This is a genomic window from Hyphomicrobium sp. 802, assembly GCF_000526135.1.
Taxonomy (GTDB): domain Bacteria; phylum Pseudomonadota; class Alphaproteobacteria; order Rhizobiales; family Hyphomicrobiaceae; genus Hyphomicrobium_B.
Window position 1 is genome coordinate 921723 of sequence record NZ_JAFM01000001.1, and the last position, 226467, is coordinate 1148189.

The window sequence follows — 226467 nt, forward strand, 5'->3', positions numbered from 1 at the left end:
GCATCGTTTGCAGCCTGGCCGACCCTGGTCTTTTTGGTTGGCCCAGTCTTCGCTGTTCCGGTCTTCTCGACCGCAGTCTTCGCAGCGTTGTGGCGTTCAACGTCCTGCTTGGTGATCTCGCCGTCCTGAACCAGGGCTACAAGGCATGGTGTCGAGAGGTCTTCGCCGACCTTGCGCATGCATTGGCGAAGCTCTTCACTGCCGACCATGTATTGGCTGCAATGTTGAAAATAGTCGTTTCGGCAGGCACTTTTGACGCGATCGCTAACGGCATAGGCGGCGGAATTCGAAAGTAGCGACATAGCCAATACGGCGCTGCCGCAGATGCCGCTGCGTAGCGATTTCCAACGCCAACCAACGCTCAGTCCATCCGTCATTGCGACCCTGTCCCGAAGATTTGCGAACCAAATCCGGTGCAACCGCACATGCCAGCGACATTAAGGGCTTTCTGGCGGCCAGCAAACGCGAAGGTTCATCGCGGCAAAAATATGGTTATCTTGAAATGGGTTGCAAGATGCCGCGGAGACAACGCGGGTTCATCGCAGGTTCATAGCGCGAAGTGCCACATTAGGCTCTATCCGTGCAAAATGCGTGGCGTGGAAACCAATGTCGTGGCATTGGCAATTCGGGTTAAGAAAGTTGAGGGGCAAGTTGTTGGGAAGGACGCAATGAAGAAAAGTAAAATCGCGCTGAACCTTGTAATTGCCGCAGGTGCGGTCGGCCTCGTGAGCACATCGGCCCTGGCCTATTCACAGAAGGTCAAGGATGCCTGTTCGGCAGACTATGGAAGCCTCTGCGCGAAGTACAAGCAGGGAAGCGCAGAGCTTCGCCGTTGCTTCGAGAGCAATCGCCGCGTGCTCTCCACCGAATGCGTGCAGGCGCTGGTCGATGCGGGCGAAGTTCCGGCGCGCTATCTCAAGCAACGAAAGTAGCGGTATCAGGCGCGTATCCGCGTTTAGAGCGAATCGACAATCCACAACATAAATCCTGCATGCTCTGCGCTTGTCTTCGCGCAGAGCATGGTTCGGTGTAGCCTTTTTGGGGAAGCGACCATGGAGGCGGGAATGGGATTGCTGGATCTGCTCAGGCTGCAAAAGGCTGAGGCCGAAGAGCGGCTTCACAGTGAAGACCTGACGAGCGAAATGCGTGAGGTCGATCAGGTTTATCTTGCCGAGCTTGAGCGTTTGATCGCTGCGGGCTGACGGCGCGCACAAGCGTGCCTCGGCCTTGCACGTTTCTTGGGCAATGGCCACTTTCTCCATTCTTCGACGAACAATCGGAATGGAGATATTCGATGCGATATACTTGGTTGGCAGCGGCTCTCGGGCTTTGGATGGCCAACGCTCCGGGCGCCAGGGCGGATGACATCGGCTGCATCAGCACGACGTTCCGGCTGATCGGTGCCAACGACAAGGTCTGCATCAGCGCTTTTGACGATCCTAAAGTTCCTGGCGTAGCCTGCCACATCAGTCAGGCTAGGACGGGCGGTCTCAAGGGCACGTTCGGAATCGCTGAAGATCCGTCGAGATTTTCTATTGCTTGTCGCCAAGTCGGTCCGATCACCGTCGACATTGCGAAGCTCGCCGACGAAGAGAAAGTCTATTCGGAAAGCACGTCGCTGTTCTTCAAGCACACGCACGTTTACCGAGCCATCGACAAAAAGCGCAACACGCTGGTTTACGTCGCGATCAGCGACCGGTTGGTCGACGGCTCGCCCTACAACGCCATTTCGACGGTTCCGATCATGCCGTGGAGCGGGCACTGAGCCCGGCTCAGTTCGAAATCATCCAATTCGTTCGACCGTGATGATTTGGCGCGCTCTGGAGCAGCGTGGCAAATATTGAAAGCGTGGAACTTCGACGATGATGGCGGGTTCGGAGGGAACGAAAGAAACGTTCCGGAGGACGTATGGTCCGAACGCCTCGATCAACGCCACGCAGCTTCCATGGTGTAACGGAGCACGGCCCGTTCCCTTGGCTGTTGGCCGTTTTTGTGCTGGGGATGCTGTTTGCGGTCGGCTACAGCATCGACAACGACAAGAGTTTGTCGGAACGAAACGGCGTCGTGACGCAGACGGATGCCGATAATGACGTGATTCCGAGTTTGCCGCCGACGCAAGATTAGAAGAAGGCGGTCACTTCGGCAGGCTGACGTCGCTGCGTGATACTCGCCGTGCGGGCGCGAAGATAAATGCGGACTGATTTTTCGAGCAGGCGATTGACGTCGGTATATGTGTTTCCGACCGAGAGAATGCAGACAGCCAGTCGCTCTTTTTCTGAAGACGGCAAGCCAGCGAGATTGAGCTCTTTGGCGGCGCGTTCGAGGACGATCGTCATGCGATCGAGTGCGTCTGGCAGGTACGCGCGAGAAGAGTCCATCGGTTCACTCCCGAACTTTCTTCCCCCACACGCAACACCGTAGCACATGCTCACGTCAGATCGAAGACACTGAAGCCATCAGCTCTATACGCATGCTGGAAAGCATATGCCGATTGGTCGGTGTTCATCGCAAGAAAGCGTGCATTTCCGCGTTTGAGCGGAAGCGCGTTTCAGAGATTATCACATTGTCGCGAGCGATATGGGCGCGGCATTCGTTCAATTTGAAGCGAATGCGCGCGCAATGAGCTGATTGCTTTTGTCAGTCAACGCAAAGTGCGTGCGTTGTGTGCGCTCACTACGGCTGACGATATTCAAAAGTCCAAGCTCGGGACTCGATAGTGCCGTGACTTCGCGTAGCGTGAGCGCATGCTCGACGCCGAGCTTCAGTGAAAAGGCGCGACTATCGTTGGCGATGCCGAAATGAATTGCAGCCAGCATCGCCGCGCCGATCGGTGAAAGATCGGGCGCGACGAAGCGGATTGCGGAGACGGCTTCGAGAAAATCGTCTTCGGTGAGTTCGCTTTCAGGCGCGGAACTCATGCGGCCTGAGCTTGCTCGGACAGCCGGAAGGTCACGAGAACCGATTTTGACGTCGGTGTATCGCTGAGTTCACCCGCCGTTGAAATCGGTACGAGCACGTTCAATTCGGGATAGTAACCGGCGACGGAGCCGCGCGGCAGCTGGTAGGGCACGACGCGGAAGCTTTCGGCGATGCGTTCGACGCCGTCGTCGTGCAGGCCGATGATATCGACGCGATCACCGGCATTGGCGCCAATCTCGGCGAGGTCGTCCGGGTTGACGAACACGACGCGGCGCTCACCGTAGATGCCGCGATAGCGGTCGTCGAGGCCGTAGACCGTGGTGTTATACTGGTCGTGAGAGCGGAACGTCTGAAGCACGAACGTCCCGTGCTCGCCGAGCGCGCGCTGATGCTCGGTCTTTACGGGAAGCTCGCAGTCCGAGAACGTCGCCTTGCCCGAGTGCGTATTCCAGATGCGTTCGGCTGGGCCGTTCGGCAGGCGGAAGCCGCGTGGCTTGCGAACGCGCGTGTTGAAGTCGTGGAAGCCAGGAATGGTTCGCGCGATCAGATCGCGGATGCGATCGTAATGGTGGGCGAGGCCTTTCCAGTCGACGATCTCGGAGCCGACGGTCGCTTCGGCGATACCCGCAATGATGGCGATTTCAGACTTCAGCTCTGGCGAAGCCGGTTTGTTGATGCCGCCCGAGCCATGCACCATGCTCATCGAATCTTCGACCGTCACGATCTGCGCGACGCCATCGGAGTTGCGGTCGATCTCGGTGCGGCCGAGGCAAGGGAGCACATAGCTCACTTCGCCCGGCAGCAGATGGCCATGATTGAGCTTGGTTGCGATGTTGACCGTCAGCTTCTGGTTCATCAGCGCTTTGGCGATCAACGGGCTGTCGGGCGTCGCGCGGGCGAAGTTGCCGCCGAGGCCGATAAACGCTTGCGCCGTGCCGTCGAGCATGGCGCCGATGGCGGCCAGAACATTATGGCCGGATTTGCGGGGCATAGGCACGCGGAATTCTTTTTCCATCGCGTCAAGGAAAGCCTTCGACGGCTTTTCGTTGATGCCGACCGTGCGGTCGCCCTGCACATTAGAGTGGCCGCGCACAGGGCATAGACCGGTGCCGGGGCGACCGACGTTGCCGCGGAGGAACAGGAAATTCGCAATCTCGCGGATCGTCTGCACCGAGTGGCGGTGCTGGGTGACACCCATTGCCCATGTGCAGATCGTGCGGTTGGATTCGATATAGATTTTCGCCAGGCCTTCGAGCTGCTCGCGCGACATGCCGGACTGATCTTCGATATGTTCCCACGTCGTCGCGTCGACGGCGGCGCGATAGGCTTCGAAGCTGGTTGTGTGCTGCTTCAGAAATGCGCGATCGAGAAGCGAGGCGTGCCCGGCGGCAATTGCGGCGTCATCGGCTGCCAACACGGCTTTGGCGATACCGCGGATGGCGGCCATGTCGCCGCCGAGACGGACCTGATAATATTCATTGGCGATCGCAGTGCTGCCGCCGGTGATCATTTCGAGCTTGTCTTGTGGGTCGGCGAAGCGCTCAAGTCCTTTTTCGCGGACCGGATTGAAGACCGCGATCTTGGCGCCGCGTAGCGCGGCACGACGGAGATCACCCAGCATGCGCGGGTGATTGGTGCCGGGGTTTTGCCCAATGACGAAGATGGCGTCAGCCTTCTCGAAGTCTTCGAGCAGAACGGAGCCCTTACCGATGCCGACGGCTTGCTCAAGCGCTACGCCACTCGCCTCATGGCACATGTTGGAGCAATCGGGGAAATTGTTCGTGCCGTAGAGGCGGACGAAGAGCTGATAGATATAGGCGGCTTCGTTAGATGCGCGACCGGAGGTGTAGAATTCAGCGCGGTCGGGACTGTCGAGGCTCCGCAGGACCTGACCAATTTCCGAGAAAGCCTCGTCCCAGGTGACTTGAACGTAGCGGTCGGTTGCGCGGTCGTAACGCATCGGGTTGGTCAGGCGGCCGGCGCGTTCGACTTCGTAGTCGGTCCAGGTGCGAAGCTCGGTGACGGTGTGGCTTTTGAAGAAGTCGGGATGGACGCGCTTGTCCGTCGATTCCCAGGCGACGGCCTTGACGCCGTTCTCGCAGAACTCAAACGATGAGCCGTGCTCGGGATCGCCCCATGCGCAACCCGGGCAATCGAAACCGTCGGGCTGGTTGGCCTTTAGCATCGTGACGGCGCCGGACAGCGGCGCGCCGCTTGCGAGAAGTTTTTTCCCGCAGCTTTTCAGTGCGCCCCAGCCGCCAGCGGCTTTCGACTTCTTGCCAATGAATTCGGGTTTGCCCATCGCACCTTTTCCATCAATCGCCGCCCCGGCAATTCTTTTGCATCTGCGAAATGGGCTTTTTCTGCAACGCTTGGTGGCGGAATAACCGTTATGCGTAAACGGTATATCCAAAGCGTTTTCAGCATTTTAGCGATCACAGATTGGGCAGGAGTGTGCCTCAAAAAGGCGCTCTGTCGCAGCAAAATCACGGCGCAAGACGCCTCCCGGCGATCTGCGCCAGGTCAAAAATGGATTGCACCGCACAGCTTTGGGCTGTGCGGCTGCTACAACACCAAATCGCTGGCTGGAGACTTTGCTTAGGGGAAGGCCTGATAGATCCAGGTTTCGCTCAGCGCTTCGCCGTCCTTCGCAAGATAGGCGCGCAAATCGGCGGGCTGGCCGTTCAGGTCGCTGAGGTCGAACATCATGCGCCAGCGGTTGGTGCCGACAACCGGGAAGGCCTCGATGCCGCTCAACGTACCGTGGCTCGTCGTCACTACGGTTTTGGTGCCGCCATAGCGGGTCTCATCGTCAAGCGTCTTGCCTTCGACATCGATCATGAATTTCTTGGCATTTCGCTTGATATGGCGCAGGTCAAGGTCGCGGCCGCCGAGACCGCCGATACCGATCCGCGTTGCGACGATACGCGCGACATCACCGACCGGCGGGGAATCGATGCCCCAGAACAAGCGATAGCGCGAGTTGATGACCGAGCCGGCAACCACGGGCTCCGCCGGCGTCCAGAAGGCGACCATGTTGTCTTCGGTTTCGTTGGTCGTCGGCAGCTGGACAAGGTTGACGGAGCCTTTGCCCCAGCCCGACAGGGGTTCAACCCACATGCTCGGCCGCCGATCGTAGAACAAGCTGTCGTCCTGGTAGTTTTCGAAATTGCGGTCGCGCTGGATCAATCCGAAGCCCTTCGGATTTTCGTCGACGAAGCTGTTCGTCACGATGCGCGGCGGATTGGAGAGTGGGCGCCAAATGCGTTCGCCGCGGCCGGTCCACATCGACAGTCCATCGCAGTCGTGGACTTCAGGCCGCCAGTCGCCGCGTGTAAAACCGGAATTTTCGCCATACCAGAACATGCCGGTGAGCGGTGCGATGCCGAGCATGTCAACAGGGGCGCGGAAATAGAGCTCGCACTCGATGTCCTGCAGCGCGCCGCCTTGGCCGCCTTCGATCCGTCGACTGTCCATGCGATAGGCACCCGTCACGCTCTGGCTTTCGAGCAGCGCATAGATCGTCATGCCGCTGCCGTTCTGTTCGAGCCAGAAGCTCGTGAAGCGGGGGAATTCCTCCGGTTTGCCGGTGTTGATGGCAAGTCCGCGCGCCGAGCCGCCGTATTGATCGTTGGGATCGGAGGAACGGAAGTAGGACGCGCCGAGATAGGCGAGCCAATCGCTGACGCCGCCGCGGCTCATCAGGCGGAACCCCGCGAAACCAGCGTTCTTCAGTTTGCGCAGCGGATGATCGGCCGGCATGTCGAAATAGTCGGGACTATAGACAACTTCCCGCGCCGAGCCGTTTTCGAGCACGTAGATGCGAACGGGCTCGGCGTAGAAGCGGCCCTGCGGAAACAATCGCACGGTCTGGGCGCCCGGGACGCCATGCCAAAGCTCCATGTCAGGTTTGAACACGGCCTGAGCGAACGTATCGAACGTCATGTCGCGCAAGGGATCGGACTTGTCGGGCTGCGGCGGCGGAACGTACGGCGATTTCGAAAGCGTCTTCGCCTGCTGCTTCAGGGCATCGAAGGAAAACGGCTGCGGCGCGCCAAGGTTGGCTGCACCGACAGGCGTGTCGCTTCTGGCCGAGGTCGTCCATCCCGCAACCGTGGTCGTGAGAGCGCCGGCTAAAACGTGTCGACGGTCGAGCGTGAAAGGCATGTTGTTCAGAGACCAGATGAGGGGTGGATGATTGGATGTTGCGAGGGCTTATATCGGCGGCCCGACGGTTATTTCAACTTTGTCGCAGGGCCAAGCCCTTCGTCGGTGGAAGGCAACTTTGGGCGGCAGTTAGGTTTCAATCGTTGCCTTTCAAATGCACGCTATGGTCAGAGACACGGAGTTAGTTTGGCAATATTGCGACTATGCGGATCCAAGCCACGAATTTGGCGGTTCGTCGACTGACAAAATGGCAATTAAGGTACGGGATCGGGGAAGATACTGACGGTGGTGAACGCTGCCCACCTCCTAGCTTTGTGCTCAAGGGCGGCCATGCGCTTACCTGCGCACCGGAGCTGGCTCCGACAGGATGTTTTTGCACCGCCGAACGGCAGCGCGACGGGACCAACTGTTAATTTCCAGCTTGCCGCCATTTCAGGACGGATCGGATCAGTACGCGGCCCAAGTAAACGATTTTTACCAGATGCTGTCATATTGAAGAACTTATTATCCAATCGCTCACTATTCGGACGGTATTTTTGTTTCGCGCTCCAGTTTTAGTTTCTTAAGCTCTTTCGCTGCATTTTCTATTGGACGATATTCGAGCAGTTTTTCTCAATGCGCGTTCGCGCATTCAACGAGTGATAGCCGGCGGGCAATGACCGGGCAGGTAAGAGTTCCGGACCAAATGCATGTTGGAGAGCAGCTGCATGCTCTTCAGCAGGAAATTCTTGTCGGAATTGCGCTGGGCGATTCGCTTGAGAATGTCCTGACAACTTTCTGTCTCGGCGTTGAGGCGCTGGCGCCGGGCGTCATCTGCTCGATATCAGGCGTGGACGACGAGCGGCTGACGTTTATCGCCGGCCCTTCCGTTCCCGATTCCTATGCGAGACAGATTGCCGGCATTCATATCGGACCGACGGTCGGGTCTTGCGGAACCGCCATTTATTTGCGCCGCGCCGTTGAAGTTCGCGATATCGAGACGGATCCGCTGTGGACGCCCTATAAGTCGCTTGCTTTGCCTTTCGGACTGCTTGGATGCTGGTCGTGTCCGATCGAGGCGGTCGATGGGCGCGTGCTCGGCGCCTTTGCATTCTATTTTCGCGAGAAGCGCGGCGTCAGCCTTTTCGAGCGTCAGATCGCGGGCGAGTGCGTTAAATTCTGCGCGATGGCCATCGAGAATTCCGAGGCGCGGACGCGGCTCAATAATCTGGCGTTCTTCGATCCACTGACCGGACTTGGAAATCGCGTCACGCTCAAGAACAGGCTTGGCATTATTCTGCAGCGGGCGAGCGAGATGCGGCGCGCCGTTGCCGTGTATCATATCGATATTTCGGAATTCCGCGCAATCAACGATCTTCACGGCCGTGTCGTCGGCGATATGGCGCTCGTTAAGGTCGCCCAGCTTTTGCGTTCGGTAGCTCTCGATTGCGATCTCATCGTTCGGATGGGTGGCGACGAATTCATTGTCGTGAAAACTGAGACGTCCGACGATTTCGATTCCGAGCAATTCGCCGAAGCCATCGTTTCGGGGCTGCGCGGGCGCTACCGGATCGAGCGCGGCGAAGAATTCATGATCGATGTGCGCGTTGGCCTCGCGAATTTTCCGCAGGACGGCGGAGAGCTGGACGAACTGCTCGAACACGCCGAGATGGCACTGTTGCGCGCAAAGCGGAGCGGTGGCCGCTTCGCAATGTTCGAGCCGCAGATGGAGCACGAGCGGCGGCAGCGTCGTTCGCTCGAACGCGATGTCGGCCTCGCCGTCGAGAGACAGGAGCTCTCGCTTGTCTTTCAGCCTCAGGTCGATGCGAAAACCGGATCAGTCACAGCTTTCGAGGTTCTCCTGCGCTGGGTGCATCCGGATGCGGGTCTGATCTCGCCGGATCATTTCATTCCCGTTGCGGAGGCCAACGGAGCTATTCACGGGATGGGCGAGTTCGTCTTGCGGGAAGCCTGCCGGGAAGCTGCGCAATGGCGTGAAAAATTTCGGGTCGCGGTGAACGTATCTGCGGCGCAAATCATGCGCAGCGATTTCGTGCAACTCGTGACCGATGTGCTGTCCGAGACGGGGCTTGAACCCCATCGTCTCGAAATCGAGGTGACGGAAAGCCTCTTCATTCAGGATCTCGCCGCCGCTTCATCGATCTTGCGCCGCTTGAAGCGGTTGGGCGTCAGCGTTGCGATGGACGATTTCGGCACCGGGTATTCGTCGCTCAGCACGCTGAGGGCATTTCCGTTCGACCGCATCAAGGTCGATCGCAGCTTCGTCAGCGACATGGTCAACAACTCAGACGCGGCCGCGATCGTCAATTCGGTCATCGGGCTTGGGCGCGCGATGGGGCTGTGCGTGGTGGCCGAAGGCGTTGAATCGCAGGAACAGCTGGCGATGCTGCGCCTTATCGGTTGTGACGAAATTCAGGGCTACCTCTTCGGCAAGCCGCTCCCGGCTGAAAACTATGCCGATATTACGGGGCCGCAAGTCGTGTTCAACGACATTCACGACAAGCATTCGGCCGTTCTATAGACGTCGCGAATTTTACCCCGCGGATCAAAAAGGATGCGTGAGCATTTGGTGCGCCGAGTTCGGAATGCACTTCGTCCACATACGAATATTCCGTATTGAACATTTTTTATGGCGCACTGTTTGAATTTCCCTAGTATCCTCCCGGTTCGACAAGGAGGGGGCGATGATGGTCGGCGACGTTATGGACGGCGTGACGGCGGATCTTCTGGCCTTTCACGGATCTTCTGGCCTTTCACGGATCTTCAACCACGACCGCGCACTACATCAAAATTCATGCTCCGCGGAATGCACATTGCGTTCGAGATATCGAGCGGGCGGTTCCAAAGGGCGCTTCAATTTGCGATATCGGCGCCGCGCCATATACGGCTACAGAAACGTTGGCTCGGCTCGGCTATCACGTCACCGCGTACGACACCGCTTTGCCGGCCGAAAGCCTCGCGCGGTGGCTGTCATTTGAAGTGATCAAAGGCGATACCAGTACTGCCCATATTCAACTTCCCTCCGGTACGTTCGATGCCGTCGTGATGAGTGAAGTGTTCGAGCATTTGCATGTGAATCCAATCATCACGATGCGGGAAGTTCAGAGGATTTTGAAGCCCGGCGGTTTGCTTTACCTGACGACACCCAACGGGCTCGGCCTTCGCAAGATTTGCAAAGTCGTTCGAGAGGGGAAGTTCACGGATTTTTACGAGAATTGGTCTCGCCTCGAAGCGAGTGGCGAAATGGGCCACGTGACCGAATACACGCCTTTTGAAATCCGGCACTTTATGGAGCAGTGCGGCTTTCGATCCGTAAATGTTCGGACCGAAAATGTCTATTCGAAGTCAAATAAATTCGAACACTACTTCTGGAAGCTCGTCACCACGCCGTTTCCGCTGAAGCGAGAAACGATCGTGTGTACAGCTTCCAAGCCCTAGCGCGCTGGGATACTTCGGGGCTCGGAGATATTGCGTTCGTTCGTGTGGTTCGAGATCATGTTAGCCAGGGATCGTTTCCCGCTTGGAGGCGTTCCAGAACGGCATCGGTATCCGCACCTAGCTTGGGACTGGCGGTGGTGGCGGCACAGGGGATGCCGTCGATCACGATGGGGCTGCGAACGGTCGGCACGGGCGCCGCGCCGGGCCGGGCAAGGTCCTGGCGTAATCCGCGGGCAACGACTTGGGGATCGGCAAAAACCTGATCGAGCCGGTTGACGGGGCCGGCCGGAACGCCGGCCGTTTCCAGTGCCGCGAGCAGGTCGCTTGCTGTGCGCTTCGCAATTTCAACGGCGAGAAGCGGTATCAGCTCAGCGCGGTTGGCGACGCGGCGGGCATTGGTCTTGAAGCGCTCGTCGGCTGCGAGGCCTTTGAGTCCGAGCAGATCGCAGACGCGCGCGAACTGGCCGTCGTTGCCGGCGGCGATGATGATCGGCCCATCGGCCGTTTCGAACACCTGATAAGGCACGATGTTGGGGTGCGCATTGCCGAGGCGGCGCGGCGGCGTTCCGGACGCTAGATAGTTCATGGCCTGGTTGGCCAGCACCGAGACCTGCGTATCGAGCAGTGCCATGTCGACATGTGCGCCTTCGCCTGTCGCATTGCGGCGGTTAAGGGCCGCCAGGATGCCGATGGTGCCGTAGATGCCGGTGAAGATGTCTGCGAACGCCACGCCGATCTTCTGCGGCTCACCGTCGGGCGCGCCGGTCAGATCCATGATGCCGCCCATGCCCTGGACGATGAAGTCGTAACCCGCGCGCGGCGCATAAGGCCCGGTCTGGCCGAAGCCGGTGATCGAGCAATAGATGACGCCGGGGTTGATGGCTTTGATCGCCGGATAATCGAGACCGTATTTGGCAAGGCCGCCGACCTTGAAGTTCTCGATGATGACGTCGGCCTGTTTGGCGAGCGCGACCGCCGTTTCACGGCCTGCGGGGCTGTCGTAGTCGAGCGCGATCGATCGCTTGCCGCGGTTCGTCGCGTGGAAGTAGGCCGCCGATCCGGCGCCATCGTCATCGGCGATGAAGGGCGGCCCCCAGGCCCTGGTATCGTCGCCGCCGTCTGGCCGTTCGACCTTGATGACGGAGGCGCCGAGGTCGGCGAGCGTCTGACCGGCCCAGGGTCCTGCGAGCACGCGGGCGAGTTCCAGCACGCGTAGGCCCGCAAGCGGTTTCGGACTTTCAGACGTCATCATGCGAAGGCCTGCAGTCCGGTGATGGCGCGGCCGAGGATCAGGGCGTGAATATCGTGCGTGCCTTCATACGTGTTGACTGTTTCGAGGTTCAGCATGTGACGCATGACCTGGAACTCTTCCGAGATGCCGTTGCCGCCGTGCATGTCGCGCGCTATGCGGGCGATGTCGAGGGCTTTGCCGCAGTTGTTGCGCTTGATGAGCGAGATCATTTCAGGCGCGAACTTGCCATTGTCGAGCAAGCGGCCGACGCGCAGCGCCGCCTGCAGGCCGAGCGTGATTTCGGTCTCCATGTCGGCGAGCTTCTTTTGCACGAGTTGCGTCGCGGCGAGCGGGCGATTGAATTGTTTGCGATCGAGTGTGTATTGCCGGGCCGCGTGGAAGCAGAACTCGGCGGCGCCGAGCACGCCCCAGGCGATGCCGTAGCGGGCACGGTTCAAGCAACCAAACGGGCCGGCCAAGCCTTCCGCGTTCGGCAGCAGCGCCTCGTCGGAGACTTCGACACCGTCCATGACGATCTCGCCGGTGATGGATGTGCGCAGGGACAGCTTGCCGGCTATCTTCGGCGCGGACAGGCCTTTCATGCCTTTTTCGAGGACGAAGCCTTTGATCTTGTCGCCGTGCGCCTGAGATTTTGCCCAGACGACGAAGACGTCAGCGATCGGCGCGTTGGTGATCCACATCTTCGCGCCTGAGAGGCGGTAACCGCCATCGATCTTCTCCGCGCGCGTGCGCATGCCGCCGGGATCGGAACCGGCGTCGGGTTCGGTCAGGCCGAAGCAGCCGATCAACTCGCCGCTTGCGAGCTTCGGCAGATATTTTACGCGCTGCGCCTCGCTGCCGTAGGCATAGATCGGGTGCATGACCAGAGACGACTGCACGCTCATCATCGAGCGGTAGCCGGAATCGACGCGCTCGACCTCGCGCGCAATCAGTCCGTAGGAGACGTAGTTCGAATCCGAGCCGCCGTAGTCTGCGGGAAGCGTGGGGCCGAGCAGACCGAGCGCACCCATCTCACGGAAAATGCCGGGATCGGTTTTTTCCTCGGCATAGGCTTCGATGACGTGCGGCTGCAGCTTGTCTTGGGCGAAAGCTCGCGCCGTGTCGCGGATCAGCTTCTCGTCTTCCGACAACTGATCTTCCAAAAGAAGAGGGTCTTCCCAATCGAATTTCAAACCGACCGACACGTGATGCTCCTGATCAGCACTGCTAATTCGGCGCCACCATAGGTGCCGCGCTGGAGATAGGGAACAGGGACTGTGAATTGGTTCCATTTGGTCTTGATGCGGATCAAGAGGACCGTGGTGTCCATTGCCGTCGACGCTTCGCAATGCCATATGGGCGGCACATCGCGCCATCCTTCAAGGTTCCATTCCATGTCCAAGCGCCCTCTCGTCGGTGTCATTTGCTGCCAGCGCAACCCAGCGGATCCTTTTCAGGGCGTTGCCGAGCGGTATCTCAAGGTCGCGCCTTTTATGGAGGCGGATCTCGTGCTGGTGCCGTCGCTGCCGGACATCATGGATGCGACTTCGATCCTTAGTCGTCTGGACGGCGTCATGCTGACGGGAAGCCCGTCGAACGTCGCGCCGAAGCTCTATGGCAGCGCTGATGCAGGTGAAGGGCCGTTCGATCCCGGCCGCGATGCGATGTCGTTTCGGCTGATCGCGGAATCGGCTGAGCAGAACCGGCCGGTGCTCGGCATCTGCCGCGGCTTTCAGGAAGTCGCGGTTGCCTATGGCGCGACGCTCAGGCCGGACCTCGGTGCCGCCGGACGCGAGCAGGTTCACCATGCGGCGCCTGACGTGGCGTTTGCGGATATGTTCGCGTTTGAGCATCAAGTTGATCTGGCGCCCGAGGGCGTGCTGGAACGCGTGATGGGCGCGCCGTCGATCACCGTCAATTCGGTGCACTTTCAGGGCATTCGCGATCTCGGCAGCAAGCTCGCCGTCGAGGCGACAAGTCCTGACGGCGTCGTCGAGGGTATCCGACCGAAGTCGGGGGAGCGCATCCTGGCGGTGCAATGGCATCCGGAATGGCGTGTCGCGGACAATGCCAACTCGCGCGAGCTTTTCGCGTGGTTCGGATTGCTGCTCAGAGGCGCGACGATGCAGGAAGCCGCCGAGCGCGTCGCCGAGATGGCGCGGCAGGCGGGCTGACGGTCCTCAATGAACTGAGGTGAGGGTCGCCTGCAGAGCGCCCTGGATGCCGGTCATCAGAATTTGCACGCCGATGCAGAGCAGCAGAAACGCTGAGAGACGCGTCAAGATGCGAGCACGGCCGGGGCCAAGCAGTGAGACAAGGCGGTCGGCGTAGGCGTAGCAGGCGCCCACTGTCAGCGCGACGGCGATAGCTGCCCCGCAGGTGCCAGCGAAAAACGGTAGAAGCTCGGCGGCTTCGCGTGGCCGGTTGGCGCTCAACGCAATCGCAACCGAGATCGTGCCGGGTCCCGTGGTGAACGGCATGGTCAACGGAAAGAACGCAACGTCGCTGCCCCATGCGGCGGCCCTGTTGGTGCCGGACGCATGGTCCTGCTTGCGGTCTTCGGTCTCTTGCGGATTGTAGAGCATGCGCCAGCCGGAGACAGCGACGACGGTGCCACCCGCGACGCGTAGAGCATCGATGCCGACGCCGAAAAAGCTCATCAACGTTGCGCCGACGAGCAGCGAGACGAGCATGACGATGGCAGCATAGGTCGCGACACGCCACGCCAATGAGACACGTTCGGGATGCGGGCGACCGAGCGTGATCTGGCTGTAGATCAGCGCGCCGCCGAGCGGATTGACGATCGAGAACAAGGCGGGAAAGGCAACGAGAAAACTCGTGATGATGCCGCTGAGGTAAGCCATGGATTTCGCTTAAGGGACCCCCGGGTGGATCGAAGGACGATCTTCTAGCCTTGAAAGCGTTGGCGCGATAGTGCGGCCGAACGGACTACCACGTGAGTGATTGTTCTGTTCCGCCGAAAACTTCCTTCAGCCGCCGGTTCGTGCCGGGCGACAGCCGTTCCGGCAGATCGTCGAGGGCGCAGAAACGCTGTTCGGCGATTTCGGCGTTGGCTTCGGGCATGACGGCGCGCTGCCAATGACGAATAAGAAAAAGAATGATGTGATCGCCGGGGTAATCATCGAAGTGGGAATAGATGCCGATCAGACGCGGCGGTGCGGTGATGGTAATGCCGGTTTCCTCCAGCACCTCTCGTGCGAGCGCGGTTTCGACGTCTTCGCCATGCTCGATGCCGCCGCCAGGAAAGTGCCATCCGGGACGATAGCCGTGGCGAATGAGAAGCACGCGCGAAGCGTCGTCGACGATCAGGCCTTGAGCGCCGAGCGTGACGATATCGGCGCGTCGCGCGAGAAAAGATTTCAGGCGGCTCAGCATGATTTTGAGGTCCAGCCGTAGAGCCAATCGAAGCCTGCCATGACGCTCTCGGGCGGCCGCAGCTTCATGACCGCGTTGCGGGCGAGCGCTGTTGGGCCATGCATATGATAGATGCGCCCGTTGCGGATGGAAGCCTCGACAACTTTGCTGATGCGCGGGCGGCGGACTTGTTCGTAGTTCTGAAGCGCGTGTTCGAGTTCACTATTTGAAGCCGCGATGCACGACGCCAGCGCGATCGCGTCTTCGAGCGCCATGACGGCGCCTTGCGCGAGAAACGGCAGCATCGGATGCGCGGCATCGCCGAGCAGTGCCGCGCGGCCCGACGTCCAATGTGTGAGGGGCGGCAGACGATAGAGCGACCATTGCCGCCAGGTCTGCGTGCTGTTCGCCAGCGACCGAAGCGACGGCGCGAAGGATTGCATTTTGTCTTTGACGGCGTCGGTGGCGGCAGGGGCGTCCCAGCCCTCGCTCAACGTCGGGTCGTCGGCGATGACGACGATGGCGATGTCGCGTCCGCCGGTGACGGGGTAGTGCACGGCGTGTGCGCCCGGCGACAGCCAGATATGGACGGCGTTGCGCGCAAGTTCGGACGGCATGTTTTCTGCTGTCGTGACACTGCGAAAGGCGGTTTTTCCGACAGGCGTCGGAACGGCCGATTCGCCTGCGATGCTGCGGCGGAGCGTGGACCACAGCCCGTCTGCCGCGACGAGAAGCGAAGCGCTTAACACTTCGCCTGATGCATCGACCGCGGCGATGCCATTCGGTTCGTCACGGCAAGAGGTAATTTCAGTCGCGCGCGAGAGCGTGATGCGCGGCTCGCTTTCGGCGCGCGTTCGCAGTGCGGAATGCAAATCGCGGCGATGCGCGGTCCAGTATGGTGCACCATGGCGCTTGGCGAGCCAGGAACCGAGGGGCAAACGCGTCAGCTCGCGGCCAGACGCGCCGTCATGGACGATGAGCGTGTCGGGGCTCGCGACCTTGTTTTCCAGAAATTCCGCGACGCCGAGCTGCTGCAGAATGCGCGTCCCATTGGGGCCGATCTGGATGCCAGCGCCTTCTTCGGGAAATTCAGCGCGGCGCTCACAAACGCGAACGTCGATGCCGCGCTGGGCGAGCGCGAGGGCGGTCGCGAGGCCGCCGATGCCGCCACCTGCGATCAGGGCGCTCAGGCGTTGGGAGCCGGTCACGCGAATTCCGAAACGTGTCTAGAGTTCAAGCTGCATCTGCGACGAGGCTATCTTTGGGATCGCTCTCGGTCGCTTTCAGGCGCGGATCGTAGATGTACAGCGTCGAGCAGTAGGGGCACAGGATCTGATTGTCCTGTCCCATGTCGAGGTAGACGTGCGGATGATCAAAGGGCGGCCGGGCACCCATGCAGTTGAACTCTTTCACGCCGACAAAGATTCGCTCGGCGCCAACGTCGTTGGCGAAGTGCGGGATTACGGCTCCGGCCATGCTTCATCCTTCCGCGATGGGAGATGTTTGGCCGCACCATATCCTCGTGGCGGCGGGGATGGTAGGGGACATAAAAAAACTTTCGGGCAATTGAGTGCGGCAGCATGGACCATTTCGACAGCGACGGGGTCGACATCGCATTTCTCGACACCGGAGGCGGCGGCGACAAACCCCCGGTTCTGCTCATCCATGGCTTTGCGTCGAACGTTGAGACCAACTGGGTCAACACCGGCTGGGTGACATTTCTGACGCGCGCCGGATATCGCGTCATCGCGCTTGATAACCGCGGTCATGGGGGAAGCCAGAAGCTTTACGAGCTTGTCGATTATGGTGCGCCGTTGATGGCGGAAGATGCGCGGCGGTTGCTGGACCATGTCGGCGTGGGGACAGCGAACGTCATCGGATATTCGATGGGCGCGCGGATTTCTGCGTTTCTGGCGTTGACGCATGCCGATCGGGTAGCGCGCGTCGTGTTCGGCGGACTTGGCATCAACATGGTGCGTGGAATGGCCGGGACCGGTCCCATCGCGCGGGCGCTCGAAGCGCCGAGCATCGCGGACGTGACTAACCCGACGGCGCGAACGTTCCGCGCTTTTGCCGAGCAGACGAAGAGCGATCTGCGGGCGCTGGCGGCGTGCATACGGTCGTCGCGCGCGCCAATCACGGCGGAGATGATCGGGGAAATCTCGGTTCCGGTACTGGTTGCCGTGGGAGACGAGGACGTCATTGGCGGATCGGCGGAGGAGCTTGCCAAGCTCATTCCCGGTGCGAGGGCCTATACAATTCCGGGCAAGGATCACAATCGGGCCGTCGGCGACAGATCGTTCAAGGCCGAGGCGCTGGCATTTTTCGAGGGAAACGGTGGCCCTGGGGACCGATGAACCGGACCGGCACGGGGGATTGATCGCTTAGGCCGATTCGAAGGTCCTCAGGGCACACGCTCCTACCGAAGCGGGTGGCTTCGGCAAGCGCTTATCTGTCCCGATGGTGCGTCTTCGGACCGGTACGCGGTACTAGTCCGATCGAAGACGCGGGGACGGCACTCATTCCGGTCTCGCACGCGATACGAGTTCGAGCCCGATAGCGCCTCCGGGAGCGCTTGCGAAATAGCCTTGCTCGATGACGCGGCGATTTCAGGCGTGTGTCGGCGCGGCTTTAATTGTGGATAACTTTGGCGCTGCAACTTTGTGCGACTTGACCGCCACATGACGGCGCCGCCTCCGGACCGCCGCAGTCGGTCTTTTCATCGTCAAGCCCGCGGCCAAAATCCGTCTGAAAAGCCAGCGATATAACTGTTTTCCGGGTGGATCTCACACTTCCTTAACCGGCCGTTAACGTTAACGCCGCTTACTCGCCGTCATGGTTCCGCGTCGTATCCGAGTTCTTGTGCCCACGGCCGTCCTGATGCTTTCGGGGCTCGGTCTGCTTTGGGGCTGCGGAACGACGGGACCGAGCTTTCAAGTCCGAGATGATCCGTGGCGCACGCCGGAAGAGCGTGCCTGTCTGGCATCCGGCGTGGTGCGGCAGACGGCATTCGTGCGGGCGCGCTCGGCGCTGGGTGGTCCTAGCGTTTGCGGCGCTGTCGAACCATTTGAGATGTCGGCTGCAGACAATGGTCGGGTCGCGTTCAATCCGCCGGCGGCATTGCGCTGTCCGATGATCCCGCAACTCGACCGCTGGGTGAAGGAAGTCGTCGAACCGGCGGCGCGTTATCAATTCCGGCAGGAGCTTGTCGGCATCAAAGTGCTCGCCTCTTATTCCTGCCGGCCAATGAACAATGTCGAAGGAGCGATGATCTCGGAGCATGCCTACGCGAACGCCGTCGATATCGGCGGTTTCACGCTCGCGGACGGCACGACGATCAGTGTCCAGCGCGGCTGGAATGGGTCGCGGGCCGAGCAAGACTTTTTGCGGGTCGTGCATGACGGATCGTGCGCTTATTTCACGACAGTGCTCGGTCCGAACTACAACAGCCTGCACAGCAATCATTTCCATCTCGACTTGGCGCACCACGGCCGCGACGGGTTGATGCATATCTGCAAGTAGGCCGCGTGCAGAGCGCGCGCAAATCCGCTAGAAGCGCCCCATGACTTGGGATCACGATCCGCCACCGCGTGGCCACCGGCGCGGCTACCACCACGGCAACTTGCGCGAAGCCTTGATGAAGGCGGCGCTTGATTTGATCGCGGCAAAGGGGCCGTCCGGATTCACGTTTGCCGAAGCGGCGCGGGCGGCTGGTGTAAGCCCCGCGGCACCCTATCGGCATTATCGCGACCGCGACGCGCTGATGGCAGATGTCGCGCGGCATGCGTTCGAGCAGTTCGAAGCCAAGCTCCGGCAAGCCTGGGCGGGCGGTGCGCCTGATCCGTTCAAGGCATTCGAGCGTGTTGGCAAGGCATATCTCGATTTCGCGCGGCAGGAACCGGCGCAATATTCGGCGATGTTCGAATCAGGTCTTTCGTTCGCCGCTTTTCCTGATCTGCATGTCGCAGGTGAGCGGGCGTTTGATGTGCTGAAGGACGGATGTGCGGCGCTGGTCGCGACGATGCCGGAGGCCAAGCGGCCGCCGGTGATGATGATGGCGCTTCACATTTGGGCCGAGGCGCACGGGATTGCCTCGCTCTTTGCCCGTGGCGACGAGGCGCGCCGGCCCATCCCGATGACGCCCGAAGACCTGCTCGACGCTGCCGTCCTGATCTATCTCGACGGACTGGGCGTTAGAAAAGCAAACAGCGGTTGATAGCCCGCTTAAAGCTGCGCGGTTTCCCCCTTGGGATCATTGCCGCTCCCGCGATGATCCGCATACTCGGTAACGGCTGAATCGCCATCGTTTGATCCTCGTTTCTCAGACGTGTCTGATTTTTTGAATGCGATTTTTGAAAACGTCTTCAGGAGTTCGCAATGCCCGGCAAATGCCCGAAATGTCAAAACGTCGTTGGCAACGTTCGCGCCGAGCAGATCGGCATCACCAACATGGCGGGCAACACCTTCAGCGGGGCGAGCTACGTTTGCCCGCATTGCCAGACGATCCTGGGGGTCGTGGTCGATCCCTATGCGTTCAAGAACGAGATCGCCATCGAAGTGATGAAGCGGATGCGCGGCGGGCGGTGAGCCTGTCGCGAACCTTTTTTACTCGATAGCTGCGGCTAGCCCTTGAACTCACCCCTTGCCGTCCCACGTATGTGAATGTAAAATACATTTACATCCTGAATGAGGAGAGGGTGGCAATGACGCAAGTGGTGCAGACGCTCGATGACTTCGGCAGGCCCGCGTGGCTTGCCGCGACGGTTCTGGGGTTCATCGTCTTCTGGCCGGTTGGGGCTGTCATCCTGACCTATATGCTTTGGAGTGGACGCATGAACTGCGGATGGCACGGTGGTCGGGGTCGCGAACGCTGGGAAAATCGGATGGCGGAACGTTTCGAGCGGGCGCGATGCCGAATGGAAGAGAAATTCGGCGCCTTCGGCCATGGACCTAGAGGCGATGGCCATAGAGGCGGCGGTTATTCCAGCGGTAACAAGGCCTTCGATGATTATCGCGAAGCAACGCTGAAACGGCTCGAAGACGAAGAGCGCGAATTCCGGGAATTTCTGGAGCGTTTACGGCAGGCCAAGGACAAGTCCGAGTTCGACCAGTTCATGGCTGAAAGGCGCGATCGTCCGGAACCTGGACAGGAACCCGGTACCAGTCCCACGACTTGATTTCCAAGACATAAGGCAGGGCGGCTGTCGTGGCCGCCCTGCTTCATCTTTTCCGGCTTTTCATTCGGTGTGCCCAACTACGCGGAGCGGACTCGATGTTTTATCTTCACCATCTGATCTTCTTGCCGTTTTTCGTTCTGTTTCACGTTGTCGGCTTTCTCTTCCTGGCGTTTGCAGCGGTGATTTTGATGAAAGTGTTCCGCCAGCGGCGGTGCGGCAGCGCCTCTCGCAAAATGGAGAGGCCGGAGGCAACACGGCCGGCGCGTTTCGGAAATGAGGCGTTCGATGATTATCGGCGCGCGACTTTGCGGAAGCTCGAAGCTGAGGCGGAGGAATTCCGCAAGTATCTCGATGGGTTGCGGCGGGCGGCCGACGCCGCGGCGTTCGAGGCGTTTCTTAAATCGCGGCGTGCAGAAAACGGGCCAGCGGCCTGACGACCGGGGCGTGGCGACGCGCCCCGTCTGCATAGCAGAAATTCCCCATTTTCCGCCCATGTTGCTGATATTTTAGGGGAGTTACCGTACCGGCTCGGCTATGCTGAACGCTATGGCCGTCACGGCGGACGGGCTTGTTCGAGGCGAAAAATCACGGACGATCATGGCCTGGCAATTTTTGAAAAACGCTGTTGTTGCGTATGGTGGCGGCTTGCGCTCGGCGCTCGAGCACCTCAAGGAGGCGTTCGGCTTCGAGGGTACGCAGACGCCTGGACAGTCACGCGTCGCATTCACGATCGCGGTCGTGGCGCTGGCGGCCAAGATGAGCAAGGCGGACGGCGTTTCGCTGCCAATTGAGGCGGAAGCGTTCAAGCGCCAGTTCCAGGTGCCGGAAAGCGAGTGCGCGCACGTACGCAAGCTCTATGAGCTCGCGAGCCGGGACGTGGCCGGATACGAGACGTATGCGTCGCAGATCGCGCACATTCTCGAAGGCCAGCCCGAGATCAAGGTCTCGGTGCTTGAAAGCCTCTTCCATATCGCGAGCGCGGACGGCGTTTTGCACCCCGACGAAGACAAGTACCTTGAGCGGGTCGCTGAGATCTTCGGCTTGAGCAAGGGCGAGTTCCGCTGCGTGCGCCGCGGCTTCGTCTTCGATGCCGATAGCCCGTACGAGGTGCTGCACGTTTCGCCGCTGGCTTCGGATGCCGAGCTCAAGGCGCGGTATCGCGAGCTGGTCAAAGGCCACCACCCCGATGCGCTCGTTTCGAAGGGTGTACCGCCGGAGTTTCTTGCCGGGGCCGAACGGCGGCTGGCAGCGATCACGGCAGCTTACGAAGCCATTCTCGAAGAGCGTGGTCAGCGGGCGGTGCGCGAGCTGGAACCCACTCCGTGACCTTCGAGTCGGATACGCCGCTGACGCATGCGGTTTGTGCGGCCCACAATCGGGAGCCGCGACGCGGCGGCGTAAAGCCGTCGCTGCTCGTTCTGCATTACACCGGCATGGCGTCGGCTGCGAAAGCGATCGACTGGCTATCGCGGCCGGAAAGCGGCGTGTCCTGCCATTACGTCGTGGACGAGCATGGTGTCGTGACACAGCTCGTGCCGGAAGAATTCCGGGCGTGGCACGCGGGCGTCTCCAATTGGAGAGGCGAAACAGACATCAATTCGCACTCGATCGGGATCGAGATCCACAATCCCGGACATCAGAACGGCTATCCCGATTTTCCCGCAGCGCAGATGCGGTCCGTCATTGCACTGTCGAAGGATATTGTTCGCAGAAATCATATCCGGCCTGAAAACATTCTGGCGCATTCGGATGTGGCGCCAGGGCGGAAGATCGATCCGGGCGAGAAGTTCAATTGGCTTTTGATGGCGCGGGAAGGTCTGGGGCTGTGGGTGCGGCCGTTGCCCGTTCGGGCCGACGATCCGGGGCTGGAGCTTGGCGCCGAAGGTCCGCGTGTTCTCAATGCACAGAGAAATCTTGCCGCCTACGGATATGGCATCGACACCAGTGGCGTACTGGACGCCGATACGGAAAAGGTTCTCAAGGCTTTTCAACTGCATTTCAGGCCTCGCCGCGTGGACGGGCGGCTCGATCGTTCGACCGAAGGCACGCTCGAACGCCTTGTTGCGGCATCGTCGAAGCCGGCTGCTGCTTGACGCAACGTCAGCGGTGATGTTGATGCCGAGGGTGTGCTGACGGATTGCAGCGCATCTCGCCGGCCGGGGGCTCGGCGAAACTCGGCACAAACAACCGAAGCAGGGCAGACAGGTGTTTAAGCCGCGGCGGCCGGAAATTCTGGCGCTTATCGTTGCCGTCTACGTCGCGCTGGTTCTGAACCGGCCGTTCTGGAACAAATTTCTGATCCTCGTTGCGCCGCATCGGTTCAGCGATTGGGCGTTCGTTGGCGCAGTTGGTGTCGCGACTATTGTCATCGCGTATCTTGTGCTGCTTGCCGTTTCGCTGAAGCCATTGCTGCGTGTGCTCGTTCTCGTTCTGCTGCCGGTCACTGCGGCGGCCGCGTATTTTATGGGCGAGTATGGCATCCTCATTGATGCGCACATGGTGCGAAATATCTTTGAGACGGACAGGGGAGAGTCGGGCGATCTCGTCACGTGGAAGCTCATCGGGTACGTCGTATTTCTCGGGGTTGTGCCCGGCGTTCTATTCTGGCTCGTGCCGTGGATGGAGCGGTCGTGGCGCGATGAAACGCTGGCGAAACTCAAATACGCGACGGTGGCTTCTGTCATCTGCGTCGCGGTGGTGCTGCCGTTCCTAGGCAACATTCTTTCGCTCGGCCGCGAGCATCGCGAACTGAAGATGACGCTGACGCCGCTGAACTACATCTCAGCGGTTACGACGTATTGGCGGCGGGAAGGGCGTAAGCAGGTCAAGGTGGCCGCACCTTACGGTGATGATGCGTATCAGGCGGCAGCGTCGAATCCGGCGCGCAAGTCGCTGTTCGTAATCGTCGTCGGTGAAACTGCGCGTGCAGATCATTTTGCGCTAAACGGTTACGCGCGACCGACCAATCCGGAACTTTCCAAGGTGCCGGACCTCATCAATTATCCGCATGCTTATTCGTGCGGGACCGATACCGCCCAGTCGGTGCCGTGCATGTTTTCAGGCTACGGCCACGACGGCTTCACCAATGCAAAGGCAGAGACGCGCCAGAACCTTCTGGATGTCTTGAAGCGAGCGGGCGTGAATGTCCTGTGGCGTGAAAATCAAGCCGGCTGTAAGGGCGTCTGCGCACGCATCGAAACCGAAACTCTGACCGGACACAAAGTTCCGACGTTCTTTCCGAGCACCGAAAACTACGACGATATTCTCGTCGATGGTCTCAAGGAACGCATCGAGAAGATGCAGCACAACGAGGTCATCGTGCTGCACATGATGGGCAGTCACGGTCCTGCGTACTGGCGGCGCTATCCGCCGCAATACGAGACATTCACGCCGGCTTGCAAAGACGCGCAGTTCAGCCGGTGCGAGCTGCAGACGATCGTCAATGCTTACGACAATACGCTCGTCTATACCGATCACGTCTTGGCGCGGCTTATCGGGGTGCTTGCAGATGCGCAAAGCCGCGGCGTCGATGCCGGAATGCTTTATGTGTCCGATCACGGAGAGAGCCTCGGCGAGCACGGCATGTACCTTCACGGCATGCCCTATGCGTTGGCGCCGGAAGCGCAAATCCATGTGCCGATGGTGGTGTGGCTTTCCCCGACGCTGCGTGAAGCACGCGGCATCGATCAGTCTTGCATGATGGCGCACGCGAGCGCGCGCGTAAGTCACGACAATCTTTTTCATTCGGCGCTGGGGATCATGAACGTAAAGACGCGCGTTTACGATCCGGCGCTCGATCTATTCGCGGGCTGCCGCAACCGCACACGTAAGGCTTATGGGCAGCTCACGCCATAATGAGATAACGTAGCGCGACAGGTTGCGACGCGACGATTTCACCACCCAGGCGCGACGAAAATGATATCCCCGGGTTATTCGGACTCATGCATGATTGGCGTGTAAAGGCGCTTGGAAGGTTTGAGCATGGTTCGAATTCTGGCCGCGTTGTCTTTTCTGGCTGTGATCTGCGGCCCGATGGTAGCGTGGGCTGAACAGCCGCTCGGCCCGGTTCCGGAACACCCGGACATGAGCGCGCGAGCCGTCACGACGCTGCTCTTCCAGGCGAAGCCGGGGATCCGCCCCGATCTCTCCGGCAAGTTTCTCGTTTATCTCGATCTGTCGGAACTTAATTTCAAAGCGGCCAACCTGGCGCATTCGGATTTTTACGGCACGGACTTCACCGGTGCTAATCTGAAGGGTGCCGATCTCTCGCATACGCGCCTTGACCGCTCCGTGCTGATGCGAGCCGATCTTTCCGGCGCTAACCTCACGGGCGCAACGATTTTGAGGCCGACGATCTACGCGGATCTGTCGTCGAACACACAGGATGCGCCGCGCTTCACCGGCGCCAATCTCACGGACGTTCATGTTCAGGCGGAACTGTCGGGTGCCGACTTCCGCGGTGCGAACCTGTTTCATGCCAACTTCTATCCGCTCGAAGGTCGGCCCGGGGAGGGAACGCTTGCCACGACGTATCGCAACGTTCTCAAGTATTGCGATTTCTCAGGGGCCCGGCTCGAAGACGCCAACATGACGCGAGCCGTGCTGTGGTTTGCCCGGTTCAACGGGGCCAATCTGAAAGGCACGGACTTCACTGACGCGGACCTGTCGCGAGCGGATTTCTCAGGTGCGGACATCACCGGTGCCGACTTTACGCGCGCCGATCTCGACGGCGCCAATTTTGTTGGGGCGATCGGCATTGCTCAGGCCAAAGGTCTCGATCAGGCCGTCAATCTTGATCGCGCCGTCAGATAAGCGATGTTCAGTTGTCGCGACGTCAGGCTGGCGTCGGCTAGACATCGGACCATCTTTAAACAAATCACAAACTGCTATTAACCTTTGTTAAAGGGTTTATTGTCAGGCTGTTAACACCTCATCCCAAACCAGGGTGCTGAAATGTCGAAGCTAAGCGGAGTTGTCCGTTTGCGTCCATGTGCATCGTTTGCGGTTGGATTTTTCGCAGTGGCTTCCGTCTGGGCGACCGGCGCTGAAGCGGTCAGCCTGCACGTCAAGCTGGCCTGCTCGCGCGATTACTATGCCTATTGCAGCCAGTTCGCTTCGGACAGCCCCGAAGTTCGCCAGTGTATGCGCTCGGTCGGCAAGCGGCTATCGGAACGCTGCTTCAACGCCCTGGTCGACGCGGGCGAGGTGAGCCCGACCGAAGTTGCCCGGCGCGCGGCGGCACTGCGGCAGTAGAGGCACTTTCGTTCTCGGCTGGTCCCGAGGATGACAGGGTGTGTCCTGTTCTTCGCTGCCCCAATAGGCATCCAGACGTCTTTTCCGGCAGTTGCCAGATTTGACTAATAGGAACTTGACTTGCGCCTCACGAACTTCGTTTATGATGTGCTCAGTCGGCCGCACATGCGTTGACGACGCCTTTAGCGGCGTGAGCGTCGCGTGTTCCGAACCGGCCAGATGAGAGCAATGAGGGCGGTGACATGGGCGAACCGAGGATCGAGCTAAAGCCTTGGCGGCAGATCGACGTTCCGGAGCCGCAGCCGGACGAGCTTTATCAGCTTTCGCTTTTCGACAAGACCTATAGCTTCCGCGGTCTGAAGGCGCTGCTCGGCGCGGCCGACTTCGACAAGGCGGGCGATCGCAATTGTGGGCTGGCAGCGAAGGACGACGTCGAGCGCGAAGCTGCGCGGACGATCCTTTCAGGTCTCACGCTGCAACATCTCTACGACCGGCCGCTGACCGACGATGAAGGTCAGGTCGATTCAGTCATGCGGATCAACTACGATATCGATCTTGCGACCTTCGCGGAGCTGGCGCCGAAGACGCTCGGCGATGTCAAAAACATGCTGCTGCGCGCGAAGTCGGCGGAAGCCAAGCGCATCGGCGGGGCGCTGACGGGCGTCATGGCGGCGGCCATCGCCAAGCTCATGGACGTGCATGAGCTTGTCTATGCGGCGAAGAAATTGAAGCGGTCCGGCAAGGCGCGGACGCTCGTTGGCGCGCCCGGCACATTGTCGTCGCGTCTGCAACCCAACCACCCGACCGACGATCTCGATGCCATGTCGGCGCTGGTCTATACGGGCCTGTCGATGGGCTCGGGCGATGCGCTGCTCGGGCTCAATCCGGCAATCGACACGGTCGAGAACATCACGAAGGCGCTGAAGCATCTCGACAAGCTGCGCCGCGAAACGGGCGCGCCGACGCAGATCTGCGTGCTCTCCCACGTCAAGACGCAGCTCGCGTGCCTTGAAAGCGGGGCGCCGGTCGAAATCATGTTCCAGTCGCTGGCCGGCACGGATCGCACGCTCATCGAAGAGTTCGACTGCACGGCCGACGTACTCGACCAAGCCTATACGACGATGGCGAAGCATGGGCCGCTTGCGGGCGAAGCCGACCAGTTCATGTATTTCGAGACCGGACAGGGCAGCGAGCTGACCTACGGCAAACACAACGACATCGACATGACGACGACGGAAGCGCTCTGCTATGGGCTGGCGCGCCGCTACGATCCGTTCATGGTCAACAACGTGACGGGCTTCATCGGGCCGGAGACGCACCGCTCGAACTTCGAGATGATCGTGTCGAACCTGCAGGATCATTTCATGGGCAAGCTGCTCGGCCTGCCGATGGGCATGGCGCCCTGCTACACGCTGCATTCCGAGATCACGATGGAAGGTCAGCAGATCGCAGCCGAGTTGCTGACGGCTGCGGGCGCCAACTACTTCATGGACGTCTATCTCTCGATTGATCGCATGCTCGCCTATTTCGATACCTGCGGGCACGACGACCAGACGATGCGCGAAGTGCACGACCTGACGCCTGCGCCCGAGTTTCTCGAGTGGACGATTTCGCGCGGCATCTTCGTACGCAACGAAGACGGCGAGATCGAGCGCGGGCCGAACTGGGGCAATCCGAAAATCTTCTGCTCGGAGGACGAGTTCGAGCGGCTGCGCAAGAACCTGCCGGCGGCTTACGGGTTCGAGAGTGCCGGTCCGCGACCGAGCGAGCAGGTGTCGCGCGCGATCAAGGCCAACCTCGCGGCGGCGCGCGAAGCGATCTATGCCGAGGTCACGCCGGAACGCCTTGCCGGCATTGACTTCCGCCGCGTGAAGACGTCGGCCGAGAGCAAGGAGATCCACCTCTCGCATCCGGATCGCGGCGCAAAGCCTGCGGACGAGATGATCGCGGAACTCGCACCGGAAAGCGTCGACGTACAGATCATCGTGTCGGACGGGTTGAGTGCGGAAGCCGTGCATCACAACATTCCGGACCTGTTGCCCGCTTTGCTTGACGGCTTGAAGGAGCAGAGCATTTCAGCCGGCAAGCCGATCCTCGCGCCGTATGGCCGGGTGAAACTGGCGGAAGCGCTGGGCGACGCGTTACAGCCGAAGCTTGTGATCAATCTCATCGGGGAGCGGCCGGGCGGCGACGCGCTCGCCTCGCGCAGCATGTCGGCTTACATCGCGTATCGTCTCGACGATGATGCGAAGAAAGCGGCGGCGCAGTTCAGCGGCAACCCGGACGTGCGCTACGAATACACGGTGATCTCGAACATCTATGCGGGCGGCTTGCCGCCGAGCGAAGCCGCCGTACAGATCGCCGAGCGCGTCAATCAGATTTTGACGACGAAGGCCGCGGGCAACCGGCTGGAGCGGGCGATTCATGATCGTTCGCACAACATGCGTATGGCTATGGGGGCTTAATTCTTGATTGCGCCTTGCGAGACTCCCTGCGGGGAGCCGGCCGCAAGACGCGGACTTGTCGGCAAGTCGTAGATCACGTGCCTTGTCATCCTCGAACGCGGCGAGCATCGCGAGCGCGTTCGGGGATCCAACGTGAAGCTGCCGATGGCTCAGTCTTGCGTCTCCGACGAGTCTTGCGCTGGATCTCCGGCCGTCTCTCACCTGTTCCGCGCTTGCCTGTCGCCAAACGGAGGCAATCCGACCCCCCTTGACGTTTCGCTCTGCAGATCGCTTATCTCGCCATACCAGCCGGCCGGACGGCCGCTGCCGGATATCGTTGAGGCGAAACGGGCTCTAAAGGCTCGCGAGCAAAGCGTCCGGTGGAGGAAAGTCCGGGCTCCCAGAGAACACGGTGGCGGCTAACGGCCGCCGGGGGCGACCCCAGGGAAAGTGCCACAGAGAACATACCGCCTCCGCGCCTCCGGGCTCGGCGGTAAGGGTGAAAAGGTGCGGTAAGAGCGCACCGCGCTTCTGGCAACAGAAGCGGCAGGGCAAACCCCACCGGGAGCAAGATCAAATAGGGGTGGGCGCGCGGAGCGGGAAACCGCAGACGCAAGGCGCGTTCTCACGCTACCTGCCCGGGTTGATTGCACGAGGCGCTTGGCGACAGGCGTCCCAGATGAATGGTCGTCGCGGAGGCGCAATCCTCCAAACAGAACCCGGCTTACAGGCCGGCTGGTATTTTATTCTTTTGCATGCTTCGCGATTAGAGAGCCGAAAGTGCCTCTTTTGCCGCGAACCAGGCTGCCGCGCCATATCCGACCGTCGTCAAAATACAGCTCAACGTGATCATCGCCGTGAAAGCGATCGGTGGCGATTTCAGGTAGCTCGGCCGGAGCGCCCGAACGAAGAATGCAAACGGGTTGAAAAAAGAGCCGATGCAAATGAAGGCCGTCATCCATGCCGGCGGTATGATTTCAAGCGTGCGAAACAGCATGAAAAAGATGAACTGGAACTGCGCCATCATCAGATAGTCGATATGAGACTTCAGCAGATCATGGCGCCCGGGGATAAGTTTGAGCATCGGGCTGTCGTCGGATGAGAAGACGGCGACGAGTAGCCAAGCCTGAAGAAGGGCCACGACGAGACATAGGCTTGCAGTCAGCAACAGGAATTGTGTTGGCACGGCTTTCTTGGCTCCGATTTTCCACTGTTTTCGCGAATTTACATAGACAATCGTCAGCGCAGTCGCTTGACTAATCGGGACAAAAGTCTTGGCCACGGCGGCCAGCGTCGGGGGTTGGGATGAGGGGATCCTTTTCAACGGATCGCGTGGCTGCAAAAGATGGGTTCGCTTATTGGAGCGATCTCGTTTGCGATGTCTTCGTAAAGCTCGATTGCAATTCGACAGTGCGAGATTGCTTCAAGGCCAAGATGCTTTATGACACTCTCGGTTGGCTTCGCGTCGTAGAAGCGGAAAGCGATGCCATCGAGGCTCAGCGCTCACGACGGCAGATCACCAAGGGCAGTGAAGATGACCTCTTGGTTTCCATCCAAATCAAAGGAAAGACGCAGCTCATACAGGACGGCCACGAGGCTGTGCTAAATGCTGGTGATTTTGCCCTTTACGATAGCTCTCGACCTTACGTCCTGCGCATGTCCGACGATACGCGGCTTATTTGCCTGCAATTTCCGCGCAGCGAGATCGTCGGTCGTCTCGGGCCGGTTTCGCCGTTCGTGGCTAGAGCAGTAGACGGAGAACATGGAGTTGCCAGTCTCTTCCTGGAGCTGGCGCGTATGTTGCCGAAAAGAGTTTCTGAATTGGATAAAGCCACCGCAGAGGGCGTTGCAGAGCATGTCGTCGATCTATTGGCATTATCGCTCGGAAGCGAGCGGGGCGACGCTTTTCAGCTTGCGAACGGCCATGCTGCGATGCGTTCACGCTTGAAGCAGGCGATACGAAGGCACATTCGCGATCCTGATTTCTGTCCCACACTTGCCGCGCGTTCGGCAGGTATCAGCGTTCGACATGCCAACCGCCTTCTAGCGGAGGAAAATACATCGCTGGGGCGGTTTATAATCGGCGAGCGTTTGGCCGGCTGTAGGGAAATGCTGAGCGATGCCTACTATGACAACCTGTCGATTGGTGAGATCGCATATTCCTATGGGTTCAATGATCTCAGCCATTTTAGCCGCGCATTTCGCGCGCGCTATGGTCACTCTCCGAAGGAGTATCGCTCTCGTCGTACACGTCAGCCTTTCGTTGCTACCTAGGGCGAAGCGCGCGATTATGACCGTTGCGGCATTCACGGCGATATCATTTCCCGCAATGGCTTGGACGGAACAGGACATTGTCCACAAGGGCCTTGCCGGTTCTCTGATCCCGGCGACCGGCGGCAAGCCTGGGCCGATGGTGCTGATCTTGCCGGGCTCCGGTCCTGTGGATCGCGACGGCAATGCGCCTGGAATGGATACCGACAGTCTCAAGCTTGTGGCGCGGGGGTTCGCCGATCTCGGCATCAGCTCGCTTCGGATCGACAAGCGCGGTGTGGGTGAAAGTTATGCCGCCGGTCCGCGCGTCGAAGACCTGCGCTTTGGCACATATGTCGATGACGCAATCTCGTGGCTCGACTTTTTGCGCAACCGGCCTGACGTCTCGAAGCTGTTCATTCTCGGGCACAGCGAAGGCGCGCTTGTCGGCACGCTCGCGGCGAAGAAAACGCGTGTCACGGGGCTTATCTTGCTTGAGGGCGCAGGGAGGCCGATTGCTGATGTTTTGGCGCGGCAACTCGCGAGCGCAGGTGTTTCGCCAAAGCTACAGGGCATTTCAAAGCAGATTACGGAGCGATTGGAACACGGTGTCGCCGTTCCGAACGTTCCGGCTGAACTCGTGGCGCTCTATCAGCCGCGGGTTCAAGGGTATCTGATGTCGTGGATGCCGCTTGATCCGGCGGCCGAACTTTCGGCGGTGACGTGCCCGGTCCTTATCGTCCAGGGTAGCACCGATCTGCAGGTGTTTCTCGATGACGCGCACCAGCTTTCAACAGCATTGCCGTCGGCTCGTCTGGTCGTGATTTCGGGCATGAACCACATCTTGAAGGAAGCGCCTGAGGATCGCGCGCAAAATTTCGCGACGTACGGCAATTCGTTTTTGCCGCTCGATCCTCAGCTTCTTCCTGTGCTCGCGGATTTCGTGCGCAAGCACTGAGGGTGCATCACGGACTCGTCACAACGAGCTTGCGATAGAGGTGCCAAGTCGCGTGGCCCAGGATCGGGAGCACGATGGCAAGTCCGAACAGGAACGGCAGTGCACCCAAAACGAGACCGACTGCAACGATCAGGCCCCACAGCGCCACCGGAATGGGGTTTTCCAGCGTGGCGCGAACGGACGTTCGGATGGCCGCGCCGACGCCCACATCGCGATCGACGAGCAGCGGGAACGACACAACGCTGATTGCCAGCACAAACAGGGCAAAGAGAAAGCCGACGAGATTGCCGGCGAACATCAATTGCCGTCCCTTATCGGTCGTCATGACCTGATTGACGAAGTCCGACAGCGACGTCGGCGTGCCGCCTATGATCTGCGTGTACATCATGTTCGCGACGTAGAGCCAGCCGACGAACAGCAGCGCCAGGAAAGCGCCGAGCGTGAAGATCGAGTCGATGCCGGGCCGATGCAGTACGTCGAGCGCGCGGGCGGGAGATACGTCGAGGCCCTGCTCGCGGCGTCGGCTCAATTCATAAAGGCCGATGGCGACGAACGGTCCGAGCAGCGCGAAGCCTGCCGCCATCGGGTAGATCAGATGCAACAGCTCATAACCGAAGATCAGTCGCGCGAGGATGATGCCGACGACCGGATAGATGATGCAGGCGAAGACGACGTGCGTCGGCATCGCGCGGAAATCATCGATGCCCTCGCGCAGCGACTGCCAGACGTCTGCCGTCGTGATTGAGCGGACTGCCGGATCACCGTCGCGCCACAGAACGGACGCGGGCCAACGAAGTTCGATGTCGGAATGAGGATGGGACGGCGTCGGTCGCGTGAGATTCGCCATGGTGCACCTCCTTATGGGTGCCGACGGCTCATCCGCCTCGGCACCGGCTGACGTGTGCCCCGCTTTGCGCTGGTGCAGATCATGCGCCCCCGCGTGCGCCGCGACCAATCAGGTCTCCGTGACCGCGTTTGCGCGTTTCAGAAAATTTCCAGGTTTTCAGAAGCTTGCAGCGGACCGCGAAGGCCGCCCGAGAGGCGCGTCGGCAGCGGGCTGTGGATCAGGGGTAACAATTCCAGTTCTCACCACGAAATATCCTTAATATTCCGTTGACGACCATCAATTCCCATGCGATCCCATATATGCCCGTCCGCACCGGGCAGGACACCGTGGCTGGGCGCCGATTTGGTTAGAGGGCCCAAATCTGAGCGACCGCCACGGCCCCTTTCTTGATTGTTTCGGGCGACAGGCGTTCCGCGACGGCCGCCCGAAATGGAGCATCCCGGCCGCGGCGGCCGAGTTTTTAGGTCCGGTCCTGACGGCCGGCTCCGCGAAGCGGAGTCGTCAGGGCCAAGTAAGTGAGTAGGAGGACGGAAATCGTAGCTGGGGGATGGACCGCTTTGTCTCGACATTCACAAACAAGATCGACTCAAAAGGGCGCGTTTCCGTTCCAGCCTCGTTTCGCGCCGTCCTTGAGCGTGACGGTTACGCCGGCGGCCTCTACTGCTACCCCTCGCTCGATGCTTCTGCTCTCGATGCAGGCGGCGAAAGACTTGCAAAGAAAATCGACGGGCTTCTCGCGGGCTTGCCGGACTATTCGGATGAGCGAGACGAGCTCTCTGTCGCACTCTACGGCGACGTCCAGGTTCTCTCGATCGATGGCGACGGCCGCATCGTCCTTCCTGAAGGCCTTCGCGAGCACGCCAACCTGGCAACCGCCGTCACGTTTGTTGGCCTTGGTGACAAGTTCCAGATGTGGGAGCCCAAAGCCTTCGAAGAACGCCGCAAGGAAGCGCGCAGCAAAGTCCAAGTGACGCGCAAACTTTTTGCAGCGGGTGGCCGTTCGTCGGATGACAACGGCAACGAGGGAGCACGGGAATGACGCGCGGTGGCGGGGCAGAGGGAGCCTCGCTGGGGCCAGCTGACAAGCATCCGCGCCACATTCCCGTGCTGATCTCGGAAGTGCTGGAGACGCTCGCGCCAAAGGCGGGCGAAACCTATATTGACGGCACGTTCGGCGCAGGCGGATATACGCGCGCCATCCTCGAAAAAGCCGACTGCTCCGTTCTCGCGCTCGATCGCGATCCTAACGCCATTCGCGGTGCAGCGCCGCTTATTGCGCAATTCGGCAGACGGCTGAAGATCATCGAGACGCCTTTCAGCCAGATGGAAGACGCTGTCGGCGCCGAGCTGCCGGGACAGCAGGTCGATGGTGTCGTGCTTGATATCGGCGTTTCCTCGATGCAGCTCGACGATGCGGAGCGCGGGTTCTCATTCCAGTCGGATGGCCCGCTCGACATGCGCATGTCGTCGTCGGGTATGAGTGCCGCCGATTTCCTCAACACTGCGGATGAGGAAGACATCGCAAACGTCATCTACGAGTTCGGCGAGGAGCATCGCTCACGCGCCATTGCGCGGGCGATCGTCAAAAGACGCGTGGATGCGCCGTTCTCGCGTACGCTCGAACTCGCCGATGTGGTGTCACGGGTTTTTCATGGCCGGAAAGTCGACGGTCGTCATCCGGCTACACGGACGTTTCAGGCATTGCGGATTTTCGTCAATGACGAGCTCGGCGAGCTGACAACCGGATTGGCGGCAGCAGAGCGCATTTTGAAGCCCGGCGGACGGCTCGTTGTCGTCAGCTTTCACAGCCTGGAAGATCGCATCGTCAAAAAGTTTCTGACCGAGCGCAGCGGCAAGACTGCTGGTGCGTCGCGGCATCAGCCGCCGGAATTGATAAAATCTGCCGATCCAAGTTTCCGACTTGTTAACTCGCGCCCGTTAACACCTTCTAAAGGTGAATTGGAAGTGAACCCCCGTTCCCGGTCCGCACGTTTGCGGGCAGCCATCCGCTTAGACGCAGCGGCATGGCCTTTAGATACGGGCGCGACGGGCCTCTCCCAGCACCGGCGATAATGCGCAGCTTGATTTCAAGCTCAACGGGAACTGTTTCAAAATGCGTCTCTTGAATATTGCAGCTTTCTTTTTTGCAGTGTCGAGTGCGCTGCTTCTTTATGCCTTGAACTACGATACCCGCCGCCTCGAAGCCGAGGTTCAGGAGAAGGAACGTTACGCCGACCAGGCACGCAGCGATATCGCCGTGCTCAAGGCGGAACGTGGCACGCTCTCGCGCCCCGACCGGATTGATGGGCTTGCGCGGCAACTCGGACTAGGTCCGCCGAAGCCCGAACAATTCGAGGGCGAGGGCCAAGTGTCCCAACTCAGCGGACGAGCGAACACTTCCGGCGGACAATAGAGGGACGGTTGGTCGTGGCTGGGGGGCGTTCAGAGATCATGATGCGTGGTTCGCGCCGAGGTTCGGAGCGCGTCGTTTACGGCGTGCTGATCGCGGCCTTTGCGGGTGTCGCGGGCCAGCTTCTGGTGTTGGCGGCGTCACGGCATACCGACATCACGCTCGCTATTTCCGAGCCCGTCGCGGCAACGAGCTTCAGCCGTCCGGATATCGTCGACCGCAATGGCCGTCTGCTTGCGACCGACCTCGAAGCGCCGTCGATCTTTGCTGACCCTGGGCTCGTGATCGATCGCGACGAAGTCGTCGAAAAGCTACGGACCGTGCTGCCTGATCTCGACGGCGACCAGCTCTTTCGCGATCTTGCCGATAAATCGCGGCGATTTCTTTGGGTGCGGCGGGGCGTTTCGCCGGGCATCGCGCAGAAGGTGCACGATCTCGGTCTGCCGGGTATCGCCTTCCGATATGAGCTGAAACGCGCCTATCCCGGCGGCATGATGGCCGGTCATGTGCTCGGCTATACCGACGTCGACAATCGCGGCGTCTCGGGTATCGAACGCTATATTGACCAGAAAGTCGGCGTCGATCCCGTGCATTCGGCGGTGCTGTCGAGCCGCCCGCCCGTGCGCCTGTCGCTCGACATCGGGGTGCAGCATGCCCTCGAAGACGAGCTTGACGACGGCGTGCGCGACTACAAGGCGGAGGGCGCAGCGGGTGTCGTCCTCAATATCAAGACCGGCGAAATACTGGCGAGCGCATCGCTGCCGCGTGTCGATCCGTCTTGGCCGATGGAGGCACTCGATCAGAAGCATATCGACCGCACGGCCGCAGGTACATACGAGCTTGGCTCGGTGTTCAAGACGCTGACGCTGGCGATGGCGTTCGACGAAGGTCTGGCGCGTCCCGATACGCTGCTCGACGTGCGCCAGCCGCTCGAAGCGGGACGCTTCACCGTCAAGGACTTTCATCCGGCAAGCCGCCCGCTGACCGTGACCGAGGTCTACACGCATTCCTCGAACGTCGGCGCCGGCATGCTAGCGCTCGAAGCGGGGCCGGAAAAGCTTGAAGCGTTCTTCAAGAAGCTCGGTATTTTAGATCAGATGGAAACCGAGGAAAGTCCGCTCGCGGCGCCGCAACTGCCGCAGCACTGGAACCGGATATCGACGATCACGACGTCATTCGGGCACGGCATAGCCGTTTCACCACTTCAGTTCGCCGCCGCCGCCGCGACCATTCTGAACGACGGGAAAACCGTGCATCCGACATTCCTGCGCAAATTCGATGCGGGGACGGCAGACGGCAAGGCCGTCGTCAGCCCGGCAACGTCGCGGCTGATGGCGCACCTTATGCGTCTCAACGTCGTCAATCGTGACGGAACGGGCGGAAAGGCCGATGTCCCGGGCTATCGGGTCGGCGGTAAGACGGGTACGGCCGACGTAGCCGCAAAAGGCGGGTACACGTCGAACTCGGTCATTTCGTCGTTTCTCGCGACATTTCCGACAGATGATCCGCAGTTCCTGACGTATGTCGTACTGTTCGAGCCGAAGGGCCTTAAAGAAACACACGGCTATCGTACCGGGGGATGGAACGCGGCGCCGATCACCGGCAAACTCATCGCGCGCATTGCAGCGCAGTTGGGCGTTGCGCCGGAGACCCAGACGGCCAGCCGATGATCGCGACGGCTGCGAGATTTGACGGCTCGCCTGGCGCCTCCTATCACGTTCCAGACAAGGGGCGGTGCAACTGGGGGACGATAAGGCGGGGATGATGCGGCTTAGCGAGGTGCTTCCGGCGGATATCGCGCCGCCGCCAGGTGCGGACGCCATTTCCGTTTCAGGCATCACGGCCGCGAGTGCTGCGGTAGGTCCGGGAGCGATTTTCGCCGGGCTGCCGGGCACGAAAGTTGATGGCTCTAGTTTCGTTCCTGAAGCGATCGAGCGGGGCGCAGTTGCCGTCATCGTTGGCAGGAACAAGGGCGTGCGCGTTCCCGAAGGCGTGGCGCTGATCGAGGTCGATAATCCGCGCGCCGCATTGGCTAAGATCGCGGCGAAGCTCGCGGGCCGCCAACCGAAAACGGCCGTTGCAGTCACGGGAACGAGCGGCAAAACGTCCGTCGCCGATTTCACGCGGCAGATCTTCACGGCGCTGGGTCACAAGGCGGCATCGGTCGGAACTATCGGCATCGTCAAGCCGTCCGGCGCCGTTTACGGTTCGCTGACGACACCCGATCCGGTCACGCTACATGCGGCGCTTGCGGCGCTCGCGGACGAAGGTGTGACGCATCTGGCGTTCGAGGCGTCGTCGCACGGACTTGACCAGCATCGGCTCGACGGCGTGGAGCTTTCGGCGGCGGCCTTCACGAACCTCGGCCGCGATCACATGGATTATCATCCGACAGTCGAAGATTATTTGAGTGCGAAGCTGCGGCTGTTCACGGAGCTTCTGCAACCGGGGCAACCTTCTGTCATCAACGCGGACGGGGCTTATTCGCGTGACGTCGCGGCGGCGGCGAAGACGCGGGGCTTGCGCGTGATGATGGTAGGCACGGGCGGCGATGCGCTTCAGCGCACATCGCTGTCGCGTGATGGATTTCGCCAGATCATCGGCGTGAACGCGGGCGGCAAATCCTACGAGGTTTATTTGCCTTTGGTCGGTGCGTATCAGGTCGAGAATGCGCTGGTGGCTGCCGGTCTTGCGATAGCCGTCGGAGAAGAGACCGAAGCTGTGCTGCAAACGCTTCGCGGTTTGAAGGGCGTGCCTGGGCGGCTCGAAATCATCGGTGAGCGCAACGGCGGTCTCGCCATCGTCGATTATGCGCACAAGCCTGAGGCGCTGGCGGCGGCACTTGATGCTTGCCGTCCGTTTGCGACGGGGCGCCTGATTTCGGTGTTCGGCTGCGGCGGCGACAGGGACAAGGGCAAGCGGCCGATCATGGGCCGCATTTCGGTCGAACGCGCCGACATCACGATTGTGACGGACGATAATCCACGCAGCGAGCAACCGGCTGAAATCCGCAAGGAAATTCTCGCGGGTGCGGTGGGCGCTCGCGAAATCGGCGACCGCGCGGAAGCCATCACGACGGCGGTTTGCATGATGACTCCGGGCGATGTCGTGCTTGTGGCCGGAAAGGGTCACGAAACCGGCCAGATCATCGGCGATCGGATCATTCCATTTTCCGATCACGACGAAGTCCGGAAGGCGCTCGCAAGCCGATGAACGCAATGAACGCTCTGTGGTCTTTCTCCGAACTTTCTTCTGCATTGGGCGTTGCGTCCGACGGTGACGGCGTTGCCATCACAGGCGTGTCGATCGATACGCGGACGTTGCAGGCGGGCGATCTTTTCATCGCGCTCAAGGATCAGCGCGACGGGCACGAGTTCGTTTCGGCGGCGTTCAAGGCCGGGGCTGCTGCGGCGCTGGTCAGCCGCGATTATGTTCGACAAGCAGGCGATGGCGCTTTGTTTCGCGTAACTGATCCGCTTGATGGGTTGGTGGCGTTGGGGCTAGCGGCGCGCAGACGGCTGTCGGAAGATGCGCGCGTCGTCGGCGTGACGGGCAGCGTGGGCAAGACCGGTACCAAGGAGATGCTGCGCGCGTGTCTGTCGCGGCTCGGGGCCACACACGCGTCGGAGAAATCCTACAACAATCATTGGGGTGTGCCGCTGACGTTGGCGCGGATGCCGGCCGATACGCAGTTCGCCGTGTTTGAGATCGGCATGAATCATGCGGGCGAGATCCGGCCGCTGACCAAGATAGTGCGTCCACATGTGGCGATCATCACCACGGTCGAAGCAGTGCACCTAGAGTACTTTCCGTCGGTCGCGGCCATCGCGGATGCCAAGGGCGAGATTTTCGAAGGCTTGCCGCAGGGCGGGGCGGCGATCATCAAATATGACAATCCGTTTGCGGGTCGCCTCAAAGCTATCGCCGAGGCTTACGGCGCGAAGCCGGTGACGTTCGGTTTTGACAGCAATGCCGACGCTTGTGGGTCGGATTTCCGGATGTCCGACGACGGCAGCGATATGACCGTTTCTATTGAGGGCCTGAGCATTCCGGTTCATCTGGCGATGCCGGGACGGCATATCGCGGAGAATGCACTGGCGGTTGCGGCCGCGGTTGCTGCCATCGGCGCGGAAGTCCCCACAGCACTCGCTGCGCTGGCCGATCTTGTGCCGCCGAGCGGCCGGGGCGCGCGCAGCACGCTCTACGTCGGCGATGGAGAAGTGCTGCTCATTGACGAGAGCTACAACGCCAATCCGGCCTCGATGCAGGCGGCTCTGGCGACCCTCGGGGCAGTTCCTCGACAAAGATTTATGCGACGGATTGCGGTGCTCGGCGACATGCTGGAACTCGGCAGCGAGGCTCCGGCGCTACACTCCGGCCTCAAAAGTGCCGTCGATGCGGCGGATGTCGATTTGGTGTTCGCATGCGGGCCGCATATGAAAGGCCTTTATGATGCCCTACCAGCGGCCAAGAAAGGCGGCTACTCTCTGACGTCGGCGCCGCTCGAAATCGCGCTTGCGGATCGTCTGAGGGCGGGCGATGTCGTGATGGTGAAGGCATCGAACGGGACGCGGCTCGGCGCTGTGGTGGCGGCGCTGAAATCACAGTTTGGCAAAGACGGGCCCGCCGCTTAGCCGGCCGGGATCATTGAGGGGGAAGTTCGCGCGGCATGCTCTACGAGCTCGTCAATTTCAGCGACCAGATCAGCGCGCTGAACGTCTTTCGCTACATCACCTTCCGCACCGGCGGCGCGATCTTTACGGCGCTGTTGTTCGTGATGATGTTCGGACCGGCGATCATCGATCTCCTGCGCGTCAAGCAGGGCAAAGGGCAGCCGATCCGCGACGACGGCCCGGCAACGCATCTTTTGAAGCGTGGTACGCCGACGATGGGCGGGCTGATGATCCTCGCCGGCGTCACGGTCTCGACGCTGCTCTGGGCGCAGCTCGACAACGGCTATATCTGGGTCGTGCTCGGCGTTGCGCTTTCGTATGGCGCGATCGGTTTTTATGACGACTTTCTGAAGGTGACGAAGCGGTCGACTGCGGGCTTCTCAGGCCGCATCCGCTTCCTGCTCGAACTTTTCGTGGCCGCGCTGGCGGGCTTTGCGCTGATGAAGCTCAGTCCGGCCGGGCTCGCGACGGATTTGACGTTTCCGTTCTTCAAAGAGCTGGTCATCGATCTCGGGCCGTTTTTCGTGCTGATGGCCGTATTGGTGATCGCGGGCGCGGGCAATGCCGTCAACCTGACGGACGGGCTCGACGGCCTTGCCATCGTTCCGGTCATGATCGCGGCGGCGACGTTCGGCATGATTGCGTATCTCTCGGGTAACGCGAAATTCGCGGGCTACCTGCAAATTCATCACGTGCCGGGCACCGGCGAGCTGTCCGTCATCTGCGGGGCGTTGATCGGCGCTGGCCTTGGCTTCCTGTGGTTCAATGCGCCGCCTGCCATGATCTTCATGGGTGACACCGGCTCGCTGGCGCTGGGCGGCACGCTCGGGGCGATTGCGGTCGCGATCAAGCACGAGATCGTGCTGGCGGTCGTCGGCGGCTTGTTCGTGCTCGAAACGCTGTCCGTCATCATCCAAGTGTTGTCGTTCAAGTGGACGGGGAAGCGCGTCTTCAAGATGGCGCCATTGCATCACCACTACGAGCAAAAGGGCTGGAAGGAATCGACGGTCGTGATCCGGTTTTGGATCATTTCGGTGATTTTGGCGCTGATCGGGCTTTCGTCCCTGAAACTGCGCTAGGACGCCAAACGACGCGACTTGCTGTAGATTGACCTCAATGATTCGCGCGACGTCCTTTAAAGGAAAATCCGTAGCGGTGTTTGGGCTTGGTGCGTCCGGCATTGCGGCTGCCGAGGCTTTGATTGCCGGCGGCGCCATCGTCTCCGCTTGGGATGACGGCATCGCGGCGCGGGATGCAGCCATCGCCAGGGATATTCCGCTTTTTGATCTGTCCGTTGTGGATTGGTCGGGCTTCTCCGCGCTGGTGCTGGCGCCAGGCGTGCCGCTGACCCATCCGGAGCCGCATTGGACGGTGAAGCGCGCGACCGAGCACGGTGTTGCGGTCATCGGCGATATCGAGATTTTCGCGCGCGAGCGGGCGCTGCATGCGCCCGGCTCGCCGTTCATTGGGATCACCGGCACCAATGGCAAATCGACGACGACGGCGCTGATCTCGCACATTCTGCGGCACGCGGGGCTCGACGTGCAGATGGGCGGCAATATCGGCCGGCCGATCCTGACGCTTGAGCCGCCGGAGCCCGGACGGTTTCATGTCGTCGAGCTGTCGTCGTTCCAGATCGACCTGACGCCGACGCTCGGGCCGACCGTCGGCGTGATGCTGAACGTCACGCCTGATCATCTCGACCGCCATGGCTCGATCGAGCATTACGCCGAGATCAAGGAGCGCCTCGTGCTCGGCGCGGACATTGCGGCGGTTGGCATCGATGACGACTTCGGCCTGGCGATGCTGCGCAGGCGGATCAACGTCGGTCCTGTTGTGGCCTTCAGCGCGGAAAAATCCATCGCACCGGGTTACAGCCTGCTCGGCGATACGATCGTATGCAGCAATCGCGAGGGCCTCGCGGTGAAGCTGGGCTCGCTGACGGGCGTTCCGACGCTGCGCGGCAAGCACAACGGGCAGAATGCATTGGCCGCTGTTGCGGCGGTTCGCGAGTGTCTCAGCGCGCTCGGGCGGACGACCGATCTCGATTGGCAGGGTGCGCTGTCGTCGTTCCCCGGTCTGCCGCACCGGATGGAAGAGATCGGCCGCATCGGCAAGGTGCTATTCATCAACGATAGCAAAGCGACGAATGCGGATTCGACGGAGAAAGCGCTGCAGTCGTTTCCGCGCGATGTCTATTGGATCGCAGGCGGTAAGCCGAAGGCCGGCGGCATCGAGAGCCTGGAGCCGCATTTCGGCGGTATCACGAAAGCATATTTGATCGGCGAGGCCACGGATGCCTTCGCAGCGACGCTCGACGGCAAAGTTCCGTTCGAGCGCAGCGGCACGCTGAACGAGGCGCTGTGGGCCGCTTCGGCTGACGCTCAGTTGAGCGATGGACAGGAACCCGTCGTGCTGCTTTCGCCTGCGTGCGCGAGTTACGATCAGTTCCGTAATTTCGAGGTGCGCGGCGATTGTTTCCGAGGGCTGGTCGCAGCTCTTCCCGGTATCGAATTGCGGGCTGGGCCATGAAGCTCTCGCGCGCCGATCGCAGTCTGCTTGCGGAGTGGTCGTTCACGATCGATCGCGGGCTTCTGATCGCGCTGCTGTCGCTCATCGCCATCGGTGTCGTGCTGTCGGTTGCGGCGTCGCCTGCGGTTGCGATCAAGAAAGGTTTGCCGACCTATTATTTCGTCGAGCGGCATGTGTTCTTTGCGGCGCTCGGCACGATCCTGATGATCGTCATTTCGTTTTTTACGCCGGGCGGCGTCAGGCGGCTGGCGGCAGGGCTGTTTCTCGTCGCCATCGGCGGCATGATCGTCGTGATTTTTTCCGGTGCCGAGATCAACGGCGCGCAGCGGTGGCTGAGTTTCGGCGGATACACGATTCAGCCATCCGAATTTGCGAAGCCGGCGTTTATCGTCATCCTGGCGTGGCTATTCGGCGAGGCGGGAAAGCGCAGCGATATGCCGGCGCTCCCGTTCGGGTTGGCGCTCTGGGCGTTCTTCGGGGCGATCCTGGTGGCGCAACCTGACGTCGGCCAGACCGTGCTGATCAGCGCGACGGCGGGCCTCATGTATCTGCTCGCTGGGATGCCGGTGATCGGTGCGGGCATTCTGGTGGTTCTTGGCGGTTGCGGGATGGGGATGGCCTATATCTACTTTCCGCACGTGCAATCGCGCTTCGACAAGTTTTTCGGCGCGGCACCGATGGAGAATTCGCAGGCGGGCCGGGCTATTCAATCGTTTACGGAAGGCGGCTTGTTCGGCCGTGGGCCGGGCGAGGGCGTGATCAAGTCGATCCTGCCCGACGCGCACACCGATTACATTTTCGCGGTGATCGGCGAGGAATACGGTGCGATCGCATGTATCGCGCTGCTCGGCGTTTTCGCTTTCATCGTGGCGCGGGCCATGCGGCGCGCTGCGAACGAACCCAACACCGCCGACCGGCTCGCGATCCAGGGCCTGGCGCTCGTTTTCGGGCTGCAATCGCTTATCAACATGGGCGTCAATATCGGGCTGCTGCCGCCGAAGGGTATGACACTGCCGTTCATTTCCGCGGGCGGATCGTCGATGTTGGCGCTGGCAGTTACCGCGGGCATGCTGCTGGCGTTGACGCGGTGGCGGCCTGATCCACAGCGCCTCAAAAAGCCGCGATGGATTCCGGCTATCGACGAAGTACAACTCGGGGGTCAAACTCCAACACGATGAGCAAGAGGTAATGGCGGGCGCGCAATCCATCATGCTTGCCGCAGGGGGAACGGGCGGGCATTTGTTCCCGGCATTCGCCTTGGCCGAAGAGCTGAAGCGCCGCGGCGTCGTCGTCGATCTGATGACGGACATGCGCGGCGATCGTTATGGCGGTGGTTTTCCGGCGCGCGATATTTATCAAGTGCCGTCGGCGACGCTGGCGTCGCGGTCTCCTGGCGATATCGCGAAGACCGCGCTGATGCTGGCGCGCGGTACGAGGGCGGCGTATTCGATCCTCGGCCGCGTAAAGCCTGCAGCCATCATTGGCTTCGGGGGCTATCCGACATATCCGCCGCTTGTTGCGGCGCGGCTGCGCGGAATTCCGACTGCCATTCATGAGCAGAATGCTGTGCTCGGGCGCGCCAACAAGCTGTTAGCGAAACGCGTCACGGCAATTGCGACGTCATTCGAGCGCACGAAGTTTCTGGAAGGCAAGCTCGCCGAAAAAGCGGTGCTGACCGGAAATCCAGTGCGCCAAGCGGTCATGGATGCCGCGACGCGCCCTTATGAAGCGCCAGCCGGGGAGGGCGTGATCCGCCTTCTGATTTTCGGCGGCAGCCAGGGCGCGCGGTTTTTCTCAGATACTGTCCCGCTCGCGCTTTTTGCACTTCCCGATCACATCCGGGGGCGGTTGCGTGTGGTGCAGCAAGCGCGCGAAGAGGATATCGAGCGCGTCAACGATGCCTATTCGGAGGCGAATATTAGCGCCGAAATTGCGTCGTTTTTCGCCGATCTCCCGGCTCGGATGGCGGCCGCGCATCTCGTCATCGGGCGGGCGGGTGCTTCCACGGTTGCGGAATTGACGGTGATGGGGCGGCCCTCCATCCTGGTGCCGTTGCCGCACGCGCTCGACAACGATCAGCTTAACAATGCGCGCCGCTTGGCGGAATCGGGTGGGGCGTGGTGCATCGAACAGCGCAACCTGTCGCCGGAACGCCTCGCTGATGAACTGGAAAAGCTCCTGATTGCGCCTGACGCCCTTGCGGCGGCAGCGAAGGCCGCTAAAACCGCTGGACGCCCCGATGCCGTCCGGAATTTGGCCGATTTTACGCTGGCTTTAGCAGAAGGGCGTAAAACAGGTACGGGGCGTGACCATTGAGGGATCTGCATTTCGTCGAACCGCGCGAGATAGAGACAGCGAGGAAGCTTCCGGCCATGCAAATGCCGCGCGACATCGGACCTTTCCACATCATCGGCATCGGTGGCATCGGCATGAGCGCGATTGCCGAAATTCTGGTCGCCAAAGGATACACCGTTCAGGGTTCCGATCAGAAAGAAAGCGCCAACGTCAAACGCCTGCGCTCGAAGGGCATTCGCGTTTTCGTCGGCCATGATCCGGTGAACCTCATCGGCGCGCGGTACGTCGTGATTTCAACGGCGGTGAAAGCGCTCAATCCGGAATTGGTCGCGGCGCGTCAGAAGGGCCTGACGATCATCCGCCGCGCTGAAATTCTCGCCGAGCTGATGCGGCTCTATTCGACGATCTCGGTGACGGGCACGCACGGCAAGACGACAACGACGTCGCTGCTCTCGCACATCTTCACGGAAGCGGGCGAAGAGCCAACCGTTATCACGGGCGGTATCATCAACGCCTGGGGCTCGAATGCGCGGCTCGGCCAGGGCAAGTGGATGATCGTCGAAGCGGACGAGAGCGATGGCACGTTCACGCGGTTGCCGACGGAAATCGGCATCGTGACGAACATCGATCCGGAGCATCTCGATTACTTCGGCTCGGTCGAAGCGATGCACCGCGAATACGAAGCCTTTCTGCGCAACATTCCGTTCTTTGGACTGACGGTTGTCTGCATCGATCATCCCGTCGTGCGGGAGATGGTGCAGCGGCTGAACCTGCGCGCCGATGGCCGCCGCCTGCTGACGTACGGACAGAGCGAGGATGCCGATCTTCGGCTGACGGGCGTCCGCATCGTCGGCAACACGACCTATTTCGATGCGAGCCTGGCGGCGCGGGTCAAAGGCGGCGCGCGCGTGTTGCAGGATTGGTCGGTGCCGGTGCCCGGCGCGCACAACGCACTCAATGCGCTGGCCGCAATTGCGGTTTCGACGCACGCCGGATTGTCCGATGCCAAGATCAAGGCGGCGATGGCCGGTTTCTCCGGCGTGAAGCGCCGCTTCCAGTTCACCGGCGAATGGAACGACGTGACGATTTACGACGACTACGGCCACCATCCGGCGGAAATCGCGGCGGTGTTGGCAGCAGCGCGCGGCGGCACGAAAGGTCGCGTGATCGCGGTCGTTGAACCGCATCGCTACACGCGCGTGCGCGACCTGATGGACGAGTTCGCGCAATGCTTCAAGGACGCCGACAGCGTGATCGTGGCGCCGCTCTATACCGCTGGCGAAAACCCGATCGAAGGTGTCGACAGTCGCGCGCTCGCCGAGCGGATCAGAACCATGGGTGGCCGTCCGGCCGAAGCTGTCGACGATCCGGCACTTATCGCGCCCGCGATCAAGCGACTGGCGCGGCCGGGCGATCTCGTCATTTGCCTCGGTGCCGGTAATTCGACCGAGTGGGCAAATGCTTTGCCGGCGTGGCTGGCGGAAGAACCGAAGCGTACCGGGAGCGCGGGGTGATGTTCACGGACATCACGGATGACCTCAAGGCCGCGATGCCGGAGCTCAAGGGCAGGCTGAGCGCGAATGCGTCTTTAGCGGATGTCACGTGGTTTCGGGTCGGCGGTCCGGCGCAGGTGCTGTTCATGCCTGCCGACGAAGCCGACCTTGCGTATTTCCTGAAGCATCGGCCGAGCGATGTACCGGTGCAGGTCATCGGGCTCGGCTCGAACCTGCTCGTCCGCGATGGGGGAGTGCCGGGTATTGTCATCCGGCTCGGGCGCGGGTTTTCCGAAATCGCCGTCGAAGACGGGCATCGGCTGCGCGTCGGCACGGCAGTTCCCGACGTGAAGGTCGCGCGGGCGGCGGCGGATGCGGGCATTCGCGGGCTCGCGTTCTATCGCGGCATTCCGGGGTCCATCGGCGGCGCGCTGCGTATGAATGCGGGGGCGCACGGGCGCGAGACGAAAGATTGTCTGATCAGCGCGCGTGCGGTTGATCCAAGCGGCACCGTTCATGTGTTGTCGCTCGCCGACATGGGCTTCACCTATCGTCATTCCGGTATTCCGAAAGACTGGATTTTCACAGAAGCGACGTATGCGGGTGAGCCCGGCGATCCGGCTGAAATCCTGAAAGAGATGGATGAGGTCGCGGAATATCGCGAGAAGAACCAGCCGATCAAGGAACGCACTGGCGGCTCGACGTTCAAGAACCCGCCCGGTCATAGTGCTTGGAAACTTGTCGATCAGGCGGGATGCCGTGGGCTTCGCGTCGGTGGTGCGAAGGTTTCGGAGATGCACTGCAATTTTCTGATCAACGACAATCAAGCGAGCGGCGAAGACGTCGAGACTCTCGGTGAGACGGTTAGGGCGCGCGTTCGCGAGACGGCCGGCATTACGCTCGACTGGGAGATCATTCGTCTCGGTATTCCCAAACCCGGCCGTCCGGTCGGGGAAGCGCTGGCCGCCGAGCGCGCCGACCAAAACTAATTCACAGCACATGATTTTCAATCTGCAAGCGAGCCAGACATGAACACACTCGGCCCGGTTCCGAAGCGTACGCGCAATCACGTCGCTGTTCTGAAGGGTGGCCTTTCGGCTGAGCGCGAGGTGAGCCTCAATTCCGGTGCGGCGGTTGGGGAGGCGCTGCTGCAGAGCGGCTACGCGGTGACCGAGATCGACGTCGATCGCGATCTTGGAAGCCGGTTGCAGGAACTGAAGCCCGACGTCTGCTTCAATGCGCTGCACGGCAAGTTCGGGGAGGACGGCTGCGTGCAGGGCGTGCTGGAGCTGCTCGGCATTCCTTACACGCACTCCGGCGTTCTGGCGTCGGCGCTCGCCATGCACAAGGAGCGGGCGAAGGACATCATGAAGCTCGCGGGCGTTGCCGTTGCTGATGCCACTCTGGTGACGCGTGGCGAGGCGCTGGAGAAGCATGTCATGGCGCCCCCTTATGTGGTGAAGCCGGTGACGGAGGGGTCGAGCGTCGGCGTCGTAATCGTGCCGCCCGGCGCCGAGCGGCCGCCGAACTCGATCGCTGCGGGTGGTCCGCTCGATCAGATCGTGATGGTCGAGCGTTATGTGGCAGGGCGCGAGTTGACCTGCGCCGTCATTGGCAACTTTGTGACGGATATCATTGAAATTGTGCCGCTTCGTGGCCTCGCGTTCTACGATTATGAGGCCAAATACGCACCCGGCGGCTCGAAGCACGAACTGCCCGCGAAACTTTTACCAGATGTTTACCAGACACTCCGTTCCTTAACGTTAAGGGCGCATCAGGCTTTGGGCTGTCGCGGCGTATCGCGGGCCGACTTTCGCTACGACGACACGGCCGGTGGAACGGGCGAGCTGATCTGCCTCGAAGTCAACACTCAGCCGGGCATGACGGGGACATCCCTGGTGCCCGAGCTGGCGGGTTATGCCGGGTGGTCGTTCAGTGACCTAGTCCGGTGGATGGTCGAGGACGCGAGTTGCAACAGGTAGAGAGCAAGCATCGGTTCTGGTGGCGGGCTGCACATGATGCGCCAACGCCGGAACCGGAGGCTGCTCAATGGGTGCCGCCTTCGCCCGAGGCGACGCCGACGACCCGCGGGCGCAGCTCCGCTGTTACGATCTCCAAGCGCGTGACGACCAAACTTCAAATTCCGCGTGGCGAACGTCGCCTGAGACGTACGCGTCGCGGACGGCGGTGGGTGATGCCTTCGACAGTTGCCGCGCTGGTCGCGGCTGTCGCCGGCGTGGCGGCCTATACGCTGCCGCTCGATAAGCTCATGGCCTTCGATTTCTCCGACAAAACTGACAGTCTGATGATCGCGGCCGGTTTCGGCATCGATCAGGTCAACCTCTCCGGCCAGCATTTCACATCCGATTCCGACGTGTACGACGCCTTGGACCTCACCAACGTAAAAACATTCGCAGCTTTCGATTCTGACGCCGCCATGAAGCGGATCGAGCGCATTCCGTGGGTTGATACCGTGCAGCTCACCCGCATTTATCCGGGAACGCTCGATATCGTCATTCATGAGCGTGCACCGGCATTTGTGTGGACGCGCAGCGAGACAAACTATCTGGTCGATGCGACGGGGCGGGCGCTTGGGCCGATGCCGACCGCCAGCACATGGAAATTGCCGCGCGTGGTCGGTGAGGGCGCCGACAGCGAAGCGATGCTGATGCTCTCAGCCCTTCATCTGGTTCCCAAGATCGAGCGGCAGTACGCCTATGGCGAGCGTGTTGCCGAGCGACGGTGGCGGATCGTCTTGCGGAACGGCACGGCGCTCGACCTCGCCGCCGATCGCGAGATCGAAGGTTTGCAGGAAATCGCCAATACGCCGGCGGTCCAGGCAGCCTTGACGGGCGCGCCGATGATCGTCGACGTGCGCACGCCGGGCCGGATCGCGATGCGGCCGGCAACATCATCTGCGCGGACGGCATCTCTCAGAAGCTCCGGGACGACAGCGGTCGCCTCGGCGCAACAGTAGGGGGCTGGCATGGCGGAGCGGCGCACCTACAAGACTTTCGGGCTTCTCGATATCGGCACCAGCAAGACTGTTGCCGCCGTCGTTGTCGCCGAGTACGTGGCCGGAATGGCGATGCCGTCGTTGCGGCTCGCGGGTCTTGGCATGCAGCGTTCGAAAGGCGTCAAAGCCGGCGTTTTGACGGATCTCGATGAAGCGGAAGGTGTCGTTCGCGGCGTCATCAGCCAAGCGGAGCGCGCGGCCGGAACGTCGGTCGGCGGCTTTACGCTGTCTGTATCGGCGGGGCGGATTTCATCGGTTCATTGCACGGCGCGTGCGGATATCGAAACCGGCAGCGTGCGGGAAGAAGATCTGGCGCGGCTGATGTCAGCGGGCGAGAGCTACGCTGAGCGCAACGGCCGAACGCTGCTCCATCTCAACCACCTGGGCTATGAGGTCGACGGGGCGCACGGTGTCCGCGATCCGCTCGGTCTTTCGGCGCGACGTATCTCGGCCGGGCTGCACGCCGTGACGGCGGATGAAGCGCCGCTGCGTAATCTGATGGTTCTGATCGACCGGTGCTATGCGAGTTGCGATGCGCTCGTCGCGTCGCCTTATGCAAGTGCGCTCGCTGCTACAACGCTAGAAGAGCGGCAATTCGGTGTGACATGCATCGATTTCGGCGCCGGAACGACGTCGATGACGCTCTTCGCAGACGGGCGCTTTACGGGCATCGACGTGATCCCGGTCGGCAGCCAACATATCACCTACGATATTGCGAAGGCGTTGCAGACGCCACTTGCGGAAGCCGAGCGAATCAAAACGCTTTATGGCACACTCCTCAACGCCCAGTCAGACGAGCATGAGTCGTTCTCCTATCCGATCGCCGGAGAGGAGGATGACGGCAGCTACGAAACAACGAAAGCGCGGCTAACGGATATCATCCGGCCGCGCGTGCAGCAGATCCTGGGGCTTGTGCGCGAGCGCTTAGCGCTGAACGCCGCGAGCCGCTACGTGGGAGACAAGATCGTACTGACGGGCGGGGCCAGCCAACTCACCGGATTGCCGGGATTCGTCGCGGATACGTTCGGACGTTCGGTCCGGCTCGGCCGGCCGATGGATCTGCACGGTCTTGCCGCAAGTCTCTCAGGGCCGCAGCTCGCGACGCTTTCCGGTCTTGCGATCGTGGCGGCGCGCGGAGACGGCGAACTCAACATGGCGCGCGGTCGCAAGACCGTGACGCAAGGATATCTCGGTCGCGTCGGAACGTGGCTTAAAGGCGGGTTTTAAAGACGTGTCGAAGACAGAAATGAGATCGTCGAAGCAGGCGGCGTTGGCGGCAGAAACAGTCGTGCCGAACGCCCAACTATCATTCTCGGGGACGCCATGAGCATCAAGCTGCAACTGCCGAAGCTGGTCGACGCCAAGCCTCGGATCACCGTCATCGGCGTCGGCGGCGCGGGCTGCAATGCCGTCAACAACATGATTGCCGCCGGGCTTCAAGGCGTGCAGTTCGTGGTTGCGAACACGGATGCGCAATCGCTCGATGCTTCGAGTGCGGAACATCGTATTCAGCTCGGCATCAATCTGACCGAAGGGCTCGGCGCAGGCGCCAAGCCGGAGATCGGCGAAGCTGCGGCGGAAGAAGCGCTCGAAGAGCTTCGTACGCATATTGCAGGCGCGCACATGGTGTTCATCGCGGCCGGTATGGGCGGCGGCACCGGCACGGGCGCGGCATCCGTCATCGCGCGAATCGCGCGGGAGCTTGGGGCGCTGACGGTCGGCGTCGTCTGCAAGCCGTTCCAATTCGAAGGCGCGCGGCGCATGCGCATTGCGGAGGCGGGTGTCGAAAACCTGCGCCATCTCGTCGATACGCTGATCGTCATTCCGAACCAGAACCTGTTCCGGATTGCCAATGAGCGGACGACGTTTGCGGAAGCCTTCGTTCTAGCCGACCAGGTGCTCTATTCGGGCGTTGCCTGCATCGTCGAGCTTGTTCTCAAGGAAGGCCTTATCAATCTCGATTTCGCAGACGTCCGCACAATTATGAGCGGCATGGGTACGGCAATGATGGGCACGGGCGAAGCGACCGGCGAACAGCGCGCCATTCTCGCAGCGGAAGAAGCCATTGCCAATCCGCTGCTCGATGATGTGACGCTGCGCGGCGCCAAGGGATTGCTGCTGTCGATCTCGGGCGGCCGCGACATGACGCTCTATGAGGTTGATGAGGCAGCGAGCCGCATCCGTCAGGAGGTCGATCACGATGCCAACATCATCGTTGGTGCGACATTCGATGAGCAGCTCGGCGATCGTCTTCGCGTCTCGATTGTTGCATCGGGTATGGATCACCGGATGGCCGAACGCATGATGGCGCAGCAGGCGCAGGGTCACGGTCAGGGCACGTACGCTCCTCAGGCGCAGCAGCAGGCTGCGGAGATGTCGCAGCAGCATCCGGCGCCACAGCAGCAGGTGGAACGCAGCGCCGTGCTCCCCGCACCTCCGGGCGACCTGCAGCGGCGTCTTGCTGAAGCTTTGCAGGCGCCGACGGCTGCAGCGCCGCAGAATTTTTCTGAGCCTATCCACAGAGAACAACCTCGTGGTGGCCGCGACAGCTGGGTTGCCCCAGGAAATGTTATGATCGAGGACGGGCTGGAAAATTTTCCTCCCCTGTCCGGGAGTGCATTGTTACGGACCCCGCCCCTTCCGGCCGACGCTCCGGTGCAAAATTACGATCATCGATTCGAGCCGCAGGCCCCGACGGAGATCCAGCGTGGCGGGCGCCGGGTGCCGGGCATCGAGGAATTTCCTCCGCAGGCTCAGAAGGAATGGAATGCGCGTCAGAATGGCGCTCCGCGGACCCACAGCAGAGATGCAGAAGAGCAAAGAAAACCGGGCCTTTTGGGACGTTTTGCCGGTTTAGGCCGGAGATAATCGGCGGTATACGGAATAGAATTTCTCGCCGCCACATTTCCGGCTTCGAACGTGATAGAAAGGTGGCGAGAGAGTGCGATTTTTCGGGTGAAGAACGCGGTCAAAATGCGGCTGCATCAGGTCTCGGGAAACGTCAAGAATGGTTGCTAAAGCGTAACACAATGTAAGAAAGCGTGATTTGTCGGTGTTTAGCGAAGCAGTTAGCTTTTGTGCATCGACCACTTGTGATGAGCCTTTGATCAGAGCGGACGCGGCCAAAATAAGGCTGGAACGAGCTGATAGAATCAGAAGGACTTCAAGGTAGGTCAGGGGGTGGTTGGCCGCATATGCTGGGGAGCAGCGGTCCGCCAAGAGAATGAGGGACGGCGCTGTATGTCGAATCGATTCATCGGTGCGCGGCAAACCACGCTTGCCCGCGAGATCCAGTTGACAGGCACGGGGGTGCACAGCGGAGCTCCGGTATCACTCACACTGCATCCAGCAGAGGCTGATACTGGGCTCCGCTTTCTCGTTACCAAACGGGGAAGAGTCGTCTCGGAAATCGCGGCACACGTAGCGAACGTCAAAAATCTTACACTTTGTACCGTCATCGGCGACAGCGCTGGCACAACGATCAGCACAGTCGAACATCTCCTCGCCGCGCTTCGCGGTCTCTCGATCGACAACCTCTATATCGAGATCGACAGCAAAGAAGTTCCGATCATGGACGGCAGCTCGGCGGAATTCGTCGACGCCATTGACCGGGTCGGCATTCGCGAGCTTTCAGAGCCGCGCAAATACATCAAAGTTCTTAAACCTGTGCGGGTAGAAGAAAACGGCTGCTGGGGCGAACTTGAGCCGCATGCCGGGTTCCGCATGGACGTTGAAATCGATTTCGCAACGCCGGTGATCGGTCGCCAGCGGCTGCAGTACGAAATGAGCCCCGGCGTTTTCCGCCACGAGATTTCCCGCGCCCGCACGTTCGGCTTCATGAGCGACGTCGAGAAGTTGTGGAAGGCGGGTCTTGCACTCGGTGCCGACCTCACCAACACGGTTGCGATCGGCGACGGCAAGGTCATGAACCGTGACGGCCTTCGCTATCCGCAGGAGTTCGTGCGTCACAAAATGCTCGACGCGGTTGGCGATTTGGCGCTTGCCGGACTGCCGCTCCTTGGCGCGTATCGCTCTTACAAGGGCGGTCACAAGCTTAACTCGATGGTGCTTCAGGCCCTGTTCGCCGATGCGTCGAACTGGGAATACGCACAGGCACCGCGCACCCGTGCAAGCCGCTCGCCGGTTCAGATCGTGTCTGAGACGGTTGTCGCTGCGGAATAAGCTTCGGCTTATTCCCGTCGGCTGGTGCTCCTGGCCCAATCGACGGCCTGGAATGCACCATATTCTGACGATACACTCGCCACACGGGGCTGTTAGCAGACAGCGCGCTGCCGACGATTCATCTTTCGGGGCGCGTCTCGGGGTGCTATCCGCTTGCGATCGTTGAGACGTGTGGTCGACAGCAACGCAGCCGTCGGCCTCTTTTGGAAGCAACGCGGCGTATGATGATATCGGCACGGCATCTTCTGAAAATCGTGAGCACGGTGTCGGTGTTGGTGGCGCTCGCGTTCTCGATGCTTGCCGTCGGCGGTTGCAGCAATGGACCGAAGCTCGATACGGCTGCGCTCAATCCCGATCCGCCAGCGAAGATGTTCGCCGACGCCGACGCGATGATGACGAAAGGCAATTTCGAAGACGCCGCGACGAAGTTCGAAGCCGTCGATCGCGACCACCCCTATTCGCAGGAAGCGCGCAAATCGATCGTGATGGCCGCATATGCGTATTATCGCGCCGGCAAAGCGCCGGAAGCGATCGCCTCGGCCGAGCGTTACGTCGCGATGCATCCGGGCACGAAAGAAGCGCCGATGGCGCACCATATTATCGCGGAAGCCTATTTCGATCAGATGAACAAGGCGGACCGCGATCAGACGGCGGCTCGCAAGGCGCTTGAGCAGCTTAAAATCTTGAAGGCACGTTATCCGGACAGCGAGTACGCTAAGGACGCCGACAACAAAATTCGCATCTGCTTGGACAATCTCGCCGCTCAGGAGATGAATGTCGGGCGGTATTATCTCGATCGGCACAACTACGTCGGCGCCATCAATCGCTTCAAGACGGTCGTCAGCGATTATCAGACGACGGCGCATGTCGAGGAGGCGCTGGCGCGTCTTGTCGAATGCTATATGGCGCTCGGCATCACCAAGGAAGCCCAGAACGCAGCGGCGATCCTCGGGCACAACTATCCCGACAGCAAGTGGTACAAGGATTCCTACGCTCTACTGGAATCGGGCGGTCTGGCGCCACGCGAGGACAGCGATTCCTGGCTGAGCAAGACCTGGAATTCCGTTCCGAAGCTCTCGGTGCCGACGATCAAGATGCCGAGCATCAGCATGGGTAGCGGTTGATCTTGCCCGTCCGGCGGGTGGAACCTGTCGCTGTCACGCCCTTCACATTGTGCTAGATCTGAAAGCTGGGCCCGATTTCATTTCGGGCTTGTGCTTTTTCCGATGCTTTGAAAATTACGATGTCCGACGCCAAATCAAGAAAGAAGCGCAAGACCGTCTCAGCGGCGTCAGCGGGAAGCGAGACGCCTGCCGACGAGATTGCCCGGCTGTCAGCCGAAATCGCGCATCACGATCAGCTCTATTACCGGCAGGACGCACCGGAGATTTCCGACGCCGAATATGATGCGCTGCGTCGCCGGCTTGGTGATCTTGAGAAAGAACATCCCGAGCTTCGGCGTGAAGACAGCCCAACGGTGAAGGTCGGTGCGGCGCCGGTTGCGGCGTTCGGCAAGATTCGCCACGACGTACCGATGCTGTCGCTGGGCAATGCGTTCGACGATCAGGACGTCATCGATTTCGTCGAGCGGGTGCGCCGTTTTCTCATGCTCGGCGAAGACGACACACTCGAAGTGACGGCTGAGCCAAAGATCGACGGGCTTTCGATTTCGATCCGCTATGAGCATGGCGAGTTGGTGCAGGCCGCGACGCGCGGCGATGGGGCGGAAGGCGAGAACGTTACGGCCAACATCAAGACAGTTCGCGAGATTCCGCATAAGCTCAAGGGCAAGGACATTCCCGAGCTGATCGACATTCGCGGCGAGATCTATCTCGGCCACAAAGACTTCGAAGCGTTGAATGCCGCGCAGGCTGAAAGCGGCGATAAGATCTTTGCCAACCCGCGCAACGCCGCTGCCGGTTCGCTTCGGCAGCTCGATGCGTCGATCACGGCGAAGCGCCCGCTACGTTTTTTCGCGTATGCGTGGGGTGCGGTTTCGGAACTTCCGGCGGACACGCAAGCGGGTGTCGTCAAAGCGTTCGCGCATTGGGGATTGCCGGTCAATCCACTGATGCGGATCGCGACGACGACGGATGAACTGCTGGCGTTCTATCGCAATATCGAAGCAAAGCGTGCCTCGCTCGGCTACGATATTGACGGTGTCGTCTACAAGGTGAATAGGCTCGATTACCAGGAACGGTTGGGGTTTGTGTCGCGCTCGCCGCGTTGGGCGATTGCGCACAAGTTCGCCGCGGAGCAGGCGACGACCGTTCTTGAAAAAATTGATATTCAAGTGGGGCGCACGGGCGCGCTGACGCCGGTTGCAAAGTTGAAGCCCGTGACGGTCGGCGGTGTCGTCGTGTCGAACGCGACGCTGCACAACGAAGATGAGATTGCGCGCAAAGATATTCGCGAAGGCGATACAATCATCGTGCAGCGGGCGGGTGATGTCATTCCTCAGGTCGTCGAAGTGGTGCTGGCGAAGCGCCCCTCGCACTTGCATCCATTCAAGTTCCCGACCGTTTGCCCGGTGTGCGGCAGTCATGCGGTGCGAGAGGCAGTCGAGGAAACGGGCAAGGCGGACGTCGTGCGCCGTTGCACGGGCGGTCTCATTTGTCCGGCGCAGGTCAAAGAGCGTCTGAAGCATTTCGTGTCGCGCAATGCCTTCGATATTGAGGGATTGGGCACGGAGAAGATCGAGTTTTTCTTCGATACGGGGCGGATCAAATCGCCTGCGGATATTTTCACGCTGGAAGCCCGCGATAAGGCGTCGGACGAACCGCTGCTGAAAGTCCGCGGTTTCAAGGAAACGTCGGTCCGCAAGCTGTTTGCCGCCATCGACGCGCGCCGCGAGGTTCCGCTCGATCGATTTTTATTCGCACTCGGCATTCGGCACATTGGGGAGACGACCGCGAAAGACCTCGCAAAAGCCTACGGAACGCTGGACGCGCTGCGTTCGGCTGTCGATGCGGCGGTCGAGGGCGGAAAAGGCAGCGACGCCTATCAGGATATCGACAATATCGAAGGCATCGGCGAGACGGTGGTCGATGCACTCGTCGATTTCTTCGGCGAGGATCACAACCAGGAACAGATTGCAGCGCTGCTGAAGGAAGTGACCGTTACACCTTTTGTGCGTACGCAAACGAAAGAGTCGCCTGTCACCGGCAAGACGGTTGTCTTCACGGGAACGCTGACGAAGCTGACGCGCAACGAAGCGAAGGCGCAGGCCGAGCGTCTTGGCGCGAAGGTTTCAGGCTCGGTTTCGAAGAAGACGGATTACGTCGTTGCGGGAACGGAAGCGGGCTCGAAGCTTGATAATGCACGGGCTCTGGGCGTTACCGTGCTCGATGAAGACGAGTGGCTTGCGCTGATTGGGCAGGCGTGAGCCGCTAGGTTTAAACCGGTGCCGTCGCCTGCTTCAGCCAATTGCGCGTCGAAGGATCGAGGCTCTGCGCAAGCGTATCGTAGACACGCTTGTGATAGGCGTTGAGCCAGTCACGCTCGCTCTTTTCCAACATCTCGGGAAGGATAAGCCGCCGGTCGATGGGCGCGAGCGTCAACGTCTCGAACTCCATCGTTTCGCGGTCGCCGCCTTCGACGGTTTCCGGCATCGTCACGAGCACGACGTTTTCGATGCGGATGCCGTATTCGCCGACCTTGTAATAACCGGGCTCGTTCGAGATCAGCATGCCGGGGTGCAACGGCGCCATGCCGGCGCGCGAGATCGACTGCGGACCTTCGTGGACTGACAGATAGCTGCCAATGCCATGGCCTGTGCCGTGATCGAAGTCGGCGCCGATCTGCCAAAGTGCGCGACGTGCGAACGGGTCGAGGTCGATGCCGCGTGTGCCTTTCGGAAAGTGCGCAGTCGCGACGGCAATATGACCTTTCAGAACAGCCGTGAAATGCCGCTGCATGTCCTTGGTCGGTTTGCCGACGGCAATCGTGCGCGTGATGTCTGTGGTGCCGTCAGGATACTGGCCGCCGCTGTCGATCAGAAACAGTTCGCCGGGCTTCACGCGGCGGTTGGTTTCTTCGGAGACGCGGTAATGCACGATGGCGCCGTTTGGGCCGGAGCCGGAGATCGTCGGGAAGCTCACATCGCGCAGCATGTTGGTGTCGCGGCGGAATTCTTCGAGCTTCTGCACGGCGGTGATCTCGTCGAGCGTGCCGTCGGACGCCCAATCATCGAGCCAGGCGAGGAAGCGTACCACGGCGTGACCGTCGCGGACATGGGCGGCGCGGGCACCGACGACCTCCGCATCGGACTTGATGGCTTTGGGAAGGATGCACGGATCCTGACCGCGCGAGATGAGCTTGGCACCGAGCTTTTGCTCGAACCAATAGGCAGCTGTTTCGGGATCGAGGCGAACCCGTTTGCCTTTGGCTTTCAGCTCTTTTACGCGGTCCGGCAGCGTCGCGGGTGCGAGAAGTTTTGCGACGGGCGCGACGTCGGCGCGGGCTTCGCTGTCGAGGCGATCGGGCGCAATGAAGAGTTCGGCTTTGCCACTCGCGGGAACAATGGCGAAGGCGAGAACGACAGGGTTATGTGCAACGTCGCTGCCGCGAATGTTGAACAGCCAGCAGATCGAATCCGGCAGCGTCAGGATGACGGCGCTCTGGCCGTCTTGTTTCAAGCGCGTCTGCAATTCGGAGATTTTGTCGGCCGCCGTTCGGCCTGCAAAGGCAATCGGCTGGGCGATGACAGGATTTTGCGGCGGCTTCGGACGGTCCTTGCCCCACAGAACGTCGATCGGATTTTTTGACAGCGCCTTGAGCTTGATGCCCTTCGGGGCGAGCGCAGCCGTCAGGCGATTGATCTCTCCGGCGGTGTGGTTCCAAGGGTCGAAGCCGACCGTGCCACCCTTGGCGACGTTCGCAATCAACCAGTCCGCAAGCTTCGGACGCAACAATAGCGAAACTTCGAAAACTTTTGTGTCGGTTTCGGCTGCGGCCTGGACCGTATACCGGCCGTCGATCGCCAGCAAGGCGGCTTTCTTGCCGACAACGGCGATGCCGGCGGAGCCCGAAAACCCCGTCAGCCATTTCAGGCGCTCGGCGCAGGCTGGGACATACTCGCCCTGATGCTTGTCGGACCGGGGAACTAGGACGGCGTCGATTTTCGACTTCGCCATGTAGGCGCGGAGCGCTTTTACGCGTTCGGCGACGCGTTCGGGCTCGGACAAGGAATGGAATGTCTGCAGCATGGCTGATTTTCTAAGCACCGGATGGTGAGATTTCAACGTCGCCGGAAGGTCAGGGTCGACCAGCCGGTGATGCGGTCATGGCGCTGAAGCGAGAATCCGTGGGCGAGATAGGTTGCGATGACCTGGGGCGCTTGGGGTACGAGAATGCCGGAGAGCACCAGTGTTCCGCCGGGAACGACAGCGCGGGAAATTGACGACGATAGATAAATTAGCGGCCCCGCCAGAATGTTGGCGACAAGGAAATCGAACGGTGCGCGCTCGCGAACTCTCGGATGTCCGAGACCGTTGCCAACGAACAGGGCGATGCGATTGCCCGCGCCGTTGAGGCGGACGTTTTCGCTCGCGACCGTGACGGACTGCGGGTCCATGTCGGCGGCGACGATGCGCGTGTGCGGCATCGCCTTTGCTGCGGCGATGGCGAGCACGCCCGAGCCGCAGCCGAGGTCGAGCATATTCTTGTAGGCGTGGCCGCGCGTCAGCCGGTCAATGGCGAGCAAGCAGCCCAGCGTCGTTGCGTGATGTGCGGTGCCGAATGCTTCGCCCGCGTCGATCAGGATGGCGTTCGGTCCGTGCGCGACACGGCCTTGATCGTGGCTGCCGTGGATGGTGAAACGGCCTGCCGGCACGGGCGGAAGTGCCGCTTGCGAAATCGCGACCCAGTTCAGCTCCGGCACGGCCTCGATCTCGAAGGGTGGCAGAGGCCAATCGACGAGCGGCTTCAGTTCGGCTGCGAGGTCGCGCGCGTCGGCTTCGGCATCGAAATAGGCTTCGACGCGCCAGCGATCTGGGCCGTCTTCGAAGACGGTCAGCGCGTCGGGGGCGGGCTCAAGCAGATCTTGCATGGCATTGCCGGTTGCGTACGCGAGCGCGCGATCGGCGAAGAGGGCTGTGACTTTTCTGACTGACATCGGATGCTAAGGGTTGGGGACGGATTTGCCCTCGTATTCATAGCCTTCGGAGGTAATCGGATCGGGCAGGTGATCGAGGAACAAATCCCATTTGTCGTCGATGTGCTTCGCCGCCTCGGCCGGCGGCAACGTGACAAAAGTGCCGTCGGGCTTTTCAGTTACGATTCCATCGCGGATTAACCGATCCAAAGCATCGTCGATCTCGAAGTCGATTTTCATACCGAACGTGCGCGTCAAGTAGTTCTCGATGGCGAGGTCGATGGAGGGCAGGTCGGCGCGGGTGGCGGGCTCCTTGGCGAGAACGCTGTAGAGCAGCATTTCCTCTTTCACGTCTTCCTCGGCGCCGCGCGCTGCGATTTTCAGGATGACGCCGCGATTGTCGGCCATCGTGTGAAAATAAAGGTTCTGCGCCATCACGACCATGTAGCGCTGTTTCTGATTGAGAAAGCCCATCGCTTGGCGGACGGCGATGCCGCCCAGACCCGCCAACGCGCCGATGGCTGCAATCGGATTGCTCAACACCAGCGCAAGTTTGCCCGCCGCTCCGACTGCGCCCATGCCAAGCCCGCCGCCGGCCGTCACGCCCAGGCGTAGCTTGTCCATGGCGCGAAAGCGAACTTCAGTGTTCGGAAAGATCATCTCGACGTCGGTGCGCGGAATATTCTTGAAGAGCTTCAGATAAATGTTTCTGTCGTTGATGCTGGGCGGAAGATGCTGGCGACGATGTTCGACCCATTTTTCAGCGGCATCGCGCGACATCTTCTTCTCGCGCATGACCTCTTCGACGCGTGCCTCGGTGGTCTTTAGTTTGAACATCAGGAACAGGCGCTGGAAAATCGGCACGTCGAATTCTTCCTTGCGCAGAAATTTGCGCAGGGAGCGTTTCTCGAACTTCCGGTTCGAAGCGCCGCGATAGTAGATCGCGATCCGCTCGAAGGCCTTCATGTCGACGAAGAGATCGAGGCCGTAGTGGCTTTCGCGTGTCAGGATGACTTCGACGTCATTTGGATCGATGCGCTCATAGTTGGCGCGCACGAGCAGGCTTTCGACACCTTCGAAAACCCGGTGCTGCAAAGCCTCGCGATCGTCGTCAGAGAACTTGCGGGTCATCAGGAGGTCGCTATCGGGCGAGAACGCCTCATACGTCTGTTCGAGTTCCAGCAGCATCGAGAAGTATTGCTGCTGCCGCCAGTAATCGAGATAGCGGAAGAAGCGCCGTGCCTCGGCGGCCCGTCCGGGCGCCCAGAGGTGCGTCTGCGTCAGGCGGTCAAGCAGGGCGAACCGCGTCACCGGAATGAAACGTTCGCGTTTGCGCTTATCGTCGGGCGCGAGAATATCGATGGGCTCGCGCGCGGCGTCCTCGGGCATTGCGGCTGGCTTTGGATCGAGGTCGGCCAGATCCGAGAGCCTGTCGTATAGGCTTTGCTTCCGGCGCATTCGACCCGATGCAAAGTCCGTCGCCGCCATTATGCTCTCCCCCGAACTTGCTTTGCGATCCAGTTTCTTGCCCCCGGGACCTCATATAGAGTCACCGGAGAATTTTCGAGCGTGTCAGCACTTCTTCGCCGAAAAATGACCTGTGCCGTGGCGCAAGGATCAAAGGACTCATTGTCCACTATTTGGTTGATGGTACATCATTAAATGCACGCATGCCTTGTATAATTTGCGTTTATAACTTGCTCTTTCGCCACAGTGTTGCCGCTGTTTCGCTGGGATCATGAACGGCGGCACGACAGGGGATTTTGCGGGGGCGCGAAATGGGGGCTTTGCGTTTTTTAGCCTTGGGCTTTGCTGTGTGCATGGCCCTTGCGAGCACAGTCGCGGCGGCTGATGAGCTCGTTCTACCTTATTCCTGCATAATGGATAGAGGCGTTCCGCGTCTCGCTCCGTCCGAAATGACAACGTACCGGATTGTCGGGCCACGGGAAGATCAGCCTTTTACAGCTTGTGCATCTTCAGCGGCTTGGACCTGCGAAACGATGATGGTCCACAAGTTCACCGTCGAGTGTGGCGGGGAACGCGTTGCTTGGGCCAAGATGGCCGCTTCAGCCAAGGCGCTGGGCGTCGTCCTGCCGGAAAAACTCCCGCCAGGATATGCGCCGGTGAGCCGCCTCAAAGGCCGCTTCGTTCTTCCCGGCTTCGGCAAAACGACAATGCTGCCGAGCGTCGTCTCAGAGAAGCTATCGCGCGATGCGGTGATCGAGGCGCCGGTGCAGAAGGCAGAGCCTGAATCCGCGGCTTGGGTGACCGTCGTCGATCCTGTCGCAGCGCCTCCGGCTGCGACCGGCAACGCCTTTAAAGTAGCGGGCGTGATTTCAACGCTTTTGGTGTCGCTCTTGCTCGCGTGCATCGTTCTGGTGCGGCGGCGGCAGCTGATGGCGTTCGAATTTTCATTCGGTGCCGGAAACGCTGTTCCGGCTGGGGCGCGGTTCTGGGAGTTCGCGGCAGCGCCATTCTCTCTGTTTCAGCGGCGGTTCGAGTCTTGGCGGCCGGGATCGTCAGCAGTCGACGATGACGACGACGGCTCCGAGATGCTGGCGCCGATCCGTACACGATTGCACGAAACCGAGTTTCTCGTTTCGATGCTTCCAGCTGATCTCTTGTTGCGCGACGTCCTGACGTCGGAACTCGATAGCTTGCATGATCGCATCGCGGATCTGGGACGTCGTGAGGCGCAGCTCGGCGTGGAGCGGGTCAATAGCGCAATCCGGACGATTGTGCGGGATCTCGATCGTGTCAGCCGGATTGCGCAGGGGGCAATGCCGGCTTCGGCCGAGATGCGGGCGTCGGCGGCGCCTGAACCCGATGTGCCGTCAACAGTGTTCGAGGCTTACCGCATCCTGGGTCTCAACCCGGATGCACCAGATGCGGCGGTCAAGAAGATCGTCGACGCGCTGCGGATGTCGTGGCATCCGGATCACGCCAAGAACGAAGCCGACCGGCGGTATCGCGAACAGCGGATCAAGCAGGTCAATGCGGCGTGGGACTTGTTGAAGGTGAAGCGGGCGGCTGCGGCTTGATAACGGTGATTGTAGAGAAATAAACGGCACCGCGATTTGCGATGCCGTTCATTCGAGTCCTGGTTTGCTGTTCTTGCCTGTCATCAGGATGAAGAACGATGTGCGACCGGAAGATTACGGACTTCCTCCTCGGTCAGCGGCTGTTGCATATCGGCTAATTCATAATTGCGCCGGTTGGCCCGGCTCAAATCGCGCTGGGCACCAATGCGTCGCGTCAGGGTTTCCCCGTCCTTCCCGCGCACGACGCCGATCTTACCTCTCAGAGGAAAGCGGTAAGTGCTCATGGATAGCTCCTTTCAAGGACTCTACCCTCCCAAACCAAGAATTCCCGCTCGAGTTTCACGCTCCCGCAACTTTTTTTTCATTTTATTTCAGGGACTTAGATCGCAACGCATGCGTCGTCGGCCGGTAATGAACCGGCGGCGCAAAGATTTACAGCAGCTGATGAACCCCCACAGCTCAACGAGCAGTGGAGCGTATGCCTCAGAATTGCGGCAATATGAAGAAACTGGCGGCGAGACTTCGGCACCACCTGAGTATTAACTATAGCGGGTTGGTCATACGACGTCAACGAAACTGGCGACGACCCGTTTGGTCGAGCCGTCATCGAACTCGATCGTCAGTTTGTTACCGTCGACGTGGGTGACGGTCCCGAGCCCGAATTTTTCGTGACGGACCCGCGTGCCAGTCTTGAACGAGGGGGCGGCGGCGGTTGACGCTGCGACGAGTTCGCCTTCAAGCGTCAACGGGCCGCGTGACCGCTTCTTTTGTTTCTGATCGCTCCGGCTCCAGGACTGCTGGGCGCGTTGCCAGCCGGGCGTATTGTAGCTCGATTTGAACGGTTCGGCGCCGCCTGCGCGGTCAAACCGGCTGGTGCCGAACGAGCCGCCGAAGCCGAACGGGTTCTGCCGGCCGCCGTAGGGCATCTCGCTTTCGACAATCTCGACGGTCGCTTCGGGCAGCTCATCAACGAAGCGCGACGGCAGTGCCGACTGATAGAGACCGTGCGTGCGGCGGTTCTGCGCAAAGGAAATCTTGGCGCGGCGCTTGGCGCGCGTCAGCCCGACATAGGCCAGCCTGCGTTCTTCTTCGAGGCCGGCTTTCCCGCTTTCGTCGAGCGAACGCTGATGGGGAAACAGCCCTTCCTCCCACCCCGGCAGGAAAACGATGCCGAACTCCAAGCCTTTGGCGGCATGCAGCGTCATCAAGGAGACGCGGTCGCCATCGTTTCCCTGGTCGGCGTCCATGACGAGCGACACATGTTCGAGGAAGCCCTGGAGCGTGTCGAAGTCGTGCATGAAGCGCACGAGTTCTTTCAAGTTTTCAAGCCGCGTCTGCGATTGCGGGCTCTTGTCCGCCTGCCACATGGCCGTGTAGCCCGATTCATCGAGGATGAGTTCGGCGAGGTCGGTGTGGCGCATGTGCTCCAGATTGGCGCGCCAGCGTTCGAACGATTGCGTAACATCGAATAGAGATTTTCGGGCTTTCGGCGTTAGCTCGTCGGTTTCGATGATCTCGCGCGCGGCTTGATATAGAGGAATGGAGCGGGCGCGAGCCAGCTCGTGAATGCGCTTGATCGTCGTATCGCCGAGGCCGCGTTTCGGCACGTTGACAATGCGCTCGAATTTCAAGTCGTTCGCTGGATTGGCGACAACGTCGAGATAGGCGATGGCGTCCTTGATTTCCTGGCGTTCATAGAAGCGAGGGCCGCCGATGACGCGATAGGGGAGGCCCAGCGTGATGAAGCGATCTTCGATGGCGCGCATCTGAGACGAGGCGCGGACGAGCACGGCCATATCGTTCAATGGTTCGTGGGCGCGCTGCAGGTTCTCGATGTCGTCGCCGATGGCGCGGGCTTCGGCCTCGTCGTCCCAGAAGTTTGCGACTTTGATCTTCGCGCCTGAAGCGCCGTCGGTGAAGAGCGTCTTGCCGAGGCGGTCTTTGTTCTTAGCGATCAGGCCGGAAGCGGCGGCGAGAATGTTGGCGGTCGAGCGGTAATTGCGCTCCAGGCGGATGACTTTCGCGCCTGGGAAATCTTTCTCGAAGCGCAGGATGTTATCCACTTCGGCGCCGCGCCAGCCGTAAATCGACTGATCGTCGTCGCCGACGCAGCAGATGTTCGGCGATCCTTGCGCGAGAAGCCTGAGCCAAAGGTACTGCGCGACGTTGGTGTCCTGATATTCGTCAACCAGGATGTAGCGGAAGCGGCGATGGTAATCGGCGAGCACGTCGGGGTGCTGGCGGAACAGACGGATGCATTCGAGCAATAGATCGCCGAAGTCGCAGGCGTTCAGGTCTTTGAGGCGCGCCTGATAGGCGGCGTAGAGTTGCGCGCCCTTGCCGGCCGCGAAGGAGAAGGCTTCGCCGCCCGGAACTTTGTCGGGCGTCAGGCCGCGGTTCTTCCAGCCGTCGATCAGACTTGCGAGCTGGCGTGCGGGCCAGCGGTCCTTGTCGATACCTGCTGCCTCGATCACCTGTTTCAGCAGGCGAACCTGATCGTCGTCGTCAAGGATCGTGAAACCGGGTTTCAGATCGACGAGTTCGACGTGACGGCGCAGAATCTTGACGCCGATCGAATGGAACGTGCCGAGCCACTGCATGCCTTCCAGCGTGCCGCCGATCAGCGAGCCAATACGCTCGCGCATTTCGCGGGCGGCCTTGTTCGTGAACGTGACGGCGAGGAGCTGCGAGGGATAGGCGCGGCCGGTTGCCAGAATATGGGCGATGCGGGTCGTCAGAACGCGGGTTTTGCCGGTTCCGGCGCCGGCCAGAACCAGGAGCGGGCCTTCGGTCGTTTCGACGGCTTCGCGCTGCTCCGGATTGAGGCCGTCCAGATACGTCGGCTGGCCGCGAGACGCCGCAACGGCGCGCGCCGAAATCGACATACCACTCTTGCCGCTCTCGTGCGGTTTCGCGGCGGGAGCGTCGGGCAAATCGAACGGCGGATCGTCGTCATCGTGCGGCAAATCTGCGCCGCCGGCAGCGTCCGGCTTTTGAATCGAGGTCATAGAACTCAGGTAACCCACCGAAGCTGATCGTACAACTGGCGCGGCGCGGCGCCGCGGTGGATCGAGGTTCCGGCAACAGCAGACCGAAATACGGCCCAAAAAACGTCAAACGCCTGGAAATGAGCCAAATTTCAAGTTCAGAGTATTGTGCTCACGTGCCATACAGGTGGGCGCGGCAAGGGCGTAGCTTCGATCACGTCTGCCGGTGTGCATTGCGTGTCGAGCACGATTGCAAGAGACGCTCATGAACAACGGGCTATTATTCCTCGGCGGACTCCTCGTTGCTATTTTCGCAGCGTTGTTCGCCGTGCCGAATTTCATCGACTGGAACAGCTATCGCGGCGTTTTCGAGGAAGAAGCCTCGAAGGTGCTGAGCCGCGACGTGCGCGTCGGTGGCAACGTCAACTTAAAGATCCTGCCGGTTCCCTACGTCCGATTCGAGAAAGTCCGTATCGCGAGCGTTTCCGGCCAGACCGGACAGCCGTTCATTCGCGCCGACAGCTTCACGATGTGGCTTTCGGTGGCGGCGATGCTTCGCGGCGTATTAGAAGCCAGCCAGATCGAACTCGAAAAGCCCGTTCTCAGCTTGTCCGTCGACGACAAGGGCGTCGGCAACTGGTCGAAGATCGAATTGCGGGCAGGCGATTTGCCGTTCGTTCCGCGCGACGTCGCGCTGCGGTCGGTGCAGATCACGGACGGCGCGGTGTCGATCTACAACGCTGCGTCAGAGCAGATCGCTGCCGTTGACGGTATCGACGGGGTGTTTTCGGCAGATGGGATCAGAGGGCCGTTCCGGTTCAACGGTTCGGCGTCATGGGCCGGAGCGGAGCATGACGTCAAATTTGCAACCGACGTCCCGGCAAGTGACGGCGCGTTCGCACTCAAGCTTTCAGCGCGTACGGACCATGCGCCGAACGTTCTGACGCTCGATGGGCGGGTCTATAACGCCAGTGAAAAGACAACGTTTAAGGGACGATGGACCGGGAAAGTCCAAGTGCCGGGAAGCCCAACGGTCGAACCGAACGGAAAAGCGCCGCCGCCGCTTATCGATCTTCGCTCCGATGTGACGGCGGATGCACTGGCGGCCAAGTTCGAAAACCTGACGTTGACGCTCGATAACGCTGCCGAACCGCAGACCATTACGGGGGCGGCCGTTGCAAGCTGGTCGCCGTCGCCGCGGCTTGACGTGACGCTCAATTCGAAATGGCTCGACATCGACTGGCTGGCGGGCGCGGGCAAGGGCGGCGCCGGGTTTTCGAAGCTGAGGCAACTCGCGCTTGGGGTGATGCAGTCGGTCGCGGGAGACAGCCAGGCATCGACGAAGATCAATCTCGAACAGGTCAAGATCGGCGGCGAGAATGCGGGCGGCCTTTCAATCGATGCCGAACGGCAGGGAAGCGTTACGCATCTCAAGACCTTTAAGGTGAGCCTGCCGGGCGGATCGCGTCTCGATCTCGCTGGCGATTTGAGGAGCAAGGACGGCAAACTGAGCTTCCTGGGCCGGGGGTTCATCGGCGGGGCGAGCTTCGGGCGTTTCAAGGCGTGGGCGGATAAGTCCGGCATTCCGATCGACGTTAACGCCGATGGCGCGTACTCGGCGGCCGGTAAGCTCGAAATTGACGATAAGAGATTTTTTCTGACAGACGCGTCGGGCGACATTTCAGGTAAGCCGCTCGCAGGCGAACTCAAGGTGACGCACGGAGATCGAGAGCGCACGGAGATGACGCTTCAGGCTGCCGATCTCGATACGCAGGTGGTCTTTCCGAAGATCTCCCAGGCGCTGCGTTCCGAGTTTCGCAAATCGCTTGGATTGGCGTCTGGAAAGGATGATCGCAAAGCGGACGAAGACCTGCCGAGCGATGTTCGTCTGCGCGTAATCGCGGGGCGGCTGACGGATGGCCAAGATAGCTACCGGGATGTCGACGTGTCGTTCGCGATCCAGGGACGGAAGGTCAGTCTGCCGGTCGCGAAACTGACGACCGACAGCGGCCTCGAAATCGGCCTTGAGGGTCGGATCGAAACGCAGGACAGCGGTCCGGTCGGGACCTTGGCTTATGATCTTGTCGGGCCGTCGGCCGATGCGATGCGGGATCTTGTTCGCAAGGCTGGTCTGCTCGATGTGGTCGGAGAGGATCGCTTCGGCGGATTGAAAGACGGCAAGATCGCGGGTCTCGTTCGTCTGGGTCTTCGAGGGCCGAAGACAGCCGACTTGACGTTCGATGGTCTGCTCGACGGTTCGAAGTTTGATGGCAGGGCCGAGTTCGATGGTGGCATTGCGAATTGGCGCACCCAGCCGAGCCGGCTGCAGGCGACGCTCGATGCGCCGACACTGTCCGGGCTTCTCGCGACGCTCGGGCGAGACAGTGGTGGTATCGCAGCCCAATCGCAGAAGCCGGCGCTGGCGTCGCTGCTGACCAGTGGGCCGCTAGGCTCCGGTGCCGTCTCGCAAATCGAGATTTCGTCGGAAGATTTCGATATGCGGTTCCGCGGGCGCGCCCAATGGCCGGAGACATCGGACCTTGCCTTGAACGGGCTGCTCAACGTCAAAGCCGCACAAAGCGCGCAAGCTTTCGCCGTTGCCGGACTATCGTTGCCCGGCGGTCTGACGGACGTCCCGTTGCAGGGTACGTTGGATCTTCATCGCGACAAGGGTGCGTGGATCGTCACGGCGCAGAACGTTTCGCTGGGAGATTCCTTGCTATCGGGGCGGGTGACGGCTGCGACAGCGAGCGGAGCGACGACGATCGACGGCAATATATTCGCCAATCGCGTTATGGTTCCGGCCCTATTGTCGGCCGTGACGGACGCGCCCGCGACTGTTTCCGTCTCAGCAGCGCCAAATGCTTCTAACCAGAACGCCGTCAATGGCGCCGCTGTAGCGCAAGTCTGGCCGGAAGGGCTTTTTGATTTTGCAGCGCTCGGCAACACAACGGTAGCGCTGAAGGTCGGTTTTAAATCGCTGGGGTTGAGCGAGGGATTGGCGACGGGCGACGGCACGATGATGGTTGCGCTTGCGCCCGGAAAGCTGTCGATCTCCGATATTAAAGCGGCGGCGGCCGGTGGCCAGTTCGCCGGATATGCCAGCTTGGAGAAAGTTTCGAACGGCGTCGCATTCGCATCGGAGTTGAAGCTTGATGATGTGAAGCTGGCGACGCTCAATTCGGGTGGCAAAGGCTCGGGCGCCTTCGAGCTGCATACGGAAGCGCGGGCGCAAAGCCCGGCGGGGCTGATCGCCGTGATGACGGGAGCGGGCACAGCAACCCTATCCGGGGCCGGATTGACGGGGCCGTCGCCAACCGCCGTTACGAACGTCGTCGACGATGTGATCTCGGGCACCGTTCAGAATGACCCGTCATCTATTGCGAACGCTCTGGTCAGTGAGGTTGGATCGTCAGAGTTGACGCTGGGAGACCGCAAGCTTGCGATTTCCATTTCCGACGGGACGCTGAAGCTCAGCAATATCGATCTGCGCAGCGTGGTCGGCACGGCTGAGGGAGCCGTCTCGGCCGATCTTGCGACCCTTGGCATGAGCGCGTCGTTCCAACTGACATCGGTGGTTCCGCCGGCGCTTGCACCCGCAGCGCAGACGTCAAAACGCAAGGCCGCGGCCACGGCGAAATCTGAACTGCCGGCTGCAATCGTGCTCTACAGCGGGGAACTCGGCCGGCTTGCCTCCCTGTCGGTGAGCGCCGATGTCGGCGATCTGCAGCGTGAACTCACGGTGCGCCAGATGGAGCGCAACGTGGAGCAGCTCGAGCAGGCGCGGCGGGCGGACGAAGAACGCGCGCGGCTGCAGAAAGAAATGGACGTTAAGCGGAAAGAAGCCGCGGATCGCGCTGCGGCTCAGCAAAGGATCCAGCAGCAGCAATTGCCGCCGGTCATTCCGGAGTCGGCGGGGACTGCGGTGCCGTCTCAGGGCAGCAGTGAGAACGATCCGGATGATTTTTTCGGATCGGCGCCGCCTCCCGCCAGGGCGGGGCAACAGCCGTACAACCGATCCACATTGGAGCCGCAGTCACAGAACTTGAACGGCCAGGCCCGCAACGCGGCGAGTGGCGGACAAACTGCCACCGGACAGCCGGCTGCGATTGATCCGGCGACCGGACTGCCCATTCCGAAACCGGTTCCGGCCGTGAAGCCGACGGTCACACGGACGACGTTGCCACCCAAACCCGTCAAGCGGCGCACGTCGGCCGACGAAATGATGAAGTCGTTCGGCGGTTATCCCTGAGCACTGTACCGGGCCGCCAGCCGAACGAAAAACTCGCGCTACCAGCGCGCCGCTTGATCTTAGTTGTCGTCCATCTTGAGGGCGTTGATGAACGCCTCTTGCGGGATTTCGACCTTGCCGAATTCGCGCATCTTCTTCTTGCCGGCCTTCTGCTTGTCGAGCAGCTTGCGCTTACGCGTGATGTCGCCGCCATAGCACTTTGACAGAACGTCTTTCCGGAGCGCTTTGATCGTTTCGCGGGCGATGACCTTGGCGCCGATGGCGGCCTGGATCGGAATCTGGAAGAGGTGCGCCGGGATCAGTTCTTTCAGCTTTTCGCACATCGAGCGGCCACGGCTTTCAGCGCGTGAGCGATGGACGACGATCGAGAGCGCATCGACTGGCTCGCTGTTGACGAGGATCGACAGCTTGACGAGGTCGCCTTCTTCATAGTCCTTGATGTGATAGTCGAACGAGGCATAGCCACGCGAGACGCTCTTCAGGCGATCGTAGAAGTCGAAGACGACTTCGTTCAGCGGCAGCTCGTAGACGACCATAGCGCGGGAACCCGCGTAAGTGAGCTGCTTCTGGCGGCCGCGGCGATCCTGACAGAGCTTCAGCACCGCGCCGAGATACTCATCCGGCACCAAAATCGTGGCTTCGATCCAAGGTTCTTCGATGTGATCGATCTTGACGACATCCGGCATGTCGGCCGGATTGTGCATCTCGATCATCGTGCCGTCGTTCATATGTAAGTGATAGATGACGCTCGGGGCCGTCGTGATCAGATCGAGATTGAACTCGCGCTCGAGACGCTCGGTGATGATCTCAAGATGGAGAAGACCGAGGAAGCCGCAGCGGAAGCCAAACCCGAGGGCGGCGGAGCTTTCCGTTTCGAATGAGAAGCTCGCGTCGTTGAGACGAAGCTTCGCCATCGCGTCACGCAGGTCTTCGAAGTCAGCGGCATCAACCGGAAAGAGGCCGCAGAACACGACGGGTTGCGCCGGTTTGAAGCCCGGAAGTGCTTCCGGCGCCGGGTTCTTTTCATCGACGATCGTATCGCCGACGCGGGTGTCGGCGACCTCTTTGATCGCGGCCGTGAAAAAACCGATCTCGCCGGGGCCGAGCTGATCCAACATTTGCTGCTTGGGACGGAAGATGCCGACCCGCTCAAGCTGATAGGTGGCACCGGTCGAAAGCAGTTTGACGCGCTGGCCCTTTTTCAGGGTGCCATCAATGATGCGGGCGAGCACGACGACGCCAAGGTAGGCGTCGTACCAGCTGTCGACGAGCATGGCCTTCAGCGGCTTCTTAGCGTCGCCTTCCGGAGCGGGCAGGCGCTCGACGATGGCTTCGAGAACAGCTTCGACGTTGAGGCCCGTCTTGGCCGAGACGCCGATCGCGTCGGAGGCGTCGATGCCGATGACGTCTTCGATCTGCTTTTTGACGCGGTCCTCATCGGCCGCAGGCAGATCAATCTTGTTCAGTACGGGGAGGATTTCGAGGTTGTTGTCGAGCGCTTGGTAGACGTTGGCCAGCGTCTGGGCCTCGACGCCCTGGCTCGCGTCGACGACGAGGATCGCGCCTTCGCAGGCCGCCAGCGAGCGCGAGACTTCGTAGGCGAAGTCGACGTGGCCAGGCGTATCCATCAGGTTGAGCTGGTAGATTTCGCCGTTTTTGGCCTTGTAGTCGAGACGAACGGTCTGCGCCTTGATGGTGATGCCACGCTCGCGCTCGATGTCCATCGAGTCGAGGATCTGCTCCTTCATCTCTCGGTTCGAGACGTTGCCGCAGAGCTGGATCAGCCTGTCTGACAAGGTTGATTTGCCGTGGTCGATGTGGGCGATGATCGAAAAATTTCGAATGTGTGAAATGGCTGTCATGGGCCGGGCTCATAGCACCCGGAACTGGGCGGCAAAAGGGGCGTTAAGGCTTTAGGGCGACTTCCGCGCCGTTTTGATCGCCGCATGGCCTATAAGAGGTGTGGCAACCGGGGGTGGGGTGTGCGAAAATTGCTCACCGTCCCTCTGTGCCGATCATGAGCCCCTGGAGAAGCGATATGGCGAACTCACCCTTCGAAGCCAACCCGGCTTTCACGAAACTCGGCGAGGATACAAAGAAGGCGGTCATACAGGCTTTCGACGCCATGTCGAATTGGCGGGCCGAACTCGCCGAACTGGGCGAAAAGAACAGCAACGCCGTGTTCGACAAGATGGCCGAAGCGGCAAAGTCCCTCGGCTGGCCCACTGATTTCGTCGAGCTGAGCCGGAAACAGATGCTGAGCGCTTCCAAGCTGCAATTGCAGGCGGTCGATCAGGTCATGGATGTCTGGGAAAAGCAGGTCAAGGCGCTGGGAGCGCCGGGCCAGTTCCCCAACTTCTCGAATGTTTCAGGCTTCGGCGCCGGCATGCCGCAGTTCCCCGGCGCGGGGGCAAGCTTCCCTGGCATGCCCGATTTCGCGGCTGGCGCCACGAACCCCATCCAGTTTTGGATGCAGGCTGCCGAAATGTGGCAGAAGGGCTGGCAGCAGGCCATGTCGAGTTGGATGGAAGCGCAGCAGAACGCCGTGAAAGGCATGAATAAGCCGAATTCGCGCTAAGGCATTTATATCTTCTCCGAGCTTTTCTCTTCTTCGGCAGCGCCGGTCCGTTGGACCGGCGCTTTCGTTTGATCCGGCCCCGACTCCCTTGTGCCATCGTCGCCGCGACATGAGAGATCTTGTACGACCGGCGGGCAAGATGTTAAATTAGAATAATTCTAAATTTTATTCAGGCCGCCATGCGTCGTTTCACCGATCTCGATCAGCGCGAGATTCTTGCCCTCGCGATCTCCCTGGAAGAGGAGCACAGTCGGATCTACTCCGATTATGCTGCCGGTCTCAGCGCCGAGTATCCGGCCAGCGCAAAGATTTTCACGGAGCTTGGCGAAGAGGAAAACGCCCACCGGCGCAGCCTGATCGAAATTTTCAAGCGCAAGTTCGGCAATCACATTCCACTCATCCGCCGCCACGACGTTTCGGGCCTCGTGCGGCATGATCCGATTTGGATGGTGCGGCCACTCGGCATCGGGAAAGTTCGCCGGCAGGCACAGGAGATCGAGGAGGAAACGCGCGAATTCTATGCCTCGGCGTTGAAGCGGGCGACGGACGCCGACATCCGCAAGTTGCTCGGCGATCTCCTGGAGACGGAAAGCCAGCATATAAGCATTGCGCAGCATCTCGCCGATGTTGAGCTGACGAATGAGGCGCGTTTGAGCGAAGACGAGACGGCGCGACGGTCCTTCGTTCTCCAGTACGTGCAACCGGGATTGAACGGCCTGATTGACGGCTCCATCTCGACGCTGGCGCCAATCTTTGCGGCGGCATTTGCGACCCATAACACCTGGCAGACGTTTCTCGTCGGCATCGCGGCGTCGATCGGCGCCGGCATTTCGATGGCATTCGCCGAAGCTTTGTCCGACGACGGCGAGATTTCGGGCCGCGGCAACCCATGGCTCCGCGGTTCGGTAACGGGCGCGATGACTACGGTCGGCGGCCTCGGGCATACGATGCCTTATCTCATTTCCGATTTTCGGACGGCCACCACGATCGCAATCGGTGTGGTGTTCATTGAACTCTGGATTATTGCGGGAATCCGCTCGCGGTACATGGAAACGAAGTTCTGGCGAGCGGCGCTGGAGGTGGTTGTCGGCGGTCTGATCGTCTTTGCTGTTGGCATTCTGATCGGTAGTGCGTAGACGAATGCGCTAAAGGCCTCACTGAGGCCATAGTCTCTTGACGCTCTCCAGACTGTCGGCAATGTGCCGGCCCTACGTCAACGGCCGAAGGCATCCCTCTATGCGCGCAGGTTTTATCGTTTCAGCGATCGCCTCTTTCATGCTTGCGGGGCTTTCCGCCAGCGCCCATGCGGAGAACACGCCGCCGCCACCGGCAAACAAGCGCAATTGCCAGAACACCGTGCCGTTCAACCAGTGGCTCGCCGATTTCAAGCGTGACGCCATCGCTCAGGGCATTCGGCCGGAGACGATCGAAGAAACGATCGGGGGGCTGACGCCAGACCAGGGTACGATCGCTCGCGACCGGAAGCAGGGCTTCTTCTCGCAGACGTTCATCGACTTCTATTTCAAGCTTGCGACCAAGAACCGCGAGCAGACGGGTAAAACGTATCTCAAGCGCTACAAGGCGATCTTCGATCGCGCGGAGCAGCAGTACGGCGTTCCGGGTCCAGTCATCACGGGCTTTTGGGCGCTCGAAAGCGACTTCGGCGGCGGCATGGGCAAGCTGTCCATTCTGCGTTCGCTGATGACGCTCGCCTGGGATTGCCGCCGCGGCGATTTCTTCCGGGGCGAGTTGATTGCCGCGATGAAAATCGTCGAGCGCGGCGACCTCACTCCGGATCAAATGATCGGGTCGTGGGCAGGCGAGCTTGGTCAGACGCAATTTCTGCCGCAGCACTATCTGAACTACGGCGTCGATTTCGATGGCGATGGCCGCGTCGATCTCATTCGCGACAACGCCGACGTGATCGGCTCGACGGCGAACTTCCTTAAGTCGATGGGATGGAAGCGTGGTGAGCCGTGGCTGGAACAGGTTCGCATCACCAAGGATCTGCCTTGGGACAAAGCCGATCTGGCGATCAAGCTGCCGCGCTCGCAATGGGTGGCGTGGGGCGTCGAGGGCGTCGGCAAGCCGCTGCCTGCCGACAATCTCCCGGCGTCGCTCGTGCTGCCGATGGGACGGCATGGACCGGCGTTCCTGGCGTACCCGAATTTCGACGTTTACACGCAGTGGAACCAGTCTCTGACGTATGCCCTGACGGCGGCGCATCTTGCCGCCCGCATGGCCGGTGCGCCGAACCTGACGCGGGCTGACGGCAACGTCGCGTCGCTCAGCTACGAGCAGATCAAAGAGGTTCAGAGCCTGTTGAAGCGCCGTGGCCTGGATGTCGGAGAGGTTGACGGCAAGCTCGGCGCCAACACGCGCGCAGCCGTGAAAACGATGCAGATGAAGTTCGGGCTGCCGGCGGACAGCTATCCGACGGCGGACCTGCTGACAGCGCTGAGAGAGCGGAGTTAAGGCTTTACGTTGGCGCGTGCGACTCCGCCTAGCGGAACCGGCCGCACGCGCGGATTCCAGGCTGACACCCGTGGAGGATTATGCCGGTAGCGCCGCCGGCCGGCTCGCGAAACGCGTGTCGGCGGCGCCAACAATCAGTGCAGCTTGACCTGCGGTTCAGTCCGACGCGTCAGGAGGCGCGACAGGGTGTCGAGGAAGACCTTCACGTATCCGTGCAAGGCGATCTCGTGCATTTTGTATAGCGACCGGTACATGATCTTCGCGAACCAGCCTTCGATGCGCAGCGACTTGCCGTCGATGAAGCCCATCAGGTTGCCGACAGTCGAATACTTGCCGAGCGACACAAGCGAACCGAAATCTCGATACTTGAAAGGTGCGAGCTTCGTCTCGCCATTCATGCGGCGCTGAATTTGCGTGACGAGATGACTCGATTCCTGGTGCGCCGCCTGGGCGCGCGGTGGGATTGGCGCCGTTTCGCCTTCGGGCACCAGATAGGCTGCGTCGCCGATGACGAAAATGTTGTCGTCAACGGTGGTCTGCAACGTCGGCTTCACGACGAGCGTGTTCATGCGGCTGACTTCGAGGCCGTCGAGGTTCGAGAGGACTTCGGGGCCTTTGACGCCCGCGGCCCAAACTACCAGCTCGGATGGGATGAAAACGCCATTCGCCAGCGTCACGCCTTCCTTGCTGACGTTCGTCACGGCGCTGCCGGTGCGAACTTCGACGCCGATGCTGTGCAAGATGTTCGTTGTCGCTTTGGAGAGACGCTCAGGCAGCGCGGGCAGAATGCGTGGCGCGGCTTCGATCAACGTGATCTTGAAGTCTTTCTCGGGATCGATTTTGTCGAGACCGAATTCCACGAGGCCGCGCGCTGCGTGATGCAACTCCGCCGACAGTTCCGTGCCCGTCGCGCCGGCGCCGATGATGGCAACGTGCAATTGGCCGTCTCTGATGGGGCCAGGCTGCGCATAGGCGCGCACGCACGCATTCAGGATGCGGCGGTTGAAACGCTCGGCCTGCTCAGGCGTGTCGAGCATGATCGCATTTTCTTTGACGCCCGGGGTACGGAAGTCGTTCGAGATGCTGCCCACAGCGATCACCAGCGTGTCGTAGGGGAACCAGCGATCCGGGGTGATCTCGCGACCGTCCTCGTCGTACGTTGCACCGAGGTGCACGCGCTTGCCCGCGCGGTCGAGACCGATCATCTCGCCGTAGCGGTAACGAAAACCGTGCCAGTGACCTTGCGCCTGGTAAGGCAGCTCGTGGCGGCCCGTGTCCATGCTGCCCGCCGCGATTTCGTGGAGAAGCGGCTTCCAGATGTGGGTGCGAGCACGGTCGACCAGGGTGACTTCCGCTTTACCGGATTTTCCGAGCTTGTTTCCGAGCTGCGTTGCGAGCTCAAGACCGCCGGCCCCGCCTCCAACGATGACGATGCGGTAGGGGTGCTTTTCGTCGGTCACGCTTTCGGCTTGAGTGGTGGTCGCGGGGGGGAGCGAATTCATCTTGGCCTCATGCGCATGTCATGGCGGCGGTCCTAGGAGCGTAAGTCTCCGCCGGTCGCCTTTTTAACATCGGTAACTATTTTTTTCGTGATCGTTTCAATAGCCTGATCCGTGAGGGTTTCCGTCGCAGGTTGGATTGTTACCTCTATCGCAACCGACTTCTTGCCCTCGGCGGCGAGACTGCCGCCTTCGAATACGTCGAACACATTCACCGCCCTGATCAAGGCTTTATCGGAATTCGCGGCCGCCTTTATGACGTCGCCTGCCGGTACATCCTTGGGCACGATGAAGGCGAGGTCACGCGTGACCGGCAAGAGGTCGGAAGTCGTAAGCGGCGGTTTGGCGCGCGACTTCTTCTTCTCGGGCGGCAGAGCGTCGAGAAAGATCTCGAATGCGGAGACCGGCGCTTCGACATCGAGGGCTTTCAGCGTCGCCGGATGGACCTCGCCGAAATATGCCAGAACGGTTTTGGGACCGAGCTTCAGTGCGCCGGAACGGCCGGGGTGATACCAGTGCGGTGCATCACGCGTTATTTGGGCCTTGGCGGGGTCGACGCCAAGTGCTGCAAGTGCGGCGAAGACGTCGGCTTTGACGTCGAACACGCCGACGGGTGCGGCGTTGCCGTCCCAGTTGCGTCCGGAGCCTGAGAGATGCGCCGTTCCGGCGCGGACGCCAGCGGCGCTCAGGTATTGGTCTTCGGGTTTCTCACCGCGATAGGCTTGACCGAGCTCAAACAACGCGACGTCCGCGACGCCGCGATTGCGATTGCGCGTGACGGACGCGAGAAGCCCCGGCAACAGCCCTGGACGCATCGAGGACATTTCAACGGAAATCGGATTGGCGAGGTCAAGTTCGGCCGCGCCGCCGCCGAAGTGCGTAGCTTCGGCCTTCGGAATGAAGCTCCAGGTCACGGCCTCGACGAAGCCGCGGGCCGCAAGCAGACGGCGGGCGCGGCGGGCGCGCTTCTGCTTATCCGTCAGAACGGCGCGGGCGATGCCGTCCGCGCGCGGAAGCGGCGTCGCCGGGATGCGGTCGAGGCCGGCGATGCGCACGACTTCTTCGACGAGGTCAGCGGGGCCGTGGACGTCCGGCCGCCACGTCGGAACGGTCACCTTCGCTGCGTTAGGTTTGCCGGTGATGGTGAAGCCGAGTGCATTCAGGATTTTCGTAATTTCGGCTTCCGAAAGCGTCACGCCGGACAGTTTCTCGACACGTGCGTAGTCGAACGCGATGACCCGCTCCTCGATGGGTTCCTTGCCGGCGACTTTCGCTTTCGAGGCTTCGCCGCCGCAGAATTTCAGGATCATGTCGGTCGCGAGATCGAGACCGGGGCGTTCTGACGCCGGATCGACGCCGCGCTCGAAGCGATAGCGGGCGTCCGTCACCAGTCCGGTCTTGCGGCCGGTGGCGGCGGTGCGCAGGGGATCGAAGTATGCGCTTTCGATCAGGACGGCTTTCGTTTCCGGCGTGCAGCCCGTGCTTTCGCCGCCCATCACGCCACCGAGGCCCAGCGGTCCGGTGTCGTCGGCGATGACACACATGGTGTCGTCGACCGTGTATTCCTTGCCGTCGAGCGCGAGGAACTTTTCGCCGTTCTTGCCGAGACGAGCGTGCAGCGCGCCTTTGATCTTGTGCGCGTCGTAGACGTGCAGCGGGCGGCCGCGATCGAGTGAGATGTAATTCGTAACGTCGACGAGAGCGTTGATGGGGCGCAGGCCGGCGGCCTTCAACCGGTTCTGCATCCAGTCGGGAGATGCGCCGTTCGTAACGTTGCGGATCGTTCGCGCGGCAAACACAGGGCAGGCGTTCGCAGTCTCCGGCGTGAACTCGAGCTTGATCGGGATTTTGCAGTCGAAAGCTTCGTTGAGCGGTGCAAGTTTCGGCTCGGGCTTCAGCGTGCCCATGCCGGCCGCAGCGAGATCGCGGGCAATACCGCGCACGCCCGTGCAATCGGGGCGGTTCGGCGTCAGCTTTACTTCGATGATTGGATCGTTGAGACCGGCGACGTCGATATAGGCTTGGCCGACCTTATCTGCCCACTCGGCGGGGAGATCGAGGATGCCGTCGCTTTCTGCGGACAACTCAAGTTCGGCGGCCGAGCACATCATGCCGTTCGAGACGACGCCGCGAACCGGCTTCTTTTCGAGCGTGATCTTTGAGCCGGGAATGTAAGTGCCGAGCGGTGCAAAGACCGCGACCATGCCCGCGCGCGCGTTCGGGGCGCCGCAGACGACTTCCATCAGCGGCTGACCCTTGGCGATTTCGACCTGCACGATCTGCAGCTTGTCGGCGTTGGGATGCTTTTTGGCTTCGACGATGCGCGCGACCTTGAAGGCTCCAAGCGTCTTGCCCGGATCTTCGACACCTTCGACCTCGAGGCCAATGGCAGACAGGACAGTGGCAAGCTCATCGACGGACTTGTCCGTGTCGAGATGATCTTTGAGCCAGGAGAGCGTGAATTTCATTATTGCGTCCTTATGTCGACAACCCGCCGCCGAGGGTCGGGACGTCGAGCATCGAGAATCCGTAGTGGCTGAGCCACTTGAGGTCGCCGGAGAAGAAAGAGCGCAAGTCCGGGATGCCGTACTTCAGCATCGTCAGGCGGTCGAGGCCGACACCGAATGCGAAGCCCTGATACTTTTCCGGATCGAGACCGCAGTTGCGCAGCACGTTCGGATGAACCATGCCGCAACCGAGAATTTCCAGCCATTGGCCCGGCTTGCCGATGGCCTCGGCGCCGATGTCGACTTCCATCGACGGCTCCGTGAAGGGGAAGTGCGACGCGCGGAAGCGCATCTTCACTTCATCGACTTCGAAGAAGGCTTTGCAGAACTCCTGCAGAACCCACTTCAGGTGGCCCATGTGGGTCGTCTCGTCGATGACGAGGCCTTCGACCTGATGGAACATCGGCGTGTGGGTCTGGTCGCTGTCCATACGATAGACGCGGCCCGGCGCGATGATGCGGATCGGCGGCTTCTGCGACACCATCGTGCGGATTTGCACCGGACTAGTGTGCGTGCGCAACAATAAGCGCGAACCGTCTGCCTTCGGTGAGAAATAGAACGTGTCGTGATCCTGGCGCGCAGGGTGCTCGGCCGGAATGTTGAGCTTGTCGAAATTCATCTCGTCGGTTTCGACGTCTGGGCCTTCGGCGACCGAGAAACCCATGTCGGCGAAGATTTCGACGACTTCGTCGAGTACTTGCGAAACGGGATGGATGCGGCCGGAGGCAACGGGGCCGAGGCGGACCGGCAGCGTAACATCGGCGCGTTCGGTCTTCAGGCGCTCGTCGAGGGCAGCGGCTTCGAGATCGGATTTGCGGGCATCGAGCGCCTCTGCAACTTTCGTCTTCAGAGCGTTGACCGTCTGACCGAAGCTTTTACGCTCGTCCGGGGGAAGCGATCCGAGCTTGCTCATCAGCTCGGAGACGCGGCCTTTCTTGCCGAGGCTCGAGACGCGGACGGCATCGAGCGTTGCGAGGTCGGCTGCGCCAGAGATTTCGACGAGAAGCTCGCTTTCGAGTTTCGTCAAGTCCGTTTGTGTGTCGGTCATAGGCGGGACGTGCCCTCGCAGATTGTCATCCTCGGGCTCGTCCCGAGGATCCATGCGCAGGCCCCGCTGATGTCGCGGTAGAAAAAGGAGCACGCGGGCGCGCGTGGGTGATTTGCAGCAGAATGGGCCCTCGGGACAAGCCCGAGGGCGACAATAATGGAGGTTCGGCGAACCGAAATTAGGCGGCCTTGGCGACGGGTGACGAGGCAGCAGCGGCCGCCTTGTCGACGAGTGCCTTGAAGCCCGCCGGATCGTTGATGGCGATGTCCGAGAGAACCTTGCGGTCGACTTCGATGCCGAGGTTCGAAAGGCCATTGATAAAGCGGCCGTAGGTCAGGCCATGCTCGCGGACGGCAGCGTTGATGCGCTGGATCCAGAGGGCGCGGAAGTTGCGCTTGCGACGCTTGCGGTCGCGATAAGCGTACTGCTGCGACTTCTCAACCGCCTGCTTGGCGACGCGGATCGTGTTCTTGCGACGGCCGTAAAAGCCCTTCGCGGCCTTGATGACTTTCTTGTGCTTGGCGTGGGCGGTAACGCCACGTTTGACGCGGGCCATGGGATAGCTCCTAGAACTTCAAGATTTATTGGGTGGGCTGAGATTCTCTATTGAGCGCTTGCGACTCCGCTTCGCGGAGCCGGCTGCAAGCGCTGGAGAATTCAGCGGCTGTAGGGCATGTACTTCTTGACGATCTTGGCGTCAGAATCGTTCAGAACGCCCGTACCGCGCGCCTTCTGAATGAACTTCGCCGTGCGCTTGATCATGCCGTGACGCTTACCGGCCTGGGCCGCAACGACCTTGCCCGTGCCCGTCATCTTGAAGCGCTTTTTCGCGCCGCTCTTGGTCTTCAACTTAGGCATTTTGCTTATCCTAATTATCGCTCACGGTCCGCGCCGGACACTTGCGCTGACGCGCTTCGTATCCTGGCCCTCCGCGGGGGCGCCGCTAGCGGCGGGGCGCGGTCGCGCCCACGGACCTTGCGGTCCGAAGTACAGACAGATAGATGTCCGCACTCTCCTGCGAAGGGATGCTTTTTGCGGTTTCCGCCGGTTTTTCAAAAGCATAAGAACCGCCACGGCATGCCTCGCCGGGCGGCTCTGGAGGCGGTTTATAGGGAAGAGTTGGGAAAAGTGCAACTTTTTCGACGCGGGCCGGAAAAAAAGCATCCCGGCTGATGGTTTTCATAGCCCTATCGCGAAAATCCGTATGGATACCACCGAACCAAGTACATGGTTAATGCGTTGGTGGGACGGAAAATCGCGAGGGGAGACGGGGCGTGCGGCAAATCGTTGATCAGATCGTCAATCTGCTCCAGCAGGGCATCACGGCGATTTTTAAATTCGTGGACCTGGTCTGGCAGTGGTCGTTCGGCCAGATGTTCGCGATCTTTCAGTCCAATTGGCAGGCGCTGCCGATCTGGAAGATCGTCGTGCTGGCGATCGTGGTGATTGCGATCATCTACGTGCTCTACCGCGGTTTCTTCCAGCTCTGGCGGGCCGCCGAACAGATTTTCAAAGCGTTCGTCGAGCTTTTGCTGGTGCTGGTATCGGTGCTGCCGTTCGTGCTGCTGGCTGGCATCATCGCGGCAGCGGGAAGCTATGTCATCCAGCACGTGAATTTCTAAAGCCGCGGCCGGTGCCTTCTTCCGGTGAGCTTGCGCTCTGCCCGTCGGGATTCTTTCCGAATACGATCTGCGTGCGCACGTAATAGAGCGTCACGAAGCAGATTAGCACGGAGATGGTTTTGCCCAAGAAGGGCTTCAGGCCCCATTCGTGAACCGTCAACCAGATGACGACGGCCGTGATGAGAAGCCCGACGGCGTTCGTTGCGAGGAATTCGAGAAAGCGACGATGCTCCGACTTCGGCGACAGGCCATGCCGGAAAACGAAGGTTCTTGTCAGTCCGTAATTCACGATCGTCGCGATCGAATACGATATGACGCTCTGCAAAATGGGCCAGCCGAAGGCGTGGGTCAGCGTCAAGAAAATGATATAATCAATAATGGTCGCGCTTAGATTCACGCCCGTATAGAGAAGCGCTTCGCGGACCTTAGGGTTCATGATCGGGGCTTTCGTCGTTGTCGGCGGAGGATGGATATTTTGCGGCGCGGCTTCAAGCCGACCGCTTGCCTCGGTCAAGCGGAGACGCGTGTTTCAATCGGGCGCGGTGGCATTCAGCGGCAAGTTCAGTTTTCCTCCAATTGCGTCTATTTCCCCCTGCTTGAGTGGTGAAGACGTTTGGATATGGCATTCTGGGCAAGCTTTTGTGTACCCCCGTTCGTTGCGAGTTCGGCCATGAAACTCGATCCGTTCGTTGTTGCCATTCTTCTTGTTGCAGCACTTCCGACGGCCGCCATCAGCCTGCGGTCAACCACTGGTTGGCGCGCGGGTATTGTGTTCGCGGCGTTCTATCCGGCGCTTGTCGTCGTGGTCGGCATCGTCATGATTGCGACCTTCATTTCGCTAGCCGCATTGGGGATTGTCGATCTCGATTGAGATTGATCCAATTTGTCATTACCGCGCTAGCGATCGAGCAACGATGCAATTCGAAGTTCTCGAATAATCCGCCGTGTTCGGATGTTCAGTCGCCATTCAGCCAATAAATTGGACATTCTGTACGCGCCCAAACGTAAGCGCCTATGGCACGATTAGAAACAAAAACGGAGTTGAACATGCGTCTCGCACCATTCTTGGCAGCGTCCGTTGTTGCGATCGGTCTTACCGCAGCGGCTTCCGCACCGCAGGCGGCGACGTTCGCGCCTGCACCACTCAAAGGAATCGAAGCCAATCAATCGCTTGCAGCGCCTGTTGCGTGGCGCCGGTATTGCTGGCGGTGGCGGAATATCTGTTCGCGCCGCTGGGGCTGGGGCGGTCCCCGATTCCGCCGCTGCATGTGGCGCCACGGTTGCTGAGTATTCGCCGTTCAAACAAAAACGCCGGCGACCGGACTTGGTCGTCGGCGATTTCATTTCAGGGAATTTTTCTCAGATTTGTTTATTCGTCCGTCGCAGACGAGTGGCGAGCAAGCCCATTACCCTCAGGGCGAATTGCGGATCGTCGCGAATGACGGCAAGGAATGTCGGCTTGTCGATGGCGACGACCTCCGTCGGCTCGGCGGCCATCGCGGCCGCACTTCGCGGTCCGTCGTCGATCAAGGCCATCTCGCCGAAAATGCCGCCGGCGCGGACGTTTTCGAGGACGATCCCGTAGGTAATGACGTCGACGCGGCCTGAGCGCACCATGTACATGGCATTGCCGGCATCTTCTTCGAGAAAGATTTTTTCACCCGCATCGAAGCGGCGGAACGGTGCGCCGATGCGGTCAAGAAGAGAAAAGTCGAACGGCTGCTCGTCGATCATGCGGCGCCTCCGGCGTCCGGCGCGAGATGTCCGATCAAGCTAGAACCGTCCGTGTGTGTCTGCAAGTCGTAGGTCGGCCGACCGAGACGCGAAGGGCGGGGTAAAAGAGAGACCCCGCCGCCTTCCGATCACTTGGGGCTCGGTTACTTGGGAGCCAGGACCATCACCATCTGGCGGCCTTCGAAACGCGGCTCGCTTTCGACCTTCGAGATTGCTTCGGTATCGGCTTTCACGCGCTGCAAGACCGCCATGCCAAGCTGCGAGTGCGCCATCTCGCGACCGCGGAAGCGGAGCGTGATCTTGACCTTGTCGCCGTCTTCGAAGAACCGTTTGATTGCGCGCATTTTGACGTCGTAGTCATGATCGTCGATGCCCGGACGCATCTTGATCTCTTTCAGCTCGACAATCTTCTGGTTCTTGCGGGCTTCGGCGGCTTTCTTCTGTTCCTGGAATTTGAACTTGCCGAAATCGAGAATTTTGCAAACGGGAGGCTCAGCGTCGGGCGAGATCTCAACGAGATCCAGTCCGGCGTCCTCGGCGCGGGCAAGGGCATCGAATTTTGAAATTACGCCGACGTTCTGGCCGTTCTCATCAATGAGACGGACTTCTCGGGCCCGGATTTGGTCGTTGATGCGGGGCCCTGAGTTTTCCCGGCTCTGAGGCTCGGGGCGCATAGGTCTACGGATGGTAAAAGCTCCTCTTGCTGTTTCCGTTATCCACCGTCGTAAATGCAATTGCTCCGGCCTAGGGGCCAGAGTTTCGCGATTGCGCAGAGTTCGTAACTCGGCGCTAAAAGTCAAGCGGAGATGACCGTCAGGTGGTGAAATCATATTGGGCGGCGACAGAGGTCGGCACTGGGGCGTGTGCCGTCAGAATATGAGGCCCGCCGACTTGTTGTTTCCCCGCATTCGCAGGATCCGCTGCCAGCGGTAATAGGCCGTAATTCCTGCAAAGCCGAGGCCGGTCCAGCCGCCGGTAAAGTGACCACGGGCGATGTAATATTTCAGAAAGTGCGCGGGGAATTCGGTCACCGTCCGGATGCTGAGCTCGATTGGCGATTTCGGTTTTGAATTCAAGGCGTTGTAAGTCGCGCGCTCGTCGCACTTGCGGGCCAGATCTTCCAGCGACCGGATGGAATGGTGATAGAGGGTGCCGCGGAGGTGGCCGACCTTTTCGTTTTTTGGCTCAACGGAATCAAACAACGTCGAGTTTGCAAAGCGCACCCGTCGGCGGTCATAGAGCCGGAGGCAGTAGTGATCATTGGCTATCGGGCGCGGTCTGGTCCAGCCGGGATAGACGATTTTGACGGCCATGCCATAGACGCTTTGGGCTGGCAGTCCTTTTTCGAAGATGGCTTCGATCGACCGGCGCAGACCAGAGGTTACGACTTCGTCGGCGTCGAGGTTCAATAGCCAGTCGTTGCGGCACTGCTCCTCGCCGAAGCGCTTTTGCTGGCCGAAGCCCGGCCAAGCATTGAAGATCACCTTGGCGCCGGCAGCTTCGGCAATCGCCTGGGTCCCGTCGCTGCTCCCGGAATCGATGACGATGATCTCGTCGACCCAGTCGCGGACGGAGGCAATGGTGGCTCCGATCCGGTCCGCCTCGTTCAACGCAATGATGAAGCAGGAAACGGGCAAGCGCGATTTCGAGGTTGCGGTCGGTTCTGTGTCGCGTTGCTTCGACGACGTTCGTCTCGCGATGACGCGCTCGTAGACGGCGAGCGTCTTCGATTTGAGCTGGTCGAGGGTGAAGCGGCGCCTGACCTGTGCCGAGCCGCGTGCGCCCATGGCCTTGCGTTCGTCGGGTGACCAGCTCAGCATTTTAGCGATGGCGTTGGCGACGGCTTCGGGATCTGCATAAGGGACGCGCAGTCCGGTAGCTTCATTCGCCGGAACGTCGGGCTCGGTCAGCGCGACCTCGCGTCCGGGGCCGGTATCAGAAACGATCAGCGGCACACCCATTGCCTGGCCTTCGATGGCAACACGCGGCAAACCTTCCTGCTCGGAGATGTTCAAGGCGACGTCGCTGATCGCGTAGGCGGCTGCGACGTCGCGGACATGGCCGGGAAAGCGGAGTTGATGCGCAACTCCGAGGCGTTCGGCCTGCGCTTCGAGTTCGGCCTTGAACGCGGGCTTTTCGATTTCGCCTGCGAGCACGCAAACGAGATCCGGCGCGCCGCGCTGCTTCAGCATACCGAGAGCGGAAACGAGATGGTGCTGGGCCTTGCGCGGCGTAATGCGACCAGCAAGCATCAGCACCGGTTTTGTGCCGTCGGCATCGAGCAGCGTGCGCACCGCCGCCAGTCGTTCTGGCGTAAGTTTCGATGGATCGAAGACCTCTGTATCGAACGCGCGATGGATGACGGCAATGCGATCCTCTGGCGTGTGATAACGCGTGCGAATGAGGTGCGCCATGTAATCCGAGACGGCGATGACCGTGTCGCTGCGCGCCATCACGCTGTTGTAGAAGTTCTTGATGCGACCCTTCTCGGAATACTCGGAATGGTAAGTGGTGACGAAGGGAATGCCGGTGCGTCGTGCGGCAAGGAGTGCGCTCCATGCCGGAGCGCGGCTGCGGGCATGAATGATCGAGACGTTTTCGCGATGGATGATGCCGGCAAGTTTAGAAGCATTCTGCGTCAGAACGATCGGGTTCTTCGTTGCGAGCGGCAGAACGATATGTTCTGCGCCAGCGGCGACCACCTGATCGGCAAGCGGACCACCTTCTGAAGCGACCAGCGCCCGATGTCCGTTTTTGACCAATGCAGCGGCGATCTGCAAACATCCTAATTCGGCGCCGCCCGCTCGCATGCGAGGTATTACTTGCAGGACGGTCAACGGCTTGGTCATCTCAGCTCATCAATTGGGATTCGTTGGGATCAACGATGGACAGTTCCTATAAAATTCCGGGCTCTGAACCGCAAATGCTTCCTGTCGGTAGCGGTACGGAGGCGCGGGAAATCGCGTTTATCCACCACGCCAAAGGCGAACCGGGAGTACTCTGGCTCTCCGGTTTTATGTCGGATATGGGCTCTACGAAGGCGACGGCCGTCGCCGCATGGGCAGATGAGCGCGGACTGTCATCGACACGTTTCGATTATTCGGCGCATGGGCGCTCGTCCGGCACCATGGAAGACGGCACCATCGGGCACTGGCTCGACGAGGCCGACGCAATTTTCTCGACCATAACAAGCGGACCGCAGGTTATCATCGGTTCGAGCATGGGTGGATATATTGCGCTTCTGCTTTTGCGGAGGCTCTTGCGCGACCGGCCTCAAGAGGCTGCGCGCATCAAAGCGATGCTGCTGATCGCGCCGGCCTGGGACATGACAGAAGAACTGATGTGGAAGCGCTTTCCGGAAGAGACGCGCCGCGACATTATGGCCATAGGCTCTTTCCGGCAGCCGTCCGCCTATGCGTCGCCTTATCTCATTACACGCAAACTGATCGAGGATGGACGCAAACACCTTCTTGCGCGCGAATCTTTCGATCCCGGCCGCCCGATCGTCATCTTGCAAGGACTTCAAGACCCCGATGTGCCCGCTCCCCATACGAAGGAACTTAAGACGTTTTTGACGGGCGACAAGGTCAAGCTGGTCGAGATCGCGGACGGCGAGCATCGACTGTCGCGGCCGCAGGATCTCGATCTGCTGTTTTCGGAACTCGATAAACTGGTCTAGCTATTTATCGTTAGCCGACGTCACGTCGATGTCGGGAAGGCCTTCGGCAAGGGTGTTTTCGAGCCGTACGGCGCCTGCGGCTTCGGCTTGCGCTTCTGGCACGACCCAGATGCGAAAATTCTGAGTTGCGAGGCCGTTGTTGCAGGCCAAGCTGGTGCCGTCGACGCGGCAGGTTTTGTCGGCGGTGACGGTGTACGCGCCGGATGAAGCACCACCACCTTCGCCAACCTCGATGACGTCGATGCGATGCATCGGATCGATGATGACGTTGCGAAAAACGCAACCCGATTTGCCGCTGCAGGATTCCGCCGTCATATCGTTTGTACCACTCAAGGCCATGGCTTGATTGCGCGGCAGCGATCGCGCAGGGGCGCGAAAACCGTTCGAGAGCCAGCAGGTACTGTCGATGCAGAGGATCGGGTCGGGTTTGAAGCCGAGACCGGTGCTATCGGGATCAAGAACGAGAAGAACGGTTGCTGCGGAGCGCGTGGGCGGCGTCGGCATCGGTGCGGGTTCAGAGCGTGTGGGCAGCAAATCGGTGACCGGCTTCGGCGGCAGCGCAGCGAGCTTCGCGACAGGTGGCGCAGACACTGTGGATGATGGAACAAACTGCGGTGCCGATTCCGATACGGCTGGTTTTATCGCGATGTGCTCTGCTTCTTGTTGTTTGCGCGCCAATTCTTCGGCCTGAGCGCGTTCCAGCATGTCGGCTTCGTAGTCTGCGCCGGGGCGTGCGAAACTCCGCTGCTGCGGCTCGGCGTCCGTGTCTGAGAATTTCTGCGCGATGGCTTGCGCGGGATCGACTGTTTCAGCGTGGGCAGCGGCGGATACCGTTACGGCAGCCAACGCGGCAAGAAATACTCGAAGCTTCATGGCAATCTCGCCGAAATGCGCGTCGCGCAATGTGCGACGGCTACGATGAGACCATTATTCTCCATTCTGGCGGAATGGCGGAGATCATGTGACCATTTGCAAGAAACTTCACGGCGCAAGACCGGCGATGGCCTTCAGGCCTTCGATATAGGTCGGATAGGCTAGTCTGACGCCAAGCTCGGCCTTCATGCGTGCGTTCGAGACCTTCTTGTTCTCGATGTAGAAGCTGCGTGCCGCGGGCGACAGCGCTTCGTCCGTCGGATCGGTGGCCGGCGGGCAGGGTACGCCGAGCAACTCGGCGCCGTATTCGATCACGTCTTGCGGCGGCGCGGGCATATCATCGGTGACGTTGAAGATATGCGTTCCCGGCGCGAGATTCATGCTGGCTTCGACAGCGGTCGCGATATCGGCGACGTGGATGCGGTTGGTGAATTGTCCCGGCTTGAAGATGCGCCGTGCAGTTCCAGCCTTCAATTGGTCGATGGCGCTGCGGCCTGGTCCGTAGATGCCGGGCAAGCGATAGATGACGAGCGACTTGCCGCTTTTCCTGGCGAGGTTGATCCAACCGGTTTCGGCCTGCAGGCGGCGTTGGCCGCGCGTTGTTCCGGGGTTGGGCTCGGTCGTTTCATCGACCCAGTTGCCGTGGGCATCGCCGTAGACGCCGACAGTCGAAAAATAGCCGATCCACGTGATGGAGGAGCTGGCTGCGATGGCGTCGCCGAAATAGCGCAGAGCCGGATCGCTTTCGGCGTCGGGCGGAATAGAGAGCAGTACATGTGTCGTCGACTTGAGCGCTTCGGCGATATCGGCAGGCGCCGATGTTCCGTCGAAAAGAAAGGGCGTGAAGCCTTGCGCTTTCAGCCCTCGGAGCTTGTCAGGGTGCGACGTCGTTCCTGCGATCGACCAGCCTTGCGCCAACAGGCGGCGGGAAAGCTCGGCGGCACAGTATCCAAGTCCGAAACAGAAAAGACGGCTCATGCCGCTTGTTCCTCCATTGGAATGATCCATTCGGCAGCGACTTCAGGATCGTGTTCGCTATCTCGATAACGGCGCTGCAGGGCGTGCAGTTCATTAGTATCGGCGAGACGCCGCGCTGCCCAGATCGCCATGGCGCGAACGAGAGGCGACTCGTCGGCAAGCAGCGGTTCGATATGACGGAGCAAAGAGCGGTCGCCGGAGTTTCCAGATGCAATGAGCGTGTTGCGCACGATGCGATCGCGTCCGGTGCGTTTGATCGGCGTGCCGGCGAAGCGCAGGCGAAAGGCCGCGTCGTCAAGCGCGAGGAGTTCGGCGAGCGGCGGATTGTCGGTTTCCGGCCGTGCTGCGTATTTAATTTCGGTCGCAGCGCCGGCAAATTTGTTCCACGGGCAAACCGCGGCGCAGTCGTCGCATCCGAAAACACGATTGCCGATAGCGGTGCGAAACTCGGGGGCGATATGGCCTTTGTGTTCGATGGTGAGGTAGGCAATGCAGCGGCGGGCATCGAGCTGATAGGGCGCTGGGAAAGCGTTCGTCGGGCAGATGTCGAGGCATCGGCTGCATGAGCCGCAATGGTCCGTCGTCTCGGCATCGGGTTCCAACTCAGCCGTCGTCAGCATGACACCGAGAAAGAGCCAGTCGCCATGCTCGCGTGATACGAGGATGGTGTGTTTGCCTTGCCAGCCGAGACCGGCTTTCGCGGCCAGAGGTTTTTCCATCAACGGAGCGGTATCGACAAAGACTTTGACGTCCGCGCCGGATCGTTCGGAAAACGTGCGTGCCAGAGATTTGATGCGCTTCTTTAGGACGTCGTGGTAGTCGCGGCCTTTGGCGTAAATGGAGATGGCGGCGTTCGAACGGTGATCGAGCGCTTCGAGCGGATTGGTTGGAGGGGCATAAGATTGACCGAAGACGACTGCGCTTTTCGCTTCAGGCCAGAGCCGGAGCGGATCGCCGCGCCGATCGGCGTGGGTTTCCATCCAGTCCATGTCGCCGTGGCGTTTTTCGTTCAGGAAGTGGGCGAGCCTGCCGGGCAGATGAGCGTCGGATGTGAGCCGCGCAATGCCGACTGCATCGAGGCCGAGCTTCTGCGCTTCGGCGCGGAGCATTTCAGTGTGATCGGAACTCGCGTTTCTAGCGTCAGGCATACTGCCATTTAAAAATCGAGATCCGAATAGGCAAGGGGCGGCGCGGTCCCAGGGACGCGGTCGCCCAGCAGGGCGCGGAACGACGGCCGCGATTTCATGCGCTGGTACCAATTCTTAACGGCCGGATAGTCGTGCCACGAGATTTCGCCCAGGTAATCGCACGTCGAAATATGGGCGGCGGCGGCGAAGTCTGCAAAGCTCAGCTCGTCGCCCGATAACCACCGGCGCGAGTCGGCGAGGTATCCGGTGTAGGAGAGGTGATATTTGAGGTTGGCGCGGACGGCCCTCAGCACGCCTGGATCGGGTGCAATCGGGCCGCTCGGGCGCATCGAATTGTAAACCTTCTCGATTAGCAGCTCGCGGGTAACCTCGCGGTCGAACTTGCCGTGGTACCAATCGATCAGCCTGCGGACTTCTGCGCGGTCCTCACGGTTGCCCGGAATGAGGGCTGGTGGCGCGGCGGTAGCGCCGTCGGCGCTGAACGGCACGTCTTCGGCAATAAACTCAGAGATCGAATAAGCGCCGCAGAGCGTCAGGCCGTTCTCTAGTTCGAGGACAGGCAATTCTCCCGCAGGGTTTTTGGCGAGAAAGCTTTGCCGCCATTCCCAGGGCTTTTCTTCGAACAGTTCGACGTCGACACGGTATTCGGCCAGCGCCAGGCGGATAGACCGGGATCGCGGACAAAGACGGTATTGCGTAAGGCGCAGTGGCATAGCGTTCCTGATCGTGGTGGTGGCGGCACTATACACGTGGTGTCGTCAATTCGATGGCAACTCGGCCAAACGACCGCTTTGGAGTTGTTGGAAATTCTGCTAACGCTCCCTCGTTTTGTATGAGCCCGAGGGGGAAGCAGCGATGGAAACGTGGCAAGTCATATTGCTCGGCTTGATCGAGGGGTTGACGGAGTATCTGCCGGTTTCTTCGACGGCGCATCTCTTGCTAACGGAGCGTCTTCTTGGTGTGACGTCCACAGGACGCACGTTCGAAGTTTTGATTCAACTTGGCGCAATCCTGGCGCTGCTGACGGTCTACTCCGCAAAGCTCTGGCGCTTGGCTGTGGATTTTCCGAGCGATCCGCGGACGCGGCGCTTTGTATTCGCGATTTTGCTCGCGTTTCTGCCGGCTGTTTTCATCGGTGTCGCAGCACACAACATTATCAAGGATGTTCTCTTTGAATCGCCGTTGATCATCTGCGTTTCGCTCGTCATCGGCGGCATCATTTTGCTCGTCGTCGACAGGATGCGTTATCAGCCGCAATATGTCGATGTGATGGATATCCCGCCGCTTAAAGCGCTGATCATCGGGTTCGTGCAGTGTCTGGCGATGATCCCCGGTGTCTCGCGCTCAGGATCGACGATCGTCGGCGGCATGCTGCTCGGAGCTGATAAGCGGACGGCGGCCGAGTTTTCCTTTTTCCTCGCGATGCCGACGATGACGGGCGCGTTTGCCTATGATCTCTACAAGAATTGGTCGATTTTGACGCCGGACGATGTCAGCCACATCGTGCTCGGCTTCATCGCGGCGTTCATCACTGGCGCGATCGTCGTGCGCTATATGCTCGACTTCATTTCGCGACGCGGCCTGTCGTTCTTCGGCTGGTGGCGCATTCTCGTAGGTGGTCTGGGACTCGGTGCGCTGATGGTGCTGCACTAGTCAGCCATAGTCTCCCACAGTTCAAGTGAGTAGCCGGCTCAGGCGGCGTGCGAGGTGACGGGGTTCATCAGAACGTTGCGCAACGCGTCGACGTCCTCGGCGTTACGCAGGCCCTCAAGGGTTGCCGGATCGCGCACGAGGCGAGAAATGCGGGCAAGGGCCTTCAAGTGGTCAGCGCCCGCGCCCTCGGGGGCGAGCAGGAAAAACAGCAGATCGACGGGCTCACCGTCGTGGCTCTCGAATGGGATAGGGTGTTCGAGCCGCGCGAAAATGCATGTGATCGCCCCTACCGTCGGAAGCTTGACGTGAGGGATCGCAATGCCGCGGCCGAGGCTGGTTGAGCTTAGCCGTTCCCGCTGGAGCAGCGCGGCATAGATGTCCGGCGCACCGGCTCCCGTTGCGGCCGAAGCCTTGGCGGCGAGTGCCTGAAGGGCCTGCTTTTTGTCATCAGCTTCCAGACGCGGAATTATCGCGTCGTCGGCAAGCATATCTTCGATGTTCATCCCAGTCCCATCCACGATGAAATGGCCGCCATTGTGGCTTGCCGCGCCGGATGACGGGCGGTGTCCACAGTCATGCAAAGTTAAGCCTACGCTTATTCCACGTGCTTCGGCGCCGATGCGCCGTTCGGTTTTGCCCCCATGGGAAGATCGGCGTCGATCCACCCGATGTGCCCATCATTGCGCCGGTAGACGACATTGAGCCCTCCGTGGGCGGCGTTCTTGAAAATCATGAACGACGCTTCCGACAAATCGAGCTGCAGGACGGCTTCGCTGACCGTCATATGGCTAATGTTGCGCTGTCCTTCGGCGATAATAAGCGGATTCGCCTCGTCCTGCTCGGGCTCGTCGTGATCGTTCAGGCTCACGACGTAGTCGCGGGCCTCGATATCGACTTTGCGCCGGGCAGTAGCGGATGAATGGTTTTTGATGCGGCCCTTGTAGCGGCGCACGCGCGTTTCGAGCCGGTGGGCAGCGGAATCGGCGCTGCTATAGGCATCGGCGCCTTCACCATGGGCTTCGAGCAGGAGGCCGTTCGTCAGGCGCACGGAGCAAGTGGTCTTGAAGACCTCGCGCTCGCGTTCCAGCCGGATGTGTCCATCGACTTCGCGCGCAAGGTATTTCTGCAGCACGGCGCGGATTTTGTCGGCCGCATAGCTTTTGAAGGCGTCGCCAACTTCAACGTTCTTACCGGTGATTTGGATGGTCATATAGATGCCTGTTCTGCACTGCCAAAGTGCGTGCCTCGGGACCGAGCAATGTCTGCTCAGAGGTTGCGAGCCACCTATCGGGACGTCCGTGAGGAAAGTGTGACCGCCACTTCTGACGGGACGTACCTGTTAATAGCGATAGGCTGGGCAAGTTCCCCTGTCAAATCACGCTTGGGCAATTAAGTGAAACGAGAAAATATAGGTTGTTCATTAAGTTAAGGCCATGGAGTTCAAGCCATGCCACCCAAACGTTCCACCAATCTCTTATCGCGACGGCGTTGAACGGATGAGGGAATGCGCATGGCTTCCCGGTATTTGGCGACCGTGCGGCGAGCGATGTCGATGCCCTCGCCTTTCAGGCGGTCTACGAGCTGATCGTCGGATAGGACGTCTTCTGCGCTTTCGGCATCGATAAGCTGCTTGATGCGGTGGCGGACCGCTTCGGACGAATGGGCTTCGCCGTCTGCGGCGGACGCGATCGCCGAGGTAAAGAAATACTTAAGCTCGAAAATGCCCCTCGGCGTCGAAATATACTTGTTTGACGTTACCCGGGAGACCGTCGACTCGTGCATCGAAATGGCGTCGGCGATCACCTTGAGATTGAGTGGGCGCAGGTGCTGCACGCCGTACATGAAAAAGGCGTCCTGCTGGCGGACGATCTGTTCGGCGACCTTCAGAATGGTCCGGGCTCGCTGATCGAGGCTCTTCACCAGCCAGTTGGCCGTTTGCAGGCAGTCGAACAGGTAGGTCTTGTCCTTTTCGGAGGTCGCCGTACGAGCGACCCGCGCGTAATAGGTGCGATTGACCAGAACCCGCGGCAGAGTGTCACTATTCAGCTCGACGTGCCAGCCGCCGTCCGATGCCGCTCGGACGATGACGTCCGGGACGATGGGCTGGACCTGCACCGAGCCGAATTTCAGACCGGGCTTGGGATTGAGCCGCTTGATCTCGCGGATCATGTCGGCCAGCTCGTCCATGTCGATGCCGAGCGCCTTTTTCAGCGCCGGTATGTTGCGGCTGGCAAGTAGGTCGAGGTGGGCCAGCAGGCCCGCCATCAGCGGATCGTAGCGATTTTGGTCCTTGAGCTGGAGCGCCAGGCATTCCGCCAATGAACGGGCGAAAATTCCCGGTGGATCAAATGATTGTAGCTTGGCGAGGACGCTTTCGATGAATTCCAGCGGGGCACCGAGCCGCTCCGAGATCGCGTCCAGATTGGCCGGGATGTAACCCGCTTCATCGACCAGATCGACGAGGTACTGGCCGATCAGCCGTTCACCGGGATCGGACACTGTCAGCGGCAGTTGCGCGGCCAGATGTTCCCGCAGCGAAACCTGGTTCGCGACAAATTCCTCCAGGTCACTTTCGCCGTCGCCGCCATTGTGCATTCGCTGCGAGACGTTGGCCCAGCTCAGCCCGGATGCTGCGCCCGCTGCGGAGCCCGGCTCGCCCGTTCCCGGTTCCTGGAAAACGTTTCCAAAATCGACGTCGAGGCCGCCGGTGTGATCGCGGACCGGCTCTCGCAGGTCGAGCCAGCTTTCGTCTGTGCTGCTGGCACGGTCGTCCTGGCGTTCGTTCAAAGGTTCTTCGACGGGCTTGGAGCCGCCGGTTTCGTCGCGTTCGAGTAGAGGATTGCGCTCAAGCTCGCCATCGACAAACTCTGTCAATTCGAGGTTCGAGAGCTGGAGCAGGCGTATGGCCTGCTGCAGCTGTGGCGTCATGACCAGCTGCTGGCCTTGTCTCAGCTCCAATTTTGCTGAAAGTGCCACGCTATTTAGCTACTCCGTACTTAGAATTCCGGAGCGACCTATACTCAACCGGTATTAACGAACATATCGCCAAGATAAACTCGCCGCACATCTTCATTCGATATGATTTCCGAAGGTTTGCCCTGCGTCAGAACCTGACCGTCGTAGATGATATATGCGCGATCGATAAGACTTAATGTTTCACGAACGTTATGGTCTGTGATCAACACACCAATACCGCGTTCGGTCAAGTGGCGAACCAGCTGCTGAATGTCGCCGACGGCGATTGGGTCGATGCCGGCAAATGGTTCGTCCAGCAACATGAATGACGGGCGCGATGCGAGTGCGCGGGCGATTTCACACCGCCGGCGTTCGCCGCCCGAGAGCGCCATCGCTGCCGATTTTCTGAGCCGTGTGATTGAAAATTCTTCTAGCAAGCTGTCGAGCTGTTCTTTGCGCGCCTTGCGGTCGGGCTCGATCAGTTCGAGCACGGACATGATGTTCTGCTCGACGGTCAGCCCTCGAAAGATCGAAGCTTCCTGCGGCAGGTAGCCGACACCGAGGCGCGCGCGCTGATACATCGGGAGACTCGTCACGTCTTCGCCGTCGAGCGTGATGCGTCCCTCGTCGGCGGCGACGAGACCCGTAATCATATAGAAAACTGTCGTTTTGCCGGCGCCGTTGGGACCTAGCAGGCCGACGGATTCGCCGCGTCCGACCGCGAGGTTGACGCCTTTGACGACCATCCGCTTGCGATAGGATTTCTTAACGTCGTAGGCCGTCAGCCAGCCGTCGGCACCGATGGCGTGGGGATCTTCCGCAGCCGGCGCGGCGTGGGCCACGCCGTTGCTGTAAGCGGCCGATCCATTCGGCGCCTCACGGTTCTTTTTCAGGCGGATGGGTAGAGCCTTAAACACCAAATACCTTGCCGCTGTCCGGCAAGCTCCCTTGACGCCCGAACTCAGGCCAACTCTGCGGCGCGGTCAAGGCGACGTACGGACCTGCCAACCGTCAGCTTGAATTTTCGATTTTCGGAGCTGGCCGGGATAAAAGACCGCACTCGGCCGGTCGGCCTTGAACACCGGACCACCGCCTTGGCCATCGCTGCTGCTGACCATCGCTCCGCTGCTTGTCGCCGTCGGCTCAGTTTTGATCGTGGCTTCGCCGGTTGTCATGTCGATCACGAGCTTGGTCCCGTGAACAATGTTCTTGCCTTGCGTTAGCACGACAGCACCGCCCATCGTCGTCAAATTTTTCTTCACATCCACTTCGGCCCAGTCGCCGGTCGCCGTCTGGCCATCCTTGGCGGTGACGACGACCTTCTTGCGCGCGGTCAGGTGGGTGAGAGAGGCGGCTGTGCTGGATGCCTTGCCGTCGTTGCTGTCGCCCATTCCGGCGCTGCCGGTATAAAATGCCGTAAGCTCCTGCGAGCGCATCGTCATGGTGCCTTGAACGGCTGAGACATTCCCTATGAAAATTGCCTTCTTGGCGTTGTCGTCGACGTCGAGACGGTCGGCCACGACATCATAAGGTGAGTTCGGGTCGGCCTTGAAGGCGGCACCAAACGCGATGCCGTCGCTGTTTTCATTGTCGTTATCAGATTTCGCCGCCGACGCCTTCGCAGGGTCTTTGACGAAATGCGCCGTGATCCGTCCCGGCGAAGAACTTCCCATGAGGTTCGCGGGAGACGAAAGCTGCATCTTTTGCGTGCCGCGATTGTAGATGAGGCGCCGGCCTTTGAGCATGTTCGCGCCCTGGGTCACCACAACGGGGCCGGTCAGCGTCATCGTCTGGGCGGTCTCATCGTAATCGACGCGGTCGCCGACGGCACGCCGGTCGTCGCCTTGGGTGAGGACAACGTTGCCTTCGAGAACGGCGGTATGGGCCAGCGTGTCAAATGTTGCCTGGTCGCTGGTTGCGGTCTGGCCGTTCGGCTGCTTCAGAACGACCGAATCTTTCGCGACGATCAGCTTGACCTGGGTTCCAGACGGGTCCGATGCGTTCGCCGTCTGCGCCTTGGTCTTGTCGTCGCCTTTGCCGGCCGGCGCGACCGAGCCTTGATAGCTGACGACCATTTCGGGCGCTGTCATTGTTGCGCCGGCCTGGTTCGCGACGACGCCGCCGGTGTAGGTCGCGGTTTTCTTGATGTCGTCGATATCGAGGCGGTTCGATGCGACATCGACGGGTTGTCCGGGCTTGCCGAACGGCAGCGCATTCTGGTCCTGCTGATTGTCAGCGGAGGCGGCCGTCTTCTTGGGCTGCATGTGGGTCCGCACGTTGTCGAGGAAGGTATATTCCTTCGTCTTCTGGCGGATCTTCAGCTGATTGGACGTGATTTGACCGGCGCCCATGACGATCGTCGAGGGTTCGTTCGACGTGATGATGTTTTCTTTGGTCTGAATCGTCGCGCGCGTGAGTTTGGCATTGAGGCCGCCGTCGCCGGTCACGTTGATCGCGTCGAACAGTTCGAGGATGTTCGACTTGTTGTCGAAGATGCCGCGTGCAGCGGTGAGGTAGGTCTTCTGTTTTTTGGCGTCGGTCAGCTCGCCCGTTATATGGTCGAGATGAACGGCCGTCATCGTTTTGAGATCCTGCTGCGCCGTTTCGGCTTTCACCCAATAGTGGCCGCCGTCCGAATTGAAGCCCTGATAATGCGGGTTGTGCATCTTCAGGTTGTCGGCAATGATTTTCGGAACCTCGATGGGTGGCAGCGTCGGTCCGACCCCCATGTTTTCAAGGATGTTCAATGCCGCGAGCCCGACCGTTGCGATGGCGGTGAGCGGTAGTCCGATTTTCAGAAATCGCACACGGCGGGAATGGCGGTGTGCAGCCGTGCGGCTTTGGGTGCGATCGCCGGCGATGACGATTCGGCTGCCCGATGCGCGTGACCGTCCGTGCGCGACGCTTGAAGTTTCAGCGGCAGCCATGCTGGCCATGCCATTGCCCCCCTTAGGTCCGGTAATCTCGCCTTAAAATGGGGAGACTTTGGGACCTTGTCGCCTGAGGCGATTTTTCCCGGCTTTAGTGAGCGAATATGTCGTCGTCCTCGAAGCCGGCAAGATCGAGCCGGGCGCGTGTCGGCAGGAAGCCGAAGGCTGATTGCGCAAACTCGGCGCGGCCTTCGCGTGCGAGCATCGTGTCGAGCTTCGACTTGAGCGCATGAAGGTGCAGCACGTCATTGGCGGCGTAGGCCATCTGGCTTTCCGACAGTTCGGGGGCGCCCCAGTCGCTGCTTTGCTGCTGTTTGGAGATTTCAATTCCGAGCAGCTCGCCGACAAGGTCTTTCAGACCGTGGCGGTCGGTGTAAGTGCGCGCCAGTTTGGAGGCGATCTTAGTGCAGTAGAGCGGGGCCGTTTCGACGCCCAGATATTGCTTCATCACCGCGATGTCGAAGCGGGCGAAATGAAAGATTTTCACGATCGCCGGATCCGTCAGCAGCGCCTTCAAACGCGGCGCATCGTAGTTTCTGCCGTCGAACTTGACGAGATGCGCCGCCCCGTCGCCGCTTGATAGCTGCACGAGGCACAGCCTGTCGCGATGCGGATTAAGTCCGAGCGTTTCGGTGTCGATGGCGACGCCGTTGGGAAACGACAATCCGGCAGGAAGATCGCCGTGATGAATTTTGATGTTGGATTTGGTCATGTTGTCTTTCAACGGTCTATCGCGGCTCTGGCGACGAGAGTTTCATCGCGGCGCTCGAAAACCTGGAGAAGCCTGGAAGTAACGCACAGCATTTGGGAGCACTCGGGACGCTAAGAGATTGATGTTGTTGTGCGCCCGAGGACTCAAAGTAGATCGTCTGTAGCATTCGCGTATCGCCGATAGCAAGCACGGTCCCAAGTGTGTTCACGGTAATATCAACCGGGGGCTGTATTGAATGTCGAAAAGGCATTAGGTCGCAAAGCAAACCTCGAGTATGCTCTGACGATCATCGGCTTATTGCCCGGGCGCCGATGGCTGAGAGAGGTACGTGTGCTCCCGCCTGTTTTTAGTGATTGAGCGCACATGAAAGGTACCTTCGGAGGCTTCGATAGCGCGCAAGTCGATATTCTTCAGATGACGTTCGATATCGCTTGCCGAGAGCTCGGTATTACACCCTCGGACGAAGAGGGGCGGGCTCGTGTTGCCAAAGCTGTCATTACCTTGGCAAAGGCTGGCCAGTTCGATCCGGATCGACTGAAAGTTCACGCGATCTCTCGGTTCAGAGAGTACGACGGCGAACGGCTGCAGTAGTCGAAGCGATCAAAAGCGCGCAGATGACCGCTTGGATCAGAACGCCGGGTTTTTCGGCTTCTGGACCGTTGCCACGAGAAGCAGACAGATCGCCGAGCCGACTGCCGCGGCAAGGAAGCCGTCAATATAAGAATAAACAGCGGCCTGCTGAGCGACGGCCGAGCCGAGCAGTTTTGTCGCTCGTCCGGCTGTGACGGCGTGATCAGCGGAGTGCGCGCCCAGAGCGTTCTGGTACGTCGTCAGCCGGTCCACCGTCATGACGGATGAAGCGTCGACATGAAGTCCGATCAGGTTCGAATGAACCTGTTCTCTGACGCGCACGAACGTTTGCATGAAAGACGTGCCGATTTCACCGCCGAACAATCGGCTCATCTGCAAGAGGCTGCCGATCGTCAGCGCGTCCGCGGGCGAGATCGATTTGATGACGAGAACGATTAGGCTCGTCAGCGCGAACGACTGTCCAAGCGCCTGCAGAATTTGCGACGGCAGGAAATCATTGGTCGCCCACTCGCTCGTCAGGTTGGTTCCCATCAGACATGCGATGCCGATCATCAAGTTGCCAAGCGCGAGCACGTAGCGGCCATCGACGCGGTTCAGGATGTAGCCGAGCGGCAGGACGATCGCGAATTGCGGTAACGCGATCCACAGGAGCACCGACCCAACCTGCAATTCGCGGAAGTTTTGCACCGTCTGCAGGTAGCTCGGGATGATGTAGGCGGTCGACAGAATGATGAACCGGAAGCCGGCGAGCAGGAGCAGCAGCGGGATCAGGTTTTCATGGGCGATGACCCGGATGTTGACGAACGGGCTGGGCGATATCAGTTCGCGGGCGATGAATAGCGCCGTCAGCAGTCCGCCGCCGACGAGCAGTCCGACGATCAGGCCACTGTTCAGCCAGTCAAGGCGATTGCCCTGGTCGAGCGCGGCGTAGAGAAGGCCGAAGCCAGCGCCGGCATAAAATATCCCAGGCCAGTCGAGATCGCGCAGTCGGCGGCTTAGGCCGCCTTCGACCGGCATGCCGTACCAAATGCATAAATACATGATGGGCAGCGCGATGCAGTACTGCCAGTCGATCCAATGCCAAGACAGATTGTCGGTGTACCAGCCTTCAAGTGAGGCGGCGACGTTCTGCGACAACTCCGAATTCATGGCATAGATCGAGATGCCATAGATGACGAGGCCCTTCGGAATATTGCGAAGGATGTAGCTGACCGTCAGCGGAATGAACGTTCCCGAGCCGATGCCGCCGAGAAACTGCATGACGAGAAAGGCGGTGAGGTTCGGCGATAGCGGTCCGAGCAGGCTCGTCATGAAGAAGACGATGATGCCCATCAGCAGGATGCGGCGAACACCGAAGATGGCGCCAAGGTAAGGCGAGGCGACGCCGATCAACATTTGTCCGACGCCGAAGCTAGTGGTGATCCAGGCGCCTTCATCGAAGCCGGCGTGCAAGCCACCGCGCAGATCGGCGAGGCCAAACGTCGTCGTGCGGCTGCCGAGCGTGCTCATCGTAGCGCCGAGCAGGACGCCGACCAGCCCGATATAGGGACGCGACGAAATCTTGTGGGTCTGCTGCGTGGTTTGCACCGCGCCGCTCGCGGCTGCGGGGGATGGGGCGGGAGCTGTCGCGGCAGCGGCGCTCATTTGCCGGAGCCCGACGGAATTTTCGGTGTGCCGGCCGTTGGGCTTGCTGCGGACTCCGGCGGTGCGGCGCCGGTATCAATCGTGGCTTCAACTGACATTCCAGGGCGCACCAGCGTGCCAAGAGCCGGATGATGGTCAAGCACGATCTTGACCGGAACGCGCTGCACGACCTTGGTGAAGTTGCCGGTTGCGTTATCGGGCGGAAGGAGCGCGAATGTGCTGCCCGTACCGGGCGACCAGCTGTCAACGTGACCCGTCAATTTCAAATCGGGAAAGGCGTCGACGTGGACGGTCGCAGGCTGACCGAGACGGATATTGGTCATCTGCGTTTCTTTGTAGTTCGCGATGACCCAGATTTCCGGAAGTGTGACGACTGCAATGACTTGGGTGCCGATGTTGACGAACTGGCCAGGTCGTACAAGACGCTGGCCGACCAAACCGTTCACGGGCGAAACGATACGGGTATAGCCGACGTTGTTCTGGGCGAGGGCGGCCTGAGCCTTGGCGGCGCGGACTTGCGCTTCGAGCTGGACCTGCTCGACGTCGAGGCTTGCGAGAATGGCCTTTTGCTGGGTGAGCTGCGCCTTATTGAGTTCAAGCTGAGCAGCTGTCCGCTTGGCATTGTCGTCGGCCTGTTCGACGCCTTGCGGCGTGCCGGCGACGCCGGATTTCAGCAGGTTGCGCTGACGTTCGGATTCCAGATTGTAGCGATCGAGGTCGGCGTTGGTGGCGTCGATGGTCGCTTCGGCCTGGCGGACCAACGCACGCTGCACATCTTTCTGGTTGGCGAGATTGGTGAGGTTTGCCTGGGCGGCGCTGATGTTGGCCTGTGCCTGTACCAGGGCGGCGTTGTAGTCGGCGGGATCAATCTCGACGATGAGCTGTCCTTTTTTCACCAACTGGAAATCGTTGACGGCGACCGATTTGATATAGCCGGACACCTTCGCCGCAAGCGGCGTGACGTCGCCTGAAATGAATGCGTCATCGGTCGTTTCGAAGCGCGCGGCTCCGGTCCAGCGATCCCAATGCCCGGCGACGTACCACGCGATGTAAATCGCGATGGCAACCGCCAGCACGCGCAAGGTCGTAAAGACCCAGGCGGGTGTCGCGCGGCGTGGGGTCGTTGCAGGGTCGGGCTGTTGCGTGCCGGCTGGGCTGTCGGTCATGACTCTCCTCGAAGCAGTGCCGGCAGGACATCATGGCCGTAGAGAATGAGCATTCGCAACGGCGCTATACATGGCTCGTTGCCCCATCTGGACGCCGAAGGGAAGTCCTAAAATTGCCGAAACGCACGATGCAGATGGCAGAGGTTATCAGCGGCTATCGTGGTTTTGCTCAGGCTCGACAGCCGTCGAGGAATAGATGCGCGCAGAACTTCGCGCGGGCCTCGATTTCGTCGGGTTCAGGCACGTGGCCGACACCGAGCATAGCCGAACGCTGAAGATCCATTGTCATCATGCCGCGGATTGCGGAGGCAGATCTGATGGGATCGTCAATTTTGAGTAAACCGCGTTGACGCTGGCGTTCGAGCCATCCGGCGATGGCGTTTGTGGTTTGGGTCACGGCGATCTCGTGAAAGGCAGCCGCGAGTTCGGGAAAGCGGTCGCTTTCGCCGATAACGAGGCGGAGAAGGCCTATGGTCTCCCTGCTCAGCGTCAGCGTGCCGAATGAAATGAGAATACGTTCGAGCGCTTCCGTCAGGTCCAACTTGTCAAGGCTGACAGGATCGACGGCCAGCATGAAGTTGCCAATCCGCTCGGAAATCACCTTCTCGAATAGATCGGCTTTGCAAGGGATCAGACGGTACATCGTCTTGGTCGATATGCCAGCTCTCTGCGCGACGTTACCCATTGTGGTCGCCGCAAAGCCATTGGCTTGAAATTCAGCGGTGGCGGCTTCGACCAGAAGATGAAGCGTCTCCGAGTCCGGCCGGACCTGAGGCCGCCCGCGGCACCGTTTCTGAACCGCACTATTTTGTCCCATGATCATTTTCCAAATTCACTTGACACAGAGATAATGGTTCCTATTTTGGAAAACAGCAAGTTTCTAAAAAAAAATTCTTGGGGCGCTAAGTCCGACATTTGTACAGGAGCCGGCCATGAGTCTTCATCCGAATGCTCTGACGCCAGATAGATCAATTTCTGAAGACGAAACAGTACCTTACGTGGAGCGTCCAATAACGGTCCAGCAGCGTGCGGCACCGGCCGAGATCGCGCCGCATGGTCGCGCTACCGACGAGCCAGATGTCGCTCCCCCGCAGTCGCAGGGGGCAGACTCGGCGGCTGAGCCTGTTCCCCGCAAAGGGCTGAAACGCGTGCTCATTGCTGGTGCTAGCCTCGTTGCCTTCGCTGCTGCCGGTTATCTCGGCTGGGAGTATTGGAACGTCTGGCGCTTCGAAGTCTCGACCGACGACGCCTATGTCCAGGCGGATAATACAACCATAGCGCCGCGCGTCTCAGGCTACCTCACGCAGGTTCTTGTCAATGACAACGAGCGCGTGAAGGTCGGTCAGGTTCTGGCGCGCATCGATTATCGTGATTTCAAGGTCGCGTTGGAGCAGGCGAAGGCCGACGTTCAGGCGGCGAAGGCTGCTGTTGCCAACAAGGTTGCTGCGCTCGATGCCCAGCAGTCGGTCATCAACGCCGCCAAGGCAACGATCGACGTCGACAAAGCCAACGAGACGTTCGCGGAACAGGACAGCGAGCGTTACAGCCATCTTGCATCGACAGGCTATGGTAGCGTCCAGAATGCGCAGCAGGCGGAGGCTCGGATTACGGCTGCCCGTGCTTCTATCGCGCGCGATACGGCGACGCTGACGAATGCGCAGAAGCAGATCGACATTCTCAAGGCGGAAGTTGCGCAAGCGAAAGCTACGCTTTCGCATGATGAGGCCGTGCAGGATCAGGCCGAACTCAATCTCTCATACACGACGGTCGTTTCTCCGATAGACGGCGTCGTCGGCAATCGCACATTGCGTGTCGGTCAGTACGTGCAGGCGGGTACGCAGCTGATGGCTGTCGTGCCGTTGAACGCCGCGTACATCGTCGCGAACTACAAAGAGACGCAGCTCGAAGATGTGCGTCCCGGCCAGCCGGTGAATGTCGAAGTCGACATGTTCCCTGGCGTCGAGATCCCGGCGCACGTTGATAGTCTCGCGCCGGCAAGTGGTCAGCAGTTTGCGTTGCTGCCGCCGGACAATGCGACGGGCAACTTCACGAAGATCGTGCAGCGTATCCCGGTAAAGATTGTGCTCGATCCGGATAGCCCGCTGACAGGCGAGTTGCGTCCGGGAATGTCGGTCTATCCGACCATCGAGACGAAGAAGAAGACAGAGGGGACGGCTGCGTCCGTTGCAGCCAGGTGAGCCCAGCGGCTGCGCGTGATGACGCGCGGCTGCACTGTGGAGTAGACCGTCATGGCAAGCATCGCTGAGACGACAGGGCCGGGCGCAACTCTGCCCCGTCAGACGACTTCGATTTCAGAAGACAAAGCCAGTCTGACGACGTGGATCGCTGTTATCGCGGGCATGATCGGCGCGTTTATGTCGATCTTGAACATCCAGATCACGAACGCGTCGCTGCTCGACATCGAAGGCGGCATCGGGACGGGTGCTGATAACGGGGCGTGGATTTCGACGTCGTATCTCATCGGCGAGATCGTCGTCATTCCGCTGACCGGCTATCTCAGTCGCGTTTTCTCGTTCCGGACATATATCGTCGCGAGTACGTTCTTCTTTGCCGTGTTCTCGATGGCATGCGCGTTCGCTCATAATCTCGGTGAGATGATTGCGATGCGTGGTCTTCAGGGCTTCGCGGGCGGCGTACTGATTCCTATGGCTTTCACGATGGTGGTGACCCGACTGCCGAAGCCGCAGCAGCCGATCGGGCTCGCGCTGTTTGCGATTGCGGTGACGTTTGCGCCGGCCATCGGCCCGACCATCGGCGGGTATCTGACCGAGAACTACGGCTGGCAGAAGATTTTCTTCATCAACACCATTCCGAGCGCAATCATGATCGTTGCGCTGCTGGCGACGCTCGAAAAGGAAAAGATGCAGCTTGGGCTGCTCAAGGAAGGCGATTGGGCGGGCATCGTGACGATGGCGATCGGGCTTTCGTCGCTGCAGACGATGCTGGAGGAAGGCAACAAGGACGATTGGTTCGGGTCGCAGTTCATCGTCAATCTTGCGGTCACAGCCGTTGTGTTCCTGACGGCGTTCGTATGGATCGAGCTGGTGGTGAAGAAACCGCTCGTCGATCTGAAGCTGCTGAAAAACCGGAACTTCGCGATAGGAACGGTCGCAAACATGCTCGTCGGCTTTGCGCTGTTCGGCACGGTTTATGTACTGCCGCAATATCTCGGTCAGGTGCAGGGATATAACTCGGAGCAGATCGGCAACGTTCTGGCCTGGACGGGCCTGCCGCAGCTTCTGATCATCCCATTCGTTCCTCGCCTGATGAAGAGTTTCGACATTCGCTATATCACAATCCTCGGCATCGCCTTGTTTGCTGCGAGCTGCTTCATGAATATCGAGATGTCGCTCAACTATTCCGGTGATCAGTTGTTCGTCCCGAATATCGTGCGTGCGGTCGGGCAAGCCTTGATCCTCACGCCGCTGACGGCCATCGCGACGGCACAGATCGGGCCAAAGGATGCAGCAAACGCGTCAGGGTTGTTCAATATGCTGCGCAACCTCGCCGGCGCGGTCGGTACCGCCTCGCTGGAGACGATCATTACGAAGCGTGAGCAGTTTCACTCGAACATCATCGGACAGTCGGTGAACATCAATCGGGAGAACGTGCGCCAGCGCATCGATGAGATGACCAATTATTTCATGGCGCATGGCGTGTCCGACGTCGCGACGGCGAAGCACCAGGCGATCGTCGCGTTGGGCAATATCGTCAAGCGGCAGTCGCTGATCATGGGATTCAGCGACACGTTCGCGGTCATCGGCGTGATGCTGTCGATCGCGGCGATTGCATTGCTCTTCGCGCGCAAAGCCAAACCCCGCCGCAGGTGCGGCGGCACATTGATCAATTCGTCGCCGACAAGGGGCGCGCGACCTCTTCAAGAGGTTTGCGTTCCGCGGCGACGGCTTTGAATGCTGCGACACCGGCGGCAGTCATCATCAGGACGGCGCCGATGAGGTAGCCAATGAGCACGCTATCGCGCGAACCGGTGTCGATCAGATGGCCAAGGAAATACGGCCCGACAATGCCGCCGACGCCCGTTCCGACAGCATAGAAAATGGCAATCGCCAGTGCGCGGACTTCGAGCGGGAACGACTCGCTGACTGTCAGATACGCGGAGCTTGCGGCGGCGGAGCCGAAAAAGAACACGACGACCCAGCAGGCCGTTAGTTGCCACGTCGAAACGAGGTCGGCCGCAAAGAGCCATCCCGTACCGGCAAGCAGAATGCCCGAAAGACTATAGGTCAGCACGAGCATCGGCCGGCGGCCCCAGGTGTCGAACAGGCGGCCTATCAACAAAGGTCCTAGGAAATTTCCAGCAGCAAACGGCAAGATATAGAGACCGATCTTATCGGTCGGGACGCCGTAGAATGACGACAGCACCAGAGCGTAGGTAAAGAAGATCGCGTTGTAGAAATAGGCTTGGGCAGCCATCAGAGCAAAGCCGACGATGGCGCGATCGCGATTGGTCTTGAAGATCGCCGTAGCAATTTCAGCCAGCGGCGTGTGGGTGCGGGTTTTGAATTGCGTTGCCGCGAGGCCGGTGCGATCCCAGGCGTGACCCTCGCGTGCAAAATCCGCTTCGATGCCGTTGACGATTTTTTCGGCTTCGGTGGCGCGGCCATGCGTGATGAGCCAGCGCGGGCTTTCCGGTATCCAGAAGCGCATCGCGAAGATGACAACGCTCATGCCGCCGCCAATGGCGAATGCGAGGCGCCAGCCGAGATCGGCTGGGATCAGGGACGTGTCCAGAAGCACAATCGAACCGAACGCACCGATTGCGGCGCCGAGCCAGAAGCTGCCATTGATCGCGAGGTCAGTCCAGCCGCGGAAGCGGGCGGGAATCAATTCCTGGATCGTAGAGTTGACGGCGGTATATTCGCCGCCGATACCCGCGCCAGTGAAAAAACGGAAAGCTGCGAAGCTCGCCAAATTCCATGAAAATGCTGTTGCGAACGTTGCTAGCATGTATGTCGCAAGAGTGATGAAGAACAATTTCTTGCGGCCCAGCCGGTCCGTCAGCCAGCCGAAAAAGATTGCGCCTAAAACGGCGCCTGCGAGATAAGCGCTGCTGGCGAGGCCGATATCAGTATTGGAGAATTTGAGTGCGGGACTTTCTTTAAGTGCGCCGGCGATAGCGCCGACAATCGTTACCTCAAGGCCGTCGAGGATCCATGTGATGCCGAGCGCCGCGATGACGAGGATATGAAAGCGTCCGAACGGCAGGCGATCGAGGCGTTGCGGGATACTCGTCTCGATAATGTCGCCCGTTTGCGTTTCCGCTTCCGAGGCCGTCTTCTGCATCACATCCCCCGTTAAGCTCACTACGCCTGCAATGAGAACGCAGGAGCTAGGGGTACGTTTCAGTCCAAAACGTAAATGTCAGACAAAAGCTTCGGTTTGTGCGTGCGGCTCATACAATTCTTCGAGCTTGGAAATCTCTTTGTCCGAGAGCTTCAGAGATACGGCTTTTATTGCGTCATCAAGCTGGTAGGGCTTGGTCGCACCGATGACGGGCGAGGTCACGACCGGTTTATGCAGCATCCAGGCAAGCGCTACTTGAGCTGGCGGAACGCCGCGGGCTTTTGCAACTTCGACCACACGATCGACGACTGGCTTGTCGAGTTTCTTTGATTTCTCGTAGAGCCGCTGTGCAAAGGGATCGTTCTGTGCGCGCGTCGTTTCCGGCTCGTCCTGCCAGGGACGCGCAAGACGTCCGCGTGCAAGCGGAGACCATGGGGTCACGGCGATGCCTTCCGATTGGCAGAGCCGAAGCATTTCCCGTTCGTCTTCGCGATAGAGAAGATTGTAGTAGTTCTGCATCGAAACGAACGGCGCCCACCCGTGTGCACGCTGCAAGCCGAGCGCCTTCATGAATTGCCAAGTGAACATTGACGACGCGCCGAGATAGAGCGCTTTGCCGGAGCGCACGACTTCATCGAGCGCTTCAAGCGTTTCCTCAAGTGGTGTGCCGTAGTCGTAGCGATGGATGATATAGAGATCGACATAGTCCGTGCCAAGCCGCGTCAGGCTGTCGTCGATTTCGGCGAAGATCGCTTTACGTGAGAGACCGCGGCCGTTCGGGCCTTCGCGCATCGGCGAGCACACTTTCGTCGCGATGACGACTTCATCACGCCTGGCGAAATCGCGGATGGCGCGGCCCAACACGCGTTCGCTTTCGCCGTGCGTATAAACGTTGGCGGTGTCGAAGAAATTGATGCCGTTTTCGAGCGCTGTTTTGATGTAGGGCCGGCTCTCCTCTTCCGAGAGCGTCCACGCCCATTTCATGACGCCATCGTTAGATTGGCCATAGCTCATGCAGCCAAGGCAGATGCGCGACACATCGAGACCGGTATGGCCAAGTTTGACGTAATCCATCGGGATTCCTCCGTCGGTAGAAGCTGTTTTGGGGCCGACTGATGTGCAGCCGTCTATCGCTTTGAAGCGCTATTTCAAAGTGCCAATATCGAGCGTCTGCTCCAACCGTCGCGCAACGAAGCGCGAGATCGAAGGGCCGACCGCGATGACGATCACGAGGCGCAGCGTTTGCAACGCCATGATGAATGACATGTCGACTTTCGATGAGGCAGCGATCACGGCAATAGAGTTCAAGCCGCCGGGGCTCGTTGCGAGATAGGCCGTCAGCGGGTCGACGCCGAGGAGTTCGGTCAGGATCGCGGCAAGCCCCCCGCAGAATATGATGAGAACGAGTACAGCCAAAACAATGTGAGGCAGCTTTTTCAAGGCGTGAACAAGGATGTCGCGAGAAAACGTTTGGCCGATCATCCAGCCGATAAAGGCGTAGGACATTGCGAGCAACCAATAGGGCAACTCGATTTCCATGATGCCCGACGACTGCAACGCAGCACCGAGTGCCATGGGGAGCAGCATGGCGCCCGCCGGAAATCGTAAAAGGTAACCAGCTAAGCCGCCGACGGCTGCGAGAGCGATTGTTTCTGCGAAGGCGATCCAATCGATAGGCGGAAACCACGCGCTTGAATGGGTTTCCGGCGTTACATGGATCCAAATATGCGCGACGATCGATGCTGCCGCGACGACCATGACCACGCGCAAATACTGCATGAAAGCAACGAGACGGACATCGGCTCCATAGGCGCCGGCCATCAAGATTGCGGCGGTGGCGGCTCCCGGAGAAAAGCCCCAGACGGCCGTCGTGCCGGGCATGATCTGCGATTTGCCGAGCAGCCAGCCGATCAAGCTGGTGGCCAGGATCACTGTCAGGACCACGGACAGTAACAGCGGCCATTGCTTCACAAACCGTGCGATAATTTCGGGAGAGATCGTGCTCGCAAGCATGCAGCCGACGATGGCTTGAGCGATGAGCCTAACGTAGGGCGGCAACCGGATCGAGCCGCCGTTGGTTTCGACGACGATCGCTGCGATCATTGGGCCGAGAAGGATCGCAGCGGGGAGTCCGGTCAGACCGATCAGCGCCGTTACCACAAACGATAGAGCGACGAGGATCAGCCACTGAACCGGCTTCGTAAGGTTGGCCAGGAGCGCGTCTGGGGCGCGTGTCGGATTGGGCGACACCGTTATTGGCCACCTAATTCAATATCGGCTGCTTCGGTGACGCGACTGATCCGAGGGAAAATCATTTCGACGGCAAAGTTGTGCATTTCCGCTGAGAAGCTTGCGGTAATATCCTCGGCGAGAACGATGGCATAGTTGCGTTCCCAGGCTTGGCGCGCAGTGGATTCAACGCCGATGTTCGTTGCTATGCCGCCGAGGACGATCGTGTTGATGCCGCGGCGACGGAGCTGGACGTCGAGATCCGTGCCGTAGAACGCGCCCCAGTTGTGTTTGGTGACGCGAATATCAGTCGGCATTGCTAAGCCATGGACGAGTTCTGAGAAGTCATCGGGAAATCCGCCCGGAGGGATCGCTACGGGGCTGTCGACAGGGACGCGGACGGCGTCGGCGAAATCTTTGGCGAAGGCGACATTGACGAGGACGACGGGGGCGCCTGCGGAACGAAATCGCATTGCTAATTCCGACGCACGCTTGACGACATCGGCTCCCGTGTATGGCGCAACGTTGCGCGCTACAATTCCGATCTGGAGATCGATGAGGACGAGGGCCGTCGTTTTGGGGTCAAGCTGAAGCATCGGCATCTGCCTTTCGCTCTTGGCCATTGGTGTCCGTTGGCCTGATTACGGTTTCGTGATATTTGAGGCATCGCTCAAATTATTCTGGATAGTTGAGGATGGCCTCAAGTAAGTCAACAGGGACGCAAGAGCGCACCGCCTTGAGCCCGCAGCGGCGGCCAGGGCAGGAGCGGGTGGCGGCGCTGCTTGAGGCGGCGGCAGTTGTCATCGCGGAAAAAGGCTATGACGCCACGACGATGGCGGAGGTCGCGGCGCGGGCGGGCGCGCAGATCGGGTCGCTTTATCGGTTTTTTCCCAACAAGGACGTTCTTGCGAGCGCGTTGATCGAACGGTTTCATGACAGGGCCGGTTCGCTCTTCGATGCGATCGATCAACGGGCAGGGGAGCTTTCCGTTGCCGAGTTGACCGACGCGTTGCTCGACCTGCTTGGAGATCTGCGATCGGAGACGCAAACCATCGTCGCGCTTCTGGAGGGCAGAGCAGAATTGTCAGACCGCCGGCTTGAGTTTCGCCGGGAGCTTCGCAAACGCATTGCGCGGACGCTCATCAATCGCTGTCCAAAGCTTCGCAAGGGTCAGGCTGAGGACGCGGCAGCAGTTCTGTTACAGAACATGAAGTCCATAGGTGCGCTGACGAAGGAGATTGGCAACGGCGTTCGGCCGAGCGCGCTTGTTGAGCTTCGTGTCATGACCCGGCACTATCTCGAGAAGATATTTGCGGACGCCGGTTGCCGGGAATAGCAAGCTTGCCGCCCGCTTCGAGCCAGAGTGCTAAGGCCGTCGCGGCGATGACGCCGAGGATGGCGCCGGTGCTGTTGGCCAACAAAGTGCCGGCTGCCCAAGATATGGCGATCAGCAACAGAGAGGGAAAGATAACGCTCGCCTTGGCTTTGGAAAGCGATGCGATGATGACCAAAGCGCCGAGGATGGCGCCGATAGCACCGAAATAATAATCGCAAATAGCGCCAATAAAAACGATGAAGACCAGTGTCACGCCTGTCGTCCCTTGGGAACGCGAATCGGTGAGCACACGTCGCTAATCTACATCAGAGGCGTTCAAATTTCCTGATCAGTATTTAGACAAAATGCGGGGCGAGCTGCCTAATGTGAATGCAGATCGTCAGTTGACGCCGGATTCCGCGAGCAGACGATAGCGGGTCCAGCGCAGATGCCGAATCCGTGCCTGGTCGACACGGTCGCGCAGATGCCTGATCCGGGTCATTTCAGGTAGCTCAATGACCTTGCCGCGGCATGTGCGGGTATACGCGACGAGTTCATGCTCCGCTGCGTTCAAGCGAGCTGTGGCTTCGCGCTGGAAGAGCGAGACAAGCTTTGCATCCATAGGCAAGACCCTCCCTTCTTCGCAGGCTACGTGATTTGGATTGCCTCAGAAAGGGCGACCAAATTGATCTCCACAGCGGTTGGTTCGCGGACGGGAATGCGTAAAAGGCACTTCCCTTTGTCGTGATGGTCGACGACTGATCGCGATGTCGGGCGGGCATTTGAAAGTCCGCGGCAATGTGATCGCCGTCTTGTTCGTAGCGTTCCGAATATCCATGTTGCTGTGGGCGCGATATTGGAGGCCGTCCCAATGCCAGATGAAGATGCAGCGTCCGTCATCTTTTTTGTCGGCAGCCTTTATGCGTTTGGGATCGTGCTCCTCTATGTCTTGGCGCGTGCGTGGGAGCAGGCGCTTTCGACCCGTCCGGATCCGAAACGGGCGCCTGCCCATCGCCGCGATATCAATCGACCCAGAGGCTTTTGACGCCGTTCAGCGTTCTCGTGGTGATTGACGCGCCGGCGAAGCGGGAATTCGCTTATTCACGGCGCCTATAGGTCCGTGCCTTTGCTCTTGGTTAATTCTTTCGGAATGGAAGTTTCGCAATTGCGTATGCTTGATTGCAGCCTACGCAGATCAGCTCATACTTTCGTGCAATACGGCACGCGGAAAGACCGAATTACTGGCTCAATTTAAACATCGTTCTTCGACAAAACGGCAGTTGTTAACACCTTACTCTCGATTATCTGATATATTCCGTACACCTCATGTCCTCCCCCCGGAATGAGGCTTGAAGCGTGGGCATCCGGCCATCCCCCTCATTCCCCCCCGCCGGGTGCCCACCACCTTTGCCTGTATGGCGCGGGGAAATCACATATCTGCACGCAGCGTGCGCATAATAAGTTGGTTCGATGTTTCATTGTGCTTGGCGAGCGAAGGAGAGCGTCTCGGCGCCTGTCTCGCCCAGCCTGCTACGCGCGGTTTTGGCGCCGCGGTATTCGGCGACGGATCGGCTACAGGATCATCGGTGCTCACATCGATTGAGTTGATCTGCTCGGACTCATCCATTGCCTTAGCCAGTGCGCCGACCGTCATCGCGGGGGCGGTTGGGATCAGCAGCGTTCTGCTGGCTTTGGGCTCTGGCGCCTGCTTTTGCTCGGCAAGATAAGTTTCAACGCGCGAGGGGCGCGGATCGCGCGACGGAAGCAGGGCCAATTTGGTCATCGCTTCGCGGGCCAATGCTTCGCCGACGGTTACTGCTATCCAAGAGCTTCCGACGATCAGAGCTATATAAAATAGCGAGGTGTAGACGCGATTAGACATGGCACCAGTCTGAAACTCGACTTCGGGTGCCCCCACACCAACCTAACAGACTACGCCCGGATTTCCCGGCCGTTCCCCTGGGCTGATAAAAATCATCTTAGCGGAATTTGCTCAGTTATCTTTGAATGTGACTAATGCCTGTCGCACCGCCGCGCGAATGGCATCGAGACCATCGGTGAGTGCGGCCGGTCCGGGCTGCAAAATTAGCGACGATTTGATTTCAAAAACCAGATTGTTGACGACGGCAGGAATAGTTTCCCAGCCCGGACGGCGGCGGATCGTCTCCGGGCGTACCTTCTTACCGCACCATGATGCGAGAATGACCTCGGGCGCTTGGGCGATCACCGTTTCGGCGGATACGATGCGGTCCTTGGCGGCCGCTTTGCGGCGCAGGTCGGAAAAGATGTCGTCGCCACCTGCGATTTCGATAAGTTCGGATACCCAGCCCAGACCGGCGATCAGCGGGTCGTCCCATTCCTCGAAATAGACGCGTGGACGATGCTTCTGTCCCGCTGTTTCGGCGCGGACGGCTTCTATCCGTAGTGCGAGCGAGGTAGCGAGGGCTTCGGCTTTGTCTCCGCAACCGATGAGTGCGCCAAGCGTCTGGATCATCGCAAAGATCCCCGCGAGGTCGCGCTGATTGAAAATGTGCACCTCTTGCCCGGCTCGCGCGAGATCGGCCGCGATCTGGGCCTGAAGGTCGGAGAACGCGAGGATGAGATCGGGTTCGAGCGCGAGTATCTTTGGGATATCGGCAGAGGTAAATGCCGAAACTCTGGGTTTTTCGCGGCGGACCTCCGGCGGGCGAACGGCATATCCGGATACGCCGACGATGCGGTCTTGCTCGCCGAGCAGATAGAGCGTTTCGACAGTCTCTTCGGTCAGGCATACAAGCCGGCGAGGAGGAAAGGAGCGCATGGGGTTGCCCCGAACGAATGCCATTGCTGGATGTGCGGTCGGTTCCGTTTGGCCAGTCAGAGCGCGATGCTAACAGTCGTTTGCACACTGAGAAACCGGCGCCTCCGCCTGGGCTAGACAACTGGAGAGTTGGGCTTAGGCGGCGAGGAAGCGAATATTACGGGATGTTTATCAGAACAATCTGGAACAAATCTTCGGGTCGATTGTTAAAGCTGCCGCAAAATCTGCGTGAGGCTCCATTAAAACGTACGTGCGCGCATCGAGCATGACCACCTCGTCCATTTGCGTGGGTTGAGGCATCATCGAGACGTGTGGCATCAACTGTTCATCGGGAATACATCCTGGTTCGTCAAAGGTTCTGGCCGTGTTTGCGGACAGCGGAAGGAAATGAAATATGGAAACGACCCTGAAGTCACTGCTCGTCGCCTTGTCGTTCTTGGCCCTTGCTCCGGCTGCTTATGCCGCTGAGAGCGCCGAGAACGGCGTCGAGCTGGCATTCATGCCGAGCGCGATGGACGTGACGCTGCTCAACGAGGGCGGAAAGTACGTGGCGATTGATCTCAAGAAGATCGCCAAGGGCGAGAAGTGCCACATGGAGAAGGATTCGGTGATTATGAAAATCGGTCCGGGCGCCACGCCTGGGTCGACGCTCGTTCGCTATGCAGCGCCGAACCTGTCGCACGGCGGTTGCCCGTTCATGACAGAATTCGAGCTTTCGAACGCCGACTATTCCGCAGCCCGGGCCGAATATAACGCCAAAGCCGAAGAGGCGTCGAAGAAGATCGACGATCTCAAGAAGCAGCTCGGCGATAAGTGGAATGAGCTGACGAAATCGGCCGAGCCTCAGAAGGAGGCCGAACCGCCGAAGAACTAAGGTGACAGGAGGGGCATGTGCAGTCGCTGCCTCACCAATCGATTCTGGCGAAATTACTGGCCGGTCCCGTGGGGCCGGGCCGGCTTACCTGGATCGGTCTTCGACCTTCCCGCAAAGCGCCGATGCTCACGCCAGCATCGGCGCTTTTCGTTGCGGGCCAAGGAATCGAGGGTGATCGCTACAAGACGCAGCGGAACGGTCCGCGACAAGTGACGCTCATTGCGGCTGAGGATCTCGCCGCGATAGCGTCGTTTATGGGTAGGGACGTTTCGCCGGAGCTGTTGCGGCGAAACCTCGTCACGAGCAGGCTCAATCTGAATGCCCTAAAGGAGCGGCGCATTCTGATCGGTGAGGTTGTCTTGGAGGCCAGCGGCGAGTGCGCGCCGTGCAGCCAGATGGAAGCGAACTTGGGGCCGGGAGGTTATAACGCCGTTCGTGGCCGCGGCGGACTGACGGCACGCATTATTACTGGTGGGGAAGTAAGACTGGGGGATGCGATCGAACGTGTTGAGAATTGGCCGCCGCCTGCCGCGACCTAACAGTTCCCAGCCGCTCAATGATCGGTTCAGTCGATTCCGATCGGCTTCTGTGGGCCTTGCGGGCGGGTCGATTTGATTAGGTAGCTTACGAGGGCGATGCCGACGATCGGCAGGAATGCGGTGGCCGCGATCTGCGGCAAAACGTTGAGTACCGCATAAAACGAGTAGGGCATAGTCGCGTCTCCGGAGCAGATGACAGGCGAACTCGGACGCCGTCATCTTGTTCCGCTTCTACTAAAAAATTGTGACTCCAACATGGGCAAACGTTCCGATCGGGGGAATATCCCTTGGGCGGATGAGCCGGAAGGAGGTTCGTTTGAGTTCTCCGCGGCGAAGAGATGGTTACGGGCGGAACCCGAACGATTGTATTGTCCCAGGTCAACGCATCCTGACCTAGAGCAGGCCAGCTAGTTGGCGAAGTCTTCGCTGTGGCTCATTCCAGCATGGACTAAATCGCAGCACCAACATTTATCAAAGGTTGTCCTCTTGCATCCCTCGAAACTGCTCCGCTCCGATATCGGTCCGGCCGCCGGTGTCGTCGTTCCGGCCATTCTCCTGGGGGGCGCATGAGTGAGTCTCAAACCGAGCAGTCCCCGGCGGCCGGCGAGCAGAAATCGTTGAGCCATTGGTTGCGGACAAACCAGCTTGGTCCGGGAGCCAAAAAACTGGCAGCTAGGATCGGCCGTGATACGCTGATCGTCATTGTTTTGATCGCGGCGGTCGGTGGTTATCTCGCCTGGACGGAATTTTTCAGCTCGGCTTTGCCCCCCGGCATCGCCAGCGGAAACGGCCGCATCGAGGCCGTCGAAATCGATATCGCGAGCAAAATAGCAGGGCGAATCAAAGAGATATACGTCGACGAGGGCGACTTTGTGACGGCTGGGCAGGTCGTTGCGCGGATGGACACCGCTCAACTCGAAGCGCAACGGCGACAGGCCCAAGCGCAGTTCCACCGTGCGCAGATCGGGGTCGATACGGCGAAGAGTCTCGTCACCCAACGCAATGCGGAGAAAACGGCGGAGGTTGCAGTCGTCGCGCAGCGGGAGGCCGAACTCGATGCCGCCGAGAGTAAGTTCAAGCGCTCAGCAGAACTCGTCAAGACGAACGTCGTGTCACAGCAGACGCTCGACGACGATCGCGCCTCGAAGGAAGGCGCGGTTGCAGCAGTCGGGGCGGCAAAGGCTCAGCTTGCGGCCTCCGAGGCGGCAATCAGCTCGGCCGAGGCGCAGGTCGTTGACGCGCGTGCGGCCGTCGACGCCGCCAAGGCCGCTATCGACAGCATCACCGCAGACATCGACGACAGCACGTTGCGGGCGCCGAGAGACGGGCGGGTGCAGTATCGCGTCGCGCAGCTTGGCGAGGTTCTGTCGGCGGGGGGGCGGGTGCTCAACATGGTCGACCTCAGCGACGTCTACATGACGTTCTTTCTGCCCACGGCGGAAGCGGGACAAGTGGCGCTGGGCGCGGAGATCCGGCTGGTGCTCGATGCGGCACCTCAATACATCATCCCGGCAAAGGCAACGTTCGTTGCCGACGTTGCGCAGTTCACGCCGAAAAGCGTCGAAACGGAAGAAGAGCGGCTGAAGCTGATGTTCCGGATCAAGGCGCAGATACCCAAGGCGCTGCTTCAGAAGTACATCCGGCAAGTCAAGACTGGGCTGCCCGGCGTGGCATACGTCAAGCTTGATCCCAACGCGCAATGGCCGGTGCTCGCAGGAAAGCTGGTGCAATGACGAGCGGCCCGGCCGAACCTGTTCCAGTCGTCGCCCGTCTTGAAAATGTCAGTCTAAGCTACGGAAAGACGCTGGCGCTCGACGCTATTACGCTCGATGTCCCTGCGGGGGTTATGGCTGGGCTGATCGGCCCGGACGGCGTCGGCAAGTCGAGCCTGCTGTCGCTCCTTTCCGGTGCGCGCAAGCTACAGAAGGGGCGCGTCACCGTCCTCGGCGGAGACATGCGGGACGCGGCCCATCGCCGACGAACCTGTCCGCAGATCGCATATATGCCCCAGGGGCTCGGCAGAAACCTTTATCCGACGCTGTCGGTCTTCGAGAACGTCGATTTTTTCGGTCGACTTTTTGGGCTCGACCAGCATGAGCGACAGGACCGGATTGCCGAGCTGCTAAAGAGTACAGGTCTTGCCTCCTTTGCCGACCGACCGGCCGGCAAGCTTTCCGGCGGCATGAAGCAAAAGCTCGGGCTTTGCTGCGCGCTGATCCACGATCCGGAATTGCTCATTCTCGATGAGCCGACCACCGGCGTCGATCCGCTCTCCCGCCGGCAGTTCTGGGAGTTGATCGACGGCATTCGTCTCGGCCGGAAGGGCATGAGTGTTCTCGTCGCGACCGCCTACATGGAAGAGGCGGCGCGGTTCGACTGGCTGATCGCGATGAACGCAGGAAACGTGCTCGCAACGGGCGCGCCGAGCGATCTTCTCAAGAAGACGGGTGCGCCCAATCTCGATGCAGCCTTCATTGCCCTATTGCCGGAAGATCAGCGCCGCGGACACGTCGATGTCGTCATTCCGCCGCGCACAGAAAACGGTGACGACGAGGTCGCGATCGAGGCCGATCATTTGACGATGCGGTTCGGTGATTTCATCGCCGTCGATGACGTCAGCTTCCGTATTACCAAAGGAGAGATTTTCGGATTTCTCGGCTCCAACGGTTGCGGCAAGACGACGACAATGAAAATGCTGACTGGTCTTCTGCCGGCCAGCGAAGGCACCGTGAAATTGTTCGGGCGAGAGGTCGATCCCAATGACATGGCCGTCCGACGTCGCGTTGGATACATGTCTCAGGCCTTTTCGCTTTATTCGGAACTGACCGTCGCACAGAACCTCGATCTGCATGCGCGGCTCTTTCATCTGGAGCCCGATCATATCGCGCCGCGCATTGCTGAAGTCGTGCGCCGCTTCGATCTTTCCGACGTCATGGACGCATTGCCTGATGCGCTTCCGCTCGGTATCCGCCAGCGCCTGTCGCTCGCCGTGGCGATGATACATTCCCCGGAATTGCTCATTCTCGATGAGCCGACGTCGGGCGTCGATCCGGTTGCGCGCGATCAGTTCTGGCAGATCCTAGCCGATCTCTCGCGCAAGGATAACGTGACAATCTTCGTTTCGACCCACTTCATGAATGAAGCGGAGCGTTGCGACCGCATTTCGTTGATGCATGCCGGCCGCGTTCTCGTCAGCGATACGCCGGCCGCGATCGTTGAGCAGCGCAAGGCATCGTCGCTCGAGGATGCCTTTATCGACTATCTGCAAGATGCGATCGGGAGCAAGGCAGGTAGCGACGTTGAAGCCGACCAGATCGCCACGTCACTTGCTGCTGAGCATCATGCGGCCTCCGCTCGACCGGCGAGCCCATTGAGCCAGAGCATCCGGCGGATGCTAGCCTATATGAGACGCGAGACGCTCGAACTGCGGCGCGACCCGCTTCGCGCCACGCTCGCGACGATCGGCAGCGTGCTTTTGATGTTCGTCATCGGCTACGGCATCAATCTCGACGTGGATAATCTGAGCTTCGCCGTTCTCGATCGCGACGACACGACAATCAGCCGTGATTATGCCACGCAGATTGCCGGATCTCGCTATTTCAAGGAGAAAGCGCCGGTTACCGACTATAAGGACCTCGACCGCCGCATGAGCAATGGCGAGCTGAGTCTGGTCCTCGAATTTCCGCCGGGGTTCGGACGTGACGTTGCACGCGGGCGAAACGTCGAGATCGGCGCCTGGATCGACGGCGCGATGCCGATGCGCGGCGATACCATCGCAAGCTACGTCCAGCAGATTCATACTGAGTGGCTAGCGCAGAAGGCGCGTGAACTTTATGGCGATTCATCAGCGCTCGGTGCTTTTCAGGTCGCGCTGCGCTATCGCTACAATCCGGATGTCGAAAGTCTCGTCGCGATGGCGCCGGCGGTTATTCCGCTGCTTCTTATGATGATCCCGGCGATGCTCACCGTTCTGAGCGTGGTGCGAGAGAAAGAACTCGGGTCTATCATTAATTTTTACGTGACGCCGGTGACGCGCCTTGAGTTTCTGCTCGGCAAGCAAATACCGTATGTGGCGCTCGCAATGCTCAACTTCGTTTTGCTGGCGGCGTTTGCGGTGTTCGTCTTTCGCGTACCGTTTACGGGGAGCTTTCTGGCTTACACCTTCGGAGCGCTGCTCTATGTGATCGTGTCGACGTCCATGGGGCTGGTGGTGTCGTCATTCATGAGCAGCCAGATCGCGGCCATTTTCGGCACGACGCTGATAACGCTGATTCCGGCTGTCCAGTATTCAGGCTTGATTGATCCGGTATCATCGCTGCAGGGAGTCGGTGCTTATATCGGCAAGATCTACCCGGCGGCCTACTTCGTCACGATCTCGCGTGGGACGTTTTCGAAAGGGCTGGGATTTGGCGATTTGGCCAATGACTACTTGGCGCTGCTGATTGCCATTCCCATCCTGTTCGGCCTAGGCGCGGCCTTCCTCAAAAAGCAGGCGACGTAAGATGCGCGTCGCGAACATCTGGCAGCTCGGGGTCAAGGAATTGCGCGGATTGATGCGCGATTCGACGATGCTGATCCTAATCGTCTACGCTTTCTCGGTTTCGATCTATTCGGCGTCGCGGGCGTTGCCGGATACGCTCAATCACGCGGCGATCGCAATCGTCGATGAGGATCAGTCGCCCGTATCGTCCCGTATCATCACCGCATTTTATCCGCCGTACTTCAGTGTGCCGCGGCTGATCACTCAGGAGCAAATGGACGAGCGTATGGATGCCGGCGCCGATACGTTTGCGCTCGATATTCCGCCCGAGTTCCAACGCGATCTACTTGCGGGCCGTTCGCCGACGATACAGCTCAACATCGATGCAACCCGCATGACGCAGGCCTTTACGGGTGGCGGTTATATCGAATCCATTCTCGCAGGTGAGATCAGCGAGTTTCTCGATCGCTATCGCTCGGATGGCGATCTTCCCGTTCGATTGACGCTGCGTGCTCGGTACAACCCAAATCTTAATAAGACTTGGTTCGGGGCGATAACGAATGTCATCATGTCGATTACAATGCTGTCGATCATTTTGACCGGCGCCGCTCTCATTCGAGAGCGGGAGCACGGTACGGTCGAGCATCTTCTCGTGATGCCCGTAACGCCATTCGAGATCATGGTCAGTAAGATCTGGTCGATGGGCTTCGTCGTGCTGCTGGCGTCGAGCATGTCGCTGATTTTCGTCGTGCAGGGATTGTTACAGGTTCCGGTCAACGGCTCGGTGCCATTGTTCCTCGTTGGCGCTGCCCTGGATATTTTCGCTATGACGGCCTTGGGTGTTTTTCTGGCGACGATGGCGGGGACGATGCCGCAATTCGGTATGCTGCTTATTCTTGTTCTTATCCCCTTGCAGGTTCTGTCAGGCGGCGTGACGCCTCGCGAGAGCATGCCGGCCATCATTCAGGATATCATGCTGGCCGCTCCGAACACGCACTTTATCATTCTTGCTCAGTCAGTGCTGTTTCGCGGCTCGGGATTTGACGTCGTCTGGCCGCAGTTCGCAGCGCTGCTTGGTATCGGCTGTATGCTGTTTGCGCTCTCCATGTGGAGCTTCAGGCGCTTCCTGAGATAGCGGCCTCGCCATTCGAGCGCGAGCCTGGCAGCTGCAAAACAAGCCGCTGAAGACTTTGGCATGAACTGTCAATTACTTCCCAGTCTGACCTGGATAGGTTTTTCCAGGCTGTCGGCTAGGAGCGCGCGCGGCGTTGGCTTGAGCCAGGGCACCATTCGGCAGTCCCGTTCAGTGTGAGCTGTGCTCGGTTTCGCAAACGATGGAGTTTGAACGCATGCCGGAAGGTCGTCGCGTGTCGCAACGTAAAAATTATTCGGGAAATCGCGGTGGCTTGGTTCGACGCCTGTCGCGAACGCTCGGAGCAGTCACGGCGCTGTCACTCTTTGGCGCCTCTGTCGCGTCTGCCGATAGCTTAAACATGCTGGTTTGGGAGGGCTATGCCGACGCGAGTTTCGTCGAGCCTTTCAAAAAGGAAAGCGGTTGCGCCGTCTCGGCTGTCTATGTCGGAACGAACGACGAAATTTTCGCCAAGCTGATGGCCGGCGGCGGCACTTACGATCTCGTGACGCCCTCCAACGACACGACCATGAAGCTGATTGATGCTGGATTGGTTGATCCGATCGATCCTGACAAGATCTCGGCGGAGGCCGATTTCTTCCCGATGCTGAAATCGCCGCCGTGGCTGTCGAAAGATGGCAAGACGTACGGCGTTCCCTATGCCTGGGGCATCATTCGCATCCTCGTCGACGCCACTGCCGTGCCGGAGCCGCCGACGAGTCTCGCGTTTCTCTGGGACCCCAAGTACGCCGGTAAGTTCGCGATGTGGGACGATATCGAGACACTCTATGAAGCGGCGCGCTATCTCGGAATCAAGAACGTCTACGACATGAATGACGAGGAGCTTGCGAAGGTCAAAGAAGCGCTTCTGAAGCTCAAGCCGAACGTTCGCAAGTACTGGACGACAGCAGGCGAGATGACGACCTTGCTCCAAGGCAAGGAAGTCATCGGCGGCAATGCATGGGAAGAAACGTTGGTCAAGCTGCGCGGCGGTGATCGGAAACTCATCGACATCGTTCCAAAGGAGGGACGGGGTGGCTGGAGCGATAGCTGGATGATTGCCAAGGGAGCTTCGTCCAATTCCTGCGTCTACAAATGGCTGAATTACGTGTCGAGTGCAAAGGCACAAGCTCTCGGACACGCCGTTACGGGATTTGGATATTCCAACGCCAAGATGGTCGATTTCCTTCCGGACGACCAGAAGAAGTCGTTTGAAGAACTCGGCATGACGAACCCGGAAACGCTGAAGACCGTCAGCTGGTGGCAGCCGGTGAAACAGCGCGCGAAATATCTGGAAATCTGGAATCAGGTCAAAGCCGCGCAATAATCACGAACCGTTTTTAGTCCGTCCAAGCTGCGATCAAGAGGGTGCGCGAATGGCCGCTTACATAGATCTCATCGGTATTCGCAAGACGTATGGTGCATCGAACGTTGCGGCCGTCGACGGTGTAGACCTGTCGATCCAGAAGGGTGAGTTCATCACCCTTCTGGGCTCATCCGGATGCGGCAAGACGACGACGCTGCGCTGTATTGCGGGTTTCGAAATGCCGGACACGGGCACCATTCGCATCGATGGTGAAGACATAACGTATTCGCAGCCGTCGGAACGCGACATGCGGATGGTATTCCAGGATTTCGCTCTCTTTCCCAATCTTACGATTTCAGAAAACGTAGCCTTTGGTCTCCGCCTCAAAAAAATGCGGGGTCGTTATACCGAAGCGCAAATCCGTGCGCGGGTTGATGAATACTTGAGCCTCGTGCAGCTGGCCGATCATGGCAAGAAAATGCCGCATCAACTCTCTGGCGGGCAGAAGCAGCGCACGGCTCTGGCGCGCGCGCTCATTACCGATCCAGCGGTCGTTCTCTTCGACGAGCCGCTTGCATCGCTTGACGCCAACCTGCGCAAAGCGATGCAGGTCGAGATCAAGCGGCTGCACCGGCAGTTCAACAAGACTTTCATTTACGTCACGCACGATCAGGAAGAAGCGATGGCGATGAGCGATCGCATCGTCGTCATGAATAAGGGGCGCATCGTTCAAAGCGGAAGTCCGCAAGAAGTTTACGCCCAGCCGAATTCCAAGTTCGTGGCGAACTTCATCGATCGGGCTAACGTTCTTACAGGCGTGGTCGACGCGGTTGATGGCCCGACGGCTAAGATCCGTTTGGCAGGCGGCGCAACGCTTTCGGCACCGGCCAACGCCGCGACCGTCTCAGGCAAGACAGTCGGCGTGATGATCCGCGTCGACCGCGTCGCCATCGGCGAGGACGTATCTGACCAAAGAAATATTCTTCGTGGCACTGTGGCTGAGCGTCTCTTCCTCGGTGCGAAGAATGAGTATGTGATCGAGCTTGCGGGCGGTGCCGGTCGGATAAGCGTGCATGATCGAACGACCGGCGCGCAGGCCAGCATCGGCGATGTCGTGCCGCTTTCCGTTCTTCCAGACGATATTCGCGTATTGGCAGCTTAATCCATGAATGACACTGCAGCTTCCGTCATGACGACTTCAAGCGCCATCTCGGAGACGGCCGCAAAGCTCAGCCCAGGCGCGCTGAAGGCGAAAAAGATCGAACGCGCGCGCATGCTTTTCTGGCTTCTGCCACCTGCGGCTTGGTTCTTCGTTTTTATGATCCTACCCTACTGCATGCTGTTCTATTACAGTCTGGGATCGGTCGATTACGTCGTCTTCAAGCCGGGCTTTTCACTGGCGAATTTCGTCAGGGTTTTTACGACCGAGCCATATCTCAGCGTGATGCTCAAATCAGCGAAGATCGGTATCTATACAGCGGTGTCGTCGTCGATTGTTGCGTATCCGCTGGCGTTCTATTTGGCGTTTCATGCTTCGGAAGCGACCAAACGCTACGTCTATCTTCTGGTTATCGTGCCGTGGTGGGCGTCTTATCTCGTCAAGGCCTACGCCTGGAAAACCATTCTCGGAACAGCCGGTCTCATCAACGCCTCACTGCTTGGGCTCGGTATAATCGATCGTCCGCTGACGTTGTTCCTCTATAACGAGTTCAGCGTGACGTTGACACTCGCCTATATCTTCACGCCATTTGCAGTGCTTTCGATTTACGCTCAACTCGAACGCATCCCGACGTCTCTTATCGAAGTTGCGCTCGACCAGGGTGCGACGCGTATGGAGATCTTCCGCAAGATCGTTTTGCCGATCAGCATTCCGGGCATCATCGCGGGCGGCGTCATCACGTTCTCGCTGGGGTTTGGAGATTTCGTAGCGCCCGCGCTCGTCGGTGGCGCGGATTCCATCATGATATCCAACATTGTTATCAACCTGCTGGGCGCGGCCTACGACTGGCCGATGGCGGCGGCGATCGGCCTGGTCATTATCGCCCTGGGGCTTGGGCTGATTACCTTGGCCCATCGCCTTGAGCACCAATTTCAGGTGCGTTTCTAGAACGGACGAGAGAAAATTGAATGCGCGCATTTGGAAACAAACCCCTTGTCGCAGGTCTCGCCGGAGCAGTTCTGCTGTTTCTCTATGCGCCGCTGCTCGTCATGGCATTCTTTTCATTCAATGCTAGCGAGTTTACCGGGCTTCCGTTCAAAGGCTTCACGCTCTCCTGGTATGAGAAGGTTCTCGAGAACGAAACGCTGATGCGGTCGATCGGCGCGTCCGTTTATGTCGGCATCGGAACGGTCATTCTCAGCATGCTCATCGGGCTGCCGGCGGCGATTGCGCTGGACCGCTACGAGTTTCCGGGGAAAGCCGCTTTCCGGCGGATCGTGATGCTGCCGATTGTGCTTCCCGGTGTCATTACCGGTGTTTCGCTTTTGAGTTTCTACATCACGATCGGGTTTCGGCTATCACTCAATACGATCATGCTCGGCCAAGGTACGGCTCTGACTTGCATCTATGTCACGGAAGTTTTTGCGCGTCTGCAGCAGCTCGGTCGGAGCCAGGAGGAGGCGGCCTTCAATCTTGGCGCTTCGCAGATCGAGACGTTCTTTAAAGTGACGTTGCCGAACCTGAAGTCCGCCATCTTCGGTACGATGCTGATCGTATTTTCGATCTCGTTCGACGAGATCGCGGTTACATACCTTCTGACCGGCCGCGAAAATACTTTGCCGATGGCGCTTTGGTCGATCCTTCGTCGCGAGGCGACGCCGGAGATCAACGCCGTTGCGACATTGGTGATTGCATTTTCAATTGTTCTCATCGTGATCGGCGTCGTGGCGTCGCGTGGCAAAGGACTTGCGTCAGCGTCTAAGGCTTAGCGCTGTCTTATCCAATCAATGGCTGGCGGCGCTCGTCGGCGCCATGAAAGAAGATCCCTGTCCTGAAGATGTTCGCGCGCGAACGGCGCCGTCCCGGAATTTAGCTGGTGTCGATCCGGTGAAGCTTTTGAAGCTTCGTGAGAATGCGCTCGTTTCACTATAGCCAAGATCGAACGCGATCTCCGGAATGGTGCGATCGGTGAACGCCAGCATCGCCTTCGCGATTTCCGTTCGCACTGCGTTGCGAAGATCTGCATAGTTCAGGCCAGCATCGGCGAGCTTTCGCTGAAAGCTTCTGACGCTCATACCGAAGTCGCTGGCTGCATCCTGTATGTCGATGCTCTTGGAACAGCATAGACTGGCGTTGATCCATGCCTTGACGCTGTTGCTGAGATCGAGCTCGAGTTCTTGCGAACTTAGGCAGTCGGACAGCTCACTCTCCAAGCGGTGGTGCAGCATGCGATCATATGAGAGGATCGGGCGGCTCAGCTCCGAGAGGGGAAACAATATAGCGTTATAACGAGCGCCAAAACGTAGTGGGCAATGAAAATGCGCCTGATAACTGGCGAGATTTGCACCAGGAGAATGCTCGAACTCTAGGCATAGCGGCTCCCAGTCCTTGCCCAAAGTCGCGCGCAGGACCGAGCACAAGACAGCCTCTGAGAAATTTGCATCCTGGACGCGATGTGAGACGGTTCTGTCGAAAATGGAGTAGGTCAGGCGTGCGGTGTCGCCGCTGACATTCAGTGCGCAGTGCGTTCCGCCCTGGAAGGTGGGAAAATACTCACAAAGCTTGGTGAGCCCTTCACCGACAGTACGAGCGGTGAGATAGAGCTGGGAAGTTGCTCCTAAGTCGTGAATATTGAAGAGTTTTCCCCACTTCATGCCAAGTGCATGATCGTTCGTCTGAGTTGCCGCCATCTCCAGCATCGTTGTGAACGCTGAGAGCGGAAGAAAAGGCGAGCGTCCAAACAACCCATCGTTCGCTATGCCGACACGTGCGGAAATTGTCTCCGGGTCCATTCTCCGGCGATCGATCGTGGAGAGAACTCCGTTGATGATCGATGCCGCGATGACGCCTGATGAAGGCATGCAACTCCACCCCATAGTGTCGCCGTTGAGTGGGACAGCATCGCAAGAAGCGTACCACTTCGTTTGCGGCGACGGCAGATCACCTTTGAACGTGAAATCTCTGTGCGGCGGTGGTTTCCAGATGAGCGCAGCAAACGGTTTCTGAGCGGACAGATTCGCTTTTTGGCGCCAACTATCAATTACAGCCCACATGGCGCTGGCTAGGGTCTTTCGAGAAAGGACGGTTGCCCTGATAGGGCGTCGCCTCGGCTGCTGTTGAAGCAGCGTCATTCGGCTAAAGTGCGTGACCAACCAGAACGCATTGCAACACTTGGGAGCCTAATCATGTCAGAAAGCTGTTGCTCGACGGCCGTGCTGGAAAAGTCATCTTTGGTTCGGCATCCACTGGATCCGTTGTCGCCCGATGAGATCCGGAATGCCGCTGGGGTCGTCAAGGTCGTGGCACCATACGGACCGAAGACGTGCTTCGAGTCGATCGGATTGGACGAGCCGACAAAGGACGAACTCAAGGCTTATGCCGAAGGTAAGCCAGTAGAGCGGCGTGCGGCAGTCAACGCCTCAAGTTCTGAGACGATCGGCGTTACAAAGTTCGTCGTTTCTCTCGATACAGGAAAGGTGTTGTTTCGCGAAGACTGCCCCGACAAACGGCCAATGATACAACTCGAACAGTTCTTGGCTATCGAGGACATTGTTCGCGGCAATGCGGAGTTCATCGCTGCGTGTGCCAAGCGCGGCATTACCGACATGAGCAAAGTGTGCGTCGATCCGTGGTCGGCGGGGAGCTTCGATATTCCGGGGGAGGAAGGGCGCCATCTCTGCCATGTTTTTTGCTGGCTTCGGCTCCGGGAGTTCGAGAACTTCTACGCGCATCCTATAGAAGGCCTCAACGCTGTGGTGGACATCAACAGCGGCGAGGTCATTCGGATCGACGATTACGGCGTTACGCCGATCCCGATGGCTGAATACAACTATGAGCACCAGTTCTTCGACGAGTTCCAGCCGCCTGCAAAGCCGATCAATGTCGTCCAGCCGGAAGGCGTGAATTTCAAAATCGAGGGAAGTCGGCTGACTTGGCGTAATTGGGCGCTCAATATCGGGTTCAATACGCGCGAGTCGCTGACGCTGCACGATATCAGCTTCAACGGGCGACCGATCCTCCGGCGCGCATCTATCGTCGAGATGACTGTGCCCTATGGTTCGCCAGACGCCGGGCACTTCCGTAAGCACGTCTTCGATATTGGCGAGTACGGGATCGGCAAGCTCGCGAACTCTCTTGAACTCGGCTGCGATTGCCTCGGCGTCATCAAGTATCTCGACGCGCATCTCAATACGCGCGATGGTGAGCCGTGGACGATCAAAAAAGCAATCTGCATTCACGAAGAAGATTCAGGCTTGCTGTGGAAGCATACCGATTTCCGCACGGAGCGGTTTGAAATTCGCCGGGGCGCTAAGCTCGTCATTTCGTCGATCTGCACGGTCGGCAACTATGAGTATGCGCTGTACTGGTATTTCTTCCTAGACGGCAAGATCGAATTCGAGCTCAAGGCGACAGGCATTATCAACACGACGGCGTGCATTCCCGGCCAGCCAGGAAAATATGGACGCGAAGTTGCGCCCGGCGTCGTCGGGCAGATCCATCAGCACATCCTCTGCGCGCGGCTTGAGATGTGTGTCGATGGCGACAAGAACAGCTTTGTCGAGTGCAATACCTATGCCGAGCAGGAAGACGGAGAGAACCCTTACGGCAACGCCTTCTACGAACAAGAGACCCTCATAAAGACGGAGGGAGACGCCGCACGGACTGCAAATCTCGGTACGCAGCGCTATTGGAAGGTTATCAATCCAAACAAATTCAATCGTGCTGGAACGCCGGTCGGATACAAGCTCGATGCCCCGGATTGCCTGACGTCGTTCGTTGCGCCAAATTCGTTTTCGGGCAAGCGCGCATCCTTCACGCAGAACCACGTCTGGGTTTCGGCCTACGATCCGACCGAGCGTTTCCCTGCTGGCGAATTCATGAATCATTCGGACGGATCGGGAGATATCAAGTCTTTCGTTGCCAAGAACCGCTCGATCGAGAACACGGATATCGTGCTCTGGCATACGTTCGGATTGCACCATTCGGTTCGACCAGAAGACTTTCCCGTGCAGCCGTGCATTTCGGCCGGATTCAAATTGATGCCGTCCGGGTTCTTCGATGGAAATCCGGCGATCAATTTGCCGCCCGTCGTCAACGCTGCGAGCTGCTACGCCGACACCGGCAAATAGCAGCGTTGGAGGTCCAGTCCGTTTTAGGACGGGGAGGTTGACGGATGGACGGCGCGGCTTTGTTTGCCGGTGGGTTTGTCATGGGGCTCGCGGGAAGTCTGCACTGCTCGTGCGTTTGTGGTGGCATTGCGTCGTCGCTGCTGTTGGCGACGGCGCCTAGCTCATCCGCGCAGAGATCGCAGTTGCGTGCACTTGCCGGCATTCAAACCGGGCGCGCGCTGACGTATGTGCTCGGCGGAGCGGTGGTCGCATCGGTCGGATCATCATTTGCGAGTTTGATGCATCTTGCCGGATTGCAGGCAGCTGTGCGTATGATGGCCGCCGCGCTCATCGTTGCAGTAGGGCTGTCGATTGCCGGTATTCTGCCGCGATACGGTCTTTCTAAGGCAGTCACCGCTGTTCATGAGCGCATTCGTCGGTGGCTGCCTGCACGGATGTCGAAAGGTCTGCCGGTGATGTCCGGCATGGTCTGGGGATTTGCACCGTGTGGCATGGTCTACAACGCCTTGATGATGGCAACGGTCAGTGGATCAGGGACCGATGGTGCGTTGTTCATGGGCGGTTTCGCAATTGCAACGATGCCCGCAGTCAGCCTCGCTGCATACGGATCGGCGAGGGCCGTAGGTCCTGCGGGCATGCTCTCTCGGCCGCGTCTCAGAACGGCAGCGGGGACGATTGTTGCGATACTCGGCTTGGCGAGCGCAGTCATTCCGTCAGAAGCTCTGACAAGTCTTTGCTTGCCGGGTTAGGTAGGCGTAACGCTTCTTGTCTCTTTGGGCTCCGCGCTTGGGCCAATGGCAAGGTTTCGAGGCGAGACGGCTATTATTGGCTGTGCTTTTTATCAGGTGAAAGTTCAGCGCCGAGGCGTTTCAGGGCGTCCGACATATCCAGTTTGTCGAGCATGATTTCGATGACGGCGGGGCCATCGTTGCTGCTTCTCGCCTGGTTCAATGCCGCGTCGAGCTCTTCCTCGGTTTCGACGCGACGCCCCCAGCCGCCACCGAAGACATCCGGCAGTTTGTGATAGTCCCATGATTGGATATCGTTATAGGGGCCTTCGTGAATGACGCGTTCGGTGGTGTAGCCGTCATTGTTCATGATCAGCAGGACGACCGGGATATTTCGCCGGCAAAGCGACGATAATTCCTGCACCGTCATTTGCAATGCGCCGTCACCGATGAGAGCGAGAACGCGGCGGTTCGGGGCGGCGATAGAGGCACCCAGAACCGCGGGAAGGGCGTAGCCGATCGATAGGTAGAACGCCTGCCCTATAAAGCCGACATCATGATGCATGACGAGGTCGGCAGCGGCGAACAGGCTGTCGCCTGTCTCGGCAACGACGATGGTGTCGTCGCGGATATAGTCGTTGACGCGGCTCATGACCTTGTCGACCGTGAGCTTGGCTCCGCGGTGCGCAATCGATGGCTTGGCCTCACGTTTGGCTGCGCTTTCAAACGGGGGATGGGGCAATCCCTGGGCCGGCATGCGATCCGCGAGGCCGGTCACCACGTCGCCGATCCATACTTGCTCGTAGACGTGTTGGCTGATCTTCAGGCGGCCGGAATTTGCGAGGATCAATTGGCGGCCTTCGAGCTTGCCGGTAAACACGCCGAAATTGATGTCGCTGATCCACGCGCCGATGCAGAGCAGGACGTCGCTGGCTTCGACGATTGCCCGAACATCCTTTCGCGACATGGCACCTTCGTAAACTCCAATCGCCTGCGGGTGAAGTTCCGAGATGACGGTCTTGCCGAGGAGAGTTGTTGCAACCGGTAGCTTGCTCTTTTCGACGAGACGCATGAATTGTTGCATCAGGCCGTAGCGATGCAGCTCAACGCCACCGAGAATGACCGGCCGCTTCGCCGACGCGAGGAGGGCCATGACCTCGTCCAGGGCTTCGTTCAATGAGTCCGGATCTGACACGGGTGGTCCGGACGGTGTCTGCCGTTTCGAGGGCTCGCAGGGCTGATCAACGATATCGACGGGAATTTCGATCATGATCGGGCGCTTCTCAGAGAGACAGCGGGCAAGCGCACGGTCGATGAGTTGGGGCGCGTCTCCAGCATCGTCGAGCAGAACGGACGCAACTGTGATGTGTGCATAGGCATGCTGCATTGTCGAAAATTCGCCCACGCCGTGATGAAGCAGCATTGAGGAGCGGCGCTGATTTGTGCGCGGTCCGCCGACCAAGACCACGAGCGGAACCTGTTCCGCATAAGCGCCCGCGACGGCATTCATGGCGCTGAAGCCGCCGACGCCCCATGTCACGACGGTACAACCGATGCCGCGGATGCGAGCATAAGCATCGGCAGCATAGCCCGCATTAAGTTCATTACAGGTTCCTATCAGGTCGACGCCAGATGCGATCAAGCGATCCATGAACGTCAAGACATAATCGCCGGGAACGCCAAAGGCGTGCTCAAGGCCCGCCTGTTTGAGCCGCTCGATCAGGTAGTCGGCGACCGTTGTCGATTTTTCCGGCATTCCTTCCCCACCTTTAAGACATGGCATCCAACTAAATTAGCCCTGCACAGGCACGTCGTCAGTGATAGATTCAAGGGTGTGAGTGGCCAAACCGCAATTTTTAGGATTATGGCTATGATTGTTCAAAATATCCTCAAAGCAAAAAAGAATGCGCATGTTCTGACCGTACGGCCGGACGACACGATCCTTAAGCTCGTGCAGATGCTGCGGGCCGAGGGCGTTGGCGCAATGGTTGTCAGCAGAGATGGCCAGGCGTTGGATGGGATCATTTCTGAGCGCGATGTGGTGCGCGCCTTGGCGACCAACGAAAACAGGCTTCTGGCGTTGCCAATATCAGCTCTCATGACGCACGAAATCGTTACGTGTTCTCCCGGCGATACGATCGCGCACGTGACGCATTTGATGACGGAACGGCGTGTCCGACATCTTCCTGTGGTCGAGAATAATCATCTCGTCGGGATCATCAGTATCGGCGACGTCCTGAAACACCGCGTTGATGAAGTGCAGTTTGAGGCAGCGGTTCTTCGCGATATCGCGCTTGCGGGCCGCTAGCTCGGACAGCTATCGCACGTTTTTGCAGTGAGTGGCCGCGGCGCGTTTCCGGCGCAGTCACGCCATGTTTTGCGCCCATCGAATAAGAGACATTCATCTTTCAAATAACAGCAATAAGAAGCGCATGACCAACATAACAGAAAAGACATCGCCGCCGTTGTCGTATGCAAAGTCTTCATTTCCAAGCCCCTGGGCGACGTATCTTGCTCAGGTCGATCGCGTAACGCCCTATCTCAAGACTTTGGCGCGTTGGGTGGAAACACTCAAACATCCCAAGCGGACGATGATCGTCGACGTGCCTATCGAAATGGACGATGGCATCGTCCGTCATTTCGAAGGTTTTCGCGTGCAGCACAATCTTTCGCGCGGGCCCGGCAAAGGCGGCCTTCGGTTTCATCCGCAGGTTACGCTGGAAGAGACAATGGCACTCGCTGCCTGGATGACGATCAAGACGGCCGCGATGGATCTGCCATTTGGAGGAGCAAAGGGCGGGATTCGCGTTGATCCGTTTGCGCTGTCGGACAACGAGCTGGAAAAGATTACGCGGCGCTATACCAGCGAAATCAGCATCATTATCGGCCCGCAAAAAGATATTCCGGCGCCAGATGTCAATACCAATGCCCAGGTCATGGCATGGATCATGGACACCTACTCGATGCAGGTTGGGTTTACGGCGTCAGGTGTCGTAACGGGAAAGCCATTGCATCTTGGCGGTTCGCTGGGGCGCGTCAAGGCAACGGGACGCGGTGTCTTCGTTACTGGACGCGAAGCGGCATCGCGTATGGGCTTGAGCCTCGAAGGCGCGCGGGTCTGCGTGCAGGGTTTCGGCAACGTCGGTTCGTCCGCGGCGGAGCTTTTCGTTCTCAATGGTGCAAAGGTGGTCGCGCTACAGGATCAGTGGGGTACCGTTATCGATGAAGCGGGAATCGACGTTCCCGCGCTGATGATGAGCGCGCCGTCGAGAAAAGGGATCGGCGGATCGCCGGATCTTAACGATGCTTTCTGGAGCACGCCCTGCGATATTCTGATTTTAGCGGCCTTGGAATCGCAATTGACGGCCGAGCGCGCGCGCCGGACGACGGCAAAGCTTGTGCTTGAGGGCGCCAACGGACCGACCCTGCCTGATGCCGACGATGTTCTTACCGACCGCGATATTCTCGTGGTGCCGGATGTCATCTGTAACGCCGGCGGCGTGACGGTGAGCTACTTTGAATGGGTGCAGGATTTTTCCAGCTTTTTCTGGAGCGAGAACGAAATTAACTCGCGACTCGATACGCTTATGGTTGAAGCATTCCGCAAGATATGGGCGTGCGCGGATTTCAATAAGGTTTCGCTACGAACGGCCGCTTATATCGTGGCTTGCGAGCGAATCCTGGCTGCGCGAGAGGCGCGGGGGCTATATCCGTAGTAGCGGTGGCAGGAGATTGATGAGGGAGCGAGATATCTCGCGCCCTCGAAAGATTTTGCGATGGATGGGCCGAGGTAGACGCAATTACGCCATCCCTGGAACCGGCAGGCACTCCATCACCTCGATGTGGTCGCCGGGGAAAATCGTAAAGTGAGGGTGGTTGAGGAACAGGCGCGTTGCTTCTTCCTGTGAATTGGCTTTAACCACCGTCCAGGCACATAGTTCGTTGCGTGTGTCCGACATACCGTTCTTGTCCGCACGCTTTGTTTTTCCGAGAGGCGAGCCCATTTCGGATATGACGCCGTTATGATCGGCCACCCATTTGTGCCACGCGGCCATACCGGCTTGCTCGCGGTCTTTGCGCTCCGATTCAGGTAGCGCCTTCCAAGCTTCCATCGCGTCTGATTTTCCGAAGAAGACGGCAAGGTAGTTTTTCATTGCAACTCTCCTTATGAGATTACTCTTTTACGGGTCCGTTGATGGCCCACACGATGCCGAACGGGTCTTGGACTTGGCCATACCGATCGCCCCAAAACATGCACGAGATCGGAACTTTAGGAGTGCAGCCCGCCGCGATCGCCCGCTCGTACCATGCGTCAGTGTTATCGACGGCGAGCGTAATGTTGAAGGCTGCGGGCGGGACGGGCGGATAGCCGTGCTCGGGGAAAAAGTCGCTGAGCATGACGGACGAACCGTTGATGTAGAGATGGGCATGCATCGTCCGTCCTTGCTCGTCGGGCGGGACGAGGGCGGCCAGGGTGCCTGCAAACGCGCGTTGATAGAATTCTGCTGCTTTCACTGCGCCATCGATGGATAAATAGACGATGGCGCCGCCTTTTACCGGCGCCTTGACACTTTCGGTCATGATTTCCTCCGTCTTGATCGCACTTCAAGGACGGCGCTTCCGGCCGCCATCCGACAAGGCGCAAAAAAAAATCATTCAGCATCGCGAATAATGCGATCCAGATGCTGGCGAATATGAGCCGCCTGGGCTGGCGTCGTGGCCAGAGATATAGCGCGATCGAAATCAGCGCGTGCTTCCGCCGTTCTACCGAGTTGCAATAAAAAAGCGCCGCGCGCGCCGAAATAATGAAAATACCCGGACAAGGGCCTTTCGAGCGGTTCGATCATGGCAAGGGCTGCTTCGGGTCCGCGAAGTTTTGCGGTCACCACAGAGCGGTTTAACGTGACTACAGGTGACGGCTGCATACGTTCGAGGGCGGCGTAAAGCCCGTCGATTGCCAGCCAATCGGTTTCCTGGAAGCTGCCGGCGCGGGCGTGTGTTGCGGCGATGGCGGCTTGGACCTGGTAGGGGCCCGGACGGTCATGGCGCATGGCCTTGTCCAAGAGAGCCACGCCTTCGTTGATCAATTTTGTGTTCCAGAGATTTCGATCCTGATCTTCCAGCAGGACTGCTTCGCCCTTGTCATCGAACCGGGCGCGCAAACGTGATTGCTGCAGCATCATCAACGCCGTCAGCCCCATGATTTCCGGTTCTGTTGGATAGAGGCGCAAAATCAATCGCGCCAGGCGAATGGCTTCATCGCATAGAGACGCGCGGGCAGGATCATTGCCCGCGGTATAGCCTTCGTTGAAGAGCAGATAGATCATCGTTACGACGGCCGCGAGGCGTTCGGATCGTTCAACCGGCCCTGGCGTTTCGAACGGTACGTCAGCTTTCGCTATTCGAGCCTTGGCGCGCGTGATGCGTTGCTCCATTGCAGCATCGCTGACAAGAAATGCGCGTGCGATCTGCGCGACGGAGATGCCCGAGACGATACGAAGCGCCAGCGCAATTTGTTGTGTCGCGGGAAGTTCCGGATGGCAGCAGATAAAGAGAAGGCGTAAGACATCGTCTCGGTAATGCGAGTCATCCAGCCGTTCAATCAGCGGAGCTTCCGCATCGCCAAGATCGGAGATCATCTCATCAGGCGGTAACGCTATGTCACGGCTTTTGCGGCGGGTGCCGTCGAGAGCCGCATTGCGGCCAACCAAGATCAGCCAAGCTACCGGATCGCGTGGCTGGCCGTTTCGAGGCCAATTGCGGAGTGCGCGAAGGCAGGCTTCCTGATAGGCCTCTTCGGCCGTGTCCATATCGCGAAAGTAGCGAAGCAGTGCGCTGACCGCTTGCGGACGAGAAGCGGTCAGTATGCTGTCGATCCATGTCGGATCTTGAATGACCTGGCTCATATCAATAGGCTTTGATGCGATCCTTTGGTGCATTCTCTCGCGCTTCAGGCACGTAGAGGGCTACGGGACGTATTTCGTAGACGCTCGTCGGATTGGCGGCAGAGAGTTCACGCGCGACCGCCAATGCTGCATCGAGATCGGGAACGTCGATGACATAAAAGCCGAGGAGCTGCTCTTTGGTTTCGGCGAACGGGCCGTCAATAACCATGTCGGGACCACGCAGCGTGGTTGCGGCGGTGGTCGGCAAGAGCCGTAGTGCGGGGCCGAGCTTGCCTTCCTTGACGAGCTTCTCGTGAACCACATTCAGCCGCCCCATCACAGCGTCGTCTTCCTCCTTGCTCCAGGACCAGACGACGTCTTCTTTATTGTAGCAAAGCAGCGTGTAGAGCATGGCGTCTCCTCTGTGTTTGCTTCCAGGACGTCTCAACGTCTGGCAATCCGACATGTTCAATAAAAAAAATCGCAGTACGGCATCGGGTATAAGGCTGTCGCTTCGACGGGCACATGAATATTCCTAAAAATCACCCATTCCTGTTGTCGGATGGGCGACGCAGCATACGTCTTGAAGACAGAGCGGAGCCGATAACGGCTTTTCCGCGACTGCGAAACAGGGAGAAGCGTCGTGTCGGATAAGCAGAAAGCGACTGCAGCAGCCACAAATACCGTTCGATTGCATCGTGTCTTTGCCACCAAGCCGGAGAAGGTCTATCGGGCATTTCTCGACGGCGATGCTATGGCGCGATGGCTGCCGCCTTACGGCTTTATCTGCCACGTCGCGCAGATGGACGCAAAGGTGGGCGGCAAGTTCAAAATGTCATTTAAGAACTTCACGAGCGGAAAAGTGCATTCGTTTGGCGGGGAATATCTGGAACTCGTTCCGAACGAGCTCATCCGCTACACGGATAAATTTGACGATCCCAATCTTCCCGGCATCATTCATGTCACGGTTGTGCTCAAGGCCGTTTCAGTCGGCACGGACGTCAGCATTGAGCAGTCTGGTTTGCCAGCCGTCATTCCGGTCGAAGCCTGTTATCTCGGGTGGCAACAGTCGCTGGAGCAGCTTGCGAAACTCGTAGAACCGGACATTCCGGATTGAGGCTATGTGCGCATTTGCCGACGAGGCGCCATGAAGTACGCCATCAAAGTTTCAGTGCAGGACGTGAAGGCGAAAATATTTGCCTTCGCGTCGCAGAAGACGATGTATGGCGGCAAAAAATGTTGCTAAGGGCGATACGATCTTTGTGTTCGCCAGCGAAAATGAGGGTGGTATTGGTCTCATCGGGAGGGGTGTTATTGTAGCTGCCGAACCGGTCGCGAGAAAACTCGGCGTCGTGAGGCAGACACCTCGCGTAAGCGTGGTCATCAAGCGGACAGGCGTGACAAAGCAAGCTCTTGGTCGCAACAGCCTTAAACGTTTTTCGGACTGGGACGACGGCCGGCCTGAAACGGAACTCAACTTCAAATTCTATCGACAGGCCACGAATAAGATCGTTGAAATTTCGGATGAAGCTGCGGCGTATCTCGATACATTTTTTTAGAGTCTATTGTGCACGGACGACTTCGCGCTTGATCAACTTTTCCAGCCATTCTGCGAAAATCTGAAGGCGGCGGGAAAGGTGCTGACGATGGGGATAGAGCAGCGTTATCGGCATCGGGGCGGCTCGATACGTTGGCATAACCTCGCAAAGTTCGCCGGCTTCTATGTATCGTCGGACATCGAATGCCGGAATTTGAATCAGACCGAGGCCTGCAAGGGCACATGCAATATAGGCTTCGGCGCTGTTCACGGTGACTCGGCTGCGCATCGAGAGCGTGCGAAGTATTCCGTCCTCGAACCATTCCCAATCTTCGGTGCGGCCGGTCGAAGGTGAGGCGTACTGGATGGCCCAATGTTCAGTGAGGTCTGCGGGCGTTTTCGGAATGCGATGACGGCGCAGATAAGATGGGCTGGCGACGTTGATCAGTGTGAGCCTTCCCATGGGGCGTGCGATTAACACCGAGTCCGTCAACGGACCGACGCGTAAGACGCAATCGATGCTATCTTCCACGAGATTTACAGCACGATCGGTAACGCCAAGCTCAATCGATATTTCCGGATAGGTATCGAGAAAGTCGGGCAAGGCAGGAGCGACGATAAGGCGTCCAATTCGGCCGGGTACGTCGACTTTAAGTTTGCCGGATGGCTTTGCTGCCGTCTGGCGGAAAAGCCCTTCGGTTTCTTCCACGTCTGCTATGACGCGCAGACAGCGCTCGTAAAATGCGACGCCATCTTGTGTCGGCGAGACCTGTCTCGTCGTTCGGTGGAGAAGTCTCGTGCCGACGCGCTCTTCAAGTTCCAGGACGGCAGCAGAGACCGACGACCGCGGCATGCCAAGCGTATCTGCCGCGCGTGTGAAGCTGGAGCATTCGACGACACGCGCGAATACGCGAAATAGCTCGATCCGATCCAAGTCGCTGAAACAACCTTTCATTGCGCGTAAATTCTGACAAGTGATGTCGTAATATAATGATTTATCCGCAAATTATAGACTGTACGGTGTCGAGCGAACAGATACTGACAAGGTGATAGAAGTGAAAATGGCTGATCACAGCATCAAAGGAAAAACCGCAATCATTGCGGGCGGCGCCAAGAATCTTGGAGGTCTTATCGCGCGCGATCTAGCTGCTCACGGCGCCAAGGCGATTGCTATTCACTACAACACTGCGGCGAGCAAGGAAGCGGCTGAGGAGACTGTTGCGGCCGTGAAAAAGCTCGGGGCCGAGGCGATCGCGGTTCAGGGTGATCTCACGACGGCCACAGCCATGGAAAAGCTTTTCGCCGATGCCGTCGCAGCGCTCGGGCGTCCGGACATCGCCATCAATACGGTTGGCAAAGTTCTGAAAAAGCCGATGGTTGAAATATCTGAGGCGGAATACGACGAGATGAGTGCCGTCAACGCCAAGGCCGCGTTCTTCTTTCTCAAAGAGGCCGGTAAGCACATCAACGACAACGGCAAGATCGTAACGGTGGTAACGTCTCTCCTTGGCGCTTACACGCCATTCTATTCGAGTTATGCCGGTACCAAAGCACCCGTCGAGCATTTCACCCGTGCGGCATCAAAAGAGTTCGGCGAGCGCGGCATTTCGGTGACGGCGATCGGCCCGGGCCCGATGGATACGCCATTCTTCTATCCGGCAGAAGGAGCCGATGCCGTTGCGTATCACAAGACTGCCGCGGCGCTGTCGCAGTATTCGAAGACTGGTCTGACAGACATCGAAGATATTGTGCCTTGGATCCGCATGCTTGTCTCGGACGGCTGGTGGATGACAGGGCAAACGATCTTGGTCAATGGCGGTTACACGACGAAATAGACGATCATGGCGAGGAACCGCATCCTACTTTGGCAGTGGGCCGCGGTTCCTCGCGCTTAGCGATTAGAAGCGTTCGCCGACCATTTCTTCGCTTTTGGCCCACAGCGCCATCGCCCTTTCAGGGTCCAGTGCATAAGCGCGCACTCCGCCGCTCACGATGTCCATCTTGCCATCGGTTACGGACGCGACGTGGCAATCTTCGCAGTACTTTGCGCCGATTTCATCGGCTGGCGCTACGAAACCCGCCCACACGGTTGTTGCGGCGCCCTGCGGAACGGTCTTCCACTGGAATGGCGGTCTTCCGGCCGCTGCGGCTTGAGCATTGATCTGCTTCAATAGTTCATCGATCTCGCCGGGCTGCATATGGCGCGCAAGCTCGGTGGCGATGCCACCCGGATGTATCGCGGTGGCGCGAGCGCCCTTTTCTTTGTGGCGTCGGTCGAATTCGACAGCAAACAGAATATTCGCTGTCTTCGAGCGACCGTAAGCGACCATGGGATCGTAAGGCGTATTCGCGAAATTCGGATCGTCGAGATCGACGTCGGAATAACGGTGGCCGGCAGATGAGACGTTCACCAGCCGTCCGCCGGGTGCGATCAATGAGGCGATGCGGTTGACGAGGACGAAGTGTCCGAGGTGATTGGTTCCGAACTGCATCTCGAAGCCATCTTCCGTGTGCCAGAAGGGCGTGCGCATGACGCCGGCATTGGCGATCACAACGTCGAAAGGACGTCCGTCAGCCAGCAGAGCGTCGGCGCACGCGCGTACGCTTTTGAGGGAGGCGAGATCGAGATCTATAAATGTGATGCTGCCGCGGTTCTGGACTTCGGCGCGGGCTTCTGCCGTCGCACGCTCTGCCTTCGCAAGGTCGCGTACGGCGCCGACGACTTCTGCGCCGTGGGCTGCTAGTGCACGCGCGGTCTCGACGCCTAAGCCCGCTGAAACGCCCGTTACAAGTATGCGTTTGCCATGCAAGTTGACGTCTTGAAGGACATCTTCCGTTGTTGAGGTTGCTCCGAAAGCCGCGGCCATGACACTCTCCTTTATACCAGTAGACGCACGCCTCCGTTGGCGGCGGAGCATTGTCTGCCGACCCGATTTGGCATAAAAGGAGGGTGCCTCCATTTATATACGGAGGCATTCTCCGTTTATCAAGAGGCATTTCGTGTGTGAGCGATAAAGGTAAGCCTACTGCGGCCCGGAAGGTCCGCGTCGATGCGGAGCGCAATCGGCTTCGCCTGCTGGAAACAGCGAAAGGGGTCTTTGCGGACAAAGGATCAGCCGCGAGCCTGGAGGAGATTGCACGCGATGCCGGTGTCGGCATCGGAACGCTGTATCGGCATTTTCCGACGCGCGATGCGCTCATCGAAGCGGTCTATCGCAACGAGACCGAGCAATTGATGGCGGCGGCTATACGGCTCGCGAAAGAGCGACCGCCGGTCGATGCGTTGCGTGCGTGGTTGCTTATTTTTGTCGACTACATGGCGATCAAGCACGGGATGTCGGAAGCATTGAGTTCACTCGTTTGCGGACCGTCAGATCTTTACGCGTCATCCGGCGCCAAGGTCACCCAGGCGATCTCGACGTTGGTCGAAAACGCGACGGCGAGTGGCGATATTCGGCTGTCGGTCGAGCCTCTCGATCTTTTGCGGGCGTTGGCCGGCGTCGCGACGATTGCGACGGGTCCATCGGGAACTGATGCGGCCAAACGTTTGGTCGATATTCTCCTGGCGGGAATTTCCACGCGCACATAGTCAGGGTGACAGGCATCGTCTTGTCCTGTCGTGCGCGGGGGCAAAAGCGGGAGGCATTGTGTCGAACTACAAGATTTATCTGGCGGGGCCTGAAGTATTTTTGCCCGAATTTGGAAAGCCAGTCTTCGACGCAAAAAAAGCGCTGTGTGCTGAATTTGATTTCGAGGGCGTATCACCGATGGACGGCGAGCTGGATCTCGGCAAACTCTCGGCGTTCAGCCAGGGCATCGCTATTTATCGCGGTAATCTCGATCACATGAAGAGATGCGATGCCGTGATTGCAAATATGACGCCCTTCCGGGGCGTGAGTATGGATCCAGGCACGGCATTCGAAATGGGGTTCATGGCTGCCACGGGCAAGCCGGTCCTCGGCTACACGCATGTGACGTCGCCGTTCCATCAGAGATCGAGCGGATATTACGAACATGGTCGAGCGGATTTGCTGGAGATGTACAGCGCGGGCACGTCGGTCGAGCGTTTCGACATGTCGGACAATCTGATGATGGTGAGCGCCGTACATGAGAGCGGATTTCGCGTTCATCAAGTGGATGTTCAGGCGGGAACCGAACTGACTTCCTTGGAAGGATTTCGCTCCTGTTTGATTGATTTGTCGGCGCTTTGCGGCAATCGGCGAGTATAAGACGTTTTCAATAGAACTCTTCGGTACGTCGGCCCTCGCGCCGTATGCGAACGATGTCTCTTATTTCTCTGCTGATAGTCGCAGATCATCGCTCTGTGTTGAGAGCGAACCTATAGGATAGGTGGTCGGGAGTTCCGCAAGCAAAAGTGCTTCGCCACGAATGCCCGCTCTCGCTAGGTCCAGGCCGTCGGGACCGCTGATGCCGCTCATGCCTGTATACTCAAGTTCCGCTTCGGTACCGCAATGATTTGCGTAGGCGAGAAATAGTCCATTCTCAAGTGCGCGGGCGCGGACGAATGTGGTCGGAACCTCGACAAAGGGAAGCATATTCGCGGTTGGCGCGACGATGAGATCCGCGCCGCGTCGCTTCAATGCGCGGGCGAATTCTGGAAATTCGATATCGTAGCAGATCGCCATTCCGATCGTGCAGTCGCCGAGGCGGGCGACGACCAATTCGTCACCGGCGGTGAACAATTCTTGTTCCTTCGGACCGAACAGGTGAATCTTCCGATAAAGCGCGACGAGATTGCCCTGCGTGTCGAAAAGGGCGGAACTATTGAAAACGTTTTTTCCGTCGCGTTCGGCAAACCCAACACATATCGCGCAGCTTTCGCGTGCTGCGATTTTAGCGACGGCGGTGAGCGAGGGGCCATCCATTGCTTCTGCCAACTCGGCTGCTCTGGAGCCGATGTTGTATCCCGTCAAGAATAGTTCGGGCAGAACGACAAGATCGGTCCCCCAGCATGCCGCTGTGTGGACGGCTCTACTGATCGTGGCGATATTCTTCGCTTTGTCCCCAAGTGCAGCGCTTACCTGACAGACAGCCAGTCGCATTTTATTTCAGCTCCGTATCCTGGATTACTCGTTGAGTGGCGCCTGCTTTGGCGGATCTGATCGCAAGCCTCTTTGTAAGTGCGCCGGCTTTCAAGTCTGAAGTTTGACCCCATGCACGGATGTGCAAAGGCTTATGCATCAAAGTGCAAGACCTCTGCGGCATAAGAGTTATCGTGCACTTTATGTATATCGAAGCCCACAGGAGCTAAGTGACCTTGATGCCGTCTATCCTTGTCGTCTCTGCCAGCCCTTCCGAGAAATCGAAGACGGCAGCATTGGCGCAGCATGTTGCCGATCGTCTGACTTCGATGGAGATGGAAGCCCGGCACTTGCGGCTGAGGGATTTGCCGCCCGAGGCGTTGGTGCGCGCGGATACCAAAAATACTCAGATCGCAGAGGCGGCGGCTCTTCTTAAGGACGCCCATGGCGTCGTTTTGGTTACGCCTACCTACAAGGCGTCCTATTCCGGCCTGCTCAAGGTTTTTCTCGATCTTCTGCCGCAATATGCGCTCGCGGGTAAAGCAATCCTTCCTCTGGCGACTGGCGGAACGTTGGCCCATGCGCTCATGCTTGATTACGCGTTGCGACCGGTACTTCATGCGCTTGGCGCACGTCATTCCGTCCAGGGACATTTCGTTATCGAGAGCGTTCTCGATCCGACGTCAGATGGACTGATCACAGACGCGCGTTATAGCGAGATGCTAGATCAGGTGGTCGGTCAATTCGATGAAGCCGTGAAGTTTGCTGCGAAGAGCGTTGCATAATAGAGGTACGCTCTGTTCCTTTTTTTTGTTGTCAGTATTTTGTCACGGGACGAGGCGGAGGATGAGATCGCATCCTCCGCCTCTCATCGCATTAGAACGCGACAAGATTTTCTTTCAGGGTCTTGCCGGTGTATTCGGTGCGAACCAGACCTTTTCTTTGCAGAACAGGTACGAGGCCGTCGCACACTTCGATAACGGTCCGGCGGTTCGTCGATTGCACGGGTGTCGTGATGAGAAAGCCGTCACCGCCAACGGCGGCCATTGTGTCAGCCATTTTATCCGCAACTTGTTCTGGCGTTCCCACGAGTTCGACCGAACCAACGATGCCGCCGGATGCTTCGACGACGAGCTGACGAAGCGTCTTGTTCGAACCCCATTGCTGGAACATGTCGAGCGAGCCCTGTTCGCCGTTCGTGATAAGCTTCTCAGGCAGCGGCTTGTTGATGTCGTACTTCTTGAAATTGATATCCGTGATGGCCGAGATGAGCGCGAGGCATTGTTCCAGAAACATTGGATCGGACGTCTTGCGCGCGTTCTTTGCCTTGGCCTCTTCTTCCGTTTCCGCGAGAACCGGTGCGACGAGGAAGAGTATCTTGATGTCGTCCGGATTGCGGCCGTGGGCTTTGGCGCGTTCTCGTACGTCGTCGCGGAATGCTTTCATCTTTTCGATGCCCGGCGCCACGGCGACGATCGAGTTGGCGTGCCTGGCGGCGAAGTCTCGGCCTTTGGGAGATCCGCCGGCCTGCACCAGAGCGGGCACGCCTTGCGGTGAGCGGACGGTATTGAGTGGGCCGCGGCACTTGAAGAATTTGCCTTCAAAGTTGACCGCGTGAACTTTTCTGAAGTCGGCATACGTCGATGTCGCGCGGTCGCGAATGACTGCATCCGGCTCCCAGGAGTTCCAGAGTTTGTAGCACAGGTTCATGTATTCATCGGCCATCTCGTACCGCAGCTCGCGAGGAGGTAGTGCATCGAGGCCGAAGTTTTGTGCAGCAGCGTTTTCTGCCGAGGTCACGATGTTCCAGCCGAAGCGGCCGCCTGCGATGCTGTCAACGGTCGAAGCAAGGCGTGCCAGCAGAAACGGCGGATAGGCCAGCGTCGACATGGTGGCGACGACGCCGAGTTTGCTTGTTGCAGCGCTGATCATCGTCGCCAACGGTACGGGATCATGCTTCGGTGCAAATCCAAGAGCGTGCTTCAAGGTGATTTCAGCGGTGCCGCCGTAGGATTCGGAAATGGCGAGTTTGTCTTCGAGCATGATGTAATCGAAGCAGGCACGTTCGAGCGACTGGGCCATTTCAACGTAAAACTTGCCGTTCCACGGGGCGCCGCCGTTCGAGAAGGGGCCTAACCATTCGTCGGCGGTGAAGTTCGTGAACCAGCCGAGATGGAAGCGTTTAGCGGTCATTCATTATCTCCATTGAGACGCTGTCGTTATTTGGTGCGTCTGCCCAACGATAAGATCCCGCCTTTTGCGTCCCAATGAGATTCTGCAGCCTTTGCGCGAAACGACAAAAATTCATTCCTGATAGGAGGGATGGTTGCTAGCGGTGGGAATTGGAAAAGAGGTCGATCACATGCGGGCTTTCGGAATTCTCCTGCCAGGAGGCTAGAGTTTCACCACGCTCACTCGGCGTCTGGCCGGCAAGGCCGACATCGCGAACCAAAGTTGCGCCGTAGGCATCGGGAGCTTGGGGATCGCGCCGGACTTTACCGAATTCGAGGACGCGCGTTGCCAACGTGAATGCTTCGGTCAGATCGTGCGTGACCATGAAGACTGTCATCTGGCGATCTTGCCAAAGCTGGTGCATCAGCGTGTGGATGTTCGATTTAGTCGGCGGATCGAGGGCGCCGAAGGCTTCGTCAAGAAGCAGGACTTTCGGACTGCAGAGAAGCGCTTGGGCGATCGCAAGTCGCTGCTGCATGCCGCCCGAGAGTTGTGCCGGATAGTGGTTTAGGACGTGACCGAGGCCAACACGCCCAAGCATATCAGTTGCGGAACTTTTCGCTTGTGCGCGTTTATTGCCGAAGAGATGTCCGCCCATTTTTGATTGCGCGAGTTCTGTCCCGAGCATTGCGTTGCCAAGAACGGTGAGATGGGGAAAAACGGAGTACCTCTGAAAGACGATACCGCGATCGCGCGCGGGCTCAGTTGATATCTGTTCCTCACCGACCAGAATTTTACCGCGGGTCGCGGGCTCCATGGATAACAGCAGACGGAGGAACGTCGTCTTTCCGCATCCTGAGGGCCCGACAAGGGCGCAAAATTCGCCCTTTTGGACCGTGAAATTCAATCGCTCGAGTACGGTCGCACTGCCGTACTCCTTCCAGACATTCTTGATCGTAATTTCACTCATGGGGCGGCCGCCTTTGCCCACGGAAAGAGCCTCGCACTCAGGATGCGCAGACCGTAGTCCATCAGAAATGCAAGAGCTGTGATCCAGATGACGTAGGGTATGATGATATCCATCGCGAGGTAGCGGCGGACGAGGAAGATGCGATAGCCCAGGCCGTCGGTTGAGGCGATTGCTTCCGCAGCGATGAGAAACAGCCATGCGGGTCCGATTGAGAAGCGCAATCCATCCAGCACGCGCGGCAGCATTTGCGGCAGGACGATCCGCGTCATGATCTGCCAAGTCGAGGCGCCCATTGTTTGCGCTTTCACGAGGAGTTCGTATGGCATCTGCTCGATACGCAGCGCCAGATCGCGAATAAGATAGGGCGTTACACCCAGAATGATCAGGACGATCTTAGAAAGTTCGTCGAGACCGAAGGCGATAAACAGAATCGGCAGAAGGGCAAGCGGCGGGACCAACGCCAGCACGGCCACGAACGGATTGGCGAGCGCGGCAGCGTAGGGAATAAGTCCGAGAAGAGTACCAACGACGATGGCGATCACGAAGGACGTGCCCAAGCCAATGGCAAGACGCCGGAGGCTCGAAAACGTATCGGCCCAAAACAGATACTGACCGGTGCGTGTATCTTCGGAAAAGGCAAGATGGGAAATTGCCGATCCCATCGCGCTGAAGGGCGGCAGGAGTTTGTCGTTGGGATTGGCATGCAACCTTATCTCGGAGCAGATGAGATAGAGGATGATGAGGGCGATAAAGGGCACCAACCCGAGGAAACGTGCAATCCTCGGGTTGGGCTTTATATTGATGATGCGCGGCACCTCAGAGCTTTCCCTCGGCGGCCATCTCCGTAAACTTGGTGTTGAAGCGGAATTTGATGTTCTTTGGGTCGCCGATCGTGGACCCGTCGGGGAATTCGATGCCGACGACATCTTTTGACGCCGCGTTTTGGCCAAGCAGGCCGTGCTCGAATGAGAACGTGCGGACGAGATCCATGATCCTCTTCATCTCGGCAGGGCTTTCGAATTTCAGCGTCTCTGCCGGAGTATTGAATAGGTACGTGGTGGCGAGCTGAGCCTTGAAGCCCGGGACATCGGTGCCTGATGCTGCAGCCATCGACGCGATCGCCTTGTCGGCTTCCGGCGTTCCAGAGTTCATCAGGGCCAGCATTTCATACCAAGCGCCCGTCAGAGCTTTGCCGAAATCGGGATTGTCTTTCAGCGTTTGGGTGTTCACGGCCATGACGTCCATGATCTCACCGGGGATCTTGGAGCTATCGAAGACGAGCGTTGAGCCTGGAACCTTTTTGATGTCGCTCAGCATCGGGTTCCAACTCACGATGTTCTGAATATCGTTAGAGCTGGTGAAAGCTGCGACGCCGTCGCTCTCCGTCGTGTTGACCGTCTTCACGTCGCGCTCTGACAACCCCACGCTATTCAAGGCGCGCGCGAGCAGGTAGTGGGAAACCGAGAACTCGACGAGGTTGACCTGCTGGCCTTTGAGGTCGGAAACCGATTTGCCCTTCTTCATGACGATGCCGTCGTTGCCGTTCGAGTAGTCGCCCATGATGAGGACAGTCGTGTCGACGCCGCCGACGGCCGGGATTGTCAGTGTATCCATTGTGGCCATGCCGCAACCGTCGAACTTACCGGCGGTATATTGGTTGATGGATTCGATGTAGTCATTGAGCTGAACGATATCGATGGTGATGTGATATTTGTCGGCCCACTTCTTGAGGATGCCGTGGTCGGCGAGGTAGCCCCACGGCATCCAGCCTGCGTAGATCGACCAGGCAACCCGGAAGTGATCTTTCTTCTCCGCCATCGCGGGCGTCATGAAGGCCAGACTGCATGTCGCGAGTGCGATGAGTGCCGTGAGTAAGCGTTTTCGCATCAAATTAATTCCCTGGGTTTGCCGTGGTCGAAACTTCGCAAGTTCGTGCGGAAGCCGCCGGCAATGCCGAGCAGCCTTATTGGCTTCGGAGAATGGAAGTTCTGATGGTGTGTTGCCGGAGCTTGCCAATTCAGTTGGGGGCTCCGTGCATTTGCTTGGCACGATAACAGTCTGATCTGGCCCACACTTGCGGGTGAGCGCACAATCGATTGCGCAATCGCGCAACGTGTCATTTTCGATTTGAAAAAATCGTGCGCACGATGCAGGCAGACGGGTTGCCGCAAGAGCGTCGGCCCCGGAGCGCCATTATCCTTCGGAAAATCGTTTCAGCTTGCGCGTCAGGAGGGCATTTGCGCGCGTTCTTTCGCACGCGAGGCAGCGGCGCGCATTTCGCGGGGCGTCATTCCATAGCGTGCCTTGAAGTGCCGGCTGAATTGCGCTTGATCGCTGAAGCCCCAGCGATAAGCGATTTCGCTAATGCTCTCTTTTCTGTGGGTTTCGGCAAGTTGCGCGCGGCATGCTTCCAAACGCGTGTCCCGGATCCATTGCGCTACGGAGATGCCGCTGCCCTGAAAGAGCGTGTGAAGATAGCGCACGGAGATATTGCAAGCCCGTGCAATCATATCGAGGGAGAGCGATGGATTGCCGATGTTTTGCTTCACAAAGCGCTCGACACGACCGAGATGTGCGCGCTGAACCGACGTCTGAGCGCTGTTTGCTGCGTGATCGTCGGATTGAAGGGCGAGTACGAATAGCTCGATAAATGTGTTGCCGACGCCTTCGGCGGAGGCTTGCTCGGATGAGCCGAACCGCAATGGAACGTGGCGAACCATATCGAACAAAAGGCCGCCAACTCCGCAATCGCCGTCGAAAAGGCGGCCGAAGAATGGGTCAAGGGAGCGGATATACCGTTTCACGGATGCCAGCGGTATCTTCAGGCACCAGACTTCATTCGGGGTTGCTTGGAGAAAGTCAGAAGGCGTGCGGCCTTTTTCGATGAAGAATTGTTTTTTCGGGCACGTCAGCTCGATGCCGTCCTGTGCGAAAAAGATGTCGGAAGCCGATGAGAATGATACGATGATGTTATCTTCGTTATCGCTTTGGACGTGCTGGGTGCCGCGAATATAGCGGATTTCGTCGGACCGCATCCAAGTCAGCGTGGCGGTGCCGAGGTCCCAATTTCGCAGGACGGCGTTGAATGATTCAGGCTGCCGATATGATGCTTCGACCGGAAATATCGTTTCGGAGACCGCATCCTGCCATGTGCGGATGCGTTGCGGTGGGGGCATCGCCTCGACAGAAAATTCGCGGTACATCCAGTCATTCCGCTGCGGTGAAAGCCAACGGGAGGAAAGCAACTTTGATGCCAGTCACAGATTGCGATGAGATGCACGGAAAAAGCGCTATTTCTCAACCTAGCGTCGAGAGACGCAGTTCTTGAGAAAACGGGGGGTCGGCTGAATTATTTGCGAAACGCGCAAATTTTGGGCCGAACGCTCGCGACCAGTAGTGGTATGAACACTGCGATAAGGAAGCCGCGCTGCACTTATGATACCGTTGCAAGCGCCGTCGCTGCCGTTGGCGCTTGCATCAACTTATGTGGTCGGGCCGCAAACCCGAGCTTCTCTCTGTGAAATTATGCTACGCTGAGAGCCAGCCTGCCAAGAGTGACACGCCCGCAAGTGCGCCTGCGGTTCCTGCCAAAGCATTGAGCAGCCTTGAGCGAGTAGGACCCAGGCGATCGAGGCTCAAACCCAATGCTAGGCCGGAGACGTGAAGCAGGGCGGTCGCGCAGACGAATCCTGCGGCATATGGAAGGAATGCAATTCCAAGCCCGATGCCTTCGGTGCCATGCGCGTGGCCGTGGAAAACTGCAAAAAGTCCGACGAGAGCCATCGCTGCAATCGTCGGTAGCCTGACGCCGAGTGCAATGGCCAAGCCCATAACAACGACGGAAAAGCCGATGCCTTCCTCGACCATCGGCAGCGGCCAACCGTAGTAGCCGAGTGCTCCACCAAAGATCATTGTGCCGACAAATGCCGACGGCACGAGCCAAAGCGCGGCGCCTCCGAGATTGGCTGCGAAAAGACCGACAGCGACCATCGCCAGAATATGATCGATACCGCTCATGGGGTGGACGAAGCCATGGCCGAACGTATCGACGGGACCCACGCCGACGTGGGCAAAGGCAGGTCCTGCGGTTAGAACAAGGGCGGCACACGCGAGTGCCGGTAGTTTTTTCAACATCGTGTTTTCTCCCGGTGGGTGTTTCATAAGACGTCAACAAATTCTTGGAAGCTGCTCGCCGACCAGCATGTCGACGATGCGAGTGCCGCCGAAAACAGTGCGCATGGTGACGCGACCAGGCTCTCCCGCCATTACTTCGCCGACGATTTCCGCGTCGTGCCCTAAGCTGTGCGTACGAAGAGCTTGAAGCGCTGCGTCGGCTTCATTTCGCGGCACGATCGCAACGAGTTTTCCTTCGTTGGCGAGATAGAGCGGATCGAGTCCGAGGATTTCGCAGAAGCCCTTCACTTCTGGTCTGAGCGGTGTGCGCTCCTCATCGACTACGATCGACACGCGAGATGCGTCAGCGATCTCGTTGAGGACGGTGGCGATGCCGCCGCGTGTCGCATCACGTATGGCGCGTGTGTGGGGCGCGGAGCGAAGCAGGGCGGCAATCAATCCGTCGAGTGGCGCGCAATCGCTCATGATCGGGCTGTCGAGCGCCATATCGCCTCGAGCGCCGAGAATTGCCGCGCCGTGATCGCCAAGGAAACCGTTGACGAGAACGACGTCTCCCGCTTCCGCAAATTCGGCGCCAAGCGAGATGCCCTCGGGAATGACGCCAATGCCCGTCGTTGTCAGAAAGACTTTATCGCACGCGCCCTTGTGCACGACCTTCGTATCGCCGGTGACGATACGAACGCCGGCGCTGCACGCCGTCTCGGCCATGGAGCGCGCGATCCGGCGCAGCAGATCAACTTCCACACCTTCTTCAAGGATTGCGGCGCAAGAAATGTAGAGTGGCTTGGCGCCTCCCACAGCGAGATCGTTGATGGTGCCGCATATTGCGAGCTTGCCGATGTCGCCGCCCGGAAAGAACAACGGATCGACGACGAAGCTGTCGGTTGTGAAGGCGACACGGTCGCCCAGCTTCGTTAGCCCGAGAAGATCGATGCGGGCCTGGTCTTCCAACGTTCCGTGGCCTTCGCGATCGAAGACGGAAATGAAGACATCATCGATCAGATCCTTCATCGCCTTGCCGCCGCCGCCATGTGCAAGGGTCACGTTCGGCACAGAGACGGTGCCCAGTCGGCGGGCTCGCCGGTTGATAGGAATTACATTCATGACGCCACCGCCTGCTTTTTCACGCCGCCGTACTGATAGTAAGCGGCGCATGCACCCTCGGAAGAAACCATGAGCGCACCAAGCGGCGTCTCCGGTGTGCATGCCGTTCCGAAGACTTGGCATTGCCAGGGCTTGATGATGCCCTTGAGAACGTCGCCGCATTGGCACGCTTGTGGATCGGCGATCTTCAGATGCGGCATCGCGAATTTGCGTTCGGCATCGTATCTTTCATAGGCGTCGCGGATACGCACGCCGGAGTGATCGATCGACCCGAGGCCGCGCCATTCGAAAAACTCGCGAAGCTCGTACACCTTGAAGACTGCGTCGAGCGCCTGATGATTGCCCGCCTTAGGGACAATGCGCTTGTATTGGTTCTCGATCTCGGCTCGTCCGTCCTTGATTTGCTTTAGAACCATCCAGATCGACTGAAGAACATCAAGCGGCTCGAAACCCGCGACAACCATGGGCCGCTTATAATAGTGCGCCACGAATTCGTAAGGATCGGTGCCGATCACCATCGAGACGTGCCCTGGCCCCAGAAAGCCATCGAGCTGCATGTCTGGGCTATCCAGGATTGCCTTGATCGTCGGCACGATAGTGATGTGGTTGCAGAAGACCGAGAAATTCGTGATGTCTTCAGCCTCGGCCTGAAGGATCGTCAGTGCCGTCGACGGCATCGTCGTTTCAAAACCGATACCGAAGAATACGACCTCGCGATCCGGATTTTTACGGGCGAGCGCCAGCGCGTCCATCGGCGAATACACCATCCGGACGTCAGCACCTGCTGCCTTAGCTTGCAGCAAGCTCTTGCGTGAGCCCGGAACACGCATTGCGTCGCCGAAGGTCGTGCAGATGACGTCGGGCCGTTCCGCGACAGCCACGCAATCGTCGATCCGGCCCATCGGGAGGACGCATACCGGACATCCAGGGCCGTGCACCAATTCGATCTCCTTGGGCAGCATGCCTTCAAGCCCGTAGCGGAAAATCGAATGCGTGTGGCCGCCGCAAACTTCCATGATCGCGATGGGTCGCTCCTTGGCGATATCGATTTCGCTCACGAGAGCTTCGATCTCCTTCACCAGCGTTTTTGCCTTGTCGCGGTCGCGAAATTCGTCGACGTACTTCATGGCTTCATCTCCCGGTTTTTTACGCGGTTTATTGCAGGCCTGACGCGCGCATAGCTTCCATCTCGGCCTGTGCTTCCCCGAGTTCGTGCAAAATCCGCAGTGTTTCTGCGGCTTCGGCTTCATCGATTCGGCTCATCGCGAAGCCGACGTGAACGAGCACCCATTCGCCGACACACGTTTCAATCGGATTGTCGTCATCGATGATGCAGGCGACGTTCACCTGCCGTTTAACGCCGCTCACGTCGACTGTGGCAAGCCTCTTGTCTGCGTCGTCGATCTTTACGATGCGGCCTGGAATACCGAGACACATGAGGTGCTTCCTTCGTTCGTTTTGTTTTTTGCAGCTGTGATGAGTTGGGCAGCAGCGATTACCGCCTGACCGAGCGACAATCCTCCGTCGCCGGCCGGCACGTCAGCGTGTGTCAGGACCTTGAAGCCTTTTGCTTGTAATCGGCCAAGGACTTGTTCGAGCAAAATTCGATTGTTGAAGCAGCCGCCAGACAGCGCGACGGTGTCGAAGCGTGGTTCTGTCTCGTCTTTGCGGATCGCGAGGCTGGCAGTCATGTCTACGATGCCTCGCGCGAGCCCTTTGTGAAAGCGAGCCGCCATGACGCCAATTGGCGTCTTCTGCATCAGGTCTTCAAGAATGGCCTGCCAAGCGGCGAGAGGTTCGATGTACGGAAGCCGCGTGCTTCCGAAATTTACAATCGTAAAAGGATAGGACAGCGCATCGTCTTCGTGCAGCAGTGCATTGTCATCCACCGCGGCCTCGAGTTGCGCCGCGGCCTCGCCTTCATAACCTTGCCGGTCGAAGCACAGACCAAGAGCCGCGGCTACCGCATCGAATAAGCGCCCGCACGATGAAGCTTTTGGCACGTTGATGTCGGCTTGCAGCATGGCGTCGACGATTTGGCGCGGCTTTGCATCGAGGCGGCGAAAAACGTCGAGATCGCTGAAACGCTTTGCGTATTCCGGCCAACCCATCTCGGACGTGAGATGTGCGTAAAGATTTCGCCAGGGCTCGCGGGAGGCCACATCGCCACCCGGCATTGCTACCGGCTTAAATGTAGCCAGCCTCAAGGAGCGCGCGTAGTCGGCGAGTAGAAATTCTCCGCCCCAGATTTCTCCATCGTCGCCGAAGCCAAGACCGTCGAGCGCAATGCCAAGAACCGGAGCACCATGAAGCTCGCGGCCGTTCTCCGCCAGGCAACTTGCGATGTGGGCGTGATGATGTTGAATCTCGATAAGCGGGGCGACCTGCTTTCGGGCAAGGCTCTCGGCATGCGTTCTGCTGCGATAGCTGATGTGGCGATCGCAGACGATGACTTCCGGTTGAGCATCGAGCATCCGACAATAAAGGTCGATCGTTCGCGCGAAATCATTGCTCGTCTGGATGTCGTCGAGGTCGCCGATATGCTGAGACAACACTGCGCTACTGCATTTCAAAACGCAAAACGTGCTTTTCAAATCGCCGCCAAGTGCGATGAGTGGTGGAGCCGCTTCGAAACCTTGTGGCAATCTCATCGCCGCTGGTGCGTAACCGCGCGAACGCCGAATGATGCGCGCTTTGCTGGCGGCTATGCGCACGACTGAGTCGTCTACGCGGTTCAGAACATTGCGATTGTGAACAAGTGCGTAGGGCGTGATATCAGCGAGATTCGATTTTGCGTCTTCGTCGGAAATGACTTGCGGTGAATCTGAGCGATTGCCGGAGGTCATAACCACGGGGCGATCAACGTTCTGAAGAAGAAGGGCGTGTAGTGGCGTTGTCGGCAACATGAAGCCGAGCGTTCGCAAACCTGGAGCAATCGCCTCGGGGAGCCGTTCGGGGCCGTTGGCATCGAGAAGGACGATTGGCGCGGCGGCGCTCGTCAGTGCGGTCTCATCATCCGCTGACACGGTCGCATGCTGCCGGATGACATCAAGGTCTCGCGCCATCAGGGCAAATGGTTTGCGGTCGCGGTTCTTGCGATCACGCAAGCGCTGTACCGCGTCGGTGCGGGTTGCGTCGCACGCAAGTTGGTAGCCGCCAAGTCCTTTAATCGCAACAATCTCTCCCCGAGAAAGGAGATCACGCGTTGCATCGATGTCGTCGCGCATCAATGTGCGGTCAAAATCGAGGGGCTTTCCATCCAAACGGATCAAGCGCGCTTGCGGTCCGCAAGCAGGGCATGCCGTGGTTTCAGCATGAAACCGCCTGTCGCGGGGGTCGGTATATTCCGCTGCGCACTCGGGGCAGAGATCGAATGCCGCCATGCTCGTCGTTGCGCGATCGTAGGGAATGCTCTGGACGATCGACAGGCGCGGGCCGCAGTTTGTGCACGTTGTAAATGGATAGCGGTAGCGACGCGAGAGGGGTTGGGTAATTTCTCCGGCGCAATCGGGGCAAAGTGCGGTGTCGGGAGAAATTTCAGTATTGCCGACGCCGACCGTGCTTTCTTTGATCTCAAACGTTTCGGGTATATCACCGGCAAAGGTCGTGAGGTCGATGGATGCAACGGAGGCGAGTTCAGGAGCGTTCGTTCGAATTTCGCGCACCAGCGCGTCAATCGCTTGAAGATCGCCACGAACGCGAATGAGCACACCTTCAGCATCATTTAAAACATATCCCCAGAGACCAAGCTGATGCGCATTTCGCCAAACAAAAGGCCGGAATCCGACGCCCTGCACGCGGCCGCGAACGCGGATTTCGACGCTTGAATCCGAAGTCTTATTGGCGATGCATGCAGCACTCTTCATCGCTTTTGCCTCAGTGCGGAAAATCGGATTCGGGCTCGATCTCGGACAGCAGGGCGTCCGCGTCGCTTCCATCTTCGATGTCGTAACGGAGAAGCTTTGCGCGCAATCCCACTCGCGACAGGCCGAGCTCTTCTGCGGTGCGCGACTTGTTGCCTTTGCAGCGGATCAACGTCTCGCGAATGATCTTGGCTTCCAACCGCTCCACGCGCTCGCGCAACTGTCCGGGACCTCCTACAAATGTATCGACGATAGGGTCCGGAACGGCTTCGGCGCCGTCAGCATAGAGAATGTTGGTATCGAGTAAGTCCGCGCCCAACGTCTGGTCCTTCGACAGGATCAGCATTCGCGTAACCTGATTTTCCAGTTCGCGGACGTTGCCGGGCCACGAATAGGCACACATCCGTTTGATCGTCTCAGGCGCGAATTCCACGGCTTTCAAACCGTGACGGATCGCGGCGCGTTCCAGAAGTGCATTTGCCAACGGCGCAACATCGCAAATGCGTTTACGTAAAGGCGGGACTGAAATCGGGAAGGTCGCCAAGCGATAGTAGAGGTCATCGCGAAAGCGTCCGCTTGCAACCTCTTGCGCGAGATCGCGATTGGTGGCGGCGATGACACGGACGTCGACTTTTACCGTGTTGTTGGCGCCAACCGCCCGGACTTCACCTTCTTGCAGGAAGCGCAGCAGCTTCACTTGAAAAGCCGGCGAGATGTCGCCGATTTCATCGAGGAAGATCGTGCCTTCATGCGCTTGGCTGAGAAGACCCAGCCTGTGGGCGTGCGCCCCCGTAAAGGCGCCTTTCTGGTGGCCGAAGAGTTCACTTTCGAGAAGATCATCCGAAATGGCGGCGCAATTCACCGCGTAGAACGGCTTGTCCGAACGTAGGCTGCAGTAGTGGATGGCGCGGGCCATCAGTTCCTTGCCTGTCCCGGTTTCACCGAGGATGAGCGTCGGGACATCGAACCCTGCAATGCGCGCTGCCATATCGCACACTGCATTGAGTGGTGAACCCGGTGCGCGGACGATGTTGTCGAAGTTGAAGCCTTTGCGAAGCTGCTTGCGCTGTTCGTTCAAGCGATTTTGAACAGACGGTCCGAGCAACTTCAACTCGACGGAAAGACGTTCATGCTCGCGTTGGAGCATGAAAAGCTGTGTCGCGTTGCGGACAACGAGGAGCAGCTCCTCGGGATGCCAAGGCTTCGAGATGAAATGATAGATCCCGGCCTTGTTCACGAGATCGATGATATCGTTCGGGTCGGTATAGCCGGTAATCACAACGCGCATTACTTCGGGCCAGCGACGTCGCGCCTCGCTCAACACGTCGACGCCTGACATCCCAGGCATCCGCTGATCGCACAGGACAAGCTGTATCCATTGGTTTTCTAGAATGGATAATGCTTCCGCTCCGCTGGTCGCGGTGAAAACCTCGAAATCGTCTTCGAGGGTACGTTTTATCGCCTCGACCGAGCGCTGTTCGTCGTCGACGACAAGGACGGCCGGTTGATGCGCGTTCGACATCTCGTCACTCTAGACCGGCTGCCAGCATCAGATTGTCGAGGCGGGCTTTGACCGCATCGATCGCTTTGAGCGCCACGGCCTTCCGCCGCGCTTCGATCCAGCGCAACCAAGACTGCATTCCTTCACCGCTTTTTGCCGAAATCCGAATGACTTCGATATCGGGATTGATGCGCCGTGCGTTCGCTTCGCAGGCATCCATATCGAAATCGACATGCGGCGCCAGATCAACTTTATTTAGCAGCATGAGCGATGCCGCCGCAAACATGTGGGGATACTTCAGGGGCTTATCCTCCCCCTCGGTCACCGACAAAATCGCGACCTTGCTGTCTTCGCCGAGATCGAATGCGGCTGGGCAGACGAGGTTCCCAACATTTTCGATGAACAGCACGTCGCGCTCATGAAGATGCAGATGATCGATGGCGTGCTGGACCATCGATGCTTCGAGATGGCAGCCTTTTCCTGTGTTGATCTGAATGGCTGGGACGCCGGTTGCGCGAATGCGCATGGCGTCATTGTTCGTTTGCTGATCGCCTTCGATGACCGCTATGCCTTTGGCGCCCATTTGCCGAATCGTCTCGACGAGCAGCGTCGTCTTTCCAGAGCCGGGACTGGAGACTAGATTAAGAGCGAGGATCGCAAGGCTTTCGAGCCGTTTGCGATTACGCTCGGCGAGTCGATTGTTTTTCGACAGAATGTCTGCTTCGACCGCGACGAGCCGATTTTGCGAAATGCCCTCGACGTGAAGCCCAGCCTCGCCGCCGCTATAGTCGAGACTTCCGTCTTGACCATGATGGTGATGGCCATGACCCTCCTGAGCGTGGGCATGGCCGCCGTGGCCAGCTGTATTGACTGCTTCCGGGCCGCAGCCGCAAGTCGCACACATCAGATCACCTCCAAGTCCTTGATACGCAGTTCATCGCCACCGGTAACCCGCAAGCGCGCACCCGAGCAAAGGGGACACTCGGAGCCGTGTGTTTCGATATCGACGGTCCGATTACAATCAAAGCACCAAGCCTTCCCGGGAAGATCGATGATCTCAAGCGCGGCTCCATCTGCCACCGTTCCGCGCGCGGAGACATCAAAACCGAACATCAGGGCTTGTGGTTCGACACCGGCGAAGCATCCGATTTCAAGACGGACACGCGTCACACGATCGAACCGGGAGACCCTCGCCTGTTCAGCAATCAGATCAATAAGACTTTGGCAGATAGAAAGCTCATGCATTGCGCATTGCCTCCTCGTCCCATACGACCGGCATGCAGGGATCTGCGCACGTCATAGCAATGGCCATCTGTTGTCGCCTGACGGTATGGGGGGCTGTAGCGGCCGAGTTCAATAGTGTTTCGAGAAACGCCCCATTACCGGTCATGCCATCCGTTGGTGTCGCGATGCAATAGCTCTCGATCAACCCGTTGCGCAGACGTGCGGAATGCGTGAGGAGTCCGCGCGCCGCCTCGGCCCAGCCTTGGCCGTTCCGGATTGTGCCATGTCGGATTGCGATCTTATCCGAGCGTATTTCTTGGATGAGCGCGGCTGTCTCGATTGCCCGCGCGGCCATGCGCGCAAAGAGTGTGATGCCTTCCGCGTCGATGATGCGTTTCAAGCCCGGATGATGAATCACGCGGCCTATGAACGTCGGATCGCTGTCGTAGGCGACGCGACCCGGCGCCTTTGGCCATTGAGCAACCGTTGCAAGATCCGCGGCGATGTTGGCGCCGCTTTTGGCCATCCAAGTTTCGAAATCATTCAGCACAAGGTCCGATGGACCGTTGAAAACGACGCGCTCCAGATTATCGAGTTGCTGAGCCGTGAATTTTTTTGCCAGTCCCGTCATCGCAGCAATATCGGGTTGGCGGTCCAGTGCCACCGGCCACTCACGCAGCATGACCAGCGCATGCTCACGGAGCGTTTCGACTGCTATATGAAGATCTGCTTGCGTGTTCGGCGGCAGCCCCAAGGCTATGGCGGCTGCGGCGCTTTGGGCCGCCGGGCAGAGATTGAATATGAGAGGCACAAGCCGCATGGCTTCGGCGCGGCTCCGTCCGAGCAGCAGACGAGAGGCAGAATTCTCGCCTTTCGTTGAGAGTGTGATCCGAGGCTTTCCGCCAAGCTGCTTCAGCCCGACGGTGAGCGCCGGCATCATGATGCGCGCACCGGTGGTTGGTTGGCTGAAGCCTTCCTGCCGATCAGGATCGTTCGTCGGCTAAGAATGCCGTTATCCGGCGCGTTATCTTCATTGCCTTGCGGGATGATGTTTTCTTCCGCGCGCGCGATCTCGGCTTCGCGCAGCATACTGATATCGGCGACCCTGTCGGTCTCCTCGCGATTGGTCTCGTCGAATAGGCCGACGATTGCTGCTCGGGCAACGTCCGTTGCCTGCAATTGGCTCGCAAATTCGCCCATCGCAGAAAACAAAGAACATGCGAAATAGCTGCCGACCGGCGGCCGGCTGTTGTAGAGAAATTCATAGCGTCCGGACGGGAACGAAAACACCCGTTTGTCGCCGACTTGATGATGCGACCAGTCCTCGGCTGGGCCCGGCAGGATAATCAAATTCATGAACCATGGCGCGAGAAGGATGCCGATAACACGGCCTTCCCAAATTCGGAAGCCGATTGCTTCGACGCTGAGCGAGCGATTGCAAAAGGGCACGTCGCGCATCTTCGTGTTGAAGATATTCTGGAAAGCCTCTGCCAGTTGCTTCGGCCGTTCGGCCAACGTGGCCGCTAATTTTTGATCGTCATCTGTCGGCGCTGGCGCGCTGCTGCTGACCACCATGAACCCTTCACGTCCACCGTCGCATTGCGGACACCGCCAATCGGCGGGGAGGGCGGTAAATGGCATGCCGGGCCGAATTTGCCGGACCTCGTCTCCGACTGCAGGATCGTAGGTGTACCAGCAGATTTTGCATTCGAGAATCGTATCGCTGGCGATGTTGCTGCCGTTGCCCTTGAATGATCCTTCAAAACGTTCGCCGCTCATGACATGGCCTCGGCAACTTCGGCGAGACGCGTTGCCGAGTCGCGAATGTCCTCCGGCGCCGCGCATGCAACTTCGGGAATCTCCGAGACTTCGATGGTGTCGAGGATCAACGCGTCCTGCGAATTGTAATAGCGGACGCGCCAGACTGTCGGATATGCGGTCGCTTCGATTCGGCAGTTGCCGTATCCGCGAGAAAGGAACGTCGCCGGCCCCGTGCCGAGGGATGTTGCCAGATAGTCGAGGTCTTCCGGTGTGTGTGGCATCAACGTCAAATTTACAATGTGGGGTGCTGCGCGCTCGGTGCGCTGGTGCACCTGTTCGAGAATCTCGGTCAGCAGAAAGGGGCCATTCACGACGCCGGGGCCGGGCTCAGGAGGCATTGGTGGCATGTCGGAACGGCGCTTGAAGACTGCGTCTGGCACTGCGCCGATTTCGATGTGTTCGCCCTTCGGATTGCCGACTTCGCGAATTCGCCAAACTCCGGCAAACACCGACTCTTGAGCTTCGATGCGGGGTATCTCATCGATGCGCACCGCAATCTCTCCTTCGCCCAACGCATCGGCAAACGTCTTGGCATTTCTGCTATCGAACTCCGGCAAATCGAAACGCAGGTTTGCGTTGCCTTCCGTCCAGCCCGCAGCCAAATCCCCTATGCGGCGCAGAGCATTGACCGCCATCAAAATTTGGGACGGATCGTCAATCGAAGGAAAGTTCGGTTGAAACGTGCGCATGCCCGACGGCATCACCATGTAGTCGAGTTCGGCGCCGTCTCCCTCTCCGGGCTGGCTGCCGGGACCAAATCCGAGAGGCGGAAGGACAAAGCTTCTGGCCATTGCTTAATGCTCCTACTGGCGGACGGAAGTGGCGGGCCGGTCTAAGATGGTTTTGATCTCGGCAAGATAGTCCGTCCAATCGCGGACCTTCGGAATGGCCCCGGTCATCTCGCCATCGCAAAGAAAGATGAGCGATGGCACCGGCCAGACTTCGTATCGCTCTCGTAGTGGTTGCTCGATGGATCGGTCTACGACCGCTGCTTGGAAGCGATGTTGAAACGCCTGGACAAGTTCGGGAAGAATTGCGGCAACGTCATCGGTTTCAAGATTCGTCGCCGGATCTCCCGTGAGGAAGAGCACGCGTTCGCCCGGCTCCGCGAGAAAACATTCGAGCGTTGTTTCATCGAGAATGGGATAGCCCAAATCTTCCGTCAGGCGCTTTAGCACTTTCGACATCATTCGCTCCTTAACCGACGGATGCGCCGGATCTGCGTGCACGTTCGAGATGCGGAGGCAAAGACGGCTCTCGCGTTTCGAGATCGGAGAAGAATCCGGAGACGTTTTCTCCGGCCATTGCCGCTTCGAGGCCGCGCAGGGCTTCGGCGACAAGCGCCGCCTCAGTATCGTCAAGCCGCCTTCGCGCCACTTTGAGGAACACGAGAAGCCAGTCTCCAGTCTGGACTTGACCGACGAGACTGGTGTCGATGTCTTCCTGCACGCCGTCCCTATCGCAGATGGCCGAGAGGTCATTTGCGCGAATGACCTTCATGGGCACGCCGATGCACATCTCAACTTCTCCAAGTGGATAGAAATCGTTCATCGCCGAAGCGGCAGGCGACGTCAGCATTCGGCCGTCCTTGCTCGTAGGCGCGTCGTTCAAGTGCGGCGGGGCCGAGCTCTTCGGGGACGGATGTCCGTTGCGTGGCCTGGACGCCGAGGCGGTCTAATTCTGCAAGTACGGCGGCCAGAGCGTCATCGATGCGGACTTCGGTCGCCGGCGTCAGCGATCCGCCGTAGTCTTCGATCACTGCGGGCTGCACGCCGACAAGGAGGATGCGCTTTGGTTCCCAGCCAAGCATTCGCGCTGTGGCCAGAACCTCCTGAAATCCGGCCTGATGAAGCGAGATTTTCTTGGCGCCCATAAAGGTCGGCACATCGTCGTCGGTGACGAGCTTCAGCGTTCCGGGTGTAAGACCGTAGTCAACAGCATCGAGAATGATTAGCGCCGCGCAGGACTGAACATGCGGCAGCAAATAGACGCCTTGCGTTCCGCCATCCATCACGAGAACATTGTCTGGAAACGTGTAGCGCTGGTGCAGGTATTCGACGGCGCGAACACCGAAGCCCTCGTCGGCCCACAAAACGTTGCCGATTCCGAGCACAAGAATTGAGACGTTTGTCACGTCGTCTCCCCTCGCCAGCTCTGTGGCTGGCTGCTTGTTTTGAGGGGAGCAGCATCAAGAAACGTGCCAGCGGGAAAAATAAATATGACATCAACAAATACAAGGCGTTACAGATCAATTTGATTTTCGTTCAATGATTTTTCGGAAGGTCGCCTTCCGAGGCTCCATACCAATCGACAACTTACTTTCCAATAAAAAAGGCAGCCTGGCGGCTGCCTAAGGGTGAGTGTGGGAGGACGAAGGTTAGTCTGGGTCGTCGTCTTTGAAAGTTCGGTCACCCGAGATCATCGTTGAAACGATGCTCTGACGGGACATGATGTCTTCGCGGATGGCGACGTAGATGTGAATGATGACGAACGTCAGGATAAACCACATGCCAAGCCTGTGTAGCGTGTGGACGTCATAACTCTGGCCGACAAGCGGGATTAGCCAGCCGAAGACCTTGTCCTGCCAGCTTCCGCGCTGGGCTCCTTCGGCGTAAAGCGCAAAGCCGGTAACGATCATGAATGTCAGGCCAAGTGTCATGAAAATAAACATGGCGACTTGAGCCAACGGGTTGTGCCCGACGTACTTCTTTGGTTGTTTTTCCAGGAACAGATACCAGCGTAGCTCGAACCAGACTTCCCTGCGCCACTTGGGATCCAAGAGCGGAAGACGAAAGAGCTGTTTGGAATGGAAGTTGCCGATAAACGACCAGTAGAAGCGGAAAATGAAGCCGATTGCGAGAATATAGCCTGCCGTGAAGTGGGTGAAGCGAATATAGCCCATCAGAAAATTGGCGCTCGCTTCGCCCGGCATCGTTGGCAGCGGGCGTCCGATGAAGAAGCCCGTCAGCGCGAGAACGAGGATCGCTGCGGCATTGATCCAATGCCACAGCCGAACCGGTGCTTCATAGACGTAAACCGACGTCTGGTGGGTCGCGCCGGGCAACGCCGGCGCGCGAGGGCGTGATGGGGATAGGCTTTCTGAATCGACAATGTCGGTCATGTTACCCTCCTTAGCGCACCGTAACTTTGGCAAGTTCACGCCCGTCCTCGCTCATGACGTGCGTTGAGCAGGCAAGACATGGATCGAAGGAGTGGAGCGTCCGCAGAATTTCGACGGGTTCATCCGGGCGTTCCATCGGCGTATTCATCAAAGACGCTTCGAAGGCGCCGATATTGCCGCTGGGATCGCGCGGCGAGCCGTTCCAGGTGGTCGGGACGATGCACTGGTAGTTGGCGATCTTGCCGTCCTTGATCTGGATCCAGTGGCCGTTGGCGCCGCGGGGAGCGGCAACAAGACCATAGCCCTTGGCTTCCTTTGGCCAGGTTGCCGGATCCCACTTTTCAACGTTGGCGGTCGCGGAATCACCGTCCTTGATGTTGGCGATGAGCTCGTTCCAATCTTCGCGCATCATCTCAGCGCAGTAGTGCGCTTCAAGCGCACGCGCGAGCGTGCGCCCGATCGTAGAGGGCAATGCCTGCTTCGGCGTCAAATTCGTGCCGGCAAGCGCATTAAATGCAGCGAGCGACGAGTTGACTTGCTCGATGACGTAGCCATTGCCTTGCGCGTAATTGAGAATGTAGCGCGACAGAGGGCCAACCTCGACGGCGTGGCCGCGCCACCGCGGCGACTTGATCCAGGAATACTTTGCAGACTCGTCGATCTGCTTGATATCCGTCCGCGTTCCGACGAGGTTCGGGCCGAGCACGAAGTTATGGTCAGTGACGCCATCCCACGGATGAAGGCCTTTGGCCTCATCGGGGTAGGTATACCAAGAGTGGGCGACGAATTCCTGAATCTGATTGGGATCGGCCGGATCGATCGGAAGCACTTCGTTCCAGTTGCCGTTGAGGATGACGCCGCCCTTTAATTGGTCGGTCGATTTATCGTAGTTGACCTTCGGGTAATCGCCGTAGTCCATGACGTTCGTGGCGGAAAGGCCGCCGCCGTAGAGCCATCCTTTATAGAACGTCGCGATGGCGATGACGTCTGGGATGTAAACGTTCTTGGAGAACTCGTAGGCTTGGTCGATCTTCTCCTTGACGAGGTTCAAGCGTTCCATGTTGAGCGGAGCGCCCGCGGCCAAATCGCCATCCATGTTAATGGCGCAGGGAACGCCGCCGACCATGTAGTTCGGATGCGGGTTCTTGCCGCCGAAGATCGTGTGGATCTTGACGATCTCTTTCTGCAGGTCGAGCGCTTCGAGATAATGCGTGGTGGCCATCAAGTCGGCTTCGGGCGACAGCTTGTAAGCCGGATTGTCCCAATAGCCGTTCTTGAAGATGCCGAGCTGGCCGGATTCAACAAAACGCTTTAGGCGGTTCTGAACATCGCGAAAATAGCCGGGCGATGACATCGGATGGTTGGGACCGACGCGCTGCTGCAACTCAGATGTCGCCTTGGGATCGGCCTTGAGAGCGTTGACAGGATTGACCCAGTCGAGTGCGTGCAGATGATAGAAATGCACGACGTGATCATGCCATTGCAGGGTCTTGGCCATGATCTCGCGGATGAGATGCGCATTCTTCGGAATGCGGATGTCGAGCGCGTTTTCGACGGCACGCACCGAGGCGAGGGCATGACAGCCTGTGCAGACGCCGCAGATACGTTCGACGAAGGCCCATGCGTCGCGTGGATCGCGGCCACGAAGAATGACTTCAAGTCCTCGCCACATCGTTCCTGTCGAGACGGCGTTGCGAATGACGTTATGCTCGTCGACATTCACCTCGCAACGCATATGCCCTTCGATGCGGGTGACTGGATCGACGACAATACGGCGCCCGGTGGTGTCCAGGCTGAAACCGTTGGGGGTTTGGATGACAGGCATCAAACGTTCTCCTCATTCTCAGCGGCCGACTGGCGCTTGACCTGCGCGCGCTTCAGCGCGCTGATCGCGGCGTGGATGGCGACTGCGCCGCCGACGCCGGCCGCTACCGTGCCGCCGATCCGATCGGCATTTTCTTCAATTCCAAATTGGTGGATGGTTTGCAGGCGCGCGTACCAGGAACCCTTGTCCCAGAACCCTTCCTCCGAACAGCCGATACAGCCGTGCCCCGCTTGAATCGGGAAGCTTGTTCCATCATTCCAGCGTACGGTCGAACAGGCGTTGTAGGTTGTCGGCCCTTTGCACCCGACCTTGTAAAGACAGTAGCCGCGGCGGGCGCCTTCATCATCGAATGCTTCGACGAACTGCCCGGCGTCAAAATGGGGACGGCGATAGCATTTGTCGTGAATGCGCTGGGAATAGAACATTTTCGGGCGGCCGGTCCGGTCCAGCTCGGGCAACCGGTCGAAGGTCAACATGTAGGTAATAACGCCGGTCATGACTTCGGCGATCGGCGGGCAACCGGGAACCTTGATGATCGGCTTGTCTGTGATGACCTTGTGAACCGGTGTTGCCTGTGTCGGGTTCGGGCGCGCCGCCTGGACGCAACCGTGGCTCGCGCAAGAACCCCACGAGATGATCGCTTTGGCGTGCTCGGCGGCGTGCCGCAACTGATCGACGAACGGCTTTCCGCCGATGATGCAGAACATGCCGTCTTCGTTGAGCGGCGGATTGCCTTCGACGGCAAGAATGTAATTTCCCTTATAGCGCTCGATCGTATCCTGTAACGCGGCTTCCGCCTGATGGCCGGCCGACGCCATCAAGGTATCGTCGTAGTCGAGCGAGATCATCGAGAGGACGACGTCTTTGACAAGCGGATGCGCCGAGCGAATGAACGATTCGGAGCAGCACGTGCATTCCAGACCATGTAGCCAAAGCACGGGCGTGCGCGGCTTGGTCTCCATCGCGTGCGCGATCTCGGTCATGTAGCTCGGTCCGAGCCCGAGTGCCGTCGCAGTCAGTGAGCAGAACTTGAGGAACGACCGGCGAGTCACGCCCTGCCGCCGCATTACCTCGTAGAATGTTTCGGTTGGTTTCATCCTGCTGCCTCTCCCGGATTTCGCGCGCAGCGATGCGCGCTTTGGCGGGTCAAGACGCAAGGCTCATGCCATCACATTTATGCTTTTAAAATCAAGTATTTCTCTAAATCACGGACGCTCAATGTGGTGACGCGCTTTCACTTCGATCGAAAGGTTGGAAGCGCGGTTGCCAGTTGATGGCGGTGTCGCCATGTCCGTCAGTGAACCGTGCAGACCATGCAGGGATCGAATGACCGGACGATGTGCTGCACCGATACCGGCGTCGATTCCCCGGGACGAACGCGAGCGCCGCGCAAGGCTTGCTCGACGGGGCCAGGTGTTCCGGTGGCGTCGCGCGGCGAGAAGTTCCAGGTCGTCGGGGCAATGATCTGGTAAGAGGCGATCCGGCCCTGTTCGATCACCAGCCAGTGTCCGAGTGAACCGCGCGCCGCTTCCGTCAGGCCCTGCACGTGTGCCGACTGGGGTAAACGTCCACGCGTGATGAAATGTTCGCCGGGTGTGATCTCGCTCGCCCAACGTTCCATCGCGACCAATGTTGCCGCGATCTCGAATAGCCTTCCGACGACGCGCGCACGCACGTTGGCTGCGCCCTCGTGCAAAAGATCGGCAGCCAATGGATGTCCTGCGATCAGCATGCGGGCGAAGGCTCCGACTTCTACCGTTTGCCCTCCCAGTCGCGGGGCCTTGCACCAGCTATAGCCGTCCGCCATGGCCTCATCAGGGTACGTGCGGCCCTCGAAGGGATGCGCCGGCGGTCCGAGCATCCAGGAACTCGCCAGATCCTCGACGATAAGGCCGGTATCCAAATATGCGCGGCGTCCATCGTCCCAAACGCCCGAAGGAAGGAGCGGGATCCCATCGACAGGATAAGCGCCATAGCTCATGAAACGCGTTGGTCCGAGTCCCGATTTGTCGAGTTCAAGCGCGTCTGAAATCGTAAGAAAGAGGCGCAAACTTCCTTGGCTTGGCTCTCGCGAATGCCAGGCACGAAGCGCATCGGCAGTGTCGATTTCCAGCACTCGCTCAAGCTTGTCGGCGAAGATGCTCGCTTCCGCCCAGGCCCGGAATTGCCTGATGATTGCGAGAAGCCGCACGCGGTCGCGCTGATCCGGCGCCTTCGTCACGCCGCCCGGCTGCAGAGACAGCGTATGGGGCCATTTTCCGGCGAGAAGCCCCATGATGTGCAGAAGCTCCGAACGCGCTGTCATCGCCTCTCCGACGAGCGTGCCGCCTTTCGCCTTGAATTTTTCGACGACCTTGGCGTGCCACGGCTCGTCGGCGTAAACTGCACGCGCGAAATCGGTCATGAAGAACACGTGGAAATGTGTCAGATGGTCAGCGATGTTTTCGGCGGCGTGGATGATCGCAGCCGCCCGCTCGCCGTTCGGCGGTGGTGCAATCCCTTGCGCGGCCGCAAGCGCCCTTGCGGCGGCGACGGATTGCGATACGGAACAAATTCCACAAATGCGCGGCACGATCGTCAGCGCATCGCGCGGATCTTTGCCTTCCAGTATCTGCTCGAACCCGCGGAAGAGTGGCGAGTTGACATAAGCCGCGCCAACCTCTCCATCTCGAATATCGAGGCGAATTTCGAGGTCGCCTTCGACTCGATTGAACGGCCCCGCAATGATCCGCCGGGTACCCTCAGTCATTTGAGATTCGTGTCTCTGTCAGTCGGTGGCGCGACGATGTAATCAGCGACCGCGTTGAGTTTGACGCGTTTGGGCGTCGCGGCCTTGGACAGCGAAGCCAGCGCGATAAACCAAGCCTTCGGCATGTCCGTCGGTAGACCGATCGGAATGCCGCCGATCTTCGGCGTTTCTGTAAACACGCGGCCCGGCTCCTCGAATTCCGGCGCCGTGCAATTGATGCACGGATAGCCGCCGCGCGTGCACGACCCTTCGCCATTCCAAGCTCGAGTGTTGCAATCGCCGTGGGCCTGCGTGCCGATACAGCCCAGGTTTTCCATCATGCAGCCGATTTCGGACAGTTCCTCAGCGCTCGCCTTGTATTCGTAATATTCATTGCGGGAACAGCCGTGATGCACGAGGTGATCGGAATAAAAGCGGGGACGGCGCAATGGATCGAGGTCTGAGAGAGAGAGTGCATCTTCGGACAGAAGCATGAGCGTTTCGGTTACCCAGTTAGGGTGCGTCGGGCAACCGGCGATATTGATGACGGGCAGACCGCTTCTGCTGCGGAAATCTGCACCGAGCGCGCCGCCCTGATTGCGCCCTTCGAACTGCAGTCCAACCGCGTCGGCTGGATTGTTCCCTGCTGCCGTTATGCCGCCGTAAGCCGCACAAGAACCAACGCCGACGACGTATTTCGCCAGTGGCGCAAGTTCCCGCAGCCACTCGATCATCGGCCGCCCTGTCCCCGCGAGTATATGAAAGCGTCCGCTGCCATTGGGGCCGCGCAGTACGGAGCCTTCGAAACAAAGAATGTCGAGCGGTCGCCGGCCCGCGATCACGTCGCTTAAGACCGCTTGGACTTCGTCTCCGCTTTCTTCGCTGAGCGAAGGATGCCAAAGAAAATCGAGCCCGAAACTCTCCAGCACTGGAAACAGTCCCGGTGCTTCGGCGCACATCATCGACATCGTGCAACCACCGCAGCCGCCGGATTGCAGCCAGAGCACTGTCTTCGGATTTCTCATCGCTCAGCCTCTCCGCCCTGCCACGACAGCGGCAAACGGATTTCAAACATTGCACCTCCCGACGATTTGTTGACGGCCGTGAGCATGCCGCGATGCTCCTTTACGATTTTATAGCTGATGGAAAGGCCGAGCCCCATGCCTTTTCCCACCGGTTTGGTCGTGAAAAACGGATCAAAAAGCTTGAGCAGAGCTTCCGGCGAGATGCCAGGGCCTTCGTCCGCAATCCGCAAAATCGCTTCGTCTTGAGTTGCTGTGATTTCGACGGCAATCTCGCCGCTCTCTTTGCCTTCCATACTGTCACAGGCGTTTTGGATGACATTCATCACGACCTGCTGAATATGGCCACCGCGCCCCTCGACGAGAAGTTTTTCTGGCGCCGTCACCGCCACGTGAATTCTGGGCTCGTGCGCCTTGACGACCCATGTCAACGCTGTGCGGGTGATGGCCACGAGATCGAAGAGCTGCGTCTCGCCATTGCCCTCAGCAGAGAACCGGCGCAGTGACTCGACGATATCGCGGACACGTTCCGCGCCTTCGAGCGCACCGGCAACGGCGCTGCGCAGATTGGCGACGGCGCGGTCGATTTTGAGAGTCTGGCGGGCTTCGATGAGCTCTTCGCGCGGCGCGCCAGCCTGAACCTTATCGAAATACGCTTCGAGGCGGCCGACGTAACGCTCCAGCGCATGGGCATTCCCATAGACAAAGCTGATCGGATTATTGATCTCGTGAGCAACGCCCGAAACGAGGCGTCCGAGCGAGGCCATTTTTTCCGAATGCACGAGCTGCTCCTGGGTCCGCACCAGCGTGCCGTGAGCATTGTTGAGTTCGAGATAAGCGCGTCGCAATTCGCCGACGGGCCGTCCGATGAGAACGATACCGACAACGCGCCCTCGCGGATCGATACGTGGGGCTGCATGGATATCGAGAAGTTCGGCGGAGTTGCTGCCTTGGATCGAGAGTTCCAGGCGCTGCGTCTTTGCATTGGCCGCGGCGGCAAAGAGCATGTTCGACAACCGCTCTCTGTCTGTTTCGATGAACAGGTCTGCAACCAGCATGCCTATGAGCTTCGAAGCGGGCGTTCCGGTCTGCCGAACTAACGCCGCGTTGGTCTGCACGATACGGTTGGAGAGATTGCAGGCGATCAAAACATCCGTCATCGATCCGAGGACGGATTCCATGAAGGCACGCATTGCTTCGAGTGCCGAGTTTTTCTCTTCGAGTTCGACTTGGTACTTGAGAAGCTCCGAGTACGTCTCGTCCATCTTCCGGATCACGTCGATCCAGGCACCGTCCGTAAAGCTGCTGTCGGCCGTAGGTTGCGTATCTGCCATCGGTTGGATTATAGGGCTTCGCCTCGTCGTCGACAAACCCGCTTTTGGCATTTACTGACTTAGCAGCCTTGGACTTTTCGTCCGACCGGTCTGGCGCGACGGCTTGGCAGTCCTCAAATTCTGACGAAGCGTAGTTTTTTGGCGGCCCATACCGGGCCTGCGTAATCAACGCCGATGCGCGGCGTTGAGCGAACGCGGAGCTTCGTTGCGTTCTCGCCCGTATCGGCAAACCAAAGTCCGGTTTTGGGTGTGGCATCCCGGCCGTGGAAGCTCGCGTCGATGTCCATCGCCGCGGTGACGCGGCCGGGCCCGCTTACTCCTTCGACGCCTCGGATGAGCACGGCGGATGCGTCACCCACCTTACCCGTCACGATGTTGAGCATCCAATGGATGCCGTAGATGCGGTAAATATAAAAGTGTCCCGGCGGTCCGAACATGACTTCAGTTCTCGCCGTTCTTCCTTTGGAAGAATGCGAGGCAAGGTCGTGGACTCCTTCGTAGGCCTCGGTTTCGGTCACGGCCAACGCGGTTCGCATTTTCCCGATCCGACGCACGAGGTTTTTTCCGAGGAGATCGCGCGCAACCCTTGCGGCCGGGCGGTCAAAGAACGACTGCGGAAGTACATTGCTGCCGACAACGGAGTCCAATATCTGCCCTCCACGATTGACGATCCGAACTCCGCTTAGTCGCTCGCACATTTCAATATTTCTGCTGTATGCGATCTAATTCAATGCCAAGGCTGAGGTCGGGACGAGCATCTCGTTCCTAATGGTCGCGACTGGCTGAGCACAGCCACTTGCAGCTGGGGGCCGGCGCCTACACACCAAATGCCTAAGTCTGTCCAAAATCTGCATCATGCTGTGGCCGATTCCATATCGAGGCGACATCAAATTTTTCTTAGCGAGATGGAATAAAGCGCCAGGAGCACGAGTCTTCCCTTTCAAACCGCCAATTCGCGGGCTTTGGAAGGGAGTGCAGAAAATGGGTAATAATGACGGGGACGGTATCAACCGGCGGCATGCGCTGGAATGCATGATTTGGGCGGGAACCGGCGTCCTTTGGACGGTAGCGGGTGGAGTGCCGAAATCACTATCTCTGCTCGATGACGTTGAAGCTGCTGAAGCGGCAAAAAGCGGTTTCACTTTCTTGCAAATATCCGACAGCCATGTCGGCTTCAACAAGCCTGCCAATCCGCATGCGATTGAAACACTGAAAGAGGCGATCGGTCGGATCGACGCGCTCCCCGAGAAGCCGGCCTTTTTACTTCATACCGGGGACATTACTCACAGCGCGAAGCCCGTAGAGTTTGACGATGCGAATGAGATTATAGGCTCGACGCGAGTGAATGTTCATTATGTCCCCGGCGAGCATGACATGACGGACCAAGCGACTGAGAATGCCTATCTCGAACGGTACGGTAAAGGTGTAAAGGGCGGCGGTTGGTATAGCTTCGACCAACACGGCGTACACTTCATCGGTCTGAACAACGTGGTCAATCTCAAGAAGTTTGGCTTGGGGTTTCTTGGCGATGAACAGCTCAAGTGGCTGGAGGACGATCTTCGAGCACTGTCGTCTTCAACGCCAATCGTTGTTTTCGCGCACATTCCGCTGTGGTCGATCTATCCGAATTGGGGATGGGGTACGGACGATGCTGCTGTTGCGCTTGGTTACTTAAAGCGCTTTGGCTCGGTCACCATTCTCAACGGGCATATTCATCAGCTGATGCAGAAAGTCGAAGGCAACGTGACGTTTCACACGGCGCGCTCGACGGCGTTTCCACAACCTGCTCCCGGAGAAGCACCGTCACCTGGGCCGATGGTCGTTCCAGCCGACAAGCTGCGTGGCATGCTCGGGCTGACGAGTGTCACGTTCAAAAAGAACAAGTCGCCCCTTGCCATCATAGATACGTCGTTGGCTGATTGAGGCGGATTTCAAAATGCTTCGCATTGCAAAATTGCTCGTTGCTGTCGCGGTCGGGATATTCATCATTGTTCCGAGCGCCAGGGCCGCGCCGAGTGCTGCACACGGTGAAGATATCTACCAAAGCTGCCAGGATTGTCATTCGCTCGACACCAACGATGTCGGCCCCAAGCATCGCGGTGTATTCGGGAGAAAGGCGGGAGCAGTTCCCGACTATAGTTATTCGGTTGCGCTCAAGACTTCCGGTATAGTTTGGACCGAAGATACCCTCGACAAATGGCTCGCGGACCCGCAGAAGCTCGTCCCTGGAGCGAAGATGTTTTTTCATCTCGATGCCGCCCAAGATCGAGCGGACGTCATAGAATATTTGAAAGAGCGAGCGAAATAATTTCATCGGGCGTAAAGTCCCGCTACGCGCGCTTGGAGCGAAGATCAATGGACGACCGGCAGCGGTTTAATGAGGCGCTTCTTCCGTATATCGACGATGCTTTGTCGTTGGCGCGCTGGCTGACGGGCAACGTGGCCGATGCGGAAGATGTCGTCCAGGATGCTTGCATCCGGGCTTTCAAGGCGATCGCGACAGTGAGGCCTACAGATGGGCGCGCCTGGCTTCTCGCCATCGTTCGCAATACTGCATTCACTTGGATCTCGAAGAATCGACCAAAGGCCGTGGTTGCAACCGACGATGACGGATTGTTCGAGCAGGCGGTGCTGGAGATGATTGAACCGCATGCGTCTCCTGAAGCTATTCTCATTGGAAAAATGGATGCGGAATATTTGCACCTCGCGATAGCGGCGCTCCCCCTGTCCTATCGCGAGGTTCTGGTGCTGAGGGAAATGGAAGACCTTAGCTATCAAGAAATATCGCAAGTCTTGTCGATCCCGATTGGAACCGTGATGTCTCGGCTTGCCCGCGCGCGCAATCTCCTCATTCAGCGTATGGCGATGGTCGGCAAGGGAAAGGCGGGTGCAGCGTGAACAAGCCTTCTTCATGGTCATCGCGCGAAGAGTCGCTGCTTCTGCTCAACGCTTATCTAGATAATGAGCTGGATGCGGCTTCCGTTTTGAATATTGAGCGTCAGCTTGCGAATGATCCCGCCCTTCGCGCTGAGTATGACCGGCTCACCCAGTTACGGGCCGTGCTTTCCTCTCATTTGAAAAGCGAAGTCGCCTCAGATGCTTTTCGGAAGCGGATTGCTATGCTTGCCGAAGGCCCGGAAACTCAATTTCCTAAAGAAACTTTCGTGCCGTTGCCAGCGGCTGCCCGACGATCGAACGACTGGCGACACATGGCAGCGGCGGCTGTGTTTGCTGCCGCCGTTACCGGGATGGGCATGTATGGCATTTTGCGGCCTAATATGGAGGCGAGCGAGATCGCCGCGATCGTCGCCGATCATCAACGTTCACTTCTTGCGGCAACGCCGTTCGACGTTGCATCGAGCGACCGACACACCGTGAAACCTTGGTTTGACAGCAAGCTTGCGCTGTCACCTCAGGTCATCGACCTGTCGAGCGACGGCTTTCCGCTGGCAGGCGGTCGTGTCGAGGTCATCGAGGGTAAGCCGGTGCCGGTTCTGGTCTATCATCGCCGCGCACACATTATCAGTGTCGTCGCGATTCCGAAGGTGGGACGAAAAACGACAACCGAGCCGTCGCTCGCGACAACGAAAGACGGCTATTCGGTCATTCGCTGGCATGGACAGGACTTCGATTACATCGTTGTGTCGGACCTCGCCATGAACGAACTCGATGAGTTCGTCATGCGCTGGCGTCAAGCCGCGGCGGAACGGTAAGTGGCGCAGCGATACCGCACGCGCACGTCAGCTTGCGAGAAGGTCACTGCGTTTGGCCCGCAGCAGCGAGGTATTAAGCCGGGCATTGGCGCGCTGAATCTCAGCGACGGTATCAAATACGAAGCGAATGTGATCGGTCGCGGCGGTTTCAGCCCGTTCCGGATCGCCTGAGACCACGGCTTTGCCGATTTCGATGTGCTGTGCGAGCAATTTTTCTCGCACGCCAGCCTTCAGATAGAGGTTCTTGCGGTTGAAAAAGATGTTGTTGCGAAGAAGCTCGCTCAACGCACGCATCACGTGGAGCATGACGAAGTTATGCCCGGCTTCATAGACGAGCATGTGCAATGTGACGTCGGCCTCTGCCTCTTGCTCAGGATCCTGGAGCTTGTGCGCTTTTCGCATATTGCTGAGACACGAACGGATTGCCACTCGCTCCACGTCGGTTGCTCTAAGCGCTGCGTCGCGCGCAGCCCGGGCCTCGACGCACTGACGAAATTCGAAATAATCGGCAAAGGCGTGCGCGTTGTCGCGGTATAGGTTCGCCAGTGGCGCCATGATGGGCGACAGAAATTGCGCCACGTAAGTTCCATTCTTGGAAGATTTCAGCAGTCCACGGTGTACGAGCTTGTCGATGCCCTCTCTCAGCGAAGGCCGCGATACGTCGAGTTTCTGTGCGAGTTCTCGCTCGGCGATGAGCTTCTCGCCTGGACGCAATGCCCCCTCGAGAATGAGCTTCTCGATCTGGGACGCAATGGCGTCGGCAATTTTCGGTGTGCGCACAGTAAGCATGAAATGGCCGCCCCGGAGAATTATTGTGTCACTCTTTTAAGACTGCGCAATGAGCAATGCCATAGGTCGTTTCCGTCCAGCTATATGGCAATCAGATTTGACCGCTCCCAAGTTGTGGTATAAAAATTTTACCAAAAAGGCGGCGATGTCAAAGCAGCCGTTACAGGGGGAACGGGTCGCATGTGGTCACAAGTTTATGACCCGTTTGGCAGTCTGCTGGTTTCGGCGGCCGTAGCTGTAATCCCGGTGCTTGTGCTCCTTGCCAGCATCGGGATTTTCGAGGTTCGAGCACATATCGCGGCGATCCTCGGCCTGACGGCTGCCCTGCTCGTCGCGATATTTGCTTACGGCATGCCGACGCAGATGGCCGGAACGGCAGCACTTTATGGCGCTGCGTTCGGTTTTCTGCCGATCGGCTGGATCATTCTCAATGTAATCTTTCTCTACCGGCTTGCGAGCGAGAAAGGCGAGTTCGATGTCCTGCAGAAATCCATCGGCGCCATCAGCAGCGACAAGCGATTGCAGCTTCTCTTCGTTGCCTTTTCATTCGGCGCCTTTTTTGAAGGCGCGGCGGGCTTCGGAACACCGGTCGCCGTGACGTCTGCGATGCTGATCGGTCTAGGCTTTCCGCCGCTGCCCGCTTCCGGGCTGTCGCTGATCGCCAACACGGCACCGGTTGCATTCGGTGCGCTCGGAACGCCTCTCGTGGCGTTGTCCGCCGTCACCGGCCTCGACCTTTATAGTTTAAGTGCCACAGTCGGGAGGCTGCTCGCGCCATTCGCGATCATTGTGCCGTTCTGGGTGGTCTGGGCTTTCGTCGGCTTCCGCAAAATGATCGAAGTTTGGCCGCCTATACTAGTGGCGGGTGTTTGCTTCGCAGTTCCGCAGTATCTTGTCTCGAATTTTCACGGACCTTGGCTAGTCAACATTGTTGCCTCGCTCGCATCCATGGCGGGTCTGACCTTGTTTCTGAAAGTTTGGCGCCCCAAGGTGGTCATGACCGAGGTGTCGGACTCTGGCCCTTCGGAACCGTCGCTGGCGGCACACTCGACGCGGCATTCCTCAGACGCATTATGGCGGGCTTGGACGCCTTGGATCATCCTCGCGGTCTTCGTGTTCCTCTGGGGAACGCCGCAGGTCCGGGCCGGTCTTGATGGGATTTGGATCGAGAAAATTCCGGTCGCGGGGCTGCACGATCTCGTGCAGAAGATGCCGCCCGTTGTTCCCGCGCCGAAGGTCGAAGCCGCTGTTTTCAACGTCAATCTTCTGTCGGCGACCGGGACGGGTATCCTGCTGTCCGCAATCGTTTCCGGCCTTTTTTTGGGCTACGGCGTTCTTGATCTCATGCGAATGTACGCGAAGACCATTTACGTGGTTCGCTATTCGCTGATGACGATCTCGTGCATGATGGCCATCGGATTTGTCACGCGGTATTCCGGCAGCGACGCCACTCTCGGTCTGGCACTCGCGCAAACAGGATGGGCGTATCCGTTCTTTGGCACGCTGATCGGTTGGCTTGGCGTCGCGCTCACGGGATCGGACACGTCATCGAATGTGCTGTTCGGTGGCCTGCAGAAAATTACGGCCCAGCAGCTGGGCATCAATCCAATCCTGATGGCGTCCGCCAATAGCGCTGGCGGCGTCATGGGCAAGATGATCGATGCGCAGTCGATCGTCGTCGCTTCGACCGCAACCAAATGGTACGGCCATGAAGGGTCGATCCTGCGCTTTGTGTTTTTCCATTCGCTTGCGCTGGCGATGCTCGTCGGCCTGCTTGTTATGGCCGAGACTTATCTTTGGCCTTTCAAGCTTCTTGCGCCGTAGGAATGCCAGCCGGCGCCACAGAGCAAAGTTCGCGTCATGAATTTCGAACCGACGACATAAAGGAGAGCTTGATATGTCATCCGTTACAGTAAATGGCGAGCTCCATGAATTCAGCGGCGATCCCAACATGCCGTTGCTCTGGTACGTGCGCGATATCCTGAATCTCACCGGAACGAAATTCGGGTGCGGCGCGGGTGTCTGCGGTGCGTGTACGGTTCACATCGATGGTGTTGCTGCCCGTTCGTGCCAGACAACCCTTGGCGACGCCGCGGGCAAGTCGATCACGACGATTGAGGGGCTGAGCCCCGACGGCAATCACGAAGTGCAAAAGGCTTGGAGGAAGGTCAACGTTCCGCAATGCGGTTTCTGCCAAGCGGGCCAGATCATGCAGGCAGTTTCGCTGCTCGCCAAGAATCGCGCGCCATCCGACGCCGAAATCGTCGAAGCGATGTCGGGAAACATCTGCCGGTGCGGCTGCTATCAGCGTATTCATGAAGCCGTTCGTCTCGCCGCGGGAGGCGTTTGATCATGCTGCATTATCTCAAAACCGAGGCGGATACTGCTACCGAGAAGAAATCTGATGCCGAGATTTCAAACGTCAGTCGCCGCGGAGTGCTCGGCGGAATTCTTGGCGCTTCGACTTTCGTCATGGCCGTGCGCTTTGCCCCGGCAGAGGCGCGCGAGGCCTTGAAGCCCTATCCGACTGGCGGGCTCAACATGCCGAGCGGCGTCGTTTCGGATCCGCATGTCTTCATCGCCATCGCCGCGACCGGCGACGTGACGATCGTCACACACAGAAGCGAGATGGGAACCGGCATCCGGACGAGCTTGCCGATGGTTGTCGCCGATGAAATGTGCGCAGACTGGTCTCTCGTGCATCTCGTGCAGGCACCCGGCGACGAGCCGAGATACGGCAACCAGGATACGGATGGATCGCGCAGCATGCGCCACTTCATCCAGCCGATGCGCCAATGCGGTGCCGCAATGCGTCAGATGCTGGAAGCCGCAGCAGCTGCAAAATGGGGTTCTGACGCCTCTCTTTGTCGGGCGCGCAATCATGAAGTCGCTCTGCTCGACAAGGAAGGCAAGGAGACAGGCAAGGTCCTGGGGTTCGGCGAACTCGCTGAAGCAGCTCTGGCGCTCTCGGTGCCCGCGCCGGAGACGATCCTCTACAAGTCGCCCAACGAATTCACTCTGATGGGTAAGGGCGAAGTCCAAATCGTTGATCTTCACGATATCACGACGGGCAAAGCCGGTTACGGCGCCGATACGCGTCTGCCCGGCATGAAGTTCGCGGTCGTCGCAAGGCCAGCTGTCGTCGGCGGCAAGGTGAAATCCTATGACGCGTCCGCAGCGCTGAAGATCCCGGGCGTCCATTCCGTGCAAGAGATTGACGGCGTCTTCACCGTTCCAAGAAAGTTTGGTCAGCTCGGCGGCATCGCCGTCGTTGCGGACACGACCTACGCAGCGATCCAAGGTCGTGATGCGTTGACGATCGAATGGGAGGACGGCCCGAACACCACATACAATACGGACACGTTTACCGCCGAGATGTCGGCAACGGCTGCAAAGCCGGGCAAAGTTCTGCGCAATCAGGGCGATCCCGATGCCGCCTTCGCAAACGCCAAGGATGTCATAACCGCGGAATACCATGGCCAGCACATGGTGCAGGCGCCGATGGAACCGCTAGTCGCGATTGCGCGCATCGTCGATGGCAAAGCCGAGATCTGGGCATCGGTTCAGAGCCCTTACGGTGCACGCAAGGATATCGCCGCTGCACTGAAAATGCCGGTCGAGAATGTGACCGTCCATGTCTCGTTGCTTGGCGGAGGCTTTGGCCGCAAGTCGAAGTGGGACTTCATGCTGGAAGCCGCTCTCGTCTCGCAGAAGCTCGGCGGAACACCGGTGCTGCTGCAGTGGACGCGCGAGGACGACATCCAACACTCATTTTATCATACGACGTCTGTTGAGCGCATTGAGGCTGCGGTCGATGAGAAGGGCAAAGTCACGGGTTGGCGTCACCGCACCGTCGCGCCCTCGATCGTTTCGACATTCAAGGCGGACGATGGGTACCAGTTTCCCATCGAATACGGCATGGGCTTTGTCGACGTGCCGTTCGACATCCCGAACGTCCGCTGCGAGAACGGTCAGGCGATGGCACATGCGCGTATCGGCTGGTTTCGCTCGGTTTCCAATATCCAGCGTGCGTTTGCGGTGCAGTCGGCCGCATGTGAGATTGCACACAAGCTTGGCCGCGACCCGAAGGATTTCCTACTCGAGCTGATTGGCCCCGACAGGATTATAGATCCGAAGACCTCCGGTTTTCCGGCTGACTTCTGGAACTATGGCGAACCGTACGAGGAATTTCCGATCAATACCGCGCGCTTGAAGAACGTCATTCGTGTCGCTGCCGAAAATGCCGGCTGGGGAAAATCACTGCCCTCACGGGAAGGGTTCGGGATTGCTGCGCATCGCGCCTTTGCAAGCTACGTTGCAAGTGTCGTGCACGTGAAGATCGACGACGATGGTACCATACGCGTTCCGCATGTTACCTCGGCCATCGATTGCGGCTTCCATGTCAATCCCGAGCGCATTCGCTCTCAAATGGAGGGGGCGGCCGTCATGGGCATGTCGAATGCGCTCTACAGCGGCATTACGTTCAAAGAGGGCGCTGTCGAGCAGTCGAACTATTTCGATTATAACGTGACCAGGATGAGTAATTATCCGGAGAAAGTCTCCGTCCATATTATCGAAACGCCAGAGAGCACGCATGCGGGCGGCGTCGGGGAACCGGGCGTGCCGCCATTGGCCCCGGCGCTCGCCAATGCCATCTTTGCCGCAACCGGCAAACGGCTCAGAAAATTGCCGATGGGCGAAAAACTATCGTGAGGGCGGCAAGGTCGTCACGATAGTTTCATCCGGCGGGCGCTGCGTGTGCGGGCAGCGCTGTCCGCATCCGCAATGTCGTCGCCTGGTAAGAAGGAGAAAGAAGTCCTGCTGTAGCTAGATGTCAAACTCCAAGGCAGCAGGACCGGCATTACAAAAATCGCGACTTATAGAAGTATCCGACCGTCGGTTTTATTGAGCACGTCGTCAATAGTCACACCAGAAGCCAATTCAACCAGCCTGAGCGCCCGAGTAGCCTGGTCGACGTCGAGCACGCACAAGTCTGTTATTACCCGATTGACAACCTGTGCTCCCGTCAAAGGCAGCGTGCAGCGTTGAACAATTTTGGGCTCGTCGCGAGCGGTGTGCTCCATCAGCACAACAACCCTCTTCACGCCCGCGACGAGATCCATGGCGCCTCCCATGCCTTTCACCATTTTTCCTGGGACCAACCAGTTCGCGAGATCGCCGCCTTCCGACACCTGGAAGGCGCCAAGAATCGAGAGATCGATGTGACCGCCGCGGATCATCGCAAAGCTATCGGCCGACGAGAAATAGCTGGTCGAAGGCAGTTCTGTAATCGTCTGCTTTCCTGCGTTGATAAGATCAGCATCCTCCTCGCCCTCGTAGGGAAACGGCCCCATACCAAGCATGCCGTTCTCGCTCTGAAGCGTCACGGTCATTCCGGGAGGAATATAGTTGGCAACCAGGGTCGGAATTCCGATGCCGAGATTCACATAAAAGCCGTCTTCGATTTCTCGGGCGGCACGCGCTGCCATCTCTTCGCGTGTCCAGGCCATATCAGGCGGTCTCCTTCTCGGATTTGATCCGTGTCGTGCGTTGCTCAATCCGTTTTTCCGGATTGGGGACGTGAACAATGCGCTGCACGTAAATGCCGGGCGTGTGAACGTGATCGGGATCGATTGCGCCAGATGGCAGGAGGTGTTCCACCTCCGCGACCGTTACTCGGGCAGCGGTCGCCATCATGGGATTGAAGTTACGTGCTGTCTTCCGATAGATGAGGTTTCCTTCAGCATCACCGGCGAATGCATGAACAAGTGCGAGATCGGCGAAGAGGCTGGTCTCCATGACGTAGTCTTCGTCATTGAAACTGCGCACTTCCTTGCCATCGGCCACCAATGTTCCGACTCCCGTTTTCGTATAGAATGCGGGGATTCCTGCGCCGCCGGCTCGGATTCTCTCGGCCAATGTGCCCTGAGGATTGAATTCAAGTTCGAGTTCTCCAGCAAGATATTGCTGAGCAAAGAGACGGTTCTCCCCTACATAGGATGAAATCATCTTTTTGATCTGTCGCGTCTCCAGAAGTATGCCCAACCCGCAGCCGTCAACGCCAGCATTGTTGGAGATGACAGTGATGCCGGAAACTCCCGAACTACGGATTGCCTCGATCAAATTTGCCGGAATGCCGCAAAGCCCGAATCCGCCGGACATGATGGTCATACCATTTCTAAGTAAACCGGCGAGCGCGCTGGCGGCGCCTGAATATGTCTTTCTCATCGATGATTTCCCATCGGATCAAGACCAACGCCGCGAAGCTGCGTTGGTCATATGAGTTGATCAGGGAGTAATTGCAACTTTCAGGACCCCATCGCGCTGGTTAGCAAAGAGGTCGTAAGCTTCTTCGATTTGATCCAGCTTAAAGTGATGCGTGACGAGGCCGGAGAGATCCGCACGTCCTGAAGCCACCACTTCCAGCATGCGGCGCATTCGTTCTTTGCCACCAGGACAGAGCGATGTGCGGATAGATTTGTTACCGAGTCCGGCATCGAAGGCGACAAGAGGAATTTTGAGGTCCGATGAATAGACACCGAGGCTTGAGAGAATGCCGCCCGGACGCAACACCCGTAAAGCCGCTTCAAAGGTTGGCTGCGTTCCAAGCGCCTCTATCGCAACGTCGACGCCACGCCCATCGGTCAACCTCATGATTGCGTCGACTGGGTTTTCCTTCTTGAAATCGACCACAACGTCTGCGCCCATTCGCTTCGCCATCTCCATGCGTGCGGGGACGGTATCGACGGCAATGATGCGTGTTGCGCCCATCAGCTTGGCCCCTGCCGTCGCGCAAAGCCCGATCGGTCCCTGAGCAAAGACGGCGACCGTATCGCCGATCTTGATTTCTCCCGTCTCTGCTCCAGCGAAACCTGTCGACATGATGTCAGGGCACATCAACACTTGCACATCTGTCACTCCGTCATCTATGGGCGCGAGGTTCGCCATAGCATCTGGGACGCGGACAAACTCGGCCTGACAGCCGTCGATCGTATTTCCGAACTTCCAACCGCCGATCGCTTTCCATCCATGCTTGGTGCCCGCGCCGTCTTGAGCTCCGCAGCCACATAGGCAGGCGTTACTCCAGCCCGACGGTGTGATCGCGCCGGCGATGACCCGTTGACCTTCTTTAAAGCCGGTCACGCCGGATCCCAGCTTTTCGATGATCCCGACCGGCTCATGACCGATGGTCAATCCTTTTGCCACCGGGTACTCGCCCTTAAGGATGTGGACGTCTGTACCGCAGATGGTTGTCGTCGTTACGCGCACCAAAGCGTCTTGTGGACCGATGTCCGGGATCGGTTTGTCCTCAAGTACGATGCGGCCTTTCTCTGCGAAGATCGCTGCCTTCATTTTTGCTGCCATTATTGATTTCCCCTTATTGTTTTATTGGTTTTGCGTGGAGGGACGTTTTTTGAGGCTCGGTGCAGAATCAAGCGGCATCGGCGCGTTCTGGGATGGGAAGGCCAAGCCAGTCGCGGTAGAACGTATCGATATCGGGTTCGAAGTCGCGGATGATCGGATACCAGGGCGTAGGTGCCTCGACGTCATGGAGCGAGCCGCATTGAGGGCAGAAATACTCGCGGATGACTTGCCAAGTAGGTGTCGGAGCCATCAAGCGAGGATAGATCTCCTCCATCTTTTCGGGTGTGTCGCGCACGTTAATGAGAGCGTTGAGCTTCCAGTTTTCTCGCCAATCGCAGAAGTCGTGACCGCACTCACAGCGCACCGTCCATTGCTTGGTCCGCTTCTGCTGGACGATATGGAGCTTTGGGCCGAGCGGGAGGACGATCTTTTCCGACCAGGGTACTCTCTCTTGCAGGATTTCGATGTAGGTTTGGAAGCGCTCAGGATCCTTCGGGGTCGAGAGCATCTGGTGGAGGGTGTCGTGATCAATCTTTCCATCGATGAGATCGGCGATCTTACTGCGTGTATATTTCATGTTGTTTCTTCCCAAACGAATTTTCTACGAATGGCGCGACTGCGGACGATTGCATCCGAAGCTGCTCACGTGGCGATCATTCCTCGACAAACTGGACGGTCTTGACGTCGGGCAGCTCGGAAAGATCCATCGAGTAGCGCGAGCCATAGGAAGGAATTCCGAGTTCTTCCTCGCTAATCGTCCAACTCTCGGGCAGATCCCAGAACGCGCGAAATTCCTTTTCGAAGCGCGGTCCGAGCTTGAACGATGCAGCGAACATCTGCTGCACCTGGGTGGCCGCGGTCTTGGCTAGGATGTTTTCTCGTTCCTTCATCCTCCATTCCTGGGCGGGAATAGCTGTAGCGATACGCGATTTGAGGATGGTTTTGCGTTCCGCCTCTGTGGCTTCTCTGTCGACAGTGAGGCCATCTCCGCCCTGTTTCAACACGACGCCATAAACTTGCTTGGCAAAGCGCTCGAGAACGTAGCCGCCGTTCACGTCGTCGGCCACGGACTGGGGATCGCGATCTAGCGGGTCACCAAAACCGGGCCCACCCCGCATGTAATTGAGATAGAGGTCATAGTCGGAGAACATCTCCTCCGTGGTGATGGCTTGCTTGTCGCGCTTGATCACAGCGCCATGCAAAAGATCATCCCATGTTGGATTTTGCGGATCGGTATCGCCGCCCAGCGGGATATCCTGTCCGTTTTCTATGAGGGATTTGAGACCTGTCTGGTGCGCGGCGAACCTGTAACCCGACGCCGCGGGATAGCCGCCCATCAGTCCCCAGTCCGAAGAGACATGGCCATTGCCCATGAAGAACATGGTCCAATCCTTGGCATTCCAGACCATGCGGAGGCTCTCGAAACCGCAGCCGCCGCGATACTTGCCAGATCCACCCGAGGAAGCCTTGATCTGGCGACCGAGATAGATAAGTGGCTCGGCAAGTTCCCAGATTTCCATGTCGCCCATGTCGCCTTCCGGGTTCCAAATGGCCGCTGCATGTGAAAGTCCGTCGCCGACAGCTGTTGCCCCAGTGCCGTTTGCTGCGCATTCAAATGAGTTTACGGCGTGGATCTCGTCGTATTGATTGAAACCTCCGCCTTGCAGCCAGTTCGAGGTGTTGGCGTTTCCCGCATTCACCTCTTCCAGGTAGCCTCGGCCAAAATAGGAACGTGATAGTCCCCGCCATAACGCCGTCCAGGCCGAGACGAGGAAGTGCCACGAATACGAGAAAGCCACGCGGCGATCGTCAGGGTTCATCCAGGTGCCTTTAGGCAAACGAAACTCGGTGCCATAGGCCGCCCCATCATTAATCATCTCAGAGGGGATGAGCGTCTGAGTCATCATCACCCATATGCCGGACGTGAAGCTCACCTGATGGGCATTGTATGTGTGCCAACCCCAGCGACTTGCGCCTTCGAAATCGAGACGCCAAGTGCCGTCGCCGCGAATGGTGATCTCGGAGGGCGCATGCATAATGGTGTCGACTTTGGCGAAGTCCGAAGGAACACGCACGTCTTCGTGATTATATGGCACGTCGACGAAACCGACTTGGCGGTACTTGCCGGGAATGGTCATGGCCTTGATGCGATTCTGCAGACCGAGCCGCCCGTGCTCCACTGCCTCGTAGGCAAATTTCCAATATGCTTCGATGCCCTCGTCTGCGATCACCTCCTCAACCAGCTTACGGATCATATGGCAGCCGGCGATGCGCGTACGCTCGTCAAGCATCCAGTAACGCGTCGTCCGCACCATGCGCTGGCTTTCATGCAGCCAATCTCGAAAGAGCGTGTCGTTCTCGCCGATCTTACGGCACGTTATCGAATAGCCGTCGCCGAAGCGCTGTACTTGGCCCGTCGCCATTGAGCCCGGTCCAACCGCGCCAGTGTCGATCACATGGGTGACACCGCCGACCCAACCGATCAGTTCTCGCTCCCAGAAGATCGGCACGATGGTATGGATGTCGCAAGGGTGCACGTTTCCGATGAGCGAGTCGTTGTTACAGAAGATATCCTTGTCGTTGACGCCGGGATTGCTCTCCCAATCGTTCTCGATCATGTATTTGATCGCCGCGCCCATCGTGCCGACATGAATGATGATGCCGGTGGAGGTCAGAATGGAATCTCCAGCGGCATTATAGAGAGTGAAGCAAAGCTCACCTTCCTGCTCGACGATCGGAGACGCTGCGATTTTCTTTGCAGTCTCGCGAGCATCGACGACACCAGCACGCAGGCGTGAAAAAAGCTTGTTGTAGAGAATGGGCTCTCTATCGCGTAGCTCCATCGTCTTCAGACCCGCATAATGCTTGCTTGAATGGGTCGCAGACATTATGCGGTCGCGGTGCTGTTTCAGTGTCTCGCCGCCGCGAACAATGCCCCGTGCGGCTCCTTCCAGAGTCGTTTTTTTCAGGTTGATGTTCATCGCTGTTTCCTTTGAATTTTTGAATATTTAAGTCCCGACGGGCGGAGGATCCCGTCGAGACCAAGCGGCCAATCAGACTTCTTTCAGGTGGAACAGACGATGGCCGTCGAGCCATGTTTCAAAACCGTCTGGGACAACAAACGTCGTTGCGTCCGATTCAATGATAGCGGGGCCTCTCACGCGGTTGCCCGGGCGAAGTGCCTCCATCCTGTAGAGCTGCGCATTGACCCAACGCTTTTTGCGATAGAACTTTCGCGTGCCGAGTTTTGCTACTTCGGGCGGCGTCTCGGTCTGAAGATCTTCCTTGGGGATCTTAGGCTTCTTGATCGGCACCGTGCCGCGCATTAGGGCGCCGGTAACCGAATAGCCGAGTTCAGGTGAGCGCGCGCTTTCGGCATAAACTCTGCCGTAGGTGATGTTGTAGGCATCGACCATCCTGTCCCAGTCATCGGTCGTGGCGGCCGATTTGATCGGACTTTCGATTTCAAGGTCGTTGAGCTGACCTCGATATTGCATGCGATAACCGGGCTGGAGAACGACTTTATCTGCCTCGTAGCCGTTCAGTTTGAACTCCTCCAGGACGTTGCGTGTAAGTTCCTCCCAAGCCGACTGCAGAACGTTAGCAGCCGCAGCTTTTTTCTCATCGGAAGCGTCCGGGGCGATGTTGATGTCGAGCGATTTGTCGTAGCGATATTCGAAGTCAGCCGCGGCGCAGCCAAAGGCTGAAAATCCGGCCGCCCAAGCCGGTACGATGACATCCTCGAAGCCCAGTCCTTCCGTGTATCCGTAAGTGTGGACCGGACCTGCACCGCCATAGGAAAAGCAGACGAAGCTCGTTGGCGAATAACCCTTGCCGGAGATCATTGAGCGCAGATAATCGCGCAGATCAGAATCCAACAGTTCAATCACGCCCGCAGCGGCATCCTCCACCGAAAGACCAAGTGGATCGGCGATCTGCTTTTTGATGGCCTCCACCGAGCGCTGACGGTCGAGTTTTATCGCGCCGCCGAGGAAGTTGTCTGGGTTGAGATAGCCGAGCACCATATGACAGTCAGAAACGGTGACGGTGTCTATGCCGCTATCGGCCCAACAAACGCCAACGCGATAACCTGCGGAGTCCGGTCCGAGCTTGATCGCTTTCGTGTAGGGGTCGAGGCGAACGAATGAGCCTGCGCCGGCACCGATCGAATCCATGGCAACGAGCGGCAGTGAAAGGACGAGCCGTGCCATGTCCGGATCATTTTTTATCGTCAATTCGCCTTGCGTAATGAGCGCGACGTCGAATGAGGTGCCTCCGATGTCGGAACAGGCGATGTTGTGATAGCCGAGAACTTCGCCCAGGTATTTGGCGCCGATGACACCGCCGATGGGTCCCGAAACGATTGTCCGCGCGAGTTCCTTGGCCTTCCACGATATTGTCCCGCCATGGGTGGCCATGACGCGGAAATCAAATTTTGTGCCCCGCTCTTTAAAGGCATCTGAGATTTTCTTGAGTGTCTGGCGGGAGGGTTCGGCCGCATAGCCTTCGAGGATCGTCGTGTTGGTTCGGTGTGTCTCCTTGCGTACGGGATAGTAATCCGCCGATGCAAAGACCGGGATCTTCTTGCCGCTCCTCTCAATCTCCTCAAGGACGATGTCGCGTACGCGTCGCTCATTCGATGAATTTTTGTAGGAGTGCATCAGGCTGATGACGATGCCTTCGACATCAAGATCAATCAAATCACGAGCCGCATGACGTGCAGTCTCCTCGCGCAGAGGAATGACCACATTTCCTGACATGTCGACGCGTTCGACCACGCCGCGTGTGAGACGGCGTGGCACGAGCGGTGGATCATAGCGATGTGTGTTGAGGTGGATGCGGTCTTCGTAAGCATAACCGAGATAGCACTGGATGGCTCGGCCCATACGGTGGAAGTCTTCCAAGCCGCGATTAACGATCAGCCCACATTTTAGGCCCTTACGCTGTACGACGCGGTTGAGCATCGCCGTGCCGGAATAGACACCGGTCTGAAGCTGCTTCAGCGCTGAATCGAGCGGCATTCCCCACGCGCCTAATCCATCCTCGCTCGAAGCGATAAGGCCGAGTGATTCATTTTGAGGTGTACTCTGCGCTTTTCCGACGACGAACTCGCCATCCGAATCAACGAAGAAGGTGTCGGTCATCGTGCCGCCGGCGTCGATTCCGAGCACTTGAACATTTCTGGTTTCTCTGGCTTGGCCGTCCACGTTTATCCTCCTGCTGCACGGTCAGCGTCTTTCGCGCCGAACACTTCAGATCTCGCAGGAGATGTGCCAACATGGACCGTTGAGAGCGCCATTCAAGCGCTTCAATCGCTTACCGCTTTTGCTCAGTGGATTTTTGCGTTTGCTAACGCTTGCGACTCGGACAGTCGATCAACAAGGACCGTCCGAACGGCATACAGCCTTACGCTTTTGACGGACGATTTGCGCCGTATTGCTGAAGGCGGACATAGAGTGTCGAACGTGCGATGCCGAGGCGGCGTGCGGCTTCCGTAAGATTGCCGTTGCAGGCCTCCACCTGGGCGATAATTGCGGAGCGTTCCTGCGCCTTGAGATCGCCGGAGTGACGTTCGACCGGAGCGATGGCGGGAGCGATCTTGGCGCTATCACCCCCCAGCGGCTGCGTTGACACGAGGAGCTCCGGCGGAATATTTCCGACGTCAATAACGTCGCCATCGCTCAATGCGACCATGCTCTCTATCACATTGCGCAATTCGCGAACGTTTCCTGGCCAAAGGTACTTGGCCAGAATTTCAAGTGCGTCGTTTGAGATGGAAATTGGTCCGCATTTCTGGCGTTTAGCCGTCACCGCAACGAAATGCATGGCGAGTTGCGCTACATCTTCTTGGCGTTCGCGCAATGGTGGGACGCGGATGCGTGTTGCTGCTATGCGGTAGTACAGGTCGCGCCGAAATCGACCTGCTTCCACCTCGCTGACCAGATCGCGGTTTGTCATGGATACGAGCCGGAAATTGACTCGTCGGCCTTCGTGGTCGCCGACACGATAGACGACGCCATCCTCGAGAACGCGCAAAAGATAGGATTGCAGGTCGAGCGGCATCTCGCCAATTTCGTCGAGACAGAGCACGCCGCCGTCTGCCATCTCGATCTTGCCCGGCCGGCCGCGATCGTCCGCGCCGGTGAATGCGCCTTTGGCGTAGCCGAACAGTTCGCTGGCGATGAGATCGCGGGCCATCCCGCCACAGTTGACGGGTACGAGCGGCCCATCCATGGCGAAACTCGCGCTTTTGATTGCGCGCGCGAAGAGCTCCTTGCCGACACCGGTCTCGCCCTCGATAAGAATAGGGAGCGGACTCGCGGCAAGCTTTCGTGCTCGCGCGCACACAGTCCGCATGACTTCGCTGCTGCCAACAATCTCGTCGAAGGCCACCGTAGTCTCGACGGCCGCTCGAACAGACGATGACGCCTTATGCGCTCGCGGCTGGGGTATGACGACCAGACAACCGATCGCTTCGCCCTCCGAATGTACGATCTCGATACGTGCATTGGGAAAACGCCGACGGCAATTCTCCTCCCAAGCCGCAGGAGTGGCACCGCCAATTATCTTGCCAAACTCTTGAGCCGCGGCTTTATCGTCGAGCTTTTGTATGGCTTTCTCGGTTGCGTGCACGACAGCCCCGCGGCGGTCGACCAACAGGATATCGTCCGACAGCCAAATCGATCGTTTGGCGACAAAGCGTCTAAGCAACGCTTCATGTTCCAACTTGGCGGCACGTCCAAGTGAAGCCTCGATCTCCTGGCCTATACTCACGGCGAGCGCAAGACTTTGCGGATTGTAGGACGCCGCGGGACCGGAAATGTCCACGATCCCCAGCAACTCCCCATCGACGGGATGACAGATTGGTTTGGCGGCGCATGTCCAACGTTGAACATCCGCGCAGAAATGCTCGGCTCCGCAAATCTGTATCGGACGTCGTTCCGCAAGCGCTGTGCCAATGGCGTTGGTACCGATAACACCTTCGGCCCATCGCCCGCCGATTTGCAGATGATTGCGCCGGCCTTCGTCAACGACGCGAGGATCGCCTGCTGTTTCGACGATGAAGCCGCTTGCGTCCGTCAGGACCATCATCGACCTTGCATCGCTGAGAAATTCCGACGATCGTTCCAGTGCCGGGCGCGCAACTCTCAGCAGCTCGGCAATCTTTGATCTGCGCAAAAAGATCTCAGGTTCCCCCGCGAGCGGTGCTTCCTTCCAACCCGCTCCCACGCCGAAATTTCGAGATCGTTCCCAGGATGTCGCCACGGCCAGCGGAAACGCATGCGGAGTCCGCCCATTCTTCAGGAATGCTTCCCACGCCAAGCGAATGTCGCGCTGATGCATGACCTCACGCCTCCCAAGCCATGACAATCGCCCCTTAGCGAGCTAGTCACGAACCACCGAGGACGCGGAAGCGTCGCGCACGCGGCGCAGCAACTTACCGACGCCGTCGCGTTTCGGTGCATTTCCTCCCGCGGATTTCTCCGATCCGCATCGCTAAAACTTAAAGCGCTTGCATACGAGTTGACAAGCGTAGGGTGCGGTGTCCGAACGCGGCAACCTCCCGGCGGAAACCTAAGCTTCAAGAGGGGCTTAGGAATTTGACCAAACAGGAGGAGCTGAGGATGTGCTCGGCAGAATAATGACCTAGGCGGCAAATGACGCTTGGAATGGCTAACAAGAAATTGGCCGCATCAGGACTATCCGTGTGCCATTAGACAAGCACCGCAAACAAGATCGCCCTCTTTCCTATATCTCGCCCACAAGTTCCAAGGGCGCCGGCCTTCCGGTCCTTACTGCTTTCTCTTGCGTCAAACCGGGCAATATGCCCGCCGAGCGGCTGCTCCCTTCATTTTTACATGCAGATGGTGCACGTTGCCAAAAAACGGGAAGAGACTATGCGTCTTCTTACGCTCCTCATCATCCGGCTCATGGCGGCTGTGTTGCTTTGTCTTTCGGTCGCGATTGCGTGCCTCGTGTGGGACGCGCATCGTTCGATCGAAGGGGACGTGACCGCAACGGCAACGCGTGTCAATCAGCGTCTGCAGGCCCTCTATTGGCAGCATATGGTCTGGCACAACGGCATTTCGCGAGGATCTCTCGTTCCTCTTCCGGATTGGGATACAGTCGAGACCCAGAGCATTATCTCGCCGGGCGTATGCGTAACGTTTGCTTTGCCCGGTGGCGACCCCCGCAAACTATGTAGTCAGGTTGAAGCCTTGGGGCCGCCCGCTCCAGCGTGGTTCGCACGCCTCTACCTTGCGACCCTGGGCGTGTATCCGCCCGTTGTACGACCGCTTTCAATCCACAATGAAAGTGCGGGGCCTATCGTGACCGCCGCCGATCAGGAAGCTGCGCTTCGCCGTGCCTGGAAAGAAATTTCAACGGTCGTCGACATCGCCATCATGCTGGCCGGCGGCATCGCAATCCTCGCAGCAGCTATGATCGGTCATGCCCTGCTTCCCGCGCGGTCGATCATCGGTGCGTTGCAAGAGATCGAAGAAGGGCATCTCGGGCAACGTCTCGGAAAATTCAAAAGCACTGAATTCAATCATATTGCGAATGCCGTCAACCGTCTTGCTGCAACACTGAAGCAAACAAACCAAGAGCGCATGGCGCTCACAGCGCGGTTGTTCCAAGTTCAAGAAGAGGAACGGAGGTCGCTCGCGCGCGATCTCCATGACGAATTTGGCCAAGCGCTGGCTGCCACGAGGGCACTCGCAACTGTCATCGAGGCCAGTGCGCCTGATCGGCCAAATATCGCACGTGACGCAAGGGCCATTGCAGCCACGCAAGAACGGCTGATGGGAACGCTTCGCACGACACTCATCCGATTGCGTTCGCAAAGCATCGAGGAGCTTGGGTTGGAAGCAAGTCTTCGCCAGCTGATCACCGACTTCAACGCGCAATCGAAGACGGGCACGATTTTTCGCCTGCAGATGACGGGGCGGTTGGCCGGCCTTCAGAAACGTGTCGCGGTAGATCTCTATCGCATCGTTCAGGAATGCCTGACAAATGCCAGCAAACACGGCCGACCAACGGAAGTAAGGGTTCGTCTCGATCATCACGGCTTTGGCGAGCCGCATGTCACGTTGAGCGTCGAGGATGACGGCGGCGGCGACAGCCGACATCTATCCACGACCGCCGGTCACGGGATTCTTGGCATTCGTGAGAGATTGGCAGGGCTCGGCGGTTCGCTGCAGATCGCCGATGCGCCAAAAGGCATCCTGATATCGGCGCGCGTGCCATTGGACAGTGAAGGCACGGCTACATGAAACCGATTTCGATACTGCTCGTCGATGACCATCCGATCGTGAGGGAAGGATACCGTCGTCTTCTCGAATTGCGACCTCGGTTTATCGTGTGTGCGGAGGCCGAAGATGCCAACCAGGCCTATATTGCCTACAAAGCTCATAGGCCTTCCGTCGTCATCATGGATCTGTCGCTGGTAGGGGTCAGCGGTGTGGAGGCATTGCGCCGGATCCGAGAGCTGGACAAGGACGCCAAAATCCTAATTTTCAGCATGCACGCAGGAAGTGCTTTTGCGCTCAAAGCGTTTGAGGCGGGTGCTCGCGGCTATATCACCAAAAGCAGCGCGCCTGCTGAACTCATCAAAGCAGTCGAAGTCATTGCGGAAGGCGGTCGCGCCATGAGCGAAGACATTTCGCGCGCGATTGCAGCCGATCGCCTGAGCGGCGACAGGGCAATCGATGCCCTTTCTCCGCGCGAAACAGAGGTGCTGCGCCTCGTTGCTACGGGCCTCAGCAGTGAGTCGATTTCATCGCTGCTCAATCTTAGTTTGAAGACGGTGCGCAACATTCACTACGCCGTGAAATCCAAGATTGGCGCGGAAAACGATGCGCATCTCGTGTGGCTGGCGCTCGCCGCGGGACTTATTCCTGCAGACAGCGTGATCACGCACTAAGCGGGTATATTGCCCGGAAGCCTGAGGGCACCGTGCTCTAGTTCGCCTGAAAACTTCGAGCTACCTCCTTTCCCGTCGATCGCAAAAGTCCTCATAGGAGGTGCAACGATTGATGCTGCTCTGCAGCCAAGAGAAAGTCGGGAGGAAGCTGCTATGACTTTGGATTCGTCGATACCCAGCCATCTGCGCTGTCCGCGAACCCGCACGCGCCAAGTGAGCGATAAATGGGTTCCGCCGGTGCCGGCGTTTTCCTCGCGCCCGGATCCGTCGATAGAAAATATCGTGATGTCGTATTTCGGCGTGCAGGTCGAGGGCGAGGAGAAGAAAGATCAGGCACTCGCAGCGCTACAGAACATCGTCGCCTCGTTTAAAGAGCAGAACGGACCGGCACGATACGACTTGGTCCGATTCATCGACGCCCAAGGGTATTTCAATGCCATCGCCGTCGGCTACTGGCTCGATACGGATACCTTTCATAAATGGAATGAAAGTCCCGCTATCGCCAATTGGTGGGCGTCAGATAAGCGCCTCACTGAAGGCGTTGGCTACTTCCGTGAAATCCTGCGTCCACGCATGGAGCAATTTGAAACCATCTTCACGCATAAGCACGGTCCGTTCGAGGGCGTTAGCGTACTTTTCGGCGAGATGAGCGAACCTATCATCGAGCACGGCTATTGGGGCTCGATGCGCGATAGGCTGCCGTTGTCACAGACCAGCACGATGGACCCGGAGGGCGAACTCTCGCTTAACTCTGGATCTCCGGCGTTGGGTGGACGCGTGATTATCAATGGGCATGATAATCTTACGCTCATTCGGTCCGGCGAAGACTGGAGCACGACCGAGGGCGAAGAACGTCGTACATGGTATGAGGAAATAGAACCGGTCCTGCACGAAGGCATGAACTATCTGCGTGACGACGGACTCGAGGTCGGCTGCTATTGCAACCGCTATCTCCATCACATGGATGAGAATGGGAACAAAACCGAGAGAGGATTTGGATACAGCCTCTGGCGATCGGTTTCGGCACTCGAAACATGGGGCGCAACGCACCAAACGCACCTTCAGATCTTCGTCACGTTCAACCGGCTGGCGAAGAAATTCAAAAATTTGACGCTCTATCACGAAGTGTCGGTATTCGATGGTGCGAACCAATACTACGAGTATATCAACTGCCATCCGCAGACCGGTCTTATGCGCGCGATCTGACGGCAGAATTTCGTGGAATGAAAATGGAGATACACCTCAGCGGACAAATTCGCCACGTCTGTGGCAGTTAGTTGTTTGCTGAGGTTTCTTGCAAAGATCTGTTCGAAGTAGACGGCGACATTGCGGCAAGCCAAATAATTGAGTCTATCTCACGTTCCCAGTGTACATATTCGACGGACAATCCGGTCCGAGATATTTCCCGTCGATTGTCACGCCCATGTGAGCAACGCCGTCTTGCGGCGGATCGAACGTGATCTTGGACATGGCGCGGTACCACGTCGAAAAATTGCCAGTGAGTACTGTGCTGGTCGTTTCTTTGCCCGCGCTGGTCATGCAAACGACATCAACGTATCGCTCATCTCCAAGAACTCTAACGTCGGACGTTGTGCAATTCTTGTCGCCTATTCCGGTGATGATCGGATCTGTCGCGGCAATACACGCATCAAACGTTTTCATGCCAATCGTCGCCGCCACCGTCGTCAGCTGCCAGTGCCCCGCTTTTCGAACGGGTAGCTGAGTGGCTACCGCCGCGGAGCTTGCAGCCATCAGGCATGAGAAAAAAACAGAAATTCGAAGACGAGGAAAACACATTTCTGTCGCTTCCGATTTGCGTAGGCGGGTCTCCGGCTGTCGCTGTGTGAGAACCGATTTCAGCTGAGCGTCATACCGATTGCGCGAACGGGACGTCCACGGTCGGTCTATGATCTGACATAGACAGGCGCCGAACCACGTCGGGCATCGCGATCTTGCCGTCGGCCACCTATTACTGGCGACCGCATCGGCGGCCACTCGGTGACCGAGGTGTCTCACGCTTCAGTTGGCGGTTACTGCCGGCGGCTCGATCGTCAGATTGGGCATGACTGTGAACGTTCCGTCGAATAGCCGCTTGGTTGGATCGGTCACCGGCGTTACGATATTGCGTGCTGGTAAGCCTGTGGTCTTATCGATGTAAACGCTTTGCTGGTTCGGCACTGACACGGCAGACACGCGCGGTCCCTTGTCCTTGGCGTCGGCTGCAAGCGGCATTGCAAGAGTGCCTTGGTAGACCGCGTAGGTTTTGCCTTCGAAATCCTTGTCGCCCGCGCACTTATAGTCGGTGCCGACTTTCGGCGGTTGCGCGACCGTTTCCTTGATCTGATTGGCGACGGTATCCGCGAACGATTGAGGCAACTCCGCCCAGACGCCTTGCTGATTGGACCAGGCGCGCTTGCCGATCACGATCATCTCCATCGGCATCGGCTGGTTCGAGACTTCGACGATTTGGTGCATCCGATCGGGAAGAACGTAGTCGGCTTTCATCTTCAACGAACCGTCAGCATTCGTAATCGTGGTTTCAAGACGAAATGCTTTCGCGTCTCGTAGCTTTGCGAACGCTGCATCGACTTGGTCCTTGCACGACTGATCGGCGAAAGCCGGACCGGCGATGAAGGCCAATAATCCGATAACAAAAAATCTCATGCGAATCCTACCCGAGCCATTTCCGAAGTTTTTGTATTTTTGCAGTTGAACGGATGGCCCAGGAACACATGCCAAGTCACTGCAATTCCGGCTACCAAACCTTCCCGAGGCGCATTGGCGGCACAGAACGATCGTTTATTCTCTGTCCCGACATTTCAGGCAGGTGATCGATGGCAATACGCATCAGCTCGGGGAGCGATTTTACGCCAAGCTTCGTTTTGATTTGGGAGCATGTGTTTGCAATTGTTTTGTAGCTGACGTGCAATTCGTCGGCGATAGCTGCATATTGCTTGCCTTGGGCAATTAGCTCCAGCGTTTGCAATTCGCGCAACGTCATGCCGTTGAGCGGGTTGGTCCGACCTTTTGTTTCCATCACAGCAATCGCGGAGGCAATGGCATGACTCAGAAACGCCTTGCCCTGGCGCACGGCCTGAAGCGCCTTCACGATATCTACGGACGATGTATCTTTTAGGATGTAGCCATTAGCACCGAGTCGCAACGATTGGCTGGCGATCATGGGGTCTTCGTGCATCGTCAGCACGAGGATCGGCGTGTGCTTGTCGTGGATGCGAAGGCGCCGGATAAACGATAGTCCTCCGAGCACACCTTTCTTGATCGCAAGGTCGATGATGATGAGATCGGGTTTATCGTGGCGATAGGCGCGAAATCCCTCAATGAGATTTGACGCGAGCATGATATCGTCGATGCCGGCATCTTCAAGCACGCGGCGGCAGCCTTGCAGCACGATGGGATGGTCGTCGATCACGAGAATTTTGGTCATGCGGTCGCCTGAGAAAATGCGTTGACGGAACCACCGTGAAGATCTCGGGGCCACAACGGGATTTTGATTGAAATCGTGGTGCCGTGAGGTTCGTGACCGGCGATGACAAGACTGCCCCCCGATGCCAGAACGCGCTCTCTCATCGCAGATAATCCAAAGCCTGCTTGCACGTCGGGCTTCAGGCCGACGCCATCGTCGCTGATGCGCAGGGCGATTGCGTCATGATCGCTGCCAGGGCCTTGAGTGGCCTCTTCGCGAAGCTGGACGACAATGTGCGTCGCCTGACCGTGCCGAATGGCATTCGTCAGCGCCTCTTGTGTTGAGCGATAGACGGTAAGGTCGATGCGCTCACCGTAGGGCCTGATGAGCGGGGTGACCGAAAGGCCGATGCGAACGTTGGGATGGCGCCGTTCGAAATCATAGACGAGCTCTTGAATGAGCGCAGACAGGGGTACTTTGCCGACGGAGACAGGATGAAGGCGCTTCAAAAGCGCGCGATTCATCGCCTTGAGGCGCGATGAAATCGACAGGATTTCATCCGTTCTTTTGCGAATGGCTTCAGCACTGTCTTCGCGGAGCGCATCGGTGAGACGGCTGATTGATTCCGCGTTCGCGGTAATTCCAAAAAGGCAGGGGCCAGCCTCATCATGGAGTTCGCGCGCAATCTCGCGCCGCTCATCTTCTTGCACGGATTGAATCTGCCGATAGAGCTCGCCGTTTTCTTCTCGCGCTTGATCGAGCGATGCAGCAAGCGAATTGAACTTCACTGCAATGTCGGCAACTTCGGTCACTTTTGGAATTTTGAGGCGCTGCGACCGCTCACCCGCTTCAAGCGCCACTAGTCCCTTGGCAAGGTCCGTCAGCGGATTGAGGATACGGCCGAGAACGATATAGAAAGCCAAGACGATGAAGACGATGGCGACGAGCGCAACCGTCGCAAAAGCTGAGAGCTGCTCCCACTTCTCCGCGATCTCGTCATCCGGGTCTCCCTTCAGAATGAGCGAACGGCCGTTCGGCTCAATGCTGATGACGCGGGTGTGATCGTTACCTCCCTTCGGCATCATCAGTGCCTCAAACCAGTCCGGCGTGCGATCGTTGGCGTCATCGATATCGGACACCGTTTCGGGTGATCGCAGGACTCGCATCGGCTTGCCCGGATCTTCGACGTAAACGCGGGCATGACGCAGATGCTGAATTTCGTGGGCAACGAGATTATCGAGGTCGGAGAGATGATTTTCGGCGTTGATCCGCCGAACAAGCTCGCGCAGATAGCCTTCCGCCGTATCCATCGACGCTTCGATTTCGACGTTCACGGATTGGCGGCCGTTGAGGACGGCTGTTGCTCCCATCAGTACGGTGGCAAGAAAAAGCATCGCGGAAATCGCGAGCAGAACCTGCTGCCGAATGGAGCGGCCAAACCATGCCCCCTTTCGCACGCGGGCACCTAAACCGGAAAAACGCGATGTCGTTTGCATTACGTCAACTGCGCGAACCATAACGTTTCGAAAGCGCGTCGAGCGCCTCCTCGCCGGTGAATCCGGCTTTGCGCAAATTGTAATACTGCTGTCCTGCCGCTCCGAAACTCTCGATCCGATTGGCGGCGATTGCGTTGTTCAACATAGTAATCAGGCCGATGGCGGTTTCATCGCCGCCCGCACCTTTCAGCATGTCTTCGAGCTGGACAGCGCGGTTGGCGACCATGCGTGGCGAGTCGTTAAACTTTTCGGACGCCTCGATCAGAGCGCGGCGAACTTCTCCCGATTCTGGGGCGGCAACTTTCCCGTCGCTCTTCGTCTCATGCTCAATCAACCAGATCTCCGGCTTCACGTCGTCCTGTTCCGTCAACCAGCTCTTCGTGCCGACCTTCGTCAGCCCAGAACGCTGTTCTGCTTGGCGCTGTGTCGGTTGTTCTTCACTGCATCCGTTTAAGCCGGCGGCAATCACGAGGGCCAGTGCAAAGATGGAAAGGCGATGGGTCATCACGATTATTTGCGCTTTTACAGGTGGTTTTCATTCTCTCATCGCCAGCTATGACAGACGCGCGCAGAGACTACCAGGACAACGTCTGCAGTCTTCTTTGCCAAAACTTCCCGGCCCAATTTGCCGATCAATCTGAAGACCTCGCAAGGCTACATCGTTACGGTCCGCCCCGTGCTGATCGCGCAACCATCGGACGACCAGCGATCCGAACGCGCAGCACGCATCTAAGAGTGGCCTCGGGTGAGAATATTGCCCGTATTCCGCTCGTGCCTCAGAGGGTCGAGACGGCGAAAGGACCCCTTCGTTTCGCAAGGGAAGCCGCCTCGGCTGAATAAGAAAAAGCTGGGTTTAGGAAACGCGAGGTTAAATGGGCATGAAAAAAGTCGTTGGCACCTCAATGCTGATGTCGGCGTCCTGCATGGCGATAGCCGCCGCTATGCAGCTCGGCGTCGCAACCAGCGCTTACGCGAATGACAAGCTAGTTGAACTGTCGAAGAGCAAAGACAACTGGGTGATGCCGGGTCGGAATTACGACTCGAATAACTACAGCGAAGACGATCAAATCAACGTCGGCAACGTCAAGCAGCTGAAGCATGCTTGGTCGTTCTCGACCGGTGAGCTGCACGGCCACGAAGGCGCTCCGCTCGTCGTCGATGGTGTGATGTACGTTCATACGTCATTCCCCAACAAGACCTTTGCTCTTGATCTCAACGATCCGGGTCACATCCTCTGGCAGCACAGCCCGAAGCAGAACCCAGCCGCTCGTTCCGTGGCGTGCTGCGATCTCGTGAACCGCGGTCTGGCTTATTGGCCGGGCGACGGGAAGGTACCGGCGTTGATCATCAAGACCCAGCTCGACGGTCACCTCGTCGCGCTTAACGCCAAGACGGGCGAAGAGTACTGGAAAGTCGAAAACGCCGATATCAAAGTCGGCCAGACCGAAACCCAGGCTCCGTACGTCGTGAAGGATCTGGCAATCGTCGGTTCTTCGGGCGCCGAACTCGGCGTTCGCGGCTACACAACCGCCTATAACGTCAAAACCGGCGAACAAGTCTGGCGCAAGTACGCGACCGGACCGGACGCCGATATCGGTATCGGCGACGACTTCAACAAGGCGAACCCGCACTACGGTCAAAAGGGCCTCGGCCTTGCGACTTGGGAAGGGGACGCCTGGAAAATCGGCGGCGGCACCAACTGGGGATGGTATGCCTACGATCCATCGCTCAACCTGATTTACTACGGCTCGGGCAACCCCGCTCCGTGGAACGAAACGATGCGTCCGGGCGACAACAAGTGGACCATGACGATCATGGCCCGCGATGCCGACACCGGCGAGCTGAAGTTCGGCTACCAGAAGACGCCTCACGACGAGTGGGACTTCGCTGGCGTCAACGTCATGATGCTCTCTGAGCAGAAAGACAAAGACGGCAAGGAGCGTAAGCTTCTGACGCATCCCGACCGTAACGGCATCGTCTACACGCTTGATCGTTCGAACGGCGACCTCATCTCGGCGAACAAGCTCGACGACACGGTCAACGTCTTCAAGACGGTCGACCTGAAGACCGGCCTTCCGGTTCGCGATCCTGAATACGGTACCTACATGAACCACAAGGGCACGGACATCTGCCCTTCGGCCATGGGTTACCACAACCAGGGTCACGACTCTTATGATCCCAAGAAGCAGCTGTTCTTCATGGGTATCAACCACATCTGCATGGACTGGGAGCCCTTCATGCTTCCCTACCGCGCAGGTCAGTTCTTCGTTGGTGCAACGTTGTGGATGTACCCGGGTCCGAAGGGTGACCGCCAGAACTTCCTGGGCCTCGGTCAGATCAAGGCCTACAACGCCATCACCGGCAAGTACAAGTGGGAGCACATGGAGCGCTTCTCGGTTTGGGGCGGCACGCTCGCAACCGCCGGCAACCTAGTGTTCTACGGTACGCTTGATGGCTTCATCAAAGCACGTAACTCGGACACGGGTGAGCTGCTCTGGAAGCACAAGCTGCCGTCGGGCGTGATCGGCTACCCGATGACGTACGAGCACAATGGCATCCAATACGTTGCGATCATGTCGGGCGTTGGTGGTTGGCCGGGTGTCGGTCTGGTGTTCGACCTTCAGGATCCGACTGCTGGTCTCGGTGCGGTTGGCGCTTTCAAGCAACTCCAGAACTACACGCAGATGGGCGGCAGCGTCGAAGTGTTCTCGCTTGACGGCAAGAACCCCTACGACGACGTCAACGTCGGCGAATACGAGAAGGGCTGATAATCAGCCTCGGGCTATGGCATCGGCGATCTTCACCGACGCCATAGCCCACTGGATATCTCTCGTGTCCGAAAAGGACCCGAGCCGCGCGGCGATAGTCGATTATTCGCTTCACAACGACGGCTATCTGCCTCGCGAGCAATGCATTCGAATTTCCGGCAACAGCGCTTGATCCCGCGCGAGGCGCGAGCAACCGCCAGACCGATTTGAAAGGCCTTGTTCAAATCATGGCTCCCGAATTAGAAACCGCTCATTCGCGGACATTTGTTTCGCGTCTTTGGCAAGTCGCGGCTGCCATCAGTGTTTCGCTATTCGCGCTCGCAGCTTTCAATCCGTCGATGTCGGATGATGCAAATCCTGCTGCGGCGGAGGACAAAAATGTCCTGCGTGTCTGCGCGGCCGCGAAAGAACTGCCGTATTCGGCGGACGACGAGTCCGGCTTCGAAAACAAGATCGCCAAAATTCTTGCTGATAGCTTGGGGCGAAAAGCTGAATTCGTCTGGTTCCAAAAAGACGCCATCTACGCGGTGCGCGATCAGCTCGATAAAAATCTTTGCGATGTCATTATCGGAACGGATACCAACGATCCCCGCGTTCTGACGTCGAAGCCCTATTATCGAGCGGCCTATGTTTTCATTCAGCGCAAGGACTCGCCGCTGAAGATCGATAGCTTTGATAGTCCCGATATCGTCAAGGCAAATCCGATTGGCTTCGTGCAAGGCACGCCCGCCGAAACGATGATTACCAAGCTCGATCTCTATAACGACAATATCAACTACGTGTCATCGCTGACCAACTTCAAGGATAAGCGCAATTCCTACACGCGCGTTCCGCCAGATCGGATGGTCGGCGAAGTGGCTTCGGGAAAATCCGAGCTCGCTATTGGTTTCGCGCCGGAAGTCGCGCGTTACGTCAAGGCGAATGACGCGCTCAAGTTGACTGTCATTCCCGATAATAATGTTCGCGACGATGGCCAGCGCGTTCCGCTTCATTTCGACCAGTCATTCGCCGTCCGCAAGGACGAAAAGGATCTGATGGCCGCGATAAACACCGCCCTTCCGGGCATACAGAAGAAAATCGACGTGGTTCTGAAAGACGAAGGAATTCCCTTCGAAGCGCCTCAACCGCCGACCTGAAGACAGATGTCCCGCAGATCGGCAATCGAAGAAGAGTGGAAGAGAAATTGCAGATGAGATTTGGAATTCTGGCAGCCGGCGCTGTCGTATGGTCGTTGATCGCGGGTGCGCAGATGGCCAATGCCCAACAGGTTTTTCAGAATACCATTACCGGTGAAACCCTGGACGTCGATGGCACGGCACCGAAGGAAGGCCGTAATACCCCTGCGGTCAAGAAGTTCCTGGAAACCGGTGTGGATGCCTATGTCGAAGTTCCGGGCTGCCTACCCAAAGGCGAAGAGGTTTTTCTCGAGTCTTGCTCGGGCTGCCACGGGCATATCGGCGAAGGGAAGGTTGGTCCGGGTCTCAACGATTCCTACTGGACCTATCCGAAGAACGAGACCGACAAGGGTCTGTTTGAAACCATCTTCGGCGGTGCCAACGGCATGATGGGTCCGCACGGCCAAGACATCGAGCTCGACGACATGTTGAAGCTCATCGCTTGGATCCGCCACATCCAGAAGGACGACGTCAAAGACGCTCAGTGGCTGACGGACGAGCAGAAGAAGAACTTCAAAGCCTTCAACATTGACGAATGGGAAAAAACGGGACGCGCTGCCGCTGCGAAGCAGCAATGCAAGATTTCCGGCAACTAGCTCATGTCCTGATTAGGGCTGCCTCACAGGGCTTGGCTGGTACGGAACAACAAGGACGGATCAGACCGTCTGAAGACGAGTAGAAAAATGGAGGAATGCCTATGAAGAACCTTTCACTCACGCTCGTTGCCGGAATTGCATTTGCCGGCCTCGCTGGCGCGATGGCTCCCGCGGCCATGGCCTACGATGGCACGCACTGCCGCGCTCCGGGCAACTGCTGGGAGCCAAAGCCCGGCTTCCCTGAAAAGATCAAGGGCACGAAGTTCGATCCGAAGCACGACCCGAAGCAGCTCGCGAAGCAGAGCGAATCCATGGCTGCCATGGAAGAGCGGAATGCGAAGCGCGCTGAGAACTTCAAGAAGACCGGCAAGTGGGTCTACGACGTCTCTAAAATCCAATAGTCGAGACGGACAAATAATCCTCGGATCTTGCGACGCTTGCAGGACGAAAAAATTTCCTCTCCGAGGTATCTGGGGTGCTGCCCAAAACAGCACCCCCCTTTTCGTCCGAATTGAAATCTGACGTCCAGCCGTTCGGCCGGCTGAGCACGCCACGCTTGGGAACAAGAATAATGAATCGCCCAACGCTTGATCGGCAGCCCGCTGCCGATATGTCCGAACCAATTAATCTCGATAGTTGGCGCCGCGATGCTCGCGACTTCGAGCAGGAAATCGCGAAAGCTGTCGTCGGCCAAGAGCGGGCAATCCGTCTTTTGACAATTGCCGTATTCGCGCGCGGGCATGTTCTTCTGGAAGGCGACGTCGGCGTCGGTAAGACGACGCTCCTGCGCGCGGTGGCTCGAGCGCTCGGCGGTGCTTACGAACGCATCGAAGGCACGATTGATCTAATGCCTTCGGACATGATCTATCATACGTTTCTCAACGAAGAGGGTAAGCCACGCGTCGATCCGGGCCCCGTTCTTCGCCATGGCAGCGATCTCTCGGTTTTCTTTTTCAACGAAATCAACCGTGCGCGCCCTCAGGTGCATTCGCTGCTGCTGCGATTGATGGCCGAGCGCAGTATCACGGCCTTCAACAAGGAACACTATTTTCCCAATCTGCTCGTCTTTGCTGATCGCAATCGCATCGAGCGTGAGGAAACCTTTGAGCTGCCTGCCGCTGCCCGCGATCGCTTTCTGATGGAAGTTGGCATTGCTACCCCGACAGACAATACAGCGCGCCGAGACTTGCTCTTTGAGACGAAGTTCCATGATGTCGACGCGCTTATTTCATCACTCAGGGAAGGCGTGATCGACTACCGGCGTCTGAATGCGCTTTCCAAGGTCATTCAGAACAGCATCATCGTAAGCCCGGCGCTGGAGAGCTACGTTCTCGATCTCTGGACCGCCGTGCGCGAACCCGCGAAGGCCGGCATTGATATTCCAAACGTCGACATCACGCGTCTCGTGGCGGGCGGAGCCAGCCCGCGCGGCATGAGTTATCTGATCCGAGCGGCGCGCGTGCAGGCGTGGCTCTCCGGCAGAGACATGGTCGTGCCGGAGGATATTCGCGAGATTTTCTCCGAGTGCATGGCGCACCGAATCTTCCTTGCGCCGGTCTACGAACTTAGACGCGATGACATCATTCGGGCGCTCATCAGCGACGTGTTCGCCAAGGTGCCGGCGCCATGAACGACGCCGCGCGCGATCTCGCTTATGCCATACCCTGGCGTACGAGCGGCGTCCGCGTCGGCGCGCACAAGAGCTATCTGTCGGGAAGCAGCGGCCTGTTCCGCGATATCGTTCCGCTGACGGCGTTTCCTGATCCGAGGCGCATCGCCGTTCGCGCCTCGTTGAGCGACCCTTTCGAACGTCTTCTTGTCCGTCGCGCCGAACAACCGAGCGCGATTGATGTCGTCGTTCTCGTCGATGTTTCAGCTTCGATGGCCTTCGAAGGCCACTGCAACAAGGTGGCGCTCGCGGTAGATATTGCCGAAGCGCTTGCGATTTGCACCGAACGTACCGGCGATACCTTTGCATTGCTGCCGTTTGACAGCGTGTTGCGACAGGACCTCTTGCTCTGGAAGACGCTGTCACGCGCGGCGCACCTGGACGCCATTGACCGGCTTCGCCACGCAAAAGCCGAGCACAAAGGAATTGAAGGTATCGCCGAAGCCGGTGCGGCAATTGCCGGATCGCGCAAGCTCGTCTTCATTGTTTCCGATTTTTTGTGGCCCGAAGGGGGAACACGGGCTGCAGCCGAGGCGCTCGCCTTCCACGACGTCGTGCCAATCGAGTTACGCGACAGTCTTGAGATTGAAGACTTGCCGCGTTGGGGTCTGCTCAATCTGCGTGACCTTGAAACCGGACGGCATCGTCTTGTCGCCATGTGTCCATCATTGAAAGCGAAATGGCTGACACTGCGAAACGAGCGGCGCGATCGCATCACGCGCGTCCTCGATGCGAACGCTCGCGAGATGTTCACCATTCGCGATTCAATCGATTGGATGCGCCTTACCGCCTATCTTCTCTACGGGTCCGCCTGATGCGCATCTTTTGGATGATCGTCTTCGTTCTGATCGGCATTCGCCCGGCGCTAGCTGCCATAGACGCCGTCAACATTTATGAGCCGCGGACGTTCGGTTATTTTATCGGAGATATGCTCGAACGCGACGTTCAAGTCGTCACCAGCGGCAACACCGAACTCTTTACGGCGGCACTTCCACGGCCCGGCCCCCTGACATACTGGCTCGACTTGGTTTCCATCGACCACACAGAGCGCGAAGCTGACGGGCGGCGGATCTACGATATCAAGCTGAAGTATCAGATTTTCTATTCCGCGATCGAGGCAACTGAACTCGACATTCCGGCCTTCCCTCTGAAGTTCAAAAATCCGACGAGTGTTGCGCCGGATGAAACTGCGCCGAATGACCCGGAAGAAGCTGCAAAGAAATATTCCGCGTCGGTTCCTGCTCTGCGCCTGACCCTCTCGCCGCTTCGCAATCTCGTTTTGAACGATCTCATGCCCGAAAAGACGAAAGAACTTTCGGACGTCCTGCGTTCCAACGTGCGGGCACACGAGATTCCAGTCGCCTCCAAAGAAAAAATGCTCACGCTTTCCAGCCTCGCGCTTCTCGGCTGTGGGCTACTGCTGCTTTGGCATTATGCCATCTGGCCGTTCAAGAAACGCGCCGGCCGTCCTTTTACGCAAGCCGACCGCCAGATCCGGGACCTCCTGCCCTATGGAGTGGGCGACGCTTCCTATCGCGAGGCACTTCTCATTCTGCATCGCGCTTTCGACGAAGCGGCCGGTCATCGGTTATTTGCCGAAGACGCTTCAGCGTTCGCTCGAGAACATCCGCGCTTTGAAGGGCTGGCACCGCGGCTCAAAGCTTTTTTTGAAAGTTCGCGCCTTTATTTCTTTTCCGACGATCGACGCACCGCCGAGGATCGCTTCCCATTTGAAAGCGTGAAGAGGCTGGCCGGCGATCTAGCACGCGAAGAAAGAGCCGCGGCATGATTTTTACGAACCCTCTCGGCTTATATTTGCTGCCGCTGATGCTTATTCCGCTCCTTCTCGGGACACAGAAGCAGGAGGGTTATCCTTCGCTTGCGGACCTTCCGACCGACCGGCTTTCGCAAGTGCTGACTTGGGCACTCCGATTTGCGGGAGTGCTCGCCATTGGCGGGATCGTTCTCGGACTATCGGGAATTGCGCTGCGTGAACGCAAGATCGAGCGCTTTGGACAGGGCGCGCACATCGTGCTGTTGATCGACCGTTCCGCCAGCATGAACGATACCTTCGCAGGTCGTCAGCCCAGCGGAGCAGAAGAATCGAAATCGGCGGCGGCCAAGCGGCTGCTCAAGGATTTCGTCGTGGAACGCAAACATGACCGGTTCGGTATCGCCGAATTTTCAACTGCGCCGCTACATGTCGTGCCGATTACCGATCACAAAGGCGTCGTGCTCAATGCAATCGATGCGATCGACCAGCCGGGTCTCGCGTTCACGGATGTCGGCCGCGGCCTCGGCATGGCGCTCAGCATGATCGACGAAGATGTTCTGCCTGGTTCGCGCGCTATCGTTCTGGTCTCGGATGGCGTCGCGGTCGTGGGGCGGCGCGTGCAGGAAGCGTTGCGGACGGATTTCGCCCGGCGTCCTGTCCATCTCTATTTCCTCTATCTGCGCACCGAAGGTTCGAACAGCATGTTCGCCACTCCTCCGTCCGATGCAGAGGATACGCCGCAGGCGCTCCCCGAACGCCACCTCAACAAGTTCTTTCAGAGTTTGCGCATTCCCTACCGTGCTTATGAGGCGGAGAACGCCGATGCGGTCAAAGCCGCCATAAAAGATATCGGCAAGCTTGAGCAGACGCCAATCGTCTACACCGAGCGTATCCCGCAATACGACCTGTCGCGATGGGCATACGCGTTTGCGGCACTGGCTTTAGCTCTTCTTCTTGCCGCGAAGCTCTGCGCCCGCTCGCTCCACGCCATGCCCGGAGGCGCGCATGCTCGTTGACCGCTTTATCACTCTTTTATCGGATCAGCGCAGAAAAATCCTTTGGCTGCTCACGCTCCTGTGCGCGGTTTGGTTTGGATACGCCGCCGATGAATTCTTCCGAGCCGAACGCGCTAACAGCACGATCCGCCAACTCCTGGCGCGGGGTGATGCTGCGATCAACATTCGAACCGCGACGCCGCAGGAGATTCTGGCGCGCATAAATGAATCTCTGCGACGCGACCAAATCGATGATGCGCAAGCAACCTTGAGTTCGTCGGTCGAGAGAGTTCCCCCCGCCATTCACGCAGCTGCGCTTTACAATATGGCCAATTTAAGAACGCTGCTCGCAGCCGAGGCTGTTCGTAAGGGCGATCTCGACGGAGCGGCTGCGCTCGTCAATTTGGCGAAATCCGAATATCGCCTCGCGCTCAAACTTGATCCTGCAAACTGGGATGCGCGCTACAATATCGACGTTGCCATGCGGATCGTGCGTGACCTGCCGCAAGCGGATAATCCCGATAAAGAATCGCCCGACGCACCAAAGAAATTATGGACGGATCTGCCCGGCATTCCGAAGGGGTTGCCATGACTTTCTTCGGGATTGAATTCGATCGCCGAACAGCTTTGCTCGCCGGCGCGCTGGCACTGACCATTGCCGCGATGATCGGCTTCCATCTCGTGCGCAACCAGCGCATCGCCGACGTTTTGGCAATCATAGATATCACCGGTAGCATGAACACGCGCGACATGGGAGACCCGCGCGGATCGCAGGATCGGCTCGAATCCGCCAAGACTGCGCTCGTCAATCTGATGCAGGATCTTCCCTGCGACTCACGTCTCGGTCTCGGCGTCTTTACGGAGCGCATTTCGTATCTCCTCTTCGATCCGGCCGAGATCTGCGCCAACTACGATGCACTCGAAGGAGCAATCTCAGATCTCGATTGGCGCATGGCGTGGGCAGGCGACAGCTATATCGCCCTGGGTCTCTATTCGGGCATCGACATCGCTCAGAGTTTGAAATCTGATCTTCTATTTCTGACTGACGGACATGAAGCGCCGCCTCTGCCCTTCACGGGCGTTCCGGAATTCGATGGCAAGCCGGGTGCTGTAAAAGGCTTGATTGTCGGCGTCGGAGGAACGGAAAAAACACCGATCCCGAAATTCGATGACGAGGGACGGCAAGCCGGCGTTTACAGCGAAACTGACGTTCCGCAGGACAATCGAATCGGCGCGCCGCCGCCAGATGCCGAGACGCGCGAAGGATACAATCCGCGCAACGCTCCTTTTGGCGCCATGCCCGCGACCGGCGACGAACAATTGTCGTCGGTAAGAACCGCACATCTGGAAGACCTCGCGCGACGTACCGGCCTGCAATACGCCGAGCTTCAGCACGTCAATTCGCTGGCGCCGCGTCTTCTCTCGGCGACGGAACCTCGGCTCGTGCCGGTGGATACGAATATGTCTTACGTTCCCGCGCTCGCGGCGCTGCTGCTGCTGCTCGCACTCTACGCATTTTCATTGTTCGAGACGGTGCGTTTTCCCAGTCCCCGCCACCTCTTGAAGTTCGGTTTTACGTCCCATCCCAAAGGAGCTTTGGTTTATGGCAATTAAGTTACGTCCACTTCTCGTTATCGCTGCTGTTCTTTCGTTCTCGAGTGCTGCGTGGGCGCATGGTCCGACGCCACAAAAAGTGGATGAGAAAATTACGATTTCCGCCCCACCTGCTGACGTCTGGAAAATCGTGAAAGACTTTGCGTCCATCGGGACGTGGCACCCATGGGTCACGAATATCAAGGTCGAAGGGAGCGGCGACGACACGACCCGAACGTTGACGCTCAAGTCTGGCGGAACGCTCATCGACAGCCTTGATGCCATCGACGACAAGGCGATGGAGATCGACTACCGCCTGCAAAACGAAGACCTCAAGGCGCTCGCGGTCAGTTCGTATTCCGATGCGATTACCGTGCAGCCTGCTGCCGGGGGCGGTAGCGAGGTCGAGTGGATATCGCGTCTCTATCGCTTCGATACCGGCAACGAACCGGCGGACGATCAGAATGACGAAGCGGCCGTAAAGGGATCAACCGCATACATCAAAGCCGGGCTCGCAGGCCTGAAGGCGAAAGTTGAAGGTAAATGAGGGCACGTCTTCCCGTCGCTGCCCTTTTGAGCACCATCGTCATTGCGCTGAAAGGCGCAGTGGCGATGGCCTCACCGCAAAGCGTTTACGTTCTCAGTCAAGACGACGGCATTCTTTCTGTCATCGATACGACCTCTGATGAAATCGCGGCGAAGGTCGCCATTACCGGCAAGCCGGCAGCCTTCACGATCGATGCGAGATCACACAAAGCCTTCGCAACGCTTCCCGACAGCGGCGAGATTGCCGTCATCGATCTCGGCCGGCGCGCACTCTTGGCTACCCTGAAGGTCGGCGGCCAGCCATTCGGCATTGCGTCCGACAATGCGGGTCGCCTTTTTGTAGGCGACTGGAGCGCCAATCGCATTTCCATCGTCGATGAGACGACCGGCGCGGCTGAAGCGACGTTTGCCGTTGGGCGCTCGCCGGCTCATCTCGTTGCGACGGGAGACGGCAGACGGCTTTTCGTTGCCGACCGTGAATCGAACAATGTCGCAGTCATCGACACAAAGAATCTCAAAATTCTGGCGAAAATTCCCGTCGGCCGCGCGCCGTTCGCATTGGCAATAAGTCCGGATAAAAAACGACTGGCGGTCGCCAACGTCCAAGCCGCGACGCTGTCGATCATCGATACGAACACTCTGAAGATCGTCTCGACGCCTGCGACACGTTCGATGCCCTATGGCGTGACCATCACCGACGACAATTCAGAAATCCTCGTTTCCAACCAACACGGCGGAACCGTCTCGATCTTCAATGCGCAAACGTATGCACCGCGCGCCGAGATCAAGGTCGGGCGCTATCCGGAAGGCGTGGCCGTGCTGCACAATGGGAGAAAAGCCTATGTGGCGAACTGGTTTTCAAACACCATTTCAGTTCTCGATCTTGCCAGCAATGTCGAGATCAAGAAGATCAAATGTCCTAGCGGACCGCGGATGGTTCTTGCCGGCGCTGTGGAACATTAGCGCCATCGCGCTTACCATCGTGGTTGCAGCTGGAGCAGCACCCAGCACCGGCCATGCTGAATTGCTCTGTGGCGCGATGGTCAAAAGCGGCGTTGCATCGGGCAAGACCGAAGCCGAAGCCAAATCCGCCGCGACGACATGGTGGACATCCCGCGCCGGTGCGCTCGGCGAGGGGTATCAAGAGTGGGACCACGCGAAGAACAAATCCGTCTCGTGCCACGTGGGACCTTTCAACACGTTCAAATGCCGTGCGTCTGCAGAGCCACGCCGACCCGACAACAGCAAGCCGGCCGCCTCCCCGAGCAGTAAGCATCTTTAGCTGTACGGCTTCGTCCAAGAGGGATCAGAGCTCGCTGAAGGTCCTGGTCGATTGCATCGAGCCGAAGTAGGTGCCGGTCCAACGTTCGACCTTCTCTGGTAAGAAAATAAAGCTCTGCATCTTATAGACGAGGCCGTTGCTCATCACGGTTTCGTCTTTCACTGGAATGGCGTTAGCGGGAAGAAAGTAGGCGCAGGTCTGTTTGCCAACGACCTTGTTCACCTCATTGGCTGCGATCTCTTCCGAGTCGCCCGCAGCTTCCCGCTGAAGAAAAGCGACCTGCTCGTGCTTTTGACCGCAGAAATAGCCTGAGACCCGGACCGGGTCATCGGCGCGAGCGGGGCCTGTGGCGCAAAGGGTGATGGTTGAAAGAAGGAGAGCAATCCGCGAAATGCTTACGAGGGGCATGGGCTTCTCCAAAAGGCTAAGCGTTCACAACCTGGGTGAACCCAAACCTCGAGCGCGCCTCCGAGACCCTTCTTCTCAATTTCCTGAAAGCGTGAGGGAAGAATCGGTAGATCTCAACTGCAGCGGAGTCACATGCGTCTCGAAATCTCAGTGCACACACAGGAAAAGAGGCTGCCTGGCCGCGACTTGCATGCGATCCAGACAGCCGAGGAAATTTACTCAACAAGAAGCAGGAATGATTTCCCGGCATCCGAGGCTAGTTCTTTGTCGTCGAGCGTGCCGTCACTATCGGGATCAGCCGCCTTGAAGCGCTCTACGACGATCGCGTCGTATTCGTTCTGATCGAGCGTGCCGTCGTTGTCGGGGTCAGCAGCTTTCAGACCGGCTTCGTCAACGCGGCCGGACAGCTCTTTGCCATCAAGGGTTCCGTCCTTGTCGGGGTCGAGCTTGGTAAAGAGTTTTGCCGCGGCAGTTTTGGCTTCTGGCACATCGACCGTGCCGTCGTTGTCGGGATCAAGCGCGGTCAGAGATGCTGAAGCGGCGATGGCCGGGTGTGCATAGTGAACGGATGCCAATGCGGCGCCGGCCACCAGTGCTGCGACACCCAATAATCCAAATTTCATTTCGAAAAACTCCTCCATGGGCGATACGAAACGGCCCCCGTTTCGAAAGTCGTTCCTTAAGCTCAGAGGATTACTTCCCTCCGAGATGCGATACTGACAGCACGCTAACAGAGGACAATTTCCCGAATTAAGGTGATAAATAGGAAGAAATTTCAGGAATTATTTCCCAAATCGCCGTCCGGCTCGGCGAATATCGCAAACGCTCGGCAGCTTTCAGATCAGCTTCATTTCAAGGGCAATACGGACCATTTCGGTCGATGTGCGGGCGCCGAGCTTTTTCCTCAGGATCGCGCAATCCGATGCGACGGTCTTATAGGACACGGAAATATCGTTGGCGATTTCGGCCATGCTCCGGCCGCGGGCCAGCATTCGCAGGACGAGCTGCTCGCGCTCGCTGAGAAGCGTTTCTGTTTGATGGTTTTGTGCCCGGAGCAGCGCCATCTCCTGCACGAGATCATCCGAGATCCACGTATCGCCGCGCGCGACCGCCAGCACGGCCTCGCGCAGATCGGTCGAGCCACCGGTCTTGCTGACGTAGCCTCTTGCGCCGGCCTGGATCGCCTGAATCGCAAGGATCGGCGTATCGCTCATCGAGAAGACGACGATGCGGGCTTCGTGGTCGTGGCCGACGAATTCACGTGTCAGCTCAAGGCCCGAGCCGTCCGGAAGATTGATGTCGATGATCGTCACATCAGGATCTTCGCGTGGCATTGCGAGCCGCGCTTCTGCTGCCGTTCGCGCTTCGACGATCGCCATCCCATCGATTTGAGAAAAGAGCGCTCGGCAGCCGGATATGACGATCGGATGATCCTCGACGATGAGAAGCTTCACGGTTGGTCGCGCTCACCTCAAGCACCCGAGCCCAAGCCGTTCTAGCGAGCGAGAACCGATTATCAATGCCGATTTTGAAGGGATTTTTTCCCACGATATGTCGAATTTTATCCCATGCCGCCTGATCGGCAATGATTGCCGACGTCATATGATGAGAGGTTTCTGTTGCCGGCGAAATCACCCGGATATGTGCAAACGGCGGAGCAGGAAAATGACTCCCAGAAATCCTGGGAAATCGTACGCCGGGCGTTCCGATGAATTCGGTCGCCCGGCGCGAAATAAAAGTACAGGCTGTTAGTACTGCTTCGGGCACCAAGATTCCGAAGACGATTTGCACCCTTCAGGGAATGCCTTCACCATCTTCTGGGCGGTCACCCATTCGTCCGTATCGACGCTGTTGTTCGAGTCTGCGTCCATTGCCGTGAAGGTAGGGGCTGGATCAATCTTGAGCTTCGTCCAGTTTGCTTCCCACTCCGTGCGGCTGATGGAGCCGTTGCCATCGGTGTCGATCATCTTGAACTTCTCGCCCCATTCGTCCGCCGACGCATAAACGGTGGAGGCGAGGACAAATGTGGCCGCTACGGCCGCCAGTCTCTTGAGCATGGTGTTTACTCCCAATCTTATTGCTTTTTCTGCTTGTCGCACGGTGGCGTAGCCGAGTGCCACGGCGCGTACCAAGCAACACGCGGCGAGAGCGCACAGGCAATGGCATGCGTGGCAATTCTGGATGGGAGAGTTGGTAAGTGCGGACGGGACGCGTGTTCAGCGAGGACGCGTAAAGCGATTATTGGTGCTGAAACCTGTGGCCGCTGACGTTCCATCCACAATCAAAGGATGCGAATTTGGCGAACGCAGATCACCCGAACGGGTTCTTTTGCTCGGTTCAATAACGACGCCGACGTCATCTAGCGCTGCTTCGGAATATACCTTCGAAGTCTGCTTCTGGCCCTTTTAGCCGACAAAGCCATGACGTCTGCATTTAGGTAAGCAGCAGACGTCCGCGGATAACTGGCAAACGACCAAGTCGGACGTTCTGCCGATATCCGCTATCTCGGCAAAGCCGCTCTCTTGCCCGAAGTCACGCCCAAAACGGTTCGTGTGAAATTTGTACGAAACCTGGATCCCACCTCATAAATCTGCATTGCAGAGCAGGCGGGCATCGAGCAGCAATTCGCCGAATGGCATCGGACGGCGCATGCGCACGTCTGCTTCTCACTAAAGAACAGACCGATGTCCCGCTTTCAGATTCAGAACGAGCGATGCGGATCGTGAAGCGAAGTCTCTTCGTGTCTAGAAAGAGATTTCGCTGCCCCATAACGCGAGAAGTTCGCTATCGCTCATAAGTCCCGCTGGTCGCAATGCCACCGCCAGTTACGAACAAGGAGACAAGCGCTGTACTTGAGCCGAAAGGATCGGCAATTCCGATTCACCAAGGGGCGTCGTCGGACACTTTCCTATGACGGGTTTGATATCGAGCCCTGATTACACGCGTGTCACGTGATGCGAGAACCGGGCTGCTATGTCCGCTTCACTGCATCAGTACCGGCGCATGTCGGAAAAGATCGGGATGAGAGCGGCGTCGCCGACGGATGCGACAGCACATTGTGAGCTGCGAACATTACGACTTGCTTACGTCGCGCAATCAAAATTGGTGACGACATGCGCCACCATCTTCGTACGACAAGAGCCACAAGTGACTGGACTTGGCGCTGTGGTCGCTCCGCTACAGCGCGCGAAGCAGATTGTGTTAAGCACTTACTAGCTTCACTCGTCATCGTTTGCCGTCAAACCTTCATGTCTTGTTCGCGCACAATATGAACTTCGTGAAAAATCGTCGGCACTTCATCCGAGCGAGTTTTTATTCGCTTCTGTTGTCCACTCCGGTTCACGGTACTGAAATTGGTGACAGCGTCAGTGCCGTTAGCAGATACGGCAATGGAACGATCACTGCTCCGATCAGACAGGATAAACTGGGATGGCAAGTGCAGCTGCCCGGAGGACAATGGGTATTTTGCCGGCGCAGTTGTTCGGAAACGCTCCGTGTCGAAACGATAGATTTCTTTGAATCGAACCAAGCCGGCAACGGACAGCTCACAAACGAGTGCGGAATTTTTGGATGCCTGGATCTGAAATATCGCCAATGAGACAAAGTTGGAGAGGCTCCGCCTAAGATCATTTTTTTACAATTGTGACTTGTGTCAGACGCGTGCTGGAAAGCGCCCAAGAATAACAATTCTGTATTTTAAGGGCCGCATTTGCATCCCGTCCACGGGTTCATCAGGCACTGACGTCATCGCACTTCTGTTGGGCCGGAAAGGGGGCCGACCGCGGTCGCGGACGTGAATGCATTCGGGGATTCGGGGAAATGCATGCGCTTGTTGATCGTAGAAGATAATGTGCGAATTGCTGAATACATAGGGACAGCACTTCGCGCTCAAGGATTTGCCGTCGATGCCGTAGGAACGGGCGCGGATGGTGATGCCGCGATCGCGACGACATCCTACGACGCAGTTATTCTCGATCTTGGATTACCTGATATCGACGGCCTTACTTGGCTTGGCGCCGTTAGAAAGCAAGTCAATCAAGTTCCCATTCTCGTTCTAACTGCCCGAGACGCTTTACGCGATTTGGTGCAGGGGCTCGATTCTGGCGCAGACGACTATATGCGCAAGCCGTTCGAGGTCGATGAACTCGTTGCGCGCGTGCGCGCATTGCTGAGGCGGCCGAACCATACCATCGGGACGCATCTCGCTCACGGCAATCTCTCGCTCAATACGAGCACGCGAGAAGTGCTCGTCGATGGCGTCGGGGTCGAAGTTGGAAAACGCGAATGCAGTGCACTTGAGCTTTTGCTCCGACGCGCGGGGCGGGTCGTTCCCAAGACGGCAATCGAGGAAGCGCTCTACAGCTTCGACGAGGAGCTTTCATCTAACGCAATCGAAGTTCTCATCCATCGTTTACGCAAACGCATGAGCGATGCCAACGCCAATGTCCATATCCACACATTGCGCGGAGTTGGGTATATTTTATCAAATTCCACGAACTAGGCATGCAGAGTCCGAAAGCAGCACCGTCGATCTGGCTGCGATTGATCGTTGGCCTTGTTACAGTTTCGCTACTTGCCGCAACGGCCACGAGCTGGCTGATTTACGAGAGATTTGTCTCGACAAATTCTGAGTTTAGGGATCGCACGCTTCAGAACGACGCACGTGCTATAAAAAATCTTCTTCAGCGTGCGGCCGAAGGGAGGCCGCTTCAGCTTTCGGATTTCCTGACAGACGACTTCCGAAACGGGAACGGCAAGTTTGCCATCGTTAGCGAAAACGGAGTTCTTCTGGCTGCCTCAACTGGTGTCAACGCGCCGCTGGCTCCGATCGACGGCCAAAATACCCGCGATTTCTTCGTTTCGGCGGCCGATAGGCGAAAAGGACGACTGTATGGTTTTACCCTCAAAGGGATGTTTGGATCAAAGCCAGTTTGGATTCAAATCGCATTACCACAAGGTGAGGCGGCCTTTGACTCCTTGCTACAAAACTTTGTCGTCGATATCGGATGGATCTGGCTGCCCTTCGTCATCTTCGTCCTGCTAACAAATCTTCTTGTTGCCCGGATCGGTTTGCGGCCGTTACGGATCGCCGCTTTGCAGGCCGAATCCATTGGCCCGAGTGCTGTTTCGACTAGGTTGTCAAATGAAGGACTTCCACGTGAGGTGGACGCGCTGGTGAGTTCTGTAAACAGGGCTCTCGACCGGCTCGAAATCGCATTCCATTCTCAGCAGCATTTCATCGCTGATGCTGCGCATGAACTGAGAACGCCCATTGCGGTGATCAAAGCCCACGTCGGCATTCTCCCCAATTCGCCTGAAATTGAGTCTCTCAAGGAGGAGATCAGGGCTGCCGAACGCCTCGTCAATCAGCTGCTCGATTCGGCTCGGCTGGATGTCGTCGTGTTGGACGCAACTGATGTGACGGATCTCAACTCGATTGTCGAAGAAGTCGTTCTGCAACTTGGGCCGATGGCCATCAAATGCGGCAAGTCCCTGGAGGTTTTACCTTGTCCGAAGAAGGTCGAGGTGAATGGTTGCCACGATATGCTGACGTCCGCCGTGCGCAATCTGGTCGAGAACGCAATTCGCTTCACCGCCCCTGGCACGTCTGTCGTGATGGTCGTTTCTTACCCTCCCGCGCTTGAGGTAATAGATCACGGGCCTGGTGTTAAGGTGGAAGAGCGCGAGCGCATATTTAAGCGCTTCTGGCAAGGTACGCGGGACCGAGGCGGCGGCGCCGGATTGGGCCTCGATATCGTTGCACGCACTGTTGCTGCTCTTGGCGGATCCGTGTCCGTAGGCGATGCCCCAGAAGGAGGCGCGGTGTTTACATTGCGCTTTCCACCGCCAAAAGACGGGACGCGGACGACAGACGTTCGCTCTTCGTAATTTGCAAAATTACGAGCCCATCTTACTTCACTGCTATTGCCACATATCGCCTTCATCGAGAGGCTGCCCCCTCGCCTTCGAACTAAACATCGGACCCAACTTTTCATTGTGATTTCTTGAAGGCTGTAAGCACGCCGTAAGCGCTTACCTCGATGGTCATGACCGGTCGCAACAACGAGGGGAGCGATTCGGTGCAGATCATTGTCGTGACGCAGAGCCATGCTCGTCGGTCCGAGGTTGAGCACTTCATTGCTGATGTTTATCGTAGTCATTACGGGGCGTCCGTTCCAGAATTTCCACCTACACTCCTTGCTTTGCTCGGGCGCGATGGTAATTGGCTGTGCGCTTCGGGACTGCGCTTTGCCGAGTGCGATTTTTTTTCCGAGTGCTATCTTGATGAACCGATCGAGATACTTCTCGCACGAGCTTCTGGGGCAGCTGTAGATCGCGAAAGCATCTTCGAGGTTTCTGGCCTCGCCAGCCGTGCACCGGCGCGGGCCGCACAATTTCTTCACTACATCGTTTCGTATGGTGACACCGCTGGCTTCGACTGGGCCTTCTTCACCGCCACCAAGCGCCTACGCAGTCTCCTCAGCGCTCTCGGCCTACCGCACATCGTCTTGGGAGATGCTTACAAGCAGCGCGCCCAAAATCCCCAAGTGTGGGGATCCTATTACGACGGCGCGCCGCTCGTTTGTGCTGTCAGCCGCTCTGCGGCGCAAATCTATCTCAACAAGCAGACGAGCACGGTGGTCCATGCTTGATATCATCTCCGCACTGCGCCGCAACGCTATCGACCAAGATGCCTCTCCGGCTTTTTCCGATGACTCTGGCTCGCTAACGCACGCTGATCTTTCAGCCCGTGTCGCTGAATGCGCGGCCAATCTGGAGTCGTTGCCCCAACACCTGGGACTTTTGGGAGAAAACTCAAACGACGCGGTCGTCGCGCAACTCGCAGGTTGGGTCGCAGGCAAAATAATCGTCCCAATTCCTGCATTCTTCAGCTCTGAACAGCAGAAGCACATTCTTGCCGACTGCAGAATTTCGCACGTCATCGCGACTCCGACCGCGGTCGATGCGGCGCGCCAGCTCGGTGTCGAGGTTGTGCCGGTGACGAACGGGCGCCGGGGCTCTCCGCCCGAGCTTCGCCATGGTGGCGGACAAATCATCTACACATCAGGAAGCACTGGGCGCCCAAAGGGCGTGCGGCTTGCCTTGTCCCAGATCGAGCGCTCGGCAGCCATGTTGGCGCAGGCGACATGCGCCACGCAAGACGACTTGTATCTTTCTGTGCTGCCGCTTCCCCTGCTGCTCGAGACGATATGCGCGATCTGCGTGCCGTTGTTCGCCAAGGCACGCACGCGCTTCGATCGGGCCATGACCGCCTCGGTGGCACGAGGCCAGCCGCAAGGACTGAGCGCAACCTTTGCCAAGCATGATCCGACAACTTCCGTCCTCGTACCCGAGCTTCTCGCCACATGGGTGGCGGAGCTCGATGCAAGCGGCAAAAGGGCACCGACTAGTCTGCGTTTTGTTGCTATCGGCGGTGCCCCTGTTGCGACAGCCATGGCCGATAAGGCCTGGAGCAAAGGCATCCCCGCGCATGAAGGCTACGGTCTTTCCGAATGCTGTTCCGTCGTCGCAGTCAACCGCCCCGGCATGCGCAGACCCGGAACGGTGGGACAGCCGCTGCCAGGTTTGAACATCGGCATCGAAGACGGCGAGATCGTCGTCGACGGGCCGACGATCATGCAGGGTTATCAGAATGGCTGCGATGCGGCCCATCCTTGGCGGACCGGTGATCTGGGTATGCTCGACGCCGATGGCTATCTCCGGATCCTCGGCCGCAAGGATAACCTTATCGTCAATTCGTTCGGCCGCAATGTGAGCCCCGAATGGATCGAGGCACTGATAACGACGGACGAGCGAATTGCCGCGTGCGCCGTGCTGGGTCACGGCGAGCCATATTTGAGCGCACTCATAGTTCCGAGTTCTCGAGGTGCAGATTGGTTCGCCACTGCCAGCAAAGAAGAAGTGCTGTTGGCGCTCTCCAATATCTGCCGCGACGCCCCTGTGTACGCGATACCGCGCGATTTGGTCCTGCTCGCTCGCAACGATGCAGTTCGGCGCAACCTTCTCACGCCCAACGGCCGATTCCGTCGCGCGTTACTGCCTGACGCCTACGCCGAGATCAAAGCCGCCGCCGAGCGGCATCCTGTTACGCAAGAAGAGGAGATGAGCGCATGAGCTTTTACGACGCGTTGCAAGCCGAGACAGCAACTGACCGTCAGGCCTTCCTGTCCATACCGCTCATTCAGACGGCCATGCAGAAAGGAGCGTCCCGCGAACTTTACGTCGACTTTCTCACGCAGGCCTATCACCACGTGAAGCACACCTTTCCACTGTTGGCGTTCGCTTCTGCACGCACGCACGATGAGACCTACCAGGATGCACTCGTCGAATACATGGAGGAAGAGCGCGGGCATGAGAAGTGGATACTCGATGATATTCGCGCATTCGGTAGCGATATCGAAGCGGTGAGATGTGGCGTGCCGGGACAGGCATGCCAGATCATGGTCGGCTATACCTACTATGCGATCGAGTGGATCAGCCCCTATGCAATGCTCGGCAGCGTGCATGTGCTGGAGGGAATGTCGACGATGCTGGCCGACAAAGCCGCTGACGCCATTCAGCGCTCACTTGCTCCTCCGGACAAGTCAGGCTTCTCCTACCTTCGCTCGCACGGTGCGCTTGATATTCAGCACGTCGCCTTTTTCAAAAGCCTTGTCGACGGGATTTCAGCTGAGGCGCGTCCCGTCATCATCTCGACATCGAAGATTATTTATAGGCTCTACGGCGACATCTTCCGTGAGCTATCTCTGCGCCATCCGGGCCTCCGCGATGCAGCTTAAGGGTAAGCTAGCCGTCATAACTGGCGCGGGTTCGGGCATCGGCCGCCAGCTTGCTGTCGAAGCGGCTCGGCGAGGTCTGACGGTGGCATTAATCGGCCGCCGCGCCGACGCATTGCATGGAACGCTCGAGATGATGGACCAGCAACGCAATCACGTGGCGCTTCCCGGCGACATCACGGATCCGGAAATTCGCATCGCCTTGAAAAACTACATCGCGCACTGGTGGGGGCGGCTCGACGTTCTTGTCAACAACGCTGGTGTGCTAGCCGTCGGGCCGCTCGCGAGTACCAGCGACGCCGAACTGGAGCGTCTGATGAAGACAAATGTAATCGCGCCAGCAGCTCTAATTCGTGAGCTGCTGCCGTTGCTTCATCGTGGAGCTCCCTCGCGAGTTGTCAACATCGGGTCCATGTTCGGTGACATTGCCTACCCACTGTTTGGAGCCTACTCGGCGTCTAAATTCGGCCTTCGCGGGCTTTCGATTGCACTGCGGCGCGAGTTCAAGGAGTTCGGCGTCGGCATTACTTATGCGGCGCCGCGCGCAACAAAAACGGATGCATCTAGCAACTTCGCACGTCTCATCGATCCGCTGCGGATGCGCGTCGATGATCCTGCGAAGGTCGCGCGCGATATCTGGGCGGCCGTCGCACGTGATGCGGACAGCGTCTATGCGAAAGGCCCCGAGCGTCTGTTCGTACTCGTGCAGAGACTGTTCCCGCAGCTCGTTGATCGCTCGCTCGAGGCACAGATGGCGGACACGCGCGTGCGTGCATTCTTAATGAGCCAGAACGCATCCCCTACGACGCTTGAAGTCGGATTGCGGAGCAGTGGCAGCACATGAAAATCGCAAGTCAGCCGCAGACTCAAAAACAAGCAACCAATGAGGAAACTCATGAAACTGGCTAACAATCGCCTCACAATCGCTGCCGCTGCCATCACCGCAGTGATCGCCAGCGGATTCGTATCGCATGCCAAGGCCGCTCCAGCTGCAAAAAGTCACTTCGACGAGGACGTTCTAAGCGTTGCCAATGACTGGGCACGCGTCAAATATTTGAGCAAATCGAATGACGAGCGCCAGCGGAATATGGATGCGGTTGGAGCTAAGGCCGATGAGCTCGCGCAGCGGTATCCCGATCAGCCAGAGGCCTTGATTTGGGACGGCATCGTTACCAGCGAACGCGCTTCGCTCACGTGGGGGATCGGCGCTCTCAACCTCGCCTCGAAGGCGCGCGACGTGCTTCTTAAAGCTGAAAGCTTGAATCCCAAGGCCGCCGACGCCGGTGCACCCACCAGCCTCGGCGTCCTCTATTATCGCGTGCCCGGTTTTCCCTTCGGTTGGGGCGACAAAGACAAGGCCCGCGCTTATCTGGAGGAAGCGGTCAAGAACGCCCCAAACGGGAGAGACGCCCACTATTTCTATGCTGACTTCCTGTACGAGCAGGGAGAATACAAGGCAGCTGAGTATGAGCTGAAACAAGGGCTGTCATCTCCGGCGCATCCGGAGCGGCCCATCTGGAACACGTATTTCCCGAAGGTAATGCAAGGCCTCCTCGCCAAAGTGCAGGAAAAAGAACGCTCGTGATGGGCGGACTTTGCATGCATTGAAGAAAAAGGACCGCCATGCACATGGTCTCGATCTGGGCCGGCCTCGGCAAGCAACTGCGCACGCCTAGCGGGCGCTACGGCCGGTTTGCTGGTCGGCTAATGGCACTCATTAATGGCGCACCATACAGGTGCGCCATTGCTGCGCTCGACGTTCAGCCCCACGATACGGTGTTGGAACTTGGTTTTGGCCCGGGCCGAGGCATCGTCAGCCTGGCACGACAAGCCATGCGGGGAAAAGTGCTCGGAATCGATCATTCGCCCGAGATGCTCGACATCGCCAAGCGCGCCAACCGTCAAGAAATTTCCCACGGCCGAGTGCATCTACGTCTCGGTCATTTTGACGATCTTCCTTATGCTGATGACAGCATCAGTAAGGTGATCGCGATCAACGTCGCCTATTTCTTCGGCATTGAGGGCAAGGAGATTGCCGAGATCTATCGGGTGTTGCAGCCCAAAGGACGCGTCGTGATCTACGTCACTGACCGCGCAACTATGCGCAAGTGGAAGTTCTCGGGCTCTGACACCCACAGGCTCTATGACGCCGCCGACCTAAACCGCACCCTTCGCCAGGGCGGCTTCGACGACCAGGACATCTTCATCGAAATGATCAGGCTGCCCTTTGGCATGCGGGGCTTGGTAGCGGCGGCGGTCAAGAACTGAAGGACGGATTGCGCACGACGGGATCGTCAAAGACAACAACGCGGAGAATGCAAAGGCGAAAATATGATACGAATTGCGCTTCTTTTTTTATTGGTCTCGCCGCTTGCTCTCACGGCTTGCTCGACCATGCAGAACCATGACATGCCGCCCCCCGACATTCGCGATAGTCAGGTCACGCCACCATAAGAGGATCCGCCGACGTGCTGACGACGTGCTGATCCAGCTTATGACTGAATGAAGGGCCGCGTTCGCCACTTTTGTTCCCCCCTATGTTTCGGTAGCCCGAGCAGAACATAAACGACCGATTTCTCGGACCGGCTCGCACCGCTTTCCGCTAAATGGCCATTAGCAGAATAAGTCATGCGGTGGACTGTCTGAATAGGAATAGACCTGCACAAACGAACCTCAATCTCTCCGAGAGCAATCGAGGCGATAACCGCTTTCTCGTACTACCGCTCGATCCCCAGAACTTGAGGGCTTTCATGACTGCTTTCGATCGCTTTCGACAATTCAGAAAATCTATAGAGGCTTGCTCTTCCTCCCATTGCAGACATTTACGGTGAGCTGTCTGAGTGCCTTCCCACGACTCCGCCGATGACCGCTTGTGGGATGAAGCAACGTTTCAATTCTTCGTATGTGACGAGATTTGACGCTTGGCGGTCTGATGCGCGCAACGTCGTTCGTGCTGGTTTGGATTTTGATTGCAGGCCGGGAGGGTCCGTCTCCGCTCTATCGTCGATGGACGGTATAACGAGCCAGCGAAGTTCCAGGTTTGCCGCTGCCTACTAAGCAAAACCGAAAAGACGCTAGTCCGTGCCAGAACACAATTTTCAACTAGCGGAAACGTTTCTTCTCGATGCGGAAGAACCTATTGCTGTTAAAAATGGTACCCATTTGCGGGGGTATACACAAAACAAACTAAGTTATTGATTCCATTTGTAAATTTAGCTTGTGGTGCCCAGAAGAGGACTCGAACCTCCACGCCTTGTGAGCGCTAGTACCTGAAACTAGTGCGTCTACCAATTCCGCCATCTGGGCTTGCGGGTGTCAGGTAAATTGGTCCGCAGCGGAAGTCAATTGCGTGACGTATGCATCTTGCAGGCTTTTGGGGCCACATCGCCTGAGCCAGGCCAGATTGCGGGTAAAGTCGTCCTTCGTGTGCTTCACACGGTCGCTCAGGCTCGCTAGATGTGAGGCTGGCCGGGAGGCCGGCCGACGGCTGCAGCGAGGTTTCGAATGGCAGGAAACGGTAAACTAGCGACGGTTTTCGGCGGGTCCGGATTCGTCGGGCGTCATATCGTGTGGTCGCTCGCGCGAAAGGGATACCGGGTGCGTGCTGCGGTCCGCAGACCGGATCTCGCGGGCTATCTGCAACCCATGGGCGTCGTCGGGCAGATCTTTCCGGTCCAGGCCAATCTGAGATTTGCCGATTCGGTGGCGCGGGCAGTTGAGGGGGCTGACGTCGTCATCAACGCTGTCGGGATTTTGGCGCCGACAGGGGCACAGTCCTTCGACGCGATCCACGTCGAAGGCGCCGCCAGGATCGCGAAAGCCGCGAAGGCCGCGGGCGCCGAACGCCTTGTTCACATCTCGGCTATCGGCGCGGATAAGACCTCGCCGGCCAAGTACGCCCAGACGAAGGCGCTGGGCGAGGAGGCGATGTTCGCAGGCTTCCCCGGCGCCTTGGTGCTGAGGCCGTCGATCGTTTTCGGTCAGGAGGACGAGTTCTTCAATCGCTTCGCCGCTATGGCGCGGGTTAGTCCGTTTCTGCCTCTGATTGGCGGCGGCGTTACGAAGTTCCAGCCGGTGTTCGTCGGCGACGTCGGTCATGCTGCTGCAGCGGCGGCAACCGGCGCGGGTACGCCCGGCACGACCTACGAACTTGGCGGGCCGCAGGTTTCGACCTTCAAGGAGCTTTTGAAGCTGACGCTCGACTATTCGGATCGCAAGCGGCTTTTGCTGCCCCTTCCGTTCTGGATGGCCAAGCTCATGGCTGCGCTGACCTGGCCGCTGCCGAATACGCTTCGGCCGATGACGGTCGATCAGGTCCGGTTGCTGCAGTCAGATAATGTGGTGTCTGAGGGTGCCAAAAAGGACGGTCGGACAATCATGGCGCTCGACGTTCCGCGGCCAGCCGCCGTCGATGGCGTGGTTCCGGCGTATCTTGAGCGTTTCAAGGCACGGGGCCAGTACGCCCATTACCATCCGTGAGCTTTGCTTAAGCTGCGCTGCTTGTAAGCGCGAAAGCCTTCGGCACGCCGGCCGCCCATGCCTTTGGGCGGCCCCCTGCCGGTTCATAGCACCCCCCCCTGTGGGCCGGCGGACGATTTATACGTCGCCCGTTCAGCCGCGGGTCAGTGTAGCGGTGCGATCGACAACTCGTCTTCCTGAGCATGCCCGATTGCGGCCTGCAGCGTATCGGTCAACGCGATGGGCGTGCCGTCAGCCGCATGCAGCGAGAACAGAGGGATGCCCTTTGGCAAGCCTTCGATCTGCGGAAACATTTCCAGAGCTTCGTCCGAGGTCAATGTCTTGATGTAAGCGACCTCGCCGCCGCCAAGCCGTGCAAGCTCCAGTTCGCTCATGACCGGCGCGACGGCATCGTGGATGTCGGCAGATTTCGCGGTGGACTTAGTATTCATGACGCTCTTCCTCCTTGTGTCGAGGCCGGGCTCTCATCGCAAACCGGGAACCGCGGCCCACACAGGGGCCTCTCGATCTGCTCGTCTGCTCCGATCCTCCGACGATTCGGTCGCTTGCGCTGTGACGCGAAAGACTCAGCTCAGGTGCGGCTTTTGGTTGACTGGGCCGCTCCGATCTCAATCCGGCGTACGAGGCGCTCAGGCTCAAGCCGCTGCAAGTCGACGGCCAGGAGGCCATTCGCAAGCTCTGCGCTTTTGACCTCGATGCCATCTGCAAGGACGAACGTTCGCGAAAACTGCCGGGATGCGATGCCCCGGTAGAGATAATCGCGAGCCTTATCGTCCTGCTGCTTGCCACGAACCGTCAATTGTTTGTCTTCGAGCGTTATCTCGAGGTCGTCACGCGTGAACCCAGCCACAGCCAGGGTGATCCGCAAAAGCTCACCGGAATCGCCGTCCTTGGCGACCCTTTCTATATTGTACGGTGGGTAACCATCCCCGCCTTTGGTCGCGCGGTCAACCAACCGCTCGATCTCTTCAAAACCCAGAAGCAGGGGGTTCGAAAGTGCCGTTACACGCGTCATATGAAGGTCCTTAAGCAAGCGACCAACGTCCTATTCCCAGATGCCTTGCGGCCATCTGCCTCGCCGTCACAACTGCCCGGCGATTTAGTCAAGATATGGGAACCGGTGACCGGTCTTCAAGCGGCAGGGGACGTCGCGCGGACCGGGCGTGTCGCTGGCACCTCGGGAAGCCGGAAATCAGGGATTATTCGGAATTCCGCCTTAGTGCTGCCTGCCTTGGCCGCGAAGACGCAGGGCTTTTTAGCTCAGGTTCGCATGGGGAATTCATGACGCCGGCTTCCGCGCTCTTTGTCTCGGTCTTTGCCTTTTTCTCTCTTTCAGCCGGTTCGGCCGCCATCGCTGAGGATGCGGCCAAGCCGGCCGCCGCCGGAGACTCCGGGACCGTTCTCGGCGACCCGGACGGTCCGCTGACGCCGGAGGAGAAAGCCGAGAAGGAAGCGCGGAAGGCGTGCAAGGTCGACCTCTGCCGTGCTTTTCACTCAAAAGATGCATCGGGTCCTGACATCGCCTGCCACGTCATCAAGAGTTGGCGGAAGGAGCAGTTGGCGAAGCTTGTCAGCAAGGTGAAGATTACTTGGCCGTACGAGGGTGCGCATTGCTCGATGGATCTCAACCTGAAGAGAGCCGACCTCGTTAAGGCGATGGCTGAGCCGAAAGCGGAAATCCAGTTCGCCAAGCATACCGTGACGTGTTCGATCGCGAGCGAGAAGAAGGGTTCGACGGACTTTTCATTCGAGCTGACGCCGAAGGTGACGTTCGAGAACGGCAAAGCTGTCAAAGCCAAGGCCGAGTGGGGCAAGATTGGAGCGCCAACTCTGATCAAAAGCGCGCTTTGGACTGCGACCGCCGCTGACAATACCGTGAACATTCTATCGGGTTCTATTGTCGAAGAAGTGAACACGTTCATCGGCAAGCGATGCGATGAGGTGAAAGATCAATGGGCTGCCAAGCAATAGGCAGCTCGCATATCAATTCGCAAAAGCGAAGTGTTATAATGTTATTAGACGCGCTTATGAGCGATTATTGCAAATACGATTGGCCCCCGTGGGTTCGACGATATAGGTAGCTTCCGTTGTGAAGCGTGGACTAACCACTCTTGGAGGAACCCATGAAGACGTGGTCGAAGCCCGAAGTTCGTGAGCAGGAAGTTGGTCTCGAAGTGACCAGCTACCTCCCGGCTGAGATCGACGTCATCTAACTCAGGTGATGTCGGCTTAGGTCGAACTTTGAGCGGCGGTCGAGGGCACTCGGCCGTCGCTTTTATATGTGCGAACGTCAGCCGGAATTTTCGATGGCTTCGCGCTTTTCTTCCAGTTCCAGCCAAAGCGTTTCAGCGGTTTCGAGCTGCTGCTGAGCCTGTTGCAGGCGTTCGCTTGTCTTATCGAATGCGGCGCGATCGCGGGTGAAAAGCTCGGCGTCGGCGAGTTTGGCGCCGAGGGTTTTAATTTCCGTCTCAAGCTTTGCAATCTCGCCGGGAAGTGTCGATAGCGCGTGCTTGTCCTTGAAGGACAGCTTCTGTCTTGCGGGCGAGGCGGCGGAAGATGCAGCGTTGCCTTCCGACGGTTTTGCTGATGACGCGGCTTTTTTTTGATCTTTCTCTAAAGCATCGCCTTTGCGCTGGGCGAGCATATCGGAATATCCGCCGGCATATTCGGTCCAATTCCCGTTTCCGGTCGGGGCCAATACGCTCGTTACAATTCGGTCGAGAAAATCGCGATCGTGGCTGACGAGGAGAATCGTGCCGCCATAATCCGACAGCAATTCCTGCAGCAGATCGAGCGTTTCAAGATCGAGATCGTTCGTCGGCTCATCGAGCACGAGGACATTCGAGGGCTTTGCGAGCGCGCGAGCCAACATCAGACGGGCGCGCTCTCCGCCTGAGAGCACACGGACGGGTGACAGCCGCTGCTCGGGAAGGAACAGAAAGTCCTTCATGTAGCTCGCGACGTGACGTGCCTTGCCGTTGATGACGACCTGGTCGCCGCGGCCGCCGGTCAAGGCATCCGCGACGGTCCAATTCGGATTGAGTTCGTCGCGGCGCTGGTCGAGCGCGACAACTTCGAGATTGGCGCCGTGGCGGATCGTGCCGCTGTCCGGTGCGATCTGGCCGGTCAAAAGCTTGATGAGCGTCGTTTTGCCTGCACCGTTCGGACCAACGATACCGAGCCGATCGCCGCGCATGATCCGCAGGTCGAGATTCTTGATGATATCGACGCCTTCGTAGCTCTTCGAAATGCCGGTCGCCTCGGCGACAAGCTTGCCGGAGATGCTGCCTTCCGCAGCGTCGAGGCGGACGCTGCCGACGACATGGCGCTGTTCTCGGACCTCCTGGCGCATGGCGCGAAGCTCACGCACGCGGCGGACGTTGCGCTTGCGCCGTCCGGTGACACCACCGTGCATCCACTGGTCTTCGCGAACGATCTTGCGGTCGAGCTTGTGGCGCTCGATCTCCTCTTCTTCGAGAACCTTATCGCGCCAGTCTTCGAAGGCTGCGAAACCCTGTTCAAGCCGCCGGGTCTTGCCGCGGTCGAGCCAGACCGTGGCGCGCGACAGGTTTTCGAGAAAGCGCCGGTCGTGGCTAATGAGAAGCAGCGCCGAGCGCATGCCGAGGAGTGTTGTTTCAAGCCATTCGATGGCAGTCAGATCGAGGTGGTTCGTCGGCTCATCGAGCAGCAGAACGTCGGGCTTGGCGGCAATGACACGCGCCAGAGCCGCACGGCGGGATTCGCCGCCCGAAAGATGCTGCGGCTCGCTGTCTCCTGAAAGGCCAAGTTCGGCCAAAAGATACTCTGCCTGATAAGGATCGTCGGTTGGTCCGAGGCCGGCGACGACATAATCTCGGACGGTCGAGAAGCCATTGAAGTCGGCTTCTTGCGGCAGATAACGAACACTGGCGCTGGGATGGGCAAAGCGCTCGCCGCTATCGGGTTCGACCAGTCCTGCAGCGATTTTCAGCAACGTCGATTTGCCGGAGCCGTTGCGGCCGACGAGGCAGATGCGGTCACCGGGCGCAACCGTCAGTTCCGCGCCTTCGAGCAGCGGCGTGCCGCCGAACGTCAGGTTGATGTCTTTGAGGGTAATCAGGGGAGGTGCCATGCGCCCCTCGTAGCGGGGGATGCGTGCGGGATCAATCGCAACCTCGCGCTCCGTGCGTCCGTCAGCAGCAGCGGTTGATTTTGCCGCTGCCCTCGCCGTAGCGGCTCGCCTGTCGTTCGCGGAAAAAGGCCTCGTAGCTCATGACCGGCTCGTCGGGATGCGCGTGGCGGCGATGGGCGACGTAAGCGTCATAATCGGGAATGCCGACCATGAGGCGGGCAGTGCGGATGATGCGCTGGGCGAGCCTGAAAATCGGAGCCGTGACGGTTTCGCGCATGGGGCTTACTCCGCTGGAACGGCGGCAGCTTCGCGCGCCGTTACGTGAGGGTTGTCGAGCGCCCGGACGATGGCCCGTATGCTGAAGCCTGCCATCGCGATGACCACTGCGCCCAGCAGGGCCGTCAACGTGGCGTTGACGTAGTCATTGAAGACAATGCGGTGCATGTCGGCAATGGATTTGGCGGGCGCCAGGATTTGGTCCGCAGTGAGCGCGCTTGCGAATTTATCCGCATGGGCGAGAAAGCCGATGGCTGGATTATCGCTGAAGATTTTCTGCCAGCCTGCGGTCAATGTGCAGACGCCGAGCCATGTCGCGGGCGCGAGCGTGACCCAGGCATAGCGTTCGCGTTTCAGCTTGAAGAGAACGACCGCCCCTAAAAGCAGCGCGATGCAGGCGAGCATCTGGTTCGAAATGCCAAACAGCGGCCACAGCGTGTTGATGCCGCCCAACGGATCGACGACCCCTTGATAAAGGAAATAACCCCAGCCGAAAACCGCGATGCCGGTCGCGACGATGTTGGCGCTCCAGGATTTGGTCGCTCTGAACGAGGGGATGGCGGTGCCGATGAGATCCTGGATCATGAAGCGTGCGACGCGTGTTCCCGCGTCGATCGTTGTCAGGATGAAAAGCGCCTCGAACAGGATGGCGAAGTGATACCAGAACGCCATCAGCGCTTTGCCGCCAATGGCGTTTGAAAGGATTTCGGCCATGCCGACAGCAAGCGTCGGGGCGCCGCCCGTGCGCGACAGAATCGTCGTCTCGCCGACGTCAGTCGCCGCTTGTTTCAACACATCCGGTGTAATCGCGAAACCCCATCCGGAAATTGCCGATGCGGCGGTTTCGGGCGTTGTGCCGATCAGCGCGGGCGGGCTGTTCAATGCGAAGTAGATGCCAGGTTCGAGCGTCGTCGCCGCGACCATGGCCATGATCGCCACGAAGCTTTCCATCAGCATCGCACCGTAGCCGATGACACGGGCGTTCACTTCATTGTCGAGCATCTTCGGCGTCGTGCCCGATGAAATCAGCGCATGAAAGCCGGATATCGCACCGCAGGCGATCGTGATGAAGAGGAACGGAAAGAGGCTCCCGGAGAAGACCGGGCCCGAGCCGTCGACGAATTTCGTCACGGCGGGCATTTTGAGGTCGGGCAGGACGACGAAGATGCCGAGCGCGAGGCCGACGATGGTGCCGATTTTCAGAAACGTCGAAAGGTAGTCGCGCGGCGCCAGCAAGGCCCAGACCGGAAGAACGGATGCAACGAAGCCATAGGCGATCAGCATCATCGAAAGCGTTTCGCCGGAATAATCGAACAAGGGAGCAAGTGTTGCGTCGGCGGCGACGTGGCGGCCGAAGATGAGTGACAGCATCAGCAACACGAAGCCGATCAGCGACATTTCTCCGATCCGGCCGGGTCGCATGAAGCGCCCGTAGATCCCCATCAGGACCGCGATCGGGATAGTCATAGCGACAGTAAATGTCGCCCAGGGACTGTGTGTCAGGGCTTTGACGACAACGAGGGCCAGCACGGCAAGCAAAATCACCATAATAATCAGGACGCCGATCATGGCGATGGTGCCGGCGATGTCGCCTAGCTCGCTGCGGATCATTTCGCCGAGCGAGCGGCCGTCGCGGCGCACGGATGCCCAGAGCACGATGAAATCCTGCACCGCACCCGCGAACACGGCGCCTGCGATCAGCCACAGCGTGCCGGGCAGATAGCCCATCTGTGCCGCTAGAACCGGCCCGACGAGGGGACCGGCGCCCGCGATTGCCGCGAAGTGGTGGCCGAACAGCACCGTTTTGTCGGTCGGGCAGTAGTCCAGGCCGTCATTGAAGCGCTGGGCGGGCGTGAGACGATCTGCGTCGAGCCGTAAAACCCTGTCGGCGATGAACCGCGCATAGAAGCGGTCGGCCAGTAGATAGGAGCAGATGGCGGCCATGACGAGCCAGATGGCATTGATCGTCTCGCCGCGCGAAAGCGCAACGATGCCGAGCGCGACAGCGCCGAGCACCGCGACGCTGGTCCACATGAGTTTTGCTGGGATGTTCGTCATCGTCTCCGTCCCTTGACGCCCGCGATTATGCTTCGCAAGTCGCCGTTTGGCCGGAGACTACATAAAATGTGTGGTGAAGAGCCAGCAGGGCCCGTTACGTGG

Annotated in this window: 214 protein-coding genes, 1 tRNA gene, 1 other RNA gene and 1 pseudogene (1 of these 217 cut by a window edge); 108 read left to right on the forward strand and 109 right to left on the reverse strand. The window is 58.8% G+C overall.

The genetic code is table 11. The annotated features are described in order from the left end of the window. Window positions 1-377, reverse strand: partial view of a hypothetical protein gene (locus HYP802_RS23780; protein ID WP_051463111.1) — the start only. The gene continues 484 nt to the left of window position 1, outside the view; the window shows 377 of its 861 coding nt (coding positions 1-377); it begins with the start codon at window positions 375-377; the stop codon falls past the left edge of the window. Window positions 378-668: 291 nt separating this feature from the next. Here HYP802_RS23780 and HYP802_RS0104625 point away from each other — a divergent pair, with 291 nt between their 5' ends. The 4 genes from HYP802_RS0104625 to HYP802_RS23500 all read left to right on the forward strand — a co-directional run bounded on the left by HYP802_RS0104625 (window position 669) and on the right by HYP802_RS23500 (window position 2124). After that, a complete protein-coding gene (locus HYP802_RS0104625) occupies window positions 669-932 on the forward strand; it encodes a hypothetical protein (protein ID WP_029670784.1) in 264 nt (87 codons plus the stop codon). Between the two features lie 132 nt (window positions 933-1064). Beyond that, window positions 1065-1202, forward strand: coding sequence for a hypothetical protein (locus HYP802_RS23495; RefSeq protein ID WP_013945938.1), 138 nt, complete (start codon window positions 1065-1067; stop codon window positions 1200-1202). A gap of 92 nt (window positions 1203-1294) precedes the next feature. Then, window positions 1295-1765, forward strand: coding sequence for a CreA family protein (locus HYP802_RS0104635; RefSeq protein WP_024275254.1), 471 nt, complete (start codon window positions 1295-1297; stop codon window positions 1763-1765). A 143-nt stretch (window positions 1766-1908) separates the two neighbouring features. Continuing rightward, window positions 1909-2124 carry a hypothetical protein gene (locus HYP802_RS23500; protein WP_013945940.1) on the forward strand — a complete coding sequence of 72 codons (216 nt, stop codon included), beginning with the start codon at window positions 1909-1911 and terminating at the stop codon, window positions 2122-2124. Here the strand turns inward: HYP802_RS23500 and HYP802_RS0104645 are convergent. The 4 genes from HYP802_RS0104645 to HYP802_RS0104660 all read right to left on the reverse strand — a co-directional run bounded on the left by HYP802_RS0104645 (window position 2121) and on the right by HYP802_RS0104660 (window position 7086). Continuing rightward, complete coding sequence (locus HYP802_RS0104645) at window positions 2121-2378, reverse strand: hypothetical protein (protein ID WP_013945941.1); 258 nt, start codon at window positions 2376-2378, stop codon at window positions 2121-2123. The genes HYP802_RS23500 and HYP802_RS0104645 overlap by 4 nt on opposite strands. Window positions 2379-2594: 216 nt before the next feature. Further along, complete coding sequence (locus HYP802_RS0104650; protein WP_013945942.1) at window positions 2595-2918, reverse strand: hypothetical protein; 324 nt, start codon at window positions 2916-2918, stop codon at window positions 2595-2597. Beyond that, window positions 2915-5221 carry an FdhF/YdeP family oxidoreductase gene (locus tag HYP802_RS0104655; RefSeq protein ID WP_013945943.1) on the reverse strand — a complete coding sequence of 769 codons (2307 nt, stop codon included), beginning with the start codon at window positions 5219-5221 and terminating at the stop codon, window positions 2915-2917. Before HYP802_RS0104655 ends, HYP802_RS0104650 begins: the two co-directional genes overlap by 4 nt. 296 nt (window positions 5222-5517) lie before the next feature. Continuing rightward, complete coding sequence (locus tag HYP802_RS0104660; RefSeq protein ID WP_013945944.1) at window positions 5518-7086, reverse strand: glucan biosynthesis protein; 1569 nt, start codon at window positions 7084-7086, stop codon at window positions 5518-5520. Between the two features lie 685 nt (window positions 7087-7771). Between HYP802_RS0104660 and HYP802_RS0104665 the strand changes: the two genes are divergently transcribed. Both HYP802_RS0104665 and HYP802_RS22795 read left to right on the forward strand, forming a co-directional pair. Continuing rightward, the gene (locus tag HYP802_RS0104665) at window positions 7772-9607 is read left to right on the forward strand and encodes a GGDEF domain-containing protein (protein WP_013945946.1); all 1836 of its coding nucleotides are present in this window, start codon (window positions 7772-7774) and stop codon (window positions 9605-9607) included. 305 nt (window positions 9608-9912) lie between these two features. Beyond that, window positions 9913-10524: a class I SAM-dependent methyltransferase gene (locus HYP802_RS22795; RefSeq protein WP_280949187.1), complete on the forward strand. Its 612-nt coding sequence runs from the start codon at window positions 9913-9915 to the stop codon at window positions 10522-10524. A gap of 55 nt (window positions 10525-10579) precedes the next feature. Here the strand turns inward: HYP802_RS22795 and HYP802_RS0104675 are convergent, their stop codons facing one another. After that, window positions 10580-11776, reverse strand: coding sequence for a CaiB/BaiF CoA-transferase family protein (locus HYP802_RS0104675; protein ID WP_013945948.1), 1197 nt, complete (start codon window positions 11774-11776; stop codon window positions 10580-10582). After that, window positions 11773-12960 carry an acyl-CoA dehydrogenase gene (locus HYP802_RS0104680; RefSeq protein WP_013945949.1) on the reverse strand — a complete coding sequence of 396 codons (1188 nt, stop codon included), beginning with the start codon at window positions 12958-12960 and terminating at the stop codon, window positions 11773-11775. Before HYP802_RS0104680 ends, HYP802_RS0104675 begins: the two co-directional genes overlap by 4 nt. A gap of 189 nt (window positions 12961-13149) precedes the next feature. Here HYP802_RS0104680 and HYP802_RS0104690 point away from each other — a divergent pair, with 189 nt between their 5' ends. Beyond that, a complete protein-coding gene (locus HYP802_RS0104690; RefSeq protein WP_024275257.1) occupies window positions 13150-13929 on the forward strand; it encodes a gamma-glutamyl-gamma-aminobutyrate hydrolase family protein in 780 nt (259 codons plus the stop codon). A 6-nt stretch (window positions 13930-13935) separates the two neighbouring features. On the opposite strand, the gene HYP802_RS0104695 is transcribed toward HYP802_RS0104690, so the two are convergent. From HYP802_RS0104695 to HYP802_RS0104710, 4 genes are all read right to left on the reverse strand, one after another. Continuing rightward, entirely contained in the window at window positions 13936-14619 is a 684-nt protein-coding gene (locus HYP802_RS0104695; RefSeq protein WP_013945951.1) for a MarC family protein, read from the reverse strand. A gap of 85 nt (window positions 14620-14704) precedes the next feature. Beyond that, window positions 14705-15151 (reverse strand): NUDIX domain-containing protein, encoded by a 447-nt coding sequence (locus HYP802_RS0104700; protein WP_024275258.1) that lies wholly within the window; start codon window positions 15149-15151, stop codon window positions 14705-14707. Then, window positions 15145-16338 (reverse strand): FAD-dependent monooxygenase, encoded by a 1194-nt coding sequence (locus tag HYP802_RS0104705; protein ID WP_024275259.1) that lies wholly within the window; start codon window positions 16336-16338, stop codon window positions 15145-15147. Before HYP802_RS0104705 ends, HYP802_RS0104700 begins: the two co-directional genes overlap by 7 nt. 25 nt (window positions 16339-16363) lie before the next feature. Then, window positions 16364-16606 (reverse strand): zinc-finger domain-containing protein, encoded by a 243-nt coding sequence (locus HYP802_RS0104710; RefSeq protein ID WP_013945954.1) that lies wholly within the window; start codon window positions 16604-16606, stop codon window positions 16364-16366. A 104-nt stretch (window positions 16607-16710) separates the two neighbouring features. On the opposite strand from HYP802_RS0104710, the gene HYP802_RS0104715 reads away from it, so the two are divergent. From HYP802_RS0104715 to rnpB, 13 genes are all read left to right on the forward strand, one after another. Further along, window positions 16711-17487, forward strand: coding sequence for an alpha/beta hydrolase (locus tag HYP802_RS0104715; protein ID WP_024275260.1), 777 nt, complete (start codon window positions 16711-16713; stop codon window positions 17485-17487). Between the two features lie 505 nt (window positions 17488-17992). After that, window positions 17993-18652, forward strand: coding sequence for an extensin family protein (locus HYP802_RS0104720; RefSeq protein WP_245261460.1), 660 nt, complete (start codon window positions 17993-17995; stop codon window positions 18650-18652). 40 nt (window positions 18653-18692) lie between these two features. After that, window positions 18693-19346 (forward strand): TetR/AcrR family transcriptional regulator, encoded by a 654-nt coding sequence (locus tag HYP802_RS0104725; RefSeq protein WP_013945957.1) that lies wholly within the window; start codon window positions 18693-18695, stop codon window positions 19344-19346. 161 nt (window positions 19347-19507) lie between these two features. Beyond that, the gene (locus HYP802_RS0104730) at window positions 19508-19717 is read left to right on the forward strand and encodes a hypothetical protein (protein WP_013945958.1); all 210 of its coding nucleotides are present in this window, start codon (window positions 19508-19510) and stop codon (window positions 19715-19717) included. Window positions 19718-19833: 116 nt separating this feature from the next. Beyond that, a complete protein-coding gene (locus tag HYP802_RS0104735) occupies window positions 19834-20307 on the forward strand; it encodes a DUF2852 domain-containing protein (RefSeq protein WP_024275262.1) in 474 nt (157 codons plus the stop codon). Window positions 20308-20402: 95 nt separating this feature from the next. Beyond that, window positions 20403-20741 carry a DUF2852 domain-containing protein gene (locus HYP802_RS0104740; protein WP_013945960.1) on the forward strand — a complete coding sequence of 113 codons (339 nt, stop codon included), beginning with the start codon at window positions 20403-20405 and terminating at the stop codon, window positions 20739-20741. A 163-nt stretch (window positions 20742-20904) separates the two neighbouring features. Further along, a complete protein-coding gene (locus tag HYP802_RS0104745) occupies window positions 20905-21633 on the forward strand; it encodes a DnaJ family molecular chaperone (protein WP_024275264.1) in 729 nt (242 codons plus the stop codon). Continuing rightward, the gene (locus tag HYP802_RS0104750) at window positions 21630-22400 is read left to right on the forward strand and encodes an N-acetylmuramoyl-L-alanine amidase (RefSeq protein WP_013945962.1); all 771 of its coding nucleotides are present in this window, start codon (window positions 21630-21632) and stop codon (window positions 22398-22400) included. Before HYP802_RS0104745 ends, HYP802_RS0104750 begins: the two co-directional genes overlap by 4 nt. 112 nt (window positions 22401-22512) lie before the next feature. Continuing rightward, window positions 22513-24162, forward strand: coding sequence for a phosphoethanolamine--lipid A transferase (locus tag HYP802_RS0104755; protein ID WP_013945963.1), 1650 nt, complete (start codon window positions 22513-22515; stop codon window positions 24160-24162). 126 nt (window positions 24163-24288) lie between these two features. Further along, window positions 24289-25119, forward strand: a complete 831-nt coding sequence (locus tag HYP802_RS0104760) for a pentapeptide repeat-containing protein (protein WP_013945964.1) — start codon at window positions 24289-24291, stop codon at window positions 25117-25119. 141 nt (window positions 25120-25260) lie between these two features. After that, complete coding sequence (locus tag HYP802_RS0104765) at window positions 25261-25560, forward strand: hypothetical protein (protein ID WP_013945965.1); 300 nt, start codon at window positions 25261-25263, stop codon at window positions 25558-25560. Window positions 25561-25802: 242 nt separating this feature from the next. Continuing rightward, complete coding sequence (locus HYP802_RS22800) at window positions 25803-28025, forward strand: ethanolamine ammonia-lyase (RefSeq protein ID WP_013945966.1); 2223 nt, start codon at window positions 25803-25805, stop codon at window positions 28023-28025. Window positions 28026-28309: 284 nt separating this feature from the next. Continuing rightward, an RNA gene (gene rnpB / locus HYP802_RS23100) (RNase P RNA component class A) lies at window positions 28310-28747 on the forward strand. 23 nt (window positions 28748-28770) lie between these two features. On the opposite strand, the gene HYP802_RS0104775 is transcribed toward rnpB, so the two are convergent. Continuing rightward, window positions 28771-29190, reverse strand: coding sequence for a hypothetical protein (locus tag HYP802_RS0104775; RefSeq protein ID WP_155831146.1), 420 nt, complete (start codon window positions 29188-29190; stop codon window positions 28771-28773). 146 nt (window positions 29191-29336) lie between these two features. Between HYP802_RS0104775 and HYP802_RS0104780 the strand changes: the two genes are divergently transcribed. Together HYP802_RS0104780 and HYP802_RS0104785 are read left to right on the forward strand one after the other, a co-directional pair. Next, the gene (locus HYP802_RS0104780) at window positions 29337-30278 is read left to right on the forward strand and encodes a helix-turn-helix domain-containing protein (RefSeq protein WP_024275265.1); all 942 of its coding nucleotides are present in this window, start codon (window positions 29337-29339) and stop codon (window positions 30276-30278) included. 16 nt (window positions 30279-30294) lie between these two features. Next, window positions 30295-31212 (forward strand): alpha/beta fold hydrolase, encoded by a 918-nt coding sequence (locus HYP802_RS0104785; RefSeq protein WP_013945969.1) that lies wholly within the window; start codon window positions 30295-30297, stop codon window positions 31210-31212. Window positions 31213-31219: 7 nt separating this feature from the next. On the opposite strand, the gene HYP802_RS0104790 is transcribed toward HYP802_RS0104785, so the two are convergent. After that, window positions 31220-32059 carry a DUF2189 domain-containing protein gene (locus tag HYP802_RS0104790; protein WP_013945970.1) on the reverse strand — a complete coding sequence of 280 codons (840 nt, stop codon included), beginning with the start codon at window positions 32057-32059 and terminating at the stop codon, window positions 31220-31222. A gap of 547 nt (window positions 32060-32606) precedes the next feature. On the opposite strand from HYP802_RS0104790, the gene mraZ reads away from it, so the two are divergent. The 19 genes from mraZ to ligA all read left to right on the forward strand — a co-directional run bounded on the left by mraZ (window position 32607) and on the right by ligA (window position 56045). Continuing rightward, a complete protein-coding gene (mraZ, locus tag HYP802_RS0104795; protein ID WP_013945971.1) occupies window positions 32607-33098 on the forward strand; it encodes a division/cell wall cluster transcriptional repressor MraZ in 492 nt (163 codons plus the stop codon). Continuing rightward, entirely contained in the window at window positions 33095-34132 is a 1038-nt protein-coding gene (gene rsmH, locus HYP802_RS0104800; RefSeq protein ID WP_013945972.1) for a 16S rRNA (cytosine(1402)-N(4))-methyltransferase RsmH, read from the forward strand. The genes mraZ and rsmH overlap by 4 nt, the downstream gene beginning before the upstream one ends. Before the next feature lie 40 nt (window positions 34133-34172). Next, complete coding sequence (gene ftsL / locus HYP802_RS0104805; RefSeq protein ID WP_013945973.1) at window positions 34173-34472, forward strand: cell division protein FtsL; 300 nt, start codon at window positions 34173-34175, stop codon at window positions 34470-34472. Window positions 34473-34510: 38 nt separating this feature from the next. After that, on the forward strand, window positions 34511-36139 hold the full coding sequence (locus HYP802_RS0104810) for a penicillin-binding protein 2 (protein ID WP_024275267.1): 1629 nt from the start codon (window positions 34511-34513) through the stop codon (window positions 36137-36139). 94 nt (window positions 36140-36233) lie between these two features. Beyond that, entirely contained in the window at window positions 36234-37682 is a 1449-nt protein-coding gene (locus tag HYP802_RS0104815) for a UDP-N-acetylmuramoyl-L-alanyl-D-glutamate--2,6-diaminopimelate ligase (protein WP_013945975.1), read from the forward strand. Continuing rightward, entirely contained in the window at window positions 37679-39103 is a 1425-nt protein-coding gene (locus tag HYP802_RS0104820) for a UDP-N-acetylmuramoylalanyl-D-glutamyl-2,6-diaminopimelate--D-alanyl-D-alanine ligase (protein WP_013945976.1), read from the forward strand. The genes HYP802_RS0104815 and HYP802_RS0104820 overlap by 4 nt, the downstream gene beginning before the upstream one ends. Before the next feature lie 35 nt (window positions 39104-39138). After that, complete coding sequence (mraY, locus tag HYP802_RS0104825; RefSeq protein WP_013945977.1) at window positions 39139-40221, forward strand: phospho-N-acetylmuramoyl-pentapeptide-transferase; 1083 nt, start codon at window positions 39139-39141, stop codon at window positions 40219-40221. A gap of 37 nt (window positions 40222-40258) precedes the next feature. Continuing rightward, window positions 40259-41674: a UDP-N-acetylmuramoyl-L-alanine--D-glutamate ligase gene (murD, locus tag HYP802_RS0104830; protein ID WP_013945978.1), complete on the forward strand. Its 1416-nt coding sequence runs from the start codon at window positions 40259-40261 to the stop codon at window positions 41672-41674. Continuing rightward, window positions 41671-42852 carry a putative peptidoglycan glycosyltransferase FtsW gene (locus HYP802_RS0104835; RefSeq protein ID WP_013945979.1) on the forward strand — a complete coding sequence of 394 codons (1182 nt, stop codon included), beginning with the start codon at window positions 41671-41673 and terminating at the stop codon, window positions 42850-42852. Before murD ends, HYP802_RS0104835 begins: the two co-directional genes overlap by 4 nt. Before the next feature lie 10 nt (window positions 42853-42862). Beyond that, window positions 42863-43990, forward strand: coding sequence for an undecaprenyldiphospho-muramoylpentapeptide beta-N-acetylglucosaminyltransferase (gene murG, locus HYP802_RS0104840; RefSeq protein ID WP_013945980.1), 1128 nt, complete (start codon window positions 42863-42865; stop codon window positions 43988-43990). Between the two features lie 56 nt (window positions 43991-44046). Next, window positions 44047-45483, forward strand: a complete 1437-nt coding sequence (murC, locus tag HYP802_RS0104845) for a UDP-N-acetylmuramate--L-alanine ligase (protein WP_024275269.1) — start codon at window positions 44047-44049, stop codon at window positions 45481-45483. After that, window positions 45483-46451 (forward strand): UDP-N-acetylmuramate dehydrogenase, encoded by a 969-nt coding sequence (murB, locus tag HYP802_RS0104850; protein ID WP_013945982.1) that lies wholly within the window; start codon window positions 45483-45485, stop codon window positions 46449-46451. Before murC ends, murB begins: the two co-directional genes overlap by 1 nt. 39 nt (window positions 46452-46490) lie before the next feature. Then, window positions 46491-47444, forward strand: coding sequence for a D-alanine--D-alanine ligase (locus tag HYP802_RS0104855; RefSeq protein WP_013945983.1), 954 nt, complete (start codon window positions 46491-46493; stop codon window positions 47442-47444). Beyond that, window positions 47432-48439 (forward strand): FtsQ-type POTRA domain-containing protein, encoded by a 1008-nt coding sequence (locus tag HYP802_RS0104860; protein WP_013945984.1) that lies wholly within the window; start codon window positions 47432-47434, stop codon window positions 48437-48439. The genes HYP802_RS0104855 and HYP802_RS0104860 overlap by 13 nt, the downstream gene beginning before the upstream one ends. A 9-nt stretch (window positions 48440-48448) precedes the next feature. After that, window positions 48449-49705, forward strand: a complete 1257-nt coding sequence (ftsA, locus tag HYP802_RS0104865) for a cell division protein FtsA (RefSeq protein ID WP_013945985.1) — start codon at window positions 48449-48451, stop codon at window positions 49703-49705. 96 nt (window positions 49706-49801) lie between these two features. Then, a complete protein-coding gene (gene ftsZ / locus HYP802_RS0104870; RefSeq protein ID WP_013945986.1) occupies window positions 49802-51346 on the forward strand; it encodes a cell division protein FtsZ in 1545 nt (514 codons plus the stop codon). A gap of 372 nt (window positions 51347-51718) precedes the next feature. Beyond that, window positions 51719-52660, forward strand: coding sequence for a UDP-3-O-acyl-N-acetylglucosamine deacetylase (gene lpxC, locus HYP802_RS0104875; protein WP_013945988.1), 942 nt, complete (start codon window positions 51719-51721; stop codon window positions 52658-52660). Window positions 52661-52881: 221 nt separating this feature from the next. Beyond that, window positions 52882-53784, forward strand: coding sequence for an outer membrane protein assembly factor BamD (locus HYP802_RS0104880; protein ID WP_013945989.1), 903 nt, complete (start codon window positions 52882-52884; stop codon window positions 53782-53784). Between the two features lie 119 nt (window positions 53785-53903). Then, window positions 53904-56045 carry an NAD-dependent DNA ligase LigA gene (ligA, locus tag HYP802_RS0104885; protein ID WP_013945990.1) on the forward strand — a complete coding sequence of 714 codons (2142 nt, stop codon included), beginning with the start codon at window positions 53904-53906 and terminating at the stop codon, window positions 56043-56045. Window positions 56046-56055: 10 nt separating this feature from the next. Here ligA and HYP802_RS0104890 read toward each other — a convergent pair whose 3' ends face one another. The 3 genes from HYP802_RS0104890 to HYP802_RS0104900 are packed head-to-tail and all read right to left on the reverse strand — an operon-like array spanning window position 56056 to window position 60242. Continuing rightward, on the reverse strand, window positions 56056-57867 hold the full coding sequence (locus HYP802_RS0104890; RefSeq protein WP_013945991.1) for an aminopeptidase P family protein: 1812 nt from the start codon (window positions 57865-57867) through the stop codon (window positions 56056-56058). A 32-nt stretch (window positions 57868-57899) separates the two neighbouring features. Beyond that, on the reverse strand, window positions 57900-58775 hold the full coding sequence (locus HYP802_RS0104895) for a 50S ribosomal protein L11 methyltransferase (protein ID WP_013945992.1): 876 nt from the start codon (window positions 58773-58775) through the stop codon (window positions 57900-57902). 6 nt (window positions 58776-58781) lie between these two features. Next, complete coding sequence (locus HYP802_RS0104900; protein WP_013945993.1) at window positions 58782-60242, reverse strand: TMEM143 family protein; 1461 nt, start codon at window positions 60240-60242, stop codon at window positions 58782-58784. Between the two features lie 512 nt (window positions 60243-60754). On the opposite strand from HYP802_RS0104900, the gene HYP802_RS0104905 reads away from it, so the two are divergent. Beyond that, a complete protein-coding gene (locus tag HYP802_RS0104905) occupies window positions 60755-61795 on the forward strand; it encodes a DnaJ domain-containing protein (RefSeq protein ID WP_244420960.1) in 1041 nt (346 codons plus the stop codon). An 83-nt stretch (window positions 61796-61878) separates the two neighbouring features. On the opposite strand, the gene HYP802_RS0104910 is transcribed toward HYP802_RS0104905, so the two are convergent. Then, window positions 61879-62079 carry a hypothetical protein gene (locus HYP802_RS0104910; protein WP_013945995.1) on the reverse strand — a complete coding sequence of 67 codons (201 nt, stop codon included), beginning with the start codon at window positions 62077-62079 and terminating at the stop codon, window positions 61879-61881. Window positions 62080-62352: 273 nt separating this feature from the next. Then, window positions 62353-64803: a UvrD-helicase domain-containing protein gene (locus tag HYP802_RS0104915; RefSeq protein WP_013945996.1), complete on the reverse strand. Its 2451-nt coding sequence runs from the start codon at window positions 64801-64803 to the stop codon at window positions 62353-62355. Window positions 64804-65047: 244 nt separating this feature from the next. Here HYP802_RS0104915 and HYP802_RS0104920 point away from each other — a divergent pair, with 244 nt between their 5' ends. Further along, window positions 65048-69034: an AsmA family protein gene (locus HYP802_RS0104920; protein ID WP_013945997.1), complete on the forward strand. Its 3987-nt coding sequence runs from the start codon at window positions 65048-65050 to the stop codon at window positions 69032-69034. 59 nt (window positions 69035-69093) lie between these two features. Here the strand turns inward: HYP802_RS0104920 and lepA are convergent, their stop codons facing one another. Then, window positions 69094-70896 carry a translation elongation factor 4 gene (gene lepA, locus HYP802_RS0104925; RefSeq protein ID WP_013945998.1) on the reverse strand — a complete coding sequence of 601 codons (1803 nt, stop codon included), beginning with the start codon at window positions 70894-70896 and terminating at the stop codon, window positions 69094-69096. Between the two features lie 176 nt (window positions 70897-71072). Between lepA and HYP802_RS0104930 the strand changes: the two genes are divergently transcribed. The 3 genes from HYP802_RS0104930 to HYP802_RS0104940 all read left to right on the forward strand — a co-directional run bounded on the left by HYP802_RS0104930 (window position 71073) and on the right by HYP802_RS0104940 (window position 74087). Then, on the forward strand, window positions 71073-71612 hold the full coding sequence (locus HYP802_RS0104930; RefSeq protein WP_013945999.1) for a hypothetical protein: 540 nt from the start codon (window positions 71073-71075) through the stop codon (window positions 71610-71612). Window positions 71613-71791: 179 nt separating this feature from the next. After that, window positions 71792-72748, forward strand: a complete 957-nt coding sequence (gene mbfA, locus HYP802_RS0104935; protein WP_013946000.1) for an iron exporter MbfA — start codon at window positions 71792-71794, stop codon at window positions 72746-72748. A 100-nt stretch (window positions 72749-72848) separates the two neighbouring features. After that, window positions 72849-74087, forward strand: a complete 1239-nt coding sequence (locus HYP802_RS0104940) for a lytic murein transglycosylase (RefSeq protein ID WP_024275270.1) — start codon at window positions 72849-72851, stop codon at window positions 74085-74087. A 134-nt stretch (window positions 74088-74221) separates the two neighbouring features. Here the strand turns inward: HYP802_RS0104940 and HYP802_RS0104945 are convergent, their stop codons facing one another. From HYP802_RS0104945 to HYP802_RS0104970, 6 genes are all read right to left on the reverse strand, one after another. Next, the gene (locus tag HYP802_RS0104945; RefSeq protein WP_024275271.1) at window positions 74222-75589 is read right to left on the reverse strand and encodes an NAD(P)/FAD-dependent oxidoreductase; all 1368 of its coding nucleotides are present in this window, start codon (window positions 75587-75589) and stop codon (window positions 74222-74224) included. A 32-nt stretch (window positions 75590-75621) separates the two neighbouring features. Then, window positions 75622-78054: a phenylalanine--tRNA ligase subunit beta gene (gene pheT / locus HYP802_RS0104950; protein ID WP_024275272.1), complete on the reverse strand. Its 2433-nt coding sequence runs from the start codon at window positions 78052-78054 to the stop codon at window positions 75622-75624. A gap of 10 nt (window positions 78055-78064) precedes the next feature. After that, a complete protein-coding gene (gene pheS, locus HYP802_RS0104955) occupies window positions 78065-79141 on the reverse strand; it encodes a phenylalanine--tRNA ligase subunit alpha (RefSeq protein WP_024275273.1) in 1077 nt (358 codons plus the stop codon). Window positions 79142-79319: 178 nt separating this feature from the next. Further along, the gene (rplT, locus tag HYP802_RS0104960; protein WP_013946005.1) at window positions 79320-79697 is read right to left on the reverse strand and encodes a 50S ribosomal protein L20; all 378 of its coding nucleotides are present in this window, start codon (window positions 79695-79697) and stop codon (window positions 79320-79322) included. A 101-nt stretch (window positions 79698-79798) separates the two neighbouring features. Continuing rightward, window positions 79799-79999 (reverse strand): 50S ribosomal protein L35, encoded by a 201-nt coding sequence (gene rpmI / locus HYP802_RS0104965; RefSeq protein ID WP_013946006.1) that lies wholly within the window; start codon window positions 79997-79999, stop codon window positions 79799-79801. Between the two features lie 85 nt (window positions 80000-80084). Beyond that, a complete protein-coding gene (locus HYP802_RS0104970) occupies window positions 80085-80324 on the reverse strand; it encodes a hypothetical protein (protein ID WP_013946007.1) in 240 nt (79 codons plus the stop codon). A gap of 91 nt (window positions 80325-80415) precedes the next feature. Between HYP802_RS0104970 and HYP802_RS0104975 the strand changes: the two genes are divergently transcribed. Then, window positions 80416-80763 (forward strand): hypothetical protein, encoded by a 348-nt coding sequence (locus HYP802_RS0104975; RefSeq protein ID WP_013946008.1) that lies wholly within the window; start codon window positions 80416-80418, stop codon window positions 80761-80763. Here HYP802_RS0104975 and HYP802_RS0104980 read toward each other — a convergent pair. Beyond that, complete coding sequence (locus tag HYP802_RS0104980; RefSeq protein WP_013946009.1) at window positions 80741-81199, reverse strand: GtrA family protein; 459 nt, start codon at window positions 81197-81199, stop codon at window positions 80741-80743. The genes HYP802_RS0104975 and HYP802_RS0104980 overlap by 23 nt on opposite strands. 234 nt (window positions 81200-81433) lie before the next feature. Between HYP802_RS0104980 and HYP802_RS0104985 the strand changes: the two genes are divergently transcribed. Then, on the forward strand, window positions 81434-81634 hold the full coding sequence (locus HYP802_RS0104985) for a hypothetical protein (protein WP_013946010.1): 201 nt from the start codon (window positions 81434-81436) through the stop codon (window positions 81632-81634). 488 nt (window positions 81635-82122) lie between these two features. On the opposite strand, the gene HYP802_RS0104995 is transcribed toward HYP802_RS0104985, so the two are convergent. From HYP802_RS0104995 to HYP802_RS22805, 3 genes are all read right to left on the reverse strand, one after another. Next, window positions 82123-82497 carry a cyclic nucleotide-binding domain-containing protein gene (locus HYP802_RS0104995; RefSeq protein ID WP_013946012.1) on the reverse strand — a complete coding sequence of 125 codons (375 nt, stop codon included), beginning with the start codon at window positions 82495-82497 and terminating at the stop codon, window positions 82123-82125. A 143-nt stretch (window positions 82498-82640) separates the two neighbouring features. After that, window positions 82641-83171: a translation initiation factor IF-3 gene (gene infC / locus HYP802_RS0105000; RefSeq protein WP_013946013.1), complete on the reverse strand. Its 531-nt coding sequence runs from the start codon at window positions 83169-83171 to the stop codon at window positions 82641-82643. A gap of 195 nt (window positions 83172-83366) precedes the next feature. Continuing rightward, window positions 83367-85346 (reverse strand): glycosyltransferase, encoded by a 1980-nt coding sequence (locus HYP802_RS22805; protein WP_024275274.1) that lies wholly within the window; start codon window positions 85344-85346, stop codon window positions 83367-83369. Window positions 85347-85381: 35 nt separating this feature from the next. On the opposite strand from HYP802_RS22805, the gene HYP802_RS0105010 reads away from it, so the two are divergent. Further along, a complete protein-coding gene (locus HYP802_RS0105010; RefSeq protein WP_029670794.1) occupies window positions 85382-86176 on the forward strand; it encodes an alpha/beta hydrolase in 795 nt (264 codons plus the stop codon). On the opposite strand, the gene HYP802_RS0105015 is transcribed toward HYP802_RS0105010, so the two are convergent. From HYP802_RS0105015 to HYP802_RS0105030, 4 genes are all read right to left on the reverse strand, one after another. Beyond that, the gene (locus tag HYP802_RS0105015) at window positions 86177-87049 is read right to left on the reverse strand and encodes a hypothetical protein (RefSeq protein WP_155831149.1); all 873 of its coding nucleotides are present in this window, start codon (window positions 87047-87049) and stop codon (window positions 86177-86179) included. Window positions 87050-87157: 108 nt separating this feature from the next. After that, window positions 87158-88027, reverse strand: a complete 870-nt coding sequence (locus HYP802_RS0105020; RefSeq protein ID WP_024275277.1) for an SDR family oxidoreductase — start codon at window positions 88025-88027, stop codon at window positions 87158-87160. After that, window positions 88024-89175, reverse strand: coding sequence for a tRNA epoxyqueuosine(34) reductase QueG (gene queG, locus HYP802_RS0105025; protein ID WP_024275278.1), 1152 nt, complete (start codon window positions 89173-89175; stop codon window positions 88024-88026). Before queG ends, HYP802_RS0105020 begins: the two co-directional genes overlap by 4 nt. Window positions 89176-89183: 8 nt before the next feature. Beyond that, complete coding sequence (locus HYP802_RS0105030; protein ID WP_024275279.1) at window positions 89184-89888, reverse strand: glutathione S-transferase family protein; 705 nt, start codon at window positions 89886-89888, stop codon at window positions 89184-89186. A 142-nt stretch (window positions 89889-90030) separates the two neighbouring features. On the opposite strand from HYP802_RS0105030, the gene HYP802_RS0105035 reads away from it, so the two are divergent. After that, window positions 90031-90828 (forward strand): undecaprenyl-diphosphate phosphatase, encoded by a 798-nt coding sequence (locus tag HYP802_RS0105035; RefSeq protein ID WP_013946020.1) that lies wholly within the window; start codon window positions 90031-90033, stop codon window positions 90826-90828. 38 nt (window positions 90829-90866) lie between these two features. On the opposite strand, the gene HYP802_RS0105040 is transcribed toward HYP802_RS0105035, so the two are convergent. From HYP802_RS0105040 to HYP802_RS0105065, 6 genes are all read right to left on the reverse strand, one after another. Then, on the reverse strand, window positions 90867-91331 hold the full coding sequence (locus HYP802_RS0105040) for a PTS sugar transporter subunit IIA (protein WP_013946021.1): 465 nt from the start codon (window positions 91329-91331) through the stop codon (window positions 90867-90869). A gap of 92 nt (window positions 91332-91423) precedes the next feature. Further along, window positions 91424-92038, reverse strand: coding sequence for a ribosome-associated translation inhibitor RaiA (gene raiA / locus HYP802_RS0105045; RefSeq protein ID WP_013946022.1), 615 nt, complete (start codon window positions 92036-92038; stop codon window positions 91424-91426). Between the two features lie 230 nt (window positions 92039-92268). Next, window positions 92269-93804, reverse strand: a complete 1536-nt coding sequence (gene rpoN / locus HYP802_RS0105050; RefSeq protein WP_013946023.1) for an RNA polymerase factor sigma-54 — start codon at window positions 93802-93804, stop codon at window positions 92269-92271. A gap of 44 nt (window positions 93805-93848) precedes the next feature. Next, the gene (gene lptB / locus HYP802_RS0105055; protein ID WP_244421024.1) at window positions 93849-94625 is read right to left on the reverse strand and encodes an LPS export ABC transporter ATP-binding protein; all 777 of its coding nucleotides are present in this window, start codon (window positions 94623-94625) and stop codon (window positions 93849-93851) included. A 141-nt stretch (window positions 94626-94766) separates the two neighbouring features. Continuing rightward, on the reverse strand, window positions 94767-96719 hold the full coding sequence (gene lptC, locus HYP802_RS0105060; RefSeq protein WP_013946025.1) for an LPS export ABC transporter periplasmic protein LptC: 1953 nt from the start codon (window positions 96717-96719) through the stop codon (window positions 94767-94769). Window positions 96720-96804: 85 nt separating this feature from the next. Further along, complete coding sequence (locus HYP802_RS0105065; RefSeq protein ID WP_013946026.1) at window positions 96805-97425, reverse strand: ribonuclease H-like domain-containing protein; 621 nt, start codon at window positions 97423-97425, stop codon at window positions 96805-96807. 363 nt (window positions 97426-97788) lie between these two features. On the opposite strand from HYP802_RS0105065, the gene HYP802_RS0105070 reads away from it, so the two are divergent. Beyond that, window positions 97789-98016 (forward strand): hypothetical protein, encoded by a 228-nt coding sequence (locus HYP802_RS0105070; protein WP_013946028.1) that lies wholly within the window; start codon window positions 97789-97791, stop codon window positions 98014-98016. Between the two features lie 36 nt (window positions 98017-98052). Here HYP802_RS0105070 and HYP802_RS0105075 read toward each other — a convergent pair whose 3' ends face one another. From HYP802_RS0105075 to HYP802_RS0105085, 3 genes are all read right to left on the reverse strand, one after another. Further along, window positions 98053-99660, reverse strand: coding sequence for an MFS transporter (locus tag HYP802_RS0105075; RefSeq protein ID WP_013946029.1), 1608 nt, complete (start codon window positions 99658-99660; stop codon window positions 98053-98055). Continuing rightward, window positions 99657-100826, reverse strand: coding sequence for an HlyD family secretion protein (locus HYP802_RS0105080; RefSeq protein WP_024275281.1), 1170 nt, complete (start codon window positions 100824-100826; stop codon window positions 99657-99659). Before HYP802_RS0105080 ends, HYP802_RS0105075 begins: the two co-directional genes overlap by 4 nt. A 169-nt stretch (window positions 100827-100995) precedes the next feature. Next, the gene (locus HYP802_RS0105085; protein ID WP_013946031.1) at window positions 100996-101643 is read right to left on the reverse strand and encodes a TetR/AcrR family transcriptional regulator; all 648 of its coding nucleotides are present in this window, start codon (window positions 101641-101643) and stop codon (window positions 100996-100998) included. A 115-nt stretch (window positions 101644-101758) separates the two neighbouring features. Here HYP802_RS0105085 and HYP802_RS0105090 point away from each other — a divergent pair, with 115 nt between their 5' ends. Beyond that, window positions 101759-103024 (forward strand): HlyD family secretion protein, encoded by a 1266-nt coding sequence (locus tag HYP802_RS0105090; protein WP_013946033.1) that lies wholly within the window; start codon window positions 101759-101761, stop codon window positions 103022-103024. A 51-nt stretch (window positions 103025-103075) separates the two neighbouring features. After that, window positions 103076-104690 (forward strand): annotated as a pseudogene (locus HYP802_RS22095) (DHA2 family efflux MFS transporter permease subunit). Here HYP802_RS22095 and HYP802_RS0105100 read toward each other — a convergent pair. The 4 genes from HYP802_RS0105100 to HYP802_RS0105115 all read right to left on the reverse strand — a co-directional run bounded on the left by HYP802_RS0105100 (window position 104691) and on the right by HYP802_RS0105115 (window position 108976). Beyond that, the gene (locus tag HYP802_RS0105100) at window positions 104691-106151 is read right to left on the reverse strand and encodes an MFS transporter (protein ID WP_013946036.1); all 1461 of its coding nucleotides are present in this window, start codon (window positions 106149-106151) and stop codon (window positions 104691-104693) included. It abuts the pseudogene before it with no gap. 78 nt (window positions 106152-106229) lie between these two features. After that, a complete protein-coding gene (locus HYP802_RS0105105; protein WP_013946037.1) occupies window positions 106230-107225 on the reverse strand; it encodes an aldo/keto reductase in 996 nt (331 codons plus the stop codon). Window positions 107226-107294: 69 nt separating this feature from the next. Further along, entirely contained in the window at window positions 107295-108401 is a 1107-nt protein-coding gene (locus HYP802_RS0105110) for an AbrB family transcriptional regulator (RefSeq protein ID WP_013946038.1), read from the reverse strand. Window positions 108402-108403: 2 nt separating this feature from the next. Continuing rightward, complete coding sequence (locus HYP802_RS0105115) at window positions 108404-108976, reverse strand: hydrolase (protein WP_024275282.1); 573 nt, start codon at window positions 108974-108976, stop codon at window positions 108404-108406. A gap of 98 nt (window positions 108977-109074) precedes the next feature. Here HYP802_RS0105115 and HYP802_RS0105120 point away from each other — a divergent pair, with 98 nt between their 5' ends. Next, window positions 109075-109716, forward strand: coding sequence for a TetR/AcrR family transcriptional regulator (locus HYP802_RS0105120; protein ID WP_024275283.1), 642 nt, complete (start codon window positions 109075-109077; stop codon window positions 109714-109716). On the opposite strand, the gene HYP802_RS23505 is transcribed toward HYP802_RS0105120, so the two are convergent. Beyond that, on the reverse strand, window positions 109661-109969 hold the full coding sequence (locus HYP802_RS23505) for a hypothetical protein (protein ID WP_013946041.1): 309 nt from the start codon (window positions 109967-109969) through the stop codon (window positions 109661-109663). The two genes, HYP802_RS0105120 and HYP802_RS23505, sit on opposite strands and share 56 nt — an antisense overlap. Window positions 109970-110095: 126 nt before the next feature. Further along, window positions 110096-110317: a hypothetical protein gene (locus HYP802_RS0105130; RefSeq protein ID WP_013946042.1), complete on the reverse strand. Its 222-nt coding sequence runs from the start codon at window positions 110315-110317 to the stop codon at window positions 110096-110098. Between the two features lie 249 nt (window positions 110318-110566). Here HYP802_RS0105130 and HYP802_RS23510 point away from each other — a divergent pair, with 249 nt between their 5' ends. Further along, window positions 110567-110740 carry a hypothetical protein gene (locus HYP802_RS23510; protein ID WP_013946043.1) on the forward strand — a complete coding sequence of 58 codons (174 nt, stop codon included), beginning with the start codon at window positions 110567-110569 and terminating at the stop codon, window positions 110738-110740. A gap of 384 nt (window positions 110741-111124) precedes the next feature. On the opposite strand, the gene HYP802_RS0105140 is transcribed toward HYP802_RS23510, so the two are convergent. Both HYP802_RS0105140 and HYP802_RS0105145 read right to left on the reverse strand, forming a co-directional pair. Then, on the reverse strand, window positions 111125-111577 hold the full coding sequence (locus HYP802_RS0105140; protein ID WP_024275285.1) for a hypothetical protein: 453 nt from the start codon (window positions 111575-111577) through the stop codon (window positions 111125-111127). A 111-nt stretch (window positions 111578-111688) separates the two neighbouring features. Next, window positions 111689-112495 carry a cobalamin-binding protein gene (locus tag HYP802_RS0105145; RefSeq protein WP_024275286.1) on the reverse strand — a complete coding sequence of 269 codons (807 nt, stop codon included), beginning with the start codon at window positions 112493-112495 and terminating at the stop codon, window positions 111689-111691. Window positions 112496-112889: 394 nt separating this feature from the next. Here HYP802_RS0105145 and HYP802_RS0105155 point away from each other — a divergent pair, with 394 nt between their 5' ends. Further along, entirely contained in the window at window positions 112890-113369 is a 480-nt protein-coding gene (locus HYP802_RS0105155; protein ID WP_013946047.1) for a hypothetical protein, read from the forward strand. A 17-nt stretch (window positions 113370-113386) separates the two neighbouring features. Next, entirely contained in the window at window positions 113387-113908 is a 522-nt protein-coding gene (locus tag HYP802_RS0105160) for an MOSC domain-containing protein (RefSeq protein WP_013946048.1), read from the forward strand. Window positions 113909-113934: 26 nt separating this feature from the next. On the opposite strand, the gene HYP802_RS23515 is transcribed toward HYP802_RS0105160, so the two are convergent. Beyond that, window positions 113935-114081, reverse strand: coding sequence for a hypothetical protein (locus HYP802_RS23515; RefSeq protein WP_013946049.1), 147 nt, complete (start codon window positions 114079-114081; stop codon window positions 113935-113937). Between the two features lie 393 nt (window positions 114082-114474). On the opposite strand from HYP802_RS23515, the gene HYP802_RS0105175 reads away from it, so the two are divergent. From HYP802_RS0105175 to HYP802_RS0105205, 7 genes are all read left to right on the forward strand, one after another. Beyond that, window positions 114475-115641, forward strand: a complete 1167-nt coding sequence (locus HYP802_RS0105175) for an HlyD family efflux transporter periplasmic adaptor subunit (protein WP_013946051.1) — start codon at window positions 114475-114477, stop codon at window positions 115639-115641. Then, window positions 115638-118409, forward strand: a complete 2772-nt coding sequence (gene rbbA / locus HYP802_RS0105180; RefSeq protein WP_013946052.1) for a ribosome-associated ATPase/putative transporter RbbA — start codon at window positions 115638-115640, stop codon at window positions 118407-118409. Before HYP802_RS0105175 ends, rbbA begins: the two co-directional genes overlap by 4 nt. A 1-nt stretch (window position 118410) precedes the next feature. Then, on the forward strand, window positions 118411-119523 hold the full coding sequence (locus HYP802_RS0105185) for an ABC transporter permease (RefSeq protein WP_013946053.1): 1113 nt from the start codon (window positions 118411-118413) through the stop codon (window positions 119521-119523). Between the two features lie 232 nt (window positions 119524-119755). Next, the gene (locus HYP802_RS0105190) at window positions 119756-120847 is read left to right on the forward strand and encodes an ABC transporter substrate-binding protein (RefSeq protein ID WP_157135382.1); all 1092 of its coding nucleotides are present in this window, start codon (window positions 119756-119758) and stop codon (window positions 120845-120847) included. 49 nt (window positions 120848-120896) lie between these two features. After that, window positions 120897-121988 (forward strand): ABC transporter ATP-binding protein, encoded by a 1092-nt coding sequence (locus tag HYP802_RS0105195; protein WP_013946055.1) that lies wholly within the window; start codon window positions 120897-120899, stop codon window positions 121986-121988. Between the two features lie 3 nt (window positions 121989-121991). Next, entirely contained in the window at window positions 121992-122933 is a 942-nt protein-coding gene (locus HYP802_RS0105200; RefSeq protein WP_013946056.1) for an ABC transporter permease, read from the forward strand. Window positions 122934-122953: 20 nt separating this feature from the next. Then, window positions 122954-123754, forward strand: coding sequence for an ABC transporter permease (locus HYP802_RS0105205; RefSeq protein WP_013946057.1), 801 nt, complete (start codon window positions 122954-122956; stop codon window positions 123752-123754). Window positions 123755-123769: 15 nt separating this feature from the next. Here the strand turns inward: HYP802_RS0105205 and HYP802_RS0105210 are convergent, their stop codons facing one another. Next, the gene (locus tag HYP802_RS0105210; protein WP_081740946.1) at window positions 123770-125116 is read right to left on the reverse strand and encodes an AraC family transcriptional regulator; all 1347 of its coding nucleotides are present in this window, start codon (window positions 125114-125116) and stop codon (window positions 123770-123772) included. Window positions 125117-125170: 54 nt separating this feature from the next. Here HYP802_RS0105210 and HYP802_RS0105215 point away from each other — a divergent pair, with 54 nt between their 5' ends. Next, window positions 125171-127114: a primary-amine oxidase gene (locus HYP802_RS0105215; protein ID WP_024275291.1), complete on the forward strand. Its 1944-nt coding sequence runs from the start codon at window positions 125171-125173 to the stop codon at window positions 127112-127114. A 44-nt stretch (window positions 127115-127158) separates the two neighbouring features. Further along, entirely contained in the window at window positions 127159-127863 is a 705-nt protein-coding gene (locus tag HYP802_RS0105220; RefSeq protein ID WP_013946060.1) for a sulfite exporter TauE/SafE family protein, read from the forward strand. Window positions 127864-127936: 73 nt separating this feature from the next. On the opposite strand, the gene HYP802_RS0105225 is transcribed toward HYP802_RS0105220, so the two are convergent. Further along, entirely contained in the window at window positions 127937-129598 is a 1662-nt protein-coding gene (locus HYP802_RS0105225) for a thiamine pyrophosphate-binding protein (protein WP_013946061.1), read from the reverse strand. 114 nt (window positions 129599-129712) lie between these two features. Between HYP802_RS0105225 and HYP802_RS0105230 the strand changes: the two genes are divergently transcribed. After that, on the forward strand, window positions 129713-130150 hold the full coding sequence (locus tag HYP802_RS0105230) for a CBS domain-containing protein (protein WP_013946062.1): 438 nt from the start codon (window positions 129713-129715) through the stop codon (window positions 130148-130150). 124 nt (window positions 130151-130274) lie between these two features. Beyond that, a complete protein-coding gene (locus tag HYP802_RS0105235) occupies window positions 130275-131558 on the forward strand; it encodes a Glu/Leu/Phe/Val dehydrogenase (RefSeq protein ID WP_013946063.1) in 1284 nt (427 codons plus the stop codon). 84 nt (window positions 131559-131642) lie between these two features. On the opposite strand, the gene HYP802_RS0105240 is transcribed toward HYP802_RS0105235, so the two are convergent. From HYP802_RS0105240 to HYP802_RS0105260, 4 genes are all read right to left on the reverse strand, one after another. Continuing rightward, window positions 131643-131996, reverse strand: a complete 354-nt coding sequence (locus tag HYP802_RS0105240) for a hypothetical protein (RefSeq protein ID WP_013946064.1) — start codon at window positions 131994-131996, stop codon at window positions 131643-131645. 19 nt (window positions 131997-132015) lie between these two features. Next, the gene (locus HYP802_RS0105245) at window positions 132016-132423 is read right to left on the reverse strand and encodes a glyoxalase/bleomycin resistance/extradiol dioxygenase family protein (RefSeq protein WP_013946065.1); all 408 of its coding nucleotides are present in this window, start codon (window positions 132421-132423) and stop codon (window positions 132016-132018) included. Window positions 132424-132494: 71 nt separating this feature from the next. After that, window positions 132495-133748, reverse strand: coding sequence for an RNA polymerase sigma factor (locus HYP802_RS0105255; RefSeq protein WP_013946066.1), 1254 nt, complete (start codon window positions 133746-133748; stop codon window positions 132495-132497). Between the two features lies 1 nt (window position 133749). Next, window positions 133750-134139: a YciI family protein gene (locus HYP802_RS0105260; protein WP_013946067.1), complete on the reverse strand. Its 390-nt coding sequence runs from the start codon at window positions 134137-134139 to the stop codon at window positions 133750-133752. Between the two features lie 231 nt (window positions 134140-134370). Here HYP802_RS0105260 and HYP802_RS0105265 point away from each other — a divergent pair, with 231 nt between their 5' ends. Together HYP802_RS0105265 and HYP802_RS22100 are read left to right on the forward strand one after the other, a co-directional pair. Beyond that, a complete protein-coding gene (locus HYP802_RS0105265; RefSeq protein ID WP_013946068.1) occupies window positions 134371-134844 on the forward strand; it encodes an SRPBCC family protein in 474 nt (157 codons plus the stop codon). Window positions 134845-134950: 106 nt separating this feature from the next. Further along, window positions 134951-135286, forward strand: a complete 336-nt coding sequence (locus tag HYP802_RS22100) for a hypothetical protein (protein ID WP_013946070.1) — start codon at window positions 134951-134953, stop codon at window positions 135284-135286. A gap of 3 nt (window positions 135287-135289) precedes the next feature. Here HYP802_RS22100 and HYP802_RS0105275 read toward each other — a convergent pair whose 3' ends face one another. Continuing rightward, window positions 135290-136198, reverse strand: coding sequence for a LysR family transcriptional regulator (locus tag HYP802_RS0105275; protein ID WP_024275293.1), 909 nt, complete (start codon window positions 136196-136198; stop codon window positions 135290-135292). 127 nt (window positions 136199-136325) lie between these two features. Between HYP802_RS0105275 and HYP802_RS0105280 the strand changes: the two genes are divergently transcribed. Beyond that, window positions 136326-137099 carry an SDR family oxidoreductase gene (locus tag HYP802_RS0105280; RefSeq protein ID WP_013946072.1) on the forward strand — a complete coding sequence of 258 codons (774 nt, stop codon included), beginning with the start codon at window positions 136326-136328 and terminating at the stop codon, window positions 137097-137099. 63 nt (window positions 137100-137162) lie between these two features. Here the strand turns inward: HYP802_RS0105280 and HYP802_RS0105285 are convergent, their stop codons facing one another. Further along, window positions 137163-138131 carry an SDR family NAD(P)-dependent oxidoreductase gene (locus HYP802_RS0105285; protein ID WP_013946073.1) on the reverse strand — a complete coding sequence of 323 codons (969 nt, stop codon included), beginning with the start codon at window positions 138129-138131 and terminating at the stop codon, window positions 137163-137165. A 137-nt stretch (window positions 138132-138268) separates the two neighbouring features. Here HYP802_RS0105285 and HYP802_RS0105290 point away from each other — a divergent pair, with 137 nt between their 5' ends. Both HYP802_RS0105290 and HYP802_RS0105295 read left to right on the forward strand, forming a co-directional pair. After that, window positions 138269-138853 carry a TetR/AcrR family transcriptional regulator gene (locus HYP802_RS0105290; RefSeq protein WP_013946074.1) on the forward strand — a complete coding sequence of 195 codons (585 nt, stop codon included), beginning with the start codon at window positions 138269-138271 and terminating at the stop codon, window positions 138851-138853. A 58-nt stretch (window positions 138854-138911) separates the two neighbouring features. After that, window positions 138912-139493, forward strand: a complete 582-nt coding sequence (locus HYP802_RS0105295; RefSeq protein ID WP_013946075.1) for a nucleoside 2-deoxyribosyltransferase — start codon at window positions 138912-138914, stop codon at window positions 139491-139493. Window positions 139494-139553: 60 nt separating this feature from the next. On the opposite strand, the gene HYP802_RS0105300 is transcribed toward HYP802_RS0105295, so the two are convergent. Next, complete coding sequence (locus HYP802_RS0105300) at window positions 139554-140327, reverse strand: carbon-nitrogen hydrolase family protein (RefSeq protein WP_013946076.1); 774 nt, start codon at window positions 140325-140327, stop codon at window positions 139554-139556. 218 nt (window positions 140328-140545) lie between these two features. Here HYP802_RS0105300 and ssuE point away from each other — a divergent pair, with 218 nt between their 5' ends. Next, complete coding sequence (gene ssuE, locus HYP802_RS0105305; RefSeq protein WP_013946077.1) at window positions 140546-141091, forward strand: NADPH-dependent FMN reductase; 546 nt, start codon at window positions 140546-140548, stop codon at window positions 141089-141091. Between the two features lie 91 nt (window positions 141092-141182). On the opposite strand, the gene HYP802_RS0105310 is transcribed toward ssuE, so the two are convergent. From HYP802_RS0105310 to HYP802_RS0105435, 26 genes are all read right to left on the reverse strand, one after another. Next, window positions 141183-142499, reverse strand: a complete 1317-nt coding sequence (locus HYP802_RS0105310) for an NtaA/DmoA family FMN-dependent monooxygenase (RefSeq protein WP_013946078.1) — start codon at window positions 142497-142499, stop codon at window positions 141183-141185. Window positions 142500-142635: 136 nt separating this feature from the next. Continuing rightward, complete coding sequence (locus HYP802_RS0105315; protein ID WP_024275294.1) at window positions 142636-143448, reverse strand: ABC transporter ATP-binding protein; 813 nt, start codon at window positions 143446-143448, stop codon at window positions 142636-142638. Continuing rightward, entirely contained in the window at window positions 143445-144263 is an 819-nt protein-coding gene (locus tag HYP802_RS0105320; protein WP_013946080.1) for an ABC transporter permease subunit, read from the reverse strand. Before HYP802_RS0105320 ends, HYP802_RS0105315 begins: the two co-directional genes overlap by 4 nt. 1 nt (window position 144264) lies before the next feature. Then, window positions 144265-145335, reverse strand: coding sequence for a putative urea ABC transporter substrate-binding protein (locus HYP802_RS0105325; RefSeq protein WP_013946081.1), 1071 nt, complete (start codon window positions 145333-145335; stop codon window positions 144265-144267). 338 nt (window positions 145336-145673) lie between these two features. Then, on the reverse strand, window positions 145674-146651 hold the full coding sequence (locus HYP802_RS0105330) for a helix-turn-helix domain-containing protein (RefSeq protein WP_013946082.1): 978 nt from the start codon (window positions 146649-146651) through the stop codon (window positions 145674-145676). Window positions 146652-146976: 325 nt separating this feature from the next. After that, a complete protein-coding gene (locus tag HYP802_RS0105335; RefSeq protein ID WP_013946083.1) occupies window positions 146977-147582 on the reverse strand; it encodes a HupE/UreJ family protein in 606 nt (201 codons plus the stop codon). 33 nt (window positions 147583-147615) lie between these two features. Next, entirely contained in the window at window positions 147616-148686 is a 1071-nt protein-coding gene (hypE, locus tag HYP802_RS0105340) for a hydrogenase expression/formation protein HypE (protein WP_013946084.1), read from the reverse strand. Further along, a complete protein-coding gene (gene hypD, locus HYP802_RS0105345) occupies window positions 148683-149813 on the reverse strand; it encodes a hydrogenase formation protein HypD (protein WP_013946085.1) in 1131 nt (376 codons plus the stop codon). Before hypD ends, hypE begins: the two co-directional genes overlap by 4 nt. 28 nt (window positions 149814-149841) lie before the next feature. Next, a complete protein-coding gene (locus HYP802_RS0105350; RefSeq protein WP_013946086.1) occupies window positions 149842-150123 on the reverse strand; it encodes a HypC/HybG/HupF family hydrogenase formation chaperone in 282 nt (93 codons plus the stop codon). Then, window positions 150093-152552, reverse strand: a complete 2460-nt coding sequence (gene hypF, locus HYP802_RS0105355) for a carbamoyltransferase HypF (RefSeq protein WP_024275295.1) — start codon at window positions 152550-152552, stop codon at window positions 150093-150095. Before hypF ends, HYP802_RS0105350 begins: the two co-directional genes overlap by 31 nt. Window positions 152553-152562: 10 nt before the next feature. Further along, complete coding sequence (locus HYP802_RS0105360) at window positions 152563-154071, reverse strand: sigma-54 dependent transcriptional regulator (protein WP_013946089.1); 1509 nt, start codon at window positions 154069-154071, stop codon at window positions 152563-152565. 4 nt (window positions 154072-154075) lie between these two features. After that, on the reverse strand, window positions 154076-154954 hold the full coding sequence (hypB, locus tag HYP802_RS0105365) for a hydrogenase nickel incorporation protein HypB (protein ID WP_013946090.1): 879 nt from the start codon (window positions 154952-154954) through the stop codon (window positions 154076-154078). After that, window positions 154954-155295, reverse strand: a complete 342-nt coding sequence (hypA, locus tag HYP802_RS0105370) for a hydrogenase maturation nickel metallochaperone HypA (protein WP_013946091.1) — start codon at window positions 155293-155295, stop codon at window positions 154954-154956. Before hypA ends, hypB begins: the two co-directional genes overlap by 1 nt. Beyond that, complete coding sequence (locus tag HYP802_RS0105375; protein WP_013946092.1) at window positions 155288-156214, reverse strand: Uptake hydrogenase; 927 nt, start codon at window positions 156212-156214, stop codon at window positions 155288-155290. The genes hypA and HYP802_RS0105375 overlap by 8 nt, the downstream gene beginning before the upstream one ends. Continuing rightward, window positions 156211-157053: a [NiFe]-hydrogenase assembly chaperone HybE gene (hybE, locus tag HYP802_RS0105380; RefSeq protein WP_013946093.1), complete on the reverse strand. Its 843-nt coding sequence runs from the start codon at window positions 157051-157053 to the stop codon at window positions 156211-156213. Before hybE ends, HYP802_RS0105375 begins: the two co-directional genes overlap by 4 nt. Then, window positions 157050-157886 (reverse strand): hydrogenase expression/formation protein, encoded by an 837-nt coding sequence (locus tag HYP802_RS0105385; protein WP_013946094.1) that lies wholly within the window; start codon window positions 157884-157886, stop codon window positions 157050-157052. The genes hybE and HYP802_RS0105385 overlap by 4 nt, the downstream gene beginning before the upstream one ends. 12 nt (window positions 157887-157898) lie before the next feature. After that, the gene (locus HYP802_RS0105390; protein ID WP_172636527.1) at window positions 157899-158282 is read right to left on the reverse strand and encodes a hydrogenase; all 384 of its coding nucleotides are present in this window, start codon (window positions 158280-158282) and stop codon (window positions 157899-157901) included. 10 nt (window positions 158283-158292) lie between these two features. Then, window positions 158293-158673, reverse strand: coding sequence for a HypC/HybG/HupF family hydrogenase formation chaperone (gene hypC, locus HYP802_RS0105395; RefSeq protein WP_081740949.1), 381 nt, complete (start codon window positions 158671-158673; stop codon window positions 158293-158295). Continuing rightward, complete coding sequence (locus HYP802_RS0105400) at window positions 158615-159229, reverse strand: HyaD/HybD family hydrogenase maturation endopeptidase (RefSeq protein ID WP_013946097.1); 615 nt, start codon at window positions 159227-159229, stop codon at window positions 158615-158617. The genes hypC and HYP802_RS0105400 overlap by 59 nt, the downstream gene beginning before the upstream one ends. A 243-nt stretch (window positions 159230-159472) precedes the next feature. Continuing rightward, window positions 159473-160216, reverse strand: a complete 744-nt coding sequence (gene cybH, locus HYP802_RS0105405; protein ID WP_013946098.1) for a Ni/Fe-hydrogenase, b-type cytochrome subunit — start codon at window positions 160214-160216, stop codon at window positions 159473-159475. A 10-nt stretch (window positions 160217-160226) separates the two neighbouring features. Beyond that, a complete protein-coding gene (locus HYP802_RS0105410; RefSeq protein WP_013946099.1) occupies window positions 160227-162041 on the reverse strand; it encodes a nickel-dependent hydrogenase large subunit in 1815 nt (604 codons plus the stop codon). After that, a complete protein-coding gene (locus HYP802_RS0105415; RefSeq protein ID WP_013946100.1) occupies window positions 162041-163138 on the reverse strand; it encodes a hydrogenase small subunit in 1098 nt (365 codons plus the stop codon). Before HYP802_RS0105415 ends, HYP802_RS0105410 begins: the two co-directional genes overlap by 1 nt. 197 nt (window positions 163139-163335) lie before the next feature. Then, a complete protein-coding gene (locus tag HYP802_RS0105420; protein WP_013946101.1) occupies window positions 163336-164790 on the reverse strand; it encodes a nickel-dependent hydrogenase large subunit in 1455 nt (484 codons plus the stop codon). After that, window positions 164787-165794 (reverse strand): HupU protein, encoded by a 1008-nt coding sequence (locus HYP802_RS0105425; RefSeq protein ID WP_013946102.1) that lies wholly within the window; start codon window positions 165792-165794, stop codon window positions 164787-164789. Before HYP802_RS0105425 ends, HYP802_RS0105420 begins: the two co-directional genes overlap by 4 nt. Then, window positions 165791-167125, reverse strand: a complete 1335-nt coding sequence (locus HYP802_RS0105430; RefSeq protein ID WP_029670806.1) for an ATP-binding protein — start codon at window positions 167123-167125, stop codon at window positions 165791-165793. Before HYP802_RS0105430 ends, HYP802_RS0105425 begins: the two co-directional genes overlap by 4 nt. A gap of 113 nt (window positions 167126-167238) precedes the next feature. Further along, window positions 167239-167823, reverse strand: a complete 585-nt coding sequence (locus HYP802_RS0105435; RefSeq protein WP_035575710.1) for a DNA-3-methyladenine glycosylase — start codon at window positions 167821-167823, stop codon at window positions 167239-167241. A 283-nt stretch (window positions 167824-168106) separates the two neighbouring features. Here HYP802_RS0105435 and HYP802_RS0105440 point away from each other — a divergent pair, with 283 nt between their 5' ends. The 4 genes from HYP802_RS0105440 to HYP802_RS23955 all read left to right on the forward strand — a co-directional run bounded on the left by HYP802_RS0105440 (window position 168107) and on the right by HYP802_RS23955 (window position 170838). Next, window positions 168107-169048 (forward strand): metallophosphoesterase, encoded by a 942-nt coding sequence (locus HYP802_RS0105440; protein ID WP_024275299.1) that lies wholly within the window; start codon window positions 168107-168109, stop codon window positions 169046-169048. A 13-nt stretch (window positions 169049-169061) separates the two neighbouring features. Continuing rightward, window positions 169062-169433 (forward strand): c-type cytochrome, encoded by a 372-nt coding sequence (locus HYP802_RS0105445; RefSeq protein WP_024275300.1) that lies wholly within the window; start codon window positions 169062-169064, stop codon window positions 169431-169433. Between the two features lie 47 nt (window positions 169434-169480). Continuing rightward, on the forward strand, window positions 169481-170023 hold the full coding sequence (locus tag HYP802_RS0105450; RefSeq protein WP_024275301.1) for a sigma-70 family RNA polymerase sigma factor: 543 nt from the start codon (window positions 169481-169483) through the stop codon (window positions 170021-170023). A gap of 311 nt (window positions 170024-170334) precedes the next feature. Further along, window positions 170335-170838, forward strand: coding sequence for a hypothetical protein (locus tag HYP802_RS23955; RefSeq protein ID WP_244420961.1), 504 nt, complete (start codon window positions 170335-170337; stop codon window positions 170836-170838). Window positions 170839-170865: 27 nt separating this feature from the next. On the opposite strand, the gene HYP802_RS0105460 is transcribed toward HYP802_RS23955, so the two are convergent. Continuing rightward, the gene (locus HYP802_RS0105460; RefSeq protein WP_013946109.1) at window positions 170866-171627 is read right to left on the reverse strand and encodes an FCD domain-containing protein; all 762 of its coding nucleotides are present in this window, start codon (window positions 171625-171627) and stop codon (window positions 170866-170868) included. A gap of 180 nt (window positions 171628-171807) precedes the next feature. Here HYP802_RS0105460 and HYP802_RS0105465 point away from each other — a divergent pair, with 180 nt between their 5' ends. From HYP802_RS0105465 to HYP802_RS0105475, 3 genes are all read left to right on the forward strand, one after another. Further along, window positions 171808-173451 carry an L-lactate permease gene (locus HYP802_RS0105465; RefSeq protein ID WP_013946110.1) on the forward strand — a complete coding sequence of 548 codons (1644 nt, stop codon included), beginning with the start codon at window positions 171808-171810 and terminating at the stop codon, window positions 173449-173451. 73 nt (window positions 173452-173524) lie between these two features. After that, entirely contained in the window at window positions 173525-173977 is a 453-nt protein-coding gene (locus tag HYP802_RS0105470; RefSeq protein ID WP_013946111.1) for a (2Fe-2S)-binding protein, read from the forward strand. A 2-nt stretch (window positions 173978-173979) separates the two neighbouring features. Further along, a complete protein-coding gene (locus HYP802_RS0105475; RefSeq protein WP_013946112.1) occupies window positions 173980-176340 on the forward strand; it encodes a molybdopterin cofactor-binding domain-containing protein in 2361 nt (786 codons plus the stop codon). 164 nt (window positions 176341-176504) lie between these two features. On the opposite strand, the gene HYP802_RS0105480 is transcribed toward HYP802_RS0105475, so the two are convergent. From HYP802_RS0105480 to HYP802_RS0105510, 7 genes are all read right to left on the reverse strand, one after another. Next, window positions 176505-177137: a CoA transferase subunit B gene (locus HYP802_RS0105480; protein ID WP_024275302.1), complete on the reverse strand. Its 633-nt coding sequence runs from the start codon at window positions 177135-177137 to the stop codon at window positions 176505-176507. 1 nt (window position 177138) lies between these two features. Next, complete coding sequence (locus HYP802_RS0105485) at window positions 177139-177855, reverse strand: CoA transferase subunit A (protein ID WP_013946114.1); 717 nt, start codon at window positions 177853-177855, stop codon at window positions 177139-177141. A gap of 60 nt (window positions 177856-177915) precedes the next feature. Continuing rightward, complete coding sequence (locus HYP802_RS0105490) at window positions 177916-178992, reverse strand: NAD(P)-dependent alcohol dehydrogenase (RefSeq protein WP_013946116.1); 1077 nt, start codon at window positions 178990-178992, stop codon at window positions 177916-177918. Window positions 178993-179059: 67 nt separating this feature from the next. Further along, window positions 179060-179569, reverse strand: coding sequence for an acetone carboxylase subunit gamma (locus HYP802_RS0105495; RefSeq protein ID WP_013946117.1), 510 nt, complete (start codon window positions 179567-179569; stop codon window positions 179060-179062). Window positions 179570-179645: 76 nt separating this feature from the next. Beyond that, a complete protein-coding gene (locus HYP802_RS0105500) occupies window positions 179646-181973 on the reverse strand; it encodes a hydantoinase B/oxoprolinase family protein (protein ID WP_013946118.1) in 2328 nt (775 codons plus the stop codon). A gap of 72 nt (window positions 181974-182045) precedes the next feature. Beyond that, window positions 182046-184199: a hydantoinase/oxoprolinase family protein gene (locus tag HYP802_RS0105505; RefSeq protein WP_013946119.1), complete on the reverse strand. Its 2154-nt coding sequence runs from the start codon at window positions 184197-184199 to the stop codon at window positions 182046-182048. Between the two features lie 199 nt (window positions 184200-184398). Continuing rightward, window positions 184399-186336 (reverse strand): sigma-54-dependent Fis family transcriptional regulator, encoded by a 1938-nt coding sequence (locus HYP802_RS0105510; protein ID WP_013946120.1) that lies wholly within the window; start codon window positions 186334-186336, stop codon window positions 184399-184401. A 554-nt stretch (window positions 186337-186890) separates the two neighbouring features. Here HYP802_RS0105510 and HYP802_RS0105515 point away from each other — a divergent pair. The 3 genes from HYP802_RS0105515 to HYP802_RS0105525 all read left to right on the forward strand — a co-directional run bounded on the left by HYP802_RS0105515 (window position 186891) and on the right by HYP802_RS0105525 (window position 190123). Then, complete coding sequence (locus HYP802_RS0105515) at window positions 186891-188267, forward strand: histidine kinase (RefSeq protein ID WP_024275303.1); 1377 nt, start codon at window positions 186891-186893, stop codon at window positions 188265-188267. Further along, a complete protein-coding gene (locus tag HYP802_RS0105520) occupies window positions 188264-188917 on the forward strand; it encodes a response regulator transcription factor (protein WP_013946122.1) in 654 nt (217 codons plus the stop codon). The genes HYP802_RS0105515 and HYP802_RS0105520 overlap by 4 nt, the downstream gene beginning before the upstream one ends. 153 nt (window positions 188918-189070) lie before the next feature. Further along, window positions 189071-190123 carry a phenylacetaldoxime dehydratase family protein gene (locus HYP802_RS0105525; protein ID WP_081740951.1) on the forward strand — a complete coding sequence of 351 codons (1053 nt, stop codon included), beginning with the start codon at window positions 189071-189073 and terminating at the stop codon, window positions 190121-190123. Window positions 190124-190267: 144 nt separating this feature from the next. Here HYP802_RS0105525 and HYP802_RS0105530 read toward each other — a convergent pair whose 3' ends face one another. The 5 genes from HYP802_RS0105530 to HYP802_RS0105550 form a co-directional block, all read right to left on the reverse strand. After that, the gene (locus tag HYP802_RS0105530; protein ID WP_024275304.1) at window positions 190268-190714 is read right to left on the reverse strand and encodes a DUF3617 family protein; all 447 of its coding nucleotides are present in this window, start codon (window positions 190712-190714) and stop codon (window positions 190268-190270) included. Window positions 190715-190936: 222 nt separating this feature from the next. Beyond that, window positions 190937-191581 (reverse strand): hypothetical protein, encoded by a 645-nt coding sequence (locus tag HYP802_RS0105535; protein WP_024275305.1) that lies wholly within the window; start codon window positions 191579-191581, stop codon window positions 190937-190939. Window positions 191582-191672: 91 nt separating this feature from the next. After that, entirely contained in the window at window positions 191673-192362 is a 690-nt protein-coding gene (locus HYP802_RS0105540) for a response regulator transcription factor (RefSeq protein ID WP_013946126.1), read from the reverse strand. After that, entirely contained in the window at window positions 192359-193837 is a 1479-nt protein-coding gene (locus HYP802_RS0105545; RefSeq protein ID WP_024275306.1) for a sensor histidine kinase, read from the reverse strand. Before HYP802_RS0105545 ends, HYP802_RS0105540 begins: the two co-directional genes overlap by 4 nt. Before the next feature lie 4 nt (window positions 193838-193841). Then, the gene (locus HYP802_RS0105550) at window positions 193842-194342 is read right to left on the reverse strand and encodes a hypothetical protein (RefSeq protein ID WP_024275307.1); all 501 of its coding nucleotides are present in this window, start codon (window positions 194340-194342) and stop codon (window positions 193842-193844) included. A 403-nt stretch (window positions 194343-194745) separates the two neighbouring features. Here HYP802_RS0105550 and HYP802_RS0105560 point away from each other — a divergent pair, with 403 nt between their 5' ends. From HYP802_RS0105560 to HYP802_RS0105625, 13 genes are all read left to right on the forward strand, one after another. Continuing rightward, complete coding sequence (locus tag HYP802_RS0105560) at window positions 194746-196605, forward strand: methanol/ethanol family PQQ-dependent dehydrogenase (RefSeq protein WP_348623885.1); 1860 nt, start codon at window positions 194746-194748, stop codon at window positions 196603-196605. 227 nt (window positions 196606-196832) lie between these two features. After that, window positions 196833-197741 carry a methanol oxidation system protein MoxJ gene (moxJ, locus tag HYP802_RS0105570; RefSeq protein ID WP_024275309.1) on the forward strand — a complete coding sequence of 303 codons (909 nt, stop codon included), beginning with the start codon at window positions 196833-196835 and terminating at the stop codon, window positions 197739-197741. A 53-nt stretch (window positions 197742-197794) separates the two neighbouring features. Beyond that, window positions 197795-198376: a cytochrome c(L), periplasmic gene (moxG, locus tag HYP802_RS0105575; protein ID WP_035575715.1), complete on the forward strand. Its 582-nt coding sequence runs from the start codon at window positions 197795-197797 to the stop codon at window positions 198374-198376. Between the two features lie 101 nt (window positions 198377-198477). Further along, complete coding sequence (locus HYP802_RS0105580) at window positions 198478-198777, forward strand: methanol dehydrogenase [cytochrome c] subunit (protein WP_013946132.1); 300 nt, start codon at window positions 198478-198480, stop codon at window positions 198775-198777. A gap of 209 nt (window positions 198778-198986) precedes the next feature. Then, window positions 198987-200006, forward strand: coding sequence for a MoxR family ATPase (locus HYP802_RS0105585; RefSeq protein WP_029670813.1), 1020 nt, complete (start codon window positions 198987-198989; stop codon window positions 200004-200006). After that, window positions 200003-200860, forward strand: coding sequence for a DUF58 domain-containing protein (locus HYP802_RS0105590; protein ID WP_024275312.1), 858 nt, complete (start codon window positions 200003-200005; stop codon window positions 200858-200860). Before HYP802_RS0105585 ends, HYP802_RS0105590 begins: the two co-directional genes overlap by 4 nt. Next, a complete protein-coding gene (locus tag HYP802_RS0105595) occupies window positions 200860-201834 on the forward strand; it encodes a hypothetical protein (protein ID WP_024275313.1) in 975 nt (324 codons plus the stop codon). Before HYP802_RS0105590 ends, HYP802_RS0105595 begins: the two co-directional genes overlap by 1 nt. Beyond that, on the forward strand, window positions 201831-202835 hold the full coding sequence (locus tag HYP802_RS0105600; RefSeq protein ID WP_024275314.1) for a vWA domain-containing protein: 1005 nt from the start codon (window positions 201831-201833) through the stop codon (window positions 202833-202835). The genes HYP802_RS0105595 and HYP802_RS0105600 overlap by 4 nt, the downstream gene beginning before the upstream one ends. Continuing rightward, entirely contained in the window at window positions 202825-203406 is a 582-nt protein-coding gene (locus tag HYP802_RS0105605) for a hypothetical protein (RefSeq protein WP_013946137.1), read from the forward strand. The genes HYP802_RS0105600 and HYP802_RS0105605 overlap by 11 nt, the downstream gene beginning before the upstream one ends. Beyond that, entirely contained in the window at window positions 203403-204428 is a 1026-nt protein-coding gene (locus tag HYP802_RS0105610; protein ID WP_013946138.1) for a vWA domain-containing protein, read from the forward strand. The genes HYP802_RS0105605 and HYP802_RS0105610 overlap by 4 nt, the downstream gene beginning before the upstream one ends. Then, window positions 204418-204954 carry an SRPBCC family protein gene (locus HYP802_RS0105615; RefSeq protein WP_013946139.1) on the forward strand — a complete coding sequence of 179 codons (537 nt, stop codon included), beginning with the start codon at window positions 204418-204420 and terminating at the stop codon, window positions 204952-204954. Before HYP802_RS0105610 ends, HYP802_RS0105615 begins: the two co-directional genes overlap by 11 nt. Beyond that, on the forward strand, window positions 204951-205916 hold the full coding sequence (locus HYP802_RS0105620) for a YncE family protein (protein ID WP_013946140.1): 966 nt from the start codon (window positions 204951-204953) through the stop codon (window positions 205914-205916). The genes HYP802_RS0105615 and HYP802_RS0105620 overlap by 4 nt, the downstream gene beginning before the upstream one ends. Then, entirely contained in the window at window positions 205894-206235 is a 342-nt protein-coding gene (locus HYP802_RS0105625) for a hypothetical protein (RefSeq protein ID WP_013946141.1), read from the forward strand. The genes HYP802_RS0105620 and HYP802_RS0105625 overlap by 23 nt, the downstream gene beginning before the upstream one ends. Window positions 206236-206259: 24 nt before the next feature. Here HYP802_RS0105625 and HYP802_RS0105630 read toward each other — a convergent pair whose 3' ends face one another. The 4 genes from HYP802_RS0105630 to HYP802_RS0105645 form a co-directional block, all read right to left on the reverse strand. Beyond that, window positions 206260-206643: a hypothetical protein gene (locus HYP802_RS0105630; RefSeq protein ID WP_013946142.1), complete on the reverse strand. Its 384-nt coding sequence runs from the start codon at window positions 206641-206643 to the stop codon at window positions 206260-206262. Window positions 206644-206858: 215 nt separating this feature from the next. Continuing rightward, the gene (locus HYP802_RS0105635) at window positions 206859-207266 is read right to left on the reverse strand and encodes a calcium-binding protein (protein WP_013946143.1); all 408 of its coding nucleotides are present in this window, start codon (window positions 207264-207266) and stop codon (window positions 206859-206861) included. Between the two features lie 213 nt (window positions 207267-207479). Further along, window positions 207480-208097 carry a response regulator transcription factor gene (locus tag HYP802_RS0105640; RefSeq protein WP_013946144.1) on the reverse strand — a complete coding sequence of 206 codons (618 nt, stop codon included), beginning with the start codon at window positions 208095-208097 and terminating at the stop codon, window positions 207480-207482. 294 nt (window positions 208098-208391) lie between these two features. Beyond that, window positions 208392-208700, reverse strand: coding sequence for a hypothetical protein (locus tag HYP802_RS0105645; protein ID WP_013946145.1), 309 nt, complete (start codon window positions 208698-208700; stop codon window positions 208392-208394). Between the two features lie 1766 nt (window positions 208701-210466). Between HYP802_RS0105645 and HYP802_RS0105650 the strand changes: the two genes are divergently transcribed. The 8 genes from HYP802_RS0105650 to HYP802_RS0105685 all read left to right on the forward strand — a co-directional run bounded on the left by HYP802_RS0105650 (window position 210467) and on the right by HYP802_RS0105685 (window position 217709). Next, the gene (locus HYP802_RS0105650) at window positions 210467-211144 is read left to right on the forward strand and encodes a response regulator transcription factor (protein WP_013946148.1); all 678 of its coding nucleotides are present in this window, start codon (window positions 210467-210469) and stop codon (window positions 211142-211144) included. Window positions 211145-211146: 2 nt separating this feature from the next. Next, window positions 211147-212532, forward strand: a complete 1386-nt coding sequence (locus HYP802_RS0105655) for an ATP-binding protein (RefSeq protein ID WP_013946149.1) — start codon at window positions 211147-211149, stop codon at window positions 212530-212532. Between the two features lie 191 nt (window positions 212533-212723). Beyond that, a complete protein-coding gene (locus HYP802_RS22105; RefSeq protein ID WP_157135385.1) occupies window positions 212724-213296 on the forward strand; it encodes a thermostable hemolysin in 573 nt (190 codons plus the stop codon). Continuing rightward, window positions 213289-214779, forward strand: a complete 1491-nt coding sequence (locus HYP802_RS22110) for an AMP-binding protein (RefSeq protein WP_013946151.1) — start codon at window positions 213289-213291, stop codon at window positions 214777-214779. The genes HYP802_RS22105 and HYP802_RS22110 overlap by 8 nt, the downstream gene beginning before the upstream one ends. Then, entirely contained in the window at window positions 214776-215444 is a 669-nt protein-coding gene (locus HYP802_RS0105670; protein WP_013946152.1) for an iron-containing redox enzyme family protein, read from the forward strand. Before HYP802_RS22110 ends, HYP802_RS0105670 begins: the two co-directional genes overlap by 4 nt. Beyond that, complete coding sequence (locus HYP802_RS0105675) at window positions 215401-216285, forward strand: SDR family NAD(P)-dependent oxidoreductase (protein ID WP_244420962.1); 885 nt, start codon at window positions 215401-215403, stop codon at window positions 216283-216285. The genes HYP802_RS0105670 and HYP802_RS0105675 overlap by 44 nt, the downstream gene beginning before the upstream one ends. Window positions 216286-216336: 51 nt before the next feature. After that, window positions 216337-217026, forward strand: coding sequence for a tetratricopeptide repeat protein (locus tag HYP802_RS0105680; RefSeq protein WP_013946154.1), 690 nt, complete (start codon window positions 216337-216339; stop codon window positions 217024-217026). Window positions 217027-217064: 38 nt separating this feature from the next. Then, entirely contained in the window at window positions 217065-217709 is a 645-nt protein-coding gene (locus HYP802_RS0105685; RefSeq protein WP_013946155.1) for a methyltransferase domain-containing protein, read from the forward strand. A 952-nt stretch (window positions 217710-218661) separates the two neighbouring features. Here the strand turns inward: HYP802_RS0105685 and HYP802_RS0105690 are convergent. Continuing rightward, window positions 218662-218747, reverse strand: a tRNA-Leu gene (locus tag HYP802_RS0105690). Window positions 218748-218945: 198 nt separating this feature from the next. Here HYP802_RS0105690 and HYP802_RS0105695 point away from each other — a divergent pair. Next, complete coding sequence (locus tag HYP802_RS0105695; RefSeq protein ID WP_013946166.1) at window positions 218946-219920, forward strand: complex I NDUFA9 subunit family protein; 975 nt, start codon at window positions 218946-218948, stop codon at window positions 219918-219920. A gap of 143 nt (window positions 219921-220063) precedes the next feature. On the opposite strand, the gene HYP802_RS0105700 is transcribed toward HYP802_RS0105695, so the two are convergent. Further along, the gene (locus HYP802_RS0105700; RefSeq protein ID WP_013946167.1) at window positions 220064-220351 is read right to left on the reverse strand and encodes a DUF1150 domain-containing protein; all 288 of its coding nucleotides are present in this window, start codon (window positions 220349-220351) and stop codon (window positions 220064-220066) included. Window positions 220352-220491: 140 nt separating this feature from the next. Continuing rightward, a complete protein-coding gene (locus tag HYP802_RS0105705; RefSeq protein WP_013946168.1) occupies window positions 220492-220935 on the reverse strand; it encodes an Hsp20 family protein in 444 nt (147 codons plus the stop codon). 266 nt (window positions 220936-221201) lie between these two features. Between HYP802_RS0105705 and HYP802_RS0105715 the strand changes: the two genes are divergently transcribed. Together HYP802_RS0105715 and pqqA are read left to right on the forward strand one after the other, a co-directional pair. Beyond that, the gene (locus HYP802_RS0105715; RefSeq protein WP_013946170.1) at window positions 221202-221891 is read left to right on the forward strand and encodes a hypothetical protein; all 690 of its coding nucleotides are present in this window, start codon (window positions 221202-221204) and stop codon (window positions 221889-221891) included. 152 nt (window positions 221892-222043) lie between these two features. After that, entirely contained in the window at window positions 222044-222133 is a 90-nt protein-coding gene (gene pqqA / locus HYP802_RS22115) for a pyrroloquinoline quinone precursor peptide PqqA (RefSeq protein WP_015598624.1), read from the forward strand. Window positions 222134-222210: 77 nt separating this feature from the next. On the opposite strand, the gene HYP802_RS0105725 is transcribed toward pqqA, so the two are convergent. The 3 genes from HYP802_RS0105725 to HYP802_RS0105735 form a co-directional block, all read right to left on the reverse strand. Beyond that, the gene (locus HYP802_RS0105725) at window positions 222211-224031 is read right to left on the reverse strand and encodes an ATP-binding cassette domain-containing protein (protein ID WP_013946171.1); all 1821 of its coding nucleotides are present in this window, start codon (window positions 224029-224031) and stop codon (window positions 222211-222213) included. 61 nt (window positions 224032-224092) lie between these two features. After that, on the reverse strand, window positions 224093-224308 hold the full coding sequence (locus tag HYP802_RS0105730; protein WP_024275318.1) for a YbdD/YjiX family protein: 216 nt from the start codon (window positions 224306-224308) through the stop codon (window positions 224093-224095). A gap of 5 nt (window positions 224309-224313) precedes the next feature. Next, the gene (locus HYP802_RS0105735) at window positions 224314-226365 is read right to left on the reverse strand and encodes a carbon starvation CstA family protein (RefSeq protein ID WP_024275319.1); all 2052 of its coding nucleotides are present in this window, start codon (window positions 226363-226365) and stop codon (window positions 224314-224316) included. Between the last annotated feature and the right edge of the window lie 102 nt (window positions 226366-226467).

Excerpts from the sequence above, each read along its gene's own strand:
- HYP802_RS0104625 (WP_029670784.1), top strand. The coding sequence starts at position 669 with ATGAAGAAAAGTAAAATCGCGCTGAACCTTGTAATTGCCGCAGGTGCG.
- HYP802_RS23495 (WP_013945938.1), top strand. The coding sequence starts at position 1,065 with ATGGGATTGCTGGATCTGCTCAGGCTGCAAAAGGCTGAGGCCGAAGAG.
- HYP802_RS0104635 (WP_024275254.1), top strand. The coding sequence starts at position 1,295 with ATGCGATATACTTGGTTGGCAGCGGCTCTCGGGCTTTGGATGGCCAAC.
- HYP802_RS23500 (WP_013945940.1), top strand. The coding sequence starts at position 1,909 with ATGGTCCGAACGCCTCGATCAACGCCACGCAGCTTCCATGGTGTAACG.
- HYP802_RS0104645 (WP_013945941.1), bottom strand. The coding sequence starts at position 2,378 with ATGGACTCTTCTCGCGCGTACCTGCCAGACGCACTCGATCGCATGACG.
- HYP802_RS0104650 (WP_013945942.1), bottom strand. The coding sequence starts at position 2,918 with ATGAGTTCCGCGCCTGAAAGCGAACTCACCGAAGACGATTTTCTCGAA.
- HYP802_RS0104655 (WP_013945943.1), bottom strand. The coding sequence starts at position 5,221 with ATGGGCAAACCCGAATTCATTGGCAAGAAGTCGAAAGCCGCTGGCGGC.
- HYP802_RS0104660 (WP_013945944.1), bottom strand. The coding sequence starts at position 7,086 with ATGCCTTTCACGCTCGACCGTCGACACGTTTTAGCCGGCGCTCTCACG.
- HYP802_RS0104665 (WP_013945946.1), top strand. The coding sequence starts at position 7,772 with ATGCATGTTGGAGAGCAGCTGCATGCTCTTCAGCAGGAAATTCTTGTC.
- HYP802_RS0104675 (WP_013945948.1), bottom strand. The coding sequence starts at position 11,776 with ATGATGACGTCTGAAAGTCCGAAACCGCTTGCGGGCCTACGCGTGCTG.
- HYP802_RS0104690 (WP_024275257.1), top strand. The coding sequence starts at position 13,150 with ATGTCCAAGCGCCCTCTCGTCGGTGTCATTTGCTGCCAGCGCAACCCA.
- HYP802_RS0104695 (WP_013945951.1), bottom strand. The coding sequence starts at position 14,619 with ATGGCTTACCTCAGCGGCATCATCACGAGTTTTCTCGTTGCCTTTCCC.
- HYP802_RS0104700 (WP_024275258.1), bottom strand. The coding sequence starts at position 15,151 with ATGCTGAGCCGCCTGAAATCTTTTCTCGCGCGACGCGCCGATATCGTC.
- HYP802_RS0104710 (WP_013945954.1), bottom strand. The coding sequence starts at position 16,606 with ATGGCCGGAGCCGTAATCCCGCACTTCGCCAACGACGTTGGCGCCGAG.
- HYP802_RS0104715 (WP_024275260.1), top strand. The coding sequence starts at position 16,711 with ATGGACCATTTCGACAGCGACGGGGTCGACATCGCATTTCTCGACACC.
- HYP802_RS0104725 (WP_013945957.1), top strand. The coding sequence starts at position 18,693 with ATGACTTGGGATCACGATCCGCCACCGCGTGGCCACCGGCGCGGCTAC.
- HYP802_RS0104730 (WP_013945958.1), top strand. The coding sequence starts at position 19,508 with ATGCCCGGCAAATGCCCGAAATGTCAAAACGTCGTTGGCAACGTTCGC.
- HYP802_RS0104735 (WP_024275262.1), top strand. The coding sequence starts at position 19,834 with ATGACGCAAGTGGTGCAGACGCTCGATGACTTCGGCAGGCCCGCGTGG.
- HYP802_RS0104740 (WP_013945960.1), top strand. The coding sequence starts at position 20,403 with ATGTTTTATCTTCACCATCTGATCTTCTTGCCGTTTTTCGTTCTGTTT.
- HYP802_RS0104745 (WP_024275264.1), top strand. The coding sequence starts at position 20,905 with ATGGCCTGGCAATTTTTGAAAAACGCTGTTGTTGCGTATGGTGGCGGC.
- HYP802_RS0104760 (WP_013945964.1), top strand. The coding sequence starts at position 24,289 with ATGGTTCGAATTCTGGCCGCGTTGTCTTTTCTGGCTGTGATCTGCGGC.
- HYP802_RS0104765 (WP_013945965.1), top strand. The coding sequence starts at position 25,261 with ATGTCGAAGCTAAGCGGAGTTGTCCGTTTGCGTCCATGTGCATCGTTT.
- HYP802_RS22800 (WP_013945966.1), top strand. The coding sequence starts at position 25,803 with ATGGGCGAACCGAGGATCGAGCTAAAGCCTTGGCGGCAGATCGACGTT.
- HYP802_RS0104785 (WP_013945969.1), top strand. The coding sequence starts at position 30,295 with ATGACCGTTGCGGCATTCACGGCGATATCATTTCCCGCAATGGCTTGG.
- HYP802_RS0104790 (WP_013945970.1), bottom strand. The coding sequence starts at position 32,059 with ATGGCGAATCTCACGCGACCGACGCCGTCCCATCCTCATTCCGACATC.
- mraZ (WP_013945971.1), top strand. The coding sequence starts at position 32,607 with ATGGACCGCTTTGTCTCGACATTCACAAACAAGATCGACTCAAAAGGG.
- rsmH (WP_013945972.1), top strand. The coding sequence starts at position 33,095 with ATGACGCGCGGTGGCGGGGCAGAGGGAGCCTCGCTGGGGCCAGCTGAC.
- ftsL (WP_013945973.1), top strand. The coding sequence starts at position 34,173 with ATGCGTCTCTTGAATATTGCAGCTTTCTTTTTTGCAGTGTCGAGTGCG.
- HYP802_RS0104810 (WP_024275267.1), top strand. The coding sequence starts at position 34,511 with ATGATGCGTGGTTCGCGCCGAGGTTCGGAGCGCGTCGTTTACGGCGTG.
- HYP802_RS0104815 (WP_013945975.1), top strand. The coding sequence starts at position 36,234 with ATGCGGCTTAGCGAGGTGCTTCCGGCGGATATCGCGCCGCCGCCAGGT.
- HYP802_RS0104820 (WP_013945976.1), top strand. The coding sequence starts at position 37,679 with ATGAACGCAATGAACGCTCTGTGGTCTTTCTCCGAACTTTCTTCTGCA.
- mraY (WP_013945977.1), top strand. The coding sequence starts at position 39,139 with ATGCTCTACGAGCTCGTCAATTTCAGCGACCAGATCAGCGCGCTGAAC.
- murD (WP_013945978.1), top strand. The coding sequence starts at position 40,259 with ATGATTCGCGCGACGTCCTTTAAAGGAAAATCCGTAGCGGTGTTTGGG.
- HYP802_RS0104835 (WP_013945979.1), top strand. The coding sequence starts at position 41,671 with ATGAAGCTCTCGCGCGCCGATCGCAGTCTGCTTGCGGAGTGGTCGTTC.
- murG (WP_013945980.1), top strand. The coding sequence starts at position 42,863 with ATGGCGGGCGCGCAATCCATCATGCTTGCCGCAGGGGGAACGGGCGGG.
- murC (WP_024275269.1), top strand. The coding sequence starts at position 44,047 with ATGCAAATGCCGCGCGACATCGGACCTTTCCACATCATCGGCATCGGT.
- murB (WP_013945982.1), top strand. The coding sequence starts at position 45,483 with ATGTTCACGGACATCACGGATGACCTCAAGGCCGCGATGCCGGAGCTC.
- HYP802_RS0104855 (WP_013945983.1), top strand. The coding sequence starts at position 46,491 with ATGAACACACTCGGCCCGGTTCCGAAGCGTACGCGCAATCACGTCGCT.
- ftsA (WP_013945985.1), top strand. The coding sequence starts at position 48,449 with ATGGCGGAGCGGCGCACCTACAAGACTTTCGGGCTTCTCGATATCGGC.
- ftsZ (WP_013945986.1), top strand. The coding sequence starts at position 49,802 with ATGAGCATCAAGCTGCAACTGCCGAAGCTGGTCGACGCCAAGCCTCGG.
- lpxC (WP_013945988.1), top strand. The coding sequence starts at position 51,719 with ATGTCGAATCGATTCATCGGTGCGCGGCAAACCACGCTTGCCCGCGAG.
- HYP802_RS0104880 (WP_013945989.1), top strand. The coding sequence starts at position 52,882 with ATGATGATATCGGCACGGCATCTTCTGAAAATCGTGAGCACGGTGTCG.
- ligA (WP_013945990.1), top strand. The coding sequence starts at position 53,904 with ATGTCCGACGCCAAATCAAGAAAGAAGCGCAAGACCGTCTCAGCGGCG.
- HYP802_RS0104890 (WP_013945991.1), bottom strand. The coding sequence starts at position 57,867 with ATGCTGCAGACATTCCATTCCTTGTCCGAGCCCGAACGCGTCGCCGAA.
- HYP802_RS0104895 (WP_013945992.1), bottom strand. The coding sequence starts at position 58,775 with ATGTCAGTCAGAAAAGTCACAGCCCTCTTCGCCGATCGCGCGCTCGCG.
- HYP802_RS0104900 (WP_013945993.1), bottom strand. The coding sequence starts at position 60,242 with ATGGCGGCGACGGACTTTGCATCGGGTCGAATGCGCCGGAAGCAAAGC.
- HYP802_RS0104905 (WP_244420960.1), top strand. The coding sequence starts at position 60,755 with ATGATGGTCCACAAGTTCACCGTCGAGTGTGGCGGGGAACGCGTTGCT.
- HYP802_RS0104910 (WP_013945995.1), bottom strand. The coding sequence starts at position 62,079 with ATGAGCACTTACCGCTTTCCTCTGAGAGGTAAGATCGGCGTCGTGCGC.
- HYP802_RS0104915 (WP_013945996.1), bottom strand. The coding sequence starts at position 64,803 with ATGACCTCGATTCAAAAGCCGGACGCTGCCGGCGGCGCAGATTTGCCG.
- HYP802_RS0104920 (WP_013945997.1), top strand. The coding sequence starts at position 65,048 with ATGAACAACGGGCTATTATTCCTCGGCGGACTCCTCGTTGCTATTTTC.
- lepA (WP_013945998.1), bottom strand. The coding sequence starts at position 70,896 with ATGACAGCCATTTCACACATTCGAAATTTTTCGATCATCGCCCACATC.
- HYP802_RS0104930 (WP_013945999.1), top strand. The coding sequence starts at position 71,073 with ATGGCGAACTCACCCTTCGAAGCCAACCCGGCTTTCACGAAACTCGGC.
- mbfA (WP_013946000.1), top strand. The coding sequence starts at position 71,792 with ATGCGTCGTTTCACCGATCTCGATCAGCGCGAGATTCTTGCCCTCGCG.
- HYP802_RS0104940 (WP_024275270.1), top strand. The coding sequence starts at position 72,849 with ATGCGCGCAGGTTTTATCGTTTCAGCGATCGCCTCTTTCATGCTTGCG.
- HYP802_RS0104945 (WP_024275271.1), bottom strand. The coding sequence starts at position 75,589 with ATGAATTCGCTCCCCCCCGCGACCACCACTCAAGCCGAAAGCGTGACC.
- pheT (WP_024275272.1), bottom strand. The coding sequence starts at position 78,054 with ATGAAATTCACGCTCTCCTGGCTCAAAGATCATCTCGACACGGACAAG.
- pheS (WP_024275273.1), bottom strand. The coding sequence starts at position 79,141 with ATGACCGACACACAAACGGACTTGACGAAACTCGAAAGCGAGCTTCTC.
- rplT (WP_013946005.1), bottom strand. The coding sequence starts at position 79,697 with ATGGCCCGCGTCAAACGTGGCGTTACCGCCCACGCCAAGCACAAGAAA.
- rpmI (WP_013946006.1), bottom strand. The coding sequence starts at position 79,999 with ATGCCTAAGTTGAAGACCAAGAGCGGCGCGAAAAAGCGCTTCAAGATG.
- HYP802_RS0104970 (WP_013946007.1), bottom strand. The coding sequence starts at position 80,324 with ATGAAAACCATCAGCCGGGATGCTTTTTTTCCGGCCCGCGTCGAAAAA.
- HYP802_RS0104980 (WP_013946009.1), bottom strand. The coding sequence starts at position 81,199 with ATGAACCCTAAGGTCCGCGAAGCGCTTCTCTATACGGGCGTGAATCTA.
- HYP802_RS0104985 (WP_013946010.1), top strand. The coding sequence starts at position 81,434 with ATGAAACTCGATCCGTTCGTTGTTGCCATTCTTCTTGTTGCAGCACTT.
- HYP802_RS0104995 (WP_013946012.1), bottom strand. The coding sequence starts at position 82,497 with ATGATCGACGAGCAGCCGTTCGACTTTTCTCTTCTTGACCGCATCGGC.
- infC (WP_013946013.1), bottom strand. The coding sequence starts at position 83,171 with ATGCGCCCCGAGCCTCAGAGCCGGGAAAACTCAGGGCCCCGCATCAAC.
- HYP802_RS22805 (WP_024275274.1), bottom strand. The coding sequence starts at position 85,346 with ATGACCAAGCCGTTGACCGTCCTGCAAGTAATACCTCGCATGCGAGCG.
- HYP802_RS0105010 (WP_029670794.1), top strand. The coding sequence starts at position 85,382 with ATGGACAGTTCCTATAAAATTCCGGGCTCTGAACCGCAAATGCTTCCT.
- HYP802_RS0105015 (WP_155831149.1), bottom strand. The coding sequence starts at position 87,049 with ATGAAGCTTCGAGTATTTCTTGCCGCGTTGGCTGCCGTAACGGTATCC.
- HYP802_RS0105020 (WP_024275277.1), bottom strand. The coding sequence starts at position 88,027 with ATGAGCCGTCTTTTCTGTTTCGGACTTGGATACTGTGCCGCCGAGCTT.
- queG (WP_024275278.1), bottom strand. The coding sequence starts at position 89,175 with ATGCCTGACGCTAGAAACGCGAGTTCCGATCACACTGAAATGCTCCGC.
- HYP802_RS0105030 (WP_024275279.1), bottom strand. The coding sequence starts at position 89,888 with ATGCCACTGCGCCTTACGCAATACCGTCTTTGTCCGCGATCCCGGTCT.
- HYP802_RS0105035 (WP_013946020.1), top strand. The coding sequence starts at position 90,031 with ATGGAAACGTGGCAAGTCATATTGCTCGGCTTGATCGAGGGGTTGACG.
- HYP802_RS0105040 (WP_013946021.1), bottom strand. The coding sequence starts at position 91,331 with ATGAACATCGAAGATATGCTTGCCGACGACGCGATAATTCCGCGTCTG.
- raiA (WP_013946022.1), bottom strand. The coding sequence starts at position 92,038 with ATGACCATCCAAATCACCGGTAAGAACGTTGAAGTTGGCGACGCCTTC.
- lptC (WP_013946025.1), bottom strand. The coding sequence starts at position 96,719 with ATGGCCAGCATGGCTGCCGCTGAAACTTCAAGCGTCGCGCACGGACGG.
- HYP802_RS0105065 (WP_013946026.1), bottom strand. The coding sequence starts at position 97,425 with ATGACCAAATCCAACATCAAAATTCATCACGGCGATCTTCCTGCCGGA.
- HYP802_RS0105070 (WP_013946028.1), top strand. The coding sequence starts at position 97,789 with ATGAAAGGTACCTTCGGAGGCTTCGATAGCGCGCAAGTCGATATTCTT.
- HYP802_RS0105075 (WP_013946029.1), bottom strand. The coding sequence starts at position 99,660 with ATGAGCGCCGCTGCCGCGACAGCTCCCGCCCCATCCCCCGCAGCCGCG.
- HYP802_RS0105080 (WP_024275281.1), bottom strand. The coding sequence starts at position 100,826 with ATGACCGACAGCCCAGCCGGCACGCAACAGCCCGACCCTGCAACGACC.
- HYP802_RS0105085 (WP_013946031.1), bottom strand. The coding sequence starts at position 101,643 with ATGGGACAAAATAGTGCGGTTCAGAAACGGTGCCGCGGGCGGCCTCAG.
- HYP802_RS0105090 (WP_013946033.1), top strand. The coding sequence starts at position 101,759 with ATGAGTCTTCATCCGAATGCTCTGACGCCAGATAGATCAATTTCTGAA.
- HYP802_RS0105100 (WP_013946036.1), bottom strand. The coding sequence starts at position 106,151 with ATGCAGAAGACGGCCTCGGAAGCGGAAACGCAAACGGGCGACATTATC.
- HYP802_RS0105105 (WP_013946037.1), bottom strand. The coding sequence starts at position 107,225 with ATGGATTACGTCAAACTTGGCCATACCGGTCTCGATGTGTCGCGCATC.
- HYP802_RS0105115 (WP_024275282.1), bottom strand. The coding sequence starts at position 108,976 with ATGCTTCAGCTTGACCCCAAAACGACGGCCCTCGTCCTCATCGATCTC.
- HYP802_RS0105120 (WP_024275283.1), top strand. The coding sequence starts at position 109,075 with ATGGCCTCAAGTAAGTCAACAGGGACGCAAGAGCGCACCGCCTTGAGC.
- HYP802_RS0105130 (WP_013946042.1), bottom strand. The coding sequence starts at position 110,317 with ATGGATGCAAAGCTTGTCTCGCTCTTCCAGCGCGAAGCCACAGCTCGC.
- HYP802_RS23510 (WP_013946043.1), top strand. The coding sequence starts at position 110,567 with ATGCCAGATGAAGATGCAGCGTCCGTCATCTTTTTTGTCGGCAGCCTT.
- HYP802_RS0105140 (WP_024275285.1), bottom strand. The coding sequence starts at position 111,577 with ATGTCTAATCGCGTCTACACCTCGCTATTTTATATAGCTCTGATCGTC.
- HYP802_RS0105145 (WP_024275286.1), bottom strand. The coding sequence starts at position 112,495 with ATGCGCTCCTTTCCTCCTCGCCGGCTTGTATGCCTGACCGAAGAGACT.
- HYP802_RS0105155 (WP_013946047.1), top strand. The coding sequence starts at position 112,890 with ATGGAAACGACCCTGAAGTCACTGCTCGTCGCCTTGTCGTTCTTGGCC.
- HYP802_RS23515 (WP_013946049.1), bottom strand. The coding sequence starts at position 114,081 with ATGCCCTACTCGTTTTATGCGGTACTCAACGTTTTGCCGCAGATCGCG.
- HYP802_RS0105175 (WP_013946051.1), top strand. The coding sequence starts at position 114,475 with ATGAGTGAGTCTCAAACCGAGCAGTCCCCGGCGGCCGGCGAGCAGAAA.
- rbbA (WP_013946052.1), top strand. The coding sequence starts at position 115,638 with ATGACGAGCGGCCCGGCCGAACCTGTTCCAGTCGTCGCCCGTCTTGAA.
- HYP802_RS0105185 (WP_013946053.1), top strand. The coding sequence starts at position 118,411 with ATGCGCGTCGCGAACATCTGGCAGCTCGGGGTCAAGGAATTGCGCGGA.
- HYP802_RS0105195 (WP_013946055.1), top strand. The coding sequence starts at position 120,897 with ATGGCCGCTTACATAGATCTCATCGGTATTCGCAAGACGTATGGTGCA.
- HYP802_RS0105200 (WP_013946056.1), top strand. The coding sequence starts at position 121,992 with ATGAATGACACTGCAGCTTCCGTCATGACGACTTCAAGCGCCATCTCG.
- HYP802_RS0105205 (WP_013946057.1), top strand. The coding sequence starts at position 122,954 with ATGCGCGCATTTGGAAACAAACCCCTTGTCGCAGGTCTCGCCGGAGCA.
- HYP802_RS0105210 (WP_081740946.1), bottom strand. The coding sequence starts at position 125,116 with ATGACGCTGCTTCAACAGCAGCCGAGGCGACGCCCTATCAGGGCAACC.
- HYP802_RS0105215 (WP_024275291.1), top strand. The coding sequence starts at position 125,171 with ATGTCAGAAAGCTGTTGCTCGACGGCCGTGCTGGAAAAGTCATCTTTG.
- HYP802_RS0105220 (WP_013946060.1), top strand. The coding sequence starts at position 127,159 with ATGGACGGCGCGGCTTTGTTTGCCGGTGGGTTTGTCATGGGGCTCGCG.
- HYP802_RS0105225 (WP_013946061.1), bottom strand. The coding sequence starts at position 129,598 with ATGCCGGAAAAATCGACAACGGTCGCCGACTACCTGATCGAGCGGCTC.
- HYP802_RS0105230 (WP_013946062.1), top strand. The coding sequence starts at position 129,713 with ATGATTGTTCAAAATATCCTCAAAGCAAAAAAGAATGCGCATGTTCTG.
- HYP802_RS0105235 (WP_013946063.1), top strand. The coding sequence starts at position 130,275 with ATGACCAACATAACAGAAAAGACATCGCCGCCGTTGTCGTATGCAAAG.
- HYP802_RS0105240 (WP_013946064.1), bottom strand. The coding sequence starts at position 131,996 with ATGAAAAACTACCTTGCCGTCTTCTTCGGAAAATCAGACGCGATGGAA.
- HYP802_RS0105245 (WP_013946065.1), bottom strand. The coding sequence starts at position 132,423 with ATGACCGAAAGTGTCAAGGCGCCGGTAAAAGGCGGCGCCATCGTCTAT.
- HYP802_RS0105255 (WP_013946066.1), bottom strand. The coding sequence starts at position 133,748 with ATGAGCCAGGTCATTCAAGATCCGACATGGATCGACAGCATACTGACC.
- HYP802_RS0105260 (WP_013946067.1), bottom strand. The coding sequence starts at position 134,139 with ATGCTCTACACGCTGCTTTGCTACAATAAAGAAGACGTCGTCTGGTCC.
- HYP802_RS22100 (WP_013946070.1), top strand. The coding sequence starts at position 134,951 with ATGGCGGCAAAAAATGTTGCTAAGGGCGATACGATCTTTGTGTTCGCC.
- HYP802_RS0105280 (WP_013946072.1), top strand. The coding sequence starts at position 136,326 with ATGGCTGATCACAGCATCAAAGGAAAAACCGCAATCATTGCGGGCGGC.
- HYP802_RS0105285 (WP_013946073.1), bottom strand. The coding sequence starts at position 138,131 with ATGGCCGCGGCTTTCGGAGCAACCTCAACAACGGAAGATGTCCTTCAA.
- HYP802_RS0105300 (WP_013946076.1), bottom strand. The coding sequence starts at position 140,327 with ATGCGACTGGCTGTCTGTCAGGTAAGCGCTGCACTTGGGGACAAAGCG.
- ssuE (WP_013946077.1), top strand. The coding sequence starts at position 140,546 with ATGCCGTCTATCCTTGTCGTCTCTGCCAGCCCTTCCGAGAAATCGAAG.
- HYP802_RS0105310 (WP_013946078.1), bottom strand. The coding sequence starts at position 142,499 with ATGACCGCTAAACGCTTCCATCTCGGCTGGTTCACGAACTTCACCGCC.
- HYP802_RS0105315 (WP_024275294.1), bottom strand. The coding sequence starts at position 143,448 with ATGAGTGAAATTACGATCAAGAATGTCTGGAAGGAGTACGGCAGTGCG.
- HYP802_RS0105325 (WP_013946081.1), bottom strand. The coding sequence starts at position 145,335 with ATGCGAAAACGCTTACTCACGGCACTCATCGCACTCGCGACATGCAGT.
- HYP802_RS0105330 (WP_013946082.1), bottom strand. The coding sequence starts at position 146,651 with ATGTACCGCGAATTTTCTGTCGAGGCGATGCCCCCACCGCAACGCATC.
- HYP802_RS0105335 (WP_013946083.1), bottom strand. The coding sequence starts at position 147,582 with ATGTTGAAAAAACTACCGGCACTCGCGTGTGCCGCCCTTGTTCTAACC.
- hypE (WP_013946084.1), bottom strand. The coding sequence starts at position 148,686 with ATGAATGTAATTCCTATCAACCGGCGAGCCCGCCGACTGGGCACCGTC.
- hypD (WP_013946085.1), bottom strand. The coding sequence starts at position 149,813 with ATGAAGTACGTCGACGAATTTCGCGACCGCGACAAGGCAAAAACGCTG.
- HYP802_RS0105350 (WP_013946086.1), bottom strand. The coding sequence starts at position 150,123 with ATGTGTCTCGGTATTCCAGGCCGCATCGTAAAGATCGACGACGCAGAC.
- hypF (WP_024275295.1), bottom strand. The coding sequence starts at position 152,552 with ATGAAGAGTGCTGCATGCATCGCCAATAAGACTTCGGATTCAAGCGTC.
- HYP802_RS0105360 (WP_013946089.1), bottom strand. The coding sequence starts at position 154,071 with ATGTCGAACGCGCATCAACCGGCCGTCCTTGTCGTCGACGACGAACAG.
- hypB (WP_013946090.1), bottom strand. The coding sequence starts at position 154,954 with ATGTGTGCGACTTGCGGCTGCGGCCCGGAAGCAGTCAATACAGCTGGC.
- hypA (WP_013946091.1), bottom strand. The coding sequence starts at position 155,295 with ATGCATGAGCTTTCTATCTGCCAAAGTCTTATTGATCTGATTGCTGAA.
- HYP802_RS0105375 (WP_013946092.1), bottom strand. The coding sequence starts at position 156,214 with ATGATGCCGGCGCTCACCGTCGGGCTGAAGCAGCTTGGCGGAAAGCCT.
- hybE (WP_013946093.1), bottom strand. The coding sequence starts at position 157,053 with ATGAGCGGCGAACGTTTTGAAGGATCATTCAAGGGCAACGGCAGCAAC.
- HYP802_RS0105385 (WP_013946094.1), bottom strand. The coding sequence starts at position 157,886 with ATGGCCAGAAGCTTTGTCCTTCCGCCTCTCGGATTTGGTCCCGGCAGC.
- HYP802_RS0105390 (WP_172636527.1), bottom strand. The coding sequence starts at position 158,282 with ATGTCGAAAGTGCTAAAGCGCCTGACGGAAGATTTGGGCTATCCCATT.
- hypC (WP_081740949.1), bottom strand. The coding sequence starts at position 158,673 with ATGCTGACGTCGCCTGCCGCTTCGGCGATGAACGATTTCTATCCACTT.
- cybH (WP_013946098.1), bottom strand. The coding sequence starts at position 160,216 with ATGACCGACATTGTCGATTCAGAAAGCCTATCCCCATCACGCCCTCGC.
- HYP802_RS0105410 (WP_013946099.1), bottom strand. The coding sequence starts at position 162,041 with ATGCCTGTCATCCAAACCCCCAACGGTTTCAGCCTGGACACCACCGGG.
- HYP802_RS0105415 (WP_013946100.1), bottom strand. The coding sequence starts at position 163,138 with ATGAAACCAACCGAAACATTCTACGAGGTAATGCGGCGGCAGGGCGTG.
- HYP802_RS0105420 (WP_013946101.1), bottom strand. The coding sequence starts at position 164,790 with ATGACTGAGGGTACCCGGCGGATCATTGCGGGGCCGTTCAATCGAGTC.
- HYP802_RS0105425 (WP_013946102.1), bottom strand. The coding sequence starts at position 165,794 with ATGAGAAATCCGAAGACAGTGCTCTGGCTGCAATCCGGCGGCTGCGGT.
- HYP802_RS0105430 (WP_029670806.1), bottom strand. The coding sequence starts at position 167,125 with ATGGCAGATACGCAACCTACGGCCGACAGCAGCTTTACGGACGGTGCC.
- HYP802_RS0105435 (WP_035575710.1), bottom strand. The coding sequence starts at position 167,823 with ATGTGCGAGCGACTAAGCGGAGTTCGGATCGTCAATCGTGGAGGGCAG.
- HYP802_RS0105440 (WP_024275299.1), top strand. The coding sequence starts at position 168,107 with ATGGGTAATAATGACGGGGACGGTATCAACCGGCGGCATGCGCTGGAA.
- HYP802_RS0105445 (WP_024275300.1), top strand. The coding sequence starts at position 169,062 with ATGCTTCGCATTGCAAAATTGCTCGTTGCTGTCGCGGTCGGGATATTC.
- HYP802_RS0105450 (WP_024275301.1), top strand. The coding sequence starts at position 169,481 with ATGGACGACCGGCAGCGGTTTAATGAGGCGCTTCTTCCGTATATCGAC.
- HYP802_RS23955 (WP_244420961.1), top strand. The coding sequence starts at position 170,335 with ATGGCAGCGGCGGCTGTGTTTGCTGCCGCCGTTACCGGGATGGGCATG.
- HYP802_RS0105460 (WP_013946109.1), bottom strand. The coding sequence starts at position 171,627 with ATGCTTACTGTGCGCACACCGAAAATTGCCGACGCCATTGCGTCCCAG.
- HYP802_RS0105465 (WP_013946110.1), top strand. The coding sequence starts at position 171,808 with ATGTGGTCACAAGTTTATGACCCGTTTGGCAGTCTGCTGGTTTCGGCG.
- HYP802_RS0105470 (WP_013946111.1), top strand. The coding sequence starts at position 173,525 with ATGTCATCCGTTACAGTAAATGGCGAGCTCCATGAATTCAGCGGCGAT.
- HYP802_RS0105475 (WP_013946112.1), top strand. The coding sequence starts at position 173,980 with ATGCTGCATTATCTCAAAACCGAGGCGGATACTGCTACCGAGAAGAAA.
- HYP802_RS0105480 (WP_024275302.1), bottom strand. The coding sequence starts at position 177,137 with ATGGCCTGGACACGCGAAGAGATGGCAGCGCGTGCCGCCCGAGAAATC.
- HYP802_RS0105485 (WP_013946114.1), bottom strand. The coding sequence starts at position 177,855 with ATGAGAAAGACATATTCAGGCGCCGCCAGCGCGCTCGCCGGTTTACTT.
- HYP802_RS0105490 (WP_013946116.1), bottom strand. The coding sequence starts at position 178,992 with ATGGCAGCAAAAATGAAGGCAGCGATCTTCGCAGAGAAAGGCCGCATC.
- HYP802_RS0105495 (WP_013946117.1), bottom strand. The coding sequence starts at position 179,569 with ATGAAATATACACGCAGTAAGATCGCCGATCTCATCGATGGAAAGATT.
- HYP802_RS0105500 (WP_013946118.1), bottom strand. The coding sequence starts at position 181,973 with ATGAACATCAACCTGAAAAAAACGACTCTGGAAGGAGCCGCACGGGGC.
- HYP802_RS0105510 (WP_013946120.1), bottom strand. The coding sequence starts at position 186,336 with ATGCATCAGCGCGACATTCGCTTGGCGTGGGAAGCATTCCTGAAGAAT.
- HYP802_RS0105515 (WP_024275303.1), top strand. The coding sequence starts at position 186,891 with ATGCGTCTTCTTACGCTCCTCATCATCCGGCTCATGGCGGCTGTGTTG.
- HYP802_RS0105520 (WP_013946122.1), top strand. The coding sequence starts at position 188,264 with ATGAAACCGATTTCGATACTGCTCGTCGATGACCATCCGATCGTGAGG.
- HYP802_RS0105525 (WP_081740951.1), top strand. The coding sequence starts at position 189,071 with ATGACTTTGGATTCGTCGATACCCAGCCATCTGCGCTGTCCGCGAACC.
- HYP802_RS0105530 (WP_024275304.1), bottom strand. The coding sequence starts at position 190,714 with ATGTGTTTTCCTCGTCTTCGAATTTCTGTTTTTTTCTCATGCCTGATG.
- HYP802_RS0105535 (WP_024275305.1), bottom strand. The coding sequence starts at position 191,581 with ATGAGATTTTTTGTTATCGGATTATTGGCCTTCATCGCCGGTCCGGCT.
- HYP802_RS0105540 (WP_013946126.1), bottom strand. The coding sequence starts at position 192,362 with ATGACCAAAATTCTCGTGATCGACGACCATCCCATCGTGCTGCAAGGC.
- HYP802_RS0105545 (WP_024275306.1), bottom strand. The coding sequence starts at position 193,837 with ATGCAAACGACATCGCGTTTTTCCGGTTTAGGTGCCCGCGTGCGAAAG.
- HYP802_RS0105550 (WP_024275307.1), bottom strand. The coding sequence starts at position 194,342 with ATGACCCATCGCCTTTCCATCTTTGCACTGGCCCTCGTGATTGCCGCC.
- HYP802_RS0105560 (WP_348623885.1), top strand. The coding sequence starts at position 194,746 with ATGTCGGCGTCCTGCATGGCGATAGCCGCCGCTATGCAGCTCGGCGTC.
- moxJ (WP_024275309.1), top strand. The coding sequence starts at position 196,833 with ATGGCTCCCGAATTAGAAACCGCTCATTCGCGGACATTTGTTTCGCGT.
- moxG (WP_035575715.1), top strand. The coding sequence starts at position 197,795 with ATGAGATTTGGAATTCTGGCAGCCGGCGCTGTCGTATGGTCGTTGATC.
- HYP802_RS0105580 (WP_013946132.1), top strand. The coding sequence starts at position 198,478 with ATGAAGAACCTTTCACTCACGCTCGTTGCCGGAATTGCATTTGCCGGC.
- HYP802_RS0105585 (WP_029670813.1), top strand. The coding sequence starts at position 198,987 with ATGTCCGAACCAATTAATCTCGATAGTTGGCGCCGCGATGCTCGCGAC.
- HYP802_RS0105590 (WP_024275312.1), top strand. The coding sequence starts at position 200,003 with ATGAACGACGCCGCGCGCGATCTCGCTTATGCCATACCCTGGCGTACG.
- HYP802_RS0105595 (WP_024275313.1), top strand. The coding sequence starts at position 200,860 with ATGCGCATCTTTTGGATGATCGTCTTCGTTCTGATCGGCATTCGCCCG.
- HYP802_RS0105600 (WP_024275314.1), top strand. The coding sequence starts at position 201,831 with ATGATTTTTACGAACCCTCTCGGCTTATATTTGCTGCCGCTGATGCTT.
- HYP802_RS0105605 (WP_013946137.1), top strand. The coding sequence starts at position 202,825 with ATGCTCGTTGACCGCTTTATCACTCTTTTATCGGATCAGCGCAGAAAA.
- HYP802_RS0105610 (WP_013946138.1), top strand. The coding sequence starts at position 203,403 with ATGACTTTCTTCGGGATTGAATTCGATCGCCGAACAGCTTTGCTCGCC.
- HYP802_RS0105615 (WP_013946139.1), top strand. The coding sequence starts at position 204,418 with ATGGCAATTAAGTTACGTCCACTTCTCGTTATCGCTGCTGTTCTTTCG.
- HYP802_RS0105620 (WP_013946140.1), top strand. The coding sequence starts at position 204,951 with ATGAGGGCACGTCTTCCCGTCGCTGCCCTTTTGAGCACCATCGTCATT.
- HYP802_RS0105630 (WP_013946142.1), bottom strand. The coding sequence starts at position 206,643 with ATGCCCCTCGTAAGCATTTCGCGGATTGCTCTCCTTCTTTCAACCATC.
- HYP802_RS0105635 (WP_013946143.1), bottom strand. The coding sequence starts at position 207,266 with ATGAAATTTGGATTATTGGGTGTCGCAGCACTGGTGGCCGGCGCCGCA.
- HYP802_RS0105645 (WP_013946145.1), bottom strand. The coding sequence starts at position 208,700 with ATGCTCAAGAGACTGGCGGCCGTAGCGGCCACATTTGTCCTCGCCTCC.
- HYP802_RS0105650 (WP_013946148.1), top strand. The coding sequence starts at position 210,467 with ATGCGCTTGTTGATCGTAGAAGATAATGTGCGAATTGCTGAATACATA.
- HYP802_RS0105655 (WP_013946149.1), top strand. The coding sequence starts at position 211,147 with ATGCAGAGTCCGAAAGCAGCACCGTCGATCTGGCTGCGATTGATCGTT.
- HYP802_RS22110 (WP_013946151.1), top strand. The coding sequence starts at position 213,289 with ATGCTTGATATCATCTCCGCACTGCGCCGCAACGCTATCGACCAAGAT.
- HYP802_RS0105670 (WP_013946152.1), top strand. The coding sequence starts at position 214,776 with ATGAGCTTTTACGACGCGTTGCAAGCCGAGACAGCAACTGACCGTCAG.
- HYP802_RS0105680 (WP_013946154.1), top strand. The coding sequence starts at position 216,337 with ATGAAACTGGCTAACAATCGCCTCACAATCGCTGCCGCTGCCATCACC.
- HYP802_RS0105685 (WP_013946155.1), top strand. The coding sequence starts at position 217,065 with ATGCACATGGTCTCGATCTGGGCCGGCCTCGGCAAGCAACTGCGCACG.
- HYP802_RS0105695 (WP_013946166.1), top strand. The coding sequence starts at position 218,946 with ATGGCAGGAAACGGTAAACTAGCGACGGTTTTCGGCGGGTCCGGATTC.
- HYP802_RS0105700 (WP_013946167.1), bottom strand. The coding sequence starts at position 220,351 with ATGAATACTAAGTCCACCGCGAAATCTGCCGACATCCACGATGCCGTC.
- HYP802_RS0105705 (WP_013946168.1), bottom strand. The coding sequence starts at position 220,935 with ATGACGCGTGTAACGGCACTTTCGAACCCCCTGCTTCTGGGTTTTGAA.
- HYP802_RS0105715 (WP_013946170.1), top strand. The coding sequence starts at position 221,202 with ATGACGCCGGCTTCCGCGCTCTTTGTCTCGGTCTTTGCCTTTTTCTCT.
- pqqA (WP_015598624.1), top strand. The coding sequence starts at position 222,044 with ATGAAGACGTGGTCGAAGCCCGAAGTTCGTGAGCAGGAAGTTGGTCTC.
- HYP802_RS0105725 (WP_013946171.1), bottom strand. The coding sequence starts at position 224,031 with ATGGCACCTCCCCTGATTACCCTCAAAGACATCAACCTGACGTTCGGC.
- HYP802_RS0105730 (WP_024275318.1), bottom strand. The coding sequence starts at position 224,308 with ATGCGCGAAACCGTCACGGCTCCGATTTTCAGGCTCGCCCAGCGCATC.
- HYP802_RS0105735 (WP_024275319.1), bottom strand. The coding sequence starts at position 226,365 with ATGACGAACATCCCAGCAAAACTCATGTGGACCAGCGTCGCGGTGCTC.